Here is a 228,085-nt window from a genome sequence, read left to right as displayed (position 1 = left end):
ACACCGGCCCGGCGGCCAGGGTCAGGAGCGATGCCAAGGCAAAACCGCGTGAAATCTTCATTCAGACATCCTCTTGGGAAAAGCTGCCACCGGACAACGGCGACGAAACTGCGGGTTTGACCGGGGATCGGGCGGCATGTTCCAACCATTCCAATTCGATATTTTCACTATTCCAAATCGATCCTAAAAACTGTCAAACCTGACAGTTACCACCTCAATTCAAGTCAATTACATTGGCTTCGAGACAAGTTTGCCGCGGATCAATTTCGAGGGAGGTACTGCGATGGAAAAGCGAATGTCAGACCGCGACGACTCGATCATCCCGCCGGTGAACGGACCGCTGAAGGACGCCGCAAAGGATGTGATTGCCCAACCCTCATCAATCATCTTTTGCGTTGATCCTGACGACCCAATCATTGGAAAAATCAGGGCTGGAAGAAGGGTCAGTTATGAAGTGATGAAAAGCGATACAGGGCAGCAATACGCAATCAACGTTCGACTGGTTCGCGGCAAAAAAACAGGTAAATCCTTGTCGTGATCCCTTGGTTTTGAAAAGCAAACAGGAAGCATGGACATGTCAAACAGACAGAACGGTACTGTAAAGTGGTTTAACGACGAAAAAGGCTTTGGCTTCATTACCCCTGAGGGTGGGGGTGATGATCTATTCGTCCATTTCAAGGCTATTGAATCCGATGGATTTAAATCCTTGAAAGAGGGCCAGAAAGTTTCTTTCGTTGCTGAACCCGGACAAAAAGGAATGCAAGCAGCTCAAGTTCGCGCTGAATGAACCATAACAAAACGGCGACCCTGAGGTCGCCGTTTTACGTTTCGGAAAAACCCTAAGCCGCACTGAACAACTTATGCGGATCAATCACAAACTTCTTCGGCACGCCTGCATCAAACTCGCCATAACCTTCCGGCGCCTGATCAAGGCTGATGACCTGCACGCCAACCACTTCGGCGATATTGATGCGGTCCCACATGATCGCCTGCATCAACTGGCGGTTGTACTTCATCACTGGGGTCTGGCCGGTGTGGAAGCTGTGGGATTTGGCCCAGCCCAGGCCGAAGCGGATGCTCAGGCTGCCCATTTTTGCCGCGGCGTCGACGGCACCCGGATCTTCGGTGACGTACAGGCCGGGGATACCGATTTTGCCGGCAACGCGGACAACACCCATCAGTGAGTTGAGCACCGTAGCCGGAGCTTCGGCCTTGACGCCATCGTGGCCGTGGCCGCGCGCTTCGAAACCGACACAGTCCACTGCGCAGTCGACTTCCGGCTCGCCCAGCAGTGCGGCGATCTGTTCGTGCAGCGGGGTGTCCTTGGACAGGTCGACGACTTCAAAGCCCTGGGCCTTGGCGTGGGCCAGGCGGATGGTATTGACGTCGCCGACAATCACCACCGCAGCACCGAGCAACCGTGCGGAAGCGGCAGCGGCCAGACCGACCGGACCGGCGCCGGCGATGTAAACGCTGCTACCCGGGCCAACGCCGGCAGTGACGGCGCCGTGGTAACCGGTCGGGAGGATGTCGGAGAGGCAGGTCAGGTCGCGGATTTTCTCCATGGCCTTGTCGCGGTCCGGCAGTTTCAACAAGTTGAAGTCGGCGTACGGTACCAGCACGTATTCAGCCTGGCCGCCGGTCCAGTCGCCCATGTCGACGTAGCCGTAAGCGCCACCGGCACGGGCCGGGTTGACGGTCAGGCAGACGCCGGTGTGTTGCTCCTTGCAGGAACGGCAGCGCCCGCAAGCCACGTTGAAGGGAACGGAGACCAGATCGCCGATCTTCAGGTTTTCGACGTCAGAGCCCTTTTCGATCACCTCGCCGGTGATTTCGTGGCCCAGTACCAGACCGGTCTGCGCCGTAGTCCGGCCGCGCACCATGTGCTGGTCGGAGCCGCAGATGTTGGTGGAAACCACTTTGAGAATGACCCCGTGCTCGATCTTGCGACCGCGCGGGTCCTGCATTTTCGGGTAGTCGATTTTCTGTACTTCGACCTTGCCAGCGCCGAGATACACCACACCACGATTGCCAGACATGCTTTCACCTCGCTGTTGTTTTTATGGAACTGCGCTGCCCCGGTTGGGCAGCGCGTTGAGTGCTCGGTAAATCAAAAGATCGCAGCCTTCGGCAGCTCCTACATGGATCGCATGCCCCTGTAGGAGCTGCCGAAGGCTGTGATCTTTAAGCGTTCTAGAGAACGACCGTACGATTGGCGTTGAGGAACACTCTTCGCTCAATGTGATACCCAACCGCCCGCGCCAGCGTCAGGCCTTCGATATCGCGCCCCTTGGCGATCAGATCCTCGGGGTAATGACTGTGATCCACCGCTTCGACGCCCTGGGCGATGATCGGCCCCTCGTCGAGGTCGTTGTTGATGTAGTGCGCCGTCGCGCCAACCAGTTTCACGCCTTTGTTGTAAGCCTGGTGATAGGGCTTGGCGCCCTTGAAGCCCGGCAGCAGCGAGTGATGAATGTTGATCGCCTTGCCGTCGAGCTTGCGGCACAGCTCCGGCGACAGCACCTGCATGTAACGGGCGAGGATCACCAGTTCGGCACCGGCCTCTTCGATCACCTGCCAGACCTGACGCTCCTGCGCCGGTTTGTCATTGGGGTCGAGAGGGAAATGGTAGTAGGGAATCTGGTGCCAGTCGGCCAACGGCTTGAGATCCGGATGGTTGGACACCACCGCCGCCACGTCCATCGACAACTGGCCGATGCGCTGGCGGTAGAGCAAGTCGTTGAGGCAGTGATCGGCTTTGGAGACCATGATCACCACTTTCGGCCGGTAGTTCGGCGCGGTCAGCTCGAAGAGCATGCCGAAGGCCTGGCCGCGTTCGGCCAGACCTGCGCGGAAAGATTGCTCGTCAAAACCGTCGGGCTGACGGAATTCCACCCGAATGAAGAAGCGCCCGGAGAGGCGATCATCGAACGAGTGGTGCTCGGTGACGTAGCACCCCTGCTCGAACAGAAAACGCGTGACCGCGTCCACCGTGCCGAGGACGCTGGGGCAGTCGGCGGTCAGAATCCATGTGTCTGGGGCGCGGCTCATGGTGCGGTGACTCCTGTTCTTTGTGCGGGGTGTCAGGGTTTTCCCCTCACCCTAGCCCTCTCCCAGAGGGAGAGGGGACTGACCGTGGTGCTCTTTCGAGCTACGCCGACCTGAAATATCGCGGGTGAATATAGATCACAAAAACACCCGAGACCGGCTCCCTTTCCTCCTCTCCCCCCTGGGGGAGAGGGCTGGGGTGAGGGGGTAGCTCTTGATCTTAGGCCTGAACGCTGAGGCCGTACTCGGCCGAAGCATCCTGCAACCACAACCACCAGTAATCCGAGAAGCTGCGACGGATCAGCAGTTCCCAGGTGTCTTCAGCGGTATGACGAATCATCAGCTGCGACTTGGCGAATACCGTGCCGACCGCTTTGCCGACCGGGAAGTTGTTCGGGTGCACGTCGTAGCTGGTGGATTTCATCAGCACTTGACGCACGTTCGGCCCGCTCAGTTCGAGGATCTGCTGGCCGCCGCTGACGTTGACGATGGCAATGTGCAGATCGCCCAGCGCTTCACGCAGTTTCTGCTCGGCGGCGAACTCTTCCCCGCTCGGGACGATCAGCAACCATTCGTCCGGTCCCATCCATTGCAGGCTGGTTTCGCCTTTGACGATCACGCTCAGGGCGCCGGGCAATTCAATGCCCAGCGCCTTGTGCACACCGGCCGCGAAGGCTGCATCGTGGCCATCGCCACGAAGGGTCAGGTGGCCGAGGAGTTTCTTTTCCCGCACGATCACGCCGGCGTTCTTGCGGCCCTTGCCGACCAGGCTGGCGAGGTCGGCATGGTGCAGCGACGACTCGGCCTTGGCGCCAGTGGTCGGGCGTTGTTGGTACACGTTGGCTGTGGTCATAAAGCACCTTCTGAATGCTGTTGGTTCCTGTGGTGGCTGTGCCGCCGCCTTCGCGAGCAGGCTCGCTCCCACAGGGGAACGCGATCGAATGTGGGAGCGAGCCTGCTCGCGAATAGCCGCCCGCCCACCGCTCCCGAGGTTGTCAGATATTCTGGCGATCACCCTTCGGATCGAAGAACACCGAAGAAACGATTTCCGCCTCGATCACGCTGCCATCAGCCAGCGGTGCGAACACCCGCTCGCCCATGCGCTTGAGACCGCCCTTGACCACACCCATGGCAAACGAATAGCCAAGGGAGTTGTGCGCATAACTGGAGGTCACGTGGCCGACCATGGTCATCGGGATCGCCTGCTTGGTGTTGAACACCAGTTGCGCGCCTTCCGGCAGCCATTTGGTCGGATCGACCGGCTTGAGGCCCACCAGCTGTTTGCGCTGATCCTTGATGCAATCTTCGCGGTTCATGCCGCGCTGGCCGATCCACGAGAACGGTTTGGTGCGACCGACACACCAGCCCATGTTCAGGTCGTCCGGGGTCATCGAGCCGTCGGTGTCCTGGCCGACGATGATGAAACCCTTCTCGGCCCGCAGCACGTGCATGGTTTCGGTGCCGTACGGCGTCAGGTTGTACTGCTTGCCGGCCTCGACGATTTTCTCCAGCACGCCCATCGCGTAGTCGGCCTGCACGTTGACTTCGTACGACAGCTCACCGGTGAACGAGATACGGAACACCCGTGCCGGCACGTCGCCGACCAGACCTTCTTTCCAGGTCATGAACGGGAACGCTTCGTTGCTCAAATCGATGTCGGTCACGGCGCTGAGCAGCTTGCGGCTGTTCGGCCCGGACAAAGTCATGGTCGCCCAGTGGTCGGTGACCGATGTGAAATACACCTTCAGGTCCGGCCATTCGGTCTGGTGGTACAGCTCCAGCCACTGCAGTACGCGTGCAGCGCCACCGGTGGTGGTGGTCATGACGAAATGGTTGTCGGCCAGACACGCCGTCACACCGTCGTCGAAGACCATGCCGTCTTCCTTGCACATCAGACCGTAGCGAGCCTTGCCCACGTCGAGCTTGGTCCAGGCGTTGGTGTACACGCGGTTGAGTAACTCGCGGGCATCCGGGCCTTGAATATCGATCTTGCCGAGGGTCGACGCGTCGAGCAGGCCGACGCTGTCGCGCACGGCTTTGCATTCACGCTTGACCGCCGCGTGCAGGTCTTCACCGTTTTTCGGGAAATACCACGGACGCTTCCACTGACCGACGTCTTCAAACTCGGCGCCGTTCTTCACGTGCCAGGCATGCAGCGCGGTGTAGCGCACCGGTTCGAAGATGTGCCCACAGTGCCGACCGGCCACGGCGCCGAAGGTCACCGGCGTGTAGTTCGGACGGAACATGGTGGTGCCCATCTGCGGGATGGTCACGTTCAGCGAACGGGCGGCAATGGCCAGACCGTTGACGTTGCCGAGCTTGCCCTGATCGGTGCCGAAGCCCAGCGCGGTGTAGCGTTTGACGTGCTCGACCGATTCGAAACCTTCGCGGGTCGCCAGTTCGATGCCACCGGCGGTGACGTCGTTCTGGAAGTCGACGAATTGCTTCGGTGCACGCGCCGAGTTCTTCTCGTGCGGCACCTGGAACAGCGCAAGCGTCGGCTCTTCGAGACGGCTCAGGGCTTTCGGCAACACGCCTTCGACGGTCTGGAAACCGGCTTCGGCGGCAGCGCGCACGCCACCTTCGAAACCGTCGGCCAGCGAATCGCCGAGCGCGTAGACGCCGTTGATGCCTCCGACGCACACGCGTTTCTGCGGTGCTTCGCCCGGTACGAAACCGAGAATGTCTTCACGCCAGACCGGTTTGCCGCCGAGGTGCGAAGCCAGGTGGACCACAGGGCTGTAACCGCCGGAACTGGCAACCAGGTCGCAGTCGAGCCATTCGCCCGGGCTGGTCACGGCGTGTGCCTTGACGTCAATCGCGGCGACGCGGGCAGCGGTCACACGCTTGCTGCCACGCACTTCGATGACGGCGCTGCCGGTGAGGATGCGAATGCCTTTGGCGCGCGCTTCTTCGACCAATGCACCGCGCGGATTGCTGCGGGCGTCAGCGATCGCGACCACTTGCAGACTGGCATCGAGCCAATCCAGAGCGACGCGATAGGCGTGATCGTTGTTGGTCGACAGCACCAGTTTCTTGCCTGGCGCCACGCCGTAGCGACGCACGTAAGTCGACACCGCACCGGCAAGCATGTTGCCCGGCACGTCGTTGTTGCCGTAGACCAGCGGACGCTCGTGGGCACCGGTCGCCAGCACCACACGCTTGGCGCGGACGCGGTGGATGCGCTGGCGCACCTGACCGATCGGCGCACGGTCGCCGAGGTGATCGGTGAGGCGTTCGTGAATGGTCAGGAAGTTGTGGTCGTGATAACCGTTGACCGTGGCGCGCGGCAACAGCAGCACGTCCGGGGTGTTCTTCAGTTCAGCGATGACGCTGGCAACCCATTCCATCGCCGGTTTGCCGTCGAGGCTTTCGCGGGAATCGAGCAGGCTGCCGCCGAACTCTTCCTGCTCATCGGCCAGAATCACTCGGGCACCGCTGCGCGCAGCGGCCAGGGCTGCGGCGAGACCGGCCGGGCCGGCGCCGACGATCAGCACGTCGCAGTGCTGGTTCATGTAGTCGTAGGTGTCCGGATCGTTCTCGGTCGGCGAACGGCCGAGGCCGGCAGCCTTGCGGATGTACTTCTCGTAAGTCATCCAGAACGATTGCGGGTACATGAAGGTTTTGTAGTAGAAACCCGGCGGCATCAGCTTGCCGCCGACCTTGCCGAGAATGCCCATCATGTCGTTGTTGACGCTCGGCCAGCCATTGGTGCTGGTGGCGACCAGGCCCTGATACAACGCCTGTTGCGTGGCGCGCACGTTGGGAATCTGCGTGGCTTCGGTGGCACCGATCTGCAGCACGGCGTTCGGCTCTTCGGAACCGGCGGCAAAGATGCCGCGAGGACGCGAATACTTGAAGCTGCGGCCGATGATGTCGACGCCGTTGGCGATCAGTGCAGCAGCCAGCGAGTCGCCTTCATAGCCTTTGTAGGTCTGGCCGTTGAAGGTGAAGCTCAGCACTTTGTTGCGGTCGATCCGTCCACCGTTGGACAGGCGATTGGTCTGGCTCATACCTTCTCTCCCAGCGCCGTCGTGGCTGTTTTCGCAGTGCCAGCCTTGTCGGTGAATTGCGGCTTCTCGCCGATCTTGTAGCTCTCGAGAATCTCGTAGGTCACGGTATCGCGAGTGACGTTGAAGTACTGCCGGCAACCGGCAACGTGGTCCCACAACTCATGGTGCAGACCGCGCGGGTTATCGCGGAAGAACATGTAGTCGCCCCACTCTTCATCGGTGCAGGCGTTCGGATCCAGCGGCCGCGGGATATGCGCCTGGCCGGATGCATGGAATTCCTCTTCGGAGCGCAGTTCGCCGCAGTGAGGACAGAAGATGTGCAACATAGGGATTTCTCCTGTTAGTGGGCGACGGCAGCAGCGCCGTGTTCGTCGATCAGGGCGCCGTTGTGGAAACGGTCGATGGAAAACGGTGCGGCCAGCGGGTGCATTTCACCCTTGGCCAGACTCGCGGCAAACACGTTGCCCGAACCCGGTGTGGCCTTGAAGCCACCGGTGCCCCAACCGCAGTTGAAGAACATGTTCGGGACTGGCGTTTTCGAGATGATCGGGCAGGCGTCCGGGGTGGTGTCGACGATGCCGCCCCACTGGCGGTTCATGCGAACGCGCGACAGCACCGGGAACATCTCGACGATGGCCTGGATGGTGTGTTCGATCACCGGGTACGAACCACGCTGGCCGTAACCGTTGTAGCCGTCGATACCGGCGCCGATCACCAGGTCGCCCTTGTCGGACTGGCTGATGTAACCGTGTACGGCGTTGGACATGATCACGCTGTCGATAATCGGTTTGATCGGCTCGGACACCAGCGCCTGCAGCGGGTGGGATTCGATCGGCAGGCGGAAACCGGCAAGCTTGGCCATGTGCCCGGAGTTACCGGCCGTCACCACGCCGACGCGCTTGGCGCCGATGAAACCCTTGTTGGTTTCGACGCCGATGCACACACCGTTTTCCTTGCGGAAACCGATCACTTCGGTCTGCTGGATCAGGTCCACACCGAGGGCATCGGCGGCACGCGCGAAGCCCCAGGCCACGGCATCGTGACGGGCGACGCCGCCGCGACGCTGCACGGTGGCGCCCATGATCGGATAGCGGGTGTTCTTCGAGCAGTCAAGGTACGGGATCTCGTCAGCCACTTGCTTGGCGTCAAGCAGTTCGCCATCGACGCCGTTGAGGCGGTTGGCGCTGACCCGACGCTCCGAATCACGGATGTCCTGCAGGGTGTGGCACAGGTTGTAGACGCCGCGCTGGGAGAACATCACGTTGTAGTTGAGATCCTGCGACAGGCCTTCCCACAATTTCATCGCGTGTTCGTAGAGGTGCGCCGACTCGTCCCACAGGTAGTTGGAACGCACGATGGTGGTGTTGCGCGCGGTGTTACCGCCGCCCAGCCAGCCTTTCTCGACCACGGCGACATTGGTGATGCCGTGCTCCTTGGCCAGATAGTAGGCCGTCGCCAGGCCGTGCCCGCCGCCGCCGACGATGACTACGTCGTAGACTTTTTTCGGCGTGGGCGTGCGCCACATGCGTTGCCAGTTTTCGTGGTGGCTGAGCGAGTGTTTGAACAGGCCGAAGCCGGAATAGCGTTGCATAGTCATTACTCCAAAGCCGACTCAGCGATAAACCGGGAAGTCTGCGCACAGGGCCGAGACCTGCTGGGCGACATTGGCCTCGACATCGGCGTCGCCGAGGTTGTCGAGGATGTCGCAGATCCAGCCGGCGAGGGTTTCGCACTGGCTGACCTTGAAGCCGCGCGTGGTCACCGCCGGGGTGCCGATGCGCAGGCCCGAGGTCACGAACGGCGACTGCGGGTCGTTCGGCACGGCATTCTTGTTCACAGTGATGTGGGCACGGCCAAGGGCGGCGTCGGCGTCTTTGCCGGTCAGGCCCTGACGGATCAGGCTGACCAGGAACAGATGGTTGTCGGTGCCACCGGAGACCACATCGTAGCCACGCTTGATGAACACGCTGGCCATCGCCTGGGCGTTGTCGATCACTTGTTGCTGATACGCCTTGAAGCCAGGCTCCAGCGCTTCCTTGAAGCACACCGCTTTACCGGCGATGACGTGCATCAGCGGACCGCCCTGGGCGCCGGGGAATACCGCAGCGTTGAGCTTCTTCTCGATCTCTTCGTTGGACTTGGCCAGGATCAGCCCGCCACGCGGACCGCGCAGGGTTTTGTGGGTGGTGGTGGTGACCACATCGGCGTACGGCAGCGGGTTCGGGTACAGGCCGGCAGCGACCAGACCGGCGACGTGGGCCATGTCGACGAACAGCAGCGCACCGACCTTGTCGGCGATCTGGCGGAAGCGCGGGAAGTCCAGAGTCTTCGAGTAAGCGGAGAAACCGGCAACGATCATTTTCGGTTTGCACTCGACGGCCAGACGCTCGACTTCGTCGTAGTCGATCAGCCCGGTGTCGGTGTTGATGCCGTACTGCACGGCGTTATAGAGCTTGCCCGAGGACGACACTTTGGCGCCGTGGGTCAGGTGACCACCGTGAGCCAGGCTCATGCCGAGGATGGTGTCGCCTGGCTGGATCAGCGCCAGGTACACGGCGCTGTTGGCCGAAGAACCGGAGTGCGGCTGGACGTTGGCATAGTCGGCACCGAACAGTTGCTTGGCGCGTTCGATGGCCAGCGCTTCGACTTTATCCACATGCTCGCAGCCGCCGTAGTAGCGCTTGCCCGGATAGCCCTCGGCGTATTTGTTGGTCAGGCCGCTGCCTTGCGCCTGCATGACGCGCTTGCTGGTGTAGTTCTCCGACGCGATCAGCTCGATGTGATCTTCCTGACGTTGCTCCTCGGCATTCATCGCCGCCAGCAGTGCATCGTCGTAACCCTGGATCTGGTCTTGCTTGCTGAACATCGCGTCTCTCCCAGCGGCATCTGTGCGCCATTCGTCTCGGTAAGGCACCGGCAGTGATGGCAGTGCCCTTTGATGCGATGGTATGACCGGCTTCGAGTGCTCAAATGCCTGCGGACGCCACGCAAAGGTGCGTTTACGACATGGCTGGAAATGACTGCAGAATGCGTTCCCCTGTAGGAGCTGCCGAAGGCTGCGATCTTTTGACTTTGACTTTGAAGATCAAAAGATCGCAGCCTTCGGCAGCTCCTACAGGGCTTATGCGATCAACTGGCGGACGGCAAGCAGCAGGAGGAAATGCATGGGATAGAGGGCATACGCCCAGCGCCGCATCGGTGGTGGCCGGACATGTCGCCCATGTCGCAACAGGAACATTCCCAGTATCGGCGCGAACACGCACGTCGCCAGACCAAGAATCGCCACGCTGTTGCCGAACCGAGCCGATTCGAGCAGCACTTGCCATTGGTTCGCCGCCAGACACACCAGCCCCGGCAACAGGCCGAAACACCAAGGTCGGCGGACTACCAGCAGCATCGCCAACGGCAACAATACGCCGAAGAACCCGAACATCAGTCGTTCTGAAAAAACCGCCGCAACCACCAGCGCGGTCAATGCGAGTAATCGCGACAGCGACGCAGAATCCTGCCAGCCCCGCGCTACCAGTAGGCCCAGCGCCAGCGTCGGCATCACGTTCAAGGTGTCAGGTTCGGGTATGTACAAGCGATAAGGGATTTCGCTGACGGCGCTGAACAGCAACAGCCAGCCCAGATAGCGCCACTCCATCTTGCCCGAACCGTCGCGTGCCAGATTCGCCGCCATTGCCAGGCAAAACCACGGAAACGCCAGCCGCCCCGGCACATACAGCCAGTCGACGGAGAAGCCGACATATCGCAGGTGATCGAGCAACATGCTCAGCAGCGCCAGCCACTTGAGCAGATCCAGGGCACCGTCGCGTTGGCTCAGGTGCATAATCGGCCCATAAACTGGTAATTTTCTGCACCCGACATCGCATGTGCTCCCCGGAAGATCTTCGGTAAAGTGCGCATCCTCATTGACCACGAGCCTTCACAAGAGTCTCGATTACGGAAGCCGGCCATGACCGACAAGAGCCAACAATTCGCCAGCGACAACTATTCCGGTATCTGCCCCGAAGCCTGGGCCGCCATGGAACAGGCCAACCACGGCCACCAGCGCGCGTATGGCGACGATGAATGGACCGCGCGTGCGGCCGATCATTTCCGCAGACTGTTCGAAACCGACTGTGAAGTGTTCTTCGCCTTCAACGGCACCGCCGCCAACTCGCTGGCCCTGTCGTCGCTGTGCCAGAGTTACCATAGCGTGATCTGCTCGGAAACCGCCCACGTCGAAACCGACGAATGCGGCGCTCCGGAATTCTTCTCCAACGGCTCGAAGCTGCTGATCGCCGGCACTGAAAACGGCAAGATCACCCCGCAATCGATCCGCGAAGTCGCGCTCAAGCGCCAGGACATCCACTACCCGAAACCGCGCGTGGTGACCCTCACCCAGGCCACCGAAGTCGGCAGCGTCTACACCCCGGAAGAAGTCCGCGCCATCAGCGCGACTTGCAAGGAACTGGGCCTGCACCTGCACATGGACGGCGCGCGCTTCTCCAACGCCTGCGCGTTCCTTGGCTGCTCGCCTGCCGACCTGACCTGGAAGGCCGGCGTCGATGTGCTGTGTTTCGGCGGCACCAAGAACGGCATGGCGGTGGGTGAAGCGATCCTGTTCTTCAACCACAAACTGGCCGAAGATTTCGACTACCGCTGCAAACAGGCCGGGCAACTGGCATCGAAAATGCGCTTCCTGTCGGCACCGTGGGTCGGCATTCTGGAAAACGACGCCTGGCTCAAATACGCCCGCCACGCCAACCACTGCGCGCAACTGCTGGCAGAACTGGTCAGCGACATCCCCGGCGTCGAACTGATGTTCCCGGTGCAGGCCAATGGAGTGTTCCTGCAACTCTCGGAACCGGCCATCGCTGCGTTGACTGCAAAGAACTGGCGCTTCTACACCTTCATCGGCAAGGGCGGCGCACGTTTCATGTGCTCCTGGGACACCGAAGAAGAGCGCGTGCGCGAACTGGCGCGCGATATTCGCGAGGTCATGTCGGCCTGATTCCCCTCCCTAGTTGCATTCCCATGCTCAGCACGGGAATGCAACCCAGAGGCTGCGCGTCGCAGACCTGCATTTTCAGAATCGGACTACACCAAGGCCTACAGAAAGCACGAAAATCCCGCCATAGACTGCCCGCTCCCGATTCAAGGAGCGCACGCGATGGCAATTCCCGGCTACATGACGATCATGGGCAAGACCCAAGGGCTGATTTCGGCAGGCTGCTCAACGCCTGATTCGGTCGGCAACAGATATCAGGCGGCACACACCGATCAAATCATGGTGCTGTCGTACAGCCACAACCTCGCCAACCTCGACAACTCTCACCGAGCCACCCACGCGCCGGTCATAGTCACCAAAGTCGTCGACAAATCTTCACCGCTGCTGGCCCAGGCACTGGCCAACCGTGAAGAGATCGACTGCAAGATCAACTTCTACCGAACTTCCCCTCAGGGTCAGCAGGAAAAATACTTTTCTGTCTCGATCGACGGTGCGGTGCTCACCGAACTGAACCTGGATATGCCCCACGTCATTCTGCACAACGACGCTGAACCTCAAGAGCAGGTCGCGATTCGTTATCGTGGCATCAGCTGGGTGCATCACCTCGCCGGGACCAGCGGCCATGCCTCGTGGGGCGAAGAAGGTTGAGCGATCGGCGCCATGGTCTCAGCGACGTTCGACACGTTGCCGGCAAGCTGCTCGCACAGGCACAGGCAGTCGGCTCACGTCATCTGGCATTCGGCAGTGCGCGCGTGCAGTTCAATCAGGAGGTCGCGCGCTTCGCCAAGGGCATTGTCGATGATGTCGCCAGCGGCCGCCTTTCAGCGGACATGGGCCTTGACGCCCTCGCACAGGAACAGCGTCATCTTCTGAACCAATCCAGAGTTCTGGTAAGCGGCACCAAAGGTGCCGTTCCTGAAGCGGTGAAAAAACGCCCGTTATCGATGCTCAGGCAGCCTGCCTCGCGCTCCGATCCAGACAGGTTGCTGCGCGCGATTCATCAGCAGAACCTCAGAGTGGCGCGCCTGGACACCAGCAACAACGCTGGGCCCCACCCTGTCGACGACTTGAAGTTCTTCCCCAGCGAACACTGGCCGCAAGAACGTCCAGCTCCACCGGAGCCGGGGTTTTACGTCGTGCCGAAAAGCATTGTCGCCGAGAAGCTCGAGGCACAGCTTTTTCCTTCTGCCAAGCCGAATGTCATCGCTAGATTCAGGAGCTTGAATCCGAACGCGGACATGATTAAAGCCGGTTCGATGATCGTGCTGAGCGATCCTGACAATCAACAATGCACATACGAAGAAGCATTGCTGATGCAGACCGCCCGTTTCGTCAGTGCGACGCTGGAACCACTGACCTTGGAAGAAGCGGATTTCATGGCGCAGCACTATGGCGTGATCCAGACCGCACTCGCCTATGAATCAAAAGTGATCGGGGTCGTCACGGCCATGGCGGCCAATCATCTGGATGGCATAAAAAATGTCCTGGCGGATCTCGAGAAATTGCATGTTCATACGCTGGACGTAAAAGGCCACCGGGTCTCTGAAGAATTCATAAACAAGCGTGACCAATTACTCAAAAAGCTGGACGTCCAACTCAATCAGTTCACCCGGCAGAGCATCGGGCTCCCCGATTACCCGAGCCTGAAGACCACTCTAGGCATCGATCACCCCCATCTTGTGCACCGCTGGCGAAAAGCCGGCGGAATCGGCCAGAACCCAGGTTATGCCACTCATATTCGGGCAGTCAGCCAAGCATCACAGTACGTTAAATATGGCGGCTGGATCGGTACAGCGGTGGGTGGCGGTGCCTCCGCCTTAAAGGTGCAGGATGTTTGCACACACGGAAGTGCGGCGGCATGTGAAAAGGTGAAGTTCACGGAGAGCGGAAGCTTTTTGGGTGGCGTGGGTGGCGGAATGGTTGCCGGCGCGCTCGTAAGCTTCACGGCCTCAACGATCTGCGTAGGCGCTGGCCTCCCGACTGGCGGACTTGGCACTGTACTTTGCAGTGCGCTACTGGCAGGACTCGGAAATTACGCCGGCGGGACTTTTGGCGAGAAAGGCGGCGAACGGATCGCAGAGAAAGTATACGAGGCTGTTAGATGACTCTTCGCACTTCAGAGAAAATTTTCTTATTGATTGGGTTTGTAGACTTCGTCGGCATATTTACTTTGATAGGAGTGATGTTGTATGTCGCGAAAACAAAAACTAAAACCATACTGAACCATCTAACAAACAGTTCTATTTCGAGCAGACTGATAATGCTTTGGCACGGAGGTCCTTGGGGCAAAGTCTACATGATGGGAGAAGTGTTCGACATCATGCGAAACCCTGAATTTTACATTCATACCGGAAAACTTTGCGCGAACGACTTCGAAAACTTTCCAAAAAAGCTTAGAAAGAACTTAATTATTTTATATAGATTGGTTTTCATATTTTTTGCAATTATGATGGGCTTGGGAATAAGCTCATCCATGGATCAAATTAACAATATCGTAAAAGATCCAATAGTGATCATGGCACTGGTGAGTTTCACAGGTCTTTTATTGGTGAATGGAATTTTACTTTATACAGCCAAGAGAAGACTGGAAACGATCCTCAATAGCCTAAAACGCAGTTCAATCACATCGTCTTTGCTCATGTTATGGCAAGCGGGCGTGGGGGGACGTATTTATATGATGGGTGAGATTTTCGGCATCCTTAAAAACCCCGCACGGTACATTTCCCAAGGCAAAGTCAGCGCAAGAGACGTTAAGAATTTCCCGCCGAAACTCAAGCGCGACCTGCTCAGACTGAATAAATACCAGCAAATATTTGGCTTTGCCTTAGTGGGCTTCGGCCTGCTCGCCTTGTTCGGGCTGATTTGAAATCTCACTTTCCCGGTCGATCTCCTCCTTGAGGAGATCGACCCAAGTTCAAGACTATTTAAAACTCAATCCGCACATCCCCCTTCGGCACGCTGCAGCACGACAGGATGAACCCCTCGGCCTCATCCTCCTCGGTAATCCCGCCGTTGTGTTCCATCTCCACTTCGCCGCCAAGTTTCAGCACCTTGCAGGTCCCGCAAATGCCCATGCCGCAGGCTTTCGGGATCATCAGGCCGAGCTTGGCGGCTGCTGCGTGGACGGTTTCCCCCGGTGCCACGCGAATGCTTTTACCGGAAGCGGTGAATTCGACCTGATGCAGATCCGCTGCGTCGATTTCCGGTGCATCGGCAGCCTGTTCGGCTTGCTCCACTGCGTCGGCACGCGCTTCCGGTGGCGTGGCGCCGAAGGATTCTTCGTGGTACCGCGACATGTCGTAACCGGCCACTTCCAGCAGGCGCTTGACCGCGTTCATGTACGGCGTCGGGCCGCAGCAGAACACTTCGCGCTCGAGGAAATCCGGGACCATCAGTTCGAGCATCTTGTGGTTCAGGTAACCACGATAGCCGGCCCATGGCTCACCCAGGCCGTGCTTTTCACAAATCAGGTGCAGGCTGAAGTTGTCGATCCGCGACGCCATGTGCTCGAGCTCGCGGTGGTAAATGATGTCTTTCGGCGAGCGTGCGCTGTGCACGAAGGTCATGTCGACGTTGGCATTGGTGTCGTAGAACCAGCGCGCCATCGACATGCACGGCGTGATACCGACGCCGCCGCTCAAGTACAGGACTTTCGGGCTCGGGAAGTCCATGGCATTGAACAGACCGACCGGCCCGTGCACCGCCAGCTCTTGCCCCTCATGCAAAGTGTCATGCAACCAGTTCGAGACCTTGCCGCCCGGCACGCGCTTGATCGTCACCGAGAAGCTGTACGGCACCGACGGCGAGCTGGAAATCGTGTACGAGCGCATGATCGGCTGGCCTTCGATTTCAAGCTCGAGGGTGACGAACTGCCCCGGTTTGAAGAAGAACAGGATCGGCTGGTCGGCCATAAAGCAGAACGTGCGCACATCCCAGGTTTCCTGGATGACTTTGACGCAACGGACAATGTGTCGGCCATTGGCCCAGGTCTGGGTGGTGACCGGATTCAGGAAGCTGTTGGACATGCTGTTCTCCACGGCCGACTGTCGGCCTCATGTCGGCGATTCTGCGTATAGCGCAGAGCGCGCGTTTACCTATCCGCGACATTGACATACTTATCGCGACCAGCCCTTGAACACCGGGGCTTGCGCGTCGGGAACAGATTGCACCATGTCGCGCATGGATAAGGTTCCGCCCAGCGCCGGCCCCACACTCGCCCCAACACAAGACGACTTCTTTACACCTTGCGTAGCAACCGTTTTGCAGCACACCTGATCAGCCACTTTCGCCGGCCACGCAGAGGGCCATGAGGATTACATCGATGGACGTCACCGCAAAAATCAGCCTGGGCGATCCGCTGGAACCCGCACGCAAGGCCACCGCGCAAATGCTTCAGGAGCGCGAGCGCACCTTTTCCCTGCCGCAACCGTTCTACAGCGATGAGCGGCTGTTCGATATCGACATGCAGGAGATCTTCCAGAAGGAATGGTTGATCGCCGGCATGACCTGCGAGATCCCGGCCAAAGGCAACTACCTGACCCTGCAGATCGGCAAAAACCCGATCATTGTCATTCGTGGCGCCGAAGGCGTGGTGCACGCGTTCCACAACGTCTGCCGCCACCGTGGCTCGCGCCTGTGCACCAGTGAAAAAGGCAAGGTCGCCAAACTGGTCTGCCATTACCACCAGTGGACCTACGAGCTGGACGGTCGCCTGCTGTTCGCCGGCACCGAAATGGGCGCCGACTTCGACATGAAGCAGTACGGCCTGAAGCCGGTGAACGTGAAAACCGCTGGCGGCTACATCTTCATCAGCCTGGCGGAAAACCCGCCGGCCATCGATGACTTCCTGTCGACGCTCAACCATTACATGGAACCGTACGACATGGAGAACACCAAGGTGGCGATCACCACCACCTTGATGGAGAAGGCCAACTGGAAACTGGTGCTGGAAAACAACCGCGAGTGCTACCACTGCAACGCGTCGCACCCGGAACTGTTGAAAACCCTGCTGGAATGGGACGACGTCACCGACCCGCGTGCCGATCAGGCGTTCAAGGATCACGTCGCCGCGTCCGCCGCTGCCTGGGAAGCGGAAAAGATCCCTTACGCCCACGCCAGTTTCGGCCTGCGCAACCGCATCGTGCGCATGCCGCTGCTCAAGGGCACCGTGTCGATGACCCTCGACGGCAAACAAGGCTGCGCGAAGTTGATGGGCCGGATCAAGAACCCGGACCTGGGCTCGATGCGCATCCTGCACCTGCCGCACTCGTGGAACCACTGCATGGGCGACCACATCATCGTCTTCACCGTGTGGCCGATCAGCGCCCAGGAAACCATGGTCACCACCAAGTGGCTGGTGCACAAGGACGCGGTGGAAGGTGTCGATTACGACGTCGAGCGCATGCGCCAGGTGTGGGACGCGACCAACGATCAGGACCGGCGTCTGGCTGAGGAAAACCAGCGCGGGATCAATTCCACCGCTTACCAGCCAGGGCCTTACTCCAAGACTTATGAATTCGGCGTGGTCAACTTCGTCGACTGGTACAGCGAGCGGATGCTGAACAACCTCGGCGCCGAGCCTGCGCCTTACCTCAAAGGCGTGCCGGTCCAGGGCTAAAAGCAACAGCTTCGCGAGCAGGCTCGCTCCCACATTTGGAATGCGTTTCACCTGTGGGAGCGAGGCTGCTCGCGAAGAGGCCGGCCCAGTCACCGCCTCATTTGGATGACCACCTCACACTGCCATCCTCGCCAATAAACTCCTCGAAAATCTCCTCCCCCACCAGCCTGATTTTCGCGTACCCGTTCAGCACCCGCAGCGGATACGCCGGGTCGTTGGCATCCTGGGTCTCCGACCACAACACCCGCGCATGCCCGTTCAGTTCGCTGGAATTGCCATAGGGAATCGCCCCGTGCCCGGCACAGCGCGCATGCAGACCGCCCTGCTGCGCATAGACGATGCCGTTGTGCAGATGCCCCCAATACCAGTAATCCGGCTCGCGCCCCAGCGCATCGCACACCGGTTGATACAGCGCCGTCTTGTGGTGCCCGGAAATATCGAAGCCCTGATGATGACTGAGCACCATGAGTTTTTTGCGTTTCGGCAGACCTTTCATCCACTGGATCTGCGGCTCGTTCAGGGTGCCGTCCATGTACAGATTCATCGCATCAGACGCATAGGCAGAATCCAGCCCGACCACCAGCCAGTCATCATTGATCAGGGCAAAATAACTGGTGCCCTGTTGTCCGGGAAATTGCCTGGCCAGTTCCTTGAAGTAGCCATGGGCGCCGCTGTACATCTCGTGGTTGGAGTTGAGGGTGAACGAGCCGTGTGTGCCCATCGGCCAACCCGCCATGTCGACGTCTTCCTGGGAATGACTGCCGGCGTAATACACATCGCCCAAATGAATGGTGAAATCGGCCTGGGCCAGTTGCATCTGGTTGGCCACCGACACCGCCGGCGCATGGCTGTCGAACGGTCCGGTGCCCCAGTCGCCGGCAATCGCCAGGGTCACGTCGCGATCCATTTGCACCACCGCCGGGTCAGTGCCGAACGTTGCGTGATGGCGCAGGTTTTCGATCCACTTCAGCAGCGCCTCGCTCCACAGCAGATCGAGCAGTTCCCACTTGCGACACCCGAGCAGGCTGCCATCCTTGAGCACCCGGGTCGCCAGTTGATCGGTGGACTGCGGCAACGGCGTGGCATTGCCGATGCGCAGGATCGACAGACCATGGGCCAACTCCCACGGCACCGCCGGCTCGTCAGTCGGCAATTCGCCGTTTTTCAGCACGTAATGCGCCTGATCGTGGCCGCGCTGCAACAGCTTGATGATCGCCTGAAATTCCTGCGGCTCCAGCTCGCTGATGAGCTTCATCCAGGCCATTTCCATGCGCGTCAACAAGCCGTGAATGCGCAATTTGACCTTGTCATATTCGTGTTCCCAATGACTGACCAGTGACATGGCGTAATCCTCTCTCCGTAAGGGTTCACAGGGTTTTCATGAATTCGATCAACGCGCGTTTGTCGTCGTCGGACAAGGTCGTGCCGTACAGGTGACCGCTGTTGTGGTTGCCCTCCAGGCGCGTGTCGTATTTGAAGTCCGCCGAGGCTTTGGCCTGTGCGCCGCTGGTGACAAAACCGACGTTGACCGGGTCGTAGATGTCCGAGCCGGTGATGAACACCCGCGGACGTTTTTCCGGCGGTTGCAGCAAGTCCCACAATGTCGGTACCGAACCGTTGTGCAGGTAGGGCGCGCGCAACCATACGCCGTCGGTGGGCGTGTTGCTGTAGCTCTGGGTCTTGCGATACGCGCCGAAGTCGAACGGCGGCTTCTTGAAGGTGTGGAATGCTGCGACCAGCCCCGTGGTGAACGAGTCGAGCCGGTGCGGATCGGTGCCGAGCTGGTCGATTTCGGTGGTGACCTGGCCGGTATCGGCACGACCAAAATCATGACAAGCCGCGCAGTTGGCCTCCCAGATCGGCTTGCCCCGGGCGACCCTGGCCTGATCCAGCGCCCACGGCCACGCCGGTGCCTTGTGCCCGAGCAGCCAGTTGGTCACGCGGTTGAAGCTGGGTGGCAGCACCGATTCCGGCGTCGCACCCACGGCCATCGCGGCGGCGTAGTTGCGTTCGTGGATCTTGTTGTTATTGCCATCCCAGTGCAGGTACATCGATTCCCTGGGTTTCTGGTTCCACACTTGTGGCAGGTCGACGGTGCCGATGGTCGAGTCATCCGGGAAGCCGAACACCACCATTTTCGTCGGGTTGAAGGTATCGGTGCGGCCCGGCCCCTGTTGCGGGCGCAGCTTCTGCCAGGCGTAGGCCTGCTTCTGCTTGAGCAAGGCGCTTTTAGCCATCGGCATGATCAGGTAGCGGTTGTAGAGTTTCTCGAAAAAGCCCAGCTGGAATTTTCCGTTGATCGCCGCCATCACCGCGTCGGTGGTGAATTTCGGATCACTGGCGCAATCGTAGGCAAACCACTGGAAGGCTTGCAGTTGCAGAGTGTTGGCCGGCGCGCTCGGCACGTTGACGGCGACGTCGCTGGCATTGGCGCGGTAGGAACCGGTGTGGCACAGCGCGCAGTTCGGCTCGACGGTCGGGTAGCCGATCTGCCGTTTGGCCATGCCGATCGGCAGGTCCTTGCCGTTTTCAAAGAGGAAGCCGAACACCTCCCAGCCGCCGGGTTTTGGCATCTTCTCCGGGCACATTTGCGGCAGCACCGCGAACAGGTAATAGGGAATGCGCGCTTCGATGCCGAGGCCAATGGCGGCGTACTTGTAGTGGTCTTCGTCGGAGGCATACTCCTGTTCAGGAACGACCCGGAGCATCTGATACCAGGTCTCGTAACCGATGAAGCCGAGCACCGCGACCACCACCAGTGTGCCGACCTTGAAGGCGTGACTCTGCCATCGCCGCTGCCACGCCGCGCGCCATTCGCGACAGCCATCGCACAGCAGGGTCCAGGGCCGGTTCGCCGGCGTGGTGCCGAGGTAGAGCAAAATGCCGAGGATCAGAAAGAAGCTCAGATCGCCCATCAACATCGGCACGAACACCGAGCCTTGAATGCTGGTGTTGATCAGATAAATCCAGAACACCACCGCGATCAATCGCGTCAGCACACACAGCCAGGAATGCACCACGTAGCGCGGCGCGTTGAAGCCCGACGGCATGTACAACACGCTGATGCCGACCAGCAGCATCCCGGCGTTTTCCAGCCACGGGTCGGAGAGTTGCGGCGGCAGCCCGACCACCGATGTCAGCAAGCCCGGCGCGAACAGCGCGGGGATGGCGAACACCATGTTCATCGCAATGCCGATCCAGATGAAGCGTTGAAACCAGCGGATGTAGCTGTCCATGTCATCCATTTCCTTGTGCAGACCGGAGAAATGCAGCGCCTGATACACCGCTATCGCGAGCAGGCTCACTCCTACAATTGGAATGCGTGCCCCTGTGGGAGCGAGCTTGCTCGCGATGCAGTCGACTCGGTCTGAAGTCAGCCGAGCGCGGTTTTCTCCAGATGTTCAAGGATGATCGGGTAGACATCGACCACCGCGTTCTTGCCGAACATGCAGTCGATATGGCCGTAGCCCGGCACCACCTGCCGGCTGTAGCGCTCCGGCCCGTTTACTTCGCACACTCGCTGATAGGTCTTGAGCGTACTTTCCGGCAGATAACACTGGTTGTCGGCGCCGCTGATAAAGCAGATCGGCATGGTCAGCCGATCAAAGTGCGGCATGTACACATCGTTGCCTTTGAAATCCACCAGATGCCCTTTGCGCACGATCAGCGCCAGATGTTCGAAGGTCTCGATATTCGATTCGCCGAACAGTTCGTGCAGGTTGTCGTGCAGGGTTTCGTTGAGGGTGTCGTGGCGATACAACGACGCGTACATGAAGGTGATGCGGTGGCACACCGGGTTGGTGCAGTAACCCTGCGCCTCGATCCGCGCGTAGCCGTTGAGGGCCTTGTCGTAGAGTTTGTTGAACCAGTTTTCCTTGCTGTCGGCGTAAGCGGTCATCGACTTGATGCCGATCGCATCGAGCATGCCCGGCAGGTGCAATCCGGCTTTCAAACCCGTCGCGGTGGCGACCACGGTGTCTGCGGCAATTTGTGAGCAGACCACCGAACGCACGCCCTGCAAACCGGCGAGCAGCGACATGAAGAAGGTCGTTGCACCGTAGCAATGCACCACGCATTGCACATCACGGGCGTGGGTTTCCTGCTGTATCTGCGCGATGGCCGCCTTGAAGTCGTATCGGGCGATCTGATCGCCGTTCCACTCCTTCTTGCTCGCCGGCAGCAAAATGCTCACGCGAAAATCCAGCAACCACACGTCGTAGTCGTGCTTGCACAGGTACTCCAGCAGATTGGTCTGGATGGTATCGGTGGAAAAGATATTCGACCCGACACCCAAGCCATGCACCAGCATCACTGGCCCTTTGCTCCCGGCCTGATAACGGGTCAGACGCAGTTCGACGCCATCCTCGGTGGGGAAGAAATGCACCGTCGGGGCTGGCGCATCCAGCGGTCGTTTCAGCCGTGGCGGCGCGTCGGGGTTGAAGTAGATATCGCCGGCAAACACCCCGCCATAACTCTCCCAGAGAATCCCGGCGAAGAACTTGCCGAACCGCGCCAGGCCTTCGATGCGCTCACGCTCGTTGCGTGCATTGAGCACTTTCATGGTGGTCATCTGCTTGGCGAAATCGGTCGGGTGAATGTGCATCACTCCCGAGCCGATCACCTCGCCCGACTTGTCCGGCCCGCGGTAGAGCGTCACGTACAGCGTGCTGGTGTCGTGCCAGATATTCAGCACGCCGTTGTCTTCCGGCACGGTTTTGAAGGCGCTGAAGAAATAGTCGTTGCCGTCCTCGGCGGTCAGTTTCATGTCGTATTTCATGTGGCGCGTATCGACCTGCTGCTCGAATTGTTCGAACAGGTTGAACACGCCGTTGCTGGCGGTCAGCGGCTGCGGTGACAGTGCCGGGGCATTCACCGTGCCGACAATGGTCGCCGCGTGTTCCGGCTCCTTGATCATCCGGTTCATGTCGCTGGCGGTGATCGTCAGGGTGAAGTCGATCGGCGAGTTGTCCGCCTCTCCGCGTTTGGCCGCCGCTTCATAAACTTTCAGGTCGGTGCTCTGCGCCGCCATGAAGGCGCGGGAGAAATAGCCCTTCATGGTTTCCGTGAACTGCACGCCGAGGGTGGGCGGCGCCACCGGTTTGCGCGGCGCGGAAGGCAACGTGTAGTCGATCTGCCAGCCACGATCAGCGGCGAGCAGGCCCATGTTGCGCTCACTCACGGCAGAGATGGTCAGCAGTGGGTTGACCGCCAGCGAGGTCGGAATCACCGCGCCATCGGTCACGTAGAGATTGGCGTAAACATCGCTGCCACTGGCGCCGCTGAACACCTGGCCCTTGTGATTGACCACGCCTTGCGCCGCGTCTTCGCCCATCACGCAACCGCCCAACGGGTGTACCGAAACGATGCTGTGCTTGAGCAGTTTGGACCAGATCGGGTTCTCCACCCACACCCCGCCCAATGCCTTGGTGCTCTGGTGCAAACGTTCGTTGCCGAGTTTGAAGTTCTCCTGCTCGCCAACACCCGGCCAATCGATGCGCAGCTGATCCTTGCTGTCGAGGACCATCCGCCCCTGACCACTGTCATGGCTCATGATCAGGTAAGTCTGCATGTTGTGCAGTGCGCCGTAGTACGGCCCGCGCAGGAAGCTTTCGGCTTCACGTTCCTTGTATTTGACCTTGCCGCTGAAACTGTCATCAGTGGCGACACCGATCATCTCGGCAAACCCGGCCATCGCCGGCACCATCGGTCGGCCGAGGGCGCCAGGGATCGAGCCTTCCTCGATGACCATGCGACTGCGCCAGTCGCCTTCGGTGCGCATGTCGATGACCGAGGTGATGCACGGGCCGACCGGGTGCAGTTCCTTGGCCGGGTGCGCACCGAAACCGATGCCGTTGATGGTCTGCTCGCAGTTGTGGCCGAAGCCGAGGATGTCGCCGTTGCCGCTCATGTTCTCGCCGAGCTGGCCGGACATCGCCACACCTTTGTCGCGCGAGCGCAAAAGAATTTCCGTGGAGCCGAGGGTACCGGCGGAAACCACAACGATGTCGGCCTTCACGAACAACGTCGGTGCGCTGAACAACTCGCGACCACTGTCCAGGTACTGGAAGTGCACGATCCAGCCATCACCGTTGCGCTCCAGATGCCGCACTTCGGCCTGACAGAAAATCTCCGCGCCGTGGTTCCAGGCGTCCGGCAGATAGTTCATCAGCGTGGTGTTCTTGGCTTTGTTGTTACAGCCCGAAACGCAGTCGCCGCACTGGTTGCACGGCAGTTGCTCGACGCCGACGTGGTTGAGATTGTTCGGCAGTTTGTCGAAGGTCACGTTGATCGGCGGTTTGTAGAAATGCGCACCCTGCTGGAGGTAATCGGCGGACTTCTTGTTGGCGTCGAGTTTCGGCAGGTTCGGTGCAGTGCTCGGGTAAGGGTTGGGCTTGAGCATCTCCCGGGCGCGGGCGTAACCGTCCTTGAGCAACGTATCACGGTGTTCACGCACCGCTTGCGGCCAGCGTGGATCATCGAATACGCCGGGCTCCGGCTCGAGGGCAACGTTGGCATTGATCAGCGACGTGCCGCCGAGGCCGCAACCGACCACGACGTTTTGCTGGGCGTTCACATGCAGATCGAACAAACCGGTGCGCGAACCGATATGCCCGTCCGGGTCATGCACCTGCAGCTCTTCAGTGGCGGCAATCATGGTGTTGGGGTATTCGCCGGGCTGGATTTCCCGACCGCGTTCGAGCAGGCACACACGCTTGCCGGCACGGGACAGGCGCGAGGCAGCAATACCGCCGCCGTAGCCTGAACCAATGACAATCACATCGTAGTGTTCCTTGATCTCGCTGATGGGCGTTGCGATCCGTGTCATGAAGTGGTTCCTCTAATCAGGCAGATGGGGCAACTCTGCGGTTGCCTGCAATCAATGGGCGAACGGGCACTTGGCCACCGGAGCAAATCCGGCGACAGCACAACGGTCTGAACGGTCTGGCGGGTATGGCGCGCTACAGGCGAGCGTGCTGATTGGCGGCGCGTCGGAGCGTGCGCTTGCGTGGCGAGGGCGGGGGGCGGTGCGGCTGGCTATCCATCATGCGTTCTCCCAGAACCTGATGTGGATAAATGACGGCTGTCCTTGTGCCATTGCAGTGAAGACATCGCAGGAATCGAAGTCAAGGTCGCTTCTTAGAACTGTATGAAATGTAATCAATTGCCGTTTGGACTAAGCAGGCTGGGGCTTGCAGGGTTTGGCGAACAAGTTATCCACATAGCCACCCACAGCAAATGGGGGTAACTGTGGATGAGCCGAAGATTATCGTGCTGATTTACAAAGAAAAATCGTGACTTATGCAGAACAGGCGGTTGCGGGGGACATTGATCATTTTTTAATCATATCTTTGCAAGCCATGATTTTAACGGCCTGTGGAGGATAGCGAACACGTTATCCACAGAAGCGCCAACAGAGTTCGGGGGTAACTTTGCAGCGCCTGTGGAAAAATGCTCAAACCTGCGAATAACCAGGGCTTACAGATGAATTCAAGGCTGAAAAGCGCAAAGCGATCAAATATTGAACAATCACGTACAGGGCTTGGTTTATAAGGCTCCCAGCGGGCAACGAACATCTTATCCACAGAAGCACCAACAGAGATTGGGGGCAACTTGTGGCGCTATGCCGCAGAAAAACCTCGTAAAAACCGTAAGTTAGGTTGGTTGTTTTTTGATCTGCGGGCTGCAGACCACGGTTTACGGGAGCTGTGATGAAGGGCGAACACGTTATCCACAGACTGACCAACAGGGATTGTGCGTAACCGCTGTCCGGTGGATAACCCAACGCTAAGCGCGGTGCATCAGGTAGGCTTCTCCGGTTACCCGAATCAGCGGATGCGGCGTGACCTGGCAAGTCTTGATGATGCGGAAGCCATGGCGCTCATAAAATCGCCGCGCACCGGTGTTGGCCGCGTAGTCAATCAGACTCAGGCCGTTTAGCGCCATCTGATCAGCGCGCGCCTGAGCATGCGCGAGGAACTGCACACCCAGGCCCCGATTGCGCCAGTCTTCATGCAGGGCCAGGCTGGAGATGTACAACGAATCGGGCACTTCCATATCGGCGTACGGTGCCAGCACCGGATCAGTGGACGGCGTCGGCTCGGGATCCTCGCGCATCGCATAACTGTGCATCATGCCAACGACCCGGTCTTCGGCCTCGGCGACCATGCAGTTCTGCCAGGAGAAATCCACATCGACGCGGGCATAACGGCGCTCGCCGACATCCAGCAGCGCCTCCCCAGGCTCCGCCAACTGGCTCCAGATGTAATCCGAGGCGCCTTCCGAGGAAATCTGAAACAGACGCGCAATGTCGCGCGCATCCGAGCGCCGGGCAGGGCGAAACTTGACGGTCATTCAGTTGACTCCTTGTGGGGTGAGTGGCTTTTTACCCTGCGTTTGAAACCGGCCGCAAACAGAAGCGCCAGGTTTTTCGTGTCAACCAATGACAGCTGTCGGCCCGCCCCTACGAGCATTGGTTGCGGGGGTCAGCGGACCACGCCTTCCTCGATCAGCAACTTGAGGATCGCTTCGGCACCGGCCTGTGGGGTGACGCCCTTGAGCACTTGCCCGCCGCCGCCACTGGCTTTGGCGGTCGCAGCCTTCATGCGGTCGGCGCCGCTTTTGGCTTTGATCACTTTCAGGCGTTTGGGCCGTGGTTTGGCCGGTTGCAGAGTGGCGACAGACAAGAGCTCATCGTCGACGACTTCAACCTCATCAGCCTCCAGAATCCCTCGCCGCGCCGGGCCATAGGCGCTCTGTCGAGGCTTCGGCGCGGCGTTATCCACAGTGGCCAGAAACGGCAATTTGACCTTCAGGCGCCGCCGCTGCCCACGCGGCAACGCTTGCAGAACCAGCGCCGAACCATCATTGATCGATTCGACCTGCGCCAGGCCCACCACCAGCGGCCAGCCCAGACCTTCCGCCAGCAGGAACGGCAACATCCCCGAGCCTTCACCGGTTTCCGCCTGACTGCCGGTCAGCACCACCTGCGCCCCGGCATCGCGCAGATACTCGGTCAGCGCCGGCAAGGCGTCGGCGCCAGCGGGTTGCTCCAGTACATGCAGCTGTTCCAGGCCCATGCCCAGATAGGCGCGCAATGCCGGTTCGGCGACGTCGCCGGCGTGCAGCACTTGCAGGTTATTCCCAGCCAGTTGCAGGCCCAGTTCCACTGCGCGGGCATCCTGATCGGCGCGGCGCGGGCGGCCGGAAGTCGGGTGAGCGCCGATTGAAACCAGACTGATAACGTTTGTGTTCATAGCGTTTCCTTAAGCCGCATCGCGCTTGGCTTCGTTGCGGTAAGCCGCGACCGCTTCGATCAACGCTTGCAGAATCTCTGCGCTTTCGCCGATCACCGAGAGGTCGGCGCGTTTGATCATGTCGCAACCCGGATCAAGATTGATCGCGACCACCTTGTCGCAGGCGCCAATGCCTTGCAGATGCTGGATCGCTCCGGAGATACCCACAGCCACATAGACCCGCGCGGTGACCCAGGTGCCGGACGCGCCAACCTGGCGATCACGGGCCATGAAGCCATCGTCCACCGCCACCCGCGACGCGCCTTCGGTAGCGCCGAGGGCTGCCGCCGTTTCATGAAACAACGCCCAGTCCTTCACGCCATTGCCGCCGGAGAAAATGAACTCGGCCTCGGCCATCGGGATCGCCGCCGGATCCACCGCCACCGCGCCGAGATCTTCGATTCGCGACAGGCTGCGCGCGACGCTTGTGGATAACTCCACCGGTAACGCTTCGTGACGGGTTTCGCTGACCGGATCTGCGCATTCGGCGGCGGCGAGAATCAACCGTGCGACCGGACGCGCGAGGTCCTGCAACCCGGCACCGGCGCGGCCGATGCATTCCTGATCCTTGACCTGCCAGACCCGTGTAGCCGGGCGTTCGCCCAAGGCTGCGGCAAAGCGCCGGCCGAGTTCACCGCCGCCGCTGCGGCTGTCCGGCAGCAACCAGTGACGCGGGTTGAACTGGTTATCCACAGCGCGCAAACCCTGCACCCGTTGTTCCGGTGCATAACCGCTAAACTGCTCGCCTTCGAGCACCAGCAGGCGATCGACGCCGGCGGTTTCGAACGTGCTTTCCTTGTGCTCACCGAAGACCACAGCGAGCACCGCGCCGTCGGTGCCGGCCAACTGATGAGCGAGGCCGAGCAGATCGCGGTCGTGGCTGCTCAGGCGGCCGCCGACCATATCCGGCACCACGCTGATGTAAAACGCCGGGGCCAGTATCTTTTGCAGCGGCAACTGCACTTCGACCGTGGCCGAGCGTTTGACCGCCCCACCCTGCTGCGCGCCGCTGCGGTCAATGCGTTTGATGCCGTTAGGGCCGATAAAACCCATGCCGTGCAGATTCTTGCGGATGACGCCATTGGGCCCCATCCAACTGTGCTGCGCCGGCTGCATCGCCGCGTGCAGCGGGTGCAGGCGGTTGCGCGCAATCCATTCGGCGCGCGGGTCGCGGCGGATAATGTCGCTCATCAGTGCACCTCCGCAGGTTCACGTTTGGCCGGCGTGGCAGGCTTGCTTGGCGCGGCGTCTTCGAGCAAGGCGTCGGCGACCAGTTCGGCGATGTCCTTGATCAGCGGACGCGGTTCGACCACGCCTTCGAGCATCGCCGTGCACTGTGGACAACCCACCGCCACCAGCTCGGCGCCGGTTTCGCGGATGTCTTCCATGCGCATGTCGGGGATGCGCTGTTTTCCCGGAATGTCGGTGATCGGCGCGCCGCCCCCGCCGCCGCAGCAGCGCGAGCGGAAACCGGACCGTTGCATCTCTTTGACTTCGATGCCGAGGGCACGCAGCACTTCTCGCGGTGCTTCGTACTCGCCGTTGTAGCGGCCCAGGTAGCACGGATCGTGATAGGTCACGCTGTTGCCTTTGTGCTGACCGAGGTTGAGCGCACCGGCCTGAATGATCTCGGCCATGTAGGTGCTGTGGTGCTGCACCAAGTAATTGCCGTCGAACGCGCCGTACTCGTTTTTCAGCACATGGAAACTGTGCGGATCGCAGGTGACGATGCGGTTGAAGCTGTATTTGGCCAACGTCTGGATATTGCGTTTGGCGAGCTGCTGGAACGTTGCTTCGTCGCCGAGACGGCGGGCGACGTCGCCGCTGTCACGCTCTTCGAGACCGAGCACGGCGAAGTCGATTTTTGCCGCTTTCAGCACTTTGACGAAGGCACGCAGGGTGCGCTGGTTACGCATGTCGAAGGCACCATCGCCGACCCAGAACAGCACGTCGGTGGATTTCTTTTCGCTGAGCAGATTGAGGTTCAGATCCGCCGCCCAGTTCATCCGCCCGCCCGGGGCGAAACCGCCGGGGTTGTCGGTGGCGATCAGGTTTTCGAGGACTTCGGCGCCCTTGTTCGGCGTCGCGCCTTTTTCCAGGGTCAGGTGACGGCGCATGTCGACGATCGCATCGACGTGCTCGATCATCATCGGGCATTCCTCGACGCAGGCGCGGCAGGTGGTGCACGACCACAGGGTTTCGGCATCGACCAGACCGTTGACGATCGGTTGATGCGGATTGCCGCCATGCTCGCCGATCGGTTTGCCTGGGTATGGGCTGCCGGCAAATTTCGCGTCAGTGCCGCCGGCGAGGCCGACGACCATGTCCTGAATCAGTTTTTTCGGGTTCAGCGGCTGGCCGGCGGCGAAGGCCGGGCAAGCCGCTTCGCACTTGCCGCACTGCACGCAGGCATCGAAACCGAGCAGCTGGTTCCAGGTGAAATCCTTGGGTTTTTCCACGCCCAATGGCGCATCGGGATTATTCAGGTCCAGCGGTTTCAAACCGGTCGAGCGCCCGCCACCAAAACGTTCCGGGCGACGGTGCCAGGCCAGGTGCAGAGCACCGGCAAAGGCGTGTTTCATCGGCCCGCCCCAGGTCATGCCGAAGAACAGCTCCGATACGCCCCACAGCACGCCAACACCGAGGATGACTGCGAGCAGCCAGCCGCCGAAGTTTTCCGGCAGGATCCCGGCGACCGGCAGGGTCACCAGGAAAAACGACGCCGAGAACGCCAGCAGGCTTTTCGGCAAGCGCATCCACGGGCCTTTCGACAGACGCGCAGGCGGATTGACGCGGCGCAGGTACATGAAGATCGCGCCGACGAACATCACCGCCGACATCAGCAGCAAGGCATAGCCGAGGATGCGGTTATGCAGGCCGAAGCCGTGCACCAGAATGGCCAGCACGATCGACGCCACCGCACCGCCCGCCGTGGCGACGTGGGTATTGGCAATGTATTTGTCCCGCGCGACGACGTGGTGCAGGTCGACCATGTAGCGCTTGGGCATGGCCAGCAGACCGCCGAGCAGATCGACCTTCGCCGCCCGCCCCCGGCGCCACATGTTCATCCGCCGCAACGCGCCGAGGGCAGCGAGGCCGATGGCTGCGAACAACAGGATTGGAAGAAGGGTGTTCAACATAGGTGTTGCTCCCAAAGACCGCAGGGTCTTGCAGGTCGAGTTGCCTTACTCGGTCACTGTGGGAGCGAGCTTGCTCGCGAAGGCGGACTGACATTCAACATCGATGTCGACTGATCCACCGCTTTCGCGAGCAAGCTCGCTCCCACAGGGTTGTGTGCAAGCCTTTAGAAGTCTTTACACAGTCTGAGTGCGTCATAGATCGCGGCGTGTGTGTTGCGCTGCGCCACGCAGTCGCCGATGCGGAACAGCAAGTAGCCGTCGCCCGCTTCGCTCAGCGAAGGTTGCGGCTGGATCGCGAACAGCGCCTCGACGTCGATCTGGCCCTTGTTGCGCGAGCCGTCCTTGAGCGCGTAGTAGATTTCCTCGTCCGGGCGAACGCCGTTTTCGACGACCACCTGATCGACCACCCGCTCCTCTTTCGCGCCGGTGTATTCGTTCTCCAGCACCGCGATCAGCTTGTCGCCTTCGCGGTAGACCTTCTCCAGCATCATGTCGCCGGTCATGATCACTTCTTTCGGGTACATGCTGCGGTAGTAGGTCGGGAACGACGTACCGCCGATGGCCACGCCCGGCTTGATGTCGTCGGTGACGATCTCGACCTGGCTGCCCTTGTCGGCGAGGAAGTCGGCGACCGACATCCCGGTGAACTCGCAGATGGTGTCGTAGACCAGCACGTTCTTGCCCGGCGCAACCTTGCCGTCGAGCACGTCCCAGCTGCTCACCACCAGCCCTTCGGCGGCGCCCCAGTGTTCGTTCTGCTCAAGGTACGGATGACCGCCAACCGCCAGCACCACCACGTCCGGACGCAGGTCCATGATGGTGTCGGTATCCGCCGCCGTGCCCAGGCGCAGATCGACTTTCAGCCGCGCCAGTTCCAGCTGGAACCAGCGGGTGATACCGGCGATCTGGTCACGCTGCGGTGCTTTCGATGCGGTGGTGATCTGCCCGCCGATGAAGTCTTTTTTCTCGAACAGCGTGACGTCGTGGCCCCGCTCGGCAGCCACGCGTGCTGCTTCCATCCCGGCCGGGCCGGCACCGACGATCACCACTTTGCGCTTCGGCCCGGTGGATTTCTCGATGATGTGCGGCACGCCCATGTATTCACGAGACGTCGCGGCGTTCTGGATGCACAGCACGTCCAGGCCTTGATACTGGCGGTCGATGCAATAGTTGGCGCCGACGCACTGCTTGATCTGGTCGATCTGGCCCATCTTGATCTTGGCGATCAGGTGCGGGTCAGCGATGTGCGCGCGGGTCATGCCGACCATGTCGACGTAACCGCCCTCAAGAATCCGCGTGGCCTGATTCGGGTCCTTGATGTTCTGCGCGTGCAGCACCGGCACCTTGACCACTTCCTTGATTCCGGCAGCCAGATGCAGGAACGGCTCCGGTGGATAACTCATGTTCGGAATGACGTTGGCCAAGGTGTTGTGGGTATCGCAACCCGAGCCGACCACGCCGATGAAATCGAGCATGCCGGTGTCGTCGTAATACTTGGCGATCTGCTTCATGTCCTCGTGGGACAAACCGTCCGGATGGAACTCGTCACCGCACAGGCGCATGCCCACGCAGAAGTCGTCACCGACCTCGGCGCGCACGGCTTTGAGGACTTCGAGACCGAACTTCATCCGCCCTTCGAAGCTGCCGCCCCATTCGTCGGTGCGCTTGTTGACGCGCGGGCTCCAGAACTGGTCGATCATGTGCTGGTGCACGGCCGACAGTTCGACGCCATCGAGGCCCCCGGCCTTGGCCCGGCGCGCGGCCTGGGCGTAGTTGCCGATCACGCGCCAGATCTCTTCCGGCTCGATGGTCTTGCAGGTGGCGCGGTGCACCGGTTCACGGATGCCCGACGGCGACATCAGCGTCGGCCAATTAAAACCGTCCCAGCGCGAGCGCCGGCCCATGTGGGTAATCTGGATCATGATCTTGGCGCCATGCTTGTGCATGGCGTCAGCCAGATTCTGGAAGTGCGGAATGATCCGGTCGGTGGACAGATTGACCGAGCTCCACCATTCCTGCGGGCTATCGATCGCCACGACGGACGAACCGCCGCAGATGGCCAGGCCGATGCCGCCCTTGGCCTTCTCTTCGTAATACTTGACGTAGCGGTCGGTGGTCATGCCACCGTCAGTCGCGTAGACCTCGGCGTGCGCGGTGCTGAGCACGCGGTTGCGGATGGTCAGTTTGCCAATCTGGATCGGCTGGAACATTGCTTCGAAAGCCATGGCACGGTCCTCGGCTTACAACGGCTTGACGATGAACAAGCCGTCATCGTGGCCCTCTTCGGAGCCTCCGTAGACTTGTTCGGCCACAGTACGGATCTTGCTGCCACGGGCTTCGAGAATTTGGTCCATGGCCCCGGCAAACCAGCCGGTGAACATGTAATCGACCTTGCGCCCGACCTTGCCGTAGACGTAGACGAACGCCGAGTGCTCAAGCTTGACGCTGGCGGTACCCTTGTCGAGGTCGATGTCCTGAATCTTGAACAGGCCCCAGCCGCGCTGCGACAGGCGTTTCATGTAGTGCTCGAACACCGCGACGCCTTCCAGCCCGTGGCATTCGGCTTCCTTTTCGCACCAGTGCCAGGCGGATTTGTAGCCGGCCTTGTAGAGGATTTCCGCATAGGCTTCAGCGCCCAGCACTTCCTCGATGCCCATGTGGTTGTTGACGAAAAAGTGACGCGGCACATAGAGCATTGGCAGGGCGTCGGAGGTCCAGACACCGGTCTCGCTGTCGACTTCGATAGGCAATTGCGGGGCGATCTTGGCCATGGAAACTTAACTCCAGAAAAATTATGGTTCAGTGGTGGCCGCGGCCCTCACCCCAGCCCTCTCCCGCAGGAGAGGGGGCAGTTCGGCGGCGGTCGTGAAAGCGTTATTCGCCCCAGACGTCCTTGAGGACGTTCACCCAGTTCTCGCCCATGATCTTGCGCACCACGCGCTCGGAATGGCCGCGCTTGAGCAGGGTCTCGGTGAGGTTGGGGAATTCGCCGACGGTACGGATGCCCAGCGGGTTGATGATCTTGCCGAAGCTGGTCAGGCGGCGGGCGTAGCCCTTGTCGTGGGTCAGGTATTCGAAGAAGTCCTGGCCGTGACCCTGAGTGAAATCGGTGCCGATACCGATGGCGTCTTCGCCAACGATGTTCATGGTGTATTCGATGGCTTCGGCGTAATCGTCGATGGTCGAATCGATGCCCTTGGCGAGGAACGGCGCGAACATGGTCACGCCGACAAAACCGCCGTGGTCGGCAATGAACTTCAGTTCTGCATCGGATTTGTTGCGCGGGTGCTCTTTGAGACCCGACGGCAGGCAGTGCGAGTAGCAGACCGGTTTTTTCGATTCGAGGATGACTTCTTCGGAGGTCTTGGAACCGACGTGGGACAGGTCGCACATGACGCCGACGCGGTTCATCTCGGCGACGATCTCGCGACCGAAACCCGACAGCCCGCCGTCACGTTCGTAGCAACCGGTGCCGACCAGATTCTGGGTGTTGTAGCACATCTGCACGATGCCGACGCCGAGCTGCTTGAACACCTCGACATAGCCGATCTGGTCTTCGAAAGCGTGGGCATTCTGGAAGCCGAAGAGGATGCCGGTCTTGCCCTGTTCCTTGGCGCGACGGATGTCGGCGGTGGTGCGCACCGGCATCACCAGGTCGCTGTTTTCGCGGATCAGTTTCTGGCTGGCAGCGATGTTGTTCACGGTCGCCTGAAAGCCTTCCCACACCGACACAGTGCAGTTGGCTGCCGTCAGACCGCCCTTGCGCATGTCTTCGAACAGCTCGCGGTTCCATTTGGCAATGATCAGACCGTCGATAACGATGCTGTCGGCGTGTAATTCGGCTGGGCTCATCAGGCGTCCCCTTATTGGCGATTCATGCGCCGAATCGTCTGCCGGCGCTTTGGGGCCAGCATATGCCTCGGTGCCGGGGCGACCGGGTGCAAAAACGACAGGGGAATTGCCGAAAGCGTCAATCCGCGACAAAGGGTCGTCAGCCGCCCTCCTCGGCTGGCTGTTCAAGCCCGCGCGCTTGCGCCAGAATCTGCCGCAGCCTGCACACACCCACGGATTAGAGCGACCCCAATGAAATCGATCTTCCTCGCCCTGGCACTGATTGCGACCGGCGTTCACGCCGCCGAAGAATCCGAGAACAACCCATGCGACGCGGTGGAAAACGACATCCAGACCCTGGAATGCTCCGCCTATAGCCGCACCACCGCCGAAGACCTGCTGAAGGACAACTACGCCAGCCTCAACGAACGCATGCAGGCCGCCTACGGCAAGAATCCGACGCAACTGGCCGACATCACCGCCAAACTGAAAACCGCCCAGCAGCAATGGCTGAAAACCCGCGATGCCGATTGCGCGGTGGAAGCCTTTCCGGCGACGGCGGGTAGCAAAGCGTTCACCATTGCGCAGAATGATTGTGTGGCGCGGATGAGTGACGAGCGGTCGGAGTTTTTGGAGTCGATTGGGCAGGAGTGATCGAAATTTTAGAGGGCTACCGCGTCCTCATCGACGAAACTTCTTTCTGAACCATTGCGATCGGGCCGACACGCTTTGCTTTGATCGCCAAGAATGACGCGCCCACGCAACATGCCGACACGCCTTGTTTATTGGTCACTGGAAAATATAAGTAAAGATTCGCGAATCTTATAAAAGACTTATATTCTTCTATGAACAGCATCCACTGGACTCGCAAAGCTGTTAAGCAGCTTTTGAAATTGCATTCCGTGCACCAAGGGAAGGTTCGCGACGCCGTCACGGCGCTTGCCGACATGCCCGATGTTGGCACGTAAAAGCATTGGTTGGTCATGACTACGCTTACCGACTGCGTGTCGGCAATTATCGAGTTATGTTCGACTGGGATGGCGCAATCAAAGTGGTCAGTATTCAAGAGGTCAAAAAACGTGATGAACGCACCTACTGACGTTCAAATAATCAATGACGCCGAGGGTAACCCTGCGTTCGTGGTTATCCCCTACGCTCAATATGTCGCACAGAAAATACAGCCCGATCTGATTCCCCATGAGGTGGTCAGTCGAATCGTTGATGGCGCAACACCGATCCGCGCCTGGCGCGAACATCTCAACCTGACGCAGGAAGAAGTGGCGAAGCGCATGGGCATCTCACAACCGGCGTTTGCCCAGCAGGAAACAGTCGCCAAGCCGCGCAAGGCCACCCGCGAGAAAATTGCGTCGGCGTTCGGCATCACCGCCAATCAGCTAGAGCTGTAAGCTGAACCTCTTAAGCCAGTCTAAGGATTCCCATGAACATCTGCGGCATTGAAATCAAAGGCAGCGAAGCGATCATCGCCGTGGCTGCGCTCGACGGTTCGACGTTGAGCCACGTCCCTCTCGCCACGAAAAAGATTGCGCTCGATGACGATGACGAGGCGGCAAACGTGCGGCGGTTTGCGGCGCAGGTGGCGTCGTTCGTGCGGGAGAATTCGGTGGACCGGATCGCGATCAAGAAGCGCAGCAAGAAGGGTGAGTTCGCCGGAGGGCCGACGACGTTCAAGATTGAGGGTGTGTTTCAGTTGCTTGATGGTTGTGAAGTGACGCTGTTGTCGCCGCAGACGATCAATGCGCAGGCCAAGAAGCACAATTTCGAACTGCCGGGGACGTTGAACAAGTATCAGCATGAGGCTTACAAGGCGGCGTGCTCGGCGTTGGTGAAGAAATAATCAAGAGCAAGGTCAAAAGATCGCAGCCTTCGGCAGCTCCTACAGGGAAATGCATTCCAAAGTAGGAGCTGCCGAAGGCTGCGATCTTTTGATTTCAGGCCTGCGCGGTACGCCGGTCTTCGCGGGGACAGCGGGCGAAGCGGGCACGGTAACTGCGGGTGAAATACGACGGTGATTCAAACCCGCAAGCAATGCTGACTTCGAGCACGCTCATGTCGGTCTGACGCAACAGCTGTCGCGCCTTCTCCAGGCGCAGGCGCAGGTAAAAGTTGCTCGGCGTGTCGTTCAGGTGCAGCCGAAACAACCTCTCCAGTTGCCGCCGCGTCACCTTGATCGACTCCGCCAGTTGCAGCGTGCTCAGCGGCGGTTCGCTGTGCTGCTCCATTTCGCCGATCACCTGCACCAGTTTCTTGTTGCTGATGCCGTAACGCGTGGCGACTTCCATGCGCTGGTGATCCTTGCGCGGGCGGATGCGCCCGAGCACAAACTGCTCGCTGACCTGAATCGCCAGTTGCGCGCCATGGGCCTGGGCGATCAGGTCGAGCATCAGATCAATCGACGCCGTGCCGCCCGCCGAAGTGATGCGCCGGCGGTCGATCTCGAATAGCTCCTGGGTAACGCTGAGCTGTGGATAAGATTCCTTGAACGCATCGATCGCCTCCCAGTGCAGGGTCAGGCGATGGCCATCGAGCAGACCCGCTTCGGCGAGGACGAAGCTGCCGGTGTCGATGGCGCCGAGGGTCACGCCGTCCTTGTCCAGCCTGCGCAACCAGTGCTCCAGTGTCGGCGTGATGAACTTCAGCGGTTCGAACCCGGCCACCACCAGTAACGTTGCGCCTTTCTTCAGCGGCTCCAGCGCCGCATCGGCGTTGACCGACATGCCGTTGCTCGCCAGCACCGCGCCGCCATCGGAGCTGAGCACATGCCAGCGGTACAACTCGCCACGAAAGCGGTTGGCCACGCGCAATGGTTCGATCGCGGAGATAAAGCCGATGGCGGAGAACCCCGGCATCAGCAAAAAGTAGAAATCCTGGGACATGGGCGCACTCGGTTGGCGGACGCGTGGCTCGTTGATACGCCGATTGTTGGCGGCGTTCAAGCGTGCAGGTCGCTACAGTGCAAATGCCAGTCGCCGCAGTGCGCTTTCACGGGCGTATAGCTGCGTAACTTGGCCTCACCGGCGCGCAGATGCCGGGAACCACAATAATCGAACTGCCGAGGAACCCGACATGAAACGACTGATCAGCAGCTGCGTTCTTGCACTCAGCGGTACCGCTTTTTTCAGCACCGGCGTGATGGCCGCCGAACCGGCCTCCTGCAAGAACGTACGCATGGGCGTGGTCAACTGGACTGACGTGATCGCCACCAGTGCCATGACCCAGGTCCTGCTCGACGGCCTCGGCTACAACACCAAACAGACCAGCGCCTCCCAGCAGATCATCTTCGCCGGGATTCGCGATCAGCGCCTGGACCTGTTCCTCGGCTATTGGAACCCGTTGATGACCCAGACCATCACGCCGTTCGTCGAGGCCAATCAGGTGAAAGTGCTTGAAGCACCGAGCCTGAAAGATGCCCGCGCCACCCTCGCCGTGCCGACCTATTTGGCCGACAAGGGCCTGAAAACCTTTGCCGACATCGCCAAGTTCGAGAAAGAACTGGGCGGCAAGATCTACGGCATCGAGCCCGGCTCGGGGGCCAATACCCAGATCAAAGCGATGATCGCCAAGAACCAGTTCGGCCTCGGCAAATTCCAGCTCGTCGAGTCGAGCGAAGCCGGCATGCTTGCCGCCGTCGATCGCGCCGTGCGCCGCAAGGAAGCCGTGGTGTTCTTCGGATGGGCGCCGCACCCGATGAACGTCAACATTCAGATGACCTATCTGACCGGCAGCGAAGATGCCCTTGGCCCGAACGAAGGCATGGCTACGGTGTGGACAGTCACTTCACCGAAATACGCCGAGCAGTGCCCGAACATCGGCCGCCTGCTGACCAACCTGACCTTCACCGCCGAAGCCGAGAGCCGGATGATGCAGCCGTTGCTCGACCACAAGGACGCCTTCGAATCGGCCAAGCAATGGCTCAAGGATCACCCCGAAGACAAACAGCGCTGGCTCGAAGGTGTGACGACTTTCGATGGCAAACCGGCTGCTGAAAATCTGCAACTGACCAGCAAATAACCTTGCGATCAAAAGCCCCCTCACCCTAGCCCTCTCCCGAGGGAGAGGGAATTGAATGACGCTTCGCAGCCCCCGCAACGGGCAGCGGACAGACCCATCACGCCTGAAGGAAACGCACCATGAACCACGACGTCATCATCACCTGCGCACTTACCGGTGCTGGCGACACGACCGCCAAAAGTCCACACGTGCCGGTCACCCCGAAACAGATCGCCGCTGCGGCAGTGGAAGCGGCCAAGGCCGGCGCCACCGTCGTCCACTGCCATGTACGCGACCCGCAGACCGGCAAGTTCAGCCGTGACGTGGCGCTGTACCGCGAAGTGATGGAGCGTATCCGCGAGGCGGACGTCGACATCATCGTCAACCTGACCGCCGGGATGGGCGGTGACCTGGAAATCGGCGCTGGCGAGCACCCGATGGAGTTCGGCCCGAACACCGATCTGGTCGGCCCGCTGACCCGTCTCGCCCACGTTGAAGAGCTGCTGCCGGAAATCTGCACCCTCGATTGCGGCACGCTGAATTTCGGCGACGGCGACACCATCTATGTCTCCACGCCGGCACAACTGCGCGCCGGCGCCAAGCGCATCACCGAACTGGGCGTGAAAGCCGAGCTGGAGATTTTCGACACTGGGCATCTGTGGTTCGCCAAGCAGATGATCAAGGAAGGCTTGCTCGACAATCCGCTGTTCCAGCTCTGCCTGGGCATCCCGTGGGGCGCGCCGGCCGACACCACCACCATGAAGGCCATGGTCGACAACCTGCCCGCCGACGCGGTGTGGGCCGGGTTCGGCATCGGCCGCATGCAGATGCCGATGGCGGCGCAAGCAGTGCTGCTCGGCGGCAACGTGCGGGTCGGGCTGGAAGACAACCTGTGGCTGGACAAAGGTGTGCTGGCGACCAATGGCCAACTGGTCGAGCGCGCCACGGAAATCCTCAGCCGTCTCGGTGCCCGTGTGCTGACCCCGGCGGAAGGTCGTAAAAAAATGGGCCTGACCCAGCGCGGCTGATCCCATCACCCATTCACCTGTAGGAGCTGCCGAAGGCTGCGATCTTTTGCCTTTGATTTTTAGAAGCAAGATCAAAAGATCGCAGCCTTCGGCAGCTCCTACGGGGTCCTCGACTATCAGGGAATACCTATGCGCTTTATCACCGAAATCAAAACCTTCGCCGCCCTCGGCAGCGGTGTCATCGGCAGTGGCTGGGTCGCGCGCGCCCTCGCCCATGGCCTCGACGTCGTGGCCTGGGACCCGGCGCCCGGCGCCGAAGTGGCGTTGCGCCAACGCGTGGCCAATGCTTGGGGCGCGCTGGAGAAGAACGGCCTGGCGCCGGGCGCTTCGCAGGATCGCCTGCGCTTTGTCGCCACCATTGAAGAGTGCGTGCGCGACGCCGACTTCATTCAGGAAAGCGCCCCGGAGCGGCTGGAACTGAAACTCGATCTGCACAGCAAAATCAGCGCTGCGGCCAAGCCCGATGCGCTGATCGGTTCAAGCACTTCGGGCCTGTTGCCCAGCGAGTTCTATGAGAGCTCGACGCATCCTGAACGCTGCGTGGTCGGGCATCCGTTCAACCCTGTCTATCTGTTGCCGCTGGTGGAAGTGGTCGGTGGCAAAAACACCGCGCCGGAAGCGGTGCAAGCGGCGATGCAAGTCTACGAATCCCTCGGCATGCGCCCGTTGCATGTGCGCAAGGAAGTGCCGGGGTTCATCGCCGATCGCCTGCTCGAAGCGCTGTGGCGTGAGGCGCTGCACCTGGTCAATGACGGTGTGGCGACGACCGGCGAGATCGACGATGCGATTCGTTTTGGCGCCGGCCTGCGCTGGTCGTTCATGGGCACTTTCCTGACCTATACCCTGGCCGGCGGCGATGCCGGCATGCGCCACTTCATGTCGCAATTCGGCCCGGCGTTGCAGTTGCCGTGGACGTACCTGCCAGCGCCGGAGCTGACCGACAAGTTGATCGACGATGTGGTCGATGGCACCAGTGAACAGTTGGGCCGCCACAGCATCTCGGCGCTGGAGCGCTATCGTGACGACTGCCTGCTCGCGGTGCTTGAGGCGGTGAAGATCACCAAAGAGAAGCACGGGATGAGTTTCAGCGAGTAATGCGTATGGCATGACACCGCTGCCCTCACCCTAGCCCTCTCCCAGAGGTAGAGGGGACTGACCGAGTTGATTGTTCGAGCTACGCCGACTTGCACCACTGAGCCGAACTCAGGTTTTGAATAGCATAAAGATCGGCTCCCTTTCCCCCTCTCCCCCCTGGGGGAAAGGGCTGGGGTGAGGGGGTAGCTCTTGATCTGAAAAAACCCGCCCAATGCCCGGAACCCAAACCATGCCCCACCTCACCACCTACCAAACCACCATCATCCCCGACTGGGTCGACTACAACGGCCACCTGCGCGATGCTTTCTATCTGCTGATCTTCAGCTACGCCACCGACGCGCTGATGGACCGTCTCGGCATGGACAGCAGTAACCGCGAAGCCAGCGGCCACTCGCTGTTCACCCTCGAGCTGCACCTCAATTATCTGCACGAGGTAAAGCTCGACACCGAGGTCGAAGTGCGCACGCAAATCATCGGCCACGACAGCAAGCGCCTGCACCTCTACCACAGCCTGCACAAGGTCGGCGATGAGCAAGCGCTGGCCGGCAACGAACAGATGCTCCTGCACGTCGACCTCGCCGGCCCGCGCTCGGCGCCGTTCAGCCCCGATACGCTGCATCGCCTGCAGGCCATCGTCGCTGAGCAAACCGACCTGCCCGCTCCCGCTTACATCGGCCGCGTGATCGCGCTGCCACCCGCCCGGTAAATCCGCCCACTGCCAAGGAGCCGCCATGAACACCGCCGTCGCTGTTGCCGATTTTCGTACTTATCCGTTGATCAGCGCGCTGCGTGGCGTGCAGGGTCTGGCGGATCGCGTTGTCATCGAATGGGCTGACGGTCGTGTCAGCCCGTTTCACCATGTCTGGTTGCGAGACAACTGCCCGTGTGATCGCTGCGTCTACAGCGTCACCCGCGAGCAGGTATTCGAGAGCGTCGATGCCGCCGAGGATCTGCAACCGCTGGCCACGCGCATCGACACCGACGGCTGCCTGCGCATCGACTGGCAGGATGGTCACCTCAGCCGCTTCGATCCGGGCTGGTTGCGCGCTCACGCCTATGACGACGAGTCCCGCGCCGAACGCCTGGCCGGCAAACCGCAGAGCCGTTTGTGGCATAGCGATCTGCAGCTGCCGGTGTTCGAATACGCCGCTCTGATGAACGACAACGCTGCGCTGCTGCAATGGTTGCTCGCCGTGCGTGACGTCGGCCTGACTCAAGTGCGCGGCGTGCCCACCGAGCCGGGCTCGCTGAAGCTCATCGCGCAACGGATTTCCTTTATCCGCGAAAGCAATTTCGGCGTGCTGTTCAATGTGCAGTCCAAAGCCGACGCCGACAGCAACGCCTACACCGCCTTCAACCTGCCATTGCACACGGATTTGCCGACTCGCGAGTTGCAACCGGGGCTGCAATTTCTGCATTGCCTGGTGAACGATGCCGAGGGCGGCGAGAGCATTTTCGTCGATGGTTTTGCGATTGCCGACGCCTTGCGCCTGGAGGAACCGCAGCTGTTTCAGGCGCTGTGTGAAATCCCTGTGGAATTTCGCAACAAGGACCGCCACAGCGACTATCGCTGCCTGGCGCCGATCATCGCTTTGGACGCGCTGGGCCGGGTTGCGGAGATTCGCATGGCGAACTTTCTGCGCGGGGCGTTCGAGACGTCGGTGGCGCAGATGCCGTTGCTCTATCGAGCCTATCGACGATTTATCGCGATGACCCGCGAGCCGAGATTTCGGCTGATACAGCGGCTCAATCCGGGAGAGTTGTGGTGCTTTGACAACCGCCGCACGCTGCATGCGCGCAATGCCTTTGACCCGGCGACCGGGGCGCGGCATTTTCAGGGCTGCTATGTCGACCGGGATGAGCTGTTGTCGCGGATTCTGGTGTTACAAAGATAGACCGCGTCATCGACCTTCGCGAGCAAGCTCGCTCCCACATTGGAATGCATTTCAACTGTGGGAGCGAGCTTGCTCGCGAAAGCGTCAGTCCAAACAACGCGCTACTAACTGATTCACCGACAAAAAAAACTCCGATCAAGCCGTGACAGGATCGGAGCTGAGGAGGGTACTGTTGAGGAGCTGCCAGGCGAGGGTGACCAAACCTTCGTGAAGCGAGCTGGGGCCAGTTTGCCTACTCGCCCATTCAGTCGGTTAGCCGAAAACGACCTGTTCATAGTCGTCCCGGCCACCGCGACAAAACGCCCTTGCCGCGTCCGGTCGGGGCCACCAGAATCGAGCCAAGACCTCCGTTGCCACAGAAGGATTTGCGTAATGATGTACGCCGATTTGATTGACCAGGAAGATCTGTTGGGCCAGCTCAAGGCCTTGGGTATTCAGGTGCCGAGCGGTACCACCGCCGAACAGGCCTGTGAGTGTGCGGTGCGAGGATTGGATAACGTCCGCGCGTTTGAACTGCGCAAGATGGTCAAGGACATGTACACCAGCGGCGCCAGCATCCAGCCGGCGGTGCGTCAGGCGATCGACAAGCAGTTGTTGCCGGCCCTCTCGGATTATCAACAGTCCCACAGCGCCTGAGAAAAGATCAAAGGATCGCGGCCTTCGGCAGCTCCTACAGGGGAACGTATTCCAAATGTAGGAGCTGCCGAAGGCTGCGATCTTTTGCTTTACAGCCTCACGCTGGCAAACGTCGACTCATTGCGCGCCTGACTCAGCGCCGACATCGGCCCCGACAGCGGCGACATCACGATCGCCTGCGGCAGTGGCAGCATGGCCACTTGCTGGGTGGTGTTGGAGCCGACGCGTTCGTCACGCGGCGGGATGCCGAAGTATTCGCGGTAGCACTTGGAGAAGTGCGGCGTGGAGACGAACCCACACACCGACGCCACTTCGATGATCGACATCGGCGTCTGCTTGAGCAGTTGCCGGGCGCGGATCAGGCGCAGTTTGAGGTAGTAGCGCGACGGCGAGCAGTGCAGGTATTTCTGGAACAACCGCTCCAGCTGTCGACGCGACACCGCGACATACACCGCCAGTTCATCGAGGTCGATCGGCTCTTCCAGATTGGCTTCCATCAGTGCGACGATTTCCTGCAGCTTCGGCTGGTTGGTGCCAAGCATGTGCTTGAGCGGCACGCGCTGGTGATCCTGCTCGTTGCGGATGCGTTCGTAGACGAACATTTCCGAGATCGCTGCGGACAATTCGCGACCGTGATCGCGGCTGATCAGGTGCAGCATCATGTCCAGCGGCGCGGTGCCGCCGGAGCTGGTGAAGCGGTTGCGGTCGAGGGTGAACAGGCGTGTGCTCATGGCCACGCGCGGGAAAGCTTCCTGCATCGCCGCCAGACATTCCCAGTGCACGCTGCAATCGAAGCCGTCGAGCAGACCGGCACAGGCCAGCGCCCAACTGCCAGTGCACACCGCGCCAAGACGCTTGGACTGACGCGCCTGGCTTTGCAGCCAGGACACGTGCTCACGGGTCACGGTGCGTTGAATGCCGATGCCGCCGCAGACAATCACGGTGTCCAGTGGCGGGGCTTTGTGCATGGAGGCGTCAGGGGTGATTTGCAGACCGTCACTGGCCCAGACCTGGCCGCCGTCGACAGTGAGGGTGCTCCAGCGATACAGCTCGCGACCGGACAATTGGTTGGCCATGCGCAGTGGCTCAACGGCGGACGCCAGGGAAATCAGCGTGAAATTGTCCAGCAGCAGAAAGCCGATGGATTGAGGCGCACGGTTCTGGGGTTGGGCCCCGGAGTTGAACGACGTCATCGCGGTATCTCCTCACACAAAGCGGGTGATGGCCTCAGGCGGAGGCTCTTGTTATTGCCGGCATTCGCACGAGGGAAGCAGGCTTTGTTATGACAGAGCAATTGCCATGCCTAAAATTGGATGGCCATTCAATAACTCCTGAAAACGACCTCGCGACGCGTCTATACGAGACCTTGGAACGCTGCATTTCGAAGTGCCATCAGAGGCCGCAACGGCCCTTCTACGCAGGCTGTGAGCAGATCGGTAGCACTTGTGGGAACTGGCCTGCAGAGGTTTTGCAAAGAGTGTCACCGCAAGCACGGACGACGGACGGTCAGGTAACGACTGATAAGTCACGACTGACAATGACTCTTGTCTGATTGCGACGCGCCAAAAGGTGGCGTGGCTGGATCGAGGTGTTCTTTTGTTGAGCAGTTTTGACTGGTCTGGCGCTTTCGCGAGCAAGCTCGCTCCCACAGTTGAAATGCATCCAACCTGTGGGAGCGAGCCTGCTCGCGAAGAATCCACCTCGGTGTGGCGGGTTCAACACTCAACCGCACTGACCGCCAACCCACCGCGCGACGTTTCTTTATATTTGTCATGCATATCGGCGCCGGTATCGCGCATGGTGCGGATCACCCGATCCAGCGAAATAAAATGCTGACCATCACCACGCAGGGCCATCTGCGCCGCGTTGATCGCCTTCACCGCCGCAATCGCATTGCGCTCGATGCATGGCACTTGCACCAGCCCACCGACCGGGTCGCAGGTCAGACCCAGGTTGTGCTCCAGGCCGATTTCCGCCGCGTTGCACAATTGTTCAGGCGTGGCGCCGAGAATCTCCGCCAGCCCCGCCGCTGCCATGGCGCAGGCCGAACCGACCTCGCCCTGGCAACCGACTTCGGCGCCTGAGATCGAAGCGTTCTTCTTGCACAGAATGCCGACCGCCGCTGCGCTGAGGAAATAGTCGACGACGTTGGCGTCGGTCACCGCCTCGCTGAACTTCATGAAATAGTGCAGCACCGCCGGGATGATCCCCGCCGCGCCGTTGGTCGGTGCGGTGACCATACGCCCGCCGGCAGCATTCTCTTCATTGACGGCCAGGGCGAACAGGTTGACCCACTCCATCGCGCTCAAGGTCGAGCCGATGACATTGGGTTTGTTCAGTTCCTGCAGGCTGCGGTGCAACTTTGCCGCCCGCCGGCGAACATTCAAGCCACCGGGCAGAATGCCTTCGTGCTTGAGGCCCTGCTCGACGCAATCCTGCATCGCCCGCCACAGCTTCATCAGGCCGGCGCGGATTTCTTCTTCGCTGCGCCAGACCTTTTCGTTGGCCATCATCAGTTCGGCAACGCGCAGATTGTGCGTCTTGCACAGATCGAGCAGCTCAACCGCACTGGAGAAGTCGTAGGGCAATTCGGTGCGATCCAGATCGACCACACCGCTGGCCGCTTGCGCCTCGTCAACGACAAAGCCGCCGCCGATTGAATAGTAGGTGTCACGGTGCAGTTCACCGAACTCGCCTTCGGCAACCAGGGTCATGGCGTTGGGATGGAATGGCAGGTTTTCGTCGATCAGGCGCATGTCCCGCGCCCAGACAAACGGCACCGACAGACGACCATCCAATAACAGCGTATGCGTCTCGCGCAGCGCCTGAATGCGCGGGCCGATCTGCGACGGGTCGATTGCGTCCGGCCATTCGCCCATCAGGCCCATGATCACCGCGTTGTCACTGCCGTGGCCGACACCGGTGGCCGACAGCGAACCGAACAACTGCACCTCGATGCGCCGCACCTGTTCCAGCTGATGCTTGTCGCGCAGCGACTCGACGAACAGCGCGGCGGCGCGCATCGGCCCGACGGTGTGGGAACTGGAAGGGCCGATGCCGATTTTGAACAGGTCGAAAACGCTGATAGCCATTGCTGCAGAGCTCCTGAGAATACCGGTCCGGGCGGCAAAAGCGCCCGCTGGCGGAGCTGCTACGCTCAAGCTGCGATCCGCCGAATGCCGGCATCATCGGGCTTTTGTCGGCGCGCACGGCGTCTGACACCGACGCACTCATGTCCAGCAGCGTCGTTACGTTTTCGCCCCGCAAATACGCCGTTTTTATGCAGTTGCGCAGGTCCTCGGGGGCGGAAAAAAGCTGTAAGCGACGTCACCGACACTGGAAGCGACCATCCCTGTACTGGATACGACCCTCCCTGTAGGCGTCAGATTTTCACTGGTACATGATCGGGATGACTCGATTGCCAGGCGCTGCGGTAGAGCTGTCTTACGAACGCCACCAACCGCAACCCATAAGTGCGGTGGTCCACAGTCGGAACACTGCCAAAAAAAACACCAAGGAGTCCATCCATGAAAGGTTCCCCGTCGTTGTTGTTGGCCGCCCTGCTGAGTCTGCCGTTACTGGCGCAAGCCGCAGAACCGGCACAGTGCAGCCTCGTTAACTTCTCCGATGTCGGCTGGACCGACATCACCGCAACCACCGCCACCACTTCCGTTGTTCTCAACGCCCTCGGCTACAAGACCAAGACCACCATGATCTCCGTGCCCGTGACCTACAAGTCGCTGGCCGACGGCAAGAACATGGACGTGTTTCTCGGTAACTGGATGCCGACCATGGAGAACGACATCAAGCCCTATCGCGATGCCGGCACCGTGGACACCGTGCGCACCAACCTCAAGGGCGCCAAATACACCCTCGCCGTGCCGCAAGCCCTGTACGACAAAGGCCTGCATGACTTCGCCGATATCGCCAAATTCAAGAAAGAGCTCGACGGCAAGATCTACGGCATCGAGCCGGGCAACGACGGCAACCGGCTGATCCAGAGCATGATCGACAAGGATGCCTTCGGCCTGAAAACCGCCGGTTTCAAAGTCGTCGAATCCTCCGAGGCCGGCATGCTCTCGCAAGTCGACCGGGCGCAGAAGCGCGACACCGCCGTGGTCTTCCTCGGCTGGGCGCCGCACCCGATGAACAAGCGTTTCAAGATTCAGTACCTGACCGGTGGCGACGATTTCTTCGGCCCCGATTTCGGCGCAGCCACCGTGGCCACCAACACCCGCAAGGGTTACGCCGAAGAATGCAGCAACGTCGGTCAACTGTTGAAAAACCTGGAGTTCACCGTCGACATGGAAAGTGAACTGATGGGCAACATCCTCGACGACAAGATGAAGCCTGACGCGGCCGCCAAGGCCTGGCTGAAAAAGAATCCACAGGTGCTCGAAACCTGGCTCGCTGGCGTGACCACCATTGACGGTAAACCAGGCCTGGAGGCCGTGAAAGCCAAGCTCGCGCCTTGATTCGAGGGGCATCGCTTATGCCGGGCAGGCGTACCTGCCCGGGCTGTTAATTTCCTTGCATGCGGACGTTCACTACCATGCTGATTGATCAGAAAATACCTCTAGGCCAGTACATCGCGGGCTTCGTCGAATGGTTGACGCAACACGGCGCCAACACCTTCGACGCAATCGCCGTGACACTGGAAACGATGATCCACGGCGTGACGTTTGCGCTGACCTGGTTCAACCCACTGGTGCTGATTGGCCTGATCGCCATCATCGCCCATCTGATTCAACGCAAGTGGGGCCTGACCGCGTTCGTGGTCGCCTCGTTCCTGCTCATCCTCAATCTGGGGTACTGGCAGGAAACCATGGAAACCCTCGCCCAGGTGCTGTTCGCCACCCTGGTCTGCGTGTTGATCGGCGTGCCGCTGGGCATCGTCGCCGCGCACAAACCGATGTTCTACACCATGATGCGGCCGGTGCTCGATCTGATGCAGACCGTACCGACCTTCGTTTACCTCATTCCTACCCTGACCCTCTTCGGGCTGGGTGTGGTACCGGGCCTGATCTCCACGGTGGTCTTCGCCATCGCAGCGCCGATCCGCCTGACCTACCTGGGCATCCGCGATGTCCCGCAAGAACTGATGGACGCCGGCAAGGCCTTCGGCTGCTCGCGTCGCCAACTGCTCTCAAGGATCGAACTGCCGCACGCCATGCCAAGCATCGCGGCCGGCATCACCCAGTGCATCATGCTGTCGCTGTCGATGGTGGTGATCGCGGCACTGGTCGGCGCCGACGGACTCGGCAAACCGGTGGTCAACGCACTGAACACTGCTGATATTGCGCTGGGCTTCGAAGCAGGCCTGGCAATCGTACTGCTGGCGATCATGCTCGACCGTATCTGCAAACAACCCGACGCCAAAGTAGGGGGTGACGCATGAGCATAATTCGCTTCGAAGACGTCGACGTAATCTTCTCCAAGGACCCGCGCGAGGCGCTCAAGCTGCTCGATCAGGGCATGACCCGCAACGAGATCCTGAAGAAGACCGGGCAGATCGTCGGCGTGGAAAAAGCCACGCTGGACATCAACAAGGGCGAAATCTGCGTGCTGATGGGCCTGTCCGGTTCGGGCAAGTCGAGCCTGCTGCGCTGCATCAACGGCCTCAACACCGTGAGCCGCGGCAAGCTGTTCGTCGAGCATGAAAACCGCCAGATCGACATCGCCTCGTGCACGCCGGCCGAACTGAAAATGATGCGCACCAAGCGCATCGCCATGGTGTTCCAGAAGTTCGCCCTGATGCCCTGGCTGACGGTGCGCGAGAACATCAGTTTCGGTCTGGAAATGCAGGGCCGACCGGAGAAGGAACGCAAGAAACTGGTCGACGAGAAACTCGAACTGGTTGGCCTGACCCAATGGCGCAACAAGAAGCCTGACGAGCTCTCTGGCGGCATGCAGCAGCGCGTCGGCCTCGCCCGTGCGCTGGCGATGGACGCCGATATTCTGCTGATGGACGAACCGTTCTCGGCCCTCGACCCGCTGATCCGCCAGGGCCTGCAGGACGAACTGCTGGAACTGCAACGCAAGCTGAGCAAGACCATTGTGTTTGTGAGCCACGACCTCGATGAAGCCCTCAAATTGGGCAGCCGCATTGCGATCATGAAAGACGGCCGGATCATCCAGTACAGCGTGCCGGAAGAAATCGTCCTCAACCCGGCAGACGACTATGTGCGCACCTTCGTCGCCCACACCAATCCGCTCAACGTGCTCTGCGGCCGCAGCCTGATGCGCACGCTGGACAAGTGCAAACGCATCAACGGCTCGGTGTGCCTCGATCCGGGCGGCGACTCGTGGCTGGACCTGGCCGAAGGCAACACCATCAAAGGCGCACGCCAGAACGGTTCAGTACTCAACCTGCAGAACTGGGCACCGGGGCAAGCGGTGGAAGGCCTGGAGCGCAAGCCGACGCTGGTGGACTCGAACATCGGCATGCGCGATGCGCTGCAGATTCGTTATCAGACTGGCAACAAACTGGTGCTGCACGATAACAATCACGTAGTGGGGATTCTGGGGGACAGCGAGCTGTATCACGCGTTGTTGGGCAAGAATCTGGGGTAATGGGCCAGGTGGGATGAAAAAAGGGATCGCGGAGAGCGATCCCTTTTTAATTGGGTCAGGGAAAAGCCCCTCACCCTAGCCCTCTCCCAGAGGGAGAGGGAACTGACCGGGGGATGCTTCAGATATACACCGACCTGATCTTGCTTTACCGAATCCATAATCGACTCGATCTCTCAGGTCGATGTATGACGCTAGACATCTCGGTCAGCTCCCTCTCCCTCCGGGAGAGGGCTGGGGTGAGGGCAAGCTTTTGACTTTAGCTATACACCCGGCCAAGAAGCTGCCGATGGCTCTCGAACTGATCCAGCACATCCCGGGTAATCTGCTCCGGGGTGAAGCCCATCAAGTCATAGTCCTGACTGCCATTGTGCAGATACACCTCCGCCCGGTAATAGCGCTGGCGCGCGTCATCCGATTGCGCCGATTCGGTCGGAGTCGCCAGATAACCGTCCAGGCTCACTTCATAAACGAAAGGGTTGCCCTCTTCCATTTCGACCCGCACGCCCATGCAACGCTTGGCCTTGCCCAACAGCGTCTGCACTTCAATCCCCTGATTGCGCAATTGCGCCGCTGCATCCTCCAGCGCCGGGGTGACGTGTTTGTCCATAAAGCGCTGCACCACCGATTGGCTCGGCTGCAGATCCAGCTGAGTCAGACGCTCGCTGAATCCACGTCGTCCGCGCTCGGCCAGTTGCGCTTGCTCCTGTTCGATCTGCACGTCTTGGCGCATCGCCTTGTGCAGGCCGAACATGAAGCAGATCAGCACCACCGAGAACGGCAGGCCGGCCAGCACCACCATGGTCTGCATGGCTTCGAAGTTGCCGGCAAACAACAGGCCGATGGTCACCAGCGTGATTACTACCGACCAGAAGATCCGCAGCCAGTGCGGCGCGTCTTCATCGACGTTGCCGCCCTTGCACGAAAGATTCGCCATCATCACCGCGCCGGAATCGGCCGGGGTCAGGAACAGCACGAAGCCGACAAAGATCGACACCCCGATGACGACTTTCGACGCCGGGTAATGCTCAAGCAACTGATAGATCGCCATCGACGGCTGTTCCAGCGCCGTCTTGCCCAGCTCCACCGCGCCCTGATTCATCACCAGATCCAGCGCCGAGTTACCGAAGATCGACAGCCACGCCAAGGTGAAGCCCAGCGGAATCAACAGCACGCCAGCGACCAGTTCACGCACGCTGCGGCCACGGGAAATCCGCGCGATGAACATGCCCACGAATGGTGCCCAGGAAATCCACCACGCCCAGTAGAACAGCGTCCACAGGCCGAGCCAGCGGTCGGACTTGGCGCTGTCGCCTTCATAGACGTACAGGTCGAAAGTCTTCAGGACTACGCCGTTGAGGTAGTCACCGATGTTCTGCACGAAGCCGTTGAGCAGGTGCAGGGTCGGGCCGAACAGCAGGACGAAAATCAGCAGGCCGCTGAACAGGACGATGTTCAGGTTGGACAGACGACGGATGCCGTTTTCCACACCCGACACGGCGGCGATGGTCGCCACGGTGCTCATGACAATGATCACGATCAGCAGGTTGGTGTTGCTGTGCTCCATGCCGAACAGGTTCTCCAGCCCGGACGACACTTGCAGCGAGCCAATCCCCAGGTTGGTCACCAGACCCAGCAGCGTTACGAACATGCCGAAGCCATCCACCGCGTGCCCGGCCGCGCCCTTGACCCAGCGCTCGCCGACCAGCGGATACAGTGCCGAACGCAGCGCCAGAGGCTGGTTATGCCGATAGGCAAAATACGCCACGGCCAGACCGACCAGTGCGTAGATCGCCCAGCCGTGCAGGCCCCAGTGCAGGAACGTCAGTTGCACTGCCTGCCGCGCGGCCAGGTTGCTGGCCGACGTGCCTTCCGGCGGATTGAAATAGTGATCCAGCGGCTCGGACGCGCCGAAGTACAACAGCGAAATGCCGATGCCTGACGAGAACAACATCCCCGCCCAGGCGCCGTAACTGAAATCCGGGGTGTCGTCCTTGCTGCCCAGTTTGAGTTTGCCGTACGAGGAAAACGCCAGACCGACCACGAACACCAGGTAGGCAGCGATCACCACCATGTAGTACCAGCCGAAGCTGCGCGACAACCAGGCCTGGGCCATCCCCAACATTCTGCCGGCCTCTTGCGGGGCGATGATCAGAATGGTGGTCAACAACAGAATCAGCGCGGTCGAGGTGTAGAACACCCAACCGTTGACCGTCACCTTCTCGGGCGGGGTCTTTATTAGCGAGGCAGAACTCATGGCACAAATGCTCCAGGCAGTGCGAGAGAAGAACACAAGGCATCACGGAACCCGACCAATCGGTTAGTTGGCAGCCGACCGGCGGGTGATATAAAGACACTCCGAAAAAAGCCCGAACCTGCCGAAATGGCGTTGCGTATTCGCTTTCGTGGCCAGAGGTGCCGGACGTTCATCCGAAACCTGGCCCCGAGCGTCTTGCCCTTTCAACACGTCCATCGAATCGCGAACCGCGCCATGCCCCACGCAGGTTTCGAGCCGTTTCAGGTGTCGGTTTTTATCGTCATCACGCGTAGGAATTTTCTGTAGGCAGCGACGAATTGTCGCAGATCTTATTCTTTGTTGATTGAACGTTCAATCAAAACAAAATAGACTGGCCCTCAATCCGATCGGCGTCATTCGCCCCTCGGAAGGCCTAAGGAGATGTGCAAGATGCCCAAGGTCGGTATGCAACCCATCCGCCGCCAACAACTGATCGAAGCCACTTTGCAGGCCGTCGATCAGGTCGGAATGGGGGACGCCAGCATTGCGCTGATCGCCCGTTTGGCCGGTGTCTCGAATGGCATCATCAGTCATTACTTTCAGGACAAGAACGGCCTGATCGCCGCCACGATGCGGTACCTGATGACCGCCCTCAGCGAGAGCGTCACCGCGCGCCGTCAGGCGCTGGCAGATGACAGCCCACGGGCGCATCTGCAGGTGATCATCGAAGGCAACTTCGACGCCAGCCAGGTCAATGGCCCGGCAATGAAAACCTGGCTGGCCTTCTGGGCCACCAGCATGCACCAGCCGTCTTTGCACAGGTTGCAGCGGATCAACGATCACCGTCTGTATTCCAACCTGTGCTGCCAGTTCCGCCGTGTGCTGCCGCTCGAAGATGCGCGCAGTGCGGCCCGGGGTCTGGCAGCGTTGATTGACGGCTTGTGGTTGCGCGGCGCGCTGTCGGGAGACGCTTTCGACACGGCGCAGGCGCAACAGATTGCTTACGAATACATGGATTTCCAATTGGCCAAGCAGGTGAGTTAGAGCACACAGAAACCGCTCGACCCCTGAACTCCACCGCAGCGTGATCGCGGTGGTCAACGCCAACCACTTATGCACTTGCGAGGACACTATGGCCCGTTTCGAACTGCAAAAACTCTACATCGATGGCGCGTATACCGATGCCGGCAGCGACGCCACCTTCGAAGCCATCAACCCGGCGAACGGTGAAGTCCTCGCACTGGTGCAACGTGCGACCAAGGACGACGTCGAGCGCGCCGTGGTCAGCGCCGAAAAGGGCCAGAAAATCTGGGCCGCGATGACCGCCATGGAGCGTTCGCGGATCCTGCGTCGCGCCGTCGACATCCTGCGCGAGCGCAACGATGAACTGGCCGCGCTGGAAACCCTGGACACCGGCAAATCCTTCTCCGAAACCAAGTACGTCGACATCGTCACCGGCGCTGACGTGCTGGAATACTACGCAGGCCTGGTGCCCGCCATCGAAGGCGAGCAGATCCCGCTGCGTGACACCTCTTTCGTCTACACCCGTCGCGAGCCGCTGGGCGTGGTCGCCGGTATCGGCGCGTGGAACTACCCGATCCAGATCGCCCTGTGGAAATCCGCGCCAGCCCTGGCGGCCGGTAACGCGATGATCTTCAAGCCAAGCGAAGTGACTTCGCTGACCACGCTGAAACTGGCCGAGATCTACACCGAAGCCGGCGTGCCGAACGGCGTGTTCAACGTCCTGACCGGCAGCGGCCGTGAAGTCGGCACCTGGCTGACCGAGCATCCGCGCATCGAAAAAATCTCCTTTACCGGTGGCACCGACACAGGCAAGAAAGTCATGGCCAGCGCTTCGGCTTCGTCGCTGAAAGACGTGACCATGGAACTGGGCGGCAAGTCGCCGCTGATCATCTGCGACGACGCCGACCTCGATCGCGCCGCCGACACTGCGATGATGGCCAACTTCTACAGCTCCGGTCAGGTCTGCACCAACGGCACTCGCGTGTTCGTTCCGGCGCACCTGAAAGCCGCGTTCGAGGCGAAGATCGTTGAGCGCGTTGCACGTATTCGCGTCGGCAACCCGGAAGACGAAAACACCAACTTCGGCCCGCTGGTCAGCTTCGCCCATATGGAAAGCGTGCTGGCCTACATCGAAAAAGGTAAGGAACAAGGTGCCCGCGTACTGTGCGGCGGCGGTCGTCTGACCGACGGCGAATTCGCCAAAGGCGCGTTCGTGGCGCCAACCGTGTTCACCGACTGCACCGACGACATGACCATCGTGCGCGAAGAAATCTTCGGCCCGGTCATGGCGATCCTCTCCTACGAAACCGAAGAAGAAGTGATCCGCCGCGCCAACGACACCGACTTCGGTCTGGCTGCCGGTATCGTCACCAAAGACCTGAACCGCGCGCACCGCGTGATTCATCAACTGGAAGCCGGTATCTGCTGGATCAACGCCTGGGGCGAGTCCGACGCGAAAATGCCGGTTGGCGGCTACAAGCAGTCGGGCGTGGGCCGTGAGAACGGCATCAGCTCGCTGAACAACTTCACCCGCATCAAATCGGTACAGGTCGAGCTGGGCGATTACGTCTCGGTGTTCTAAGACCCGAGATTTGCATTGCTCGCGAGGCCGTCTTCGCGAGCAGGCTCGCTCCCACAGGTTTGGTGTCATGCACCAAATCTGTGGCATCCCCAATCCCCTGTGGGAGCCAGCCTGCTGGCGATTGAGTGCAAAGCACTCACCAGGCCTGACCTGACCACATCTAAAGAGGGTGCATTCAATGTCCCAAGAATTCGATTACATCATCATCGGTGCCGGCTCGGCCGGTAACACCCTGGCGACCCGTCTGACTGAAGACGAAGGCGTCACCGTTCTGCTGCTCGAAGCCGGCGGCCCGGATTACCGCCTCGACTTCCGCACGCAGATGCCCGCCGCGCTGGCGTTCCCGTTGCAGGGTCGTCGCTACAACTGGGCCTATGAAACCGATCCAGAGCCGCACATGGACGGCCGCCGGATGGAATGCGGTCGCGGCAAGGGCCTTGGCGGTTCGTCGCTGATCAACGGCATGTGCTACATCCGTGGCAATGCCATGGACTACGACGGCTGGGCGAAACTGCCGGGCCTGGAAGACTGGTCGTACCTCGATTGCCTGCCGTACTTCCGCAAAGCCGAAACCCGTGACATCGGCCCGAACGATTACCACGGTGGCGACGGCCCGGTCAGCGTGACCACGCCGAAAGCCGGCAACAACCCGCTGTTCCACGCCATGGTTGAAGCCGGCGTGCAGGCCGGTTATCCGCGTACCGAAGACCTCAACGGCTACCAGCAGGAAGGCTTCGGCCCGATGGACCGCACCGTGACGCCGAACGGCCGCCGGGCTTCCACCGCCCGTGGCTACCTCGACATCGCCAAAAAGCGCTCGACCCTGACCATCGTCACGCACGCCCTGACCGACAAGATTCTCTTTGAAGGCAAGCGTGCGGTCGGCGTGCGTTACCTGATCGGCGACGCTGAAGAACGCGTTGAAGCCAAGGCACGCAAGGAAGTCCTGCTGTGCTCCGGCGCCATCGCATCGCCGCAAATTTTGCAGCGCTCCGGTGTCGGCCCGGCGCAACTGCTGGAAAGCCTCGACATCCCGGTGGTTCACGATCTGCCGGGCGTCGGTGAAAACCTGCAGGATCACCTCGAGCTGTACCTGCAATACGCCTGCACCCAACCGGTCTCGCTGTACCCGTCGCTGCTCTGGTACAACCAGCCGGCGATCGGTGCCGAGTGGCTGTTCAACGGCACCGGCATCGGCGCCAGCAACCAGTTCGAGGCCGGCGGCTTCATCCGTTCGCGTCCTGAATTCGAGTGGCCGAACATCCAGTACCACTTCCTGCCGGTGGCGATTAACTACAACGGCAGCAACGGTGTGAAAGAGCACGGTTTCCAGGCGCACATGGGTTCCATGCGTTCGCCGAGCCGTGGCCGCATTCAGGTCAAATCCAAGGATCCGCGCCAGCACCCGAGCATCCTGTTCAACTACATGGCCACCGAGCAGGACTGGCAGGAGTTCCGCGACGGCATCCGCCTGACCCGCGAAATCATGCAGCAGCCGGCGCTCGACGCGTTCCGTGGCCGCGAAATCAGCCCGGGCATCGACGTGCAAACCGATGAGCAGCTCGACAAGTTCATCCGCGAGCACGCCGAAACCGCGTTCCACCCGTCCTGCTCGTGCAAGATGGGCACCGACGAAATGGCGGTGGTCGATGGCGAAGGTCGTGTGCATGGTATGCAGAGCCTGCGTGTGGTCGATGCCTCGATCATGCCGATCATCACCACCGGCAACCTCAACGCCCCGACGATCATGATGGCGGAAAAAATCGCCGACAAGATTCGTGGCCGCAAGCCACTGCCGCGTAGCAATGCGGCGTACTACGTCGCGAACGGCGCGCCGGTCAAGGGCAAGCCGATGCGGGATATCACCCCCGTTACGCAGTAAGTCGTAAGACCGAGGCGCGACCTTCGCGAGCAAGCTCGCTCCCACACTGGATCTGTAGCATTCACAAATCCCCTGTGGGAGCGAGCCTGCTCGCGAAGAGGCCCTCACAGCAACACACAACTCCCCGCTGCACAGTAAAACCTCCTACACCCCCTCTTCACTTGATCCTACCCCCACGCAGGCCTACTCTAGACCTCGCGCAACCGTTTCACCCCTCCCCGCTGTCGCCATGCCGCTACTCCATTACAAGGAGGTTCCCGAATGTTCGATTTCCACCCCCAGCTCAAGCAGCGCTTTGCTGCCTTGCGCACGGGCGCTGAATTTTTTTCCCTGCGGTATGTGCGCGAGTCCGGGCAGTTTCTGTCGGTGCGCAAGAATGTCGCCGAACCGCCGAGCCTGAGCCGCGACGAAGGGGCGATGCTTACCGTGCGCGTCAATGGCGTCGAAGCCTACGCGGCGACCAATGATCTTTCGCAACAGGGCCTGCAAGCTGCCTTGGAACGCGCCGAGCAACAGGCTCGCCGACTCAAGCCGCACGCCTTGCTCGATCTGCGCGAGCAGCCGGTTTCCAGCGACCGCGCTGATTATTTTTCACCCAATCTCGAACAGCCCTTTCCTTCCCTGAGCGAATGTTTCGAGCTGCTCGGCGCGGAATCCGCCGCGGTGCCCAAGGATGAGCGCCTGGTCAATTGGCAAGTGAGCATTGGCATCACCCACGTCGAGCAGATTTATTTGAGCAGCGCTGGCGCCGAATTGCGTCAGGCCCAGCGCTTCGTCTATCCGGGCCTGGACGTCACTGCCTACGATGGCAACGACAGCCAGACCCGCAGCCTTGGCCGGGAGAATTTCGGCCAACAGGGTGGCGCCGATGTCATCAGCCGTTGCGGCCTGGTCGGCGCCGGCCCGCAAGTCGCCGATCAGGCCCTGCAATTGCTGCTCGCGCCGAACACGCCGCAAGGCCCGCGCGACCTGCTGCTGATGCCCGATCAGATGATGCTGCAGATCCACGAATCCATCGGCCACCCGCTGGAGCTCGACCGCATCCTCGGTGATGAGCGCAATTACGCCGGCACCAGTTTCGTCAAAACCAGCGATTTCGGCAGCCTGCAATACGGCTCGAATTTGCTCAACGTGACTTTCGACCCCGGCATCCCGGAAGAACTCGCCAGCTACGGCCATGACGACGACGGCACCGCGGCAAGCAAACAATTCCTGATTCGTGACGGCCTGCTGCTGCGGCCACTGGGCGGAGCGCTGTCGCAATATCGCGCCGGCCTCGATGGCGTCGCCAACAGCCGCGCCTGCGGCTGGAACCGCCCGCCGATCGACCGCATGGCCAACCTCAATATCGAGCCAGGCGATCAGACACTGGAGCAGATGATCGGCGGTATCGAACACGGCATCTTGATGAGCACCAACCGCTCGTGGTCGATCGACGATGCGCGCAACAAATTCCAGTTCGGCTGCGAATGGGGCCAGTTGATCGAGAATGGTGAACTGAAAGGCGTGGTAAAAAACCCCAACTACCGGGCGATTTCCGCGCACTTCTGGAAGAGCCTGCGCGCCGTCGGCGATGCCAACACCGTCAAGGTGCTGGGTACGCCAAACTGCGGCAAAGGCGAACCGAACCAGGTGATTCGCGTCGGCCACGCTTCGCCGGCCTGCGTATTCAGCAATATTGATGTGTTTGGGGGAGACGCCTGATGAGCATTTCGAAGCGTCAGTCCGACGCCTTCAAGGTCATGGTCAACTGGCTGCGCGACAGCGTGCGCGAGCCGGAACAGTTCACGCTCAGCTACGCCGCCGAAGCCTCGGCGTTCGTGCGCTTCAATCACGCCAAGGTGCGCCAGGCCGGGCAGGTGCAACAGGCCAACGTCGGCCTGAAACTGATCAACGACGGTCGCCACGCCGACCTGCAGATCACGCTGTCAGGGGATCAGGAAGCCGATCTGCAACGGCTCGCCGAAGGCCTGCAGCAATTGCGCGAAACCCTGCCGCTGCTGCCGCAGGATCCGTACCTGCTGCTCAATCACAACAGCTGGCAGAGCACGCACGTACAAGCGCATCCGCTGCCGGACACCGAAGATGTCGTCGGGCAAATCTGCGCCGCCGCTGAAGGTCTCGATCTGGTCGGCTTCTATGCTGCCGGCCCGATCAGCCGCGGGTTCGCCAGTTCCGCCGGCGCGTTCGGCTGGCATGAAGCCAACAGCTTCAATTTCGACTTCAGCCTGTTCCATGAAAATGGCGAAGCGGTGAAGGCCAGCTACGCCGGGCACGACTGGAGCGATGAGGGCTTTGCCCGGCGTTTCGCCCAGGCCCGCGAACAGCTTGAGTTTCTCGGCCGACCGTTACGCACTTTGGCGCCCGGTCAGTACCGCGCCTATCTGGCGCCGGCGGCACTGGAAGAGATTATGGGCATGCTCAGCTGGGGCGGGTTCTCGGCGCAGTCGATTGCCAGCAAGAGCAGTCCGTTGCAGAAGCTCTACGTCGGCGATCAGGCCTTCAGCCCGCTGCTGTCGCTGGACGAAAAGGTCAGCGAATCGCTGAGCCCGGCGTTTTCCGCCGAGGGCTATCCGCGCAGTGATCTGCGTCTGATCGTCGAGGGCAAGGCCGGCGATCAACTGGTCGGCTCGCGCAGCGCTGCCGAATATGGTCTGGCGGCGAACGGTGCGGGCGGCGGCGAGATGCCCAGTGCGTTGAACATGGCCGCCGGTGATCTGTCGCAGGAAGAGATCCTCAAGCAGTTGGGCACCGGGCTGTACATCAGCAACCTGTGGTACCTGAACTACTCGGATCAACCGGCGGCGCGCATGACCGGCATGACCCGTTTCGCGACCTTCTGGGTCGAGAACGGCGAGATCCAGGCGCCGGTCAGCACCATGCGTTTCGACGACAGCGCTTACAACCTGCTCGGTTCGCAGTTGGAGGCGTTGACCACGGAGCGTGAACTGTTGCTGTCGGCGAGTACGTACAGCCAGCGCAATACCTCGTCGGCGTTGTTGCCGGGGGCGCTGATCAGCCGGTTGACGCTAACGCTGTAAATGCAAAACCTGTGGGAGCGAGCCTGCTCGCGAAAGCGGTAGATCAATCGACATCAATGTCGAATGAAATGGCCTCTTCGCGAGCAGGCTCGCTCCCACACTGACTGCGCTCGACTCCGAAATGCACTAATCACAAGAGGTTCCATGCCCAACCGCCCGCCTCTCGACGCCATCACCGCCCGCTGGTTGCCGTGGGTCGTCGCCATTGCGTTCTTCATGCAGTCCCTCGACGGGACTATCCTCAATACCGCGCTGCCGGCCATGGCCAGCGATCTGGCCGAAGACCCGTTGCGCATGCAGGGCGTGATCATCGCCTACATGCTCACCGTCGCCCTGCTGATCCCGGCCTCCGGCTGGATCGCCGACCGCTTCGGCACCAAGAAAATCTTCTTCGGCGCGATCCTGCTATTCAGCTTCGGCTCATTGCTCTGCGCCTTGTCCAGCAGCCTGAGCATGCTCATCGGTGCGCGGGTGATTCAGGGCCTCGGTGGTGCGCTGATGCTGCCGGTCGGGCGGCTGGTGGTGCTGCGTGCCTACCCGCGTTCGGAACTGGTGCGGATCATGGGTTTCATCACCATTCCCGGCCTGCTCGGTCCGCTGATCGGACCAACCATGGGCGGCTGGATGGTGGAATACCTGACGTGGCACTGGATCTTTCTGATCAATCTGCCGGTCGGGGTGATCGGTTGTTATGCAGTGTGGAAATTCATTCCTGACCTGCGCGGCACCGAGCGCACGCGCTTCGATAGCCTCGGTTTTTTGCTGTTCGGCGCGGCGATGATCCTCATCACCATTGCCATGGAAGGCCTTGGCGAACTGCACTTGCCGCATCTGCGGGTGATGTTGCTGCTGTTCGCCGGCATGGCCTGTCTGGCGGCGTACTGGCTGCGCGCCGGGCACATCGAAAACCCGTTGTTCGCGCCGTCGCTGTTCAAGACCCGCACCTTCGCCGTCGGCATTCTCGGCAACCTGTTTGCGCGCCTGGGCAGCGGCGCCCTGCCGTTTCTGGTGCCGTTGTTGCTGCAAGTCGCGTTGGGCTATTCGCCTTCGCAAGCCGGGATGAGCATGTTGCCGCTGGCCGCTGCGGCGATGGTCGCCAAGTGGGTCGCACGTCCGCTGATCGAACGCCTCGGCTATCGCATCGTCCTCACCGGCAACACCCTGGCGCTGGGGATCATGCTGGCGAGCATGGGCCTGGTCAGTGAGCAGACGCCGTACTGGCTGCTGTTGTGCCTGCTGGCGGTGCTGGGGGCGATCAACTCGCTGCAATTCACCGCGATGAACACCGTGACCCTGATCGACCTTGACGATGCCAGCGCCAGCAGCGGCAACAGTCTGCTGTCGGTGGTGGCGCAGTTGTCGCTGAGCCTCGGGGTGGCCTGCGCCGGCGCGCTGCTTGGCGGCTTCACTGCGAAGGTCGGCAACGATGGTGTGGAAACCGTGCTCGGCGCCTTCCAGCTGACCTTCGTCACGGTCGGCGTGATGGCAATGCTGGCGGCAACGATCTTCTCGCAGTTGTCGAAGGAAGACGGTCGGCGCGCTAAACGTCCACAAGAACACATCGAACACTGATTCTGCTGAAGGACTCCCTGTAGGAGCTGCCGAAGGCTGCGATCTTTTGATCTTGTTTTTTAAAGAAAAATCAAAAGATCGCAGCCTTCGGCAGCTCCTACAGGGGAGTGTGGTCCCTCACACAGACTGATCTCCAGTCAGAGAAACTCTGGGGCTGTTCGTCCAGAACTGTCGAGGAAACGGGCACGGGGCTGCTACACTGCGCGACATTTTGTTTTGCAGGCCAGTCCCGTGACCACCATCGCCACCGCTTTTAATACTCTGCCGCTGTCCGCCGCCATGCTGGCTAACCTCGAATCACTCGGTTATGCCCAGATGACGCCGATCCAGGCGCAGAGCTTGCCGGTGATCCTCAAGGGGATGGACCTGATCGCCCAGGCCAAGACCGGCAGCGGCAAGACCGCCGCGTTCGGCATCGGCCTGCTCAACCCGATCAATCCGCGCTACTTCGGTTGCCAGGCGCTGGTGATCTGCCCGACCCGCGAACTGGCCGACCAGGTCGCCAAGGAAGTCCGTCGTCTGGCCCGTGCCGAAGACAACATCAAGGTCCTGACCCTCTGCGGTGGCGTGTCGTTCGGCCCGCAGATCGCTTCGCTCGAGCACGGCGCGCACATCATCGTCGGCACCCCTGGGCGCATTCAGCAGCATTTGCGCAAGGGTTCGCTGGTGCTCGACGGCCTGAACACGCTGATCCTCGACGAAGCCGACCGCATGCTCGACATGGGTTTCTACGACGCTATCGAAGACATCATCATCAAGACCCCCGAGCGTCGCCAGACCCTGCTGTTCTCCGCGACCTATCCGGTGGGCATCAAGCAACTGGCCTCGAAATTCATGCGCGATCCGCAGACCGTCAAGGCCGAAGCCTTCCACGACGACACGCAGATCGAGCAGCGCTTCTACGAGATCTCCCCGGAAGAGCGCATGAGTGCGGTGACCAAAGTCCTGCACCACTTCCGTCCGGCGTCCTGCGTGGCCTTCTGCTTCACCAAGCAGCAAGTGCAGGAAACCGTTGATCACCTGACCGCCAAAGGCATCTCCGCCGTCGGCCTGCACGGCGATCTGGAACAGCGTGATCGCGATCAGGTGCTGGCGATGTTCGCCAACCGCAGCACCTCCGTACTGGTCGCCACCGACGTCGCGGCCCGTGGTCTGGATATCGATGCACTGGACATGGTGATCAACGTCGAGCTGGCCCGTGATTCGGAAATCCACATCCACCGCGTCGGCCGTACCGGTCGCGCGGGCGAGAAAGGCATTGCCATCAGCCTCGTCGCGCCGTCCGAAGCACACCGCGCGCAAGCCATCGAACAACTGCAGAAAGCGCCGCTGAACTGGGATCAGATCGACAACCTCAAGTCTCAGGGCCTCGCCCCGTTGCAGCCGCCGATGACCACCCTGTGCATCGGCGCTGGCCGTAAAGACAAGGTGCGTCCGGGCGACATTCTTGGCGCATTGACTGGCGAAGCAGGCATTCCGGGTGCACAGGTTGGCAAGATTGCGATCTTCGATTTCCAGGCCTACGTCGCTGTCGAACGGACCGTGGCCATGCAGGCCTTGCAGCGCTTGAATGACGGCAAGATCAAGGGCCGCTCGTTGCGCGTACGCATTCTCTAAGCGATCTTCCATCCAAAGGAGATCCCCTGTGGGAGCGAGCCTGCTCGCGAATGCAATCTGTCAGTCGACATCATTGTTGAATGACACAACGCTTTCGCGAGCAGGCTCGCTCCCACAGTTTGTTTTGTAGCGACCCACCAAGAGGACACCGTTTTGCGCTCTACCGAAGTCGTGATCATTGGCGCTGGCGCCGCTGGGTTGATGTGTGCGATGACCGCCGCCGGGCGTGGGCGTCAGGTGTTGCTGCTTGACCACGCGAACAAGGCGGGCAAGAAAATCCTCATGTCCGGCGGCGGTCGCTGCAATTTCACCAACATGTACACCGAACCGAGCAATTTCCTTTCGCAGAATCCGCATTTCTGCAAATCCGCGCTGGCGCGTTACACCCAGTGGGATTTCATCGCTCTGGTCGGCAAACACGCCGTGCCGTACCACGAGAAGAAACTCGGCCAGCTGTTCTGCGATAACAAATCCAGCGACATCCTCGGCCTGCTGCTCGATGAATGCGCTCAGGCCGGCGTCGAGCTGCGTCTGGACACCTCGATCGAGACCATCGAGAAAGTCGACAGCGGCTACCTGCTCGACACCACCCTCGGCCAGGTCCAGTGCCAGTCGCTGGTGATCGCCACCGGCGGCCTGTCCATCCCGACTCTGGGTGCTACCGGGTTCGGTTATCAGGTGGCCAGACAGTTCGGCCATGAACTGCTGCCGACTCGCGCCGGGCTGGTGCCATTCACCATCACCGATCAGCTCAAGGATTTGTGCACGGAGCTATCCGGCACCTCGGTGGACTGTCTGGTCAGCTGCAACGAGCAGAGCTTTCGCGAGAACATCCTGTTCACTCACCGTGGCCTCAGCGGCCCGGCGATCCTGCAGATTTCCTCGTTCTGGGAGCCCGGTGACACGGTAGAGATCAACCTGCTGCCGGACCACGATGCGGCGACGTGGCTGCAAGAGCAAGTCGCCGAACGCCCGAACAGCGAGTTGAAAACTTTGCTTGGCGAGATCTTCACCAAGAAGATGGCCAATCTGCTGGCGGACAACTGGTTTGTCTCCAAACCGATGAAGCAGTACACCCACGCTGAACTGGCGGAGATTGCCGAAAAGCTCGGCAGCTGGAAGGTAGTGCCGGCGGGGACTGAAGGCTATCGCACGGCTGAGGTGACCCTGGGTGGCGTCGATACCCGCGAAGTGTCGTCCAAGACCATGGAATCGCTGAAAAGTCCGGGCCTGTATTTCATTGGCGAAGTGCTCGACGTCACCGGGCATCTGGGCGGCTTCAATTTCCAATGGGCCTGGGCCTCCGGTTACGCCGCCGCGCAGTACGTCTGATCCAACACAAATCACAACTGTGGGAGCGAGCCTGCTCGCGAATGCGGTATATCAGTCGACATATCTGTTGAATGACACTCCGCTTTCGCGAGCAGGCTCGCTCCCACAGTGGTTTGTGGTGTAAGTAAAAGGAACACTTTTTGCTGTCAGATGTGCTCGGCGCCATTGCGTCGGCGTCATTACTGGCTCAATTTAGCGGCATCGCCTCGGAAGGCCATCGCACTTCATGTCCTCGACCTCGTTTCGTCAGTCTTTGCGGCGCCTGTGGGCGCTGGATAAATTCAGCTACAGCGTGCGGGTATTCATCGCCCTGACCGGCAGTATGGCGCTGTGTTGGCATCAGGATGAAATGGGCCTGCTGATCCCGTTGTTCCTCGGCATCATCGCCAGCGCCCTGGCCGAAACCGACGACAGTTGGCAGGGCCGCCTCAACGCCCTCGCGGTGACGCTGGTGTGTTTCAGCATCGCCGCGCTGTCGGTGGAATTGCTCTTTCCCTACCCGATCATTTTTGCCGTGGCCCTGGCGCTGGCCAGTTTCAGCCTGACCATGCTCGGCGCGCTGGGCGAGCGTTACGGCGCGATCGCCTCGGCGACGCTGATTCTCTCCGTGTACACGATGATCGGCGTCGATCAGCGCGGCGGCGCGGTTACCGATTTCTGGCACGAACCGATGCTGCTGGTCGCCGGCGCGGCGTGGTACGGACTGCTGTCGGTGCTGTGGCAGGCGCTGTTTTCCAATCAACCCGTGCAGCAAAGCCTGGCGCGGCTGTTCCGTGAACTGGGCCTTTACCTGAAGCTGAAATCCTCACTGTTCGAGCCGATCCGGCAGATGGACGTCGAGGCCCGCCGCCTCGAACTGGCGCAACAGAACGGCCGGGTCGTCGCCGCACTCAACACCGCCAAGGAAATCATCCTGCACCGGGTCGGCAACGGTCGGCCGGGCTCGAAAGTCAGCCGTTATCTCAAACTGTACTTCCTCGCGCAGGACATCCACGAACGCGCCAGTTCTTCGCACTATCCGTACAACGCACTGGCCGAAGCGTTTTTCCACAGCGACGTGCTGTTCCGCTGCCAGCGCCTGCTGCGTCAGCAAGGCAAGGCCTGCCGGGCGTTGGCCGAATCGATCCAGATGCGCCAGCCGTTCATTTACGACGCCAGTTTCGCCGAAGCCCTGAACGACCTCCACGCCTCCCTCGAACACTTGCGCATCCAGAGCAATCCGGCATGGCGCGGCCTGCTGCGCTCGCTGCGCGCACTGGCAGCCAACCTCGGCACCCTCGACCGCCTGCTTAGCGACGCAAGTAATCCCGACGCCTTGGCCGATGCCACCGACAGCAGCCTGCTCGACCGCTCACCGCGCAATCTCAAGGACGTGTGGATTCGCCTGCGCACACAACTGACGCCCACCTCGCTGCTATTCCGCCATGCCCTGCGCCTGCCGCTGGCGTTGAGCATCGGCTACGGCATGGTGCACCTGATTCACCCGTCGCAAGGCTACTGGATCATTCTCACCACGCTGTTCGTCTGTCAGCCGAACTACGGCGCCACACGGCGCAAACTCGGTCAGCGGATCATCGGCACGGCCATCGGCCTCACGGTGGCGTGGGCGCTGTTCGATCTGTTCCCCAACCCGGTGGTGCAATCGTGCTTCGCCATCGCCGCCGGGGTGGTGTTCTTCACCAACCGCACCACACGCTACACCCTGGCGACGGCGGCGATCACGATTATGGTGCTGTTCTGCTTCAATCAGGTCGGCGATGGCTACGGGCTGTTTCTGCCACGGCTGTTCGATACCCTGCTGGGCAGTCTGATCGCCGGACTTGCGGTGTTCCTGTTCCTGCCGGACTGGCAGGGCCGACGCCTGAACAAAGTGCTGGCCAACACCCTGACCTGCAACAGCATCTACCTGCGCCAGATCATGCAGCAATACGCCGCTGGCAAGAGCGACGACCTCGCCTATCGCCTCGCCCGACGCAACGCCCATAACGCTGACGCGGCGCTGTCGACGACACTGGCGAACATGCTGATGGAGCCGGGGCATTTCCGAAAGGAAGCCGATGTCGGTTTCCGTTTCCTGGTGCTGTCGCACACCCTGCTCAGTTACCTGTCCGGGCTCGGCGCACACCGCGAAACGCAACTGCCAGCCGAAGTGCGTGAGCACTTGATCGAGGGCGCCGGGGTGAAACTGGCGAGCAGCATCGACGAAATCGCCCAAGGCCTCGCAAGCAAGCAACCGATTGCGATTCAGAGTGATGAAGAGGAAGCGCTCGCCAATGAACTGGAGCAGATGCCGGAGGAGATCGATGAAGGCCAGCGACTGGTACAGACGCAATTGGCGCTGATCTGCCGGCAGTTGGGGCCGCTTCGGACGTTGGCGGCGCATCTGATCAAGGACACTGCCGAAATTGGCGGCGCCTGAAACGACGCCTTCGCGAGCAGGCTCGCTCCCACAGGATATGCATTTCAAATTGTGGGAGCGAGCCTGCTCGCGAAGAGGTCATCAGCCACAAAGAAAATCTCGGATCACCTTCACATTCCATGCCGCCGCAATAACTTCTCGTAAGTCCCGTCAGCCTTCATCGCTGCAATCGCCCGATCAAACCCGGCGACAATCTGCTCATGCTGCGGATTCTTCAGGCTGACCAATATGTGCAGGCTGTTCTCACTCAACGGCTTGGGTAGAAATTCGACCGAATTGCGCACCTTGGCCGATTCCCGCGCCAGGTAATATTTCGCCACGTATTCGTCTTCCAGCGTCAGCTTGACCCGATCCGCCGCGAGCATGCGCACGCCCATGGCGAAGTTGTGCACAGGGACTTTCTGCATCGCCGTGTCGGCATCGAACGGTGCGGAATAGGCGTATCCGCGCACCACCGCAATCGGATAGGTATGCAGTTGCTCGAGGCTGTTGTATTCAATGGGTGCGTCTTTGCGCTTGAGGAAGCGGATGCGGTTGATCAGGTACTCGGCGGAAAACTGGCCGATCTGCGTGCGTTCGTCGTTGTACCAGGCGTTGACCAGTACGTCATAACGCCCCTCGCCAATCCCCAACAATGCTCGGGCCCACGGCACTTGTTCGTAACCGCTGGCATAACCGGCGCGAGCCAGTGCGGTGCTGACAATGTCGGTGGCCAGTCCACCGTTGACCAGTGCATCGTCGGTAAACGGCGGCCAATTATCGAACGCCAGCCGCAGCTTCTGCGCCGCAGCATGCTGGCCCAGCACCAGCAGTCCGATCAAAGCAACGGCTTGAAGCAATCGCAGCATGCTTGAACATCCTCAGCGGGCAACCGCCCGACGTGGTTTCACGTCAAAACCCAAGGCCCCTTACCGGCAAAACCCAAGCATTGAACATTAGCTCATGGGAGCCAGTACGCAGTGCCCTTCAGCAGATTACACAAAGTCTTGGGCGCCGCGAGAAAGGAATGATGGCATTTTGACCTTTGTCACAGACTGATACGCCATACAGACATCCGCAGCGGGTGCGCTTAGTATCGGGCGACGTGTTCAAGGAATCGAAAAATGACAATCGAGTGGATCTGCAAACATCACAGCGATCTGGGCAAAGAGCAATTGTATGCACTGTTGAAATTGCGCTCTGACGTGTTCGTGGTCGAACAGAAATGCGCCTATCCGGACCTCGACGGTCAGGATCTGGAAGGCGATACCTACCATCTGATGGGCTGGGAGGATGATCAGTTGATGGCTTACCTGCGCCTGCTCGATCCCGAATCCCAGGGCGGCGACGTGGTGATCGGCCGCGTGATCACCGCCCCTGCCGCGCGTGGCAAGGGGCTGGGGCACGCGATGATGGAACAGGCATTGAAACAGGCCGGGAAGCACTGGCCGCAGGTGCCGATCTATCTGTCGGCGCAGGCGCATTTGCAAGGGTATTACGGCAGATACGGGTTTGAAGTGGCGGGTGAGGAATATCTCGAGGATGGCATTCCGCACATCGGGATGCGTCGCGCCTGAAGACCCCTTCGCGAGCAAGCTCGCTCCCACAGGAGAATGTATTCCAAATGTGGGAGCGAGCTTGCTCGCGAAGGCGTCAGGACCGTCGGCGCAGGAATCAGGGGTATTCAAGCACCGCTTTTATCTGCCGCAAATTCCGCTCGATCCACCCCCGATCAATCGCCCCCCAATCACGAATCCGGTAGCGCCCCGCATGATTGCGCGCGCCCTCTTCCTGCTCGAATTCACAAACGATATCCAGATCGGCCAGCGCGGCAATCGTGTCCTGCGCCGTGCGCCGAGGCATGCCGGTGACTTCGGTCAAGGCCGGGACGCTGGGCGCCAGGCCACTGTCGATCAGATGGGCCACATACAATCGGCGGTAGAAACTGCTTTTGGTCTTGCTTACGTCCATCTAAACACTCCCAACGTTAAAAGATCGCAGCCTTCGGCAGCTCCTACAGAAGATCGCATTCCAACTGTAGGAGCTGCCGAAGGCTGCGATCTTTTGATCTTTACTGCATATCCCGCCACGTCAGGTACACGCGCAGATCGAATTCGATCTGGTGATACCCCGGCAGCATGTGCTCGCACAGTTTGTAGAACGCCTTGTTGTGGTCCGATTCCTTGAAGTGCGCCAGTTCGTGCACCACGATCATCTTCAGAAAGTCCGGCGCGGCATCCTTGAACAGCGAAGCGATGCGAATTTCCTTGTTGGCCTTGAGCTTGCCGCCCTGCACCCGCGAGACCGTGGTGTGCAGACCGAGGGCACGGTGAGTGAGGTCGAGGCGGTTGTCGAACAGCACCTTGTCGATGGCCGGAGCGTTGCGCATGTACTGCTGTTTCAGATCCAGCGCGTAGCTATACAACGCTTTGTCGCTTTGCACGTCATGCCGGCCCGAATAACGTTGATCCAGGTAATCACCGAGGCGCCCTTCGGCGATCAGTTGGCGCACCTGATCCTGCAAACGCTCGGGGTAGGCCTGGAGGTACTTCAACACAGTCATGGACGGCGACACGGCTCGGAAAATGGTGCGCCAGTGTAGCGAATTCAGCCAGGCAGCGCGCTCCAGTCGAACGGCTCGGCGAAGCGGATCGTATCCTCGGCCGTCAGCGGCCGTGCGACGAGGAAGCCCTGTACATACTCGCAGCCATGGGCTTGCAGCCACTGATATTGCTCAAGGGTTTCCACCCCTTCGGCGATCACCAGGAGACCGTATTGCTTGCACAGATCGATCACCATCCGCACCAGCGACGCATCGCGGGGCGAACCCGGCAGACGCGCAATCAGCTGGCGGTCGAGTTTCAGTGTGTCCAGCTCCAGATCGCGCAGATGCGCCAGCGAACACGGCCCTGAACCGAAATCATCCAGCGCCACGCGCACCCCGAGATGGCGCAGCAGGCGCAGTTGTTTGCGGGTTTCGTCCGGGTTCTGCATCAGCGCGTCTTCGGTGATTTCAACTTCCAGTTGCCGGGGCTCCAAGGCATGTCGCTCTATGACCTGGCGCAGCTCAGTGACCAGGTTCGGCAGGCCGAACTGGGTGTTGCTCAGACTCACCCCGAGCACCAGATCGTCGCTGAACAGCGCTTCCCAGGCTTTGCGCTGGCCGGCGCCATGGTGATAGATCCAGCTGCCAAGGCGACTGATCAACCGCGCTTCTTCCAGCAACGGCAGAAACAGCCCCGGCGGCACATCGCCGACGCTTGGATGCTGCCAGCGCAGCAACGCTTCGAACCCCCGAGTCTGCCCGCTACCGATCGCTACCTGCGGCTGATAGACCAGATTGAAATCGCGGTTTTCGATGGCCTCGCGCACGCTGTCTTCCAGCATCAGGCGCGAGCGTGCGCGGCCATTCATCTCATGATCATAAAAGCGATATTGCTGACGCCCGGCACGCTTGGCTTCGTACATGGCAATGTCCGAGGCGCGCAGCAAACCGTCGAGATTGCGCCCACAGTCGGGATAGGTGGCGATACCGATACTGGCGCCAAGGACAATATCGAGACCTTCGATCTGCTGACAGACCGATACCCGCTCGATGAGCTTCTCGGCAATCTTCGCCGCTTGCTCGGGGAATTCCAGATCCAGCAGCGCGGTGAATTCATCGCCGCCCATGCGCGCCAGGATATCGAACGGCCGCAAGCACGCTTTCAACTGTTCGGAGACCCAGCGCAACACGCGGTCGCCGGCGTCATGGCCGAGGGAATCGTTGACCCGCTTGAAACCGTCGAGATCGAGGTAAAGCAACACCCAGCTACTGTCGCTGCGTTCGCCGCGCAACAGCAGGTTTTCCACGGTCTGGTAGAAACCCCGCCGGTTGAGCAGCCCGGTCAGCGGATCGGTCACCGCCTGAAACTCCAGTTGCTGGTGCAAGTGACGCACCACTGACATGTCCAGCACAGTCACTACCATCGCGTGCTGCTCTGAAGACAGCGGCGCACAGGACAACGCCACCGGCACTTGCTGCCCGGGCGCCGTGCGCAATAACGCATCATGCAGACGCAGGGTCTCGCCACGTTGATAACCGGCATAAAACTCGGAATCGGCCCACAACGGAATGTGCGGTTTCTGCAGGAAATCGAGAAATTCCTTGCCCTCAAGCTCCTTCACCGGGGCATTGAGCAACCGTGAAATCGCTGGATTGGCAAAGCGGATCACGCCGTCCTCACTCAGCACCAGAATGCCCTCGGCGGCGTTATCCAGCACCGAGGCATTGAAGGCGCGCGCCACTTCCAGGTCATGACTCAAGCGCTGCAGCGCCCGGCGATTGCGCTGGTGTTCGAGCAACGCCTGGACCTTGGGCTTGAGAATTTGTGGGTCGAACGGCTTGAACAGGTAATCCACCGCACCGCTGGCATAGCCCTTGATCACGGCATCCTGGGACTGCTCGTTGGCGGTGAGGAAGATGATCGGCGTCAGCCGTGTGCGCTGGCTGCCGCGCATCAGCCGCGCGACCTCGAAACCGTCCATGCCGGGCATCTGCACATCGAGCAGGACCAGATCGATATCGTGCTTGAGTAAAAGGTTGAGCGCCTCGAAACCGGAGGCGGCCGTCATCACCTGCCAATCCTGACGCTGCAACAATGCGCGCATGCTGATCAGGTTTTCGGGGTAATCATCGACGATCAAAAGGACCGAGCTGCCTTCACCTGGCTGGGGTTGCGCGCATTCCATGCTGCTTCTCTTATCGGGACCGGTGGCCGGCAAAACTGTAGACGTACTGAGCCTTCACTCTAGTCGCGGATGCCGCAAAGCAGAAGCTGTCGTCGCGCCATCAGTTGGCCAATGTTCCGCCGAGCCGACTAACGGTCGACTCTACAGCCCCCGAAAACCGGGCAGGATGGCATTTCGACAGGATGTTGACGTCAATCATCCGCCGGACGGGCATTAACAAAAACAGCCGCTACGCTTATAAAGGCGCCCCGAAAAGGCGCGGGCTAGAGCTTCTGGCACCCGCGTTCAGGATGAAACGAGTGGAAGAACCGACATGATCGATCTCGCAACCTGGAACCTCAGCGTTCCCGTTGGCAGCCCGCCCTACACTGTCGAAACCGAAAAACTGGTGAATGGCTTCAAGGATCAATACTTCCATTCCGACACCGGCACCTTGTTCTTCTGGTCCCCGGTTACCGGATCAAAAACCGAAAACGCCATCTACCCGCGTACCGAACTGCGCGAGACCTACAGCAACGGCACCCTGCGCAACTGGTACTACCCGGACGCCGACAACCTGCTGCGCGCCACCCTCACGGTGAACAAAGTGCCCAGCTCCGGCAAGATCGTTATCGGCCAGATTCACGCCTATGAAAGCCAAAGGCCGATGGTCAAGCTCGAATACCAGTACAAAACCAAAACCGAGACCGGCAATCTGGTGATCAAGGTACGTATGCGCCCCGATGACGAAGAAAGCCGCGTCATCACCCTCGCCACCGGCATCAAGCTCGATCGCGAATTCAACTACCTGATCCACCTCAGCCCCGGCGGCGCGTTGGGTGTGAGTGCAGCGGGTTATCAGTGGGATTCACAGATCAGCGCGACGTGGCGGGACAAGCCGTTGTATTTCAAGGCCGGGGTCTATGTGCAGGACAACACCGGGTACACCAGTGAGGGTGGGCAGGTGACCTTCTCCAAACTCGACATCGATCACGACAAATAAATCTCCTAGCACGCACTAACAGATCATGAAAACCGATAAAACGGCAGACTATATGAGTCTGCCGTGCTGCATCAGACCGATGTCAGCCGCGGTTTCCTAGAACTCAAAATCCCCTTTTACGGAAAAGACTCCTTCCTCAGATAGATTAAAGACCCCTTTTGGACGGTCTCCGCCTTTGGTCAAACGAAAAGTACCACTCGCATTTTTATCACCGCTTACCCAATCAAATTCTAAATGAGCCCAAATTGGACCATGATCATTCCCCTCTAGTTTGTATTCCTCACCAGCGACGAGATCTTTTTTAAACTTAACTCCCATATAATATTCGTGACCTCCGAAAGTCCTATACTTGGGATTAAGATAGAAAAACTCTTTGTCAGAGTACAAACCTTCATTCTTAAGATTAAGCGGGTGAGAACCATACTCTGGATTTTTGTAAGTGATATTAACGTCACCCCCAACTCGTTTATCAACTTCCAGTTCGATTTTCATTTCTTCGTCCTACAAAATAAATGAATTCAAAGATTAGTGTTTCGACCGGACCGGCACACCTGTCATATCTGACAGGTTTTTATATCAAGAAGACATATACTTAACGCCTTTATTAGCCAAACTCTCCGCTGATCTGCTATTCCCCGCCAATTTACTGCGCTCATTCAAGTGCAGAAAAATCTGAAACCCCATCTGATGAACGGGTTTCCCTCAGAGGTTACCAGCGGGCGATGGCGTCGAATTACTTCTCGAGGTATCCGAAATCTGTTGACCACTACACTTCCATATTTCCTTTAAGTATAAAACTCATCGCAAAAAGGCCTAAATACCTGTCAACTCTGACAGGTGACGAAATGTGTGCAACTCCATAACCTCACTTCGGCAATATAAAAAGGGAAGGGGAAACTCTTCCTTTCACCACTCATCACCACAATGAAGGAGAAACTTCATGGGCCAAGTTAACCCGAACGGAATTTACAATGGTCGCGTATTCGATAGCGGCGCGAGCAATGAAGCATCCCTCACAATCACAGCATCGGATCCGCAGAAGGGCAACATTAGTCAAGCCAGCATGCAGTATTACGGTATGAACTGGACAGTAACTGGCTTTTTCGCTTATGCGAACCTGACAGATGAATCCCCTGTATCCTTTAATCTTCGAGCGGAAGTAAACAGCGGGGAACACAACGTACACACCATCAGCTTGCGATCGCCTGATAGAAACTATTCCCGCTTGGAGGGCACAGTTCATGTAGACCGCGGGGGGCCGAATGTGGGTAAAACCTACAACATCGAATTTACAAAAAAATGATCTCGTCCTAAAGCGTAAAAAAAACCCGTCTCACGACGGGTTTTTTATTACCACTTAGAACTGTAATGAATTAGTTAACCTTCGCGTTCAGCTCACCCTTCAGATAACGCTGATACATCGCTTCCAGCGAGATCGGTTTGATCTTCGAAGCATTACCGGCAGTACCGAACGCTTCATAGCGAGCGATACATACGTCACGCATTGCGGTCACGGTGGCGCCGAAGAATTTACGTGGGTCGAATTCGCTCGGGTTGGTGGCCATCAGGCGGCGCATGGCGCCGGTGGATGCCAGGCGCAGGTCGGTGTCGATGTTGACCTTGCGCACGCCGTGCTTGATGCCTTCGACGATTTCTTCAACCGGTACGCCGTAGGTTTCTTTGATGTCACCGCCGTACTGGTTGATGATCGCCAGCCACTCTTGCGGAACCGAAGACGAACCGTGCATCACCAGGTGAGTGTTCGGAATGCGCTTGTGGATCTCTTTGATGCGGTCGATGGCCAGCACGTCGCCGGTAGGTGGCTTTGTGAATTTGTAGGCGCCGTGGCTGGTGCCGATGGCGATGGCCAGGGCGTCGACCTGGGTGCGCTTGACGAAGTCAGCGGCTTCTTCCGGGTCGGTCAGCATCTGGCTGTGATCCAGAACGCCTTCAGCGCCGATGCCGTCTTCTTCACCGGCCATGCCGGTTTCCAGCGAACCCAGGCAACCCAGCTCGCCTTCTACTGAAACGCCGCAGGCGTGGGCCATGGCCACGGTCTGTTGGGTAACACGGACGTTGTAGTCGTAGTCGGTCGGGGTCTTGCCGTCTTCGCCCAGCGAGCCATCCATCATCACCGAGCTGAAGCCCAGTTGAATCGAACGCTGGCAGACGTCAGGGCTGGTGCCGTGGTCCTGGTGCATGCACACCGGAATGTGCGGGAATTCTTCGATCGCGGCGAGGATCAGGTGACGCAGGAATGGCGCGCCGGCGTATTTGCGAGCGCCGGCCGAAGCCTGGACGATCACCGGGGAGTCAGTCTTGTCAGCGGCTTCCATGATGGCGCGCATCTGCTCAAGGTTGTTGACGTTGAAAGCTGGAACGCCGTAGCCGAACTCGGCTGCGTGGTCCAGCATCTGGCGCATGCTGATAAGTGCCATTGTGTGTGTCTCTCCCGGTTGAGGGTCGTTGATCGTGCCAGCCTGCCGGAGCGGCGGCGGCTATTCAAGTTAATGCAGATCGGGGGTTGAGGCCCGACCTGGTGATTCGGTGTTACCAAAACTGTGTGAACAACAGAGAACCCCTGTGGGAGCGAGCCTGCTCGCGAAAGCTATCTTGCAGTCGCAGATGCAGTGCCTGTCAGACCGCTTTCGCGAGCAGGCTCGCTCCCACATTAGAACTGTGGTGTGTCAATTACTGCGCCTTGCAACCACGGCCAATCAGGTCATTGGTGGCGACCCAGTACACCAGGCCTTCGTCACCCTTGACGTGAAACGCCAGCATGCCATCGCTGTACAGCGTGCCCGAGGCACCCGGCTCTTCTTTCAGGCGATAGACCTGATCACCGCCGCCGAGACGAACGTCGACTTCCTTCTGGCCGGCATCGGCGTAACGCCACAACACCTTGGCCTGGCTGTCGCAGGTCCAGGTTATCCAGTTGTCCGCCGGGGCCGACGACTGAAACAGGTTCAACTGCGCGCAACCGCCCAACAATGCCAGCGCCGCAATGGCGATCAAGCCTTTCATCCGTGTTCCTCGACTGACGACACACGCCGCCAGCCCTGAGTTAAAGAGTCAGACCCGTCAAGGACAACCATGTTCCTTGGCCGGGGTTTGCGTCTCGTATTTGTCCAGGCCGTCCGGGCCCGAGCGCTTGTTCAGCACCGGGTTGGTTTCGGCCTGCCAGTCGGCCTGATAACAGCCCTTCTGCGGCTCGCTCGGTGCTGGCGTCGCGTCGGCCTTCGGGTTACTCCCGCAGGCCGCCAGCGTACCGCTCAGCAACAACAGCGCTAACGACTTGACCATGAAAACACTCCTTTGCCTGGCCAAACGGGCGGCCTCAGGCCTTGGCCCGGGTTTCCAGGACTTCAACGGCTGGCAGCACTTTGCCCTCGACGAATTCGAGGAAAGCGCCACCACCGGTGGAAATGTAGGAGATTTGCTCAGCGACGCCATATTTATCGATCGCCGCCAGGGTGTCGCCGCCGCCAGCAATCGAGAATGCCGAGCTTTCGGCGATGGCCTGGGCGAGCACTTTGGTGCCGTTGCCGAACTGATCGAACTCGAACACGCCGACCGGGCCGTTCCACAGAATGGTTTTCGACGACTTCAGCAGCTCGGCGAAGTTGGCGGCGGTTTGCGGGCCGATGTCGAGAATCATGTCGTCAGCCGCAACGTCAGCGATCAGCTTGACGGTAGCTTCGGCGCTTTCGGCAAATTCCTTGGCGACCACGACGTCAACCGGCAACGGCACGCTGACTTTCGCCGCGATTTCACGGGCGGTGTCGAGCAGGTCCGGTTCGTACAGCGATTTGCCTACCGGGTGACCGGCGGCAGCGAGGAAGGTGTTGGCAATGCCGCCGCCGACGATCAGTTGATCGCAAATCTGGCTCAGGCTGTTCAGCACGTCGAGTTTGGTCGAGACCTTGGAGCCGGCGACGATGGCCGCCATCGGTTTGGCCGGTGCGCCCAGGGCTTTGCCCAGTGCGTCCAGTTCAGCGGCCAGCAACGGGCCGGCAGCGGCGACTTTGGCGAACTTGGCGACACCATGGGTCGAACCTTCGGCGCGGTGAGCAGTACCGAAAGCGTCCATCACGAACACGTCGCACAGGGCCGCGTATTGCTGAGCCAGGTCGTCGGCGTTCTTTTTCTCGCCCTTGTTGAAGCGCACGTTTTCGAACAGCACGATGTCGCCAGCCTTGACCTCGACACCGCCGAGGTAATCAGCCACCAGCGGCACTTCACGGCCCAGCGCTTTGCTCAGGTAGTCGGCGACAGGTTTCAGGCTGTTTTCGGCAGAGAACTCGCCTTCGGTCGGACGGCCCAGGTGCGAGCAGACCATCACCGCCGCGCCTTTTTCCAGGGCCAGCTTGATGGTCGGCAGCGAAGCCAGGATGCGCGCGTCGCTGGTGACAACACCGTCCTTGACGGGGACGTTGAGGTCTTCGCGGATCAATACGCGCTTACCTTGCAGATCGAGGTCGGACATCTTCAACACGGTCATGGGTCGCACTTCCTACGGTTTTTTTGAAGTTGCTGTTTGCAGATAGTGATCTGCAACGTCCAGCATTCGGTTGGCAAAACCCCACTCGTTGTCGAACCAGGCCAGGATGTTCACCAGTTTGGGACCGGAAACACGGGTCTGACTGGCATCGACGATGGCCGAATGTGGGTCATGGTTGAAATCACAGCTGGCGTGCGGCAACTCGGTGTAGGCCAGAAGGCCTTTGAGCGGGCCGCTGGTGGCGGCTTCGCGCAGGATCCGGTTGACCTCGTTGGCGTCAGTCGCCGTGGCGGTCTGCATCGTGATGTCGAGGCAGGACACGTTGACTGTCGGCACGCGCACGGCTTTGGCCTGAATTCGTCCGGCAAGTTCCGGCAGCAGGCGCTCGATACCGCGCGCCAGACCAGTGGACACCGGGATCACCGACTGGAACGCCGAACGGGTGCGGCGCAGGTCTTCATGGTGATAGGCGTCGATCACCGGCTGATCGTTCATCGCCGAGTGAATCGTCGTGATCGACACGTAATCCAGACCGATCGCCTGATCGAGCAGGCGCAGCAGCGGCACGCCGCAGTTGGTGGTGCACGAGGCGTTGGACACCAGCAGTTCGTCGCCCGTCAGGCAGTCCTGATTGACGCCGTAGACGATGGTGGCGTCGACATCCGCCTCGCTGGCCATCGGCTGCGAGAACAACACGCGCGGCGCGCCAGCGTCGAGAAACCGCTGACCATCGGCACGGGTGTGGTAAGCGCCGGAGCACTCCAGCACCAGATCGACGCCCAGCGACGCCCAATCGATGCCTTCGGGGGTGGCACTGCGCAGGACCTTCACGCAGTCGCCATTGATATGCAGACAATCGCCCTCAACCCGCACTTCGCCGGGAAAACGGCCGTGGGTGGAGTCGAAGCGTGTCAGGTATTCGATGCTGGCCATGTCGGCCAGATCGTTGATCGCGACAATTTCAAACCCGGCCTTCGCGCCGCGCTCGAACAACGCCCGCAAGACGCAACGACCAATGCGGCCGTAGCCGTTGAGTGCAACTTTGTAGGGACGCGGTTGAGGCATGGGGTTCTCGATAGAATTCGCTAACAACACAACCCCTGTAGGAGCTGACGAGTGAAACGAGGCTGCGATCTTTTGATCTTGTTTTTAAGATCAAGATCAAAAGATCGCAGCCTTCGGCAGCTCCTACAGGGGAACGCGGCGGCCAGGGCCACCGCATTCGTACTGCTTAGTCTTCCAGCAGCTCTTCAGCCTGACCCAGGATGTTTTCCAGGGTAAAGCCGAACTCTTCGAACAATGCCGAAGCCGGCGCCGACTCACCGTAGGTGGTCATGCCGATCACGCGACCTTCCAGACCCACGTACTTGAACCAGAAGTCGGCGTGGGCCGCTTCGATGGCAATACGTGCGCCGACCTGCAACGGCAGCACCGACTGCTTGTACTCCGCATCCTGAGCATCGAACGCGCTGGTGCACGGCATCGATACCACGCGAACCTTGCGGCCCTGCCCGGTCAGTTTGTCGAAGGCCTGCACGGCCAGACCCACTTCCGAACCGGTGGCGATCAGGATCAGCTCAGGCTCGCCTGCGCAGTCCTTGAGCACATAACCACCACGGCTGATGTTGGCGATCTGGCCAGCATCGCGTTCCTGATGCTGCAGGTTCTGCCGCGAGAAGATCAGCGCCGACGGGCCGTCCTTGCGCTCCAGAGCGTTTTTCCAGGCCACCGCCGATTCCACGGCATCGGCTGGACGCCAGGTGTCGAGGTTCGGCGTGCTGCGCAGGCTGGTCAGTTGCTCGATCGGCTGGTGGGTCGGGCCGTCTTCGCCCAGACCGATGGAGTCGTGGGTGTAGACGTGAATCACGCGCTTTTTCATCAATGCCGACATGCGTACGGCATTGCGCGCGTATTCCATGAACATCAGGAAGGTCGCGCCGTAAGGCACCAGACCGCCGTGCAGGGTGACGCCGTTCATGATCGCGGTCATGCCGAATTCGCGCACGCCGTAGTACATGTAGTTGCCGCTGGCGTCTTCAGCGTTGACGCCCTTGCAGCCTTTCCACAGGGTCAGGTTGGAACCGGCGAGGTCAGCCGAGCCGCCCAGCAGTTCCGGCAGCAGCGGACCAAAGGCGTTGAGGGTGTTCTGGCTGGCTTTGCGGCTGGCAATGGTCTCGCCCTTGGCCGCGACTTCGGCGATATAGGCCGAGGCTTTTTCCGAGAAGTCGGCCGGCAGTTCGCCGCTCAGACGACGGATCAGCTCGTTGGCTTCGGTCGGGAACGCAGCGGAGTAGGCGGCGAAACGCTGATCCCACTCGGCTTCCACCGCGCGACCAGCTTCTTTGGCGTCCCACTCGGCATAAATCTCGGCCGGGATTTCGAACGGGCCGTAGTTCCAGTTCAGCGCCTGGCGGGTCAGGGCGATTTCCGCGTCACCCAGCGGGGCGCCGTGGCAATCTTCCTTGCCCTGCTTGTTCGGCGAACCGAAACCGATGGTGGTCTTGCAGCAGATCAGTGTCGGCTGGGCGCTCTTGCGCGCGGTTTCGATGGCGGTCTTGATCTCTTCCGGATCGTGGCCGTCGACGTTGCGAATCACCTGCCAGTTGTAGGCTTCGAAACGCTTTGGCGTGTCATCGGTGAACCAGCCTTCGACTTCACCGTCGATGGAAATACCATTGTCATCGTAAAAGGCAATCAGCTTGCCCAGGCCCAGCGTGCCGGCCAGGGAGGCGACTTCGTGGGAAATGCCTTCCATCATGCAGCCGTCACCGAGGAACACGTAGGTGTGGTGGTCAACGATGTTGTGGCCGGGACGGTTGAACTGCGCGCCCAGCACTTTTTCCGCCAGAGCGAAACCGACGGCGTTGGCCAGACCCTGACCCAGCGGGCCGGTGGTGGTTTCGACGCCCGGGGTGTAACCGAATTCAGGGTGGCCCGGGGTGCGGCTGTGCAGTTGACGGAATTGCTTGAGGTCGTCGATCGACAGGTCGTAACCGGTCAGGTGCAGCAGCGAGTAGATCAACATCGAGCCGTGGCCGTTGGACAGCACGAAGCGGTCACGGTCGGCGAAAGACGGGTTGCTCGGGTTGTGCTTGAGGTAGTCGCGCCACAGCACTTCGGCAATATCTGCCATACCCATAGGGGCACCGGGATGGCCGCTGTTGGCTTTTTGCACGGCATCCATGCTGAGGGCACGAATGGCGTTGGCACGCTCACGACGGCTAGGCATCGCTGATCTCCTGGGTGTGAATAGACTGAAACGGAAAAAAGGAGGGCATTTTCCCTCACCCATGCGCCTCGGGGCAATGACAGATAGTCATCGGCAGGCGTTTTTCCAATCGATAGCACAGGTTTCGCTTGGTGAAACCTTTCCGCTATTCGTTTGTAGAGACTGCCGTCCGCCGAGAAGTGCCATTTATCGAGCAATATCAAAACTTTTTGATATTGACCTTGCGGTGCCTTGCCCCCGTCTCTAGACTGCCAGCCCTATGAACTTACGCGTGCCTTCCATTCGCCATGACGATTGCGACGAGCTGGCGGCCCTGTGCAAGGCCGGCGGCGATCCGCTGCGGCTGAATGTCTTGCGCGCGCTGGCCAACGATTCGTTCGGCGTGCTGGAGCTGGCGCAGATTTTCGGCATCGGCCAGTCGGGCATGAGCCACCACCTCAAGGTGCTGGCGCAAGCCGACCTGGTGGCAACACGCCGTGAGGGCAACGCGATTTTTTATCGTCGCGCCCTGCCCCACAGCGGATTGCTCGGCGGCAAGCTGCACGCGGCGTTGTTGGAAGAAGTCGACGATCTGGATCTGCCTGATGAAGTGCAAGCACGCATCGAGCAGGTTCATGGTCAGCGTGCCGCCGCCAGCCGGGACTTTTTCGCCCGGGTCGCGGAGAAATTCCGCGCCCAGCAAGATTTGATCGCAGGCCTGCCGCAGTACCGTGACAGCGTGCTGGCCCTGCTCGACAAACTGAACTTCGATGGTGCAGCCACGGCCATTGAAGTCGGCCCCGGCGATGGTGCTTTTCTGCCGGAACTGGCCCGTCGCTTCGGCACCGTAACCGCGCTGGACAACAGCCCGGCGATGCTCGAACTGGCGCGTCAGGTGTGCGAACGTGAACAGCTGGCTAACGTCAGCCTGCAATTGGCCGATGCATTGAACGGCACAAGCCTTCGGGCCGATTGCGTGGTGTTGAACATGGTCCTGCACCATTTCGCCGCCCCGGCCGATGCGCTCAGGCACATGGCCGACCTGCTGCAACCGTGCGGTAGCCTGCTCGTGACAGAGTTATGTAGCCACAACCAGAGTTGGGCCAGGGAGGCCTGCGGTGATCTCTGGTTGGGGTTTGAACAGGACGATCTGGCCCGTTGGGCCACCGCTGCGGGACTCGTTCCCGGGGAAAGCCTCTATGTAGGCTTACGTAATGGTTTCCAGATCCAGGTTCGCCACTTTCAGCGACCGGCTGGCGACACTCACCATCGGTAAATTCAGGAAAACATCGAGATGAGCGAATACTCCCTCTTCACCTCCGAGTCCGTGTCTGAAGGACATCCGGACAAAATCGCCGACCAGATTTCCGATGCGGTGCTGGACGCCATTATTGCCCAGGACAAACACGCTCGCGTGGCGGTGGAAACCCTGGTCAAGACCGGCGTGGCCATCGTTGCCGGTGAAGTGACCACCAGCGCCTGGGTCGACCTGGAGCAGATCGTTCGTGACGTGATTTGCGACATCGGCTACACCAGCTCCGAAGTCGGCTTCGACGGCGCCACCTGCGGCGTGATGAACATCATCGGCAAGCAGTCCCCCGACATCAACCAGGGTGTTGACCGCGCCAAGCCTGAAGATCAGGGCGCCGGCGACCAGGGCCTGATGTTCGGCTACGCCAGCAACGAAACCGACGTTCTGATGCCAGCGCCGATCACCTTCTCGCACCAGCTGGTGCAGCGTCAGGCTGAAGCGCGCAAGTCGGGCCTGCTGCCCTGGCTGCGTCCGGATGCCAAGTCGCAAGTCACCTGCCGTTATGAAGGCGGCAAGGTTGTCGGCATCGACGCTGTGGTTCTGTCGACCCAGCACAACCCGGAAGTGTCGTACAAGGACCTGCGCGAAGGCGTGATGGAACTGATCGTCAAGCACGTACTGCCTGCCGAACTGCTGAGCAAGGACACCCAGTTCCACATCAACCCGACCGGCCAGTTCATCATTGGCGGCCCGGTAGGTGACTGCGGTCTGACCGGCCGCAAGATCATCGTCGACAGCTACGGCGGCATGGCTCGTCACGGCGGCGGCGCGTTCTCCGGCAAGGATCCATCGAAGGTTGACCGTTCGGCGGCCTACGCTGGCCGTTACGTGGCCAAGAACATCGTTGCGGCCGGGCTGGCCGAGCGTTGCGAGATCCAGGTTTCCTACGCGATCGGTGTGGCTCAGCCTACCTCGATCTCGCTGAACACCTTCGGCACCGGCAAGATCAGTGATGACAAGATCATCAAACTGGTGCGTGAAGTGTTCGACCTGCGTCCATACGCGATCACCACCATGCTCGACCTGCTGCACCCGATGTACCAGGAAACCGCAGCCTACGGCCACTTCGGTCGTGCGCCGCAGACCAAGACCGTTGGCGAAGACAGCTTCACCACGTTCACCTGGGAAAAAACCGACCGCGCCGACGCCCTGCGTTCCGCCGCTGGCCTGTAATACCCTGGCTGCATGAAAGCCCCGCACGGTTCGCGCCGTGCGGGGCTTTTTCATGAAAGAGCAAAAGATCGCAGCCTTCGGCAGCTCCTACTTTGGAATGCGTTTCCTGTAGGAGCTGCCGAAGGCTGCGATCTTTTGACTTTGAACTAACGACATACCCCGCAAAACTCCCGCCCGACCTTGCTCGAAATTCTGACTAGCCTTCAACAACTATCCCTGAGCAAGGATGCTCACCATGCGCTCGCTGCTTGCCTTACTGCTGATTGTTATTGCCCATCCGACTCTCGCCAACTGCCCCGACTGGACTGCTTCCAAAGCGCAGAAGGAAATCACTACCCTGCAATACCAGATCGACCAATGGGACGAGGCCTATCATCGCGAAGGCCGTTCATTGATCAGCGACGAACTCTATGATCAGTCCCTGCTACGGCTGAATGAATGGCAAGCCTGTTTCAACCAACCCTCGCCACCGCAGCCCTTGCGCACCGCGTCCGGCGCGGTCACGCACCCCATCGCCCACACCGGTCTGGACAAGCTGCACAAAGCCGAAGACGTTGCCAACTGGCTGCGTGATCGCCAGAACGTCTGGGTGCAACCCAAAGTCGACGGCGTGGCCGTCACGCTGATCTACCGCCAGGGAATATTGCAGCAGGCCATTAGCCGAGGTGACGGCGTCAGCGGCCAGGACTGGACAGCCTCCGCGCGAAAGATCGCTGCCATTCCGCAACGCCTGACGCAGCCACGGGATCTGCTGGTACAGGGCGAACTCTATTGGCACCTGAACGCGCACGTTCAATCACAGGCCGGCAGCGTCAATGCCCGCGCTACCGTGGCCGGTCTTATGGGACGTAAATCTCTCGATGCCGAACAGGCCGCCGGGATCGGCCTGTTTGTCTGGGACTGGCCGCAAGGCCCGGTGCGGCTGCCGGAGAGATTGTCCGAACTTCAGGCATTGGGGTTCGCTGCCACCGAGCCTTATACACAGCCCATTAGCCAATTCGAAGACGCGCAAAAATGGCGCGAGCACTGGTATCGCTCGCCCCTGCCTTTTGCCAGCGACGGCGTGGTGCTGCGCCAGAGCCAACGGCCAACCGCCGAACGTTGGCAGGCCAAGGCACCTTATTGGGCGGTTGCCTGGAAATACCCGTTCGCCCAGGCATTGGCCGAAGTGCGCAAGGTCAATTTCAAGATCGGCCGCACCGGACGGATCACCCCAGTGCTGGAACTGCTGCCGGTCAGGCTCGATGACCGCGAGATCAAACGGGTCAGCGTCACCTCGCTCAAGCGCTGGCAAACCCTCGACATTCGCCCCGGCGATCAGGTGGCAATCAGTCTGGCCGGGCTGACCATTCCACGCCTGGACAGTGTCGTGTTGCGTACCAGCGAACGACCAGACATCAGCATTCCCAATACTGACGACTACCACGCCCTCAGTTGCTGGCAACCGACACCCGGCTGTGAAAGCCAGTTTCTCGCGCGTCTGACCTGGCTGAGTGGCAAGCAAGGTCTGGCCATGCAACATGTCGGGCGCGGGACCTGGGAGAAACTTTTGGAAATAGGCCGTCTGAAACACCTGCTGGATTGGCTGACCCTCGATGCGTCAGAGCTTGCTAACATTGCCGGCCTCGGCGAGCGCAGCAGCGCACGTCTGATCCACAGTTTTCACGGCGCGCGGCAAAAGCCGTTCGCTCAATGGTTGAAAGCACTGGGCATGCCGCCGGCCGGACAGGCACAACTGGCCGATTCGTGGCAGACCTTGGCACAACGCGACATTGAACAATGGCAGGCAGAAGCCGGCATCGGCCCGGGACGTGCAGCGCAACTGAGCGCATTCTTTCGCGACCCGCAGGTACTGGCTTTGAGTGAAACCTTGAGAGCCGCCGGAATCGACGGCTTCTGAACCTGCAATCCCCGCCCGACGGGAACCCAATGGCCGGCCAGACGCTCCAACAGCGCAGTGCCCTCCCACCCCGATTGCCTTTGCACATGGAGCTTTTATGAAATTTCTCGCACCGCTCGCCCTGCTTACTCTTTGCGGCGTCATGGCCGCCCCGGTCATGGCCGAAGAAGACGGTCCGGGTCTGACCGGTTGCGCTGCCAAGAAGCAGGGCATCATCAATCAGATCGAACAGGCCAAATCCCGCGGCAACATGGAGCAGCAGGCAGGTCTGGAAACCGCACTGCGTGAAGTAAACGAACACTGCACCGACGCCGGGCTGAAGAAAGAACGTGAGAACAAGGTGCTTGAGGCCAAGCATGAGGTGAGCGAGCGTCAGGCGGATCTCGACAAGGCCATGAAGAAAGGCGATCCAGAGAAGATCAACAAGCGCAAGGAGAAGCTGGCCGAGTCGCGCAAGGAACTGCAGGAAGCGCTGGACGAGATCGATAAGTAAGCAGTGATGCAGTGAGTTTGATGGCCTTTTCGTCGGATCGCCGCCCGGAACAAGCTCGCTCCCACAAGGTTTTCCGGGGTACACAACATTCATGCTCACTGAAGACCACTGTGGGAGCGAGCTTGCTCGCGAAGGCGTCAGCTCAAGCAATAGAAATCAATGATCTCGAAACTCTTTATGGCAGGCACTGCAGGCATCCTCGACTTTCTGCACTGCCGGTCCGAGATTGCTGGCCTTGTGCGGCTGAACCTGACTGGCGACCACCAGTTCACCGGTAGCCGCTTCAAGGGCGCGGGCCAGCTCCTGAAAACGCGCCTGTTTCTGCCAGACATCGTCCCTGGCGCTGGTGTGATCTTCTTCGCGCACCTGCGGGAAATGCTTCCACGGTTCATGGGACAAAGCATCAAGCTTGACCGCGCCCTCGGCAAATTTCGGTCCGTCGAAGGCAATGCGCCCGCGCAACATGCCGCCGAGGTCTTCGCTGGTCTTGAGCATCTGCTTGAAGATGGCCTTGCGCTGACCCAGCGGCGAATTCGGGTCAACGCCGCCACAGGCGGACAAGGTCAGGCAGGCCAGCAATACAACAGCAAATCGTTTCAGAGTCATGGTGGCTTCAGGTCACGGAAATCGGCGGCCAGTATCCTCGGCTCACCGGAAAACACCAATAGCCCTATTAAAAATACGGGTTGGTCGAGCGCATGGAGCACTCGGCCAACCGGCACAGGAATCACTCCATGAACAGCCGCTTCACGGCCTGGCGTCACCCGCTTCTCGTCACCCTGCCAATTCTGGCCGTCCTCGCCGGCTGCACCGGCGGCGACAACGCCGAACCGAAGACCCATGCGCTGGCCACCTATTCCAGCGCGACCTGGGAAGCCTTGCCAGCGGTCTCCGACAACGACCTGGTCGCCGGTTTCGGCTCGTGGCGCAGCGCCTGCACCCGACTCAAAGCCGACGCAATCTGGGGCCCGACCTGCGCTGCGGCGGCCAATGTGCCGCAGAGCGCCGCCGAGATTCGCACGTTCCTCAAGCAGAACCTCGATGTCTACGGCCTGCGCGCCGAGAACGACAACCCCAACGGTCTGATCACCGGCTACTACGAACCGGTCTACCCCGGCAGCCTGACGCCAACCGCAACGGCAAACGTGCCAGTGTATGGCGTGCCCGAAGACATGATCATCGTCTCGCTCGACAGCATCTACCCCGAATTGAAAGGCAAGCGCCTGCGCGGGCGCCTAGAAGGTCGCGTGCTCAAGCCTTACGATGACGCGGCGACCATTGAGTCAAAAGGCGTGAAAGCGCCGGTGGTCGCCTATCTGACTGACCCGATGAACCTGCAATTTCTGCAAATTCAAGGGTCGGGCCGGATTCAGACCGAGGACGGCAAACAATTGCGCATCGCCTACGCCGATCAGAATGGCCACCCGTACCGGCCGATCGGTCGCTGGCTGGTCGAGCAAGGCGAGCTGAAAAAAGAAGAGGTGACCATGAGCGCGATCAGCAATTGGGCCAAGGCCAACCCGACGCGCATTCCGCAACTGCTCGCCAGCAACCCGAGCTACGTGTTTTTCACCCGCAACCCGGACAGCAACGAAGGCCCGCGCGGCTCGCTGAACGTGCCGTTGACCGCCGGCTACAGCGCGGCAGTGGACCGCAAGGTGATCCCGTTGGGCAGTCTGTTATGGCTGTCGACCACCAAACCCGATGGCACACCGCTGGTGCGCCCGGTCGCAGCGCAGGACACCGGCGGTGCGATCGCCGGCGAGGTTCGTGCGGATCTCTTTTGGGGCACCGGCGATGCGGCCGGGCAACTGGCCGGGGACATGAAGCAGCAGGGGCAGATCTGGATGCTCTGGCCTAAAGGAAAAGAATTGCCGCAAGTGCCGCAGGTGGCTGACAAACCTTGAAAGCAAAAGATCGCAGCCTTCGGCAGCTCCTACAAGGGAACGCGAAATCCTCTGTAGGAGCTGCCGAAGGCTGCGATCTTTTGACCTTGCTTTTAAATGGACACAAAGAAAAACGAAGCAATCAGCGCCATCCCGATAAACCACACCACCGAGCGCAGTGCAGCCCAGTCGGCCAGGTAGCAAATGATGTACAGCAGGCGACTGGTGATAAACAGCACGGCCAGCACATTGACCGTCACCAGCTCCGCCGTGCCGACCAGATGCGCGACGATCACCGCCGCCGCAAACGCCGGCGTCACTTCAAAGCTGTTCAGCTGCGCGGCATGGGCGCGACGGGCGACGCCATCGACGCTGTCGAGGAAATCCCGTGGATCGTAATTGTCCTTCAGGCGAAAACCGCCGCTTGCCTTCGCCACGATCGTGCACACGTACGGCAGAAAAATCGCGATCAACACACACCAAAGAGCCACCGTCATAACGTCGTCCTTTTTTCGATTCGAGTAATTGGCGAGCGGTCAGAACTTCATCACCCAGCATGCCGATCAGCACCTGCCCACAGGCTAAGAGCCGTGGCCGGCCGAAAGGTTCTTTCAGGTGGGCATATCACGGCACTTCCAGTGAGCCGTCGATTAGTCAGATTATTGATTCGCCATGTGTCAGCAGCTGTTTATACTGCACCTCACCACGCCGTACTCAGCTGCACACCCAAAAATTCCAATAAAAGCTGCCTGCTCCGCTTTCCTTGCGAAAACGGTCGCTGGCACGCGTATGCCTGATCAAAGCGTCAAGACTACTGACAGAGACCTTGCGCATGCCCCTCGCTTTGCTTGCACTCGCCGTTGCCGCTTTCGGTATCGGCACCACCGAATTCGTCATCATGGGCCTGCTGCCCGATGTCGCCCGCGACCTTGCCGTGAGCATTCCACACGCAGGACTGCTGATCACCGGTTACGCTCTGGGCGTGGTGTTCGGCGCGCCGATTCTGGCGATCGGCACCGCCAACATGCCGCGCAAAGCGACGCTGCTGGGCATGACGCTGATGTTCATTCTCGGCAACGTGCTCTGCGCGCTCGCGCCGAACTACGCAACACTGATGGCGGCACGCGTGGTCACGGCGCTGTGCCATGGGGCGTTCTTCGGCATTGGTTCGGTGGTCGCCGCCGGATTGGTGGCACCGAACAAACGTGCACAGGCCATCGCGATGATGTTCACCGGCCTGACCCTGGCCAACGTGCTTGGCGTGCCCTTGGGCACAGCGCTGGGCCAATACGCTGGCTGGCGTTCGACCTTCTGGGCGGTGTCGGTGATCGGCATTGTCGCCGCGCTGGCGCAATGGTTGTGGTTGCCCAAACACATCGCGATGGACAAGGCCAACCTCGCCAGCGAATTCAAGGTTTTGGGCAAGGCCAACGTGCTGCTGGCGCTGGGCATGAGCGTGCTGGCCTCGACCAGTCTGTTCAGCGTGTTCACCTATATCGCACCGATTCTGCAAGACATCACTGGCGTCAGCCCCCACGGCGTGACGGTGATGCTGCTGTTGTTCGGCGTCGGCCTGACAGCAGGCAGTATGCTCGGCGGACGCCTGGCTGACAGCCGTTTGCTGCCGTCACTGGTCGGTGTGGCACTGGCGGTTGTGGTGATTCTGGCGGCGTTCAGCCAGACCAGCCGTGCAGTCATTCCAGCAGCGATCACGCTGGTGCTGTGGGGAATTTTCGCTTTTGCGCTGTGCCCGATTCTGCAGCTGTTGATCATCGATCAGGCGCATGAAGCGCCGAATCTCGGTTCGACGCTGAACCAGAGCGCGTTCAACCTCGGCAATGCGGCAGGTGCCTGGATCGGCGGGCTGGTAGTGGCCAGCGGCGCGGATCTGGCGGACTTGCCTTGGACCGGGGCGCTGGTCGGCGTGCTGACGGTGCTGACGGCGCTGCTGTTCATTTACCTGCAACGTCGGCGGGCCAGTGCGGTCAATGTGTCTGGCTGATTGTGGGGTGCCAGATGCAGCCCTCACCCTAGCCCTCTCCCAGTGGGAGAGGGGACTGATCGGGGGATGCTCGATACCCACGCCGACTTTAACGTGCTTTGCTGAATCCATAATCGCCCCGGTTGTTCAGGTCGATGCATCTCGCCAGACACCTCGGTCGGCCCCCTCTCCCTCTGGGAGAGGGCTGGGGTGAGGGCTGTTGAATTTGACTCCGGATTCGGATGTGCCCTCAGCCACCCCCGCCCCATCAAACCCCTGCGTCCAGACTCCGGTCGCGCTCCATTCACCCTTCATCCAAAGGACCCCGGATGCTTGAACTTGCCGCCGCTTTCATCTGCCTCACCACCCTCCTGACCTTCGTCAATTTCCGCTTCATCGGCCTGCCGCCGACCATCGGCGTGATGGTTACCGCCCTGCTGTTCTCGCTGATCCTGCAAGGCCTCAGCGTGCTTGGTTTTCCGGGGCTCGAAGACCGTGTGCAGCAACTGATCGGCCAGATCGACTTCGGCGATCTGCTGATGAACTGGATGCTGTCGTTCCTGCTGTTCGCCGGCGCCCTGCACGTCAACCTGAATGACTTGCGCAGCTACCGCTGGCCGATCGGCCTGCTGGCCACCTTCGGTGTGTTGATTGCCACCGTGGTGATCGGCAGCCTGGCTTTCTACATTTTTGCCCTGTTCGGCTGGCACGTGAGTTTCCTCTACTGCCTGTTGTTCGGCGCGCTGATCTCACCGACCGACCCGATTGCGGTGCTCGGCGTATTGCGTACCGCCAATGCTTCGAAACCGCTGAAAACCACCATCGTCGGCGAGTCACTATTCAACGACGGCACGGCGGTTGTGGTGTTCACCGTGCTGCTGGGCATCGCGCAACTGGGCGAAACCCCGACCGTCAGCGCCACCGCCATGCTCTTCGTTCATGAAGCGATTGGCGGTGTGTTGTTCGGTGGGCTGATCGGCTATCTGGTCTATCGGATGATCAAAAGCGTCGAGCAGCATCAGATCACGGTGATGCTGACTCTGGCCCTGGTGATCGGCGGTTCGGCGATGTCCACCGAGCTGCACGTTTCGGCGCCGATCGCGATGGTGGTTGCCGGGCTGATCATCGGCAACCTGGGGCGCAATCTGGCGATGAACGACATGACCCGGCGCTATCTGGACGGTTTCTGGGAATTGCTCGATGACATGCTCAACGCACTGCTGTTTGCGCTGATCGGCATGGAGTTGTTGCTGCTGCCGTTCAACTGGCTGCACATGGCCGCCGCAGGTCTGCTGGCGGTGGCGATTCTGCTGTCGCGCCTGCTCACTGTGGCGCCGGCGATCCTCTTGCTGCGTCGCTGGCGCTCAGTGCCGGCCGGCACCATCCGCATCCTGACCTGGGGTGGTTTGCGCGGCGGTGTTTCGGTGGCACTGGCGCTGGCCCTGCCGCTGGGCCCGGAGCGCGATCTGCTGCTGAGCATCACCTACATCGTCGTGCTGTCGTCGATCCTGCTGCAGGGCCTGACCATCGGCAAACTGGTCAAGCACGCGACGCGCAACGAGCCGGCCAGCGTGCCTGAGCCATCCCACCACTGATCATTTCTTGATCGACTGCGGATCGGGCTCAACCGCCTGGTCCGCAGGCTCCTTCGGCGCACCGCTTTCACTGCGAATCTGCGCATGGCTGATCAGCGCGAAGATGAAACTGCCGCCAATGATATTTCCCGCCAGCGTCGGCGCGGCGAACACCGCCCAGAAATCACTCCACGGCAATTCGCCGGCAAACACCAGATACGACACTTCAGCGGATCCGACGACGATGTGAGTGAAGTCGCCCAGCGCCATGAAGTAGGTGATGAGGATGATGATCCACATCTTCGCGCTCTCCATGGACGGAATCATCCAGACCATGGTGGCGATCATCCAGCCGGAAACAATACCCTTGGCGAACATCTGACTGGCGCTGTGCTCCATGACCTTGCGGCCGATTTCGAGGAAAGCGACGTCGGTCTTGCTGTCGAAGATCGGCAGTTCCAGCATCACATACGCAACCAGAATCGTCCCGCAGAGATTGCCGACCAACACCACGCTCCACAGGCGGATCAGCCGGGCGAAATTCAGCAGCGTCGGCTTGGTCATCACCGGCAGGACGGCGGTCAGGGTGTTTTCGGTGAACAGTTGCTGGCGCGCAAGGATCACCGCGAGGAAACCCGCGCAGTAGCCGAAACTGGCGATCACCTTGAATTCGTCGCCCTCGGGCAGACGCGAATTGAGCAGGCCCATGCCCATCAGGGACAGGCCCATGGTCAGGCCAGCGGCCAGCGCCGACCACCACAGCGCGGCAATGCTGCGCTCCAGTTCCTGGTCGCCCTGGGTGCGGATGATTTCATGCAGAACGGCCGCGCGCGGCGGCTGGCTCTTCTCGACTTCGTGCTGCTCCTTGGCCGAGAGGTCGGGGGTCTTGTCGCTGGTGGGGGTGGTCATGGCGTGGCAACCGGTGGGGGGCGATGTAGCTACGACCGTTGCGCTTGGGAATACGTTCTGTAGGCGCGGCGCAAATCTCTGGATGTACACGCACCCTAAGGTAGGAGCTGCCGAAGGCTGCGATCTTTTGATCTTGATTTTTTAAGATCAAGATCAAGATCAAGATCAAGATCAAAAGATCGCAGCCTTCGGCAGCTCCTACGGGGCTCGCATTACTCGCTGAGGGCTTCGTCATCCTTGAACTGGTCTTTCACATATTTGATCTCGGTGCGCCCGTGCGGCGCCGGCAGGCCGTCTTCGCCGAGGTTGACGAACACCATCTTCTCCACGGTCAGAATGCTCTTGCGGGTAATCTTGTTGCGCACTTCGCAGGTCAGGGTGATCGAGGTGCGGCCGAATTCGGTGGCGGTGATGCCCAGTTCGATGATGTCGCCCTGGCGCGAGGCGCTGACGAAGTTGATTTCCGAGATGTACTTGGTCACCACACGCTGGTTGCCCAATTGCACGATGGCGTAGATCGCCGCTTCTTCATCGATCCAGCGCAGCAGGCTACCGCCGAACAGGGTGCCGTTGGGGTTGAGGTCTTCGGGTTTAACCCATTTGCGGGTGTGGAAATTCATGTTCACTCCTGAGCGCTTGCCGAAAGATGCGCCCATCTTGGCAGACTGATCAGTCAGGCTCCAGGCAGCTGCGACTATGGTCGCCATTGGCGATCTTCATCTGGCCGACAGAAACCCTTTGGAAGATCAGCCCGGACGGCTATAATCGCCCCCGTTTCAAAAACCGGTAACGTTCACTGGCTACCGTTTTCCCGCCACCTGTCCGAGGGGCGCTGCAGCAGGTTCGACCTGTCAGGCTCGGATGGGGCGTTGACCGGCTCATCCCGGACACTAAACGCACAACGGCGCCCATTCGCATACATTACGAATGGAGGCTCTTCATGAGCGCTGTCAACACGCCTGCCGATTTTACCGATTACAAAGTTGCCGACATGTCCCTTGCTGCCTGGGGCCGTCGCGAAACCATCATCGCCGAATCGGAAATGCCTGCCCTGATGGGTCTGCGCCGCAAGTACGCTTCCGAGCAGCCACTCAAAGGCGCGAAAATCCTCGGCTGCATCCACATGACCATCCAGACTGCCGTGCTGATCGAAACCCTGGTTACCCTGGGTGCCGAAGTACGCTGGTCGTCCTGCAACATTTTCTCCACTCAGGACCAGGCCGCTGCCGCTATCGCTGCCGCCGGTATCCCGGTGTTCGCCTGGAAAGGCGAAACTGAAGAAGAGTACGAGTGGTGCCTGGAGCAGACCATCCTCAAGGATGGCCAGCCATGGGACGCCAACATGATCCTCGACGACGGCGGCGACCTGACCGAGCTGCTGCACAAGAAATACCCGCAAGTGCTCGATCGCGTTCACGGCGTGACCGAAGAAACCACCACTGGCGTGCACCGTCTGCTGGACATGCTGGCCAAGGGCGAGCTGAAAATCCCGGCGATCAACGTCAACGACTCGGTGACCAAGTCCAAGAACGACAACAAGTACGGCTGCCGTCACAGCCTGAACGATGCGATCAAGCGCGGCACCGACCACCTGCTGTCCGGCAAGCAAGCGCTGGTCATCGGTTACGGTGACGTGGGCAAGGGCTCGGCCCAGTCCCTGCGTCAGGAAGGCATGATCGTCAAAGTGTCGGAAGTCGACCCGATCTGCGCCATGCAAGCCTGCATGGACGGTTTCGAACTGGTGTCGCCGTTCATCGACGGTATCAACGACGGTTCCGAAGCGAGCATCGACAAAGCGCTGCTGGGCAAGATCGATCTGATCGTGACCACCACCGGTAACGTCAATGTCTGCGACGCGAACATGCTCAAAGCCCTGAAAAAGCGCGCCGTGGTCTGCAACATTGGTCACTTCGACAACGAAATCGACACCGCTTTCATGCGCAAGAACTGGGCATGGGAAGAAGTCAAACCACAGGTGCACAAGGTTCACCGCACCGGTGCCGGCAGCTTCGATGCACAGAACGACGACTACCTGATCCTGCTGGCCGAAGGCCGTCTGGTGAACCTGGGCAACGCCACCGGTCACCCGAGCCGCATCATGGACGGTTCGTTCGCCAACCAGGTCCTGGCGCAGATCTTCCTGTTCGGCCAGAAGTACGCCGACCTGTCGCCAGCGCAGAAAGCCGAGCGTCTGACCGTTGAAGTCCTGCCGAAGAAACTCGACGAAGAAGTGGCCCTGGAAATGGTTCGCGGCTTCGGCGGCGTGGTCACCCAACTGACCAAGCAACAGGCTGACTACATCGGCGTGACCGTCGAAGGCCCGTTCAAGCCGCACGCCTACCGTTACTAACAGGCGCTGAATGCTCGCTCTCCCTGTGGGAGCGAGCTTGCTCGCGAAAGCGGTTTATCATTCAGCATCAATGTTGTCTGACCCGCCGCTTTCGCGAGCAGGCTCGCTCCCACACCGGATTGCAGCGCCTCGAAGGTTCTTGTTTCCAAGGGTATGACCATGTCCCAAGACCGTCGCTACAGCTTCGAGTTTTTCCCGACCAAGACCGACGCCGGGCAAGAAAAGCTGCTCGCCACTGCCCGTCAGTTGGCCACTTACAATCCTGATTTCTTTTCCTGCACCTACGGCGCTGGCGGTTCGACCCGTGATCGCACGCTCAACACCGTGTTGCAGCTGGAAAGCGAAGTCAAAATACCGGCCGCACCGCACCTGTCGTGCGTCGGTGACAGCAAGGACGACCTGCGCGGCCTGCTCAACGAATACAAGGCTGCCGGCATCAAGCGCATCGTCGCCCTGCGTGGCGACTTGCCGTCCGGCATGGGCATGACCAGCGGTGAGCTGCGTCACGCCAATGAGCTGGTGGAATTCATTCGTGAAGAAACCGCTGATCATTTCCACATCGAAGTCGCCGCTTATCCGGAGATGCATCCGCAAGCGCGCAACTACGAAGACGATCTCGCCAACTTCGTGCGCAAGGCCCGCGCCGGTGCCGACAGCGCGATCACCCAGTATTTCTTCAACGCCGACAGCTACTTCTACTTCGTCGACCGTTTGCAGGCACTGGGCGTGGATCTGCCGATCGTGCCGGGCATCATGCCGATCACCAACTACAGCAAGCTCGCGCGTTTTTCCGATGCCTGCGGTGCGGAAATCCCGCGCTGGATCCGCAAGCAACTGGAAGCCTACGGCGATGACACGCAAAGCATTCAGCGCTTTGGCGAACAAGTCGTCAGCGAGATGTGCGAACGCCTGCTGCAGGGCGGTGCACCGGGGCTGCATTTCTATTCCATGAACCAGGCCGAGCCTAGCCTGGCGATCTGGAATAACCTGAAGTTGCCGCGTTAAGCGTCAAATCAAGGTCAAAAGATCGCAGCCTTCGGCAGCTCCTGGATATCCCCCGCAGGAGCTGCCGAAGGCTGCGATCTTTTGCTTTCAAGCCCGCGAAACAGAGCTTGTGCAGGCACTTTCTGGCTCTTTCGGGTTTCTCGTCGTAATCTCCAGCCATGCCTTTGATCACGCAATTATTCGCCGTACTGGTTTTTGCTTGCCTGAGCTTCGCCGCTCGGGGCGAGAAGTTGCGTATTGTCACCGAGCCATGGGCGCCGTACGTGTACGAACAGGGCGGGCAGAATCTCGGGCTGGACTACGAAACCACGGCCATCGTGTTCAAGCGGCTGGGCATTGAAGTCGAGTGGCAGTTCCTGCCGTGGAAGCGCTGCCTGTCGATGCTCGAAACCGGTCAGGCCGACGGTGCGCTGGACATCTTTCACAGCGCCGAGCGCGACGCCACCCTGCTCTACCCCAGCGAACCGTTGTCCGACGTTGAATTCGTGATGTTCTACGCCAACGATCGGCCACATCCGTTCAGCACCCTCGATCAACTCAAGGGCCTGACCATCGGCACCTCGCCGGGCTATCTGTACAGCCCGGATTTCAGCCAGTCGACCCTGTTCAGCCGTGAGCCGGCACCCACCCATGAAGCCAATTTCGGCAAACTGGTACGCGGGCGTATCGACTTGGTGATTACCGATCGCCGAGTCGGCCAGCATTTGCTCGATGAATTGAATATCCGCGATCTGATCACGGAAAATCCGACAGTTATCAGCCGTCAGAGCCAGTTTCTGGCGGTTCGGCGCAATGCCGGGATGGATCTGCTGGTGCAGCGTTTCGGTGCCGAGCTCAAGCGTTTCAAGCGCGAACCGGCCTACGCCGAGCTCAGTGCGCGCTATGGTGCTGCCCCCGTCGACAGCGCTTCTTTACGCTCGGCCACGGCCAGCGGCAAAACCGTTGAGCAGCAGGAAAGCAGCGCGCAGTGATTGCTCTGTTATACTCCGGCGTTCCCGCCAGGCTCACGCCCGGACGCCCGGAACCGTAACAGGCCTCACGACCCGCTACAGCGCAGCTTTCAGCCCGCGCGAGCGCTCCTGACGAGCCTTCGGAACCGCCGCTGGACCGGACGGGATTGCGTCCTCTTAAACGTGATTCGCGCCAGGCAAGACTCCCATTGGGCCAAGCCCTAACTAAAACAGGATTACTCATGTCCTTTGCTTCCCTCGGTCTCTCCGAGGCTTTAGTCCGTGCCATCGAAGATGCGGGCTATACCGAGCCTACTCCGGTGCAACAGCGGGCCATTCCCGCCGTGTTGCAAGGTCGCGACCTGATGGTTGCGGCTCAGACAGGTACCGGTAAAACCGGCGGCTTCGCCCTCCCGATTCTGGAGCGGTTGTTCCCCAACGGTCACCCGGACAAATCCCAGCGTCATGGCCCGCGCCAGCCACGCGTACTGGTCCTGACCCCGACCCGCGAACTCGCGGCCCAGGTGCACGAGAGCTTCAAGATCTACGCCCGTGACCTGAAATTCGTCAGCGCCTGCATCTTCGGCGGCGTCGGCATGAACCCACAGGTCCAGGCCATGTCCCGTGGCGTCGACGTCCTCGTCGCCTGCCCGGGTCGTCTGCTCGACCTCGCCGGCCAGGGCAGCGTCGATCTTTCCCACGTCGAAATCCTCGTTCTCGACGAAGCCGACCGCATGCTCGACATGGGCTTCGTGCACGACGTGAAGAAAGTCCTCGCGCGCCTGCCGGCCAAGCGTCAGAACCTGCTGTTCTCGGCAACGTTCTCGAAAGACATCACCGATCTTGCCGGCAAACTGCTGCACAACCCGGAACGCATCGAAGTGACGCCGCCGAACACCACGGTCGAGCGCATCGAACAACGCGTGTTCCGCCTGCCGGCCAGCCACAAGCGTGCGCTGCTGGCGCACCTGATCACCGCCGGCGCGTGGGAACAGGTTCTGGTCTTCACCCGCACCAAGCACGGCGCCAACCGTCTCGCGGAATACCTGGACAAACACGGCCTGCCGGCTGTGGCGATCCACGGTAACAAGAGCCAGAACGCCCGCACCAAAGCCCTGGCCGACTTCAAGGCCGGCGAAGTGCGCATCCTGGTCGCCACCGACATCGCCGCCCGTGGTCTGGACATCGATCAGTTGCCGCATGTGGTCAACTTCGAGCTGCCGAACGTCGATGAAGACTACGTGCACCGTATCGGCCGCACCGGCCGCGCCGGTCGTTCGGGCGAGGCGATCTCGCTGGTCGCCCCGGACGAAGAGAAGCTGCTGAAAAGCATCGAACGCATGACCAAGCAGAAGATTGCCGACGGCGATCTGATGGGCTTCGACTCCAGCACCATCGAAGCCGAGAAGCCGGAAGCCCGCGAGCGTCCGGACATCCGCAACCCGCGCAATTCCCGTGGCCCACGCGGCGACGGCCCGAATGGCGGCGGTGGTGGCGGTGGTCGCAAGGACAAAGGCAAAGACAAGGGCAAGGAAAAACCGGCCGGTGATCGTGGCGAGCGCCCTGCCCGTCAGCAGAAACCGCGTGAAGGCACGCCGAGTCGCGAACAGCGTCCGAGCCAGCCACCGCGTGCAGCGGCTGACCGTGCCCCGGACGAGTTCCTCGACGACGATATCGATAACTTCGGTAACCGCGTCGACTACGTGCCGAAGGCGGCTCCAGCTGGCGGCCGTGGCCGTCGTCCGGGCGCCCCGGCGCAAGGCGCAGGCACTGGCGCACCACGCGGCGGTCAGCCACAGGGTCGGCAGAACGGTCCGCGCAACAGCAACGGTTCGAGCACCGGCACCCCACCGGCCAAACGCAGCGGCCCGCGCAATGGCGCACCGCGTGACGGTCAGGGTCGTCGTGACGAATCCGCGCCGCGCAACCGCCGCCCGGCCCGTGACGATCAGCCACGCAGCGAACCGGCCGTGCAGAACCCGCGCAGCAACGGTCCGAAGATCATGCACAAGGAATCGAAAGCCGACCGCTTCCCGACGCCTGAGCAGCTCGATCAACTGCCGACCCGCCCGCGTGGCGAAAAACCAGCACTGCTGACCCGCAATCGCTGAGTTCAAGCCGCAATGAAAAATGCCCCGGTTCGAAAGAGCCGGGGCATTTTTTTGAGCACTGCAATGGTTTCATGTAGGAGCTGCCGAAGGCTGCGATCTTTTGATCTTGATCTTCAAAAATCAAGATCAAAAGATCGCAGCCTGCGGCAGCTCCTACAGGGGATCTGTGTTCTGGCAAAAAAACGCCCCCGGCCTTGCGACCGGGGGCGTTTTTCATGTGGCGGCGAAATTTATTTCGCTTTCACACCTTCGAACGAAACATACAACTCGACAACATCGGACTTCGGACCGAGGTCTTTCTGCTTGCCGAAATCGGAACGCTTGATGGTGGTGGTGCCTTCGAAGCCGGCACGGTAGCCGTCCCATGGATCCTTGCCTTCGCCCAGGAAGGTCGCCTTGACGACAATCGGCTTGGTCACGCCCAGCAGGGTCAGGTCGCCGGTCACGTCAGCGGTGTTGGCACCGGTGGATTTGACGCTGGTGGATACGAAAGTGGCCTTGCCGAATTTGCTGGCGTTGAGGAAGTCAGCGCTGGCGATGTGCTTGTCGCGCTCGGCGTGGTTGGTGAACACGCTGGCAGTGTTGACGTTGAACTCGATCTTGCTGTCTTCAGGCTTGGCAGCGTCGAAGCTGAACTTGCCGTCGATGTCCTTGAAGGTACCGGTGATGTAGCTGTAGCCCAGGTGGCTGATCTTGAAGTCGACGAAGGCGTGCTGGCCTTCCTTGTCTACTACATAGTCAGCAGCCATTACGTTGGCGGACAGCACGGCAGAACCGATTGCCAGAGCGGCCAGAGTCTTTTTCAACATGCTTTCTTTTCCTTTGAGTCGAGGTTGAATTTCAGGCTTTGCGACCAAGCATTCGGGTGAGGGTCGCATCACGATCGATAAAATGGTGCTTCAATGCTGCCAACGCATGGAGACCGGAAAAAATTACCAGTGCCCACGCCAGCCACAGATGAATCACCCCAGCGGTATCTGCCTGGTCCGGTAGTCCGGAGAGCAGAGCAGGAACTTCAAACAGGCCAAACACCGGGATCCCGACACCGTCTGCGGTGGAAATCAGGTAACCGGCAATCATCACAGCGAACAGCGCCAGATACAGAAACCCGTGGCCGAATTTAGCGCCGATGCGGGTCATGCGGCTGTAGCTTTGCAGCGTTGGCGGCGGCGGGCTGACGAAGCGCCACAACACCCGCAACACCATCACAGCGAGCAGCACCAGACCGATGCTCTTGTGCAGGTCCGGCGCGTCTTTGCGCCAGGTGCTGTAGTAATCCAGCCCGACCATCCACAGACCCAGCGCAAACAGCCCGAAGACCGCCAGCGCCACGCCCCAGTGCATGAAGATGCTGACCCAACCATAGCGCGAAGAAGAGTTACGTAGCTGCATTGCCCAAATCCTGTGAGAACTGCGAACCAAGACTAGCGAGTTATCTATCGAATTAAAGCGGAAAATTTTGCTTTGAAATATCGAGAAATACGATCAAGAGTCTGCGAGCGGGGTGTTAAGGAAGGATTAAAGGCGATTCCTGCGTGGAGCGCTTGTACAAATGACGGGGGCTGCACTGACCATCGTCATCTCTGCACACGCAGACGGCGAAACTCGACCCTGATAACTATGTACCGCTGATGCGCAATTCAAACCTGCTCGAATGATGCTTCTTTTCATTATTCAAACAGGCACGAAAACATGGCTCTGCGATATACGCCCTTTCAAGCAAGTGGTTCTTCTGTACTGCCGCCCAATCAAACGATGTCTGCGGGTCAATTCCTGCAATCCGAGAACGGTCGATTTCGTCTGATGCTGCAAAGCGACGGGAACCTCGTGCTCAAGGACGGTGAGGCGATCATCTGGATCGCCGACGCCAATCAACCTTACAGCGCAACTTTGCACCCGAAGAAAATGCGCGAGCCGCTGCAGTTTGTGATCAGCAACAGCGGCTTTCTTTATGACCCCTCCAGGCGACGATTATGGATCGCGGAAAGCACGCACAGCGCCGACAAGTCGCTTTGGTACAACACATACATGACTGTGCAGGACGATGGAAACCTGGTGATTTACGACCAGCGCACGGGCAGTCTGCGCTGGGCGCGTTTCGGTTTCATTCCCGGGCGCCTGCGCAAACCCAAGCAAAAGTGGCTGAGGAAACTGCCGAACGGGACAGAGTTCTTCAAGTGGGAGTTTTAACTGACCAGCCATTCATGGCCGGTCAGTTATGAAGTACCGCCGGCGGTTGCAGGCATTCGGCACTGTAGGGGTCTATCTGGCACTTGTGCGCCAGTTCAGAACCATAGCCGCCGGGGAAAAATTGCCCTTTGCTACATCCGGAAAGTGCAATCAAAACCAGTATCGCGATAAGCGTTTGCATAGCATGCCTCCAATTTTTTCCAGCATAAAATTGGCGCGCTGGCAGCCGCTATCACCTGGTTCCGAGTGTCTTGTGGGAAGCCTCCGGTACGCAGGTAAGTCCCGTAACCGGATGACGAAGGACAGAAACGCAGGGCAAAAAAAACGCGACCCGAGGGCCGCGTTTTTCATGGGAACAAAGCCTTACTGCGCCTTGGTCTCGGTGGTCGCCGCTGGCTTGGTCGCTGGTTTTTTCGCCGGTTCAGCTTTTTTCGCAGCCGGTTTCGCCGCAGGCTTTTTCGTTTCGGTTTTTGCCGCCGGCTTCTTGGCCGCCGGTTTGGCCGCTGCTTTCTTCGCCGGTTCAGCTTTTACCGGGGCTGCTGGTTTCGGTGCTTCCACCGGTGCTGGCGCAGGGGCCGGCGTCGGCGCAGGCGCTGGAGCGACCGGAGCAGGTGCTGGCTCTGGAGCTTTTACTGGCTCAGGCTTCTTCTCGTCATCCGAGCCGCCGAACAGGTTAGTGAAGAAGTTGCCCTTCTTCGCCGCCACGGCACCCGCCGCGCCTGCCGCTGCTGCAGCCGGAACCACTTTGACCGGTTCGAACGATTTGCCCGCCGCCAGATCTTCCACCTGGCTGGCCGCGCGCTGGCCGGTGCGCAGTGCGCCTTCCAGGGTGCCCGGATACAAGGTGTCGGTGTGTTCGCCAGCGAACGCTACGCGTTGCAGCGGACGCTCCCACAGCCGCCAGAACTTGCTGATCTGCCCCGGACCGTAAGCGAGGTAGGCGCCGCCCATCGATGGGTCGGTGCTGTAACGGCGGATTTCATAGCCGGTGAACGAGCCACGGGCCTGTGGATAAAACGCGTGCAGACGGATCAGCACTTGGTCGACCATCTGCTTGTCGCCGAACGCCTGCATCACCCGGGCGTTGTCGCCGGACAGGTTGATCACCACGTTGGCGCCACCCTTCAGCGCCGGCTCGATCCAGAGCATGCCCAGACCGGTGTTGCTGTAGATTTCGCCAGACATGCGCGACTTGCTTTCCCACACCGGCGTCTTGAATTTCAGCATGATCTGGTCGCGCCAGCCGTAGTTGGTGCCCTTGATCGCTGCCAGATGCTGAGCATCCAGTGCCGGGGTCAGCGAGATCTTGTTCAGTGCGCGCAGCGGCACCGCCAGCACCACGTAATCCGCCTGATAACCGACGCTGCCGACTTTGACGGTCACGCCGTCCTTGTCCTGGGTGATGGCCGAGACCGGCGAGCTGGTCTTGATGGTCTTGATCTGTTTGACGAAGGCCTGGGCCAGCACCTGGCTGCCGCCGACCAGACGCGAGGCGCGCAGGTCGCGGTCGGAAACGCCGCGATAAACGCGGTTCTGCTGAGCGAAATACAGCAGCGACAGACGCGAAGGTTCGTCGTAGTGAGTGCGAATGTCCTGGTTGATCAGCTGACGCGCGGTGGCTGGCAGGTTCTGCTTGTCGAGCCAACTCGATACGGTGATCTGATCCAGCGCATGCAAAGTGGCAGTCGCCGCCGGGTTCTGCGGATCGTCGATCGAGCGCGCCAGATCGTCGAGGGTGTTCTGGTAGCGCTTGAGCGCATCGGCGGTGGCGGGCTGCTTGGTGGCCAGATCAGCAGCGGAGAAATAATCGCCGTCGATCAGATAGCTCGGGGTACGGACGAATTCCGGCGCCGGCGTGGTGCCGAGCTTGAATGTCGACACGTACTTGTTCAGCACCGGCTGGGTCTTGTCGTTGCCGATCCACTCGCTGGTGGCCATGCCCGAGCGACCGCCCAGGCTCGGTTTGGCTTCCAGCAGGGTGACCTGCCAGCCCTTGTTCTGCAGCTCGTAAGCGGCAGTCAGACCCGACAGGCCGCCGCCGATCACGATTGCGGTTTTATCCTTGGCCAGCGCCGTAACGCTGAACAGCCCCAACATCACCAGCGCACAGGCGCGCAGCCAACCGACAGACATTCAGCGAACTCCGGAAAACATGTGGGAAAAAGCAGTTTTGCGAGTCAGACGACTCAAAGAACCGCGAAGAATACGTTAGCCATCAAAACGCCGCCAGCGACGTCTATCGACTCAGACAAAGTAGCTCAATCGACACAATGGGTTGTTCCCGCGCGATGCATTGCATAGGCTTGCGCGATTGTTCGCCCCGCGCCTGACGCGAGCCGCCTCGAGGAGACTGTAAATGGGCCTGAATAACCAGTGGATGCAACGCGATCTCGCGGTGTTGTGGCATCCCTGCACCCAGATGAAAGACCACGAACAGCTGCCGCTGATCCCGATCAAGCGCGGCGAAGGCGTCTGGCTCGAAGATTTCGAAGGCAAGCGCTACCTCGACGCGGTCAGCTCCTGGTGGGTCAATGTGTTCGGCCACGCCAACCCGCGCATCAACCAGCGCATCAAGGATCAGGTCGATCAACTTGAACACGTGATTCTCGCCGGTTTCAGTCATCAGCCGGTGATCGAACTGTCCGAGCGCCTGGTGAAAATGACCCCGCAAGGCTTGAACCGGGTGTTCTACGCCGATAACGGCTCGTCGTGCATCGAAGTCGCGCTGAAAATGAGCTTTCACTACTGGCTCAATCGCGGCCAGCCAAACAAGAAGCGCTTCGTCACCCTGACCAACAGCTATCACGGTGAAACCATGGCCGCGATGGCGGTCGGCGACGTGCCGCTGTTCACCGAGACCTACAAAGCCCTGCTGATGGACACCATCAAAGTGCCGAGCCCGGACTGTTACGGGCGCCCCGACGGCATGAGCTGGGAGGAACATTCGCGCAACATGTTCGCCGCCATGGAACAGACGCTGGCGGAGAATCATGACAGCGTCGCGGCAGTGATCGTCGAGCCGCTGATTCAGGGCGCCGGCGGCATGCGCATGTATCACCCGGTCTACCTCAAGCTGCTGCGCGAGGCCTGCGATCGTTACGGCGTGCACCTGATTCACGACGAAATCGCCGTCGGCTTCGGCCGCACCGGCACGATGTTCGCCTGCGAGCAGGCCGGCATCCGCCCGGACTTCCTCTGCCTGTCCAAAGCCCTCACCGGCGGCTACCTGCCGCTGGCAGCGTGCCTGACCACCGACGAGGTCTACAGCGCCTTTTACGACGATTACCCGACCCTGCGCGCTTTCCTGCACTCGCACAGCTACACCGGCAACCCGCTGGCTTGCGCGGCGGCATTGGCAACGCTGGATATCTTCGAGCAGGACAACGTCATCGAGAACAACAAAGCCCTGGCTCAGCGAATGGCCTCGGCGACCGCGCATCTGGTCGATCACCCCAACGTGTCCGAAGTGCGCCAGACCGGCATGGTCCTGGCCATCGAGATGGTCAAGGATAAAGCCACGAAAGAGGCCTACCCTTGGCAGGAGCGCCGCGGCTTGAAGGTGTTCCAGCATGCGCTGGAGCGTGGCGCGCTGTTGCGGCCGCTGGGCAGCGTGGTGTACTTCCTGCCGCCGTATGTGATTACACCGGAGCAGATCGACTTTCTGGCTGAAGTGGCCAGTGAAGGCATCGATATCGCTACGCGTGACAGCGTCAGCGTTGCCGTGCCAAAAGACTTCCACCCCGGTTTCCGTGATCCCGGCTGACTCGGCTACTTGAGATTTGCGGTGTTTGAACTACCGCTTTCGCGAGCAGGCTCGCTCCCACAGGGGGAATGCATTCCAAATGTGGGAGCGAGCCTGCTCGCGAATGAAGTCAACACCGATCCAACTGATTCACATCTTTCCAGAGACCCGAAATGAGACTGTCCCGCTTCTTTATCGACGCCCCGCTGAGCACCGGCGAACACGAACTGCCGGAAGCCCAGGCGCATTACATCAGCCGCGTGCTGCGCATGGCCGAGGGCGATGCCGTGCAGTTGTTCGACGGCTCCGGCCATGAGTTTCGCGGATCGCTGGTGGAAGTGGGCAAAAAGCGCGTCGTCGTGCAGATCGACGAGCAATTCACCGGGCAGGTCGAATCACCGCTGCAGATCCACCTCGGCCAGGGCCTTTCCCGCGGCGAGCGCATGGACTGGGCGATCCAGAAAGCCACTGAATTGGGCGTGACCGAAATCACGCCGATCTTCAGCGAACGCTGCGAAGTGCGCCTCAAGGACGAACGCGCCGACAAACGCTTGCTGCACTGGCGTCAGGTGGCGATCAGCGCGTGCGAACAGTGCGGGCGTTCACGGGTGCCGGTGATTCATCCACCAGTGTTGCTCGCGGACTGGCTCAAGCAGACCGAAGCCGAGTTGAAACTGGTCTTGCACCCGGTGGCCGAGCCACTGGTCAGCCATGTCAGACCAGCGACGCTGGCGTTCCTGATCGGGCCGGAAGGTGGCTTGTCAGATGGCGAAGTCGAGCAGGCCAAGGCCAACGGCTTCCACGCCGCCCGCCTCGGCCCACGGGTGCTGCGCACCGAGACCGCGCCGGTGGTGGCGCTGGCGGTGGCCCAGCAACTTTGGGGTGATTTCTAAACCCCCAAAAGATCGCAGCCTTCGGCAGCTCCTACAATTGAAATGCATTCCAATGTAGGAGCTGCCGAAGGCTGCGATCTTTTGATTTTGCTTCACAGGACGTAAAACAGAATCGCCACAAAGTGCAGCAGACTCCCGGCGATCACGAACAGATGCCAGATCCCATGGGCGTGCCGCAACCGGTGATCCAGGGCGAAAAAGATAATCCCCACCGTGTACAGCACGCCGCCCGACGCCAGCCAGGCAAACCCCGTCGTCCCGAGTGCTGCAATCAGCGGTTTGACCGCGACCAGCACGATCCAGCCCATCACCGCGTAAATCACGATCGACAGAATCCGTGCCTCGGAGCGCGGTTTGATCTCTTGCAGGATGCCGATCAGCGCCAGCCCCCAGACAATCCCGAACAGCGTCCAGCCCCACGGTCCGCGCAACGTCACTAGACAGAACGGCGTGTAGCTGCCGGCGATCAGCAGGTAGATCGAAAAATGATCGACCTTCTTCATGATCGCTTTCTTGCGCCCGCGCACGCTGTGGTACACGGTCGAGGCGCTGTAGAGCACCAGCAAGGTGAACGCATAAATCGCCACGCTGACGATCTTCCATGGACTGCCGTCGAGGCTGGCGATTACCAGCATCCACACGCCGCCGATAAACGCCGCAATAGCTCCGACCAAATGGGTCCAGGCGTTGAGTTTTTCCCCGTGATACATGTATTGCTCACCTCACATTCGTTACCGCAGCGCGCAAGGCTCGGGCCTTGAGCGTAAAAGCGCAAGTTTGCGTTCAACACGATCCCCTGTAGGAGCTGCCGAAGGCTGCGATCTTTTGATCTTCCGTGCACAATCGGCCGATACCAAAAAGAGTCCGCGCCATGCTGATCGACGAAGAATTGACCCTGAAAAAACTCGAGGTGTTCCTCGCCTTCATGCGCACCGGCAACCTCGCCCGCGCCGCCGCCGAATTGCAGACCAGCAACGTCAGCGTGCACCGCGCCATTCACTCTTTGGAAAGCGCCTTGCGCTGCCCGCTGTTCAAACACGAAGGCCGGAATCTGACGCCGCTGGAAAGTGCTTATGTGCTGGAAGAGCGTGCGCAGAAGCTGATCAACGACGTTGTCGAAAGCGTGCGCCTGACCCGCGAAGCCGCTGGATTCTCCGCCGAGCGTTTCAAGCTCGGCTCGCTGTATTCACTGACGGTCAAGACCGTACCGCAACTGATCATGGGCCTGAAAATCCGTCGCAGCGAACTCAACATCGACCTGATCCTCGGCTCGAACATCGACCTGCTCTACAAACTGAAAAACATGGAAGTCGACGCGATCCTGGTGTCGCTGGACGACAGCATCAACGACCCCGATTGCGAGCAGATCGCGCTGTTTTCCGACGACATATTCCTCGCCACCCCGGCGGATTCGAAGTTTGCCCAGCGCAGTGAAGTCGATCTGGCCGAAGTGCGCGACGAGACTTTCATCACCCTGACCCAGGGCTTCGCCACCCATCAGGATGGTGTGCGGGTATTCAAACAGGCGGGGTTCGAGCCGAAGGTGGCGATGCAGGTCAATGACATCTTCACCCTGCTGAGCATGGTCAGCTCAGGGGTGGGGTACGCCTTGTTGCCGGGGCGGATTGCGGCGGTGTACGAGAATCGGGTGAAGCTGATCCCGTTGCAGGAGAAGTACCGGTTGCAGCAGCACATTGGCGTGGTGTTTCTGAAGGTCAAGGAGCGCGATCCGAACTTGTTGGCGTTATTGGCGGAGTGTCGGATGTATGCCAATCGCCAGGTTGGGGTTTAGATCAAGATCAAGAGCTACCCCCTCACCCCAGCCCTCTCCCCCAAGGGGGCGAGGGGGGAAGGGAGCAGATCTTCATGGGTTTCAAGCCCTGAGTTCGACACAGGAATGTCAGGTCGGTGTAACTCGAACAAGCACGTCGGTCAGTCCCCTCTCCCCCCGGGAGAGGGCCAGGGTGAGGGGCTCTTGATCTTCAGCCCACAATCGCGCGAACAATGAAGAACAACAGCGACGGCCCCAGCAGACACCCAAGACCGGTGTGAAAGGTAGCCGTTAACGCCCCGTACGGCACCAAGCGCCGATCCGTCGCCGCCAGACCCGCCGTCACGCCACTCACCGTCCCGGCCAGCCCGCCAAAGACCATCGCCGAACGCGGATTGTCCAACCCCATCCAGCGCGCCGCGACCGGGGTGCCGACCATCACCAGAATCGCCTTGATCAACCCGGTGGCAATCGACAGCGCCATCACATCCGACGTCGCGCCGATCGCCGCACCGGTCACCGGCCCGACGATATATGTCACCGCACCCGCGCCAATGGTGGTCATGCTCACCGCATCGCGATAACCGAAGGTCCAGGCCATGCACGCGCCGACAATGAACGGCAGGATCGTGCCCAGGAGCAAAGCGATCACGCCGATCATCCCGGCCTTCTTCGCTTCGGTGGCCTGCACTTCGAAGGCGGTGGCGACGATGGCGAAGTCACGCAACATCGCCCCGCCCATCAGGCCGATGCCGGAGAACAGCGTCAGATCGGCCAGGCCTTTCTGCCCGCCGGTCATGGTGCCGCCGACCCAGGCCAGCACCAGGCCGATGACAATGGCAATCGCCGAGCCGTGGATGCGTCCGAAAGTCAGACGCTTGGAGAGAACCACCGAGACCCACATGATCACGCCGACGAAGGCGAATGCGGTGATCAGCCCATTGTGCTCCAGACCTTTTTCGATGAGATCCCACATGTCAGCGACCTCCTACAGGCGTGCCGACCGGGGAAATTTCCGCCGGTTCGTCGGGCAACGGTTCGCCCTTGTGAGTGCGGCTGATCAGGGCAATCGTGCAACCACAAACCGCCACGGAGCCGATTGCCGCCAGCACCGCCACCGGGCCGCCGTGCAGGGCGGTGACGACGTTCTGCTGCGCGGCCATTGCCACCACCACCGGAATGTACATCGCGCCCCAGAAGCCGACGCCCATCTCGCAATCCTTGGTCATGCCGCCGCGCTTTTGCATCCACAAGCGCGCGCAGATCAGCAGGATCATCGCAATGCCGACCCCGCCGACGTTGGATTTGACGCCCAGCAACACGCCCAGCATGTCACCCATGATCACCCCTGCCAGCGTACAGATCGCCAGCAGCGCCACACCGTAAATAATCATTGTTGTAGTCCTCAAAGTGCATCGTCGAATGTTGTTTTTGTTGTTCGAAGCTTGAGTCGGCGGTTTAGAGTTGGCGGCCACCCTCCTCGCGCAACAGCGCTTGCAGGGTGTCGAGGCGGGCACTGTCGAAGGCAGTGACGGTGCCCTGCTCGAACACCCGGCGCGCCAGCCCGGTCAGCACCGCACCCGGCGGCAGTTCGATCTGTAGACGCACGCCGCGCTCGTAGGCGCTTTGCACGGTGCCGCGCCAGTCCACCACGCGGCACATGTTGAAGGCGAGGTCGTCGCGCAGCGCTTCCACTTTGGTAACAGGTCGCGCGCGACTGCCGCTCAGGTAAGCGATTTTCGGGTTCTTCAGTTCAACCTTGGCGAAAGCTTCTGCGAGGGTTTGCGCAGGTTTTTCCAGCAACGGGCAGTGCGAAGGCACGCTCACCGCCAGACGTTTTGCCAGACCGGCGCCACGACTGCGCGCCAGCTCCGCCACCGCTTGCATGGCCTTGTCGCTGCCAGCGATGACCACTTGGTTATCGGCGTTGATGTTGGCCAGATACACCGGCGTTTCTTCGCTGTGCACTTGGGCCAGCAGCGTTTCCACTGTGGATAATTGCAGACCGATGATCGCGGTCATGCCGTAGCCCTGTGGATAAGCCTGCTGCATCAGCTCACCGCGCAGGCTGACCAGATGCAGCGCATCGCTGAAACTCAAGGCCCCCGCCACCACCGCCGCCGGGTAGGCGCCGATGGACAGCCCGGCGACGTAATCCGCAGTCAGTCCATCCTGCAACAACTGCCGCGAAGCAGCGACACCGGCGATCAGCAGGCACAGCTGCACCGCTCGTGTCGTGCGCAATGCCTCGGCTGAATCCAGCAGCGCAACATCTTCGCCCAGCACATCACTGGCCTCGACCAGCGTTTCCCGAGGCAAACGCTGGAGCATGCCCGCTTGCTGCGCGCCCTGGCCGGGGAACACCAACAGGCTGCTCACGCTGCCTGCTCCTGCGGGTGCCACGGATTCGTCACCAATGCAGCCTGATACGCATTTTTCAGCAGCACTCGGGCCGAACCACTGGCCCATTCCCGCAAGGCCACAGCGCCGAATGGGGTCTGCAATTGCATGTCGACCCGGCACACAGCCTGATCGAAAAGCTCCACGAGTTTGCATGCCTGATTGCGCGTGATCATCTGCGGCGCACGCAGAATCAGATCGAGATCACTGCCCGCGTGCATCGCTGCAAAACCACTGGCTAATTCAAACCCGACACTGCCGCTGACACCCCAGACCCAACCGCAACCGTCGAGCAGCGGTCGCAGCTGTTGCAGCGCCTGCATCACCGGCAAATCACGCGGGCTGTCGACATGACACAGCGCTTCAGGACTGACCCGCCGCGCGATCGAATCAACCGGCATGGACGCAGCCAGGCGTTGCTCACGCAAAACACCGCGCACACCCACCGCGACAAAACCGGCAGCACTCAACGCCCGCCGCACCACCACCGGTCGCCCGGCCGCCAACACCTCGACCGCCCACGCCGGCGCATCTGCCGGCAACTGCGCCGGGGTCATGCCCCAGAGCAGGTCGTGGGCCAGGGGCAGGTTCACCACTGCGCCCTCAGCAGTTCGCGGACGCGGCTGGAAGCTGCACGATTGCTCGCGCCGAGACGGCCTTGCAAATCACTGCTGGAAACATCGTTGATCGCTTGTTTCAGGCACTCGCGCACCCGCGCCAGATCTTCCGCCGTCGGCTGTTCAATCTGCTGCACCGAGAGGGTTTCCCAAAGCAGACCGAGGCTGGCGTAGCTGTCGATGTCGTAGGCCATGGGCGGCACGCTGGCGGCCAGCGCTTCCAGTTCTTCAACACTGCGCAATGTCACCCGCGCCGCCGAGGCCTTGCCCATCGCGTGCACCATCACACCGGGATCACGCAAAGCAATCAGCCGATTGGCCTGATAACCATGCGCGAGAAATGCGCCCGACATGGCTTTACCCACCAGCAGCGCAATCACCGGATGCCCGGCCAGACGCGCCCGGGCATAACCGTCCGCTGCGCCAGCCAGCGCCTGATGAATGCCGAGGGCTTCTTCACGCCGGCCATACGCCTGACTCGGCACATCGACGATGGCGATGATCGGGCGCTTCCGCGCGTTGTCGCGATCGGCGCTGATCGCGTCATCCACAGCCTTGGCCAGACCCCAGCCTTCGAGCAAGCCGACTTCGCCGTTTCGGGCGCGAGGGAAACGATTGTCCGGGTCGGCGACCACGGCGATAAAACGCCCCAGCTCAGCGTCAGCCACCCGCAACGACGGCGGTAGACCTTCAACGCTTTCAGCGCCAGCGCTCAAGGCGTTGAACCAGTGCAAACCGCGCAGTGAATAGCCACTCATGAGCGCTCTCCTTGATACAGATCGCGAACCACTGAAGGCTCGATTTGCTGGTCAGTGTTCAGCTTGCCGATGCGTTGCAGAAACCACTCGGCGCGCTGGCTGCGCGGCTGTACCGGCAAGCCTAGCTGGAGCAATTCTCCGACCTGCTGACGAATCTGCGCCACGTCATCGCCGACATAACGATCCACCAGACCACTGTTGAAACGCTGTTCGCCGCCGGTCAGGCTCCAGATGAATGGCCGGTCGCGGGAGTCGTATTCCTCGATCCCGGCTTCCTGCTCGATCACCTGCGGGCCGTTCAGGCCGAGACGTGCTTCCTGGGTCACCAGCAGATAGCTGCACAGCGCTGCGGCAATCGACATGCCGCCGAAGCAACCGACACTGCCGGCGACCACGCCGACCACCGGTTGGTACTGCTGCAGATCGACAATAGCCGCATGGATATCGGCAATCGCCGCGAGGCCGAGATTGGCTTCCTGCAAGCGCACGCCGCCGGTTTCCAGCAGCAACACCGCGCGGGTGGGAATGCCTTTGCGGTTGTCTTCGGCGGCCAGTTCCAGCGCACCGGCAATCTTCGCCCCGCCGACTTCACCGAGGCTGCCGCCCTGGAACGCGCCTTCAATTGCCGCGATGACCACCGGCAAACCGTCGAGGCGGCCCTTGGCGATAATCACGCCGTCGTCGGCTTGCGGCACTACGCCCTGGCGCTCAAGCCATGGCGACATGACCCGTTGAAACGGATCGAGCAGTTCGCGAAAGGTCCCGGCGTCGAGCAAGGCTTGCGCCCGTTGCCGCGCACCGAGTTCGACAAAGCTGTGCTTGTTCAGCAGCGCTGCGCTGTCAGTCATGGCCGATCTCCTCGAAACCCTGTTCCAGACGCAAGCGCACCACCCCCGGCGTCGCGCCGAAATCGTGGATGTCGATGGCCATCGCCGGCGGCGTGGTGCCGTCGAACATCCGCGCAAACAGGTGTTGCCAGCGCTGCTGCGCGCCGTTGACCGAAGTCTGCACCTTGATCGTCAGCTTGCCGGCCGAACCCGGTTCGATCAGCACTTCCAGATCACCCGAGCCGACACAACCAACCAGCGCCCGCCCGCGTGGCGGCTGCCCGGCGGGGAATTCAAACGATAGGCTTTCCATCAAAACGCTCCCTGAACAATGCCGTCGCGCTCGATGCGATCGAGCAGCAGCGTGGCCGCGAGCAGGTCGGCGGCGCCACCGGGCGAGGCATTCAATGCGATGAGTTGTTGATCGAGTTCGTGCAGGCACCGGCGACCGCTGAGGCTGGCGCTGCCGCCGGCGTCGAGCACCGCTTGCGCGCCGTGATGCATGGCGTGCAGGCCGTCTTCGCCAGCGCGGTAGAGCACGCAGGTGTCGGCCAGCTCGGTCATGATCGCCAGCAAGGCGTCGAGTCGGGCGTTTTGTTCGCCGTAGCCGTTGGCGCGGCTTTTGTGCAGTTGCGGCAGGCCGCGTTGCAGCACGGACGGGAAGCCCAGCTGCGCTTCTTCGCGGGCACCGTGTGCGCCGTAACGCTGGGCCACTTGCGCGCCGTGGCTGAGCGGTTTCGGTGCGTAGCGGTCGTCGAGCAGTGCCAGGCGTGCGGCACACAGGGCGATGGATTTCGGTTGCAGCGCGGCGGCTGTCACTAACAGTCCCAACGCCCAGATCGCGCCGCGATGGGTGTTGACGCCTTGGGTGGTGGTGAGCATGGCTTGCTCGCCTTCACGGCCGATGCGGCCGATCGCTTCGCGCAACGGCAAACCGACTTCGCCAATGTCCAGCGCTGCCTCTGCCATTTCCTTGAACGCTGGCCACAAGGCCAGCGCGGACGCGTGCATCAGGCCCAAATGCAGATCGGTGTGTGCGCCATTGCCGCGACGATCGACCAGCGCCGGTTTCGGCGACAGATCCGCTTCGTCGATCAACGCGTCCACCGCCAGATCGGCCAATCGATCAGCCAGGGACAGCGGTTTCGCTTGCAGGTTAAGTGCGTGCATTACCAGCTCCTGAATTTGGCGGGTGGGTTATAGAGACCGCCGGACCACTCGACCAGATCGGCCACGCTTTTCGCTGCGAGCAATTCGCGGGTGGCGTCGGTGCGGCGGATGCCAAGGTCTTCGGGCAAGGCGATCAGGCCTTCGCGGCGCATGCGTTCGGTGTCTTTCGGGTTATGCCGCAGGCCGATGGCGGTGACACCGGCAACGGCAGCGATCATCGCCTGCCGCTCTTCCAGCGAGCGCGCCTTGTACAGATAGGCGATGCCTTCTTCGGTGAGCAAGTGGGTGACGTCGTCGCCGTAGATCATGATCGGCGCCAGCGGCATGCCGCTTTTCTTCGCCACGTCCACGGCGTCGAGGGTTTCGACGAAGGTCGGTTTGCCGCCCTCCTGGAACGTCTCGACCATTTGCACCACGAGTTTCTTGCCGCGCTCGAGCATCGGTTGCGGCGCATCGGCCTGGCGCATGTCCAGCCACGCCGGGGTACCGTGACGGCGGCCGCGCGGGTCGTGGCCCATGTTCGGCGCGCCACCGAAACCGGCGAGACGGCCCCGAGTCACCGTCGAGGAATGGCCGTCGCCGTCGACTTGCAACGTCGCGCCGATAAACAGATCCACCGCGTATTGCCCGGCGAGTTGGCAAACCATGCGATTGGAACGCAGCGAGCCGTCGCGGCCAGTGAAGAACACATCCGGCCGAGCGGCGATGTAGTTTTCCATGCCCAGTTCGGTACCGAAGCAATGCACGCTCTCGACCCAGCCGCTTTCAATCGCCGGGATCAGCGTCGGGTGTGGGTTGAGCGTCCAGTTGCGGCAGATCTTGCCTTTCAGACCGAGGGATTCGCCGTAGGTCGGCAGGATGAGTTCGATGGCGGCGGTGTTGAAACCGATGCCGTGGTTGAGCGACTGCACGTTGTGTTTTTCGTAGATGCCCCGGATCGCCATCATCGCCATCAACACGTGCACAGGCTTGATGTGCCGTGGGTCGCGGGTGAACAACGGTTCGATGTAGAACGGCTTGTCGGCGACCACGACGAAATCGACCCATGACGCAGGAATGTCTACGCGAGGCAGCTCACTGACGTCATCGACCAATTGGTTGACCTGGACGATGACGATGCCGTCGCTGAATGCGGCCGGTTCGATCAGTGCCGGAGTGTCTTCGGTGCTGGGGCCGGTGTAGATGTTGCCGGCACGGTCGGCCATGAAGCCGGCCGAGAGCACGACATTGGGAATCAGGTCCACGACGAGGCGGGCGTAGAGTTCGATGTAGGTGTGGATTGCGCCGACTTCGAGCAAGCCGTCTTCAAGCAACTGGCTGATGCGCAGGCTCTGGGTGCCGGCGAAGGAGAAATCCAGCTTGCGGGCGATGCCGCGTTCGAACAGATCAAGGTGCTCGGAGCGGCCGACGCTGGGCATGATCATGTGCAGGTCGTGGAGCTTGGCCGGATCGGCTTTGGCCAGCGAACGCGAGAGGAAATCCGCCTGCTTCTGGTTGTTGCCCTCGAGCACCACGCGATCGCCGGGATGGATCAACGCTTCGAGCGCGGCGACGATTTTGTCACTGGGCAACACCGCACCATCGGCCAGCCCGCGCACCTTGTCGAGCCGGCGCTGCTTTTCGTCACGCCGCCGCGTCCAGCGCGAGTCAGGGGAAATTGTCGTTGTCATGCTCACTCCACGGGGTTCGCTGTCGTGGAGCCACGTTAGGCGCGTGTGGTGAGGGCATCAATCAAGCTGGGTGGTGAATCATTACGCTGAGCGTAACGGACAAGCCGAAGCTCCTGTAGGAGCTGTCGAGTGAAACGAGGCTGCGATCTTTTGATTTTCAGAATCAAGATCAAAAGATCGCAGCGTGCCGCAGCTCCGACAGGGGGAACGCATTCCAATTGTAGGAGTGAGCCTGCTCGCGATGGCGTCGGTGGGCTCACCACCGCTCAGTCGGTTGGCACCATTTTGTCCAGCACCCGGTTCACCGCCATCTCCGCCACCATGACAATCTGCGCGATGCCTTGCAGGGTCTTGCGCTGGGAGCCTTCCACGGAAGCTGCGTGGTTATGCAGCATCACCGTTGCCGAGCCGAGCGTTTCACAGGCATCGGCCAGCAAGGATTCGGTGTCGGCCTCGGGATTGGCCATGTACAGCGTGTTGGGGGTGTACGGCGGGGCCATGAAGTCAGGGCTGGGTGGGCCGAGGTAATGGTCGAGGGCGCGCTCGGCGGCTTCGTGGAATTTCTTTGAGTCGGAGGATTCGTAGGGGGATGCCGGGTCTTTGGTCGGCGGGTTTGGCGATGGTTTTTTCATTTTCAGGTTCCGGATAAAGCCGCAACCGCTTCTCTGCTAAAAGAAGGGTGGCAGCTGAACGCAGGTTAGCAGACCGGGGAACCTAAGGAAGCCGGCGCGCCGAAGCGCCCTGCGCACAGCCGCCATCGAGTGCAGGCGTGAAGCCTGACTGACGGTGCTCGTGCAACCTTAGATTAACCACGGGCTGCTAAACCCGATCACTGCGAATCAGTGACCCGATCCAAGTTACGCAGCATGCCCTGGGCGCACAAGCCGGCGGATTCTGGCGCAGGCGTAGGCAGCGGCGCAAGGATTTGTAGGCTGGCGGGGCGTAACACTGGGTGTCTTTAAACATCGGCAAGGATTGGTGTTTATTGAGCTACAGGAATTGAGGATCTACCTGTGGGATTGTGGTGATGCGACTGGCGCTTTCGCGAGCAGGCTCGCTCCCACAGAGGTCGCCCGGTGTACACACCCTGTGGGAGCGAGCCTGCTCGCGAAGAGGCCATCCAAAACAGCGAAAGCCCTGGATCAGCGGGCCAGGCCAGCCTCCACCAACAACCGCTCCAGCCCCAACAGATCCGGCACCTTCGCCACCTGCTCGCCAACCTGCACCGCCGCCTGCTCCAGCGCACACAACGGCACATCGACATAGCTCAACTGACTGTCCAGCTTGTACGAACGCGGAATCCCCTGCACCAGCAAGGCAATGAACTTCAACTCCGGCAATCCACCCAGCGCATTCAAAATCACAATTCGCGCCCGTTCGCCGATGACGATTTTCTGCCCGCAGGCCGATTCGAAACTGATCAGCGGAATCTGCCGCTCACGCCACGTTACCCGCCCCAGATACCACGGCGGGGTGTCGAGGTCGAAGGCGCTGGCCTGGTAGTCGATGAGCTCGGCGATGGCGACGTTCGGCAGGATCAGATTGCGATCGGCCAGCGGCAGCAGCAGCCCGGTCAACTGGCCGGTGCGCGGGTTGTGCCGGTGTTCATGCATGTTTCTTGCTCCACTGGGCGATGCTCTCCAGCAACACCGATTCCTGATACGGCTTGCCGAGGTAATCGTTGACGCCGATGGCCATGGCGCGGTCGCGGTGTTTCTGCCCGGTGCGCGAAGTGATCATGATGATCGGCAGATGTTGCAGGCGTTCATCGGCGCGCACCTGAGTGGCAACTTCGAAGCCGTCCATGCGCGGCATTTCGATGTCCAGCAGCATCAGGTCGGGCATGTGCTCTTCAAGGAGCAGCATCGCATCGACACCATCCTTGGCGGTCAGCACGTTCATGCCGTGACGTTCGAGCAAACGGCTGGTGACCTTGCGCACCGTCACCGAGTCATCGACGACCATGATCAGCAGCGGCTTGTGCGGTTCGCTGTCGATCTCCGTGGCCTTCGGTTCCTGCGCCAGCCGAGCCTGCATCGCGCGGATCGGTGCGAGCAGATCCAGGATCAACACCACCCGGCCATCGCCGAGAATCGTCGCTCCCGACACGCCCTGCACCGCCGCGAACTGCGGGCCGAGGCTCTTGACCACGATCTCGCGGGTGCCAGCCATGGAGTCGACCAGCACCGCGATGTGGCGATCGTTGTAATGCACCAGCAGCACCGGCAGCGGCAGGTTCTGCCCGAGCAGTTTCGGCCGTGGCGCAGTCTTCAACAGCTCGCCGAGATAGCACAGCTCATAACGCTGACCGCCATATTCGTATCGCGGCGGATCGTGACGGAAGTGCCCTTCCAGATCATTCGGCAACACACGCACGATGCCTTCGATGGTGTTCAGCGGAATCGCGTATTGATCCTCGCCGCACTGCACCATCAGCGCGCGGTTGACCGACACGGTGAACGGCAGGCGAATGCGGAAATGCACGCCCTGCCCCGGCACCGAATCGATGCTCATGCTACCGCCGAGCTGACGCACTTCTTCGTGGACCACGTCCATGCCGACGCCACGCCCGGAAATCTGGGTGATCTTTTCCGCCGTGGAGAAACCCGGCTGGAGGATGAACTGCAACACGTCGCGGTCGCTGATCTCGGCGTCGGGCGCCAGCAAGCCGCGCTTGATCGCCTTGCGCCGCACGGCTTCCAGCGGCACCCCGGCGCCGTCATCGCGGATGTCGAAAACCATGTCACCGCCCTCGCGGGACAGATCAAGGGTGATCTGCCCTTGCGCCGGTTTACCCGCCGCCAACCGCACTTCAGTGGATTCGAGACCATGGTCGACGGCATTGCGCAGCATGTGTTCCAGCGGCGCGGCCATGCGCTCAAGGACATTGCGATCCATCTCGCCATCGGCATTGCCGACAACAAACGCAACATCCTTGCCCAGCTCTTCAGCGACCTGACGAACGATGCGTTTCAGACGCGGGACCATGCGTTCGAACGGCACCATGCGCGTGCGCATCAGGCCTTCCTGCAATTCGGTGTTGATCCGCCCCTGTTGCTGCAAAAGGTTTTCCGCATCGTGGTTGCGGCGGTCGAGGGTTTCCTTGAGGTCGAGCAAGTCCGATGCGGATTCGAACAGCGCCCGCGACAGTTGCTGCAGCTGCGAATGGCGGTCCATTTCCAGCGGATCGAAATCTTCGTAACCGAGGCGCTCACCGTCGACTTGCTGACGGCTGAGAATCCGCCCCTGGGTTTCCGTGTCGAGGCGGCGCAACTGATCGCGCATACGTTCGATGGTGGTTTCCATCTCGTTCAGGGCGATCTGCGCATCGTTGACCTGCTGCTCAATCCGCCCGCGAAAGATCGACGTTTCTCCGGCCAGATTGACCAACTCATCGAGCAATTCGGAGGACACTTTGACCATGTCCGCGCCAGCATCGGCGGCCGGTGGCGCGGCCTCAGGCTTGATGACCGGCGCTGGTGCCGGCGGCGCTTCAACCTGCACCGGGTGACTGAAATTCTGGATCGCGTTGATCAGCCGATCGGCCGGCGGACACGGCTGGCCGGCGCGCACGCCATCGAGCATTTGCGCCAGTCGGTCATGGCCGCGCTGCACCAACGCGAACAGTTCGGCAGAGGGTTGCAGCCCACCGGTAGAGAGGCTTTCGTAGAGAAATTCCAGCTCATGGGCGAGGTCGCCGATCGGGCCGATTTCGACCATTCGCGCGCCGCCCTTGAGGGTGTGCAGATCGCGCAGCAGGGTTTCGATTTCCTGACGGTTGCCCGGCTCGGCCTGCCAGCGCAGCAGTGCGGCGCCGGAGCTTTCGATGATGTCGAAACCTTCTTCGAGGAAGATCTCCAGCAGTTCCGGATCATGCCCGGTGTTGTCGTGCTCGATCGGCGCCGACGGCGTTTCGCTGGCAGCCTGGCCCTGACGCAGCTGACGGATGGCGTCGATCAGATCCTGCGCCGGGGTCAGCGCTTGATGCGCTTGCAGTCGCTCAAGCATCCCTGCCAAGTGTGCATGACTCTGCTGCAGCAACCCTTCGAGCGCAGCGCTGTGGTTGTAGCGTCGATCGACCAGCCCTTCGTAGAGGTTTTCCAGTTCCTGGGCGAGGTCGCCGACGGCCTCGACTTCGGCCATGCGCGCACCGCCCTTCAGCGTGTGCAAGTCGCGCTGTAACGACGACAGCGGCGCGGCGTTGTCCGGATCCTTGAGCCAGCGCTGCAAGGCTTGTCCGGCGCTGTCGAGGATGTCCACCGCCTCTTCGAGGAAGATTTCGACGATCTCGTCGTCCGGTTCGAGCGCGGCAGCCGATTGCTGCAATTGGGCGGTGGCGCTGCCCAGTTCGCGAATGTCCAGGGTGCGGCTGCCATCGCTGCGGATCAGGCCCATCGACGCCGGGTCGAGGCCTTCGTCGAGCAGTTCCTGCAAGGCGCGGATCCGCTCCGGTTGCGGGGTGATTTCCTGGCCGGCGGCGAGTTCGTCGAGCATGTTGATCAGCGCTTCATGGGCCAGTTGCGCTTCGTGGAAAAACCTCTCGCTGACCGCCAGGCTGCTTTCTTCCACCGCGCCATACAGGTCGAGCAAGGCTTCGCATAAACCGTCGACCGGCAGCAGATCGGCAAGGTGCGCGCCTTCGCCGAGGGTGGTCAGTTCATCGAGCAAAGCGCTGAGTTCCTGACGTTCGCCGGGGTGTTGCTGCCAGCGCTGCAAAAGGCTTTCGGCGTCGAGGAGGATGTCCATGCCCTGGGCGAGGAAGTTGTTGATCAGTTGCGGATCGCGCTTGAGGCGCAGCCCGCTGTCAGCGCCATCGGAGCTGGCTTGCAGGCGTTCGGCAAGCAGCGCGTCGGTGCGTTTGATCAGCGACTGCGCACCGACAATCGGTGCCAGCGGATCGTGTTTGAGCTGACGCAGACCGACGCGGAACAGGCCCTCGGCTTCGAGCAGCAATTCAACCTCGTCCAGATCCAGCGGCAACTGATGCGCCTTGAACTCGCGGGCCAGTTGATCGAGTGACGCGGCAAGTTCGGCCATCGGCAAGACGCCGGCCATCGAGGCACTGCCCTTGAGCGTGTGCAGTGCGCGTTGCAGCTCGTCGCTGGCCGGCAACGGCACGTGCTCGGCAGCTTGATCGAGAAAGCGGTTGAGGCTGGCGAGGTGGGTTTCGGCTTCTTTGCGGAAGATTTCCAACAGCAGCGGATCGAGCGCGGCGACGTCGTCGGTGTCTTCGGCGGCCAGTGGTTCATCGCCCTTGGCCAACGCGTGGGCGCGGGCGGCGAGTTGGTCGACATCGCTGCGCTGGCGTTGGCGCTGGGTGGCGAATTCGTTGATCAGCTCGGGCAGCAGCAACAGCGTGTCGCCGAGCAATTGGCGCAGCACGGCGCCGGGTTCGACGCTTTGCTCAAGCACGCGGTTGAGCAGGTTTTCCACCGCCCAGGCCAGTTCGCCGAGGACCAGCGCGCGAACCATGCGCCCGCTGCCCTTCAAGGTGTGGAAGGCCCGGCGCAGTTCAGTCAGCGCGGCGCGGTCCTGGGGATTGGCGGTCCAGCGCGGCAGGTATTCGTGGAGGACTGCGAGGACTTCGTCGGTCTCCTCCAGGAACACTTCGCGCAGCTCATCGTCCACCGGTTCTTCATCGGCCGGCGGCGGCATCAGGCTGTCGGGGGTATTGCGCGCCGGCGGGTTAAGCGACGACAGCGGACTGGCCAGCACCTCGGCCAGTGACTGCACCACCTCAGGGTCGTCGAGGGTTTGCAGGCCTTGCATGACCTGCGCTTCGTCAGGGCTGAGCACTTCATCAAGCACAGGCACCTGGGCTTCGCCGGGCTGCTCGCTGGGAAAGAAGCCGAGGCTGGCGAGGCTGTTCTGCGCGACATCGAGCAGATGTTCGGCGGGTACTTGCGGATCGTCGCTCAGGCGTTCGAGGTAATACTCGAGGCTGCTGATCGCATCGGCCAGATGATCGAGTTGTTCCCAGCCCGGTTCGTGAGCCTCGAGCATCAGATGCTCGCGAATGAAGCCGTTGCAGGCCTCGACCAGACTCGCCGCCCGTGGCAGTGGAATCATCGCCAGCGCGCCGCGTACCTGGGTCAGCAGGTCGGGCAGCGCTTGCAGATGCTGACGGTCCCAATCGGCGTCGATGTAGTCGACGATCATGTCCTTGGCCTGTTGCAGGCAGATGCGCGCTTCCTTGATCACAATCTGGTGGATCTGCGTCAGGTCGGTGGTCGGCAGGCGCGCATCGTCGGCGCTTTGCGTCTCCACCGTACCGACCATGCCGGCCAGCGTCGCTTCGACGTAGAGCAAGGCTCCGGCGACGTCCATGAGGATGGCGTCGTTCGGTTCGCGCTGGCCCTGGGCGAGGCTGAGGACCACCGCCAGTTGATCGATGATGACTTTGCGCGGCTGGCCGAAACCCAGCACCGCGAGGGTGTCGGCAATCTGCCGCAGCGGCGCGAGCAGGCTGTCCAGATCCGAGGCGTGCTGGCGGTCGCTACGCACGAACAGATCGAGGCGTTCCTTGACCCGCACCAGCTCTTCGCACAGCGCCGCCAGCACCGACCGCATGGCATCGCGGTCGGGGCCGGCGAGGCGTGCGCGTTCTTCATCGACCATCGCGCTGTCGGGCAACGCGTCGTCCAGGGAGTAGCGATCTTTCATGGTCAGCATCTGCCCGGTGGGATGTTCGGCTTTGGCAATATAGAACAACAGGCTTTTCAGCAGCTCGGCCGGCGCCGGTTGATTGAGCCCGACGATGCCCTGTTCGAGCAGGCGCTTGAGCTCTTTGTCGGCGTCCTTGAACAGGCTGCGCAGCGCCGGACTGTTGGCGATGACGCCCTCGCGCATGCCCTCGACCAACGCCGAGGCGACCTGCCACAACGGGCTCAACGGCGCGTCGCCGCTCAACGCTTCCAGGCGAACAAAGACCTTGGCCAGATAATCGAGGTGCGTCTGGTCATCCTGTTCGCGCAGCAGACCGACCAGGGCCATTTGCAGCATCTGCCGCAGTTTGCGCAGCACGTTCGGCAGATCGGGCGGTTCCAGTGCGGCGAGTGCCTCGTCGCCGAGCGGCGCCAGCGCGGGCAGTGGCGGGCTGAACAGGCTGGTTTCCGCCAACAGGCTTTCACCCCGGGCGCTGCGCAGATCGTTGATCAGCGGCAACACCACCAGCGGCAGGTCACGGCGGGCGCTCTGCACGCGGTCGAGGTACGCCGGCAATTGCCCCAAGGCTTGCAGCATCAGGTGCAAGGCTTCGTCGCGGTGCGGCACGCGTGCATGTTGCAGGGCTTCGACCAGATGCTCCATTTCTTCGGCGAGTAACGCCGCGCCGTAGAATTCGACCATCTGCAGACTGCCGTGGACCTGATGAATGTACGCCAGGCACTCGTCCAGACCGGGAAAGGCCTGCGGATCGTCGAGCACGGCTTCGATCGCCTGATGCGCCAGCCTCAGCGTTTCGGCAATTTCGCCCTTGACCCATTCCAGGGCCACGTAGTCGTGCCGATCACCCATAACCACTCCACTCACGCTTTATCTGTCGCCGCCGGCAAGGTGAATCCGGACACCGAACGACGCAGCTGACTGGCCATTTTCGCCAGGTTGCCGATGCTCTCGGCGGTGGCCGTGGACCCCGACGAAGTCTGCGAAGTGATCTGCTGGATCACGTTCATCGTCAGCGAGATCTGCCCGGCCGAAGAGGTCTGCTGCTGCGCCGCGTTGGAAATGCTCTGGATCAGCGCCGCGAGGGTCTTGGAGACGCCTTCGATTTCTTCCAGAGCCACACCGGCATCCTGCGCCAGTCGCGCGCCGCGCACCACTTCGGTGGTGGTCTGTTCCATGGAAATCACCGCTTCGTTAGTGTCGGCCTGGATCGCCCGCACCAGTGTTTCGATCTGCCGGGTTGCGGCGGACGAACGTTCGGCCAGCCGCTGCACTTCGTCGGCAACCACAGCAAAACCACGTCCGGCATCACCGGCCATCGATGCCTGAATTGCTGCGTTGAGGGCGAGGATGTTGGTCTGGTCGGCGATGTCATCGATCAGGCTGACGATGTCGCCGATTTCCTGGGACGACTCGCCGAGGCGCTTGATGCGCTTGGCGGTGTCCTGAATCTGCTCGCGGATGTTGTCCATGCCGTGGATGGTGTTGTGCACCACCTCGTTGCCCTTGTTGGCAATCTCCACGGAGCGCTCGGCCACCGCCGACGATTCGGCAGCGTTGGCCGAAACCTGATCGATGGACTCGGCCATGTCGCTGATCGCCGTCGAAGCTTCGGAAATCTGCTGGGCCTGTTGCTCAGACGCTTGGGCCAGATGCATGGCGGTGGCCTGGGTTTCCTGCACCGCAGCGGCAACCTGACCAGCGGTGAGGTTGATGGTGGCGACCAGATCGCGCAATTGGTCGACGGAATAGTTGATCGAGTCGGCGATGGTGCCGGTGAAGTCTTCGGTCACCGAAGCGGTCACGGTGAGATCGCCGTCGGCGAGGTCTTCGATCTCGTCGAGCAGGCGCATGATCGCGTTCTGGTTGCGCTCGTTCTTCTCGGCAGTTTCGCGCAACTGGCGATTGGTTTCCCGCACCATCACCAAGCCGATGAGGATGATCGAGGCCAGCGCCAGCAAGCCCAGCACATAGCCGCCAATGGTGTCGGTGTTGCGCCCACCGGCCAGATGTTCGAAACCGGTGGCCAGGTGCGAGGCTTCGTCGAGCAGGGTTTGCGACAGGGTGAAGATGTTGCTGGCCGATTCGCGAACCTTGAACAGCTCCGGCGAGGTCTCGAGGATTTCATCCACGGAGCCGGAAACGAACTGGAACAGCTCGGAGATTTCACTCAAACGGGCGCGGGCGTCGCGGTCTTCGACCTGGCTGATTTTCAGTGCCGGGTTGCCCTGCAACATGCCGTTGAGCACCAGACCGAAACGCGCGGCATCGCGGCCAAAGGCATCGGCGGCCTGCTGCGAATTTTCGTCACCGGCGAGCACGGTGTTGACCGCGCCGAGGATGCGTTCAGCCAGCAGCGATTGCCGCTGCGCCATCGCCACCTGCGCCGCCGGAGCGCCGCGCTGCAAGAGAATTTCCACGACTTTTTCGTATTCGATCTGCAACTGCGGCACGGTTTCGGCCAGCGTCGCGGCGACCTGGTGCAGCGACAGCACGGTCTGTTCGCTGCTGAGAATCGCATCGGTGTTTTTCAGCAGGCGTTCACAATCCATTTGCACCGCGCGCATTTCCGGGCGCACGGCGACGGGTGCCGGTGGCAGGCCGGTGTTCGGGTCACCCTTCTTCAGATAGCCCCAGCGCTGGGCGAAATCGTTGCGCGCATCGCTGAGCAGTTTGAACGCGGCCGCCTTGCCCGCGGCCGCTTCGGTGGCGTTCTTGGCGATGCGTTGCGAAAGCACGCGCAGCTCGCCGGCGTGGCCGATGTACTGCTTGTCGTAGTTCGCCTGGGTGTTGAGGTAAGCGAAGTTGGCGAACAGCAGCATGATGAACACGATCAGCGCGATAAACAGCACGATGATCTGCGCACGACTGCGGGATGCTTCTGCCGACTTGCCTGTTTTTGCTTTTGTCATCGGTCCTCGCCCTTAACCCACACCTTTGAAGCCTGCTGCAATCCCTGTGGGAGCGAGCTTGCTCGCGAAAGCGGTAGGTCAGCCAATATTTATTTCGCCTGACACGCCCTCTTCGCGAGCAAGCTCGCTCCCACAGGGGACGGTGGTGAATCTGTTATACCGCTACACCCATGAACACCGGGGATTTGGCCAGTGCGAACAGGCTGAACACCCGCCAGTTCTGTTCGCGGCGGAAATAGCCTTTGACGAATTCGGCCTTGGAGCCCTGGCGCTTGCTGATCGACAGCGGCTCGAAACTGCCCTGCTCGAAATGCTGCAAACCGATGACCTCGTCAACCATCACCCCGGCGAACACGTCTTCATGTTCCACAACCAACACCCGCCGCTGTTTGCGCAACGGCGACAGCTCATGGCCGAAGAACCCGCACAGGTCCATGATCGGCAGCAGCCGCCCGCGCAGGTTGGCCACGCCCTTGACCCACGGCTTGACCCCGGGCACCTGGGTGAAGCGCGGCTCGTGCAGGACTTCGCTGACTTCGCCCATCGGCGCCACATACCAATGCTCGCCGAGGCGAAAGCCGATGCCGCTCCAGCGATCCGGGCGCGCCGCTTGCGACGGCAGGTCCGCCGCCAGCAGGCGGCAGCGCTGGTCGATCTGCCAGAGCAGTTCGAACGCGGTCAGCGATTCGCTCATGATTGCGCGATCAGCCTTTGAGCACGTTGTTCAGGGTCTTGATCAGGGTGTCTTCGTCGACCGGTTTGGTCAGGTAATCCTTGGCGCCCTGGCGAGTGCCCCAGACCTTGTCGGTTTCCTGATCCTTGGTGGTGATGATGATCACCGGGATGTGCGCGGTGTCGGCATCCTTGGTCAGCTGCCGGGTCGCCTGAAAACCGTTGAGGCCGGGCATGACGATGTCCATGAGCACCGCGTCGGGTTTTTCCTGACGGGCCAGGGCCACGCCGTCGGCGCCGTTCTCGGCCTTGAGCACTTCATGGCCGTGCTTTTCGAGCATGCCGGTGAGTTTGTACATTTCAGTCGGCGAATCATCGACGATCAGGATACGTGCCATGGTCTTCCCCATTTTTCTGGTCGACTGCCGGCCCGCTGGCCGAGCGTCACTGTGCGTGTCTTACTGCGGCAAAACGGCGGCGAAGCCCGGAACATGGGCCTGGATCGCGTTGAGCAGTTCTTCTTTGCTGAACGGTTTGGTCAGAAATTGATCAGAGCCGACAATCCGCCCCTTGGCCTTGTCGAACAACCCGTCCCTGGATGAAAGCATGATCACCGGCGTCGCCTTGAAGGCGCTGTTGTTCTTGATCAGGGCGCAGGTCTGATAACCGTCCAGACGCGGCATCATGATGTCGACAAAGATGATCCCGGGATGGTGGTCGGCGATCTTCGCCAGCGCATCGAAACCGTCGATGGCGGTGATCACTTCGCAACCGACGTTCTTCAACAATGTTTCGGCGGTGCGGCGAATCGTTTTCGAGTCGTCGATCACCATGACCTTCAAGGCGCTGGACTGCTGTTCCATAAGAGGGTTCTACCGTCGCCTTTGCGAATCAAATTGTCCGTTTTGCTGTGAATAATGGCCTGAAACCCTTGATAGCCAAGGGCCGGCGCGATCTGCCAGCCTTTTTAGCACAGTCTCCAGATGCAATCTATCGACGGGTTTTTCCTTGACCCGAAACCCGCCCGGCGCCACTCTGGCGGCACTTTTTCAATACCGATCCGGTAGCCAAATTTCGAGGAAAACCCAATGAGCGTTCGCGTCGGGATTGTCATGGACCCTATCGCCAGCATCTCCTATAAAAAGGATAGCTCGCTGGCCATGCTGCTGGCCGCGCAGAAGCGTGGCTGGGAACTGTTCTACATGGAACAGAAAGACCTGTATCAGGCCGAAGGCCAGGCGCGGGCGCGGATGAGCCCGCTGAAAGTCTTCGCCAACCCGGACAAATGGTTCGAACTGGACGCCGAGCAGGACAAGCTGCTGAGCGAGCTGGACGTGATCCTGATGCGCAAGGATCCGCCGTTCGATATGGAATTCGTCTACTCCACCTACCTGCTGGAACAGGCCGAAGCCGCCGGCGTGCTGGTGGTGAACAAGCCGCAGAGCCTGCGCGACTGCAATGAAAAGCTGTTCGCCACGCTGTTCCCGCAGTGCACGCCGCCGACCATCGTCAGCCGTCGCCCGGATGTACTGCGCCAGTTCGCCGACCATCACGGCGACGTGATCCTCAAGCCGCTGGACGGCATGGGCGGTTCGTCGATCTTCCGCCACACCGCCGGCCACCCGAACCTCTCGGTGATCCTCGAAACCCTGACCCTGCACGGCAAGCAGCAGATCATGATTCAGGGTTACCTGCCGGCGATCGTCGATGGCGACAAGCGCATCCTGATGATCGATGGCGAGCCGGTGGATTACTGCCTGGCGCGGATTCCGGCTCTGGGCGAAACCCGTGGCAACCTCGCCGCCGGTGGCCGGGGCGAAGCGCGTCCGCTGACCGAGAAGGATCGCTGGATCGCCGCCCAGGTCGGCCCGACCCTGCGCGAGAAAGGCCTGCTGTTTGTCGGCCTCGACGTGATCGGCGAGCACCTGACCGAAATCAACGTCACCAGCCCGACCTGCATCCGCGAAATCGACAATGCATTTGGCACTGATATCGGCGGCATGCTGATGGATGCAATCGATAAAAAGCTGCAAGCGGCCGGCAAAAAGCCAAAAGCCTGATGCACGTCACATGCAGTCTGTCGCTTGAAGCGTGAAGCCCAAGGCGCGAAACCAACATTGCGTTATCATGCGCAGCCTCTGAAAAACGCGATGTTGGTTTTCTTGTCATGACCCTCCCGTCCGATCTGCCCGCTGAACTCGCCCATCGTGGCGTGCGCCCGGCCGATCGCCTCGGTTTTACCCTGTTTCTCGCGGCGCTGATTCATTTGGCGCTGCTGCTGGGCGTCGGCTTCACCATGGTCGAGCCGCAGCAGATCAGCAAAACCCTGGAAATCACCCTGGCCACCTTCAAGGCCGAGAAGAAGCCGGAAAAGGCAGATTTTCTCGCCCAGGAAAATCAGGAAGGCAGTGGCACGCTGGACAAGAAAGCCCTGCCCAAGACCACTGAAGTCGCGCCGTTCCAGGACAATCAGGTCAAAAAAGTCACCCCGCCACCCGCGGCCAAGCCAGAAGTGCAGGAAGCCGCACCCAAAGCAGCGGTGACCACCGTCGCGCCAAAACCGAAGAAAGCGCCGACCAAAAAAGAAGAAAGCAAAACCGAGGTCAAACCGACCGTCGATGCGCCGGCGTTCGACAGCTCGCAGCTGTCCAGCGACATCGCCAGCCTCGAAGCGGAACTGGCCAAGGAACAACAGCTGTACGCCAAGCGCCCGCGTATCCACCGCTTGAGCGCGGCGTCGACCATGCGCGACAAGGGCGCCTGGTACAAGGACGACTGGCGCAAGAAGGTCGAGCGCATCGGCAACCTCAACTACCCCGAAGAAGCCCGACGCAAGCAGATCTACGGCAATCTGCGCCTGATGGTCTCGATCAACCGCGACGGCTCGCTGTATGAAGTGCTGGTGCTCGAATCCTCCGGCCAGCCGCTGCTGGATCAGGCGGCGCAGCGTATCGTCCGTCTGGCCGCGCCGTTTGCACCGTTTACCGGCGATCTGTCGGATATCGACCGCCTGGAAATCATCCGCACCTGGAAATTTGCCCGGGGCGACAAACTCTCAAGCAATTAAGAGCAAAATCAAAAGATCGCAGCCTTCGGCAGCTCCTACAGTGGGCCTGCGTACACCCTGTAGGAGCTGCCGAAGGCTGCGATCTTTTAAAGCCTCAGCTTGTCAGTTCGCCCTTGCGACGCCACACTAGCGCTCATGAAAAACGTCAGCCCCAGCTACCTCAAGCATCACTTCCTGATCGCCATGCCACACATGGCCGACCCGAACTTTGCCCACACCTTGACCTACATCGTCGAGCACACGGCCAATGGCGCTATGGGGATTGTGGTCAACAGGCCGCAAGAGCTGAATCTGGCCGACATCCTCGAGCAATTGCGCCCGGACATCGACCCGCCAGCACTGTGCCAGCACGTACCCATCTTCATCGGCGGCCCGGTGCAGACCGATCGCGGTTTTGTCCTGCACCCGGCGGGCAAAACCTTCCAGGCCACTGCGCAACTGGACGGCGATCTGGCTCTTTCGACTTCGCAGGACGTGCTGTTCGCCATCGCTGACGGCGTCGGTCCGGCGAAAAGCCTGATTGCCCTCGGTTACGCCGGCTGGGAAGCCGGGCAGCTGGAAGCGGAACTTGCCGACAACGCCTGGCTGACCTGCCCGTACGACGCCGACATTCTCTTCAACACCAGCAGCGAATTGCGTCTCGAAGCCGCGGCGCGGCACCTGGGCATCGATCTCAATCTGCTCACCAGCCAGGCAGGTCACGCCTGATGGCCCTGCGCCTGATTCTCGGCTTCGACTACGGCACCAAACAGATCGGCGTCGCGGTCGGCCAGGTCATCACCGGCCAGGCCCGCGAGCTGTGCACTTTGAAAGCGCAGAACGGCGTGCCGAACTGGGATCAGGTCGAAGCGCTGATAAAAGAATGGAAACCCGACGCCGTGGTGGTCGGCCTGCCATTGAACATGGACGGCACGCCCAGCGAGATGTGCGTGCGCGCCGAGAAATTCGCCCGCCGCCTCAACGGCCGCTACAACCTGCCCTTCTATACCCACGACGAACGCCTGACCACTTTCGAAGCCAAGGGCGAGCGACTGGTGCGTGGCGGGCAGAAAGGCAGTTACCGCGACAACCCGGTGGACGCCATCGCCGCCGCCCTGCTGCTGCAGGGCTGGCTCGATGAAAACACTGCATTGTTTGAATCCTGACAAGCGCTTCGGCGCTTTTCTTTTGGTTATAAACCGAGCTTCGTCCGGCAGGACGCAGCGCGGATTCACGAAGGAGCAACCATGAGCCTGCCCAATCCCGCCGATCTGATCAGCCAGATGGCGACCCGCCTCAAGGCGCACCTTGCCCAGCGTGACATCAGCGAACCGCGTTACATCGGCATCCGCACCGGCGGCATCTGGGTCGCGCAGGCGCTGCTCAAGGAACTGAACAGCGATGCGCCACTGGGCACGCTGGATGTGTCCTTCTATCGCGATGACTTCAGCCAGAACGGCCTGCACCCGCAAGTGCGCCCGTCCGCCCTGCCCTTCGAGATCGAAGGCCAGCATCTGGTGCTGATCGACGACGTGCTGATGAGCGGTCGGACTATCCGCGCCGCGATGAATGAACTGTTCGATTACGGCCGCCCGGCCAGCGTCACTCTGGTCTGCCTGCTGGATCTGGACGCCGGTGAGCTGCCGATCCGCCCGAACGTGGTCGGCGCCACCCTGACCCTGGCCGGCAACCAGCGGGTCAAGCTGTCCGGCCCCGAGCCGCTGACCCTCGAACTGCAAGACGTCACCCTTTAATCCGCCCTATTGAGAGTCCCCCTCGCGATGACGCCTCTAGATACCAAGCGCCCGCTGCAGCTCAATGATCAGGGCCAGCTGCGCCACTTCCTCTCGCTCGACGGCTTGCGCCGCGAGTTGCTGACGGAAATCCTCGACACTGCCGACTCGTTCCTCGAAGTCGGTGCCCGGGCGGTGAAGAAAGTCCCGTTGCTGCGCGGCAAGACCGTGTGCAACGTGTTCTTCGAAAACTCCACGCGCACCCGCACCACGTTTGAACTGGCGGCCCAGCGGCTGTCGGCGGACGTGATCACCCTGAACGTGTCGACATCGTCGGCAAGCAAGGGCGAAACGTTACTCGATACCCTGCGCAACCTTGAGGCCATGGCCGCCGACATGTTTGTCGTGCGCCACGGTGATTCCGGCGCCGCGCACTTCATCGCCGAGCATGTCTGCCCGCAAGTGGCGATCATCAACGGCGGTGACGGCCGACACGCCCACCCGACCCAGGGCATGCTCGACATGCTCACCATTCGTCGGCACAAGGGCGGTTTCGAAAACCTTTCGGTGGCGATCGTCGGCGACATCCTGCATTCGCGGGTGGCGCGCTCTAACATGCTCGCTTTGAAAACCCTCGGTTGCCCGGATATCCGCGTGATTGCGCCGAAAACCCTGCTACCGATCGGCATCGAGCAATACGGCGTCAAGGTCTACACCGACATGGCCGAAGGCCTGAAAGACGTCGACGTGGTGATAATGCTGCGCCTGCAACGTGAGCGCATGACCGGCGGCCTGCTGCCGAGCGAGGGCGAGTTCTATCGCCTGTTCGGTCTGACCACCGCGCGTCTGGCCGGGGCCAAACCGGATTGCATCGTCATGCACCCGGGGCCGATTAACCGTGGCGTGGAGATCGAATCGGCGGTGGCCGATGGTCCGCACTCGGTCATCCTCAACCAGGTCACCTACGGCATCGCGATTCGTATGGCCGTGTTGTCCATGGCCATGAGCGGGCAAACCGCCCAGCGCCAATTCGAGCAGGAGAACGCCCAGTGAAGCTCAGCATTCTCGGCGCACGCGTCATCGATCCCAGCAGCGGCCTGGATCAAATCACCGATATCCACGTTGAAGCCTGCAAGATCGTCGCCCTTGGCGCCGCACCGGCCGGTTTCAGCGCAGTAGAAACCATCGATGCCCAAGGCCTGGTCGCCGCGCCTGGTCTGGTCGACCTCAACGTTGCCCTGCGCGAGCCGGGTTACAGCCGCAAAGGCTCGATCGTCAGCGAAACCCGCGCCGCCGCTGCCGGTGGCGTGACCAGCCTGTGCTGCCCGCCGAAGACCAAACCGGTGCTCGACACCTCGGCCGTGGCTGAGCTGATCCTTGACCGCGCCCGCGAAGCCGGCAACACCAAGGTGTTCCCGATCGGCGCACTGAGCAAAGGTCTGGACGGTGAGCAACTGGCCGAACTGGTGGCCCTGCGTGACGCCGGTTGTGTGGCGTTCGGCAACGGTCTGGAGAGTTTCCGCAACAGCCGCACCCTGTGCCGGGCGCTGGAATATGCGGCGACCTTCGACCTGACGGTGATTTTCAACTCGCAGGATCACGATCTGGCCGAGGGCGGTCTCGCCCACGAAGGCGCAGTCGCCAGTTTCCTTGGCCTGCCGGGCATCCCGGAAACCGCCGAAACCGTGGCGCTGGCTCGCGATCTGCTGCTGGTCGAGCAGACCGGCGTGCGTGCGCACTTCAGCCAGTTGACCAGTGCGCGCGGCGTCGCCCTGATCGCCCAGGCGCAGGCCCGAGGCTTGAAAGTCACTGCCGATGTCGCGCTGTATCAGTTGATCCTGACTGACGAAGCGCTGATCGACTTCAACAGCCTCTATCACGTGCAACCGCCGCTGCGCACCCGCGCCGACCGCGATGGTTTGCGTGAAGCGGTGAAGTCCGGCGTAGTCTCGGCGATCTCCAGCCATCACCAGCCCCACGAGCGCGACGCCAAACTGGCACCGTTCGGCGCCACCGAGCCGGGCATCAGCAGCGTTGAGTTGCTGCTGCCGCTGGCGATGACGCTGGTCGAGGATGGTTTGCTCGATCTGCCGACGCTGTTGGCTCGTTTGAGCGCAGGCCCGGCCGAAGCGTTGCGTCTGCCGGCGGGCAAACTGGCGGTGGGTGGTGCGGCGGATATTGTGCTGTTCGATCCGAAGGCATCGACGGTGGCCGGTGAGCACTGGCTGTCGAAGGGCGAGAATTGCCCGTTCATCGGGCACAGTCTGCCGGGTGTCGTTCGCTATACGCTGGTGGATGGGCGGATTACTCACAAGGCCTAAAAAGCAAAAGATCGCAGCCTTCGGCAGCTCCTACTTTGGAATGCATTTCCCTGTAGGAGCTGCCGCAGGCTGCGATCTTTTGATCTGGCAAAAACTTACTGGAAGGCGCCGCGATTCTGCGCGTTGCGCACCGATACCTGATCGTTCAGCGTCCAGAAGTCATACAGCACGCCAATAAAGAACAATCCCCCGGTCAACAGATACAGCAAGCCGCTGATCCATTTGCCCTGATACATGCGGTGCACGCCGAACACACCGAGGAAGGTCAGCAGGATCCACGCAACGTTGTACTCGATCGGCCCGGCGGCAAAGCGCAGGTCCGCTTCGCGATCCATCGCCGGGATCAGAAACACGTCGATCAGCCAGCCAATCCCCAGCAAACCGAAGGTGAAAAACCAGATCGTCCCGGTCACCGGTTTGCCGTAATAAAAGCGGTGCGCTCCCGTGAATCCGAAAATCCAAAGCAGATAGCCGATGACCTTGCTGTGAGTGTCTTTTTCTTTCACGCGGGGTAGCTGATAGCTGTTCATTAAGACCTCATTGCACTCGATAGATAAATATTCTTCATTTCTTTGTGACTTTTTTACAGGTGGCCGACGTATGGCAAATGTTACCGTTGCTAGCGCGAAACCCTTGTAGAACCTGACTTCTGTCGGACAATTGCGTACTTTTTGAGCGTTTTTGGTTCCGTAGCCGGCCGAATGAATCGATGAACGGCCTCGGAACGGCAAAAAAAGCTGTTATAAAGTTGCGCGCTATCACTTACGAGCCACGCCTAATGCGACCATTTTTCAAGACATGGCTGACTATTTGCCTATTAATGCCACTGGCCGCCCACGCCACCAATCGTGAGCAACGTCTTCCTAACGTTAACGGCTTTACCCCTAAATCCCATGCTTCGGCTCCAGCGAGCAAAAGCAGCAAGAGCAAAACCACCACGCTGAGCAGCAAAAGCCGCAGCAAGCTGGTGCCACCGATGGCGAGCAAGGAAAGCAGCAATGTGCTGAGCCGTGCGGTAAACGTCCTCGGTACACCTTATCGTTGGGGCGGCAGCAGCCCAAGTAAAGGCTTCGATTGCAGCGGTCTGGTGAAATACGCGTTCAACGACGCTACGTTCGACCTGCCACGCACCTCCAACGCCATGGCCAGCGGTCACGGCGAGAAAGTCGAGCGCAAGGATCTGAAGCCGGGCGACCTGATTTTCTTCAACATCAAGAGTCGTCGGGTCAACCATGTTGCCATCTACCTGGGCAACGACCGCTTCATCCACGCCCCGCGCCGTGGCAAAGCGGTGAGCATCGATACGCTGAACAAGCCCTACTGGGAAAAGCATTACGTCGTGGCCAAGCGCGTGTTGCCGAAAGAGCAACAGCAGCTGCGTGTAGTCCAGCGTTAAAGATCGAAAGATCGCAGCCTTCGGCAGCTCCTACATTGGGATCAGCGTTTCCCTGTAGGAGCTGCCGAAGGCTGCGATCTTTTGCTTTTGGCTGCTAGAAATTATCCGGCGTACGCGCTTTCTCGCGGGCATGCTCGCGGCTGATCAAGCCCTTGGTCACCAGATCCTTCAGGCACATGTCCAGCGTCTGCATGCCCAGCGACCCACCGGTCTGAATCGCTGAATACATCTGCGCCACCTTGTCCTCGCGGATCAGGTTACGGATCGCCGACGTCCCCAGCATGATTTCATGCGCCGCCACCCGCCCGCCGCCGATCTTCTTGATCAACGTCTGCGACACCACCGCCAGCAACGACTCCGAGAGCATCGAACGCACCATCGACTTCTCGTCGCCGGGGAACACGTCGACCACACGGTCGATGGTCTTCGCCGCCGAGGTCGTGTGCAGCGTGCCGAACACCAGATGCCCGGTCTCGGCGGCGGTCAGCGCCAGGCGAATGGTTTCCAGATCGCGCATCTCGCCGACCAGAATCACGTCCGGATCTTCACGCAACGCCGAGCGCAGCGCGGTGGCGAAGCTGCGGGTATCGCGATGGACCTCGCGCTGATTGATCAGGCATTTGCGCGATTCGTGGACAAACTCGATGGGGTCTTCAATGGTGAGGATGTGGTGATGGCGATGGGTGTTGAGGTAATCGATCATTGCCGCCAGCGTGGTCGATTTGCCGGAACCGGTCGGCCCGGTCACCAGCACCAGCCCGCGCGGCGCATCGGTGATCTTGCGGAAAACATCGCCCATGGCGAGGTCTTCCATGCTCAGCACTTTCGACGGAATGGTGCGGAACACCGCGCCGGCGCCTCGGTTCTGGTTGAACGCGTTAACCCGAAACCGCGCCACGCCGGGCACATCAAAGGAAAAATCGGTTTCCAGATTTTTCTCGAATTCGATGCGCTGCGTGTCGTTCATGATGTCGTAGATCAGATCGTGCACTTGCTTGTGATCCAGCGCCGGCAGATTGATCCGTCGCACATCGCCATCGACACGAATCATCGGCGGCAGCCCTGCCGACAGGTGCAGGTCGGATGCGCCCTGTTTGGCGCTGAAGGCCAGCAGTTCAGTGATATCCATAGCGTCCCTCAATTCCAGTAGAATGCCGCGAACCTACAGACCGCCGGCGCCTCTTGATGTCCACGATAGCAGACAACATCCTTCAGGTTAGTTCGCGCATCCAGGCAGCGGCGAAAGCTGCGCACCGCGACGAAAACAGCATTCATTTGCTCGCCGTGAGCAAGACCAAACCCGCCCAGGCCCTGCGTGAAGCCTATGCCGCCGGCCTGCGCGACTTCGGCGAGAACTACTTGCAGGAAGCCTTGGGCAAACAGCTGGAGCTGGCCGACCTGCCCTTGATCTGGCACTTCATCGGCCCCATTCAATCGAACAAGACTCGCGCGATTGCCGAGCATTTCGATTGGGTGCACTCCGTGGATCGTCTGAAAATTGCCCAACGCCTGTCCGAACAGCGCCCGGCCGAACTGCCGCCGCTGAACATCTGCATTCAGGTCAATGTCAGCGGCGAGGCTAGCAAATCCGGTTGCACGCCGGCCGATCTGCCGACGCTGGCCGAGGCCATCAGCGCCCTGCCCCGGCTGAAACTGCGCGGGCTGATGGCGATTCCCGAGCCGACCGAGGCGCGCGCCGAACAGGACGCTGCTTTCGCCGCCGTGCAGACCTTGCAGGCGAGCCTCAAGCTGCCGCTCGACACCTTGTCCATGGGCATGAGCCACGACCTCGAGTCGGCCATCGCCCAGGGCGCCACCTGGGTGCGGATCGGTACCGCGCTGTTTGGCGCCAGAGATTATTCCCAGTCTTGAACGTTTCCAGATAAGGACCACACATGAGCAACACACGTATTGCGTTTATCGGTGCGGGCAACATGGCGGCCAGTCTGATTGGCGGCCTGCGCGCCAAGGGTCTGGAAGCGGCGCAGATCCGCGCCAGCGATCCGGGTGAAGAAACCCGCGCCAGGGTCAGCGCCGAACACGGCATCGAAACCTTCGCCGACAATGCCCAGGCCATCGATGGCGTCGATGTCATCGTGCTGGCGGTCAAACCACAGGCGATGAAAGCCGTGTGCGAGGCGATTTGCCCAAGCCTGAAACCGAATCAACTGGTGGTGTCGATCGCCGCCGGCATCACCTGCGCGAGCATGACCGCGTGGCTTGGCGAACAGCCAATCGTGCGCTGCATGCCGAACACCCCGGCGCTGTTGCGTCAGGGTGTCAGCGGTTTGTACGCGACCAGCGAAGTTACCGCCGAGCAGCGTCAGCAAGCCGAAGAGCTGCTGTCCGCGGTCGGCATCGCCCTGTGGCTGGAAGAAGAACAGCAACTGGACGCGGTCACCGCAGTGTCCGGCTCCGGCCCGGCGTACTTCTTCCTGCTGATCGAAGCCATGACCGCCGCCGGCGTCAAACTTGGCCTGCCAAAAGCAATCGCTGAGCAACTGACCGTGCAGACCGCTCTGGGCGCCGCGCATATGGCGGTGTCCAGCGATGTCGACGCCGCCGAATTACGTCGCCGCGTGACTTCGCCAAACGGCACCACGGAAGCTGCAATCAAATCATTCCAGGCTGGCGGCTTCGAAGCGCTGGTTGAAACCGCACTCGGCGCCGCCGCGCACCGCTCGGCCGAAATGGCTGAACAACTGGGCAAATAAAGGAGCCTTACATGATCGGATTGAACACCGCAGCGGTTTACGTGCTGCAAACCCTCGGCAGCCTGTACCTGCTGATCGTGCTGCTGCGCTTCGTCCTGCAACTGGTGCGGGCGAACTTCTACAACCCGCTGTGCCAATTCGTGGTCAAGGCCACTCAGCCGCTGCTCAAGCCTTTGCGCCGGATCATCCCGAGCCTGTTCGGCCTCGACATGTCGTCGCTGGTACTGGCGATCCTCGTGCAGTTGCTGCTGATGGCGCTGACCCTGCTGCTGACCTATGGCACCACCGGCAACCCGCTGCAACTGTTGATCTGGTCGCTGATCGGCGTCACCGCGCTGTTCCTGAAGATTTTCTTCTTCGCCCTGATCATCAGCGTGATTCTCTCGTGGGTCGCACCGGGCAGCCACAATCCGGGCGCCGAACTGGTCAACCAGATCTGCGAGCCGGCGCTGGCACCGTTCCGCCGCTTCCTGCCGAACCTGGGCGGGCTGGATCTGTCACCGATCTTCGCCTTCCTTGCGCTGAAATTGATCGACATGCTGGTGATCAACAATCTGGCGGCGATGACGATGATGCCGGAGATTTTGCGTTTGCTGATGTGAGCCAGTGCGTTCGGTCTGACTGACCGAGTCGCCTTTTTCGCGAGCAGGCTCGCTCCCACATTGGAATGCATTTCAACTGTGGGAGCGAGCCTGCTCGCGAATGGCTGCACCTCGGTCCGAAGCGAAAACGCCGGACCTGATCGTTGCTTGCCGCTAACCCCCACGGTCTTTAGACTTACGCCTCATTTCAACGAGAGCAGGGTCGATGCCAACTGCCTTTCCCGCCGATTCTGTTGGTCTGGTGACACCACAAACCGCGCACTTCAGCGAACCGCTGGCGCTGGCCTGTGGCCGTTCGCTGGCCGCTTATGACCTGATCTACGAAACCTACGGCACGCTGAACGCCCAGGCGAGCAACGCCGTGCTGATCTGCCACGCCTTGTCCGGCCACCACCACGCTGCCGGTTATCACAGCGTCGACGACCGCAAACCCGGCTGGTGGGACAGCTGCATCGGCCCCGGCAAGCCGATCGACACCAACAAGTTCTTCGTGGTCAGCCTGAACAACCTCGGCGGCTGCAACGGTTCCACCGGCCCGAGCAGCGTCAATCCGGAGACCGGCAAGCCGTTCGGCGCCGACTTCCCGGTGCTCACCGTCGAAGACTGGGTGCACAGCCAGGCGCGTCTGGCTGACCTGCTCGGCATCGGCCAGTGGGCGGCGGTGATCGGCGGCAGCCTCGGCGGCATGCAGGCGTTGCAATGGACCATCACCTACCCGGATCGAGTGCGGCACTGCCTGGCCATCGCCTCGGCACCAAAACTGTCGGCGCAGAACATCGCCTTCAACGAAGTCGCGCGCCAGGCGATCCTCACCGATCCAGAATTCCACGGCGGTTCGTTCCAGGAAGCGGGCGTGATCCCCAAGCGCGGGCTGATGCTGGCGCGGATGGTCGGCCACATCACTTACCTGTCCGACGACTCCATGGGCGAGAAATTCGGCCGTGGCCTGAAGAGCGAAAAGCTCAACTACGACTTCCACAGTGTCGAGTTCCAGGTCGAAAGCTATCTGCGTTATCAGGGCGAAGAGTTCTCCGGGCGCTTCGACGCCAATACCTATCTGCTGATGACCAAGGCGCTGGATTACTTCGATCCGGCGGCGAACTTCGACGATGATCTGGCGAAAACCTTCGAAAACGCCACGGCCAAATTCTGCGTGATGTCATTCACCACCGACTGGCGCTTCTCCCCGGCGCGTTCGCGGGAACTGGTGGATGCGCTGATGGCCGCGCGCAAGGACGTCAGCTACCTGGAAATCGACGCGCCGCAGGGCCACGACGCTTTCCTGATTCCGATCCCGCGTTACTTGCAGGCGTTCGGCAATTACATGAACCGCATTTCGTTGTGAGAAAGCCATGAGAGCTGATCTGGAAATCATCCAGGAATGGATCCCCGCCGGCAGCCGCGTCCTCGACCTCGGTTGCGGTGACGGCGAGCTGCTGACCTGGCTGCGCGACAACAAGAACGTCACCGGTTATGGCCTGGAAAACGACGCCGACAATATCGCCGAGTGCGTGGCCAAGGGCATCAACGTCATTGAGCAGGATCTGGACAAGGGCCTGGGCAACTTCGCCAGCAACAGTTTCGACATCGTCGTCATGACCCAGGCCCTGCAAGCGGTGCATTACCCGGACAGGATCCTCGACGAAATGCTCCGGGTCGGCCGCCAGTGCATCATCACCTTCCCCAACTTCGGCCACTGGCGCTGCCGCTGGTACCTGGCGAGCAAGGGCCGCATGCCGGTCTCCGAGTTCCTGCCCTACACCTGGTACAACACGCCGAACATTCACTTCTGCACCTTCGAGGATTTCGAAGAACTGTGCCGCGAACGTGATGCCAAGGTCATTGATCGGCTTGCCGTGGATCAACAGCACCGCCACGGGTGGGCCAGTAAGCTATGGCCTAATCTGTTAGGTGAAATCGGTATCTACCGCGTCAGCAGCCCGCAACTGGCGGACCACCGAGTCGCGGTCTGAACCAGGCCATTTCGAGGAGCACGAACATGAGTCGTCTAGCGTTGTTGTTACTCACTGCCTGCCTGAGCGCCGGCGCCCTGGCGGCGGACGTCATCAAAGGTGAACGCAAGGAAACCTTCGGTGACATCACGGTGCACTACAACACCTTCAACTCGACGTTTCTGCAACCGGACATTGCCAAGGCTGCCGAGCTGATTCGCAGCAAGAACCAGGGCGTGATCAACGTCTCGGTGGTCAAGGACGGCAAACCGCTGATCGCCAGCGTCACCGGCACGATCAAGGACCTGACCAGCAACAGCGTGCCGCTGAAATTCCGCCAGGTCACCGAACAGGGCGCGATCTACTACATCGCTCAGTACCCGGTACCGCAGCAGGAAACCCGCACCTTTGAAATCAAGGTGCAGAACGGCGACAAGATCAACACCATCAATTTCAACCAAGAACTTTTCCCCGGCGAATGATGAACATCAAGCAGCTCGTACTGGCCAGCCATAACGCCGGCAAACTCAAAGAACTCCAGGCCATGCTCGGCGACTCGGTGCAACTGCGCTCGATTGGCGAGTGGAGCAAGGTCGAGCCGGAAGAAACCGGCCTGTCGTTCGTCGAGAACGCGATCCTCAAGGCCCGCAACGCCGCGCGCATTTCCGGGCTGCCGGCACTGGCCGACGACTCCGGGCTGGCGGTGGATTTTCTTGGCGGTGCGCCGGGCATCTACTCGGCGCGTTATGCCGACGGCCAGGGCGACGCGGCGAACAACGCTAAATTGCTCGATGCACTGAAAGATGTGCCAGAAGCCGAGCGCGGTGCCCAGTTCGTTTGCGTGCTGGCGCTGGTGCGCCACGCCGATGATCCGCTGCCGATCCTCTGCGAAGGCCTGTGGCAAGGGCGCATCCTCACCGCAGCCAGCGGCGAACACGGTTTCGGTTATGACCCACTGTTCTGGGTGCCGGAGCGCGACTGCTCCAGTGCCGAGCTGAGCCCGGCCGACAAGAACCAGATCAGCCACCGCGCCCGTGCAATGGATCTGCTGCGCCAGCGTCTGGGCTTGAAATGACCACTGATTCTTCCGCGTCGTCGCTGATCATCGGCGGCGCCGCCTCCTCGCCTCGTGCGCCGCTGCCAACCCTGCCGCCCTTGGCGCTGTACATCCACATCCCGTGGTGTGTGCGCAAATGCCCGTATTGCGATTTCAACTCGCACACCGCCAGCCCGGTGCTGCCGGAGCAGGAATATGTCGACGCACTGCTGGCCGATCTCGATCAGGATCTGCACGCGGTGTATGGCCGTGAGCTGACTTCGATTTTCTTCGGTGGCGGGACGCCGAGCCTGTTCAGCGCCGAAGCCCTCGGGCGCTTGTTGAAGGGCGTCGAACAACGCATCCCGTTCGCCGCCGACATCGAAATCACCCTGGAAGCCAACCCGGGCACCTTCGAGCAAGAGAAGTTTGTCGCTTATCGCAAGCTGGGGATCAACCGGCTATCGATCGGTATCCAGAGCTTTCAGCAGGAGAAGCTTGAGGCCCTTGGCCGCATTCACAACGGCGACGAAGCCGTGCGTGCGGCGGGCATGGCGCGGCAGGCCGGGTTCGATAACTTCAACCTGGACTTGATGCACGGTTTGCCCGATCAGTCGCTGGACGATGCCTTGAGCGATCTGCGCCAGGCCATCGCGCTGCAGCCGACGCACATTTCCTGGTATCAGCTGACGCTTGAACCCAACACGGTGTTCTGGAATCAGCCGCCGGTGCTGCCGGAAGACGACACCCTGTGGGACATTCAGGAAGCCGGCCAGGCGCTGCTGGCCGAGTACGGTTACGCGCAATACGAAGTGTCGGCATATGCCCAGGCCGGGCGACCGGCGCGGCATAACCTCAATTACTGGAGTTTCGGCGACTTCATCGGCATCGGCGCCGGCGCCCATGGCAAGTTGAGTCACCCGGACGGGCGCATCGTGCGCACATGGAAAACCCGCCTGCCGAAGGATTATCTGAACCCGGCGAAAAGCTTTCAGGCCGGCGAGAAATCGCTGAGCAATGACGAGATGCCGTTCGAGTTCCTGATGAACGCCCTGCGCCTGACTGCCGGGGTCGAATCGCGCCTGTATCCGGAGCGCACCGGGCTGTCGCTGGACAGCCTCGCCGAAGGCCGGCGCGAGGCCGAACAAAGCGGTCTGTTGCAGGTCGAACCGTCACGCCTGGCGGCGACCGAACGCGGCCAGCTGTTTCTCAACGATTTGCTGCAACAATTTCTGAACTGACTTCAGCTCAAAGGGAAAACGCATGGATTTGATACTCGACCTGCTGGCAACCGTCTCCCGCTGGAGCCGCAGCAATCTCTCGGAAATCGCTTTGGCGCTGGTCGGTTGCCTGCTGGTGCTGTTCGGCGCTGACTTCAAAGGCTGGGTCGAGCAACGCCTGGGCAGCATCGCCGGCGCCCTGCGCGTGCCCCTGATGGCCCTGCTCTGCCTGATCGGCAGCGGCGCTGCGCTGATCTACGCCACGCCGTGGGTGATCAAAGGCCTGAGCCAGTTCAACAACTACAGCCTGGCACCGGTGCTGCTGGTAGTGCTGGTGTTGATCGGTGTGGTCGCCGACCGCCGCTGATTCCGCAAACCCCCCGAAACGAAATGTGGGAGCGAGCCTGCTCGCGAATACGGTGTGTCAGTCAACATCAGAGTTGAATGAACAACCGCTTTCGCGAGCAGGCTCGCTCCCACAGTTGATCGCAATGACAGGGAAGCTCATGAGTAAAAAGCTGCTGGATGAGACGAGCAAATTTCTTAGCTACGTATTGCGCCATGAGCCTCAGGCGATTGGGTTGACGCTGGATTCGGAAGGCTGGGCAGATATCGAAGCACTGATCAGCGGCGCTGCACGTGATGGTCGAAGCCTGGATCGCTCACTGATTGAAAACATCGTAGCGAGCAGCGACAAAAAGCGCTTTTCGATCTCGGAAGACGGCCAGTTCATTCGCGCCGTTCAGGGCCATTCGACGAAAAGCGTAGCGCTTCAACTGGAGGAAAAGCAGCCACCGCAAATGCTGTATCACGGTACGGCGACACGCTTCATGGACTCTATCAGCCAGCAAGGCTTGATCCCGGGACCGCGTCACCACGTGCATCTGTCGGAAGAGTCCGCCACTGCCTCAGCCGTAGGGCAACGCTACGGAACCGTGGTAATTCTGAGAGTCGCCGCGCAGCAAATGCAGGAGCAAGGCTTCAAGTTTTATCAGGCCGAAAATGGCGTCTGGCTGACAGACCACGTGCCTGTGCGCTTCATTACCACCCTTTAACTTCTGGCGAAACCGAAAACAACTGTAGGAGCTGCGGCACGCTGCGATCTTTTGATCTTCAAATCAAGATCAAAAGATCGCAGCGTGCCGCAGCTCCTACTGGGGTGTTGCGTGATGCTTAGGAGAGTTTTTCGAACTTCAGATCCCACACGCCATGGCCAAGGCGTTCGCCGCGGCGTTCGAACTTGGTGATCGGGCGTTCGGCCGGGCGTGGCACGCACTTGCCGTCTTCGGCGAGATTGCGGTAGCCCGGTGCGACGTTCATCACTTCCAGCATGTATTCGGCGTACGGTTCCCAGTCGGTGGCCATGTGCAGAATGCCGCCGACCTTGAGCTTGCTGCGCACCAGTTCGGCGAACGAGGCCTGAACGATGCGGCGCTTGTGGTGACGGCTCTTGTGCCACGGATCCGGGAAAAACAGCATCAGGCGATCGAGGCTGTTGTCGGCGATGCAGCGGTTGAGCACTTCGATCGCGTCGCAATCGTAGACCCGCAGGTTGGTCAGCCCCTGGGTCAGCACGCCATTGAGCAGCGCACCGACACCCGGACGGTGCACTTCGACACCGATGAAATCCTGCTCCGGCGCCGCGGCGGCCATTTCCAGCAGCGAGTGGCCCATGCCGAAACCGATTTCCAGCGAGCGCGGTGCCGAGCGGCCGAACACCTGGTCGTAATCGACCGGCGCATCGGCCAGCGGCAGCACGTACAGCGGCGCACCCTGATCCAGACCGCGTTGCTGGCCTTCGGTCATGCGCCCGGCGCGCATCACGAAACTCTTGATGCGGCGGTGTTGGCGCTCGTCGCCTTCGTCCGGCTGGACAGGCGTGTCGTTCGATTCAGTCATCAATGGCTCTTACTTGATCAGACCATCCAGCGGCGAAGAGGCGCTGGCATAGAGTTTTTTCGGCATGCGGCCGGCGAGGTACGCCAGGCGACCGGCGACGATGGCGTGCTGCATGGCTTGCGCCATCATGACCGGTTGCTGGGCGTGGGCGATGGCCGAGTTCATCAATACGGCGTCGCACCCCAGTTCCATGGCGATGGTCGCGTCGGAAGCAGTCCCGACACCGGCATCCACCAGCACCGGAATCTTCGCTTCTTCGAGGATGATCTGCAGGTTGTACGGATTGCAGATACCCAGACCGGAGCCGATCAGACCGGCCAGCGGCATCACGGCGATGCAGCCGATTTCCGCCAGTTGCCGGGCGATGATCGGGTCATCGCTGGTGTAGACCATCACGTCGAAGCCTTCCTTGACCAGGGTTTCGGCGGCCTTGAGGGTTTCGATCACGTTGGGGAACAGGGTCTTCTGGTCGGCCAGCACTTCCAGCTTCACCAGATTGTGGCCGTCGAGCAGTTCACGCGCGAGGCGGCAGGTGCGCACGGCTTCGATGGCGTCGTAGCAACCGGCGGTGTTCGGCAGAAAGGTGTAGCGATCCGGCGACAGCACTTCGAGCAGGTTCGGCTCGCCTTCGATCTGACCCAGATTTGTGCGGCGCACGGCGAAGGTGACGATCTCGGCACCCGAGGCTTCGATGGCCTGGCGGGTTTCTTCCATGTCACGGTACTTGCCGGTACCGACCAGCAAACGCGACTGGTAAGTACGACCGGCCAGCACAAAAGGCTTGTCGCTACGAACGATGCTCATGGGGAATCCTCTTTAAGGGTGAGGGTCTTGCAGAATTCTGTGCCCTTGCAGGCCGGAACAATCAGCCGCCGCCGATGGCGTGGACCACTTCGACGTTGTCGCCGTCGTTTAGCATGGTATCGGCATGCTGGCTGCGCGGGACGATGTCCAGATTGAGCTCTACGGCCACACGGCGTCCGGTCAGATCCAGACGAGTGATCAGGCCCGCAACGGTTTCACCGTCGGGCAATTCAAAGGACTCACCGTTCAACTGAATGCGCATGCACAACGCCGCCATCATTTTTAGGGGCAGGCATTCTAGCCCGATCAGTCAGGCTGACCCAAGCCATTCGTCTTGAAACCGGTCCGTGTAGGAGCTGCCGAAGGCTGCGATCTTTTGATCTTGAAAACAAAATCAAAAGATCGCAGCCTTCGGCAGCTCCTGCGGGGAGAGCGTCAGATTCAGGATAGGCGCCAAGCGGCGAAGCCGAGGCAGATCCAACCGACCAGAAACGCGAGGCCACCGAATGGAGTAATGATGCCGAGCTTGCTGATGCCGGTGGTGGTCAGCAGATACAGGCTGCCGGAGAACAGCAGGATGCCGACGCTGAAGGACACGCCGGCCCAACTGATCAGGCGCCCTTGAATTTGCGTGGCCAGCAGCGCCACCCCGAACAGCGCAAGAGTGTGCACCAATTGATAGGTGACGCCGGTATGGAAAATCGTCAGGTATTCCGGGGTCAGGCGGTTTTTCAGGCCATGGGCGGCGAAAGCGCCCAGCGCAACACCGGTAAATCCGAAAAAAGCGGCCAGCATCAAAAAGCCACGCAGCATGGGGAACTCCAGTCAGACGCGATCGGCAGGGTCTGTATAATGGCCCGCTCCACGGGTTCGGCCAAGCCATCTCTATGCTGCGTTCAATTTTCCGTCGTCTCACGAAGGCTTTGCTCTGGTTCGCCGGCGGCAGTGTCTTGCTGGTGCTGGTGTTTCGCTTCGTGCCACCGCCAGGCACGGCGTTGATGGTCGAACGCAAGGTCGAATCCTGGGTCGACGGTGAGCCGATTGACCTGCAGCGCACCTGGAAACCGTGGAATGAGATCTCCGACGACCTGAAAGTGGCGGTAATTGCTGGCGAAGACCAGAAATTCCCCGAGCACTGGGGCTTCGATCTGCGCGCGATCCAGGCGGCGCTGGCCCACAACGAACTGGGCGGCTCGATTCGTGGCGCCAGCACCTTGAGCCAGCAAGTGTCGAAAAACCTGTTTTTGTGGTCCGGCCGCAGCTACCTGCGCAAGGGCCTGGAAGCGTGGTTTACCGCGTTGATCGAAGTGTTCTGGCCCAAGCAGCGGATTCTTGAGGTGTATCTGAACAGCGTCGAGTGGGATGACGGCGTGTTTGGTGCCGAAGCGGCGGCACGGCATCATTTTGGCGTGAGCGCGAAATCGTTGTCGCGGCAGCAGGCGAGTTATCTGGCGGCGGTACTGCCCAATCCGCGGGTGTGGAGCGCCAGTCATCCGACCGGGTATGTGTCGCGTCGGGCTGGCTGGATTCGCCAGCAGATGAGTCAGTTGGGCGGCGACAGTTACTTGCTCGGGCTGAACGATTCGCGGCGGGCGCCTTGGGCTGAATAAATCAAAAGCAAAGATCGCAGCCTTCGGCAGCTCCTACATGGGATTGCGTTTCACCTGTAGGAGCTGCCGAAGGCTGCGATCTTTTGATCCTCCAAATGAAAACGCCCCGATCATCGCTGATCGGGGCGTTTTTTGTTGCTGATGCGCCGGTTATGCGGCGATCGACAACTTGAGCTTGTTCATCGCGCTCTTTTCGAGCTGACGGATTCGCTCGGCCGACACGTTGTACTTCTGCGCCAGGTCGTGCAGCGTGGCTTTCTCTTCCGCCAGCCAGCGCTGGTAGAGGATGTCACGGCTGCGCTCGTCCAGCACTTCCAGTGCTTCGTGCAGGTTGGTGTTGGAGTTGTCGCTCCAGTCGGCATCTTCCAGCTGACGCGCCGGGTCATACCGGTGGTCTTCCAGATAGTTGGCCGGCGACTGGAAGGCACTGTCGTCGTCGGCTTCGGCAGCCGGGTCGAAGGCCATGTCGTGGCCGGTCAGACGGCTTTCCATCTCGCGCACTTCCCGCGGCTCGACGCCGAGGCTTTCCGCCACACGGTGGACTTCCTCGTTGTTCAGCCACGCCAGACGTTTCTTCTGGCTGCGCAGGTTGAAGAACAGCTTGCGCTGGGCCTTGGTGGTCGCGACTTTCACAATGCGCCAGTTGCGCAGGATGAACTCGTGAATTTCCGCCTTGATCCAGTGCACGGCGAACGACACGAGACGCACACCCATTTCCGGGTTGAAGCGCTTGACGGCCTTCATCAGGCCGACGTTACCTTCCTGGATCAGGTCAGCCTGAGCCAGACCGTAGCCGGAGTAGCTACGGGCAATGTGTACGACAAAACGCAGGTGGGCGAGCACCATCTGCCGAGCCGCCCCCAAATCCTGCTCATAGTAGAGACTCTCGGCCAGTTCACGCTCCTGCTCCGGCGTCAGCAATGGAATGCTGTTGACGGTGTGCACGTAGGCTTCCAGGTTCGCACCCGGAACCAACGCATACGCAGGTTGCAAAGAATTGGTCATACGAAAAAACCTCCCACTCACATACTCGTGCCTCTCGGCACTGCGAAAAATTGACCGGGAACTCAGGTACAAGTTCCCATAAAAACCGCAAGGTCAATCACGCGCAAAAAAGATTCTACTTCGGCGCCAGCTCCCTGAGATGACGTGCGACTGCAATCCATGCACCGATATAACCCAACAGCACCGCGCCAAGCAAGAGCGACAGACCGTCGGCCACTGGCACACCGGCCAGGGCGAAATCACTGCCGTACAAGCCGGCCAGTCCAACCACTGCATCGTTCAGCCAGTTCAGGCCGAACGCCAATACACCCCAGGACAACAGCCCCGCACCGAAGCCATACAACGCGCCCATATAAAGGAAAGGGCGGCGCACATAACTGTCAGTGCCGCCGACGAGTTTAATCACTTCTATCTCGGTGCGGCGGTTTTCAATATGAAGACGAATGGTATTGCCTATCACCAAAAGTAATGCAGACACCAACAACACCGTCAGACCGAAGACAAAGCGGTCGCCAAGCTTGAGGATGGCGGCCAGACGCTCGACCCAGACTAGATCAAGTTGCGCCTGTTGTACCTTGGGCAGCTCGGAAAGTTTTTGTCTTAATGCTTCGAGTGTCGGCTTGTCGACTTCGTTCGGCGTCACCAGCACCACACCCGGCAAAGGGTTGTCAGGCAGCTCACGCAGGGCTTCGCCCAGGCCGGATTGCTGCTGGAACTCTTCCAGCGCCTGATCACGGCCGACATACTCGGCATCGGCTACCCCGGGCATGCCTTTGATCTGCTCGCGCAGCGCTTCGCCCTGTTCCGGGCTGGCGTCGAGTTGCAGGTACAGGGAAATCTGCGCCGCGCGCTGCCAGGAACCGCCGAGACGTTCGACGTTATTGAGCAACAGCGACAGCCCCATCGGCAGACTCAAGGCCACAGCCATCACCATGCAGGTGAAGAAGCTGCCGATCGGCTGTTTGCCGAGACGGCGCAGACTGTCGAGCAGGCTGGCGCGATGGCTTTCGATCCAGGCGCGAAACAGCGTGGCGAAATCCGGGCCGTCGTCATCGTCGTGTTTTTTCTTCTTCTGCGGTTGCGGGTCGGCGGCTTTCGGGGCCACGCGCTCGGAAACCTTCGGACTGCGTGTCGCACTCATACCCCGGCCTCCCCGTCGCCGATCAAGCGGCCGCGTTGCAGGGTCAGCATGCGGTGACGCATGCGCGCGATCAGCGCCAGGTCGTGACTGGCGATCAACACGCTGGTGCCCAAACGATTGATGTCTTCGAACACGCCCATGATTTCCGCCGCCAGTCGCGGGTCGAGGTTACCGGTCGGTTCGTCCGCCAGCAGCAAGGCCGGGCGATGGACGATGGCGCGGGCGATGCCGACGCGCTGTTGCTGACCGGTGGACAGGTCGCCCGGGTACAGATCGGTTTTATCCGACAGCGCTACGCGCTCCAGCGCCGAATCGACGCGCTTGGCGATCTCGACCTTGGACAGGCCGAGAATCTGCAGCGGCAAGGCGACGTTATTGAACACCGTGCGATCGAACAGCAACTGGTGATTCTGGAACACCACGCCGATCTGCCGGCGCAGGAATGGAATCTGCGCGTTGCTGATGGTGCTCAGGTCCTGCCCGGCGAGCAGCAGCTTGCCGCTGGTCGGCCGCTCCATTGCCAGCAACAGGCGCAACAGCGTGGATTTACCGGCACCGGAGTGACCGGTGACAAACAAGAACTCGCCACGACGGACTCGAAAGCTCAGCTCATGCAAGCCGACGTGACCGTTCGGGTAGCGTTTACCGACCTGTTCGAAACGAATCATGAACGCTCCCGCTCGGCAAACAGTGCCTGGACAAAGGGTTCGGCTTCAAAGGTACGCAAGTCGTCAATGCCTTCACCGACACCGATGTAGCGGATAGGCAGGCCGAACTGCTTGGCCAGGGCGAAAATCACCCCGCCCTTGGCGGTGCCGTCGAGCTTGGTCAGCGCCAGGCCGGTCAGTTCGACGGTCTGGTTGAACTGCTTGGCCTGGTTGATGGCGTTCTGGCCGGTGCCGGCGTCGAGCACCAGCAGCACTTCGTGCGGTGCGTCAGCGTCGAGCTTGCCGATCACCCGGCGAACCTTTTTCAGTTCTTCCATCAGGTTGTCTTTGGTGTGCAGACGACCGGCGGTGTCAGCGATCAGCACGTCGATGCCACGGGCCTTGGCCGCTTGCACGGCGTCGAAGATCACCGAAGCGGAATCGGCGCCGGTGTGCTGAGCGATCACCGGAATCTTGTTGCGCTCGCCCCAGACCTGCAATTGCTCAACAGCTGCGGCACGGAAAGTATCGCCGGCCGCCAGCATGACTTTCTTGCCTTCCAGTTGCAGCTTCTTCGCCAGTTTGCCGATGGTGGTGGTTTTGCCGGCGCCGTTGACGCCGACCACCAGAATCACGAACGGCTTGTTCTGCGAGGCGATTTTCAGCGGCTGCTCAACCGGCTTGAGCATCGCCGCCAGTTCGGCCTGCAGGGATTTGTACAGGGCGTCGGCGTCGGCCAGTTCCTTGCGCGCAACCTTCTGGGTCAGGCGCTGGATGATCTGCGTGGTGGCTTCGACGCCGACGTCGGCGGTCAGCAGGCGGGTTTCGAGGTCGTCGAGCAGGTCATCGTCGATGGTCTTGCGCCCGAGGAACAGGCTGGCCATGCCCTCGCCGATGCTGGCGCTGGTCTTCGACAGGCCTTGCTTGAGGCGGGCGAAGAAACCGGCTTTGGTTTCTTCGGTGCGCGGGGTTTCGACGGGCGCTTCGACTGGCACGATCGGAGCGACAACTGGTGCCGCGGCAAGCGGTGCAGGCTCGGACTGCTGGATACCTGGAGCAACCGGCTCGGTAACGAGCGGGGCGGGCTCGGCAACCGGTTCATGCACAGGCTGCGCCGCAACCTCGGCAACCGGCGCAGGAATCACTGGCGTCACATGCGGCGCCGCTTCTTCAACCAGCGCGACCGGCTCTTCTGCCACCGGCAAGGTCAGCCACGGCTCGGCGGCGGGCGTCAGCGGCAGTTCGGGAGCGGCCGGCGTTTCGGGCTCGGCTTCAGCCTCAGGTTGCAGCACCGGTTCGGCGATCGGCAGCACAATCGGCGCCGGCTCTTCTTCTATTGCAGGTGCTGGCGCGGGGGCCGGCTCAGGAATCGCGGGCGGCTGTTCGACGACGGGTTCCTGCGGTTTCTTCCGCAGCCATCCGAACAGGCTTTTCTTCTCGCCAGCCGCAGCTGGGCTCTTCTTGTCGTCGTTGGAACCAAACATGGAGGACGGCTATCTCACGGTAGCGACGCGCCAACAGGGCGCCCCGGCAAATGAATATTCGATGCAGAACAGACTGTGTTTCATCCAGCTTGTTCACGCGCAACATTTTGTCGAGGCGCTAAAGGCACCTCAAAAGTCAATTAACACGAAGGACTGGAGCGGCATCGTCGGCGAAAACGGGCAGTTCAGATGAAAAACTGCTGCTATCCGCGACAAACCCATACAGCCTGACCGGGTATCGAAACCTGATAGGCGTGGCCGCCAGTAAAACGGATCAGTATCCTAGCACCCTCTCGCCCGCCGACGCTAAGACCAAGCGGGCAGCCCAACAGGTTGAAAAACGAATGAATGCTCTAGCCCGCCGCGCTGCTGGCCTGCTGCTCAGCGCAGTCTGCCTGCCCCTTTCGGCCCTGGCGGCCGACCCGCAACCAACCCATGAATTCACCCTCGACAACGGTCTGAAGGTCGTCGTGCGCGAAGACCATCGTGCGCCTGTCGTTGTTTCGCATATCTGGTACAAGGTCGGCTCCAGCTACGAAACCCCGGGCCAGACCGGTTTGTCCCACGCGCTCGAACACATGATGTTCAAGGGCAGCGAAAAAGTCGGCCCCGGCGAAGCCTCGCTGATCCTGCGCGACCTCGGCGCCGAAGAGAATGCCTTCACCAGCGACGACTTCACCGCTTACTACCAAGTGCTGGCCCGCGATCGCCTCGGTGTGGCCTTCGAGCTGGAAGCCGACCGCATGGCCAACCTGCGCCTGCCGGCCGACGAGTTCGCCAAGGAAATCGAAGTCATCAAGGAAGAGCGCCGTTTGCGCACCGATGACAAGCCGATGTCCAAGGCCTACGAGCGCTACAAGGCCATGGCCTACCCGGCCAGCGGTTATCACACGCCAACCATCGGCTGGATGGCTGACCTCGACCGCATGAAAGTCGAGGAACTGCGCCACTGGTACCAATCCTGGTACGCGCCGAACAACGCCACGTTGGTGGTAGTCGGTGACGTCACTCCGGACGAAGTGAAAACCCTCGCCCAGCGCTACTTCGGCCCCGTCGCCAAACGCGAGGTACCACCGGCGAAAAAACCGCTGGAACTGGCCGAGCCCGGCGAGCGCCAGATCACCCTGCGCGTGCAGACCCAACTGCCCAGCCTGATGCTCGGTTTCAACGTGCCGAGCATTGCCACGGCCGAGGACAAACGCTCGGTCAATGCCCTGCGCCTGATCTCGGCGCTGCTCGACGGCGGCTACAGCGGACGCATCCCAACGCAACTGGAACGCGGCGAAGAACTGGTTTCTGGCGGTTCGTCGGACTATGACGCCTACACCCGTGGCGACAGCCTGTTCACCCTGTCGGCGACGCCGAACACGCAGAAGAAAAAGACCATCGCTCAGGCTGAAGCCGGTTTGTGGAAACTGCTCGAGCAGCTGAAAACCACCGCACCGTCGGCCGAAGAGCTGGAACGCGTGCGAGCACAGGTCATCGCCGGTCTCGTCTACGAGCGCGACTCGATCACCAGCCAGGCCACCGCCATCGGGCAACTGGAAACAGTCGGTCTGTCGTGGAAGCTGATGGACACCGAACTGGCCGATCTGGAAAGCGTGACCCCGCAAGACATCCAGAACGCCGCGAAAAAGTATTTCACCCGCGAACGTCTCAGCGTCGCCCACGTCCTGCCTTTGGAGACGACTCATGAGTGAGCGCAAAACCCCACGCCTGATGCTGCTCGGTCTGATCGCTGTCGCGGTGATCGGCTCGGCAGCGGTTTATCTGTCGCCAAGCGCTGACAGCAAGGCCAGCGAAGCACTGGATAACGCCAAAACCAGCCAAAAGTTGCAATCGCTGGCCGAACTCGACGGCAAGGCCCCGGCCAGCCGCAAGCTCGACGTGCAGACCTGGAACACCGCTGAAGACGCCAAAGTGCTGTTTGTCGAAGCTCATGAGCTGCCGATGTTCGACATGCGCCTGATCTTCGCCGCCGGCAGCAGCCAGGACGGCAACGCGCCCGGCCTTGCTGTGCTGACCAACGCCATGCTCAACGAAGGCATCGCCGGCAAAGACGTTGGCGCCATCGCCCAGGGTTTCGAAGGCCTTGGTGCCGACTTCGGCAACGGTGCGTTCAAGGACATGGCGCTGGCCTCGCTGCGCAGCCTGAGCGCACCTGAGCAACGTGAACCGGCTCTGAAGCTGTTCGCCGAAGTGGTCGGCAAACCGACCTTCCCCGCCGACTCGTTCGCGCGGATCAAGAACCAGTTGCTAGCCGGTTTCGAATACCAGAAACAGAACCCCGGCAAACTCGCCAGCCTCGAGCTGATGAAGCGTCTCTATGGCGATCACCCGTACGCGCATTCCAGCGATGGCAATCCGCAAAGCGTGCCGAAGATCACCGTCGAGCAGTTGCGTGAATTCCATGCCAAGGCCTACGCCGCCGGCAATGCGGTGATCGCACTGGTAGGTGATTTGTCGCGAGCCGAAGCCGAGGCGATTGCCAATCAGATTTCCGCTGCCCTGCCGAAAGGCCCGGCACTGGCGAAGATCGCTGCGCCGCAGGAACCAAAGGCCAGCGTCAACCACATCGAGTTTCCGTCGAAACAGACCAACCTGATGCTCGCGCAACTGGGCATCGATCGCGACGATCCGGATTACGCCGCGCTGTCGCTTGGCAACCAGATCCTCGGTGGCGGCGGGTTCGGCACGCGCCTGATGAGCGAAGTGCGCGAGAAGCGTGGCCTCACGTACGGCGTGTATTCGGCGTTCAGCCCGATGCAGGCCCGTGGCCCGTTCATGATCAACCTGCAGACCCGCGCGGAGATGAGTGAAGGCACCCTGAAACTGGTGCAGGACGTGCTCGCCGACTACCTGAAAACCGGGCCGACTCAGAAAGAACTCGACGATGCCAAGCGCGAGCTGGCCGGCAGTTTCCCGCTGTCCACCGCGAGCAACGCCGACATCGTTGGCCAACTCGGCGCCATGGGCTTCTATAATCTGCCACTGAGCTACCTGGACGACTTCATGCGTCAATCGCAGAGCCTGACTGTGGAGCAGGTCCGTAATGCGCTGAACAAACACCTGAGCACGGAGAAAATGGTCATCGTCACCGCTGGCCCGACCGTGCCGCAAAAGCCGTTACCGGCCCCATCTGATAAACCTGCCGAGCAACCGCTCGGGGTTCCGGAGCATTAATGGCGACTCGAGCACCGAAAAAACCTGTGCAAAACGTGCACAACGGCGTGAACCAGCTGCGCATCATTGGCGGACAATGGCGCAGCCGCAAGCTGAGCTTCCCTGACGCGCCGGGCCTGCGCCCGACCCCGGATCGCGTGCGCGAAACCCTGTTCAACTGGCTCGCACCGTATGTCGAAGGGGCCAAAGTGCTGGACCCTTTCGCCGGCAGCGGCGCGCTGTTTCTCGAAGCGCTGTCCCGCGGCGCGGCCACGGCCCAGGCGCTGGACGCCAGCAACGTTGCGGTATCGAGCTTGAAAGAACACCTCGGTACCCTGCGCTGCAGCAACGGGCAGGTGCAGACTGCCGACGCGCTGCGCTACCTGGAAACCCAGACCGCAACGCCGTTCGATCTGGTGTTCCTCGATCCGCCGTTCAATCAGAACCTGCTGCCAGCAGTCTGCACTCTGCTGGAAGAACGCCAATGGCTGGCGGCCGATTCGTGGATCTACACTGAAAGCGAAACCGCGCCGTCGACGCTGGGCCTGCCGGGCAACTGGCGTCTGCACCGCGAGCAGAAATCCGGTCGTGTGTATTACGCGCTGTGGCAACGCACGGCAGACATTACCGGTTAACGAAAGGCAAAACCTGCGGCGAGGGACCGCTCTCCCTCGCCGTACGCACATCGAGAACCATCGTGCCCCCTTCGCCAGAACACTTCACCCCAGCCTTCGGCCTCGGCAATCCGCACCTGCAGACCTTGTGGGGCCCGCTGTGGCGCAAGACCGTGCACGTCGAGCGCGAGCGGGAACGCCTGTGGCTCGAGGACGGCGACTTCCTCGACCTCGACTGGCATGGCCCGCACAGTGCCGAGGCGCCATTGGTGCTGGTGCTGCACGGCTTGACCGGCTCTTCCAATTCGCCCTACGTGGCTGGCATTCAAAAAGCGTTGGCCGACCGGGACTGGGCCAGCGTCGCGCTGAACTGGCGCGGTTGCTCCGGCGAGCCGAATCTGTTGCCGCGCAGCTACCATTCCGGCGCCAGCGAAGACCTTGCCGAAGCCATCCAGCACTTGCGCGCCAAACGTCCATTGGCGCCGCTTTACGCGGTCGGCTATTCACTGGGCGGCAACGTGCTGCTCAAACATCTTGGCGAAACCGGCAGCAACAGCGGTGTGCTCGGTGCGGTGGCAGTGTCGGTGCCGTTCAGGCTCGACCAGTGCGCAGACCGCATTGGCCAGGGATTTTCGCGGGTTTATCAGGCGCATTTCATGCGAGAGATGGTCGCCTACATCAAGAACAAGCAGCGCCAGTTCGAGCATGACGGGCGCGAAGACGGCATGGCGAAACTGGCGGCGCTCGGTTCGCTGGAGAACATGCGCACGTTCTGGGATTTCGACGGCCGGGTCACCGCGCCGCTGCATGGTTTCACCGATGCCGAGGATTACTACCGCCGCGCCTCGAGCCGCTACTACCTGGGCGAGATCCGCACACCGACGCTGATCATTCAGGCAGCGGATGATCCGTTCGTATTTCCCCACAGCCTGCCGCAAGCCGATGAGTTGTCAGCCTGCACCCAGTTCGAATTGCAGGCACGTGGCGGTCATGTCGGCTTCGTCGACGGCTCGTTTCGCCGGCCCGGGTATTACCTGGAGCGGCGTGTCCCGCAATGGCTGGCCGCACTCGGTCATTGAGCGCCGCATATCCCTTGTAGGAGTGAGCCTGCTCGCGATGGCGCTGTCTCAGTCGACACGATGCTGGATGTGCCGACGCCTTCGCGAGCAAGCTCGCTCCCACAGGGGGTCTGCGCTTTGATCAAATTTTGCGATGCAATAAAAGACTTTGCGGGAGCGAGCTCGCTCGCGAATGCGGTGGATCAGTTGGCATTTGACTCACCGACATACCGCTATCGCGAGCAGGCTCACTCCTACAGGGGGGCTCGGTGATTATTCGCCGGTGGCTATGCCGCGCGAGGGCTCGTTGATCCACTCACTCCACGATCCGGCATACAGCGCACCCAGCGGATAACCGGCCAGGCACAGTGCGAACAGGTTATGGCACGCCGTCACCCCGGATCCGCAGTAGGCGACCAGTTCCGACGGCGAACGCTCGCCCAGTTTCGCGGCAAAGCGCTGCTTGAGCTGCTCCGCCGGCAAAAACCGTCCATCACTACCGAGGTTATCGGTGAACGCCGCACACTGCGCGCCGGGAATGTGTCCGGCGACCGGATCGATCGGTTCCACTTCGCCCTTGAAGCGCGGCAAGGCGCGGGCGTCGAGCAGGGTCAGCGTTGGCTGGCCGAGGCGTTGCTGCAATTGCTCGGCGCTGAGCAGAAGGCTCATGTCCGGCTGACCGCTGAAGTGGCCCGGCGTCACGCTCGGCGGATCCAGGCTCAGCGGCAGGCCGCCCGCGTGCCAGGCCTTGAGCCCGCCATCCAGGATGAACACGCCGTCGCGCTTGCCCAGCCATGCGAGCAACCACCACGCCCGCGCTGCGTAAGCACCCGGGCCGTCGTCGTACAAAACCACATCACTGTCGTTGTTGATGCCCCAGGCTTGCAGGCGTTCGATCAGCGCCGCCGGCTCGGGCAGCGGATGACGTCCGGTCACGCCCTTCTCGACCTTACCGCTCAGATCACGCTCCAGATCGGCGAAACTTGCCCCGGCAATGTGTCCTTCGGCGTAGCTGCGCTGGCCGTAATCCGGATCTTCGAGGGCGAAACGGCAATCGAGAATCACCAGCCCCGGCTGCTCTTTGCGAGCGTCCAAAGCTTGTGGGCTGATCAACTGCGCAATCGACATATCGGGCTCCTGTGGCATTCGGCTGAACGGTTTATTTCACGTCTTCAAGGGCTTGGGCCAGCGGCACATAGAACTCGTCGAACAGCGCGTTGACTTCATCCCGCGCCTGATCGGTAACAAACCCTGCTTCCAGCACCAGCACCTGATACACGCCACGCTTCACGGCCTGCTCGCTGAGGTGGTTGGAGTTTTCCCGCGTGGTGCACAGAAAACGTACCCAAGAGGTCAGGATGATCCAGGCGTTGAGGGTCAGCGATTCGATCTGCACGCGGTCCATTTTCAGGATGCCGGCGGCGACAAAGCCTTCGTAGATCGCTGCGCCCTGAATCACGCAACGCTGGGAAAAGCGCCGGTAACGCGCAGCCAGTTCCGCATCGCTGTCGAGCAGATGCTCGAGGTCGCGGTGCAGGAAACGGTAGCGCCACATGGCCGAAAGCAGTTCCTTCAAATAGAAACGCTTGTCCTCGACGGTCGCCGGACGGCCTTGGGGCGGACGCAAAAAGCTGTCTACCAGGGCTTCGTACTCACTGAACAACACGGCGATGATCGCCTGCTTGTTGGGGAAGTGGTAGTACAGGTTGCCCGGAGAAATCTCCATGTGCGCGGCGATGTGGTTGGTACTGACGCTGCGCTCGCCCTGCTGATTGAACAGCTCCAGGCTGTTCTGAACGATGCGCTCGCTGGTTTTTATTCGTGGGGCCATGGCTTGAGCTTTAATTCAGAGTGCGTTGACGGCGCATCTTACGACCTAACCGGAAATGGATAAAACACTGACGTGCGCGGAAGTCGTTTGACTTTCTAGAGCATAGACTCTAAAAAGTGCCCACTACAATAAAATCCGGAGCCTGCGATGACTGCCGACATTGCCTACCTGCAAACGCTGCAACAGCCTTTTGAAACCCTCGATCGGCAGTTCCAGGCGCAACGGGTGGCGTATACCGCGAACCCGATGCCGCCCGCCGCGCAACGCCAGCAGTGGCTCAGTGCTTTGCGCGATTTGCTCAGCGCGGAGCGTCAGGCATTGATAGAGGCGATCAGCGCCGATTTCAGTCATCGCAGCGCCGACGAGACCCTGCTCGCCGAACTGATGCCGAGCCTGCACGGCATTCACTACGCCCGCCGTCACCTGAAAAAATGGATGAAGCCCTCGCGGCGCAAGGTCGGCATGGCTTTCCAGCCGGCCTCGGCGAAGGTGATCTATCAGCCGTTGGGCGTGGTCGGTGTAATCGTGCCGTGGAATTATCCGCTGTATCTGGCCGTGGGCCCGATGGTTGGCGCCCTGGCGGCGGGCAATCGGGTGATGCTCAAGCTCAGCGAATCGACCCCGGCCACCGGGCTGTTACTCAAGCAATTGCTGGCGCGGATCTTCCCCGAAGACCTGGTCTGCGTGGTGCTTGGCGAGGCAGATGTTGGCGTGGCCTTCTCGCAACTACCGTTCGATCATCTGCTGTTCACCGGTTCCACCAGCGTCGGCAAACACGTCATGCGCGCTGCAGCGCAGAACCTGACGCCGGTCACTCTGGAGCTGGGAGGCAAGTCGCCGGCCATCGTCTCCAGAGACGTGCCATTGAAGGACGCCGCCGAACGCATCGCCTTCGGCAAGACCCTCAATGCCGGGCAGACCTGCGTCGCGCCCGACTATGTGCTGGTGCCGGAAGACCGCGTCGGCGCTTTCGTCGAGGCCTATCGTCAGGCCGTCCAAGGCTTCTACCCGACCCTGGCGGACAACGCCGACTACACCGCGATCATCAACGAACGCCAGTTGGCCCGGCTCAATGGTTACGTCAGCGACGCGACCAGCAAGGGCGCCCTGCTGATTCCGTTGTTCGAACAAGGCCAGGGCCGACGGATGCCGCACAGCGTGCTGCTGAATGTCACCGATGAGATGACGGTGATGCAGGACGAAATCTTTGGCCCGCTGCTTCCGATCGTGCCGTACCGCGATCTGGAACAGGCATTTTCCTACATCAATCAGCGACCACGTCCTCTGGCTCTTTACTACTTTGGCTACGACAATCGCGAACAGAATCGAGTGCTGCACGAAACCCACTCCGGCGGTGTGTGCCTGAACGACACCTTGCTGCACGTCGCCCAGGACGATATGCCGTTTGGTGGCATCGGTCCGTCTGGCATGGGCCATTACCACGGCCACGAAGGGTTCCTGACCTTCAGCAAGGCAAAAAGCGTACTGATCAAACAACGCTTCAACGCGGCCCGGTTGATTTACCCGCCCTACGGCACGTCGATTCAGAAACTGATTCAGAAACTGTTCATCCGCTAAACGCTGTCGACCCGGGTAATAACAACAATGCACCCAAGCCTGACCGAAACACCTGCCTTGTCGCGCCGTGGCCTGCTGAAATTCAGCCTCGGCGCCACCGCGTTTCTCGCTACCGCTGGTCTCGGCGCCAGCCTCACCGGCTGCTCGTCGAGCGTCAGCGCCAACGGCTTCGTCAGTTTGCGCGACGGTGATCTGCTGTTTCTGCGCGCACTGATTCCGGTGATGCTCGATGGCGCCGTGGCGGCGGAGAAAATGCCCGCAGCGGTCGACGGCACACTGAAGTCGCTGGACTACAGCATCAATCACCTGTCGCCGGAAATGCTCAAGCTCACCCGACAACTGTTCGACGTGCTTGGCATGGCCGTGACTCGTGGGCCGCTGACCGGCATCTGGGGTAGTTGGGAAAATGCCAGTTCCGAGGCGATGCGGCATTTCCTTGATCGCTGGGAGAACAGCTCGCTGAGCCTGCTGCGCATGGGGCATAGCTCTCTGCGGCAGATGGTGATGATGGGCTGGTACACCCGCGCCGAATCCTGGGCACATTGCGGTTATCCCGGGCCGCCGAAGGTCTGAAACCGAGGCGCGGCCTTCGCGAGCAGGCTCGCTCCCACATTTGAAATGCATTCTCCTGTGGGAGCGAGCCTGCTCGCGAAGTGGCCAGCCACACACCCGCATCCAGAATAATAAAGAGAACCTGACCGATGTCCGTACCTGATCTCTTCCGCGAAGGCCTCGCCCGAGGCTGGAAAACCTACAACGGCGCGCAACTGAGCGACGATCTCACCCTGGAAGCCGATGTCGCCATCATCGGTAGCGGCGCCGGCGGCGGTACCACAGCGGAAATCCTGAGCGCGGCCGGTTACAAAGTCCTGCTGATCGAAGAAGGCCCGCTGAAAACCAGTTCCGATTTCAAAATGCTCGAAGACAAGGCCTACAGCAGCCTCTATCAGGAAGGCATCGGCCGCATGAGCAAGGACGGCGCAATCACCATCCTGCAGGGGCGCGCAGTCGGCGGCACAACGCTGATCAACTGGACATCGTGTTTTCGCACCCCGCAGGCAACCCTCGAACACTGGGCCAGGGAACACAATGTCACAGGCCACAGCCCCGCCGAGATGGCGCCGTGGTTCGAGAAAATGGAACAGCGCCTCGGCGTCGCGCCGTGGATGGTGCCGCCCAACGCCAACAACGACGTGATCCGCAAAGGCTGCGAGCAACTCGGCTACAGCTGGCACGTGATCCCGCGCAACGTCCGCGGTTGCTGGAACCTCGGCTATTGCGGCATGGGCTGCCCGACCAACGCCAAGCAATCGATGATGGTCACGACCATTCCGGCAATGCTGGAAAAGGGCGGCGAGCTGCTTTATCTGGCTCGTGCGCAGAAGCTGCTGATCAGCGGCGACAAGGTCACTGGCCTGCAATGCATGGCGATGGATGAGCGCTGTGTCGAACCGACCGGACGTACAATCAACGTCAAGGCACGGCATTACGTATTGGCTGGCGGTGGCATCAACAGCCCGGCGCTGTTGCTGCGTTCGGACGCGCCGAACCCGCATGACAACTTGGGCAAACGCACTTTCCTGCACCCGGTGAACATGTCCGCCGCGCGCTTCGACGAAGTCATCAACCCGTTTTACGGAGCGCCGCAATCGATCTATTCCGACCATTTCCAGTGGAAGGACGGCATCAACGGACCGATGGCCTTCAAACTCGAAGTGCCGCCATTGCATCCGGCACTGGCAGCCATGTTGCTCGGCGGCTTCGGTCAGGAAAGTGCGCAGCACATGGCTGACCTGCCGCACACCCACGCCATGCTGGCCTTGCTGCGTGACGGTTTTCACCCGGACAGCCCGGGCGGTTCAGTCGAGCTGCGTGGCGATGGTTCGCCCGTCCTCGACTATCAGGTTTCACCCTATGCCTGGGACGGCTTGCGCCGGGCGTTTCACGTCATGGCCGAGATTCAGTTCGCTGGCGGCGCAAAAGCAGTGATGCCGTTGCACGCCGACGCCCGTTACGTGAAGACCGTGGCCGAAGCCCGCACGCTGATCAATGGTTTGAGTCTTGAGCTGTACCGCACGCGACTGGGCAGCGCCCATCTCATGGGCGGCTGCGCAATGGGTGAAGATCCGAAAAGCGCGGTCGCCGACAGCCTCGGCCGGCATCATCAACTGAGCAATCTGTCGATTCACGACGGCTCGCTGTTCCCCACCAGCATCGGCGCCAACCCTCAGCTGTCGGTGTATGGCCTGACCGCGCAACTGGCAACAGCCCTGGCGGATCGACTGAAAAATCCATGAAAAAGCAGCATATTCCTATCGTCTATAGTGCTTTCTTACCCAACAGGCGACTTGGCCGACCGGGAAGGCTGCGATACCATCCGACTCCCCAACGGACTCCCGCCAGGACGACGCGATGAACCGAGTGTTGTACCCAGGTACCTTCGACCCTATTACCAAGGGCCATGGCGATCTGGTCGAACGCGCCTCGCGCCTGTTCGATCACGTGATCATTGCGGTCGCCGCCAGCCCGAAAAAGAACCCGCTGTTCCCGCTGGAACAACGGGTCGAACTGGCTCGCGAGGTCACCAAGCACCTGCCGAATGTGGAAGTGGTCGGTTTCTCGACGCTGCTTGCGCATTTCGCCAAAGAGCAGAACGCCAACGTGTTCCTGCGTGGTCTGCGCGCGGTGTCGGATTTCGAATACGAATTCCAGCTGGCCAACATGAACCGCCAACTGGCGCCGGATGTGGAAAGCCTGTTTCTCACGCCGTCGGAGCGCTATTCGTTCATTTCCTCGACCCTGGTGCGGGAGATTGCCGCGCTGGGCGGCGATATCAGCAAGTTCGTTCACCCGGCGGTGGCCGACGCGCTGACCCTGCGCTTCAAAAAGTAGGAGCGCCGAAGGCTGCGATCTTTTCGTTTTTGGATCGCAGCCAACAGTGCCCTTGATCGCCCCCGCGTGCACTGCGCTCGCCAATGCGGCACAATTGCGCGCATTGATTTATAGCGCCCGGGCCTGCCGCCCCGGCTGGAGTTAGCATGTCCCTGATCATCACCGACGATTGCATCAACTGCGACGTCTGCGAACCCGAGTGCCCGAATGCCGCCATTTCCCAAGGCGAAGAGATCTACGTGATCGACCCGAACCTGTGCACCCAGTGCGTCGGCCACTACGACGAGCCGCAGTGCCAGCAGGTCTGCCCGGTGGATTGCATTCCACTGGACGAAGCCCATCCGGAGACTGAAGAACAGTTGATGGAGAAATACCGCAAGATCACCGGCAAGGCCTGAGTTCTTCGGCACCTTCCAGGACCCCTTCGCGAGCAAGCTCGCTCCCACATTTTGCAATGCATTCCCCTGTGGGAGCGAGCCTGCTCGCGAATGGACCATCAGCCGCACCGCTGAATTCCGATCAGCTCACTCGCGCTGCTCAAACCCCTCCCCCGTACACCCCAGACACCGCACAAACGCCGCTTTCGCCGGATCAACCACCAGCGCCTGTCCCGCATCGCCCACGCCGCCGCCCAGCGCGGTAAACGGCAACGACACCACAAACGCTCCCGCACCGATCACCGTCGCCACCACCAGCAAGGGTCGGGCAATCAGCAGGTCGCCGAGCATGGCGTAGGCTGGGGGATTCTGGATGGTGTAACGCGGGTCACCGCTGCCGCTTTCCGAGGCCTGAACGGTCAGGCTGGAGCACAGCAGCAGAGTGATGAAGAGGGCTTGCAGGACTTTCATGGCACGATCCTTCGGGCTGAACAGTGAGACCTCTCACTATAGACCCAAGGATTTTTTCAGGTCTGGCAGCGCGGGCAAAACACGCTGGCGCGCTGGCCGAGCTTCACTTCGCGCAGGCCGGTACCGCAGATTTTGCAGTGCTGACCGCCGCGGCCGTAGACAAACAGTTCCTGCTGGAAGTATCCCGGCTGACCGTCACCGCCGATGAAATCACGCAATGTCGTACCGCCACGCTCGATGGCAGCGGCGAGGATGCGTTTGATCTCGATCGCCAGTTTCAGATAACGCGCGCGGGAGATGCCCCCGGCTTCGCGGCGTGGATTGATGCCGGCGGCGAACAGCGCTTCGGTCGCGTAAATATTGCCGACCCCGACCACCACCGCGTTGTCCATGATGAACGGCTTGACCGCCATCGAACGTCCCCTTGAAAGCTGGAACAAGCGCTCGCCATCGAACAGATCGGTCAGCGGCTCCGGGCCGAGGCGAATCAGCAACTCGTGATTGAGCGGGTCGTTGCTCCACAGCATCGCGCCGAACCGTCGCGGATCGGTGTAGCGCAGGGCCAGTCCCGATTCCAGTTCGATGTCGACGTGTTCGTGCTTCAACGCTGGCAATCCGGCTTCGACCAGACGCAGATTGCCCGACATGCCCAAGTGACTGATCAGCGTGCCGACCTCGGCGTTGATCAACAGGTACTTGGCCCGCCGCTCGACCAGCACGATGCGTTGCCCGGACAGGCGCACATCGAGATCGTCCGGGATCGGCCAGCGCAGACGCCGGTCGCGGACGATGACCCGACTGACGCGCTGGCCTTCCAGGTGCGGGGCAATTCCGCGACGGGTGGTTTCGACTTCCGGCAATTCAGGCATGGTGTCCTCGGATCAATGCGCGCCGAGGTCGCGAATCGTTTGTTTGAGCGTTTCGAAGTCGTAATCCGACAGGCCAACGTAATCCAGCACCAGCGGCCCGACCGCGATCCACTCGAAATCTTCGGTCTGGTTGCCCAGCACCCGGTACGAGGCGCAAATGTGCTCGGCCATTTTCAGGATCGCCAGCAGATTTTTCAGTTGGCTGTTCTTCGACGATTCGTCGCTGAAAATCGCCAGCGCATTGTGGTGGTTGGCGATAGCGGCGCTGACATGCTCCGGAAGGCGCCAGGACTTGGCGGTGTAATAACCGACCACGGCGTGGTTAGTGTTGAACACGCGGTTTTCGGTATCCACCACACGGCATTCCGGGCTGGCGCTGGCGTAGGCCTCTTCCAGAACGGTCATGTAATTGGGGAACCGTTGCAGCATCAATGGAACGCCGCAATCGTGGAACAGGCCCAAGGCATAGGCTTCGTCACCGGCCTGAGTGCCGATGCGCTTGGCCAGGGTCAGGCAGGTCATCGCCACATCCTGCGCGGTGTCCCAGAAACGGTTGAGGGTGACGATGGTGTCGTCGTTCATCTCGCCCTTGATCGACTGCGCGTTGATCAGGTTGATGATTGAACGGCTGCCCAACAGGTTCACTGCCCGCTGGATCGAGGTGATTTTGTTGCTCAGGCCGTAATACGGCGAGTTGACGATTTTCAGCAGCGCGCCGGACAGGCCTGGATCCTGGGAGATCAGTTTGGCGATCACCTCCAGATCCGGGTCGGGCATGTACTGCTCCATTTGCAGATCCACCATGATCTGCGGTTGCGCCGGCACACTGATGCCTTGCAGCGATTGTTGAATCTGTTCGGTGGTCAGCTCTTGGGACATAAGTACACACTCCGGGGCAGGCGGCGATTCTAACCGCTGAAACGGCAGGGCGACACACCGATGGGCACATCGCCGGAACTTTCATCCGCGCACAGGCTTCGGACTCTGTAGGACGCATCGAACCTCAGTGGTTCGCTGCGAAGGCAAAATCTCCACAGACTCAGGAGCTTACCGATGGCAACTTCCCTCAATGGCAAACGCGTGGCTATTTTGGTAACCGATGGTTTCGAACAGGTCGAAATGACCGGTCCCAAGGATGCCCTGGAGCAGGCCGGCGTGCAGGTCGATATCCTTTCGGCAGAAACCGGTACGGTCAAAGGCTGGAACCACGACAAACCGGCGGACGACTTTCCGGTCGCCAACACCTTCCAGGCTGTGAGCATCGATCAATACGATGCCGTGCTGCTACCGGGCGGCGTGCAGAACTCGGACACCATCCGCATCGATCAGGACGCTCAGCACCTGGTCAAGACTGCCGCTTCGGCGGGCAAGCCGATTGCCGTGATCTGCCATGGCAGCTGGCTGCTGATCTCGGCGGGACTGGTCAATGGCAAGACCATGACCAGCTACAAAACGGTCAAGGACGATCTGGTCAATGCCGGCGTCAACTGGGTCGATCAGGAAGTGGTCAAGGACGGCAACCTGATCAGCAGCCGCCAGCCGGATGATGTGCCGGCGTTCAGCCAGGCCCTGATTGACGCACTGGCTGCGTAATCTTCGCGGTCCCGTTCGCGAGCAGGCTCGCTCCCACACTTGAGATGCATTCCCCTGTGGGAGCGAGCCTGCTCGCGAAGGCATCATCAGCGTTTCATCGCATCCTCAGCCCGGCGCAAACCGCAACACGCTATACTCCCGCTCTTTTTTCCGGAGCGACGTCATGTCCCTGCCCAGCCTGCGCCTCAAAGCCAACGCCGACCGTCGCCTGCGCAACGGCCACTTGTGGGTCTACAGCAATGAAATCGACGTGGCCGCCACGCCTCTGCACGGCTTCAAGGCCGGCGATCAGGCGGTGCTCGAAGCCGCCGGTGGCAAGCCGCTCGGCATCGTAGCGATGAGCCCGAACAACCTGATCTGCGCCCGCCTGCTGTCGCGCGACATCAAACTGGCCCTGGACAAGTCGCTGCTGGTGCATCGCCTGAATGTCGCGCTGTCGTTGCGCGAGCGGCTGTTCGACAAGCCGTTCTACCGTCTGGTCTACGGCGATTCCGACCTGCTGCCGGGCCTGGTGGTCGATCGTTTCGGCGACATCCTCGTGGTGCAGATCGCTTCGGCGACCATGGAAGCGCATAAAGATGACGTGATCGCCGCGTTGACCCAGGTACTGAAGCCAAGCGGCATTCTGTTCAAGAACGACTCCGCCGCCCGCGACGCCGAAGGCCTCAACCGTTACGTTGAAACCGTGTTCGGTCTGGTGCCGGAGTGGGTTGCGCTGGAAGAGAACGGCGTCAAGTTCGAAGCGCCGGTCATTCAGGGTCAGAAAACCGGCTGGTTCTACGACCACCGCATGAACCGCGCGCGTCAGGCACCGTATGCCAAAGGCAAACGCGTGCTCGACCTGTATAGCTACATCGGTGGCTGGGGTGTGCAGGCCGCTGCTTTCGGCGCCAGCGAAGTGTTCTGCGTCGACGCCTCCGCATTCGCCCTCGACGGTGTCGAGCGCAACGCTGCGCTGAACGGTTTCGCTGACAAGATGACCTGCATCGAAGGCGATGTCTTTGAAGCGCTGAAGGAACTCAAAGCCAGCGAAGAGCGCTTCGATGTGATCGTTGCCGATCCGCCGGCCTTCATCAAACGCAAGAAAGACATGAAAAACGGCGAAGGCGCCTACCGTCGTCTGAACGAGCAAGCCATGCGCCTGCTGACCAAGGACGGCATTCTGGTCAGTGCTTCGTGCTCCATGCACCTGCCGGAAGATGATCTGCAGAACATTCTGCTGACCAGCGCCCGTCATCTGGACCGCAATATCCAGATGCTCGAGCGCGGCGGCCAAGGCCCGGATCATCCGGTGCATCCAGCCATCGCCGAAACCCGCTACATCAAGAGCATCACCTGCCGTCTGCTGCCCAACAGCTGATTGCGGTTGAACACGGGGAGCCGCTGAGCTCCCCGTTTTTTTGCGCCGCCCTCCCCCGCTTCTTCACACTCGACATGAGTGTTCCGCCCGCTTCCTACAATTACATCCTCTCCGCTTTGAAGGAAGTTTCGCCATACCTGTTAATTAAGGAAATTAAACCTACACAGTTAGTCCTCGGCACAAGATCACTCCGACAAAATTACTGGAATATTCCTACTTAATATCCGCTTGCCAATATTCGATTACAAACTATTATGAAGTTGTCGCCACGAAGCGACTTCAACTTTCTATGAACAAGGAGTTCACATCATGAAAACCATTTATCTGGAAACAAATAAAATCGCCAACCTCGCCTTCCTGGTTGCAGCCAACGCCCGCTAAGTAAGTCTGGACGCCGAAGAGTGCCGGCACTTCGGCGTCCTCAAGACTTTCCCTGAGTGATCTGAATCAATGTATATCAATCCTTTTCTGTTTATATTGCCGCGCCCGCCCGGACAAGTTGTCTGGAATTACAAGAACCATACTCAACACGAGCTTGATCTTGACTACTCCCATCGCCTCGCCAGACTTATACACAACCCAGACTTGTTTGACCCGAACAACATAATAGACACACAACTTCTCAACGCTGGCATTCTAACAGTTTCAAAAATAGACAGCCCGAATTGGGGTTGGGATGAACTGTCGAAGATTTATCACATCGGCACGCAAAATATTCCCTGCGAATCTACGCCACAGAACATTCACGAGTGGTCGAGACAATATCTCGCGCATTGCAGCGAAGTACTGGCGAAGCCAGAACCTTCTCCAGACAGGAAGCCGCAGTCAGTTGAGGCGCTCATCACCTTGCCTGCACCCGGCGCAATGAACGATGACAGCCTGACCCAGGCATTGCTGAGGCGCAAAACCTGTCGTTCCTACACCGGTGCGGCGGTGACACTGGACGAGGTTGCCACGCTGCTGTACTTCACCCTCGGCTATTTACCCGCGCGCAAAAATGCGCACGACGATCCTGTCGCGCCAGGCCTTGAGGCCCGTCGAAGCAGTCCCTCAGGCGGCGGCCTGAACGCCTGTGAGGGCTTTCTTCTGGCGCAGAACGTCGTCGGACTCGAACCCGGCATCTACGCCTATCACCCTGCCGAGCACGCCTTGAGTCAGGTCAATTCCTTACCTGAGCCTGCCCTGGGTCAATTACTCGGCGGCCAACACTTCATCAATAACCTGCCGCTGGGCGTATTCATCACCGCCCGGTTCGATCGACTCTGGTGGAAGTACGAACACTCGCGCGCCTACCGTATGGCGTTCATCGATGCGGGGCATCTTTCGCAAACCTTTCAGTTGGTCGCGACGACGCTGGGACTCAACACCTGGCTGACCGGCGCGTTTGCCGACGGACAGGTGGAAAACCTGCTCGGTCTCGAAGGCAGCGCCGAGCAGCCATTGTTCTTTCTCGGTTGCGGCAAAAGCGATGGCCAGGCCATGTGCCAGGAAATGCGTGATCTGCTCTGCGGGGTGTCGTCATGATTTCTCCAATGATCGATGAGAGCGAGGCCCCGGTGTCATGGTCGCTCAAATTTACCCTTCCCGAGTGGGAAAGCCGCGCATCGGTACGCACCAGTACCCATGACTACCGGCTACCGGGCGATGTCGAGCAACAACTGCAAACCCGCTACTGGTTTCCCCCAGCCTTTCTGTCCTATCTCGAGCATCCCGCGATCCAGGCCAAGGGGCGCGAAACACTGCACCGTCTCACGGCCAATCACCTGGTGTATTTCCTCGATTACACCACTTTGCTTGAACATCGCATCGTCAACCGCGCAGTGGAAGTCATCGTGCATCGGGAACTGCCCATCTACATACCGCTACCGATGAAGCATGCCGCGCTGCAGCTGTACACAGACGAGGGCTACCACGCGCTGTTCTCCAACCAGATTGCCGAGCAGATTGCCGCGCTCTACAACATTACCCGGCGCCCCGTCGTCCCGAAGCGCATCGCCCGCATGAACGCCCTGATTGCGCGCGCATCGGAGAAGAACCGCGCACTGGCCTGGTTTCTGCTTGGATTTGTTTCGGAAACCATCATTGCCCGTGAGTTGCTGGAGGTGTGTCGCGACACGCTGGTCTCGAGCGTAAACGACATGCTGCGCGATCACCTTGCCGACGAGGCCCGGCACAGTCGTTATTTCGCTGAAGCTTTCCATTATTTCTGGATCTCGATGAACAGTCGTCAGCGGCTTTTCGTAAGCAAGACGCTGGTGGAGATCATTTCGATTTTCTTCGAGGCCGACGAAAACTGGCTGCAACAAAGCCTGCGATCAGTCGGTCTTGCAGACAGTGACGTGGCGGAGATTGTCAGCGGTATGGCGACCGTGCAGGCCAGCCGCACCCGTGCCCGCGCCGGTTCCAAAGCGACCCTGGAAGCCCTGCACAGGGCTGGTTTTTTTGCGCTGCCCCATAACCAGAAACTTTTCGCCAAAGCAGGATTGATCGATGGATAAACACAGCCGCGCAATCACCCGCCGCCAACAGCGCGGTGCCGTCGGCCTGTTGCTGGCGATGATCCTGCTCGGCGTATTTCCGCTGGATGTGCTGCTACCCTCTTTCCCGGCGCTGGCGGCACACTTTGATCGATCACCAGGCGATATTGCGCTCTCGATCAGTCTGTTCGCCGTGGGCATTGCGTTCGCCCAGTTGTTGATCGGGCCGCTGTCCGATGTGATCGGCCGCAAGGGCCTGCTGCTCGCAGGCATGAGCGTGTCGCTGCTCGGCGCGCTTGGCTGCGTGCTGAGCAACGACTACACGATGTTCCTGATTTTCCGGGTGATGCAGGCCCTGGGATGCGGTTGCTTCGTGCTGTCCCAGGCACTGGTACAGGATCTGTTCGAAGGCCATGAACGTGATCGCCTGCGGATCCTGATGGTCACCGCGACGGGCATTTTCATTTCGGTTTCACCGCTGGCGGGGACGTTCCTTCAGGCGACGCTTGGCTGGCGCGGCAGCTTCTGGGTATTCATCGCCCTGGCCGCTGTGGTTCTGATCAAAACATGGCGACTGCTCGACAACAGCCGGCCTGTTCAGAACGGTCCACACCTGGGCTTCATTCAGTCCTACAGAATGGTGCTGAGCAACTTCCCGTTCGTCGGCTATTGGCTGATCTCCGCATTCGCTTTCGCTTGCCACTTTTCCTTCATCGTCACTTCGCCGCTGATCTTCATGGAGCAGCTGCAAATGGCGCCCTACGATTTCGCCTTGATCCTGCTGGTCTACGGTGCCGCCTATGTCTTCGGCGGCCTGCTCGCCAGCGTGCTGAACCGGCATATCAATGCGCAACAGCAAATTATCACCGGGCTGAGTCTGATCCTGGTCTCGGGGCTAGTGATGCTTTACCTCGCCGCCAATCATGAGTTGTCAGCCGCGACGGTGCTTGTTCCAATGCTGATCTGCACAGTGGGCACCACCATTTCGCGGCCACCGGCGACCTCCCGTGCCATGAGCCTGTTTGCCGAAAATGCCGGCGCATCGGCGTCTGCTGGCAGCACCATCATCTTCATCTGTGGTGGGCTGGCCAGCGCGTTGATCAGCCTCGGTCCGGCCAATCTGCAAGCAACGCTGGGCTACGGTTTCGTGGTACTGAGCGGCGTATCCCTGATGCTGAACAGCGTGATTGGCCATCGCCCCAACAAGCTGCGCAGCAATAGGTTGATGCCGGGAGGCGACCATTGACCCTGCCAGTCGTCATTGCGCAAGCCCCTTCGGCACGGGAACAATGCTTTGCGCCATTCCCTCACGACGCCAGCGGTGTAGAATCGCCTCATTCATCGCCATTCATCCCCGGCGGGTTTATGAGCTCAGGCTGAGACCAGCGGCGATCCCGCAACGTCATTGGCAACTTCCGGACACACGGCCATTTTTCGGGTGTTTCAGAGGTCAACAGAAGCTCACTCCCCTTTAGTACGTGATTAGCCGCCCGGAGTGCTCCATGCCAGATTACCGCTCGAAAACATCCACCCACGGCCGCAACATGGCCGGCGCCCGCGCACTGTGGCGCGCCACCGGGATGAAGGATGACGACTTCAAGAAGCCGATCATCGCCATCGCCAACTCGTTCACCCAGTTCGTCCCGGGGCATGTGCACCTGAAGGACCTGGGTCAACTGGTCGCCCGCGAAATCGAACGCGCCGGTGGTGTGGCCAAGGAATTCAACACCATCGCCGTCGATGACGGCATCGCCATGGGCCACGACGGCATGCTGTATTCGCTGCCGAGCCGCGAGATCATCGCCGACTCCGTCGAGTACATGGTCAACGCCCACTGCGCCGATGCCATCGTGTGCATTTCCAACTGCGACAAGATCACCCCGGGCATGCTGATGGCTGCACTGCGCCTGAACATCCCGGTGATCTTCGTTTCCGGCGGCCCGATGGAAGCCGGCAAGACCAAACTCGCCTCCCACGGTCTCGACCTCGTCGACGCCATGGTGATCGCCGCCGACTCCAGCGCTTCTGACGAGAAGGTTGCCGAGTACGAGCGTAGCGCCTGTCCGACCTGCGGTTCGTGCTCCGGCATGTTCACCGCCAACTCGATGAACTGCCTGACCGAAGCACTGGGCCTGGCCTTGCCGGGCAATGGTTCGACTCTGGCCACTCACAGCGACCGCGAACAGCTGTTCCTCCAGGCCGGACGCACCATTGTCGAGCTGTGCAAGCGCTACTACGGCGACAACGACGAGTCCGTGCTGCCGCGCAATATCGCCAACTTCAAGGCGTTCGAGAATGCGATGATGCTCGACATCGCCATGGGCGGTTCGACCAATACCATCCTGCACTTGCTCGCTGCCGCCCAGGAGGCCGAGATCGATTTCGACCTGCGCGACATCGACCGTCTCTCGCGCAGCGTGCCGCAGTTGTGCAAAGTCGCACCGAACATCCAGAAGTACCACATGGAAGACGTGCACCGCGCCGGCGGCATTTTCAGCATCCTCGGTTCGCTGGCCCGCGGCGGCCTGCTGCATACCGACCTGCCGACCGTGCACAGCCGCAGCATGGCAGAAGCCATCGCCAAGTGGGACATCACCCAGACCAGCGACGAAACCGTGCACCACTTTTTCAAGGCTGGTCCTGCGGGCATTCCGACCCAGACCGCGTTCAGCCAGTCGACCCGTTGGGAAACTCTGGACGATGACCGTGAAAACGGCTGCATCCGCAGCTTCGAGCACGCCTATTCGAAAGAAGGCGGCCTCGCCGTGCTGTACGGCAACATCGCGCAGGACGGTTGCGTGGTGAAAACCGCCGGGGTCGACGAGTCGATCCACGTTTTTGAAGGCAACGCGAAAATCTTCGAAAGTCAGGACAGCGCCGTGCGCGGCATTCTTGCCGACGAAGTGAAGGAAGGCGACATCGTCATCATTCGCTACGAAGGCCCGAAAGGCGGCCCGGGCATGCAGGAAATGCTCTACCCGACGTCCTATCTGAAATCCAAAGGCCTGGGCAAAGCCTGTGCGCTGCTCACCGACGGCCGTTTCTCCGGCGGGACTTCCGGCCTGTCCATTGGTCACGCTTCGCCAGAAGCTGCGGCCGGTGGCGCGATCGGTCTGGTGCAGGATGGCGACAAAGTACTGATCGACATTCCGAACCGTTCGATCAACCTGTTGGTCAGCGACGAAGAACTGGCGGCACGCCGCGCCGAGCAGGACAAGAAAGGCTGGAAACCGGTAGAGGTGCGCCCACGCAAAGTGACCACCGCCCTGAAGGCCTACGCCCTCCTGGCGACCAGTGCCGACAAGGGTGCTGTGCGTAACAAAGCGATGCTCGACGGGCTGTAAGCGTCAAATCGCCGAAACGAAAATGCCCCGCCATCGTGCGGGGCATTTTTTATCCAGCCGATTTAGTCGGTGACCCTAACGGCCCCATCGCGAGCAGGCTCACTCCTACAATTGGAATGCGTTCCCTTGTAGGAGTGAGCCTGCTCGCGATGGGAGCGACTCGGTCTTACTGGATCTCCTCAGGCTTGACGATCACCCAGTTCTTGTCCGCCGTCACCGGTAATCCTTCCTTGGCCTGCGCCGCCGCGTTTTTGGCCATCATGCCGTTGATCTGCGCCATGTACTTGTCCTTGCGGTTGATCCACAAGTGGATGCCGCCCTTGGCTACGTCGACATCGTGGAACAGCATGTAACCATCGCTCGTCGGGGTATCGCCACCGACCAGTACCGGTTTTTTCCACTCATCGATGTAGGTGAGGATCGCCGCGTGCTTGCCGGCCATCCACGTTGCAGGGGTCCACAGGTAAGGCGTCAGTTCGAGGCCGAGGTTGGCCTTCTCGTCATATTTGCCGGCGGTGATCTGCTTGCGCGCGGTGGTCAGCTCGCCAGTCTTCTGATCCTTGAGCAGCAGTGAAACGCCGATGACGTTCTGCGGTTTGACGTTGTAGCCGTACTTGGGGTCCGCCGCGACCATGCGCACCAGTTCCTCGGAGGCGGCGGTCATTACGTAGACTTCGATGCCGTTCTCCATCAGCTTGTTGTAAAGCTCCTGCTGGCCGGTGAAGATCTTCGGCGGATTGACGTCGAGTTTCTTCACCACATCGCCTTCGTAATACGTCGCCGGCACCGGCTTGCCCGAAGCCATCAGTTCGTCAACGTAGCCCTTGAGCTCCTTGAGGGTGAAGCCGGAGAACACCTGCGCCACCCACGGGTAGCAAACCATGTCGTCGACTTCGCAGAGCCGGTAGTAATAACTGAACAGGCTTTCCTTGTGCTCGGCGGTGTCCTTGAAGGGCATCAGTTTCAGCGAGGGATCGAGCTTGTCGCGGGTGATCAGGCCCTTGTTTTCCATGAACGGCAACAAAGACTCTTCGAGGTCGTAGCGGTAACTGGTGTTATCCATGTCGAACACCGCGTAGTTACCCTTGTTGGCGTTGGCGGCGATCATCGCGTCCAGCGCCTTGGCCTGATCTGCAGGCCAATGCTTGAGCTCGGTGGCGAAGGCCTGACCGGTCAGGCCCGCCGCCAGTGCCACAGCCAATAACGTGCGTGCAATTCTCATAGCGCTACTCCCCGATGCAAAGAGTTCGACGCTAACAAATAAGTGTGACAACCCTCGCCTGTCAGCGACCGCGTACGTCCCCTGCGCGTCAGGTGCATTGCCGACAGCGACACGCGCTTATTCCAAAAACGACGGACACCCTGCCATTTCGGTATTAAATCATTGCAAATCAAGCTGTTAGGCTAACCGGTTCGCAGCAGCCCCGGATGGCTGTTGGCACAGTCTTTTCTGGAGTCCTCATGAATCTACCGTTGATTCTCAATCTGCTGGTGTTCCTCGCCCTGCTCTTCGGTCTGGCGCAAACCCGCCACACCTCGTGGAGCCTGGCGAAAAAAGTCCTGCTCGCACTGGCCCTCGGCGTGGCGTTCGGCGTCGCCCTGCACACGATCTACGGTGCCGGCAACCCGGTACTGAAAGCCTCGATCGGCTGGTTCGATCTGGTCGGCAACGGTTACGTGCAGTTGCTGCAAATGATCGTGATCCCGCTGGTGTTCGCCTCGATCCTCAGCGCCGTGGCGCGTCTGCACAACGCCTCGTCGCTAGGCAAGATCAGTTTCCTGACCATCGGTACGCTGCTGTTCACCACCGCCATCGCGGCGCTGATCGGCATCGGCCTGACCAACCTGTTCGGCCTCACCGCTGAAGGTCTGGTCGCCGGCACTCAGGAAATGGCACGCCTGCAAACCATTCAGAACGACTACGCCGGCAAGGTTGCCGACCTGAATGTGCCGCAACTGCTGCTGTCGTTCATCCCGCAGAACCCGTTCGCCGACCTGGCCCGGGCCAAGCCGACCTCGATCATCAGTGTGGTGATTTTTGCCGCATTCCTCGGGGTGGCTGCGCTGCAACTGCTCAAGGACGACGTCGAGAAAGGTCAGAAAGTGATCAACGCCATCGACACCCTACAAGCCTGGGTGATGCGTCTGGTGCGTCTGGTGATGAAGCTGACCCCGTACGGTGTGCTGGCGCTGATGACCAAAGTGGTCGCCGGTTCCAACCTGCAGGACATCATCAAACTCGGCAGTTTCGTCGTGGTCTCGTATATCGGCCTGGGTCTGATGTTCGTGGTGCACGGCGTGCTGGTTTCGGCCGCCGGGATCAACCCGTTGCGCTTCTTCCGCAAGATCTGGCCAGTGTTGACGTTCGCCTTCACCAGTCGCTCCAGCGCAGCGACCATTCCGCTGAGCATTGAAGCGCAGACCCGTCGTCTGGGTATTCCGTCGTCGGTCGCCAGTTTCGCTGCATCGTTCGGTGCGACCATCGGCCAGAACGGTTGCGCCGGCCTGTACCCAGCGATGTTGGCGGTAATGGTGGCGCCAACGGTCGGCATCAACCCGCTGGATCCGCTGTGGATCGCGACGCTGGTGGCGATTGTCACGTTGAGTTCGGCCGGCGTGGCCGGGGTTGGTGGCGGTGCGACGTTCGCCGCCCTGATCGTGCTGCCGGCGATGGGCCTGCCGGTGTCGCTGGTGGCATTGCTGATTTCGGTCGAGCCGTTGATCGACATGGGCCGCACGGCGTTGAACGTGAGTGGCTCGATTACCGCCGGTGCGATTACCAGTCAGGTGATGCAACAGACGGATAAAGCGCTGCTGGATGCGGATGAACACGCAGAGTTGGCGCAGGCCTGATGTAAAGCAAGATCAAAAGATCGCAGCCTTCGGCAGCTCCTACAGGGGAAATGCGTACATCCTGTAGGAGCTGCCGAAGGCTGCGATCTTTTAGGCTTTTTCCCAGACTTCGAAGTTGTACGCCGGCTTATCTTCAACCGCCGGGTTTTCAACGTTGGAAACCAGTTTCCACTCGCTCAGATCAAACTCCGGAAACCACGCATCCCCTTCCGGGCTCAGCGCCACGCGGGTCAGGTACAGCCGATCGGCCTGCGCTAGCCCTTGCGCGTACAACTGCGCGCCGCCAATCAGCATCAGCTCATCAACGCCCTGGGCTTTCGCCCATTCCTCGGCGCGCGCCACGGCGGCTTCCAGCGACGGGTAGACCTCGGCGCCTTCGAGCTGCAGATCCGGCTGACGGCTGACCACAATATTCAAGCGACCGGGCAACGGCCGACCCAGCGAATCCCAGGTCTTGCGGCCCATGATGATCGGCTTGCCGAGCGTGGTCGCCTTGAAGTATTTGAAGTCCCCCGGCAGGTGCCAGGGCATGCTGTTGTCGACGCCGATCACGCGGTTTTCACCGAGGGCTGCGATCAGGCTGAGGGGCAGTGATTTAGTCATGACGGCGAGGATACCAGAGCCGCGCTTACCCCGATAAGCGCCACAGCGGTTATGCTCAGCGCTCGATTTAGCGACGGGACGCCGCGTGACTGAACTGACTCCACTGCAAAACCTCTGGCTCACCGAAACCATCCGCCTGCGCGAAGAACACGCGGGGCCGCTGGATGATCTGGAAGCCAATCGTCTGGCCCGCGCTGCTGGCGGCGATCTGCCGAGCCGCATTCAGCGCCGGGCGTTATGGCTGGCCGAGCGCGACGGGCTCACCGCCGCCCTCAAGCACTGGCTGCAAGGCGCGCGCCTGGCGCTGGTGTTATTGATGATTTTTGCCGTGCTCAGCGGCGCCGGCCTGGCTTTCGCCGCACTTGGGCAGACGCCGGTGAATGTGTTCTGGGCGCTGGGCAGTCTGCTCGGGATCAATCTGATATTGCTGCTGAGTTGGGCGCTGGGCTTGATCTTCGCTGGCGAACACGGCGCTACCCTTGGGCGCTTGTGGCTGTGGCTCAGCGAAAAATTCGCCCGCGATGCCAAAGCCGCGCAACTGGCGCCGGCCTTGCTGTTGCTGCTGCAACGCAAAAAACTCAATCGCTGGGCGCTGGGCGCTTTGGTCAATGGCCTGTGGCTGCTGGCGATGCTCAGCGCGCTGATTCTGCTGCTGACGCTGATGGCCACCCGGCGCTACGGCTTTGTCTGGGAAACCACGATCCTCGGCGCCGACACCTTTATTCACGTTACCCAGGCTCTCGGCTATCTGCCGTCAATGCTCGGCTTCAATGTGCCGACCGAAGAAATGATCCGCGCCAGCGGCGCCGGCGCCCTCGACATCGAAAGCGCACGACAGGCCTGGGCGACCTGGCTGGTCGGCGTGCTGGTGGTCTACGGCGTGCTGCCGCGCCTGCTGCTCGCCCTGTTTTGTTTCTGGCGCTGGAACAGCGGCAAAGCCGCGTTGCGCCTGGATCTGAACCTGCCCGGCTACGCGCAACTACGCGAACGGCTGATGCCCACCAGCGAACGTCTCGGCGTCAACGACCCGGAGCCTGCGCAGCTGCATCACGTCGAAAGCAACGTCAGCGAGCTCGCCAGCGAAGGCGCGCTGCTGGTGGCGATCGAGCTCGACGAACAACGCCCGTGGCCACCCGCATTGCCGAAAAACGTCAGCAATGCCGGCGTCCTCGACAGTCGCGAATCGCGGCACAAACTGCTCGAACAACTCAGTCGCTTCCCCCCGGCGCGGCTGGCTATCGCCTGCGATCCGCGACGTTCACCGGATCGTGGCAGCCTCGCGCTGATCGCTGAGCTTGCGCGCAATGCCGGCGCCACCCGCATCTGGCTGCTGCAAGCGCCGCCGGGCGAAGCGCTGGATGGTCAACGTCTGGGTGACTGGCATGCTGCGCTGCAACAGCTGGAATTGCCGTTCGCCGATTGCGCGCCGATGAACTGGCTGGAGAGCGGACATGACTGATGCACGCAAAGCCCCGCTGAAACTCGCGGTGGTTGGCCATACCAACGTCGGCAAGACCTCACTGCTGCGCACGCTGACCCGCGACGTCGGTTTCGGCGAAGTCTCTCATCGCCCGAGTACCACACGGCATGTCGAAGGCGCGCGGTTGTCGGTGGACGGCGAACCGTTGCTCGATCTGTACGACACGCCGGGGCTGGAAGATGCGATCGCCCTGCTGGATTTTCTCGAACGTCTGGAACGCCCGGGCGAACGCCTCGACGGTCCGGCGCGGCTGGCGCGGTTTCTCGACGGCAGCGAGGCGCGCCAGCGTTTCGAACAGGAAGCCAAGGTGCTGCGGCAATTGCTCGCCTCCGATGCCGGTCTGTATGTGATCGACGCCCGCGAACCGGTGCTGGCCAAGTACCGCGACGAACTGGAAGTGCTCGCCAGTTGCGGCAAACCGCTGCTGCCGGTGCTGAATTTCGTCAGCAGCGCCAACCATCGCGAACCCGATTGGCGCGAGGCACTGGCGCGGCTGGGACTGCACGCGCTGGTACGTTTCGACAGCGTTGCGCCGCCCGAGGATGGTGAACGCCGACTGTACGAAAGCCTCGCCCTGCTGCTGGAGAATGCGCGGCCACAATTGGAGCGGTTGATTGCCGATCAACAGGCCCAGCGCCTCGCCCGTCAGCACAGTGCCGCGCGCTTGATCGCTGAATTACTGATCGATTGCGCAGCGTGCCGGCGCAGTGTGGTCAGCGAGGCTGAGCAGGAACAGCAGGCAATCAGCGAATTGCGCAGAGCCGTGCGTCAGCGCGAACAAAAGTGTGTCGAGGCGCTGCTCAAGCTCTACGCGTTTCGCCCGCAGGATGCGGCGGCCAGTGATTTGCCGTTGCTCGACGGGCGCTGGGGCGATGATCTGTTCAACCCGGAAACCTTGAAGCAGCTTGGCGTGCGCGTCGGCGGCGGCATTGCTGCCGGTGCGGCGGCCGGGGCTGGGGTGGATTTGCTCGTCGGCGGGATTACCCTCGGCGCAGCGGCACTGGCCGGCGCGATTGCCGGCGGTGCGCTGCAAACCGCGCGCAGTTATGGCAGTCGCCTGCTCGGCAAAATCAAAGGCCAGCGGGAATTGACGGTAGATGACGCCGTGCTGCGCCTGTTGGCGTTGCGTCAGCGGCAATTGGTGTTGGCGCTGGATCAGCGCGGGCATGCGGCGATGGACAGCATTCAGGTGGCCACGCCTGTGGATAAAACCTGGCGCGAGGGCAAGCTTCCGGAAGCCTTGAGCAAGGCCCGGGCGCATCCGCAATGGTCGTCGTTGAATCCGCATGCGAAGTTGAATCAGGGGGAAAGGCAGGAGCAGGTTGAGGCGCTGGTTGATCGGGTGCTTGAGCTTTAGATCGCTCCCCCTCACCCCAGCCCTCTCCCGGAGGGAGAGGGGGCCGACCGTGTTGCTCTTGGGTCATACACCGACCTGAGATATCCAGTCGAACTCAGGTTGGAAAAGCATGGAGATCAGCTCCCTCTCCCTCCGGGAGAGGGCTGGGGTGAGGGCTGCAATCACTCAGCTGACAACAAAACCTCAGCCTTGCGCTTCAGCACCGCCAAATCCATCACCGGCACCGCCCTCTTCTTCGCCAACTCATCCCAGCGCCGCATGTGCAGACTCAGCGCACACAACGGATCCGCCTCGAACGCGTCCGCCTCAGCCTCGCTCATCACCCCGCCCTGATATTCCAGCGTGCGCCGACTCGCCTCACTCAACTGCGCGTGATACCCCGGCTCACGCAAGGTCAGATAACGCTTGGCCTGAACGTGATATTCCACCAGCCGCGCCAGCCGCTCGCTGAAACCCGCCTCACGCAGATAATCCGCACCGAGCCGTTCATGGCTGACCACGCCATAACCGCCCATGTTGTCCGCGCCTTCGGCACATAGATGGCCGATGTCATGGAAAAACGCCGCCAGCACCACCTCATCATCCCAGCCCTCGGCCATCGCCAGCTCGGCCGTCTGGGACATGTGTTCGATCTGCGACACCGGCTCGCCGATGTAATCGCTGGCACCGAAGCGCTCATACAGGCCGAACACCCGCGCCACCACCTGCTCGTGATTCATGCCTCCTCCAGCAACTGCGCGATGTTGCGCTCGGCCAGCGCCGGGCCGACGCTCATGCCGACGCCGGTGTGCATCAGGGCCACGCTCAAACCCGGCGCCGGGCGCAGGAACGAGAATGGCCCGGGGCCGCGAGCGCCATAGACGCCCTGCCAGCGTTCGACCACTTGCACCCGGCAGCCCAGGGTCTGCTCGGCGAGTTCAAGCATCCAGTCGTCAATCTGCTCGGCATTGAAAGGTGAAGCATCGCTGCCGTAATCATGCGAATCGCCGATGATCAATTCGCCATACGGCGTCGGGCTGATCAGCAGGTGAATGCCGTTGGCGTGCAAGTGCGGTTGTTCACCGAGGATCTGTGCCTGTACCGCCGCGGCTTCCGGCAAATCGGCGAAGGCGCCGTAGTGCACGCAGCTCAGACCGGTGAGCACGGCGTGTTGCAGATTGAAATCGATCTGCGGTTTGGCGCGGAGCATTTGCAAGCGGCAGACTTGCGGCTCAAGAGCGGCAATCGGCTCGGCGAGCAGGGTCTGATAATCATGGCCGGAGCAGACGATGATCTGCTTCGCGGCAAAACTGCCGGCGGTGCTGTGCAGATGTCCCGGCTCGACGTCGCGCACAAGCGTGGAAAAGTGAAACTCGACGCCGAGGTCGCGACGCAGGTAGTCGATCAGCGCCGGGATGGCTTCGCGCGAGTACAGCTGTTGATCGTCGATGCCGTGCAACGCGGCGCGATGATGGCTGAACTGGCCGCCATACAGATCATGCAACGCCGCGCCGCGCAGCAGTTCGACGTTGTAGCCATGCTCGATCGCTCGCCCGGCGCAGAAGGCTTCGAGCAGGTGTTCTTCCGCTTCATTGCGGGCGAACAAATAGGAGCCGTTGCGCTTGATCTGCAGCCCGGCGAGTTGCGCCCAGTCGCCCCAGATTTCGCGGCTGGCCTTGGCCAGTGCGAGCATGGTGCCGGGTGGCTGGCCGGTGACCAGCGCCTGGCCGAAGTTGCGCACCGAAGCGCCGAGGGGCGTGGCGGTGCGCTCGAATACCGCGACTTTGAGACCGCGTCTGGCAGCGGCGTAGGCGTGGGACAGGCCGAGGATGCCAGCGCCGATGATGAGCAGGTCTTTGGGTTGTGTCATGTAGAGGTGCTCTGAATGAGAAACCGCTTTCGCGAGCAGGCTCGCTCCCACAGGGGACAGCATTGCAACTGTGGGAGCGAGCCTGCTCGCGAAGGGGCCTTGTCAGTCGATAAAGATCTTACTTGGCGACAACCTTCTCGGACTTGCCGTCATAGCGCTTGCGCCATTCAGCCAGGATCTCGTCTCGATTCTTCGAGGCCCAGGCAAAGTCGTTCTTGATCAAACGCTGCTCATAATCGGCTGGCAATTCGGTCTGCGGCTTGGCGATTCCCGGTTGCGCAAGAACAGCGAAGTTCTCTTTGTACAAGTCCATCGCCTCGGCGCTGGCGGAGAAATCAGCGAGTTTCTTCGCTGCCTCTTCATGCGGTGTGCCTTTGATCACCGCCGTCGCTTCGATCTCCCAGCCCAGACCTTCCTTCGGCAGGATGATGTCCAGCGGCGCGCCCTGGCGTTTCAGCTGCACGGCAGGGTATTCGAAGGAAATCCCGATCGGAAACTCACCCGCCGCTGCCAGTTTGCAAGGCTTGGAACCGGAGTGGACGTACTGGCCGATGTTCTGGTGCAAGCCATCCATGTAGACCCAGCCCTGCTTTTCGCCGAAGGTTTGCAGCCAGGCGCTGACGTCGAGGAAACCGGTGCCGGACGACGCCGGATTGGGCATGACGATCTTGCCCTTGTATTCAGGCTTGGTCAGGTCCTGCCAACTCACGGGTTTGCTCAGCCCCTGCTTTTCGGCTTCGACGGTGTTGAAGCAAATGGTCGCCGCCCACACGTCCATGCCCACCCACGCTGGCGGATTGGCAGCGTCGCGGTAGTTCGCGCCGATCTTGCCGAGGTCCTTCGGTGCATAGCTTTGCAGCATGCCTTGCTGATCGAGGATCGCCAGGCTCGACGCCGCCAGGCCCCACACCGCATCCGCCTGCGGCCGGGCTTTTTCGGCGAGCAGTTTGGCGGTGATGATCCCGGTGGAATCGCGCACCCATTTGATCTCGACGTCCGGGTTGGCCTTTTCGAAGGCTTCCTTATAGGACTTCAACTGTTCGGCTTCGAGGGCGGTGTACACCGTCAACTCGGTTTTCGCCGCGAAGGCATTCAGGCTGAAAGTCGCGAGCACCGCAGCGGCCAGGGCCATAGGCTTGAACATGAGCGTTTTCCTGTAGGTGAGTTGAATCAGTGGCCGGGGGCGGTTTGCCGCCAGGCCTGGGAACGGCGCAACAGGCCGCGCGAAGCCCACGCCAGCAGCAAGGACACGCCCGCCGAGGTGAACAGAATCAGGGTCGACATCGCCGCCGCGCCGCCGACGTTGCCAGCATCATCCATATTCAGCACAGCGACCGCCGCGAGGATGGTGTCGGGGCTGTAGAGGAAGATCGCAGCGGAAACCGTGGTCATCGCCGAGACGAACAGGTAGCGCACGATGTCCAGCAGCGCCGGCAGGCAGATCGGCACGGTCACGCGCAGGTAATGGCGGTACAGCGGCGCCTTGAGCGACAGCGCCGCCGCTTCGAACTCGGCGTCGAGCTGGCGCAGCGCGGTGGTCGCGGTCATTTGTGCGGTGGTCAGATAGTGCGCAATGGTGCAGACGATCAGCAGCGTCATCGTCCCGTAGAGCACGTGCAGCGGATTGCCGCTGAGGTTGAAGAAGAAAACGTAACCCAGGCCGAGCACCAGCCCAGGCACCGCCATCGGCACGAAGCTGAGCATGCGCAAAGTCAGGTTCAAGCCGCGCTGGGTGCGGGTTTTCTCCATCAGATAGGCGCCGGTGAAAATCAGCACGCTGCCAATCAGCGCCGTGCCCAATGCCATCTTCAGACTGTTGCTATAGGCGAGCCAGCCACCGCCGGCGGTCTCGTTGAACTGATAGTGGTTGAGCGACAGCGACAGGTTGTATGGCCAGAACTTCACCAGCGACGAAAAAACCGCCATGCCGAACACCAGCAGCAGCGCGGCGCAGATCAGCAAAACAATCGCCAGATAGCAGCCGTCGCGCCATTTCGATGCCAGCGGTTTGAACACCTGCGCACGGCCGCTCATCGAGTCGCCGTGACGCCGACGGAGCCACGCATCGACGCCAAAACTGAACAGCGCCGGCAGCAACAGCACCATGCCGATCAACGCGCCACGGCCGAATTGCTGCTGGCCGACCACCGCTTTGTAGGCTTCCAGCGCCAGCACCTGGTAGTCGCCACCGACCACCACCGGCACGCCGAAATCGGTAATGGTCAGGGTGAACACCAGGCAGAACGCCGCAAACACCGCCTGCCGCGTTGCCGGCCAGGTGATGCTGCGAAACGCTTTGGCCGGACTGGCGCCCATGCTCGACGCCGCATCGAACAGCCGCGCATCGGCCAGCGACAATGCCGAGAGCAGAATCATCAGCGCATGGGGGAAGGTGTAAATCACCTCGCCGAGCACAATGCCCCAGAAGCCGTAGATGTTGTCCGAGAGCAGCCCACGCAGCATGCCTTGGTTGCCGAACAGATAGACCAGCGCAATCCCCGGCAGCATCGACGGCGCCATCAGCGGCAGCAGGGAAATCCCGCGCCAGATGCCTTTGCCCGGAATCAGCGTGCGTTGCAGCGCGTAGGCAAACAGGTAGGCCAGCGGTACGACAATGGCGGCGACGCTGAGGGAAACTTTCAGGCTGTTGCCGAGCAGCCAGTGGAAATTGGCGCTGGTCACCAACTCTTTAGCCGCGAGCCAGCCACCACCCTGCCCGGCGTCGTTGCTGAAGCCGCGCCAGAAGATCGCCAGCAACGGCAGCAGCACCGCGACGCCGAGCAACAGCAGCAGAAGGACTTTGCCGCCGACGACAAAAATGCGATCGCCGATCTCGGCTTTCGAGGACTGTCGCACCTGCTTGTGCGGAAGCGGCAGCGCGAGATTGCTGTTCATCAGGCAAACACCTGGAGGCTGCGCGGCGGCAAGGCGACCATGATCTGCTGCGCGCCGAGACGCGGCATCGCTTCCGGGGCAATCTCGGCAAGCAGTGCGTGGCCCGGAAGCTGATCAAGTTCAAAGCTCATCCGGCAGCGATTGCCGAGGAAAGTGATCTCGCGAACCTTGGCCGGGAACAGATTTTCTTCGTGCACCAGCGGATTGACGTTGATCGCCTCCGGGCGGCAGAACAGTCGACCCGAGGCACTGTGCACGCTGCCATCGGCCAAGCGCAGACTCATTCCGCCGACCGTGGCGTGACTGTCGCTGCTGCGCTGGAACGGCAGCCAGTTGCCCTGACCGACAAACTCGGCCACGAACGGCGTGGCCGGGCGGTTGTAGATTTCCTGCGGGGTCGCGTACTGCTCGACGCGGCCGTTGTTCATCACCGCGATGCGGTCGGCCATCAACATCGCTTCGTCCTGATTGTGCGTGACCATCAGCGTGGTAATGCCGAGGTTGCGCTGCAACTGGCGCAGCTCGGTGCACAGGTGCTCGCGCACCCGCGCGTCTAGGGCCGACATCGGTTCATCCAGCAACAGCAGCGACGGTGCCGGCGCCAGGGCACGGGCCAGCGCGACGCGTTGTTGTTGGCCGCCGGACAATTGGCCGGGGTACTTTTTCTCACTGCCGCTGAGGCCGACCAGTTCCAGCATCTGACCGACGCGGCGGCGCACTTCATCACGACCGCTGCCAGCGAGACCGTAGGCAATGTTCGCCTCGACAGTCAGATTGGGGAACAGCGCGTAGGACTGGAACAGAATGCCGTAGTCCCGCGCTTGCGGGGCGAGGTGCGAGACATCGCGCTCACCCAGATACAGCTCGCCGCTGTCCTGCTTCTCCAGCCCGGCGATGCAGCGCAGCAACGTGGTTTTGCCGCAGCCCGACGGGCCAAGCAGGCACACCAGCTCACCGGCGGCGACATCGAGGGAAACGTTATCCAGCGCAGTGAACGCGCCGAAACGCTTGTGTACGCCGCGCACTTTCATCGGCGCACCGGGGTGGGTCAGGGCAGTTGCGATGGCAGGATTCATGGACAGACCTCATCAAGCAGATGGGGCCAATCCTAGAGTTGTAATGCGTCCGTCATGTGGCAGCGAGGCAAAAACAGCTGATAGTGGTATTCAGGGATTTTGGTTGGAAGTCAAAAGATCGCAGCCTTCGGCAGCTCCTACATTGGAATGCGTCCACCTGTAGGAGCTGCCGAAGGCTGCGATCTTTTGATCTTCAGGCCGGGGACATTTCCTGTGCGAGTCCCAAAAAAGCCGCCGGCAACCGCGCGCCCTTCCTCTCTTTGAGGCAATAGAGATACTCCGGAATCTGCGGTGCATTCTCGATGGTCAGCACGCGCAACTGCGGATCATGCGGCACTTCCTGGCGGGCGATGATGCTGATGCCGATATTGCGCAGCACCGCCTCGCGGATCGACTCGCGGCTGCCGATCTCCAGCAGCGGCCCGAAGCTGACCCCGGCGCTGGCGAGCAACTCTTCGGTCAGGCGCCGGGTGGTCGAGCCGGACTCACGCATCAACAACGTATGCCCGGCCAGCGCATTCAACGTCACATGTTCCTGTGCGGCCAACGGATGGTTGCGATGTACCGCCAGCACCAGCGGATCGGTGCCGAGCACACGGCGAATCAATCGCGAATCGTCGAGCAACTGTGACGACGCGGCGACATCCACGCGGTAATCCTCCAGCGCTTCCAGCACTTGCTGCGAGTTGCCGATCTCCACCGACACTTCCACCTGTGGCAAACGCTCGCGAAAGGTCTTTACCAGATCGAGAATGTAATACGGCGCGGTGGCGGCAATGCGCAGCGTGCCCTGCACCTGACCGCTGTTGCGCAGGAAGAACTCGATGTCGGCCTCTTGCTGCAGCAGCGTCTTGACCATCGGCAGCAAGCGCGCGCCTTCGTCGCTGACGCTCAAACGACGCCCGCCACGGTAGAACAACTCCACCGAATACTGGCTTTCCAGATTACGGATTTGCGTGGTCACGGTCGGTTGGCTGAGGCCGAGTTTTTTCGCCGCCAGCGTGATGCTGCCCAGGCGGGCGACCATGTAGAACGCTTTCAGCTCGGCACTCAGCACGACCATCCCTCACGTTTATTTGCGCAGCAGGCGCAAACCGTTGAACACCACCAGCAGACTCACGCCCATGTCGGCGAACACCGCCATCCACATGGTGGCGAGCCCGGCGAAGGTTACCGCAAGAAAGATCGCCTTGATCACCAACGCCAGGGCGATGTTTTGTTTCAGGATGCTCGCGGTGTTACGAGACAGGTTGATGAACGCGGGGATCTTGCGCAGATCGTCGTCCATCAGGGCGACATCGGCAGTTTCGATCGCCGTGTCGGTGCCGGCCGCGGCCATGGCGAAACCGATCTCGGCGCGGGCCAATGCCGGGGCGTCGTTGATGCCATCGCCGACCATACCGACCCGGTGGCCCTGCTTGTAGAGATTTTCGATGGCTTGCAGCTTGTCGGTTGGCAACAAGTCACCGCGCGCCTCGTCGATACCGACCTGAGCGGCAATCGCCTGGGCGGTGTGGACGTTGTCGCCAGTCAGCATCAGAGTCTTCACGCCCAGCTCATGCAGTTGGCGAATCGCCTCACGGCTGGTCTCCTTGACCGTATCGGCGACGGCAAACAGCGCCAGTGGACCGGAGCCGTCGAGCAGCAGCACCACGGACTTGCCCTGTTTTTCCAGCGCGAAGAGTTTTTCCTCCAGTTGCGGCGAGCACAGACCCAGTTCCTCGACCAGACGATGGTTGCCCAGGTGATAGGTCTGGCCGTTGATATCACCTTTGACGCCACGCCCACCCAGCGCTTCGAAGTTATCCACAGTGGGCGCCGCGGAATCTTTATCCACAGCAGCGTTGGCAATGGCCAGCGATACCGGGTGATCGGAGCGCCCGGCCAGCGCGGCAGCAATGGCCGGCGCAGTAGCGTCGGCCGTCGGGTCGAGTGACAGGTAATCGGTCTGCACCGGTTTGCCGTGGGTGATCGTGCCGGTTTTGTCCAGCGCCAGATAATCGAGCTTGAAGCCGCCCTCCAGATACACGCCGCCTTTAACCAGAATGCCCTTGCGCGCGGCTGCCGCGAGGCCACTGACGATGGTCACCGGGGTGGAAATCACCAGTGCGCACGGGCAGGCAACCACCAGCAGCACCAACGCGCGATAGATCCAGTCGAACCACGCCGCACCCATGAACAGCGGCGGAATCACCGCGACGGCCAAGGCGAAGACGAACACCGCCGGGGTGTAGATTTTTGAGAATTGATCAACGAAACGCTGGGTCGGCGCCCGTGCGCCTTGCGCCTGTTCGACAGCATGAATGATCCGCGCGAGTGTCGAGTTGTTCGCCGCAGCGGTCACCGTATATTCCAGCGAACCGGCCTGATTGATGGTGCCAGCGAAGACTTTGTCACCGACGGTTTTCTCCACTGGCAGGCTTTCCCCGGTGATCGGCGCCTGGTCGATGGTCGAGCTGCCGCTGACCACCGCGCCGTCCAGCGCAATGCGCTCGCCGGGTTTCACCCGTACGCGGGCGCCGAGTTCGACGCTTTTCACCTCTTGTTCGCGCCAGTTGCCATCGGGTTGCAGCACCGTAGCCTGCTCAGGGGTCATCTGCATCAAACCACTGATCGCGTTGCGCGCACGGTCCAGCGAGCGTGCTTCAATCAGCTCTGCGACGGTGAAGAGGAACATCACCATCGCCGCTTCCGGCCACTGGCCGATGAGGATGGCACCGGTTACGGCGATGCTCATCAGCGCATTGATGTTGAGGTTGAGGTTCTTCAGGGCGATCCAGCCCTTTTTGTAGGTGCCGAGGCCGCCACTGAGAATCGACACCAGCGCAACAATTGCCACCACCCAGTCGGGCGCAGCGCTGGTGAAATGAATGACTTCGGCACCTAGCGCGGTCAGGCCGGACAGCGCCAGCGGCCACCAGTGTTTTTTCACGGGTGCCGCGACCTGTGCGTCGACGCCCGCCTCCAGCGGCTCGGCGTGCATGCCGAGGGATTTGATCGCTTCGGTGATGGGCTCGGTGCCCGGCAGATTGTGGGTCACGCCAAGTACGCGGTTGATCAGGTTGAATTCCAGCTGCTGCACCCCAGCCAGTTTGCCCAGCTTGTTCTGGATCAGCGTCTGCTCGGTCGGGCAATCCATCGCCTCGATGCGAAAACTGCTCAGGCGCGCATCGGCGCTGGTTTTATCGCTTAGTTGCACCCGCGCAGGCGCTGCGGCTTTTGACGAGCAGCAGGAGTCGCCGCCATGCGAATGTTTATGCACGGGCTGCAATTTATGACTGTGATCGTGGCCGTCGCCGGGCTTGTGGGTGTGCAGGGAATCGCTCATTGGTTGCGTCCATGAAGGTGCCTGTTGCCAAGTAAAGACCCTGTAGCCACTATAGGGTCAAGCACCCTTTTGGAGATTGCCGTCATGAAGATCGGCGAACTGGCGAAACTCACCGACTGCGCCGTGGAAACCATCCGCTACTACGAGCGCGAAAACCTCCTGCCGGAACCGGCGCGCAGCGACGGCAACTACCGCGTCTACACCCAGGCCCACGCCGAGCGCCTGACCTTCATCCGCAACTGCCGCACCCTCGACATGACCCTCGAAGAAATCCGCAGCCTCCTCGCCCTGCGCGACAGCCCGCAGGATCAGTGCGAGAGCGTCAATGCGTTGATCGACGAACACATCCAGCATGTGAAGGCGCGGATTGACGGTTTGCTGGCCTTGCAGACACAACTGCTCGACCTGCGCCAACGCTGTGGCGAAGGCCCGGAGGCAGATCAATGCGGGATCTTGCAGCGGCTGGAAGTGAGTGGCGGGGTTGTCGCGACCGAAGTCGAACACTCCCACGTAGGCCGCAGCCACGGCCATTAAGACTCACGCGAAACCAAATGTAGGAGCTGCCGAAGGCTGCGATCTTTTGATCTTATAAACAGCAAGATCAAAAGATCGCAGCCTTCGGCCGCTCCTACACAGAGGTATTGCGTATTGCTTGTCAGACCGCCATCGGCGCAGTCATTGGCGGATGGTGCTCGTAGCCTTCCAGCGAAAAATCGCTCGGTTCGACCAGTTCCAGCCATTCCGGCTGATACACACCGGTCTGGGCAAACTCCGGCACGCGATCGGAGATCTTCAGCTTCGGCATGGCAAACGGCTCGCGCTTGAGCTGTTCGTTGAGCATGTCCAGGTGGTTTTCGTAGACGTGGGCATCACCGATGAAATAGGTGAACCAGCGCGGCGTGTAGCCGGTCAGGCGACCGATCAGGCTCAGCAGGGCGGCGCCCTCGGTGAGGTTGAACGGCGTGCCCAGCCCCAGATCGTTGGAGCGGATGTAGAGAGTCAGGGAGATTTCCTTGGTCTCGACGTTCGGGTGGAACTGGTACAGCAGATGGCATGGCGGCAGGGCCATTTCATCGAGCTGCGCGCAGTTCCAGCCGTGGAACAGAATGCGGCGGCTGCCCGGATCCTTGATGATCGTGTCGACGCACTGGCGTACCTGATCGATCGCCTTGTACAGCACAACGTAGGCCTGGCCGTCTTCTTCGCCCTGAGCGATTTGCTTGTAGCCGTTGCTCAGGGTCTGTTCGATGGCGGCGGTGTTGCTCAGCGGGATCTGCTTGTACGCCGGCCACTTGCGCCATTGCACGCCGTAGATTTCGCCGAGGTCGTCGTCGCCTTGGCGGAACGGGTTGGCCAGCCACTGCGCGTTTTCGTTGGCGTTCTGGTCCCAGACCTTGCAGCCCAGCGCGCGGAATTCAGCGGCGTTGTTCACGCCACGCAGAAACCCGCACATCTCGCCGATGGCCGACTTGAAGGCCATCTTGCGCGTGGTGATCGCCGGGAAGCCTTCCTGCAGATCGAAACGCAGCATCGCCCCCGGAAAACTGATGGTGTTGATGCCGGTGCGGTTGGCCTGTTTGCTGCCGTTCTGGATGACGTGCGAGACCAGTTCGAGATATTGCTTCATGAGTTACCTGTGTCCTTTGAGCCCCGGCGTCGCGCGCCGGGGTTCGTAGTTTAAGCCGTCGGCGCGAGCGGCGCTGCCGGGGCGCGACGATAGGCCAGCCAGATCAGCAACAGCCCGCCGACGATCATCGGCACGCAGAGCACCTGACCCATGGTCAGCCAGTTCCACGCCAGGTAGCCCAGCTGCGCATCCGGCACGCGAACGAATTCGACGATGAAACGGAAGATGCCATAGAACAGCGCGAACATGCCCGAGACCGCCATGGTCGGGCGCGGTTTGCGCGAGAAGATCCACAGGATCAGGAACAGCGCCACGCCTTCGAGGGCGAACTGATACAGCTGTGATGGGTGGCGCGGCAACTGCGCCGGATCGCTGAACGGCGGAAACACCATAGCCCACGGCACGTCGGTGGCCTTGCCCCACAGCTCGGCGTTGATGAAATTGCCGATGCGCCCGGCGCCCAGACCGATCGGCACCATCGGCGCGACGAAGTCCATCAACTGGAAGAACGACTTGCCATTGCGCTTGCCGAACCACAGGGCCGCGAGCATCACGCCGATGAATCCGCCGTGGAACGACATGCCGCCCTTCCACACTTCGAAAATCAGCGTCGGGTTGGCCAGGTACGCGCTCAGGTCATAGAACAGCACGTAACCCAGACGGCCGCCGACGATCACGCCCATCGATAGCCAGAACACCAGATCGGAGAGCTTCTCCTTGGTCCAGGTCGGGTCGAAGCGGTTGAGCCGGCGCGACGCCAACAGCCACGCGCCGCCGATGCCGATCAGGTACATCAGACCGTACCAGTGGATTTTCAGCGGACCGATGGCCAGGGCCACCGGGTCGATCTGCGGGTAAGGCAGCATTGCGACTCCTTGTTAGAGTTGAAAGCGAAATTCCCGGGCGACGCTGCCACCTCAGGATTAAGCCAGGATTGCCACGCGGTCAGAGCAGAAAGCTCAAACCCACGCAGAACAGCAAAGCGGCGAATAGCCTTTTCAGCAAGCGCGGCGACAACCTGTGGGCCAGACGCGCGCCGAGCCGTGCGAAGACCATGCTGGTCAGGGCAATGCCCAACAACGCCGGCAAATACACAAAACCGAGACTATGGGCCGGCAACAACGGATCGTGCCACCCCAGAATCATGAAACTTAACGCACTGGCCAGAGCGATCGGCAGGCCACAGGCCGACGAGGTCGCCACGGCCTGCTGCATCGGCACGCTGCGCCAGGTCAGAAACGGCACGGTCAGCGAGCCGCCGCCAATGCCGAAAATCGCTGACGCCCAGCCAATCACCGTACCGGCCGCAGTCAGACCGAGTTTGCCCGGAACCGTTCGGCTGGCCTTGGGTTTGACGTCCAGCGCCAATTGCACGGCGATCACCAGGGCGAACACGCCGATGATCTTTTGCAGGTTCGGCCCGGATATCGCTTCTGCGGTCAGCGCCCCGAAACCGGCACCGAGCAGAATGCCCACGGTCATCCAGCGAAAAATCGCCCAGCGCACCGCGCCACGGCGGTGATGTTCACGCACGGCGTTGACCGAGGTGAATATGATCGTCGCCAGCGACGTCCCTACTGCCAAATGCGTAAGAATCGACTGATCGAAGCCCTGCAAAGTGAAGCTGAACACCAGCACCGGGACGATGATGATCCCGCCGCCGACGCCAAACAGCCCGGCGAGCACGCCCGCGCAGGCGCCGAGCGCCAGGTAGAGCAGAAATTCCATGACCGTCTCCAGCACGCGTCGGCAAAACAGGAGCGGCATGGTAACGGATGCGCAGCCTTCTGCTCCACTGGCGATGGATGCACGGACGCCGGATGCGTAGAGTGGGCAAAAAACACACAAGGACCACCTTATGTGCCTGATTGTTTTCGCCTGGCGCCCGGGCCATGCCCAGCCGCTGATCGTCGCGGCCAACCGCGACGAGTTCTACGCCCGCCCCAGCCTGCCATTGGCGCCGTGGCCAGAAGCGCCGCAGGTGCATGCCGGGCGCGATCTTGAGGCCGGCGGCACCTGGCTGGGGATCGGCGCCAACGGGCGCTTTGCCGCGTTAACCAATATTCGCGACCCGCAGCAGCCGCCGGCCACCAAATCACGAGGCGAACTGGTGGCGCGCTTTCTCATGGGTGATCTGTCGATTGATGATTATTTGAGCGATGTGGTGGGTCGTGCGGGCGAATATGCCGGGTTCAATCTGCTGTTGGGCAATGCCCATGAGCTGTGGCATTTCAATGCGCGGTCGTCGGAGCCGGTGATGTTGCAACCCGGGGTTTACGGGTTATCCAATGCCGGGCTGGACACGCCGTGGCCAAAACTGCTCAAGGCCAGGGCGGCGTTGAGCGCAGTGCTGGATGATCCGCAGCCTGAACGATTGCTGGCGTTGTTGAGCGATGCGCAGCCCGCACCAGAGGCCGAGTTGCCGGATACCGGGGTGGGCATGGCGACGGAGTCATTGTTGTCGAGCGTGTTTATTGCCAGCCAGAGTTACGGCACGCGGGCGAGTACGGCGTTGATCGTGCAGGCGGACGGTACGCGGCGGATGGTGGAGCGCAGCTTCGGGCCGTATGGGGGTCATCTTGGTGAAGTGGATATCTGCGTTTGAAGCTCACCCTCACCCCAGCCCTCTCCCGGAGGGAGAGGGGGCCGACCGAGGTGTCTTGGGCCTTACATCGACCTGAAAGATCGAGTCGATTATGGATTCAGCAAAGCTCTTTCAGGTCGACGGAGTTCTGCAGCATCTCCCGATCAGTCCCCTCTCCCTCCGGGAGAGGGCTAGGGTGAGGGGCTTTTGATCTTAGAGAGATTTGTTCACAACCGGCGAATTCATCTTAGCCAACCCAAGATTCTTCAGCGCCAACTGCAGCGAACTGTGGATAACCTGCGGGTTATCGATCTTCATCAGTTCCGCCAGCATCTCCTGGGCCTTGCTCAGGTTCACCTGGCGCAACATCCACTTCACCTTCGGCAGGTTGGTGGCGTTCATCGACAGGCTGTCGAAACCCATCGCCATCAGCAGCACCGCCGCCGCCGGATCACCGGCCATCTCGCCGCAGATGCTCACCGGTTTGCCTTCGGCATGGGCGTCGGTGACCACGGTTTGCAGGGCCTGCAGCACCGCCGGATGCAGGTAGTCGTAAAGGTCGGCCACGCGCGGGTTGTTGCGATCCACCGCCAGCAGATACTGGGTCAGGTCGTTGGAGCCGACCGAGAGGAAGTCGACCATCCGCGCCAGCTCCTTGGTCTGGTACACCGCTGCCGGGATCTCGATCATCACGCCGATCGGCGGCATCGGCACGTCGGTGCCTTCGTCGCGCACCTCGCCCCAGGCACGGTGGATCAGGTGCAGGGCTTCTTCGAGTTCATGGGTGCCGGAGATCATCGGCAGCAGAATCCGCAGGTTGTTCAGGCCTTCGCTGGCCTTGAGCATCGCGCGGGTCTGCACCAGAAAGATTTCCGGGTGGTCGAGGGTGACGCGGATACCGCGCCAGCCGAGGAACGGGTTGTCTTCCTTGATCGGGAAGTACGACAGCGATTTGTCACCGCCGATGTCGAGGCTGCGCATGGTCACCGGCTGCGGGTGGAACGCGGCGAGCTGTTCGCGGTAGATCGCCAGCTGTTCCTTCTCGCTCGGGAAGCGCTGGTTGATCATGAACGGCACTTCGGTGCGGTACAGACCGACTCCCTCGGCGCCGCGCTTCTGCGCCCGCGCCACATCGGCGAGCAGGCCGGTGTTGACCCACAGCGGCATGCGGTGGCCATCGAGGGTCACGCACGGCAGATCACGCAGGGTGTCGAGGCCCAGCGCCAGTTGCTTCTCTTCTTCGACGACTTCGGCGAACTGCTTGCGCAGCACTTCGCTCGGGTTGGTGTAGACCTCGCCCCGGGTGCCGTCGACGATCATTTCGATGCCGTCGACCTTGGCGTACGGCAGGTCGACCAGACCCATGACGGTCGGAATGCCCATGGCCCGGGCCAGAATTGCAACGTGGGAGTTACCCGAACCGAGTACCGAAACCAGACCGACCAGCGTGCCTTCCGGCACCTCGCCGAGCATCGCCGGCGTCAGTTCTTCGCTGACCAGGATGGTTTTTTCCGGGTAGACCAGGTTCTGCTGGCGCTCTTCCTGCAGATAGGCGAGCAGACGGCGGCCGAGGTCTTTGACGTCCGACGCACGCTCACGCAAGTAAGCGTCGTCCATCAATTCGAAGCGGTTGACGTGTTCCGTGACTACCTGACGCAGCGCGCCCTGGGCCCATTGGCCGGTCTTGATCACGGTGGTGATTTCGCTGCCCAGCGAGGCATCGTCGAGCATCATCAGGTAGACGTCGAACAGCGCGCGTTCTTCCGGGCGCAGCTGGGTCGCCAGTTTGGCGGACAACGCGCGCATGTCGGCGCGCACGCCTTCGATGGCGGTCTTGAACAGCGCCAGCTCAGCGTTGATGTCAGTGATGGTCTTGTCCGGCACCACGTCCAGGTCCGCCGGCGGCAGCATGACCACGGCGGTACCGACGGCAGCACCCGGCGAACCCGGCACGCCGACGAACTTGGCTTCCTGAATGCCCTTGCCCTGCCGGCCCAGACCACGGATCGAACCGGTGGCCTCGGCATGGGCGATAACGCCGGCGAGCTGCGCGCTCATGGTCACGAGGAAGGCTTCTTCGCCTTCGTCGAACTGACGACGCTCTTTCTGCTGGATGACCAACACGCCGACGACGCGGCGGTGGTGAATGATCGGAGCACCGAGGAACGAGGCGTAACGCTCTTCACCGGTCTCGGCGAAGTAGCGGTAGCGCGGGTGAACCGATGCGTTTTCGAGGTTCAGGGGTTCTTCACGCGTGCCGACCAGACCGACCAGACCCTCGTTGGGGGCCATGCTGACCTTGCCGATCGAGCGCTTGTTCAAGCCCTCGGTGGCCATCAGGACGAAGCGATTGGTTTCCGGGTCAAGCAGGTAGACCGAGCAGACCTGGCTGCCCATGGCCTCTTTGACGCGCAACACAATAATCCCCAACGCCGCCTTGAGATCCTTGGCGGAGTTAACTTCCTGGACGATCTTGCGCAGCGTATTGAGCATGGCTCGGGGTCGAACTCCGTCGTCAGTCGCGCGCTAAAAGGCGCGGGGCAAGCTCTTTGAGAGCGCGTCGATACACCTCGCGCTTGAATGTCACCACCTGGCCCAACGGATACCAATAGCTGACCCAGCGCCAGCCATCGAATTCCGGTTTACCGGTCAGATCCATCCGCACCCGCTGCTCGTTGGAGATCAGGCGCAGGAGGAACCATTTCTGTTTCTGGCCGATGCACAGCGGTTGGCTGTGGGTACGCACCAGGCGTTGCGGCAAACGATAGCGCAACCAGCCTCGGGTACAGGCCAGTATTTCAACATCTTCACGTTCCAGGCCAACTTCTTCGTTCAGCTCGCGGTACAAGGCGTCTTCCGGCGTCTCCTCGGGGTTGATCCCCCCCTGCGGAAACTGCCAGGCGTCCTGATTGATACGGCGAGCCCATAGCACCTGGCCGGCGTCATTCGTCAGAATGATCCCGACATTGGGGCGGAAACCATCGGGGTCGATCACGGCAACAACCTCGCAAACGCATGTCGCCGCATTGTTCCACAAAGCTTGATCAGGCGGCAACGAAGGTTCCTACCTTATGTGCACTCTTGTGAAAAGACCGTATTCTTGTCGCCTTTTTACTGACTTTTCAGCGGGTAACTGCAATGCGCCTGGCTCTATTCGATTTGGACAACACCCTTCTGGGCGGCGACAGCGATCACGCTTGGGGCGATTATCTGTGCGAGCGCGGCTTCCTCGACCCGATCGCCTACAAGGCGCGCAACGACGAGTTCTATCAGGATTACCTGGCCGGCAAGCTGGACAACGCTGCCTACCTGAACTTTTGCCTGGAAATTCTCGGCCGCACCGAAATGGCCGTGCTCGACGCCTGGCACAGTGATTACATGCGCGACTGCATCGAGCCGATCGTCCTGCCCAAGGCACTGGAATTGCTGAAAAAGCACCGCGACGCCGGCGACAAACTGGTGATCATCACCGCGACCAACCGTTTCGTCACGGCGCCGATCGCCGTGCGCCTGGGCGTGGAAACCCTGATCGCTACCGAATGTGAAATGATCGATGGCCGCTACAGCGGACGCAGCACCGACATTCCGTGCTTCCGCGAAGGCAAGGTCACGCGCCTGAATCGTTGGCTGGAAGAGACCGGTCATTCGCTTGAGGACAGCTATTTCTATAGCGACTCGATGAATGACCTGCCGCTGCTGGAGCAGGTGGCGAATCCGGTGGCGGTGGATCCGGATCCGAATTTGCGCGCCGAGGCCGAGAAGCGTGGCTGGCCGGTGATCAGTCTGCGCGGCTGACTACGCCTTCGCGAGCAAGCTCGCTCCCACAGGGAATTTGTGAACGACACAGATCCAATGTGGGAGCGAGCTTGCTCGCGAATGGGATCGACTCGGTACCAGGCCTTAAACCGGCTTCGCCCCCATCAACCCCGCTATGGCGATAAATCCGACGCCGCTGACAATCGCCAGCGCCAGATTGAATGTGCGGTTACCCAGCCCGGTTGTCCACAGCCGATCCAGCCGAACCAGCAGCCAGACCGCACTGAACGTGGCCACGGCATAGATCACGCTGGACCCCAGAATCCACAATTGCCCCAAGGGCCAGCCAACCAGATGCACCAGCCACCAACCGGTGAACGGCATGCTGAGCATGCCGATCAGCATCAGGCACCAGATAAACAGCCACGGACGGCGCATCGTACTGGCCGGGCCTTCGCTGCGATTACGCCAGGTCAGCGCGGCGAGCCCCAGCCCACTCGCGAGAATGACCACGGTCGCCGCGACGTGAAGGACTTTCAGGGTGGTCAGGGTTTCCATGTCGTTCTCTTCCGTAGGTCCATGCTCATCAGCGTAGCCGCTCAGCCAAGAAACAGCTGATAGGCCGGATTGTCGCTTTCGTCCCAGTACGGGTAGCCGATTTCCGCCAGCGCCGCGGGCACCAGATGACGCTCGTCATGGGGCACTTGCAGGCCGGCAACCACGCGGCCGTCCGCCGCGCCGTGGTTGCGATAGTGGAACATCGAGATGTTCCAGCGCCCGCCAAGCTTGTTGAGGAAGTTGAACAAGGCGCCCGGGCGCTCCGGGAATTCGAAGCGCAGCACCACTTCATCGACCACCTGCGCCGCACGACCGCCGACCATGTGGCGGATGTGCAGCTTGGCCAGTTCGTTGTCGGTCAGGTCGATGACCGGGAAACCCTGCTCGGTCAGGCTCGCCAGCAAGGCGCTGCGCGGGTCGTTGTCCGGGTGGGTCTGCACGCCGACGAAGATGTGCGCTTCGCTGCCGGTGTTGTAGCGGTAGTTGAATTCGGTGATCTGGCGCTTGCCGATGGCTTCGCAGAATGCCTTGAAGCTGCCGGCCTGCTCGGGAATGGTCACGGCGATGATCGCCTCGCGGCCTTCGCCCAGCTCGGCGCGCTCGGCAACGTGGCGCAAGCGGTCGAAATTGACGTTGGCACCGGAGTCGATGGCGACGAATGTCTGGCCGCTGACGCCGCGCTGCTCGACGTATTTCTTGATCCCGGCCACGCCCAACGCCCCGGCAGGTTCAGTGATCGAGCGGGTATCGTCGTAGATATCCTTGATTGCCGCACAAATCTCATCGGTGCTGACAGTGATCACTTCATCGACGTAATCCTTGCAGATCTCGAAGGTGTACTGGCCGATCTGCGCCACCGCCACGCCGTCGGCGAAGATCCCTACCGTCGGCAAAACAACGCGCTCGCCCGCCGCCATCGCTGCCTGCAGGCAGTTGGAGTCGTCCGGCTCGACGCCAATCACCTTGATGTCGGGCCGCAGGTATTTCACGTACGCCGCGATACCGGCGATCAGCCCGCCGCCGCCGACCGGGACGAAAATCGCGTCCAGCGGCTGCGGGTGCTGACGGAGAATTTCCATGGCCACGGTGCCCTGCCCGGCAATGGTGTGGGGATCGTCGTACGGATGGATGTAGACGTAGCCTTTTTCATCCACCAGTTTCAGCGAATAGGCAAGCGCTTCCGGGAACGAGTCACCGTGGAGCACCACTTTGCCGCCGCGTGATCGCACGCCTTCGACTTTGATTTCCGGGGTGGTCTTGGGCATGACGATGGTGGCTTTGACGCCCAGCACTTTCGCCGCCAGAGCCAGACCCTGCGCATGATTACCCGCCGACGCGGTGACCACGCCACGGGCGCGCTCTTCATCGCTCAGCTGGGTCAGCTTGTTGTAGGCACCGCGAATCTTGAACGAGAACACCGGCTGCAAGTCTTCGCGCTTGAGCCAGATGTCATTGCCCAGCCGCTCCGAGAGCTGGCGGGCGTTCTGCAGCGGGGTTTCTACGGCAACGTCATAAACGCGCGAGGTGAGGATCTTTTTGACGTACTGTTCGAGCATCGGAAAGCATCACTGAGCGGGTTGGGCAGGGCCAAGGAGTCTAACCCGGCTTTCGGGCGCACGACCACACGGATCCAGAGGTTTTATGCGCCCAAAAAGATCGCAGCCTTCGGCAGCTCCTACACTTTGGAACGCATTCCCCTGTAGGAGCTGCCGAAGGCTGCGATCTTTTGATCTGCCAACAGGACAATGACCTTCACGACCGCGAGGCCTATAATGCCGGCCTTTCTGCCCACCCCTTGCCCGCTTCGGAGCCCGCATGACCCAGGATCAACTCAAACAGGCCGTGGCCCAGGCCGCCGTGGACTTCATCCTGCCGAAACTCGACGACAAGAGCATCGTCGGCGTCGGCACCGGCTCCACTGCCAACTGCTTCATCGATGCCCTGGCCCAGCACAAGGGCGCGTTCGATGGCGCGGTTGCCAGCTCCGAAGCCACCGCCGCGCGTCTGAAAGGCCACGGGATTCCGGTGTACGAGCTGAACACTGTCAGCGATCTGGAGTTCTACGTCGACGGCGCCGATGAAAGCGATGCGCACCTGAACCTGATCAAGGGCGGCGGCGCGGCCCTGACCCGCGAGAAGATCGTTGCCGCCGTGGCCAAGACCTTCATCTGCATCGCCGACGCCAGCAAACTGGTGCCGGTGCTCGGTGAATTCCCGCTGCCGGTGGAAGTGATCCCGATGGCCCGCAGCCACGTTGCCCGCCAACTGGTCAAACTCGGCGGCGACCCGGTGTACCGCGAAGGCGTACTGACCGACAACGGCAACATCATCCTCGACGTGTTCAACCTGCAGATCACCAACCCGGTGGAGCTGGAAGCGCAGATCAACGCCATCGTCGGCGTGGTCACCAACGGCCTGTTCGCCGCGCGCCCGGCGGATCTGTTGCTGCTGGGCACCAGTGAAGGTGTGAAGACGCTGAAGGCTGAGTAAGCCATCGCTGCCCACACTTTATGGGCAGACGAATAAACCTGTGGGAGCGAGCCTGCTCGCGAAAGCGCCAGTTCAGCCAACATTTTCATTGGCTGACACGACGCCTTCGCGAGCAGGCTCGCTCCCACAGTGTTTTGTGGTGTGAGTTAAGGCTGTGCAGGCTTTTTGAAGACGTAGAAAAGATTCGGCTCACTCACCAGATACAACGTGCCGTCATCGTCCATCGCAATCCCCTCGGCCTGCGGCACGGTTTTCTGCAAACCCTGGCGTCCGCCGCTGATCGACATGGTGCTCAACGGGCGGCCGTCGACATCCAGTTCGATAATCAACCGCGACTCGTCCGACAGTGCCAGCAAGTGCCCGCTGCGTTCGTCGTACTGCAGACTCGACAGGTCACGCACGAACATCCCGGCATCGCGCTTGGGGTTGTTGATCACGTGCACGGCGTAGGTCTTGTCCGGTTTGAAGTGCGGGAAACCGTGGACCTCGTAGATCAGCATCGGGTCGCGCTCTTTCGCCACGAACAGGCGCTTGCCCACCGAATCGTAAGCCAACCCCTCGAAACCCTTGTTGCTGGCCATGTGCACACCGAGAGTCATCTGCTCGGCATCTTCGGCGTCGAGGAACGTGGTGTCGGCGTCGAGGTGGATCTTGATCAGGCGTTGCTGGCGCTCGTCGGTGATCACGTAAGTGTCGGCGCTGATGTACTCGACCGCTTCAGGGTCGCCGAACCCGACCAAAGCAATGCGCCGCAGGATCTTGCCTTCCAGCGACAGTTCGATCAGTTCGGAATTCTTGTTGGTCACGGTGAACAGGCTTTTGCGCACCGGATCGTAGGTCAGCGCCGAGACGTCATCGTCGAGCCCGTCGATCGGCCGCGCCTCGATCATCACCCGATATTGATCCAGACCGATCGCCTCGCTGCTCAACGGCTGCCACAGGGTGTGCAGGTTGAACCAGGCGCGCTCGAACAGGCGCAGGTACTGGCCGAGCGCGAGCAACGCGATCAGAGCAATCAACAACAGGACAAGAATCAACGGTTTGGGACGGGCAAGTCGACGCATTCAGGCAGGCTCGGATTCAAGACAGGCCGATGAAATATCACGCCCGTCTGAATTGAAGCTTAATGGCCACTTGCCTCAGACCACAAGCCAACCCCCGTAGGAGCTGCCGAAGGCTGCGATCTTTTGATCCTGCTTTTGAACGTCAAAGTCAAAAGATCGCAGCCTGCGGCAGCTCCTACAGGGAAGGCATCACCGGTGCTTTTCGAAGCGATAGAACAGGTTCGGTTCGCTGACCATGTACAGCGTGCCGTCTTCGTCCATGGTCAGGCCTTCGGCGCGGGGAATGGTGTCTTTCAGACCGTTGAAATTGCCAAGCAGAGTCATGAAGCTGACTTGCTCGCCCTTCTCGTCCAGTTCCAGCAAAAGGTGCGAATCGGCAGAAAGCACCAACAGATGGCCAGTGCGTGGGTCGACCGCCAGCGCCGAGAGGTTGCGAATGTCGAGCTCGTCACTGGCCAGTTTCTGCTTGTCGCCAGTCAGTGTCTGACTGCCATCGCTCTTCCAGATGAACAAGGCTGGCGGGCGTTCTTCGCCCAAAATCAGCTGCTGATTGCGCGGATCCCAGGTGATGGCTTCGAAAGCCTTGTTCTGGTCTTTTGACGGTCCGAGGTCGTATTTCGGAAAATCGGCAATGTTCAGCTCGCGGGTACCGGCGTCGACCTTGACGATCGACAGCGTGTGCTGGCGCTCGTCGACAATCGCCATCAGGCCGTTTTCCATGACCGTCAGGCCTTCGGGATTGCTCCAGCCCACCAGCGGCATCTTGCGCAGCACCTCGCCCTGCAGTGTCAGCTCAGCGAGGAACGGATTTTTGCCCATCACCGAGAACAGGGTTTTGGTCTGCGGGTTGTAAGCCAGGTCGGAAGCTTCGTCCTTCTCCATGCCCGGCAACGGTTTGGCATCGATCACCACCTGATAGTCCGGCAGCCACACGCTCTCTTTCTGCTCGGCCTTGCTCTCGAAGCGCTCCAGCACCCACAGCACACCACGATCATCCCAGTGCATGGCGAACGCCAGCCCATACGCCGCTGCGATGGCCAGCAACAGCCAGACATACCAGCGCAGAGCGAAGCGGGAACGATGGGTGGTTTTTTGCTGAGTTTGAGATGACATCAAAGGACGCGTTCCGAAAATTCAGGCCAAAGGTAATAGCACAAAGAGGCCGGCTGAGACGCCGAAATCGCGGAAATTATCCAGAGCGGATGTGAAAAAAACGGGAAATGGCGGGATTGGCGTGTGTTGCCAGCGATCTTCAGGGCACCATAAAACAATGTGGGAGCGAGCTTGCTCGCGAAGGCAGAGTGTCAGTCGACATCTTTGTTGACTGAAAAAATGCTTTCGCGAGCAAGCTCGCTCCCACAGGGGATTTTCGGTGTGGCGGTTAGCGCACGCTGCTGTTGAAGCGGCTCGCCCCCGGCAATTCGAGGAGGATCTCGTCGCCGACGTTCAGCGGGCCTACACCCACCGGCGTACCGGTAAGGATCACGTCGCCGGCCTGCAGCGAGAAGCAGCCGGCCATGTGCTGGATCATCGGCACGATCGGGTTGAGCATCGCGCTGCTGTTGCCGTCCTGGCGCACTTCGCCGTTGATGGTCAGGCGAATGCCGATGTCGGTCAGGTCAGCGAAAGTGCTGCCGACCACGAACGGCGCGATCACTGCCGCGCCGTCGAACGACTTGGCAATCTCCCACGGCAGGCCCTTGGCTTTCAGCTCGGCCTGCTTGTCGCGCAGGGTCAGGTCGAGCGCCGGGGCGAAACCGGAGATCGCATCGAGGACTTCTTCGCGGCTTGGTTTGGTCGACAGCGGTTTGCCGATCAACACAGCGATTTCCGCCTCGTAGTGCACTGAACCGCGCTCGGTCGGAATGCTGAAACCGCCTTCCAGCGGCACCACGCAACTGCCCGGCTTGATGAACAGCAGCGGCTCGGTCGGCACCGGGTTGTCCAGTTCCTTGGCGTGTTCGGCGTAATTGCGGCCAATGCACACGACTTTCCCGATCGGGAAGTGGATGCGCGTGCCGTCGACGTACTGGTGCTGATAGCTCATTTACCGACTCCTGCCTTCATTGATTCAACAGAGATTACCGATCAAACCGGGAAAATCTTGCCCGGGTTCATGATGCCGTTCGGGTCGAACACTGCCTTGACCGCTTTCATGTACTCGATCTCCGCCGGCGAGCGGCTGTAGGTCAGGTAATCACGCTTGGTCATGCCTACGCCGTGTTCGGCAGAGATCGAGCCGTTGTACTTCTCGACGGTTTCGAACACCCACTTGTTGACGGTGGCGCACTTGGCAAAGAACTCGTCCTTGCTCAGGTTTTCCGGCTTGAGGATGTTCAGGTGCAGATTGCCGTCGCCGATGTGGCCGAACCAGACGATTTCGAAATCCGGGTAGTGCTCGCCGACGATCGCATCGATCTCGCGCAGGAACGCCGGCACCTTGGAAACCGTAACCGAGATGTCGTTCTTGTACGGCGTCCAGTGGGAGATGGTTTCGGAGATGTATTCGCGCAGCTTCCACAGATTGTGCAGCTGCGTTTCGCTCTGGCTCATCACGCCGTCGAGTACCCAGCCCTGCTCAACGCAGTGCTCGAAGGTTTCCAGCGCGCTGTTGGCCACTTCTTCAGTGGTCGCTTCGAATTCGAGCAGGGCGTAGAACGGGCAGTCGGTGTCGAACGGCGCCGGCACGTCGCCGCGGCCCATGACCTTGGCCAACGCCTTGTCGGAGAAGAATTCGAACGCGGTCAGGTCAAGCTTGCCCTGGAAGGCGTGCAGCACCGGCATGATCGAATCGAAATCGGCGGTGCCGAGGACCATCGCGGTGAGGTTCTTCGGCGCGCGATCAAGGCGCATGGTCGCTTCGACGACGAAACCGAGGGTGCCTTCGGCGCCAATGAACAGCTGACGCAGGTCGTAACCGGTGGCGTTCTTGATCAAATCCTTGTTCAGCTCGAGCACGTCGCCCTTGCCGGTGACGACTTTCATGCCGGCCACCCAGTTGCGGGTCATGCCGTAGCGAATCACTTTGATTCCGCCGGCATTGGTGCCGATGTTGCCGCCAATCTGGCTTGAACCCGCCGAGGCGAAGTCGACCGGGTAGTACAGGCCGTTTTCTTCGGCCACGTTCTGCAAATGTTCGGTGACCACACCCGGCTGGCACACGGCGGTGCGGTCAGTGAGGTTGACGTCGAGAATCTGGTTCATGTAATCGAACGACACCACCACTTCGCCATTGGCCGCCACCGCAGCGGCGGACAGCCCGGTGCGCCCGCCCGAAGGCACCAGCGCGACCTTGTGCGCGTTGGCCCAACGCACCACTGCCTGCACTTGTTCGATGGTCTTGGGAAACACGATGGCGCTTGGCGCCGGGGCGAAGTGCTTGGTCCAATCCTTGCCATACGTGTTCAGGGAGTCGGCATCGGTCAGGACCTTGCCAGGCTCAACCAGGGTCTTCAGTTCATCAATCAGCGCAGGATTGGTCATCGACAGAACTCTCGAACAATTCATGGTCATCCTGAGAACGCTTCACGTCGCAGGAATGAGTGTTTAGCGGGGTGGCTATGCTAGCATACCGACCCCGCAGGACAGTGCCCAAGGCCAGATCCGCGGTGACGGCTTTGTTGCCGTGCGGGTCAGCTCCAGGCTGCTCCCTCCCTGCCATTTTTCTCCGGGATACAGGTTTACGCAGATGAGCAAGACTTCTCTCGATAAGAGCAAGATCAAGTTCCTTCTTCTCGAAGGCGTCCACCAATCGGCTGTCGACGTCCTCAAGGCGGCGGGCTACACCAGCATTGAATACCTGACTGGTTCCTTGCCGGAAGCCCAGCTCAAGGAAAAGATCGCTGACGCTCACTTCATCGGCATTCGCTCGCGCACGCAACTGACCGAAGAGATCTTCGATCACGCGAAGAAACTGGTCGCGGTCGGCTGTTTCTGCATCGGCACCAACCAGGTTGACCTCAGTGCGGCCCGCGAGCGCGGTATCGCCGTGTTCAACGCGCCGTACTCCAACACCCGTTCCGTAGCGGAACTGGTACTGGCCGAAGCGATCCTGCTGCTGCGCGGCATCCCTGAGAAAAATGCCTCCTGCCACCGTGGCGGCTGGATCAAGTCCGCCGCCAACTCGTTCGAGATCCGTGGCAAGAAGCTGGGCATCGTCGGCTACGGCTCGATCGGCACGCAGCTGTCGGTTCTGGCCGAAGGTCTGGGCATGCAGGTGTTCTTCTACGACACCGTGACCAAGCTGCCGCTGGGCAACGCTACCCAGGTCAACAACCTGCATGAGCTGCTGGGCATGTCCGACATCGTCACCCTGCACGTGCCGGAAACCGCGGCGACCCAGTGGATGATCGGCGAGAAGGAAATCCGCGCCATCAAGAAGGGCGGCATCCTGATCAACGCCGCACGCGGCACCGTGGTCGAGCTGGACGCCCTGGCGGACGCGATCAAGGACAAGCACCTGATCGGCGCGGCCATCGACGTATTCCCGGTGGAGCCACGCTCCAACGACGAAGAGTTCGAAAGCCCGCTGCGTGGCCTCGACAACGTGATCCTGACCCCGCACATCGGTGGCTCGACCGCCGAGGCGCAAGCCAACATCGGTCTGGAAGTGGCGGAAAAACTGGTCAAGTACAGCGACAACGGGACTTCGGTGTCGTCGGTCAACTTCCCGGAAGTGGCCCTGCCGGCTCACCCTGGCAAGCACCGCCTGCTGCACATCCACGAGAACATCCCTGGTGTGATGAGCGAGATCAACAAGGTCTTCGCCGAAAACGGCATCAACATCTCCGGTCAGTTCCTGCAGACCAACGAGAAGGTCGGCTACGTGGTGATCGACGTCGACGCCGAGTACTCGGAGCTGGCGCAAGAGAAACTGCAACACGTCAACGGCACTATCCGTAGTCGAGTGCTGTTCTAAGCACAGCGTTCTTAGCGCAAGAAAAAGGGAGCCCCGAAGGGCTCCCTTTTTTATTTCACGTTAACCGTGATTTTTTCCGAAACGATCGATGGGTCGAACGGCATGTGGCCGCTGTCGCCAAGAATCAGTTGCAAGGTGTGCTTGCCAGGGGCCAGTTTGATCGTGGCCTCGGTCTGGGCCTTGCCGAAATGCATGTGGTGCGCGTCAGTCGGGATCGGCGCGCCTTCGGCCGGCAGGTCGTCGACGTCGATCAGCAGATGATGGTGGCCGGTGTTCTTGGTGGTGTCACCCGCCGGGGCCAGCGCGATGTTCTTGACGCCGAACTTGACTTTGAATTCCTGCGAGACGGTGGCGCCGTCCTCGGGAGAAACGATGAACACTTCAGCATCCTTGGGAGCCGGCGTCGCCGCACTGGCCAGCACCGAAACACCCATCAGCACACCGGCCAACGCTGCACGAGACATAAAGCTTTTCATTTTCTTCTCCAGTTTTTCCGTAAAATCCGCACGGTCATGACAACTTCATGACCATTCGTTGTCGAAGGCACTCGACAACCATAGCAAAGCGAGCCTGAATCAGAGCGTCGCGATAATGATTTCAAAGGAGTGACCATGCGCTTGCTGCCTGGCCTGATCTGCCTGCTACCCCTTCTGAGCCCGCTGGCTCACGCCGAACTGATTGATGATGTCAACGACCGTGGCGAGCTGCGCATAGCCCTTGAGGCTAATACACCGCCCTTCAATTACAAGGAAGGCGACACACTCACAGGGTTCGAGGTCGAGCTTGGGCAACTTCTGGCCAAGGAGCTGGATGTACGCGCCGACTTCATCGTCACCGACGAGGGCGATCTGCTCCAGGGCGTTGAAAGCGGCAAGTACGACGTCGCGCTCAACCACATAGCACTGACACCCGAACTCAAGGATCGTTTCGACTTCAGCGAGCCGTACGGCGAGGTCGCTGGGCAACTGCTGGCGAAGAAGGACGAGACACCGCGGCCTATGGTGCTGGTGCAGGCGTTGACCGAAGAGAAGCCGAAAGCGGCGGCGCCGGTGGAGCTGGCGATTCCGTTTCAGAAAGGTAATCCGGCGTTTCAGGCCAGTCTCAAGAGCGCGATGCAGCGGATCAAAGACGACGGACGCCTAGCGGCGCTGACCGAGAAGTGGCTCACCGAACCGTAGGAGCTGCCGCAGGCTGCGATCTTTTGATGTTGATTTTGAAGATCAAAAGATCGCAGCCTCGTTTCACTCGTCAGCTCCTACAGTTGGATTTGCGATGAAACTTTTAATCGAGTCGGGTCAGGGCTTGCGCGGCTTGCGGCAGCTCAAGCTCACTGAACACCCGAACCCCATGACGCTTGAGCAACGCCGCCGTCACCCCTTCGCCACTGACCTTGACCCCACTGAACGTCCCGTCATACGTCAGCAGATTCCCGCAAGACGGACTGTTGGCCTTTAGCACCGCCACCCGAATGCCGTGCTTTTTCACCAACTCAAGCGCTTGGCGTGCACCTTCGAGAAACTGCGCACTGACATCCTCGCCTTCGGTAGTGACGACAGCAGCTTTGCCATCGAGCACCTCACCGCCCTGCCCGCCGGGAATCTCCGCCGCCGCCCTCGGCGTCGGCAAACCACCGGCCACTTCCGGACACAATGGCACTACCCGGCCTTCTTCGATCCACTGCTCAAGCAGATCAAACGGACCACTCGCGCCACCGTCATAACGCACGCGGTGGCCCAACAGGCAGCGGCTGACGAGAATCTTTTCCATGCTCAGAACGGCTCGTTGCCACGGCGACGAAACCATCCGGTCAGCGACAGCCGTTCGCGATGGGCCGGCAATACTTCGTGGGGCACTTCGCCGGAGAGAAACACCACCAGGCAGCCGCCGGTAGGTTGCACATCGTGCACACGCTCATCGTTCAAGTACATGCGCAACTGGCCACCGTCCTCCGGCAGCCAGGCGTCGTTGAGGTAGATCACTGCCGACACCATGCGCCGGTCGTCATCGCGAAAGCGGTCGACGTGCTTGCGATAGAACGCGCCGGGCGGGTACAGGGCGAAATGACATTCGAAATCTTCCAGACCCAGAAACAGACCTCGATTGAGTGCCTCGCGCAGACTGTCCATCAGGCTCAGGTAGCGGTCGGTGGCGTCGGCCTGGCCGGGGTCGATCCACTGAATGTGATCGCCGCGAATACCCTCGCGAATCTCCGAAAACGGCCCGCGCCCGACCGCTGCCGGCGCCAGTTCGCCTTCGGCTTCACGTTTACGGCACTCGGCCGCCAGCGCCCGGGTCAGATCGGCGGGCAGGAAGATGTTCTGCTGCGACCAGCCGTGTTCGGCCAGGTCGTCGACAATGCGTAACAGCAGCGGGTGTTCAGAGGATATCGGCATGGCGCGCATAGTATGCCGACGGCAATAAATCCGACAGAGCCACGCAGCGGCTTGCTACGAATTCTCGACAAGTACCGGCACCGCACGGACAATAGTCCGCTGCTGACAGGAGTCCCTATGCGCCGTTTGCTTTTTTCACTGTTGATGTTCTGCGTATTGCCCGCCTGGGCGGACGGCTTTGATCAGTTGTACAAGGTCGCCGGCTGGCCAGAACAACGCGCGCATTTCAACGATGCCCTGAGCGCCGCCCAGCAGCGCTATCAGAACAGCCTGCCGCCAGCGGTGTTTCAAGCACTGGTCAACAACAGCAACCAGCGGTTCGCCGCGCAGGCCATGGATCAACGCGCCGAAGCGCAACTGCGGCAGAAACTCGCCGATCCGAAACCGGCGCTGACCTTTTTCCAGTCACCACTGGGCAAGAAAATCGTCGCCGCCGAACTGCTCGCGACCCGCCGCGATCAATTGGCGAAAAATGCCCAGGGCCTGCCAAAAATGCAGGCCAGCGACAGTCGTTTGCTGATCATCGGCCACTTGGCGCAAGCCCTGCCGGCCCGTGAGGCTGGCGCCGAGGTCAGTCTGGCGATTGCGGGCGTGGCGGCGGACAGTTTGAGTTCAATGATCCCGGGATTGCTCGGTGGCGGCCAGGCGCAGGGCATGTTGAACGGCCAGCGCCAGCGCCTGATGGATCAGATCGGCGCCGATCTGAACAACACCCTGCTCTACGTTTATCGCGATTTGTCGGATGAAGAGCTGGAAGAGTTTGCGACGTTTGCCGAGTCGACCGAGGGCAAGGCTTACTATCAGGCGGCGCTGGCGGCGATTCGGGCGGGGTTGGCGGTCGGCCAGCCTTAAAAGATCGCAGCCTTCGGCAGCTCCTACATTGAAACGCGTTCCCCTGTAGGAGCTGCCGAAGGCTGCGATCTTTTGATCTTGCCTTAACGCTTCAGAGATTCCTGCCCCTGATCCGCTTGCTCAAAAACTCGAAATACTCCTCACGCATCTCCGCCGTTTCATTGGCCAGATGATGCCGCGCCTCGGCCAGCAGCAGAATCTGCGGGCGGTCGAACTTCCATTTCAACACCTGCAGATTGTGCTGCCAGTCCACAGTCATGTCCGCCTGCCCCTGAATGATCAGCGGCCGTCGGGGGCTTTTTTTCGCGTGCTCGACCCGGATGATCCAGTGCGACAACGCGCCCACCCACTTCGTTGGCAGACGCCTTGGCTGTAACGGATCAGCCTGCAGAAAAGGCAGAAAGTCCGGATCGTTGGAGTTTTCGCTGAAGCGCCGCGCAACGCCGCGAACAAACGGCCGCAGCAGGTAATAACTCAACTGCGACCAGCCCCAGGCCCGTGGTCGCACCAACGGCGCCAGCAGAATCACCTGCCCCTGCGCCGGGCTGTTTTCGCCATGATTGAGCAGGTGATCGACGACAATCGCGCCCCCGGTGCTCTGCCCGCACAAATGCCACGGCTGCGGCAGCGCGATCGAAGTCGCTTCAGCGAACAGCGCTTGCAGCATGTGCTGATATTCAGCGAAATCGCGGATGCTCGCCCGCGGTCCGCTCGACAGCCCATGCCCCGGCAAGTCGCAGGCAATCACGGCGAAATCCTGATCCAGCGCCCACTCGATCACATGCCGGTACAGGCCGATGTGGTCGTAGTAACCGTGCAGCAGAAACAGCGTCGCCTTGACCTTCTCCGGCCACCAGCAATGGCTGACCAACTCGTAGCCATCGACCTCGAAACGACCCATGCCGCGCCACACATCGCGCTCGGCGAAGTCGGTCTTGTAGAAGCGCTGATAAGCCTTCGCCTCATCCGATAACGGCTGCCACTCGGCCAACGGCTTGAGGCTCGCGCGTAAATGATCGGGGTCGAAAGTATCAGGCATGCGCACATTCCAAAGCGGTAAACGGACTTTATCGGCCTGCGATATTCATCTGTCGGAGCAAGCATGGCAAGCTAGCCAACCTTTTCAGATTCCGAAACCATGCGTTCGCCCTACCGCACCGCACTGTTCGCCAGCCTGCTCGCGCTGATCTGCGCCGGGGTGCTGTGGGCGGCGTATGACTGGTTTCAGGGCCGCTACCTGCGTGCGTTCAGCGAACATACGGCGGTGTTTTCCGGCGATCCGCTGCGCCTGCCGGACAACCTCGCCGGACCGGGCAATATCCGTCTCGTGCATTTCTGGGACCCGGCCTGTCCGTGCAACGTCGGCAATCAACAGCACCTGAGCGAGATGGTCGAACAGTTCGGCGCGCGCGGCGTGGAGTTCTTCGCCGTGCAAAAACCCGGCAGCCACGGCCAGTTGCCCGCCACCCTCGCCGGCCTGAAAACCATTATCGTACTGCCCGGCTCCGAGCAGATCCCCGCCAGCCCCGCCGTGGCGATCTGGGATCGCAGCGGTAAACTCGCCTACTTTGGCCCGTACAGCGAAGGCCTGACCTGCAACTCCAGCAACAGCTTCATCGAACCGATCCTGCATGCCCTGACGGAAGACCGCCCGGTGAACGCTACGCACACCTTGGCAGTGGGTTGTTATTGCCCGTGGCCGGCGGATGCGCGGTAAGGCATTCCGGACTTTTCAAGGACAGCGCTGCACCGCACAGATGCTCTGTGCTAAATGTTTGCAGCCCGACGGGCGGCCCTCCCGCCTGCACAAGGAGTCACCATGAAGCGTGCGTTGATCGTCGTTGCCCTGCTGGTCGTTGTCCTGCTCTGCGCCGCTGGCGGGTATGTCTACAGCAAGCAGCCGACGCGCCAGGGCCAGGTGCAGCTGCATAACCTGCAAGGCTCGGTGACCGTGCGCTATGACGAGCGCGGTGTGCCGCATATCCGTGCCGAGAACGAAACCGACCTCTATCGCGCCCTCGGTTATGTGCACGCGCAGGATCGGTTGTTCCAGATGGAAGCCATGCGTCGCCTCGCCCGGGGCGAACTGGCCGAAGTGCTCGGGCCGAAACTGCTCGACACCGACAAGCTGTTTCGCAGCCTGCGCATCCGCGAGCGCGCCGCCAGTTATGTCGCCAGCCTGGACAAGCAGTCGCCGGCGTGGAGGGGCCTGCAAGCCTATCTGGATGGCATCAACGAGTATCAGGACAGCCACGCCGCGCCGATCGAGTTCGACGTGCTGGGCATCCCCAAGCGGCCGTTCACCGCCGAAGACAGCATCAGCGTCGCCGGTTACATGGCCTACAGCTTTGCCGCCGCGTTTCGCACCGAGCCGCTGCTGACCTACGTGCGCGATCAGCTCGGCGCCGATTACCTCAATGTGTTCGATCTCGACTGGCAGGCCAAAGGCGTACTCGCCACCGATCACGCCAGGCAGGCGCCAGCCCTCGCCGCCGGCGACTGGCAGGACCTCACCGCCCTCGCCCGCCTCAGCGAACAGGCGCTCATCGACAACGGTCTGCCGCAGTTCGAAGGGAGCAACGCCTGGGTGATTGCCGGCAGCCGCAGCCAGAGTGGCAAGCCGTTGCTGGCCGGCGATCCGCACATTCGTTTCTCGGTGCCGTCGGTGTGGTACGAGGCGCAGCTGTCGGCGCCGGGCTTTGAGTTGTACGGCCATCACCAGGCGCTGGTGCCGTTCGCGTTTCTGGGCCACAACCTCGATTTCGGCTGGAGCCTGACCATGTTCCAGAACGACGACCTCGATCTGATCGCCGAGAAGGTCAACCCGGACAACCCCAATCAGGTCTGGTACCGCGGCCAGTGGACCGACCTGCTCGTCAGCGAGCAGCAGATCAGTGTGAAGGGTCAGGCGCCGGTGACCATCACTTTGCGCCAGTCGCCGCATGGGCCGATCGTTAACGATGCCCTCGGCAGCGCTGCCGGGAAAACCCCGATTGCGATGTGGTGGGCGTTCCTCGAAACACCGAATCCGATCCTCGAAGGTTTCTACCAGCTCAACCGCGCCGATACCCTGGCCAAGGCCCGTGCCGCGGCGGCCAAGGTGCAGGCGCCGGGTCTGAATCTGGTTTACGCCAACGCCAAGGGCGATATCGCCTGGTGGGCTTCGGCCTTGCTGCCGAAACGTCCGGCCGGGGTGAAACCGGGCTTCATTCTCGACGGCAGCACGCCTGAGGCGGACAAGGACGGTTACTACCCATTCAGTGCCAACCCACAGGAAGAGAACCCGGCACGCGGCTATATCGTCTCGGCCAACTTTCAGCCGGTATCGCCGACCGGCATGGAGATTCCCGGTTACTACAACCTCGCCGATCGCGGCCAGCAGCTTGATCGTCAGCTCAGTGACAACCGGGTGAAGTGGAGCAACGAGGCCAACCAGAAACTGCAACTGGGCACCGCGACCGGCTACGGCCCGCGTCTGTTGGCGCCGTTGTTGCCGGTGTTGCGTGAAGTGGTGGGCGATCCGGCGCAACGCAAACTGGTCGAGCAATTGGCGCAATGGCCCGGCGACTATCCGCTGGATTCGGTCAGCGCGACGGTGTTCAACCAGTTCCTCTACGACCTTGCCGACGCGGCGATGCGCGATGAGTTGGGCAATGACTTCTTCGAGACACTGCTGTCGACGCGGGTGATCGATTCCGCCTTGCCGCGACTGGCGGCGAGAGCTGATTCACCCTGGTGGGACAATCGCAGCACGTCAGCCAAAGAAACCCGCGCCGATGTCGTGCGCACGGCGTGGGCGGCGAGCATGCAGCATCTGCAATTGACCCTCGGCGATGATGTGGCGGGTTGGCGGTGGGGAGCGGCGCACATCCTGACCCATGCCCATCCGCTGGGCCAGCAGAAGCCGCTGGATCGCCTGTTCAACGTCGGCCCGTTCGCTGCGCCAGGCAGCCACGAAGTGCCGAACAACCTCTCGGCGAAAATCGCCCCGGCGCCATGGCCGGTAACCTATGGACCGTCGACGCGGCGTCTGGTGGATTTCGCCGATCCTGCGCATGGTCTGACGATCAATCCGGTGGGCCAGAGTGGTGTGCCGTTTGATCGTCACTATGACGATCAGGCTGAAGCATATGTGGAGGGGATTTATGTGCAGGCGCATTTCAGCGAGGAAGAGGTGCTGGCGAATACGCGGAGTACGTTGAAGCTGTTGCCTGCGCGCAAGCCCTGAAGAGCCCCTCACCCTAGCCCTCTCCCAGAGGGAGAGGGGACCGATTGGGGGATATTGGGGATAAACGCCGACGTGCAAGATTGGCACCGATTCCATAATCGATAAGGTCTTTCAGGTCGATGTAACACGCCAGACACCGCGGTCGGCCCCCTCTCCCTCTGGGAGAGAGCTGGGGTGAGGACTTTCGAGCTCAAGCCCGGATCAGACATCCAGCGCAAAATTCAGCCGAAACTGCTGCGGCGTCACGCCCAAGCGCCGATTGAACACACTGCGCATATGCTGCGCGTCCCGAAACCCGCACTGATACGCCACGGTCTTCAACGGCGCCGTGGTGCTTTCCAACATCACCCGCGCTGCATCCACCCGCGCTCGTTCGACGAACTCCGCCGGGGTCACTTTGGCTTCCCGGGCGAACACCCGCGAGAAATTGCGCGCACTCATGTTCGCTGCATTGGCCAGATCGGCAATCGTCAGGTCGCCAGTGAGATTGGCCAACACATACAGCTGCACCAGCGCCACCGCTGACGTCGGTTCGGCATGCGGCGTGAGGAACGGGCTGAACTGCGATTGCCCGCCCGAGCGCTGGGTGAACACCACCAGCCGTTTCGCCACACTCAGCGCCACCTCGGCACCGTGATCGCGCGCCAACAGGTACAGCGACAGATCGATGCCTGCCGTGACCCCGGCCGAGGTATAGAGCGTGCCGTCCTCGACATACAGGCGATCCGCCTCGACCCGCGTGGTGGGGCACAACTGCACAAGCGCCTCGGCATCGTTCCAGTGGGTGGTGACGGTGCGCCCGTCCAGCAAACCGGCGCGGGCGAGCATGAACGCGCCGTTGCAGATCGAGCCGAAACGCCGGGCGCGACCACAGGCGTTACGCAGCCAGGTGTCGAACGTCGGGCCGAAATCCATGAACGGCAATTGCGGGCCACCGGCAACCAGCAACAGGTCATGAATATCCGTTGCTTCGCTGAAGTGGCAGTGGGCGTTCAGGCTCATGCCGTTGGAACAGGCCATCGGCCCGTGCTCGAGGCCGATCACTTGCAAGCGATAGTGATCCTGCGGGGCGAGGAAGCGGTTGGCTTCGGCGAACACGTCCATGGGGCCGCTGACGTCCAGTGACTGCACGCCGGGGAATACCACGATGGCGACGGATTTGTTCATGGCTCAAACGTCCTCAATACCTGTGACAAACACACCAACCTGTGGGAGCGAGCCTGCTCGCGAAGAGGTCATCACACGCAACATAGCGGTCGAATGACACACCGCTTTCGCGAGCAAGCTCGCTCCCACATGGGCCATGTCCGGCTGGTTGATCGCGCCAACCTTAGCCAAATCCCCCCCGGCAAGCGAGCTTGGCACGATTTGCAGGTGCAATGGCAAGGATCGCAGCCATGACTCGATTGCTCGCCTGGCGCGCCGGGAACAGACTTTCTCCAGCAGCGCCACGACGGCGTTTTCGACGAGGAAACCGTTATGACCAGCACCATCGCCGGCATCAAGATCCCTGACAGCGCCCTCGCCCGGGCCACCACCGAATACATCCGCGACATTGAATCAGATCTGCTCTATCACCACTCACGCCGGGTGTTTTTGTTCGGTGCCTTGAGCGGCGAGCGCCGGCAACTTACCTACAACCCGGAGCTGCTGTACGTCGGCGCGATGTTCCATGACCTCGGTCTGGTGGAAGGTCATCGCAGCGATGACGAGCGTTTCGAGGTGGACGGCGCGAATGCCGCGGCAGCCTTTCTCAAGCCGTACGGGCTGAGCGATGACGACATCGAGCAGGTCTGGCTGTCGATTGCCCTGCACACCACGCCGGGCGTACCCAAGCATCTGCGACCGACCGTGGCACTGGTGACGGCTGGCGTGGAAATGGACGTGCTGGGCATGGATTACGCGGCGTTCAGCAGCGTGCAGCGCGAAGCCGTGGTGCATGCGCATCCACGCGGCGAAGGCTTCAAGGAGTGCATCATCTGCGCGTTTGCCGATGGCTTGCGTCATCGTCCGCAGACTACGTTCGGCAATGTGAAGACCGATGTGCTGAAGGATCAGGAACCGGGGTTCAAGCCGATGAATTTCGTCGAGGTCATCCGCCGCTCTCCCTGGACTTGAAGGCCACTCAAAAAACCTGTGGGAGCGAGCTTGCTCGCGAAAGCGGTGTATCAGCCACATGGATATCGACTGACAGATTGCATTCGCGAGCAAGCTCGCTCCCACAGGGTTAATGATTGATCAGAGAGTCCTGAACAACCCTTCAGCTCACACAGCCTGTGGCGCAGGCGCGCGACGCGCGTCCGGTTGCTTCCACGAATCGGCGGCGCTTTCTTCGATGGCTTGCTGGATGGCTTTCTTGCGTGCTTCTTCGGCGCGGCGGCTGAAGAACCAGACGAGGAAGGTCACCAGCGACACTGCCAGCAGAATCAGGCTGGCCACGGCGTTGATCTCCGGTTTCACGCCCAGGCGCACCGCCGAGAACACTTCCATCGGCAGGGTCGTCGAACCCGGACCGGAAACGAAGCTCGCCAGCACCAGGTCATCCAGCGACAGCGCGAACGACATCATCCCGCCCGCTGCCAACGATGGCGCGATCATCGGGATGGTGATCAGGAAGAACACCTTCCACGGCCGCGCGCCCAAGTCCATCGCCGCTTCTTCGATCGACAGGTCCAGCTCACGCAAACGCGCCGACACAACCACTGCCACATACGCCGCACAGAACGTGGTGTGAGCGATCCAGATGGTGACGATGCCGCGCTCCTGCGGCCAGCCGATCATCTGCGCCATGGCCACGAACAGCAGCAACAGCGACAGACCGGTGATCACTTCCGGCATGACCAGTGGCGCAGTCACCAGGCCGCCGAACAGCGTGCGACCCTTGAAGTGAGTGATGCGCGTCAGCACGAACGCCGCCAATGTACCCAGCGCCACCGCAGCAACCGCCGTGTAGCAGGCGATTTCCAGCGAGCGCAGCACCGAGCCCATCAGTTGCGAGTTGTCGAGCAGGCCGACGTACCACTTGATCGACCAGCCGCCCCACACCGTTACCAGTTTCGAGGCGTTGAACGAGTAGATCACCAGGATCAGCATCGGCAGATAGATGAAGATCAGGCCCAGTACCAGCATCAGGCTGGAGAAACGCAAGCGCTTCATTCTTTACCCTCCATTTCCTTGGCCTGACTGCGGTTGAACAGGATGATCGGCACAATCAGGATCGCCAGCATCACCACCGCCAGCGCGGACGCCACCGGCCAGTCGCGGTTGTTGAAGAACTCCTGCCAGAGCACCTTGCCGATCATCAGGGTTTCCGGGCCGCCGAGCAGTTCTGGAATGACGAACTCGCCGACCACCGGAATGAACACCAGCATGCAGCCGGCGATAATGCCGTTCTTGGACAGCGGAATGGTGATTTTCCAGAAGCTGTTGAAGGTGCTCGAACCCAGGTCCGACGCAGCTTCCAGCAGGCTCTGATCATGCTTCACCAGGTTGGCGTAGAGCGGCAGGATCATGAATGGCAGATAGGAATAGACCACACCGATGTACACGGCGAGGTTGGTGTTGAGGATCTGCAGCGGCTCGTCGATCAGGCCCATGCTCATCAGGAAACCGTTGAGCAGGCCGTTGTTGCTGAGAATGCCCATCCACGCGTACACGCGGATCAGGATCGCGGTCCAGGTCGGCATCATGATCAGCAGCACCAGCACCGTTTGCAGCTCTTTGCGCGCGCTGGCGATGGCGTAGGCCATCGGATAACCGATCAGCAGGCAGAGCACGGTGCTGATAAAGGCCATTTTCAGCGAGCCGAGGTAGGCGGCGATGTACAGCTCGTCGTCGCCGAGCATCGCGTAGTTGCCCAGGTTCAGCAGCAGTTGCAGCTTCTGCTCGGCGTAGGTGTAGATCTCGGTGTACGGCGGGATCGCCACGTCGGCTTCGGCGAAGCTGATCTTCAGAACGATGAAGAACGGCAGCATGAAGAACAGGAACAGCCAGATGAACGGCACCCCGATGACCAGCTGCCGGCCATTGGGGATGATTCGGTTGATGCGGCGTTTGAATTTGCGCATGTTCATGAGCGAAGTACCACGCCGCTGTCGTCTTCCCACCACACGTAGACCTGATCGCCCCAGGTCGGACGCGCGCCGCGACGTTCGGCGTTGGCAACGAACGACTGCACCAGTTTGCCGCTCGGCAATTCGACGTAGAACACCGAGTGCCCGCCCAGATAGGCGATGTCGTGGACCTTGCCGCTCGACCAGTTGTATTCGCAGGTCGGCATGTCGGCGGTGACCAGCAGTTTCTCCGGACGAATCGCGTAGGTGACCGACTTGTCCTGCACCGAGGTGCTGATGCCGTGGCCGACGTAGATCTGCCGGTCGAGGTCCTTGCAAGTGATGGTCGCGTGGCCTTCGGCGTCGTCGATGACTTCGCCTTCGAAGATGTTGACGTTGCCGATGAATTCACAGACCAGACGGCTGGTCGGGGTTTCGTAGATGTCGATCGGGCTGCCGATCTGCGCGATCCAGCCCAGGTGCATGATCGCGATGCGCTCGGCCATGGTCATGGCCTCTTCCTGGTCGTGGGTCACCATCACGCAGGTCACGCCGACGCGCTCGATGATTTCCACCAGTTCCAGCTGCATCTGCGAACGCAGTTTCTTGTCCAGTGCGCCCATCGGTTCGTCGAGCAGCAGCAGCTTCGGCCGCTTGGCCAGCGAACGAGCCAGGGCCACGCGCTGACGCTGACCGCCGGACAGCTGATGCGGCTTGCGCTTGGCGTACTGGCTCATCTGCACCAGCTTGAGCATCTCGGCCACGCGGGCGTCGATTTCTGCTTTGGGGATCTTGTCCTGCTGCAGGCCGAAGGCGATGTTCTGCGCCACGGTCATGTGCGGGAACAGGGCGTAGGACTGAAACATCATGTTGATCGGACGGTCGTACGGCGGCATGTCGGTGATGTCGACGCCGTCGAGGAAAATCCGCCCTTCCGTGGGCCGTTCGAAGCCTGCCAGCATCCTCAGCAAGGTGGATTTGCCCGATCCCGAACCGCCGAGCAGGGCGAAGATCTCGCCCTTCTTGATTTCCAGGGACACATCGTCCACGGCAATCGTCTCGTCGAACTTCTTGGTGACCCGGTCGATTTTGACCAGCACCTGTTTCGGTGTCTGGTCGCCCTCGAGGGCTTTCTTGTAGGCGCCGGAGGCAACTGCCATTTACGAAACTCCCAACAGAAGCAGCAGTTCGCCACGCAAGACGAACCCTGGATAGTTTGTGCGTTATTTGCCCGACTTGACCTTGGTCCAGCTGCGGGTCATCAAACGCTGAATATTGGCTGGCAACTCGGTCGACACGTAGGTCTTGTCGAGGACTGCTTGCGGTGGGTAAACCGCTTCATCGGTGCGAATGGATTGTTCCATCAGCTTGTCCGAACCCGGATTGGGGTTGGCGTAACCGACGTAATCACTGACCTGGGCAATCACCTCAGGTTTCAGCAAATAATTGATGAAGGCGTGGGCTTCCTTGACGTTGGACGAATCCTTGGGGATCGCCAGCATGTCGAACCACAGCGCGCCGCCCTCTTTCGGAATCGAGTAGGCGATGTTGACGCCCTTCTTCGCTTCCTCGGCACGGTTCTTCGCCTGGAAGATGTCGCCGGAGAAACCGATGGCCACGCAGATGTCGCCGTTGGCCAGATCGCCGATGTACTTCGACGAGTGGAAATAGGTCACGTACGGGCGCACCGCGAGCAACTTGGCGGTGGCCTTTTCGTAGTCCTTGGTATTGGTGCTGTTGGCGTTCAGGCCCAGGTAATTGAGCATGGTCGGCATCATTTCATCTGCCGAATCGAGGAACGCGACGCCGCAGCTGTGCAGCTTCTTGATGTTTTCCGGTTCGAACAGCACGGCCCAGGAGTCGATCTTGTCGATGCCGAGCACGGCTTTGACCTTGTCGACGTTGTAGCCAATGCCGTTGGTGCCCCACAGATACGGTACGGCGTAGAGATTGCCGGGGTCGTTCTGTTCCAGGCGCTTGAGCAGCACCGGGTCGAGGTTGGAATAATTGGGCAGTTGTGCCTTGTCGAGCTTCTGGAACGCGCCCGCCTTGATCTGCTTGCCAAGGAAGTGGTTCGACGGCACGACCACGTCGTAACCGGTGCGCCCGGCGAGCAGCTTGCCTTCCAGGGTTTCGTTGGAATCGAAAACGTCGTAGACCGGTTTGATCCCGGTCTCTTTCTCGAAGTCGGCCAGGGTCGATTCGCCGATGTAATCGGACCAGTTATAAATATGCACCGTACCGGCGGCCTGGGCTCCGACAGCGATTGTCAGGCCGGCAGCGGCCAGCAGGGTTTTGCGCAAAGAAGAAAATACAGGCAAGGGGGAGGTCCTCTAGATTGATTGGGCCCAAGTTGCCCCGCGCTGCATGACAGCCGTGGCTGCCCGACAACAAAACCGGCGCGCAACTTACCTTCGAAAAACCGATCCAGCAAAACTTTCTGTCATTTAATTATCCGCTGACCGCCGTCGCAGCGACGACGGCCAGTGGTTGTGGCGACAAACCGGCTTATTTGCCCGATTTGATCTTGGTCCAGCTGCGGGTGATCAGACGCAGTGTTGCGGCGTCCAGATCGCTGATCGCATAGAGCTGCTTCTTCACTTCAGCCGACGGGTAGATGCTCGCATCGCTGGTGATGTCCTTGTCCACCAGAGGCGTCGCGGCCTTGTTGCCGTTCGGGAAACGCACGGCGTTGGTGATGCCGGCCATCACTTGCGGCTCCAGCAGGTAGTTCATGAACTTGTAGGCGGCTTCGACGTTTTCGGCATCCTTGGGAATGGCGACCATGTCGTAGAAAGTACCGGCGCCTTCTTTTGGAATGGTGTAGGCCAGTTTGACCTTGTCACCGGCTTCCTGAGCGCGGGTCTTGGATTGTTCCAGGTCACCCGAGTAGCCGACGGCGACGCAGATGTTGCCGTTGGCCAGGTCGGAGATGTACTTGGACGAGTGGAAGTAGGCAACCGAAGGACGAATCTTCAGGAACAGGTCTTCGGCGGCTTTGAGGTCAGCCTTGTCCTTGCTGTTGGTCGGCTTGCCCAGATAGTGCAATGCCGCCGGAATCATTTCGGTCGGGGCATCGAGGAAGCTCACGCCGCAGCTTTTGAGTTTCTCGATGTTTTCCGGCTTGAATACCACGTCCCACGAATCGATCTTGTCGATGCCCAGCGCAGCCTTGACCTTGGCGGGGTTGTAGCCGATGCCGATCGAGCCCCACATGTACGGGAAAGCGTGCTTGTTGCCCTGGTCGCTGGCATCGCCAACAGCCTTGAGCAGGTCTTCGTCGAGGTTTTTCCAGTTCGGCAGTCTGGACTTGTCCAGCTCCTGGTAGACGCCGGCCTTGATCTGCTTGGCGAGGAAGTTGTTGGAAGGCACCACGATGTCGTAACCGGATTTGCCGGCCAGCAGCTTGGCTTCCAGGGTTTCGTTACTGTCGAAGACGTCGTAGACGACTTTGATCCCGGTGGCTTTCTCGAAGTTGGCCACGGTGTCCGGCGCAATGTAGTCGGACCAGTTGTAGACGTGCAGTACCTTGTCGTCCGCGTGCACCGCACCCGCCATCATGCCCGCCATGGACAGCGCGAGCAGAGTCTTGCCAGCTAGCTTTTTACCTAATGCCTTCATGCGTCATGCTCCAAATTTTTCTTTTTTGAACCACTTTGTTCAGCGGCCGAACCCGGACAACTGGAACCGCGGCTAGTCTGGCAAGATCCGAGGCGGTCTTTCAACAAAAGACCAGCCTTTCTGACAGCTTTGAGCGAGTGCGCCGCAGCTCCCCCGCTCAAAGCCTAGCACCTAGGCCTGCAGCGCATTGAGGGTCAGGTCCAGACACTTGCGTGCTTTTGTAACCAGTTCATCGATCTCCGCTTTGCTGATCACCAGCGGCGGCGCGATGATCATGGTGTCGCCGACCGCGCGCATGATCAGGCCGTTGTCGAAGCAGAACTGTCGGCAGATCATGCCGACGCCCTTGCCTTCAAAACGCTTGCGCGTGGCCTTGTCCTGCACCAGCTCGATCGCCCCCAACAGACCGACGCCGCGAACTTCACCCACCAATGGGTGATCATTCAGCTCGCGCAGACGTTTCTGCAAATACGGTGCCGTTTCATTGTGGGCGTTCTCGATAATTTTTTCGTCGCGCAGGATGCGGATGTTTTCCAGGCCCACCGCTGCTGCCACCGGGTGCCCGGAGTAAGTGAAGCCGTGGTTGAAATCGCCGCCTTCGTTGAGCACTGCCACCACGGAGTCACGGACGATCAGGCCTCCCATCGGGATGTAGCCGGAAGTCAGGCCTTTGGCGATGGTCATCATGTGAGGTTTGAGGTCGTAGAAATCGCTACCGAACCACTCACCGGTACGGCCGAAACCGCAGATCACTTCGTCGGCAACGAAAAGGATGTCGTACTTGGCGAGGATTTCCTTGATGCGCGGCCAGTAGGTATCGGGCGGAATGATCACGCCACCGGCACCCTGGATCGGCTCGGCAATAAAGGCGCCGACGTTGTCGACGCCGACTTCGAGAATCTTCTCTTCCAGCTGATTGGCCGCCCAGATGCCGAACTCTTCCGGCGACATGTCGCCGCCTTCGCCGAACCAGTACGGCTGCGCGATGTGGACAATGCCGGGAATCGGCAGGTCGCCCTGCTCGTGCATGTAGGTCATGCCGCCGAGGCTCGCGCCGGCCACGGTGGAGCCGTGATAACCGTTCTTGCGGCTGATGATGACTTTCTTGTTCGGCTGGCCCTTGATCGCCCAGTAGTGGCGAACCATACGCAGCATGGTGTCGTTGCCTTCGGAGCCGGAACCGGTGAAGAACACGTGGTTCATGCCTTCAGGCGCGACGTCGGCAATCGATTTGGCCAGTTCAAGCGCCGGCGGGTGAGCGGTCTGGAAGAACAGGTTGTAGTACGGCAGCTCGCGCATCTGTTTGGCGGCGGCATCGGCCAGCTCATCGCGACCGTAACCGATCGCCACGCACCAGAGGCCGGCCATGCCGTCGAGGATCTTGTTGCCTTCGCTGTCCCACAGGTAAACGCCCTTGGCGTTGGTGATGATCCGCGGGCCCTTCTCTTTCAATTGCTTGAAGTCGCTGAACGGGGCCAGGTGGTGTTCGCTGCTCAGCGCTTGCCACTCACGGGTTTGCGGGTTGTTGCTGGTCATGCCAATTCTCCTTGTTATCGGTGAAGGCGCGACGGCTCGCCGCCGCGCCCGGCGTATCAGACGGCGAAGAGCAGGTACTCACGCTCCCAGGAACTGATCACGCGCTTGAAGTTTTCATGCTCGGCCCGCTTGACCGCGACGTAGCCGGTGATGAAGGTCTTGCCGAGGTATTTTTCGACGGTCTTGCTGTTCTCCATGCGCTCCAGCGCATCTTCGATGGTCAGCGGCAGGCGCAGGTTGCGGCGCTCGTAACCACGACCGACCACCGGCGCGCTCGGGTTGAGGCCCTCGACCATGCCGATGTAGCCGCAGAGCAGGCTCGCGGCGATCGCCAGATACGGATTGGCGTCGGCGCCCGGCAGGCGGTTTTCCACGCGGCGGTTCTGCGGGCCGGCATCCGGTACGCGCAGGCCGACGGTGCGGTTCTCCTCGCCCCACTCGACGTTCACCGGTGCCGAAGTATCCGGGAGGAAGCGGCGGAACGAGTTGACGTTCGGTGCGAACAGCGGCAACAGCTCGGGGATCAGTTTCTGCAAGCCACCTATGTGGTGCAGGAACAGTTGGCTCATGGTCCCGTCTTCGTTGGAGAAAACGTTCTTGCCGGTCTGAATGTCGATGATGCTCTGGTGCAGGTGCATGGCGCTGCCCGGCTCGCCGGTCATTGGCTTGGCCATGAACGTCGCCGCCACGTCGTGCTTGAGCGCGGCTTCACGCATGGTGCGCTTGAACACCAGAATCTGATCGGCCAGCGACAGGGCGTCACCGTGACGGAAGTTGATTTCCATCTGCGCCGTGCCGTCTTCGTGGATCAGCGTATCGAGGTCCAGCTCCTGCAGTTCGCACCAGTCGTAGACGTCTTCGAACAGCGGGTCGAATTCGTTGGCCGCCTCAATGGAGAACGACTGCCGACCGATTTCCGGACGACCCGAGCGGCCGATCGGCGGCTGCAACGGATAGTCGGGGTCGTCGCTGCGCTTGGTCAGGTAGAACTCCATTTCCGGCGCCACGATCGGCTGCCAGCCCTTGTCGGCATACAGCTTCAGGACTTTCTTGAGGACGTTGCGCGGCGACAGCTCGATCGGGTTGCCTTGCTTGTCGTAGGTGTCGTGGATCACCTGCGCGGTCGGCTCGATGGCCCACGGCACCAGGTACACGGCGTTCTGATCAGGGCGGCAGATCATGTCGATGTCGGCCGGGTCGAGCAGTTCGTAATAGATGTCGTCTTCGACGTAGTCGCCGGTCACCGTCTGCAACAGCACGCTTTCCGGCAGACGCATGCCTTTCTCGGCGATGAACTTGTTGGTCGGCGAAATCTTGCCCCGGGTGATCCCGGTCAGGTCGCCAATCATGCATTCGACTTCTGTGATCTTGCGGTCTTTCAACCAATCGGTGAGCTGGTCGAGGTTGTTACTCATAAATGCCTCTGGGCTGAGTCTCCTGACGCGATGTCAGGCAATTTTGACGCTTGGGGCGTCGCGTTAAAGGGGGGCTTGCTCGCGCAGTGCCGGCTTACGCCTGGCACCGCGCATAGACAATGAAGGAGGAGCTTACCTGCCCTTGACGCTGGCGTTGCATTTCCCGTGCACTTTGCAAACGTGCAGAATCACCAGCACGACGCTGAGCGCGGCATGGGCTTTGAGAGGGAAAGAGTTCTATAGTGGGAGGGGACGCCATAAAGCGGATGCTGTGTCCGACGTCCAGAATATCGGACGCTGCCGTTTTGCCGGTGGTTGACGAGAGTCTCGTCGACAGGCTGCGCGCCTTGCTGGCTGCGCTACGGACGGATTGATCGCCACTGATGTGATGAGCATGCAGACCGGACTGTTGCGAGCAGGCGGTGATGCCGATTAACGGCAGGCGAGACATGAAGCACCCCGGTATTATTGCTGTTATGGGTTTGACCGGAGCTTAGCCTTGTTCATTTTTTTACACAACACCCCCGTAAAAAATACAACACGGCCTGCTCAAGCCCGCAGCTGAGCAACGTTCAAGGTTTGAAAAAATGCCCCAAAGTGCCCCATAAATGCCCTTCAAGCGCTTTTTCGGGGCAAAAAAGGCCTCGCTTGACTTCGGCAGGCCGTTCGGGTTGACTGAAACCAGAAAAGATCAATGATTGATATTTTTAACAACAAAGGTGTTGCATCATGTCGGTACCCCCGCGTGCCGTTCAGCTTAACGAAGCGAACGCGTTCCTTAAGGAACATCCTGAGGTTCTGTACGTTGACCTTCTGATTGCGGATATGAATGGTGTGGTGCGCGGCAAGCGCATCGAACGCACCAGCCTCCACAAGGTTTACGAGAAAGGCATCAACCTGCCGGCCTCTCTATTTGCTCTGGATATCAACGGCTCCACGGTGGAAAGCACCGGTCTGGGCCTGGACATCGGCGACGCCGATCGCATCTGCTATCCGATCCCCGACACCCTGTGCAACGAGCCATGGCAGAAGCGCCCGACCGCGCAGCTGTTGATGACCATGCACGAACTCGAAGGCGACCCGTTCTTCGCCGATCCCCGTGAAGTGCTGCGTCAGGTGGTGACCAAGTTCGACGAGCTCGGCCTGACCATCTGCGCCGCCTTCGAACTCGAGTTCTACCTGATCGACCAGGAAAACGTGAACGGCCGTCCACAGCCGCCACGCTCGCCGATCTCCGGCAAACGCCCGCATTCGACTCAGGTCTACCTGATCGACGACCTCGACGAATACGTCGACTGCCTCCAGGACATTCTCGAAGGCGCCAAAGAGCAAGGCATCCCGGCCGATGCGATCGTCAAGGAAAGTGCCCCGGCGCAGTTCGAAGTGAACCTGCACCACGTCGCCGACCCGATCAAGGCCTGCGACTACGCGGTCCTGCTCAAGCGTCTGATCAAGAACATCGCCTACGACCATGAAATGGACACCACCTTCATGGCCAAGCCGTATCCGGGCCAGGCGGGCAACGGTCTGCACGTACACATTTCGATTCTGGACAAAGCCGGCAAAAACATTTTTGCCAGCGAGGATCCCGAGCAGAACGCCGCGCTGCGTCACGCGATCGGCGGTGTGCTCGAGACCCTGCCCGCGCAGATGGCTTTCCTCTGCCCGAACGTCAACTCGTACCGTCGCTTCGGCGCGCAGTTCTATGTACCGAACTCGCCGTGCTGGGGGCTGGACAACCGCACCGTGGCGATTCGCGTACCGACCGGCTCGGCCGATGCCGTGCGTATCGAACACCGGGTGGCCGGCGCCGACGCCAACCCGTACCTGCTGATGGCTTCGGTACTGGCCGGCGTACACCACGGTCTGGTCAACCAGATCGAGCCGGGCGCGCCTGTCGAAGGCAACAGCTACGAGCAGAACGAACAGAGCCTGCCGAACAACTTGCGCGATGCCCTGCGCGAGCTGGACGACAGCGAGGTGATGGCCAAGTACATCGATCCGAAATACATCGATATCTTCGTCGCCTGCAAGGAAAGCGAGCTGGAGGAGTTCGAACACTCCATCTCCGACCTTGAGTACAACTGGTATCTGCATACCGTTTAAGCGGATTGCAGTTTCAGGAAAACGCCGTTGGCTGAATCAGCCAGCGGCGTTTTTTTACGGCTAGGGATTCAGGCTAAATGGCCGCCTGCGGCGGTTCGCGAGCAAGCTCGCTCCCACATGGAGTTTCGGGTGGGAAGAAGATCCGGATTCACTGGAGATCAAATGTGGGAGCGAGCTTGCTCGCGAAGGCGCTTGACGAGACAACACCGGAACCGCCTCGTACAATGCCCGCTGCCCCGCAGGAGACTTCCATGACGCGTCCCGCCACCGTTCGCAAACCCCGTGCCCGCAGTCAGGCGCGGATCGATTCGATACTCGACGCCGCACGCACGCTGCTGGCCGCCGAGGGCGTGGCCAGCCTGTCGATCTACAGCGTCGCCGAGCGCGCGCAGATTCCGCCCTCTTCCGTTTACCACTTTTTCGCCAGCGTTCCGGCGCTGCTCGAAGCGCTGACCGCCGATGTCCACGCGGCCTTCCGCGCCTGCCTGCAAGCGCCGATCGATCATGATGCTTTGCGCGACTGGCGCGATCTGTCACGACTGGTCGAACAGCGCATGCTCGAGATCTACGATCAGGATGCCGCCGCACGGCAACTGATTCTGGCGCAACATGGCCTGACCGAAGTGACCCAGGCTGACCGCCAGCACGATCTGGAACTGGGCGACCTGATGCACAAGTTGTTCGACCACCATTTCGAGCTGCCGAGGCTGCCGGACGATGTCGATGTGTTTGCCCTGGCCATGGAACTGGGCGACCGGGTTTATGCCCGCTCGGTGCAGCAGCACGGGCAGATCACCCCGCGCATGGCCGAGGAAGGGATGCGCGTGTTTGATGCCTACATTGGCCTGTATCTACCGCCCTATCTACCTAAACGCTAAAAGATCGCAGCCTTCGGCAGCTCCTACAGGGGGAATGCATTCCAAATGCAGGAGCTGCCGAAGGCTGCGATCTTTTGATCTTCAAAAAAGAAACCCCGAAGGGCTCACACCCTCCGGGGTTGTTTTTTGTTCACCGGCTTACAACTTGGCGATCGACACCTCGGTGGATTTCACAAAGGCGATCACCTCGCTGCCAACCACCAGTTCCAGCTCCTTGACCGAACGGGTGGTGATCACCGAAGTGACGATGCCCGAAGCGGTCTGCACGTCGATTTCCGACAGCACGTCGCCGAGGACGATTTCCTTGATCGAGCCTTTGAACTGGTTGCGCACGTTGATGGCTTTGATAGTCATGGCATTGATTCCTGTCGTTGATAAAAAGGTGTTATTGCGCCCAACGCAATTGCGTAGGCAGGGGTGAAACGGGTTCCGGCGCCGGCGGTTCGCCGGGCAGGGACAGAACACGGTTGAGCACTTCGGTTTCCAGCGCGGCGAGGCGATGCGAACCACGCACTCTGGGGCGCGGCAGTTCCACGTGGAGGTCGAGGCCGACTTCGCCGTCCTCGATCAGGATCACCCGATCGGCAATCGCCACCGCTTCACTGACGTCATGGGTCACCAGCAGCACGGTAAAACCGTGTTGCTGCCAGAGCCGTTCGATCAGTTGCTGCATCTCGATGCGGGTCAGCGCATCCAGCGCGCCGAGCGGCTCATCGAGCAACAGCAGACGCGGCTGGTGAATCAGCGCCCGGGCCAGCGCGACCCGCTGCTTCTGGCCACCGGACAACGCCGCCGGCCATTCATTGGCGCGATCCGCCAGGCCGACTGCTTCCAGCGCATCCAGCGCTTGCTGACGCCAGTTGCCCTTGAGGCCAAGGCCGACGTTGTCGATGATCCTTTTCCACGGCAGCAGCCGCGCTTCCTGGAACATCAATCGCGTGTCGTCGTGTGCCTGGCTGAGCGGCGCGGAGCCGGCGAGCAACTCCCCGCCAGTCGGCTGGTCGAGGCCGGCGAGCAAGCGCAAGAACGTGCTCTTGCCACAACCGCTGCGCCCGACCACCGCAACGAATTGCCCCGCCGGAATGTGCAGATCGATATCACGCAGCACCTGGCGCGCGCCGAAGGTTTTCTGCAGGTTGCGCACCGCCAGTGGAATCCCGCGCAGCAGGCGCGGAGGTTGTTGAGCGGTCATGCCGCACCTCCCTTGGCAACCTGATAGGCCGGGTGCCAGCGCAGCCACACACGCTCAAGTCCACGGGCGGCGAGGTCGGCAAGTTTGCCCAGCACCGCGTAAAGCAGGATCGCCAGCACCACCACGTCGGTTTGCAAAAACTCACGGGCGTTCATCGCCAGATAGCCAATGCCGGAGCTGGCCGAGATGGTTTCGGCGACAATCAGCGTCAGCCACATGAAGCCCAGGGCGAAGCGCACGCCGACCAGAATCGACGGCAGCGCGCCCGGCAGAATCACCTGCCAGAACAGGCCAACCCCGCTCAGACCATAACTGCGCGCCATCTCCACCAGCGCCGGGTCGACGTTACGGATGCCGTGATACGTGTTGAGGTAGATCGGGAACAACGTGCCCAGCGCCACCAGAAAAATCTTCGCCGACTCGTCGATGCCGAACCACAGAATCACCAGCGGAATCAGCGCCAGATGCGGCACGTTGCGGATCATTTGCACCGAGGAGTCGAGCAGGCGTTCGCCCCACTTCGACAGACCGGTGATGAAACCCAGCACCAGGCCGATGCTGCCGCCAATGGTAAAACCGAGTGCCGCGCGCCAACCGCTGATCGCCAGGTGCGTCCAGATCTCGCCGCTGCGCACCAGGCTGACGCCGGCCTCGATCACCGCCACCGGTGCCGGCAGAATCCGCGTCGACAACCAGCCCGCCGACACCGACAACTGCCACACCGCCAGGAGCAACACCGGCAACGCCCAAGGCGCGAGGCTGTGGGTAAATTTCTTCATGGCCGCGCCTCAGCTCTGCGACGCGGCTTTGGGCAGGATGTCGTTGGCAACCATCTCGCCGAACGGGCTGACATAACCGGCGCTTTTCGGCAGTTCCGGGCGCTCGACGTCAAGGTGCGGGAACAGCAGTTCGGCCACCCGATACGATTCTTCGAGGTGTGGATAACCGGAGAAGATGAAGGTGTCGATGCCCAGATCCGCGTATTCCTTGACCCGCGCCGCTACGGTCGGGCCGTCACCGACCAGCGCAGTACCGGCACCGCCGCGCACCAGACCGACGCCAGCCCAGAGATTCGGGCTGACTTCGAGGTTGTCGCGGCTGCCACCGTGCAGCGCGGCCATGCGTTGCTGGCCGACCGAATCGAAGCGCGCCAGCGAGGCCTGGGCACGCTGGATGGTGTCGTCGTCCAGATGCGAGATCAGGCGATCCGCCGCTTGCCAGGCTTCGGCGTTGGTTTCACGGACGATCACATGCAGGCGAATGCCGAAGCGTACGGTGCGGCCGAGCTTGGCAGCTTTGGCGCGAACCTGGGCAATCTTCTCGGCCACCGCTGCCGGCGGCTCGCCCCAGGTCAGGACCATTTCCACTTGCTCGGCGGCCAGATCCTGCGCCGCTTCGGAGGAGCCACCAAAATACAGCGGCGGACGCGGTTGCTGGATCGGTGGATAGAGCAGCTTGGCGCCTTTGACGCTGATGTGCTCGCCGTCATAATAGACGGTTTCGCCTTCCAGCACGCGACGCCAGATGCGGGTGAATTCCACCGAGGCCTGATAGCGTTCTTCATGGTTGAGGAACAGACCGTCCCCGGCCAGTTCTTCCGGATCGCCACCGGTGACCAGGTTGAACAGCGCACGCCCGCCGGACAGACGATCCAGCGTCGCTGCCTGGCGCGCCGCGACCGTCGGGGAAATGATCCCGGGGCGCAGGGCGACGAGGAATTTCAGACGCTGGGTCACCGGAATCAGCGAGGCCGCGACCAGCCATGAGTCTTCGCAGGAACGCCCGGTGGGAATCAGCACCCCGCCAAACCCCAGACGATCCGCCGCTTGCGCGACCTGTTGCAGATAACCATGATCAACCGCGCGGGCGCCTTCGGCGGTGCCAAGGTAATGGCCGTCGCCGTGGGTAGGCAGGAACCAGAAGATATTGAGGCTCATGGAGTGGTCTCCTTGTAGATTCGAATTACTGGGCTTGAGAGCTTTGGGCCACTGCGGCCGGCGGGGTCCAGATCACATCCTTGATGCTCAACGGCTTGGGAATCAGCTTGAGCTGGTAGAACGTGTCGGCGATTTTCTGTTGCGCGGCGACCACTTCCGGGGTCAGGAACAGCGCGCCGTAGCCCTGGCGTTTCACCGAGGTCAGGGTGATGTCCGCCGGCAGGCCGAGCAGCGGCGCGACCTGTTGCGTCACGTCTTCTGGATTGGCTTTGGACCATTCACCAACGGCGCGCACTTCTTCGACGAGGGTCTTGATCACCTCGGGATTCTTCTGCGCGTAAGGTTTGGTCGCGAGATAGAACTGGTGGTTGTCGACGATGCCTTTGCCATCGCGCAGGGTGTGCGCTTGCAGTTGTTTCTCGGCAGCGGCCTGGTACGGGTCCCAGATGACCCAGGCGTCGACACTGCCACGTTCGAACGCGGCGCGGGCATCGGCCGGCGGCAGGAACACGGTCTGGATGTCGCTGTACTTGAGACCGGCGTCTTCCAGTGCACGTACCAACAGGTAGTGCACGTTGGAGCCTTTGTTCAGGGCGACTTTCTTGCCCTTGAGATCGGCCACCGATTTGATCGGCGAGTCCTTCGGCACGAGGATCGCTTCGCTGTTCGGCGCTGGCGGTTCGTAGGCGACGTAGAGCAGATCAGCGCCAGCGGCCTGGGCGAAAACCGGTGGGGTTTCGCCGGTCACGCCAAAGTCGATCGAGCCGACGTTGAGGCCTTCCAGCAGTTGCGGGCCGCCAGGAAACTCGGTCCATTGCACGTCGACGCCTTGCGCCGCCAGACGTTTTTCCAGGGTGCCTTTGGCTTTGAGCAGCACCAGCGTGCCGTACTTCTGATAACCGATCCGCAATGTCTCGGCTTGAGCTTGAGTGATGGCGCCGAAGGACACAGCCGCAGCAAACAGAGCGACCAGACCACGACGCAAAAATACAGTGCGCATAGCGCTCTCCTTTTTGCTGTTGGGTTTTGGCTGCACCTGCTTGCCCGTTGGCGGGCGAGTAAGGCCAGTACTTCAAATTCCGATGAGGCTTAAATGCTCCAGCGAGCACTCAACAAACGTTCATTCAACAGGCCCGGCTCCAGCGGTTTCGGCCGACGCGCCATGGCGCCGATGAACTGGTCCAGCGCCTCGTGCAATCGTTGCTCCAGGGCCGGCGCCAATTGCGCGGCGGCACTGCCTTCGCCGTAAGCGATCTGGCTGTCCTCGGCGAAAATGCCCTGAAGCATTTCCTGAGCCTTGAGTGCCGACAGCACAGGCTTGAGGGCGTAATCGACCACCAGCATGTGGGCGATGCTGCCGCCGGTGGCCATCGGCAAGACAATCTTGTGGTTCAAGGCACGCTCGGGGAGCAGATCCAGCAGGGTCTTCAGCGCGCCGGAAAACGAGGCCTTGTACACCGGGGTGGCGATCAGCAGGCCATCGGCGTTTTCAATCTGTTGCAGCAGGTCGAGGACCTTCGGGCTGTCGAAGCGGGCGTGGAGCAGATCCTCGGCCGGGAAGTCCCGTACCTGATAGCTCACCACTTCCACCCCTTGCTGTTGCAACCAGCGTTGCGAACGCTCCAGCAGCACCCCGGAACGGGAGCGCAGGCTGGGGCTGCCACCGAGTGAGACGACCAGCATTGCAGATTCCTTCAAGCGGTACAGGCGATTCGCAGGCTGCGATCTCGCTTCAATGGCAGTGACCTTACCAGCTGATTTATATATCCATAAATCATATTTATTCATTTGGTTATGCGTTTAAGAGATATGCCTTTCAGCAGATTCCAGGCGAAAAAAAAGGCCGTCGAAACGGCCGGAAATCCCCCTGCTTTGTGGATGCCTCGAAAAGATCGCAGCCTGCGGCAGCTCCTTGTATCTCGACTAACGCTCCGCCAGGAGCGATAGTTCTCGACTGATCATCGAGGGAGGGACTTGGAAGCCGCGCAGCTCCTTAG

Annotated in this window: 208 protein-coding genes, 1 pseudogene and 1 riboswitch (1 of these 210 cut by a window edge); of the genes and pseudogenes, 97 read left to right on the top strand and 112 right to left on the bottom strand. The window is 60.8% G+C overall.

The features are described from left to right. On the bottom strand, window positions 1–61 hold the 5' portion of the coding sequence (locus AC0Z4S_RS16035) for a DUF2780 domain-containing protein (RefSeq protein ID WP_485623706.1). The gene continues 491 nt to the left of window position 1, outside the view; the window shows 61 of its 552 coding nt (coding positions 1–61); it begins with the start codon at window positions 59–61; its stop codon lies beyond the left edge, outside the window. A gap of 234 nt (window positions 62–295) precedes the next feature. On the opposite strand from AC0Z4S_RS16035, the gene AC0Z4S_RS16030 reads away from it, so the two are divergent. Both AC0Z4S_RS16030 and AC0Z4S_RS16025 read left to right on the top strand, forming a co-directional pair. Beyond that, window positions 296–538 (top strand): hypothetical protein, encoded by a 243-nt coding sequence (locus AC0Z4S_RS16030; protein WP_401201488.1) that lies wholly within the window; start codon window positions 296–298, stop codon window positions 536–538. 36 nt (window positions 539–574) lie between these two features. Next, the gene (locus AC0Z4S_RS16025) at window positions 575–787 is read left to right on the top strand and encodes a cold-shock protein (protein ID WP_253496569.1); all 213 of its coding nucleotides are present in this window, start codon (window positions 575–577) and stop codon (window positions 785–787) included. A 52-nt stretch (window positions 788–839) separates the two neighbouring features. Here the strand turns inward: AC0Z4S_RS16025 and fdhA are convergent, their stop codons facing one another. From fdhA to AC0Z4S_RS15985, 8 genes are all read right to left on the bottom strand, one after another. Then, window positions 840–2,039 carry a formaldehyde dehydrogenase, glutathione-independent gene (gene fdhA / locus AC0Z4S_RS16020; RefSeq protein ID WP_016772834.1) on the bottom strand — a complete coding sequence of 400 codons (1,200 nt, stop codon included), beginning with the start codon at window positions 2,037–2,039 and terminating at the stop codon, window positions 840–842. Between the two features lie 154 nt (window positions 2,040–2,193). Continuing rightward, window positions 2,194–3,051 carry a formyltetrahydrofolate deformylase gene (purU, locus tag AC0Z4S_RS16015; RefSeq protein WP_039757644.1) on the bottom strand — a complete coding sequence of 286 codons (858 nt, stop codon included), beginning with the start codon at window positions 3,049–3,051 and terminating at the stop codon, window positions 2,194–2,196. A 217-nt stretch (window positions 3,052–3,268) separates the two neighbouring features. Next, a complete protein-coding gene (locus AC0Z4S_RS16010) occupies window positions 3,269–3,901 on the bottom strand; it encodes a sarcosine oxidase subunit gamma (RefSeq protein ID WP_485623705.1) in 633 nt (210 codons plus the stop codon). Between the two features lie 142 nt (window positions 3,902–4,043). After that, window positions 4,044–7,061 carry a sarcosine oxidase subunit alpha gene (locus tag AC0Z4S_RS16005; protein ID WP_485623704.1) on the bottom strand — a complete coding sequence of 1,006 codons (3,018 nt, stop codon included), beginning with the start codon at window positions 7,059–7,061 and terminating at the stop codon, window positions 4,044–4,046. Next, window positions 7,058–7,387, bottom strand: a complete 330-nt coding sequence (locus tag AC0Z4S_RS16000) for a sarcosine oxidase subunit delta (RefSeq protein ID WP_016772830.1) — start codon at window positions 7,385–7,387, stop codon at window positions 7,058–7,060. The genes AC0Z4S_RS16005 and AC0Z4S_RS16000 overlap by 4 nt, the downstream gene beginning before the upstream one ends. Before the next feature lie 14 nt (window positions 7,388–7,401). After that, window positions 7,402–8,652, bottom strand: a complete 1,251-nt coding sequence (locus AC0Z4S_RS15995; RefSeq protein ID WP_016772829.1) for a sarcosine oxidase subunit beta — start codon at window positions 8,650–8,652, stop codon at window positions 7,402–7,404. Between the two features lie 21 nt (window positions 8,653–8,673). After that, on the bottom strand, window positions 8,674–9,927 hold the full coding sequence (gene glyA / locus AC0Z4S_RS15990) for a serine hydroxymethyltransferase (RefSeq protein WP_024014589.1): 1,254 nt from the start codon (window positions 9,925–9,927) through the stop codon (window positions 8,674–8,676). Window positions 9,928–10,182: 255 nt separating this feature from the next. Next, window positions 10,183–10,893, bottom strand: coding sequence for a TraX family protein (locus AC0Z4S_RS15985; RefSeq protein ID WP_485623703.1), 711 nt, complete (start codon window positions 10,891–10,893; stop codon window positions 10,183–10,185). Between the two features lie 126 nt (window positions 10,894–11,019). On the opposite strand from AC0Z4S_RS15985, the gene AC0Z4S_RS15980 reads away from it, so the two are divergent. The 4 genes from AC0Z4S_RS15980 (at window position 11,020) to AC0Z4S_RS15965 (ending at window position 14,923) form a co-directional block, all read left to right on the top strand. Beyond that, complete coding sequence (locus tag AC0Z4S_RS15980; protein ID WP_458829796.1) at window positions 11,020–12,060, top strand: threonine aldolase family protein; 1,041 nt, start codon at window positions 11,020–11,022, stop codon at window positions 12,058–12,060. Window positions 12,061–12,219: 159 nt separating this feature from the next. Beyond that, window positions 12,220–12,705: an Hcp family type VI secretion system effector gene (locus tag AC0Z4S_RS15975; protein ID WP_095181378.1), complete on the top strand. Its 486-nt coding sequence runs from the start codon at window positions 12,220–12,222 to the stop codon at window positions 12,703–12,705. After that, the gene (locus AC0Z4S_RS15970; protein ID WP_485623702.1) at window positions 12,702–14,162 is read left to right on the top strand and encodes a hypothetical protein; all 1,461 of its coding nucleotides are present in this window, start codon (window positions 12,702–12,704) and stop codon (window positions 14,160–14,162) included. Before AC0Z4S_RS15975 ends, AC0Z4S_RS15970 begins: the two co-directional genes overlap by 4 nt. Further along, window positions 14,159–14,923 (top strand): hypothetical protein, encoded by a 765-nt coding sequence (locus AC0Z4S_RS15965; RefSeq protein ID WP_485623701.1) that lies wholly within the window; start codon window positions 14,159–14,161, stop codon window positions 14,921–14,923. Before AC0Z4S_RS15970 ends, AC0Z4S_RS15965 begins: the two co-directional genes overlap by 4 nt. Window positions 14,924–14,981: 58 nt before the next feature. On the opposite strand, the gene gbcB is transcribed toward AC0Z4S_RS15965, so the two are convergent. Next, window positions 14,982–16,082, bottom strand: a complete 1,101-nt coding sequence (gene gbcB, locus AC0Z4S_RS15960; protein WP_253496589.1) for a glycine-betaine demethylase subunit GbcB — start codon at window positions 16,080–16,082, stop codon at window positions 14,982–14,984. 296 nt (window positions 16,083–16,378) lie between these two features. Here gbcB and gbcA point away from each other — a divergent pair, with 296 nt between their 5' ends. Further along, a complete protein-coding gene (gene gbcA, locus AC0Z4S_RS15955; protein ID WP_039757637.1) occupies window positions 16,379–17,674 on the top strand; it encodes a glycine-betaine demethylase subunit GbcA in 1,296 nt (431 codons plus the stop codon). Window positions 17,675–17,771: 97 nt separating this feature from the next. Here the strand turns inward: gbcA and AC0Z4S_RS15950 are convergent, their stop codons facing one another. From AC0Z4S_RS15950 to AC0Z4S_RS15905, 10 genes are all read right to left on the bottom strand, one after another. Then, the gene (locus tag AC0Z4S_RS15950; RefSeq protein WP_485623700.1) at window positions 17,772–19,016 is read right to left on the bottom strand and encodes a metallophosphoesterase family protein; all 1,245 of its coding nucleotides are present in this window, start codon (window positions 19,014–19,016) and stop codon (window positions 17,772–17,774) included. 25 nt (window positions 19,017–19,041) lie between these two features. Beyond that, on the bottom strand, window positions 19,042–20,910 hold the full coding sequence (locus AC0Z4S_RS15945; RefSeq protein ID WP_485623771.1) for a c-type cytochrome: 1,869 nt from the start codon (window positions 20,908–20,910) through the stop codon (window positions 19,042–19,044). A 137-nt stretch (window positions 20,911–21,047) separates the two neighbouring features. After that, a complete protein-coding gene (locus AC0Z4S_RS15940) occupies window positions 21,048–24,500 on the bottom strand; it encodes a GMC family oxidoreductase N-terminal domain-containing protein (RefSeq protein WP_485623699.1) in 3,453 nt (1,150 codons plus the stop codon). Window positions 24,501–25,459: 959 nt separating this feature from the next. Next, the gene (locus tag AC0Z4S_RS15935; RefSeq protein WP_485623698.1) at window positions 25,460–26,026 is read right to left on the bottom strand and encodes a GNAT family N-acetyltransferase; all 567 of its coding nucleotides are present in this window, start codon (window positions 26,024–26,026) and stop codon (window positions 25,460–25,462) included. Between the two features lie 131 nt (window positions 26,027–26,157). Further along, the gene (etfB, locus tag AC0Z4S_RS15930) at window positions 26,158–26,928 is read right to left on the bottom strand and encodes an electron transfer flavoprotein subunit beta (protein ID WP_485623697.1); all 771 of its coding nucleotides are present in this window, start codon (window positions 26,926–26,928) and stop codon (window positions 26,158–26,160) included. Between the two features lie 9 nt (window positions 26,929–26,937). Further along, window positions 26,938–28,158, bottom strand: a complete 1,221-nt coding sequence (etfA, locus tag AC0Z4S_RS15925) for an electron transfer flavoprotein subunit alpha (protein ID WP_485623696.1) — start codon at window positions 28,156–28,158, stop codon at window positions 26,938–26,940. Continuing rightward, window positions 28,158–30,107, bottom strand: coding sequence for a dimethylglycine demethylation protein DgcB (gene dgcB / locus AC0Z4S_RS15920; RefSeq protein WP_485623695.1), 1,950 nt, complete (start codon window positions 30,105–30,107; stop codon window positions 28,158–28,160). The genes etfA and dgcB overlap by 1 nt, the downstream gene beginning before the upstream one ends. A 164-nt stretch (window positions 30,108–30,271) precedes the next feature. Continuing rightward, the gene (gene dgcA, locus AC0Z4S_RS15915; protein ID WP_485623694.1) at window positions 30,272–32,332 is read right to left on the bottom strand and encodes a dimethylglycine demethylation protein DgcA; all 2,061 of its coding nucleotides are present in this window, start codon (window positions 32,330–32,332) and stop codon (window positions 30,272–30,274) included. A gap of 15 nt (window positions 32,333–32,347) precedes the next feature. Continuing rightward, complete coding sequence (locus AC0Z4S_RS15910) at window positions 32,348–32,878, bottom strand: 4-vinyl reductase (protein WP_039757633.1); 531 nt, start codon at window positions 32,876–32,878, stop codon at window positions 32,348–32,350. A 103-nt stretch (window positions 32,879–32,981) separates the two neighbouring features. After that, the gene (locus tag AC0Z4S_RS15905; RefSeq protein WP_007962626.1) at window positions 32,982–33,959 is read right to left on the bottom strand and encodes a dipeptidase; all 978 of its coding nucleotides are present in this window, start codon (window positions 33,957–33,959) and stop codon (window positions 32,982–32,984) included. Between the two features lie 231 nt (window positions 33,960–34,190). Here AC0Z4S_RS15905 and AC0Z4S_RS15900 point away from each other — a divergent pair, with 231 nt between their 5' ends. The 4 genes and pseudogenes from AC0Z4S_RS15900 to AC0Z4S_RS15885 all read left to right on the top strand — a co-directional run bounded on the left by AC0Z4S_RS15900 (window position 34,191) and on the right by AC0Z4S_RS15885 (window position 35,793). Then, window positions 34,191–34,592, top strand: a complete 402-nt coding sequence (locus AC0Z4S_RS15900) for a lysozyme inhibitor LprI family protein (protein ID WP_471877168.1) — start codon at window positions 34,191–34,193, stop codon at window positions 34,590–34,592. Between the two features lie 191 nt (window positions 34,593–34,783). Next, window positions 34,784–35,037, top strand: a pseudogene (locus tag AC0Z4S_RS15895) (type II toxin-antitoxin system RelE family toxin). Further along, window positions 35,021–35,344, top strand: coding sequence for a helix-turn-helix domain-containing protein (locus AC0Z4S_RS15890; RefSeq protein ID WP_253496620.1), 324 nt, complete (start codon window positions 35,021–35,023; stop codon window positions 35,342–35,344). Before AC0Z4S_RS15895 ends, AC0Z4S_RS15890 begins: the two are co-directional and overlap by 17 nt. 32 nt (window positions 35,345–35,376) lie before the next feature. Then, entirely contained in the window at window positions 35,377–35,793 is a 417-nt protein-coding gene (locus tag AC0Z4S_RS15885) for a DUF3010 family protein (RefSeq protein ID WP_016772815.1), read from the top strand. A gap of 94 nt (window positions 35,794–35,887) precedes the next feature. Here AC0Z4S_RS15885 and AC0Z4S_RS15880 read toward each other — a convergent pair whose 3' ends face one another. Continuing rightward, window positions 35,888–36,832, bottom strand: a complete 945-nt coding sequence (locus tag AC0Z4S_RS15880) for a GlxA family transcriptional regulator (protein WP_485623693.1) — start codon at window positions 36,830–36,832, stop codon at window positions 35,888–35,890. Window positions 36,833–37,022: 190 nt separating this feature from the next. Here AC0Z4S_RS15880 and AC0Z4S_RS15875 point away from each other — a divergent pair, with 190 nt between their 5' ends. The 6 genes from AC0Z4S_RS15875 (at window position 37,023) to AC0Z4S_RS15850 (ending at window position 42,600) form a co-directional block, all read left to right on the top strand. Beyond that, window positions 37,023–37,967: a choline ABC transporter substrate-binding protein gene (locus tag AC0Z4S_RS15875; RefSeq protein ID WP_042606627.1), complete on the top strand. Its 945-nt coding sequence runs from the start codon at window positions 37,023–37,025 to the stop codon at window positions 37,965–37,967. Window positions 37,968–38,086: 119 nt separating this feature from the next. Further along, entirely contained in the window at window positions 38,087–38,974 is an 888-nt protein-coding gene (gene cdhC, locus AC0Z4S_RS15870) for a 3-dehydrocarnitine:acetyl-CoA trimethylamine transferase CdhC (protein WP_007962632.1), read from the top strand. 129 nt (window positions 38,975–39,103) lie between these two features. Further along, a complete protein-coding gene (locus AC0Z4S_RS15865; RefSeq protein WP_485623692.1) occupies window positions 39,104–40,069 on the top strand; it encodes an L-carnitine dehydrogenase in 966 nt (321 codons plus the stop codon). 229 nt (window positions 40,070–40,298) lie between these two features. After that, window positions 40,299–40,775, top strand: a complete 477-nt coding sequence (locus tag AC0Z4S_RS15860) for a thioesterase family protein (RefSeq protein WP_253496634.1) — start codon at window positions 40,299–40,301, stop codon at window positions 40,773–40,775. Window positions 40,776–40,800: 25 nt separating this feature from the next. After that, window positions 40,801–41,964, top strand: coding sequence for a gamma-butyrobetaine dioxygenase (locus AC0Z4S_RS15855; protein ID WP_485623691.1), 1,164 nt, complete (start codon window positions 40,801–40,803; stop codon window positions 41,962–41,964). A 372-nt stretch (window positions 41,965–42,336) separates the two neighbouring features. Beyond that, a complete protein-coding gene (locus AC0Z4S_RS15850) occupies window positions 42,337–42,600 on the top strand; it encodes a hypothetical protein (RefSeq protein ID WP_016772808.1) in 264 nt (87 codons plus the stop codon). A gap of 89 nt (window positions 42,601–42,689) precedes the next feature. Here AC0Z4S_RS15850 and gbdR read toward each other — a convergent pair whose 3' ends face one another. Both gbdR and AC0Z4S_RS15840 read right to left on the bottom strand, forming a co-directional pair. Next, on the bottom strand, window positions 42,690–43,793 hold the full coding sequence (gene gbdR / locus AC0Z4S_RS15845; RefSeq protein WP_007949927.1) for a choline metabolism transcriptional regulator GbdR: 1,104 nt from the start codon (window positions 43,791–43,793) through the stop codon (window positions 42,690–42,692). Between the two features lie 522 nt (window positions 43,794–44,315). Then, the gene (locus AC0Z4S_RS15840; RefSeq protein WP_485623690.1) at window positions 44,316–45,692 is read right to left on the bottom strand and encodes an L-serine ammonia-lyase; all 1,377 of its coding nucleotides are present in this window, start codon (window positions 45,690–45,692) and stop codon (window positions 44,316–44,318) included. 435 nt (window positions 45,693–46,127) lie between these two features. Here AC0Z4S_RS15840 and AC0Z4S_RS15835 point away from each other — a divergent pair, with 435 nt between their 5' ends. From AC0Z4S_RS15835 to choV, 3 genes are all read left to right on the top strand, one after another. Continuing rightward, complete coding sequence (locus AC0Z4S_RS15835) at window positions 46,128–47,075, top strand: choline ABC transporter substrate-binding protein (protein ID WP_064365331.1); 948 nt, start codon at window positions 46,128–46,130, stop codon at window positions 47,073–47,075. A 77-nt stretch (window positions 47,076–47,152) separates the two neighbouring features. Then, on the top strand, window positions 47,153–47,998 hold the full coding sequence (gene choW, locus AC0Z4S_RS15830) for a choline ABC transporter permease subunit (protein WP_016772805.1): 846 nt from the start codon (window positions 47,153–47,155) through the stop codon (window positions 47,996–47,998). Further along, on the top strand, window positions 47,995–49,173 hold the full coding sequence (gene choV, locus AC0Z4S_RS15825; protein ID WP_016772804.1) for a choline ABC transporter ATP-binding protein: 1,179 nt from the start codon (window positions 47,995–47,997) through the stop codon (window positions 49,171–49,173). The genes choW and choV overlap by 4 nt, the downstream gene beginning before the upstream one ends. Before the next feature lie 256 nt (window positions 49,174–49,429). On the opposite strand, the gene AC0Z4S_RS15820 is transcribed toward choV, so the two are convergent. Continuing rightward, a complete protein-coding gene (locus tag AC0Z4S_RS15820) occupies window positions 49,430–51,370 on the bottom strand; it encodes a BCCT family transporter (protein WP_485623770.1) in 1,941 nt (646 codons plus the stop codon). Window positions 51,371–51,856: 486 nt separating this feature from the next. Between AC0Z4S_RS15820 and betI the strand changes: the two genes are divergently transcribed. From betI to yccS, 9 genes are all read left to right on the top strand, one after another. Then, complete coding sequence (gene betI, locus AC0Z4S_RS15815) at window positions 51,857–52,450, top strand: transcriptional regulator BetI (RefSeq protein WP_042561476.1); 594 nt, start codon at window positions 51,857–51,859, stop codon at window positions 52,448–52,450. A gap of 88 nt (window positions 52,451–52,538) precedes the next feature. Further along, window positions 52,539–54,011 (top strand): betaine-aldehyde dehydrogenase, encoded by a 1,473-nt coding sequence (gene betB, locus AC0Z4S_RS15810; RefSeq protein WP_039757620.1) that lies wholly within the window; start codon window positions 52,539–52,541, stop codon window positions 54,009–54,011. A 178-nt stretch (window positions 54,012–54,189) separates the two neighbouring features. After that, a complete protein-coding gene (gene betA / locus AC0Z4S_RS15805; protein WP_485623689.1) occupies window positions 54,190–55,893 on the top strand; it encodes a choline dehydrogenase in 1,704 nt (567 codons plus the stop codon). A gap of 261 nt (window positions 55,894–56,154) precedes the next feature. Then, a complete protein-coding gene (locus AC0Z4S_RS15800) occupies window positions 56,155–57,597 on the top strand; it encodes a TldD/PmbA family protein (protein WP_485623688.1) in 1,443 nt (480 codons plus the stop codon). After that, window positions 57,597–58,934, top strand: a complete 1,338-nt coding sequence (locus AC0Z4S_RS15795; protein ID WP_485623687.1) for a TldD/PmbA family protein — start codon at window positions 57,597–57,599, stop codon at window positions 58,932–58,934. Before AC0Z4S_RS15800 ends, AC0Z4S_RS15795 begins: the two co-directional genes overlap by 1 nt. Before the next feature lie 144 nt (window positions 58,935–59,078). Further along, window positions 59,079–60,506 carry a multidrug transporter subunit MdtD gene (gene mdtD, locus AC0Z4S_RS15790; protein WP_253496656.1) on the top strand — a complete coding sequence of 476 codons (1,428 nt, stop codon included), beginning with the start codon at window positions 59,079–59,081 and terminating at the stop codon, window positions 60,504–60,506. Between the two features lie 231 nt (window positions 60,507–60,737). Next, window positions 60,738–62,123 carry an ATP-dependent RNA helicase DbpA gene (gene dbpA / locus AC0Z4S_RS15785; RefSeq protein ID WP_024014613.1) on the top strand — a complete coding sequence of 462 codons (1,386 nt, stop codon included), beginning with the start codon at window positions 60,738–60,740 and terminating at the stop codon, window positions 62,121–62,123. 153 nt (window positions 62,124–62,276) lie between these two features. Continuing rightward, window positions 62,277–63,455, top strand: a complete 1,179-nt coding sequence (locus AC0Z4S_RS15780; RefSeq protein ID WP_485623686.1) for a BaiN/RdsA family NAD(P)/FAD-dependent oxidoreductase — start codon at window positions 62,277–62,279, stop codon at window positions 63,453–63,455. A 226-nt stretch (window positions 63,456–63,681) separates the two neighbouring features. Beyond that, window positions 63,682–65,874 carry a YccS family putative transporter gene (gene yccS / locus AC0Z4S_RS15775; RefSeq protein ID WP_485623685.1) on the top strand — a complete coding sequence of 731 codons (2,193 nt, stop codon included), beginning with the start codon at window positions 63,682–63,684 and terminating at the stop codon, window positions 65,872–65,874. Between the two features lie 110 nt (window positions 65,875–65,984). On the opposite strand, the gene AC0Z4S_RS15770 is transcribed toward yccS, so the two are convergent. Beyond that, window positions 65,985–66,722 (bottom strand): substrate-binding periplasmic protein, encoded by a 738-nt coding sequence (locus AC0Z4S_RS15770; protein ID WP_485623684.1) that lies wholly within the window; start codon window positions 66,720–66,722, stop codon window positions 65,985–65,987. A gap of 255 nt (window positions 66,723–66,977) precedes the next feature. Between AC0Z4S_RS15770 and AC0Z4S_RS15765 the strand changes: the two genes are divergently transcribed. Then, window positions 66,978–67,430, top strand: coding sequence for a GNAT family N-acetyltransferase (locus AC0Z4S_RS15765; RefSeq protein WP_485623683.1), 453 nt, complete (start codon window positions 66,978–66,980; stop codon window positions 67,428–67,430). A gap of 97 nt (window positions 67,431–67,527) precedes the next feature. On the opposite strand, the gene AC0Z4S_RS15760 is transcribed toward AC0Z4S_RS15765, so the two are convergent. The 3 genes from AC0Z4S_RS15760 to AC0Z4S_RS15750 all read right to left on the bottom strand — a co-directional run bounded on the left by AC0Z4S_RS15760 (window position 67,528) and on the right by AC0Z4S_RS15750 (window position 70,584). Beyond that, entirely contained in the window at window positions 67,528–67,824 is a 297-nt protein-coding gene (locus AC0Z4S_RS15760) for a winged helix-turn-helix domain-containing protein (RefSeq protein WP_253496671.1), read from the bottom strand. A gap of 100 nt (window positions 67,825–67,924) precedes the next feature. Then, window positions 67,925–68,416: a M48 metallopeptidase family protein gene (locus AC0Z4S_RS15755; RefSeq protein ID WP_042606612.1), complete on the bottom strand. Its 492-nt coding sequence runs from the start codon at window positions 68,414–68,416 to the stop codon at window positions 67,925–67,927. A gap of 44 nt (window positions 68,417–68,460) precedes the next feature. Then, on the bottom strand, window positions 68,461–70,584 hold the full coding sequence (locus AC0Z4S_RS15750) for a putative bifunctional diguanylate cyclase/phosphodiesterase (RefSeq protein WP_485623682.1): 2,124 nt from the start codon (window positions 70,582–70,584) through the stop codon (window positions 68,461–68,463). Window positions 70,585–70,897: 313 nt separating this feature from the next. Here AC0Z4S_RS15750 and AC0Z4S_RS15745 point away from each other — a divergent pair, with 313 nt between their 5' ends. Then, window positions 70,898–71,566: a polysaccharide lyase family 7 protein gene (locus AC0Z4S_RS15745; protein ID WP_485623681.1), complete on the top strand. Its 669-nt coding sequence runs from the start codon at window positions 70,898–70,900 to the stop codon at window positions 71,564–71,566. Window positions 71,567–71,662: 96 nt separating this feature from the next. On the opposite strand, the gene AC0Z4S_RS15740 is transcribed toward AC0Z4S_RS15745, so the two are convergent. Continuing rightward, window positions 71,663–72,058, bottom strand: a complete 396-nt coding sequence (locus tag AC0Z4S_RS15740) for a hypothetical protein (RefSeq protein ID WP_485623680.1) — start codon at window positions 72,056–72,058, stop codon at window positions 71,663–71,665. A 448-nt stretch (window positions 72,059–72,506) separates the two neighbouring features. On the opposite strand from AC0Z4S_RS15740, the gene AC0Z4S_RS15735 reads away from it, so the two are divergent. After that, on the top strand, window positions 72,507–72,869 hold the full coding sequence (locus AC0Z4S_RS15735) for a hypothetical protein (protein ID WP_485623679.1): 363 nt from the start codon (window positions 72,507–72,509) through the stop codon (window positions 72,867–72,869). Window positions 72,870–72,939: 70 nt separating this feature from the next. Here AC0Z4S_RS15735 and fba read toward each other — a convergent pair whose 3' ends face one another. The 6 genes from fba to tkt form a co-directional block, all read right to left on the bottom strand. Beyond that, window positions 72,940–74,004, bottom strand: a complete 1,065-nt coding sequence (fba, locus tag AC0Z4S_RS15730) for a class II fructose-bisphosphate aldolase (protein ID WP_008081027.1) — start codon at window positions 74,002–74,004, stop codon at window positions 72,940–72,942. 253 nt (window positions 74,005–74,257) lie between these two features. Next, the gene (locus AC0Z4S_RS15725; RefSeq protein ID WP_485623678.1) at window positions 74,258–74,590 is read right to left on the bottom strand and encodes an MliC family protein; all 333 of its coding nucleotides are present in this window, start codon (window positions 74,588–74,590) and stop codon (window positions 74,258–74,260) included. Window positions 74,591–74,647: 57 nt separating this feature from the next. Further along, window positions 74,648–74,869 (bottom strand): hypothetical protein, encoded by a 222-nt coding sequence (locus tag AC0Z4S_RS15720; RefSeq protein ID WP_083353738.1) that lies wholly within the window; start codon window positions 74,867–74,869, stop codon window positions 74,648–74,650. 34 nt (window positions 74,870–74,903) lie between these two features. Then, entirely contained in the window at window positions 74,904–76,067 is a 1,164-nt protein-coding gene (locus AC0Z4S_RS15715; protein WP_083353739.1) for a phosphoglycerate kinase, read from the bottom strand. A 12-nt stretch (window positions 76,068–76,079) separates the two neighbouring features. Next, the gene (epd, locus tag AC0Z4S_RS15710) at window positions 76,080–77,132 is read right to left on the bottom strand and encodes an erythrose-4-phosphate dehydrogenase (RefSeq protein WP_042606605.1); all 1,053 of its coding nucleotides are present in this window, start codon (window positions 77,130–77,132) and stop codon (window positions 76,080–76,082) included. Between the two features lie 166 nt (window positions 77,133–77,298). Further along, window positions 77,299–79,296, bottom strand: a complete 1,998-nt coding sequence (gene tkt / locus AC0Z4S_RS15705) for a transketolase (protein WP_485623677.1) — start codon at window positions 79,294–79,296, stop codon at window positions 77,299–77,301. Window positions 79,297–79,555: 259 nt separating this feature from the next. On the opposite strand from tkt, the gene AC0Z4S_RS15700 reads away from it, so the two are divergent. The 4 genes from AC0Z4S_RS15700 to AC0Z4S_RS15685 all read left to right on the top strand — a co-directional run bounded on the left by AC0Z4S_RS15700 (window position 79,556) and on the right by AC0Z4S_RS15685 (window position 84,153). Then, window positions 79,556–80,551, top strand: coding sequence for an ArsR/SmtB family transcription factor (locus AC0Z4S_RS15700; protein WP_485623676.1), 996 nt, complete (start codon window positions 79,556–79,558; stop codon window positions 80,549–80,551). An 18-nt stretch (window positions 80,552–80,569) separates the two neighbouring features. Beyond that, entirely contained in the window at window positions 80,570–81,760 is a 1,191-nt protein-coding gene (gene metK, locus AC0Z4S_RS15695; protein WP_024014624.1) for a methionine adenosyltransferase, read from the top strand. 235 nt (window positions 81,761–81,995) lie between these two features. Then, complete coding sequence (ligB, locus tag AC0Z4S_RS15690; RefSeq protein WP_485623675.1) at window positions 81,996–83,660, top strand: NAD-dependent DNA ligase LigB; 1,665 nt, start codon at window positions 81,996–81,998, stop codon at window positions 83,658–83,660. A gap of 97 nt (window positions 83,661–83,757) precedes the next feature. Continuing rightward, a complete protein-coding gene (locus tag AC0Z4S_RS15685; protein ID WP_485623674.1) occupies window positions 83,758–84,153 on the top strand; it encodes a DUF1090 domain-containing protein in 396 nt (131 codons plus the stop codon). A 156-nt stretch (window positions 84,154–84,309) separates the two neighbouring features. Here the strand turns inward: AC0Z4S_RS15685 and AC0Z4S_RS15680 are convergent, their stop codons facing one another. Beyond that, window positions 84,310–84,759, bottom strand: coding sequence for a c-type cytochrome (locus AC0Z4S_RS15680; RefSeq protein WP_485623673.1), 450 nt, complete (start codon window positions 84,757–84,759; stop codon window positions 84,310–84,312). Window positions 84,760–84,887: 128 nt separating this feature from the next. On the opposite strand from AC0Z4S_RS15680, the gene mltA reads away from it, so the two are divergent. Next, window positions 84,888–86,060, top strand: a complete 1,173-nt coding sequence (gene mltA / locus AC0Z4S_RS15675) for a murein transglycosylase A (RefSeq protein WP_485623672.1) — start codon at window positions 84,888–84,890, stop codon at window positions 86,058–86,060. A 92-nt stretch (window positions 86,061–86,152) separates the two neighbouring features. On the opposite strand, the gene AC0Z4S_RS15670 is transcribed toward mltA, so the two are convergent. Continuing rightward, a complete protein-coding gene (locus AC0Z4S_RS15670; RefSeq protein ID WP_471877141.1) occupies window positions 86,153–86,536 on the bottom strand; it encodes an MAPEG family protein in 384 nt (127 codons plus the stop codon). A gap of 335 nt (window positions 86,537–86,871) precedes the next feature. Between AC0Z4S_RS15670 and AC0Z4S_RS15665 the strand changes: the two genes are divergently transcribed. Together AC0Z4S_RS15665 and AC0Z4S_RS15660 are read left to right on the top strand one after the other, a co-directional pair. Further along, window positions 86,872–88,041, top strand: coding sequence for an MFS transporter (locus AC0Z4S_RS15665; RefSeq protein ID WP_071173880.1), 1,170 nt, complete (start codon window positions 86,872–86,874; stop codon window positions 88,039–88,041). A 308-nt stretch (window positions 88,042–88,349) separates the two neighbouring features. Next, a complete protein-coding gene (locus AC0Z4S_RS15660; protein WP_485623671.1) occupies window positions 88,350–89,615 on the top strand; it encodes a cation:proton antiporter in 1,266 nt (421 codons plus the stop codon). Here AC0Z4S_RS15660 and AC0Z4S_RS15655 read toward each other — a convergent pair whose 3' ends face one another. Then, window positions 89,616–90,503, bottom strand: coding sequence for a formate/nitrite transporter family protein (locus AC0Z4S_RS15655; RefSeq protein ID WP_485623670.1), 888 nt, complete (start codon window positions 90,501–90,503; stop codon window positions 89,616–89,618). Between the two features lie 212 nt (window positions 90,504–90,715). Next, entirely contained in the window at window positions 90,716–91,123 is a 408-nt protein-coding gene (locus AC0Z4S_RS15650; protein ID WP_485623669.1) for an acyl-CoA thioesterase, read from the bottom strand. A 198-nt stretch (window positions 91,124–91,321) separates the two neighbouring features. Next, window positions 91,322–91,420, top strand: a riboswitch (S-adenosyl-L-homocysteine riboswitch). 23 nt (window positions 91,421–91,443) lie between these two features. Between AC0Z4S_RS15650 and ahcY the strand changes: the two genes are divergently transcribed. The 4 genes from ahcY (at window position 91,444) to rhlE2 (ending at window position 96,919) form a co-directional block, all read left to right on the top strand. After that, window positions 91,444–92,853 (top strand): adenosylhomocysteinase, encoded by a 1,410-nt coding sequence (gene ahcY / locus AC0Z4S_RS15645; RefSeq protein ID WP_485623668.1) that lies wholly within the window; start codon window positions 91,444–91,446, stop codon window positions 92,851–92,853. 159 nt (window positions 92,854–93,012) lie between these two features. Next, window positions 93,013–93,858: a methylenetetrahydrofolate reductase [NAD(P)H] gene (gene metF / locus AC0Z4S_RS15640; protein WP_485623667.1), complete on the top strand. Its 846-nt coding sequence runs from the start codon at window positions 93,013–93,015 to the stop codon at window positions 93,856–93,858. 158 nt (window positions 93,859–94,016) lie between these two features. Beyond that, entirely contained in the window at window positions 94,017–94,829 is an 813-nt protein-coding gene (locus AC0Z4S_RS15635) for a substrate-binding periplasmic protein (protein ID WP_485623666.1), read from the top strand. A 221-nt stretch (window positions 94,830–95,050) separates the two neighbouring features. Then, on the top strand, window positions 95,051–96,919 hold the full coding sequence (gene rhlE2 / locus AC0Z4S_RS15630; RefSeq protein ID WP_253496728.1) for an RNA helicase RhlE2: 1,869 nt from the start codon (window positions 95,051–95,053) through the stop codon (window positions 96,917–96,919). A gap of 230 nt (window positions 96,920–97,149) precedes the next feature. Here rhlE2 and AC0Z4S_RS15625 read toward each other — a convergent pair whose 3' ends face one another. Together AC0Z4S_RS15625 and AC0Z4S_RS15620 are read right to left on the bottom strand one after the other, a co-directional pair. Beyond that, window positions 97,150–97,728, bottom strand: a complete 579-nt coding sequence (locus tag AC0Z4S_RS15625; RefSeq protein ID WP_485623665.1) for a YceI family protein — start codon at window positions 97,726–97,728, stop codon at window positions 97,150–97,152. 31 nt (window positions 97,729–97,759) lie between these two features. Beyond that, on the bottom strand, window positions 97,760–98,311 hold the full coding sequence (locus tag AC0Z4S_RS15620) for a cytochrome b (RefSeq protein WP_485623664.1): 552 nt from the start codon (window positions 98,309–98,311) through the stop codon (window positions 97,760–97,762). 300 nt (window positions 98,312–98,611) lie between these two features. Here AC0Z4S_RS15620 and llpB point away from each other — a divergent pair, with 300 nt between their 5' ends. After that, window positions 98,612–99,109 (top strand): lectin-like bacteriocin LlpB, encoded by a 498-nt coding sequence (llpB, locus tag AC0Z4S_RS15615; protein WP_123417826.1) that lies wholly within the window; start codon window positions 98,612–98,614, stop codon window positions 99,107–99,109. A 363-nt stretch (window positions 99,110–99,472) separates the two neighbouring features. On the opposite strand, the gene AC0Z4S_RS15610 is transcribed toward llpB, so the two are convergent. After that, window positions 99,473–101,242 (bottom strand): flavin monoamine oxidase family protein, encoded by a 1,770-nt coding sequence (locus AC0Z4S_RS15610; protein WP_485623663.1) that lies wholly within the window; start codon window positions 101,240–101,242, stop codon window positions 99,473–99,475. A gap of 223 nt (window positions 101,243–101,465) precedes the next feature. On the opposite strand from AC0Z4S_RS15610, the gene AC0Z4S_RS15605 reads away from it, so the two are divergent. Next, window positions 101,466–102,872 (top strand): adenosylmethionine--8-amino-7-oxononanoate transaminase, encoded by a 1,407-nt coding sequence (locus tag AC0Z4S_RS15605; protein ID WP_095181345.1) that lies wholly within the window; start codon window positions 101,466–101,468, stop codon window positions 102,870–102,872. A 152-nt stretch (window positions 102,873–103,024) separates the two neighbouring features. After that, the gene (locus tag AC0Z4S_RS15600) at window positions 103,025–103,744 is read left to right on the top strand and encodes a 16S rRNA (uracil(1498)-N(3))-methyltransferase (RefSeq protein WP_485623662.1); all 720 of its coding nucleotides are present in this window, start codon (window positions 103,025–103,027) and stop codon (window positions 103,742–103,744) included. Between the two features lie 92 nt (window positions 103,745–103,836). Here AC0Z4S_RS15600 and trhA read toward each other — a convergent pair whose 3' ends face one another. Continuing rightward, window positions 103,837–104,454 carry a PAQR family membrane homeostasis protein TrhA gene (gene trhA / locus AC0Z4S_RS15595; RefSeq protein ID WP_016772759.1) on the bottom strand — a complete coding sequence of 206 codons (618 nt, stop codon included), beginning with the start codon at window positions 104,452–104,454 and terminating at the stop codon, window positions 103,837–103,839. Between the two features lie 161 nt (window positions 104,455–104,615). Between trhA and AC0Z4S_RS15590 the strand changes: the two genes are divergently transcribed. Then, the gene (locus AC0Z4S_RS15590; protein WP_485623661.1) at window positions 104,616–105,536 is read left to right on the top strand and encodes a LysR family transcriptional regulator; all 921 of its coding nucleotides are present in this window, start codon (window positions 104,616–104,618) and stop codon (window positions 105,534–105,536) included. A 190-nt stretch (window positions 105,537–105,726) separates the two neighbouring features. On the opposite strand, the gene madM is transcribed toward AC0Z4S_RS15590, so the two are convergent. The 16 genes from madM to pilG all read right to left on the bottom strand — a co-directional run bounded on the left by madM (window position 105,727) and on the right by pilG (window position 124,067). Next, entirely contained in the window at window positions 105,727–106,491 is a 765-nt protein-coding gene (madM, locus tag AC0Z4S_RS15585; protein ID WP_083353749.1) for a malonate transporter subunit MadM, read from the bottom strand. Window position 106,492: 1 nt separating this feature from the next. Then, window positions 106,493–106,909 (bottom strand): malonate transporter subunit MadL, encoded by a 417-nt coding sequence (gene madL, locus AC0Z4S_RS15580; protein ID WP_042606584.1) that lies wholly within the window; start codon window positions 106,907–106,909, stop codon window positions 106,493–106,495. A 64-nt stretch (window positions 106,910–106,973) separates the two neighbouring features. Further along, complete coding sequence (gene mdcH / locus AC0Z4S_RS15575) at window positions 106,974–107,894, bottom strand: malonate decarboxylase subunit epsilon (protein ID WP_485623660.1); 921 nt, start codon at window positions 107,892–107,894, stop codon at window positions 106,974–106,976. Then, window positions 107,891–108,511, bottom strand: coding sequence for a malonate decarboxylase holo-ACP synthase (locus AC0Z4S_RS15570; protein ID WP_485623659.1), 621 nt, complete (start codon window positions 108,509–108,511; stop codon window positions 107,891–107,893). Before AC0Z4S_RS15570 ends, mdcH begins: the two co-directional genes overlap by 4 nt. Beyond that, window positions 108,505–109,290, bottom strand: coding sequence for a biotin-independent malonate decarboxylase subunit gamma (gene mdcE, locus AC0Z4S_RS15565; RefSeq protein ID WP_485623658.1), 786 nt, complete (start codon window positions 109,288–109,290; stop codon window positions 108,505–108,507). Before mdcE ends, AC0Z4S_RS15570 begins: the two co-directional genes overlap by 7 nt. Further along, window positions 109,287–110,138, bottom strand: coding sequence for a biotin-independent malonate decarboxylase subunit beta (locus tag AC0Z4S_RS15560; RefSeq protein ID WP_485623657.1), 852 nt, complete (start codon window positions 110,136–110,138; stop codon window positions 109,287–109,289). Before AC0Z4S_RS15560 ends, mdcE begins: the two co-directional genes overlap by 4 nt. Then, entirely contained in the window at window positions 110,131–110,430 is a 300-nt protein-coding gene (locus AC0Z4S_RS15555; protein WP_485623656.1) for a malonate decarboxylase subunit delta, read from the bottom strand. Before AC0Z4S_RS15555 ends, AC0Z4S_RS15560 begins: the two co-directional genes overlap by 8 nt. Beyond that, a complete protein-coding gene (locus AC0Z4S_RS15550) occupies window positions 110,430–111,287 on the bottom strand; it encodes a triphosphoribosyl-dephospho-CoA synthase (RefSeq protein WP_485623655.1) in 858 nt (285 codons plus the stop codon). The genes AC0Z4S_RS15555 and AC0Z4S_RS15550 overlap by 1 nt, the downstream gene beginning before the upstream one ends. Then, on the bottom strand, window positions 111,287–112,957 hold the full coding sequence (gene mdcA, locus AC0Z4S_RS15545; RefSeq protein ID WP_485623654.1) for a malonate decarboxylase subunit alpha: 1,671 nt from the start codon (window positions 112,955–112,957) through the stop codon (window positions 111,287–111,289). Before mdcA ends, AC0Z4S_RS15550 begins: the two co-directional genes overlap by 1 nt. Before the next feature lie 266 nt (window positions 112,958–113,223). Next, window positions 113,224–113,589: a DUF6124 family protein gene (locus tag AC0Z4S_RS15540; protein ID WP_429506943.1), complete on the bottom strand. Its 366-nt coding sequence runs from the start codon at window positions 113,587–113,589 to the stop codon at window positions 113,224–113,226. Between the two features lie 510 nt (window positions 113,590–114,099). Next, a complete protein-coding gene (locus AC0Z4S_RS15535; protein ID WP_253496759.1) occupies window positions 114,100–114,570 on the bottom strand; it encodes a chemotaxis protein CheW in 471 nt (156 codons plus the stop codon). Next, on the bottom strand, window positions 114,563–120,472 hold the full coding sequence (locus AC0Z4S_RS15530; protein ID WP_485623653.1) for an Hpt domain-containing protein: 5,910 nt from the start codon (window positions 120,470–120,472) through the stop codon (window positions 114,563–114,565). Before AC0Z4S_RS15530 ends, AC0Z4S_RS15535 begins: the two co-directional genes overlap by 8 nt. A gap of 11 nt (window positions 120,473–120,483) precedes the next feature. Then, window positions 120,484–122,532 carry a methyl-accepting chemotaxis protein gene (locus tag AC0Z4S_RS15525; protein ID WP_485623652.1) on the bottom strand — a complete coding sequence of 683 codons (2,049 nt, stop codon included), beginning with the start codon at window positions 122,530–122,532 and terminating at the stop codon, window positions 120,484–120,486. A gap of 154 nt (window positions 122,533–122,686) precedes the next feature. Continuing rightward, a complete protein-coding gene (locus AC0Z4S_RS15520) occupies window positions 122,687–123,226 on the bottom strand; it encodes a chemotaxis protein CheW (RefSeq protein ID WP_485623651.1) in 540 nt (179 codons plus the stop codon). A gap of 10 nt (window positions 123,227–123,236) precedes the next feature. Then, entirely contained in the window at window positions 123,237–123,602 is a 366-nt protein-coding gene (gene pilH / locus AC0Z4S_RS15515) for a twitching motility response regulator PilH (RefSeq protein WP_039757553.1), read from the bottom strand. Window positions 123,603–123,662: 60 nt separating this feature from the next. Beyond that, entirely contained in the window at window positions 123,663–124,067 is a 405-nt protein-coding gene (pilG, locus tag AC0Z4S_RS15510) for a twitching motility response regulator PilG (RefSeq protein ID WP_016772743.1), read from the bottom strand. 225 nt (window positions 124,068–124,292) lie between these two features. Between pilG and gshB the strand changes: the two genes are divergently transcribed. The 7 genes from gshB to AC0Z4S_RS15475 all read left to right on the top strand — a co-directional run bounded on the left by gshB (window position 124,293) and on the right by AC0Z4S_RS15475 (window position 130,304). Next, a complete protein-coding gene (gene gshB / locus AC0Z4S_RS15505; protein ID WP_485623650.1) occupies window positions 124,293–125,264 on the top strand; it encodes a glutathione synthase in 972 nt (323 codons plus the stop codon). Window positions 125,265–125,371: 107 nt separating this feature from the next. Next, entirely contained in the window at window positions 125,372–126,271 is a 900-nt protein-coding gene (locus tag AC0Z4S_RS15500) for an energy transducer TonB (protein WP_329515635.1), read from the top strand. A 135-nt stretch (window positions 126,272–126,406) separates the two neighbouring features. Then, window positions 126,407–126,979: a YqgE/AlgH family protein gene (locus AC0Z4S_RS15495; protein WP_329515636.1), complete on the top strand. Its 573-nt coding sequence runs from the start codon at window positions 126,407–126,409 to the stop codon at window positions 126,977–126,979. Then, window positions 126,979–127,416, top strand: coding sequence for a Holliday junction resolvase RuvX (gene ruvX, locus AC0Z4S_RS15490; RefSeq protein WP_016772738.1), 438 nt, complete (start codon window positions 126,979–126,981; stop codon window positions 127,414–127,416). Before AC0Z4S_RS15495 ends, ruvX begins: the two co-directional genes overlap by 1 nt. Before the next feature lie 81 nt (window positions 127,417–127,497). Next, window positions 127,498–128,004, top strand: a complete 507-nt coding sequence (pyrR, locus tag AC0Z4S_RS15485) for a bifunctional pyr operon transcriptional regulator/uracil phosphoribosyltransferase PyrR (protein WP_016772737.1) — start codon at window positions 127,498–127,500, stop codon at window positions 128,002–128,004. Between the two features lie 27 nt (window positions 128,005–128,031). Continuing rightward, on the top strand, window positions 128,032–129,036 hold the full coding sequence (locus AC0Z4S_RS15480) for an aspartate carbamoyltransferase catalytic subunit (RefSeq protein ID WP_016772736.1): 1,005 nt from the start codon (window positions 128,032–128,034) through the stop codon (window positions 129,034–129,036). Then, entirely contained in the window at window positions 129,033–130,304 is a 1,272-nt protein-coding gene (locus tag AC0Z4S_RS15475) for a dihydroorotase (protein WP_281891782.1), read from the top strand. Before AC0Z4S_RS15480 ends, AC0Z4S_RS15475 begins: the two co-directional genes overlap by 4 nt. A 95-nt stretch (window positions 130,305–130,399) precedes the next feature. On the opposite strand, the gene AC0Z4S_RS15470 is transcribed toward AC0Z4S_RS15475, so the two are convergent. Then, entirely contained in the window at window positions 130,400–130,834 is a 435-nt protein-coding gene (locus AC0Z4S_RS15470) for an NINE protein (protein ID WP_039757549.1), read from the bottom strand. Between the two features lie 248 nt (window positions 130,835–131,082). Between AC0Z4S_RS15470 and AC0Z4S_RS15465 the strand changes: the two genes are divergently transcribed. Further along, on the top strand, window positions 131,083–131,700 hold the full coding sequence (locus AC0Z4S_RS15465) for a C40 family peptidase (protein WP_042606566.1): 618 nt from the start codon (window positions 131,083–131,085) through the stop codon (window positions 131,698–131,700). A 94-nt stretch (window positions 131,701–131,794) separates the two neighbouring features. Here AC0Z4S_RS15465 and AC0Z4S_RS15460 read toward each other — a convergent pair whose 3' ends face one another. Beyond that, window positions 131,795–132,829, bottom strand: a complete 1,035-nt coding sequence (locus tag AC0Z4S_RS15460; protein ID WP_016772732.1) for a type IV pilus twitching motility protein PilT — start codon at window positions 132,827–132,829, stop codon at window positions 131,795–131,797. Between the two features lie 56 nt (window positions 132,830–132,885). Between AC0Z4S_RS15460 and AC0Z4S_RS15455 the strand changes: the two genes are divergently transcribed. From AC0Z4S_RS15455 to AC0Z4S_RS15410, 10 genes are all read left to right on the top strand, one after another. Further along, the gene (locus AC0Z4S_RS15455; protein ID WP_485623649.1) at window positions 132,886–133,572 is read left to right on the top strand and encodes a YggS family pyridoxal phosphate-dependent enzyme; all 687 of its coding nucleotides are present in this window, start codon (window positions 132,886–132,888) and stop codon (window positions 133,570–133,572) included. A gap of 23 nt (window positions 133,573–133,595) precedes the next feature. Beyond that, window positions 133,596–134,414: a pyrroline-5-carboxylate reductase gene (proC, locus tag AC0Z4S_RS15450; protein ID WP_485623648.1), complete on the top strand. Its 819-nt coding sequence runs from the start codon at window positions 133,596–133,598 to the stop codon at window positions 134,412–134,414. Window positions 134,415–134,425: 11 nt separating this feature from the next. Then, complete coding sequence (locus AC0Z4S_RS15445) at window positions 134,426–135,016, top strand: YggT family protein (RefSeq protein WP_039757546.1); 591 nt, start codon at window positions 134,426–134,428, stop codon at window positions 135,014–135,016. Window positions 135,017–135,221: 205 nt separating this feature from the next. Continuing rightward, window positions 135,222–136,361, top strand: coding sequence for a homoserine O-succinyltransferase MetX (gene metX / locus AC0Z4S_RS15440; protein WP_064364749.1), 1,140 nt, complete (start codon window positions 135,222–135,224; stop codon window positions 136,359–136,361). Window positions 136,362–136,368: 7 nt separating this feature from the next. Continuing rightward, window positions 136,369–136,989: a methionine biosynthesis protein MetW gene (gene metW, locus AC0Z4S_RS15435; RefSeq protein ID WP_039757544.1), complete on the top strand. Its 621-nt coding sequence runs from the start codon at window positions 136,369–136,371 to the stop codon at window positions 136,987–136,989. Between the two features lie 26 nt (window positions 136,990–137,015). After that, window positions 137,016–137,450: a DUF4426 domain-containing protein gene (locus AC0Z4S_RS15430; RefSeq protein ID WP_253496794.1), complete on the top strand. Its 435-nt coding sequence runs from the start codon at window positions 137,016–137,018 to the stop codon at window positions 137,448–137,450. Next, window positions 137,447–138,043, top strand: coding sequence for an RdgB/HAM1 family non-canonical purine NTP pyrophosphatase (gene rdgB, locus AC0Z4S_RS15425; protein WP_485623647.1), 597 nt, complete (start codon window positions 137,447–137,449; stop codon window positions 138,041–138,043). Before AC0Z4S_RS15430 ends, rdgB begins: the two co-directional genes overlap by 4 nt. After that, a complete protein-coding gene (hemW, locus tag AC0Z4S_RS15420) occupies window positions 138,040–139,245 on the top strand; it encodes a radical SAM family heme chaperone HemW (RefSeq protein ID WP_485623646.1) in 1,206 nt (401 codons plus the stop codon). Before rdgB ends, hemW begins: the two co-directional genes overlap by 4 nt. 22 nt (window positions 139,246–139,267) lie before the next feature. Further along, window positions 139,268–139,591: a DUF3392 domain-containing protein gene (locus tag AC0Z4S_RS15415; RefSeq protein WP_008083808.1), complete on the top strand. Its 324-nt coding sequence runs from the start codon at window positions 139,268–139,270 to the stop codon at window positions 139,589–139,591. A gap of 139 nt (window positions 139,592–139,730) precedes the next feature. After that, on the top strand, window positions 139,731–140,279 hold the full coding sequence (locus AC0Z4S_RS15410; protein WP_485623645.1) for an RNA 2'-phosphotransferase: 549 nt from the start codon (window positions 139,731–139,733) through the stop codon (window positions 140,277–140,279). Between the two features lie 118 nt (window positions 140,280–140,397). On the opposite strand, the gene trmB is transcribed toward AC0Z4S_RS15410, so the two are convergent. The 4 genes from trmB to AC0Z4S_RS15390 form a co-directional block, all read right to left on the bottom strand. After that, window positions 140,398–141,123, bottom strand: a complete 726-nt coding sequence (gene trmB, locus AC0Z4S_RS15405; RefSeq protein WP_016772721.1) for a tRNA (guanosine(46)-N7)-methyltransferase TrmB — start codon at window positions 141,121–141,123, stop codon at window positions 140,398–140,400. A 9-nt stretch (window positions 141,124–141,132) separates the two neighbouring features. Continuing rightward, the gene (locus tag AC0Z4S_RS15400) at window positions 141,133–141,927 is read right to left on the bottom strand and encodes a thiazole synthase (RefSeq protein WP_007964131.1); all 795 of its coding nucleotides are present in this window, start codon (window positions 141,925–141,927) and stop codon (window positions 141,133–141,135) included. Window positions 141,928–141,988: 61 nt separating this feature from the next. Further along, complete coding sequence (thiS, locus tag AC0Z4S_RS15395; protein ID WP_253496807.1) at window positions 141,989–142,189, bottom strand: sulfur carrier protein ThiS; 201 nt, start codon at window positions 142,187–142,189, stop codon at window positions 141,989–141,991. A gap of 179 nt (window positions 142,190–142,368) precedes the next feature. Continuing rightward, window positions 142,369–142,740, bottom strand: coding sequence for a DUF423 domain-containing protein (locus tag AC0Z4S_RS15390; RefSeq protein ID WP_485623644.1), 372 nt, complete (start codon window positions 142,738–142,740; stop codon window positions 142,369–142,371). Between the two features lie 74 nt (window positions 142,741–142,814). Here AC0Z4S_RS15390 and mtgA point away from each other — a divergent pair, with 74 nt between their 5' ends. After that, entirely contained in the window at window positions 142,815–143,537 is a 723-nt protein-coding gene (gene mtgA / locus AC0Z4S_RS15385; protein ID WP_095181330.1) for a monofunctional biosynthetic peptidoglycan transglycosylase, read from the top strand. 150 nt (window positions 143,538–143,687) lie between these two features. On the opposite strand, the gene rpoH is transcribed toward mtgA, so the two are convergent. The 4 genes from rpoH to ftsY all read right to left on the bottom strand — a co-directional run bounded on the left by rpoH (window position 143,688) and on the right by ftsY (window position 147,814). Then, complete coding sequence (gene rpoH, locus AC0Z4S_RS15380; protein WP_016772717.1) at window positions 143,688–144,542, bottom strand: RNA polymerase sigma factor RpoH; 855 nt, start codon at window positions 144,540–144,542, stop codon at window positions 143,688–143,690. Between the two features lie 115 nt (window positions 144,543–144,657). Continuing rightward, complete coding sequence (ftsX, locus tag AC0Z4S_RS15375; protein ID WP_016772716.1) at window positions 144,658–145,683, bottom strand: permease-like cell division protein FtsX; 1,026 nt, start codon at window positions 145,681–145,683, stop codon at window positions 144,658–144,660. Beyond that, window positions 145,680–146,351, bottom strand: coding sequence for a cell division ATP-binding protein FtsE (ftsE, locus tag AC0Z4S_RS15370; protein ID WP_090287173.1), 672 nt, complete (start codon window positions 146,349–146,351; stop codon window positions 145,680–145,682). The genes ftsX and ftsE overlap by 4 nt, the downstream gene beginning before the upstream one ends. Further along, entirely contained in the window at window positions 146,348–147,814 is a 1,467-nt protein-coding gene (gene ftsY, locus AC0Z4S_RS15365) for a signal recognition particle-docking protein FtsY (protein WP_485623643.1), read from the bottom strand. Before ftsY ends, ftsE begins: the two co-directional genes overlap by 4 nt. On the opposite strand from ftsY, the gene AC0Z4S_RS15360 reads away from it, so the two are divergent. From AC0Z4S_RS15360 to AC0Z4S_RS15340, 5 genes are all read left to right on the top strand, one after another. Next, a complete protein-coding gene (locus tag AC0Z4S_RS15360; RefSeq protein ID WP_485623642.1) occupies window positions 147,813–148,007 on the top strand; it encodes a hypothetical protein in 195 nt (64 codons plus the stop codon). The genes ftsY and AC0Z4S_RS15360 overlap by 2 nt on opposite strands. Before the next feature lie 151 nt (window positions 148,008–148,158). Continuing rightward, window positions 148,159–149,514 carry a M16 family metallopeptidase gene (locus AC0Z4S_RS15355; protein WP_485623641.1) on the top strand — a complete coding sequence of 452 codons (1,356 nt, stop codon included), beginning with the start codon at window positions 148,159–148,161 and terminating at the stop codon, window positions 149,512–149,514. Next, on the top strand, window positions 149,507–150,997 hold the full coding sequence (locus tag AC0Z4S_RS15350) for a M16 family metallopeptidase (protein ID WP_485623640.1): 1,491 nt from the start codon (window positions 149,507–149,509) through the stop codon (window positions 150,995–150,997). The genes AC0Z4S_RS15355 and AC0Z4S_RS15350 overlap by 8 nt, the downstream gene beginning before the upstream one ends. Then, window positions 150,997–151,611 (top strand): 16S rRNA (guanine(966)-N(2))-methyltransferase RsmD, encoded by a 615-nt coding sequence (gene rsmD / locus AC0Z4S_RS15345; protein ID WP_253496825.1) that lies wholly within the window; start codon window positions 150,997–150,999, stop codon window positions 151,609–151,611. The genes AC0Z4S_RS15350 and rsmD overlap by 1 nt, the downstream gene beginning before the upstream one ends. Window positions 151,612–151,673: 62 nt before the next feature. Then, window positions 151,674–152,669 (top strand): hydrolase, encoded by a 996-nt coding sequence (locus AC0Z4S_RS15340; protein ID WP_485623639.1) that lies wholly within the window; start codon window positions 151,674–151,676, stop codon window positions 152,667–152,669. A 252-nt stretch (window positions 152,670–152,921) separates the two neighbouring features. On the opposite strand, the gene AC0Z4S_RS15335 is transcribed toward AC0Z4S_RS15340, so the two are convergent. Then, window positions 152,922–153,776, bottom strand: coding sequence for a sulfurtransferase (locus tag AC0Z4S_RS15335; RefSeq protein WP_485623638.1), 855 nt, complete (start codon window positions 153,774–153,776; stop codon window positions 152,922–152,924). A 31-nt stretch (window positions 153,777–153,807) separates the two neighbouring features. Next, complete coding sequence (locus AC0Z4S_RS15330) at window positions 153,808–154,479, bottom strand: TetR/AcrR family transcriptional regulator (RefSeq protein WP_016772708.1); 672 nt, start codon at window positions 154,477–154,479, stop codon at window positions 153,808–153,810. A 147-nt stretch (window positions 154,480–154,626) separates the two neighbouring features. Between AC0Z4S_RS15330 and AC0Z4S_RS15325 the strand changes: the two genes are divergently transcribed. From AC0Z4S_RS15325 to AC0Z4S_RS15305, 5 genes are all read left to right on the top strand, one after another. Further along, window positions 154,627–156,057 (top strand): coniferyl aldehyde dehydrogenase, encoded by a 1,431-nt coding sequence (locus AC0Z4S_RS15325; protein WP_485623637.1) that lies wholly within the window; start codon window positions 154,627–154,629, stop codon window positions 156,055–156,057. A 27-nt stretch (window positions 156,058–156,084) separates the two neighbouring features. Beyond that, the gene (locus AC0Z4S_RS15320) at window positions 156,085–156,630 is read left to right on the top strand and encodes a twin-arginine translocation pathway signal protein (protein WP_485623636.1); all 546 of its coding nucleotides are present in this window, start codon (window positions 156,085–156,087) and stop codon (window positions 156,628–156,630) included. 128 nt (window positions 156,631–156,758) lie between these two features. Continuing rightward, complete coding sequence (locus AC0Z4S_RS15315) at window positions 156,759–158,354, top strand: GMC family oxidoreductase (RefSeq protein ID WP_485623635.1); 1,596 nt, start codon at window positions 156,759–156,761, stop codon at window positions 158,352–158,354. 115 nt (window positions 158,355–158,469) lie between these two features. Then, window positions 158,470–158,949 (top strand): pantetheine-phosphate adenylyltransferase, encoded by a 480-nt coding sequence (coaD, locus tag AC0Z4S_RS15310; RefSeq protein ID WP_003229157.1) that lies wholly within the window; start codon window positions 158,470–158,472, stop codon window positions 158,947–158,949. Between the two features lie 146 nt (window positions 158,950–159,095). Beyond that, window positions 159,096–159,347 carry a YfhL family 4Fe-4S dicluster ferredoxin gene (locus AC0Z4S_RS15305; protein WP_003195146.1) on the top strand — a complete coding sequence of 84 codons (252 nt, stop codon included), beginning with the start codon at window positions 159,096–159,098 and terminating at the stop codon, window positions 159,345–159,347. Between the two features lie 126 nt (window positions 159,348–159,473). On the opposite strand, the gene AC0Z4S_RS15300 is transcribed toward AC0Z4S_RS15305, so the two are convergent. From AC0Z4S_RS15300 to AC0Z4S_RS15290, 3 genes are read right to left on the bottom strand one after another with little or no spacing between them, the layout of a single operon-like run. Beyond that, window positions 159,474–159,797, bottom strand: coding sequence for a multidrug transporter (locus tag AC0Z4S_RS15300; RefSeq protein WP_485623634.1), 324 nt, complete (start codon window positions 159,795–159,797; stop codon window positions 159,474–159,476). A gap of 56 nt (window positions 159,798–159,853) precedes the next feature. Beyond that, the gene (gene mutM, locus AC0Z4S_RS15295) at window positions 159,854–160,666 is read right to left on the bottom strand and encodes a bifunctional DNA-formamidopyrimidine glycosylase/DNA-(apurinic or apyrimidinic site) lyase (RefSeq protein ID WP_485623633.1); all 813 of its coding nucleotides are present in this window, start codon (window positions 160,664–160,666) and stop codon (window positions 159,854–159,856) included. Between the two features lie 12 nt (window positions 160,667–160,678). After that, a complete protein-coding gene (locus AC0Z4S_RS15290; protein WP_471877249.1) occupies window positions 160,679–161,491 on the bottom strand; it encodes an HDOD domain-containing protein in 813 nt (270 codons plus the stop codon). A gap of 228 nt (window positions 161,492–161,719) precedes the next feature. Here AC0Z4S_RS15290 and AC0Z4S_RS15285 point away from each other — a divergent pair, with 228 nt between their 5' ends. The 6 genes from AC0Z4S_RS15285 (at window position 161,720) to ilvD (ending at window position 169,440) form a co-directional block, all read left to right on the top strand. Then, window positions 161,720–162,259, top strand: coding sequence for a type 1 glutamine amidotransferase domain-containing protein (locus tag AC0Z4S_RS15285; protein WP_253496850.1), 540 nt, complete (start codon window positions 161,720–161,722; stop codon window positions 162,257–162,259). Between the two features lie 163 nt (window positions 162,260–162,422). Beyond that, entirely contained in the window at window positions 162,423–163,619 is a 1,197-nt protein-coding gene (locus AC0Z4S_RS15280) for a class I SAM-dependent rRNA methyltransferase (protein ID WP_485623632.1), read from the top strand. 450 nt (window positions 163,620–164,069) lie between these two features. Further along, a complete protein-coding gene (locus AC0Z4S_RS15275; protein ID WP_485623631.1) occupies window positions 164,070–165,143 on the top strand; it encodes a SagB family peptide dehydrogenase in 1,074 nt (357 codons plus the stop codon). Next, window positions 165,140–166,117, top strand: a complete 978-nt coding sequence (locus AC0Z4S_RS15270; RefSeq protein ID WP_485623630.1) for a diiron oxygenase — start codon at window positions 165,140–165,142, stop codon at window positions 166,115–166,117. The genes AC0Z4S_RS15275 and AC0Z4S_RS15270 overlap by 4 nt, the downstream gene beginning before the upstream one ends. After that, window positions 166,110–167,342 carry a multidrug effflux MFS transporter gene (locus AC0Z4S_RS15265; protein WP_485623629.1) on the top strand — a complete coding sequence of 411 codons (1,233 nt, stop codon included), beginning with the start codon at window positions 166,110–166,112 and terminating at the stop codon, window positions 167,340–167,342. Before AC0Z4S_RS15270 ends, AC0Z4S_RS15265 begins: the two co-directional genes overlap by 8 nt. 256 nt (window positions 167,343–167,598) lie before the next feature. Next, the gene (gene ilvD / locus AC0Z4S_RS15260) at window positions 167,599–169,440 is read left to right on the top strand and encodes a dihydroxy-acid dehydratase (RefSeq protein WP_485623628.1); all 1,842 of its coding nucleotides are present in this window, start codon (window positions 167,599–167,601) and stop codon (window positions 169,438–169,440) included. Window positions 169,441–169,606: 166 nt separating this feature from the next. Here the strand turns inward: ilvD and AC0Z4S_RS15255 are convergent, their stop codons facing one another. Further along, window positions 169,607–170,662, bottom strand: a complete 1,056-nt coding sequence (locus AC0Z4S_RS15255) for an HAD family hydrolase (protein WP_485623627.1) — start codon at window positions 170,660–170,662, stop codon at window positions 169,607–169,609. A gap of 239 nt (window positions 170,663–170,901) precedes the next feature. Here AC0Z4S_RS15255 and AC0Z4S_RS15250 point away from each other — a divergent pair, with 239 nt between their 5' ends. Then, on the top strand, window positions 170,902–172,293 hold the full coding sequence (locus AC0Z4S_RS15250; protein WP_485623626.1) for an L-cystine transporter: 1,392 nt from the start codon (window positions 170,902–170,904) through the stop codon (window positions 172,291–172,293). Between the two features lie 90 nt (window positions 172,294–172,383). Here the strand turns inward: AC0Z4S_RS15250 and AC0Z4S_RS15245 are convergent, their stop codons facing one another. Next, window positions 172,384–172,896, bottom strand: a complete 513-nt coding sequence (locus tag AC0Z4S_RS15245) for a dihydrofolate reductase (protein WP_485623625.1) — start codon at window positions 172,894–172,896, stop codon at window positions 172,384–172,386. A gap of 85 nt (window positions 172,897–172,981) precedes the next feature. On the opposite strand from AC0Z4S_RS15245, the gene AC0Z4S_RS15240 reads away from it, so the two are divergent. Both AC0Z4S_RS15240 and AC0Z4S_RS15235 read left to right on the top strand, forming a co-directional pair. Further along, entirely contained in the window at window positions 172,982–174,355 is a 1,374-nt protein-coding gene (locus AC0Z4S_RS15240; RefSeq protein WP_485623624.1) for a DUF2868 domain-containing protein, read from the top strand. Further along, window positions 174,348–175,733 (top strand): GTPase/DUF3482 domain-containing protein, encoded by a 1,386-nt coding sequence (locus tag AC0Z4S_RS15235; protein WP_485623623.1) that lies wholly within the window; start codon window positions 174,348–174,350, stop codon window positions 175,731–175,733. The genes AC0Z4S_RS15240 and AC0Z4S_RS15235 overlap by 8 nt, the downstream gene beginning before the upstream one ends. Window positions 175,734–175,894: 161 nt before the next feature. On the opposite strand, the gene AC0Z4S_RS15230 is transcribed toward AC0Z4S_RS15235, so the two are convergent. The 7 genes from AC0Z4S_RS15230 to AC0Z4S_RS15200 form a co-directional block, all read right to left on the bottom strand. After that, a complete protein-coding gene (locus AC0Z4S_RS15230; RefSeq protein WP_485623622.1) occupies window positions 175,895–176,452 on the bottom strand; it encodes a phosphonate degradation HD-domain oxygenase in 558 nt (185 codons plus the stop codon). Beyond that, window positions 176,449–177,582 (bottom strand): TIGR03364 family FAD-dependent oxidoreductase, encoded by a 1,134-nt coding sequence (locus tag AC0Z4S_RS15225; protein ID WP_485623621.1) that lies wholly within the window; start codon window positions 177,580–177,582, stop codon window positions 176,449–176,451. Before AC0Z4S_RS15225 ends, AC0Z4S_RS15230 begins: the two co-directional genes overlap by 4 nt. 118 nt (window positions 177,583–177,700) lie before the next feature. Further along, entirely contained in the window at window positions 177,701–178,726 is a 1,026-nt protein-coding gene (locus tag AC0Z4S_RS15220) for a putative 2-aminoethylphosphonate ABC transporter substrate-binding protein (protein ID WP_485623620.1), read from the bottom strand. 26 nt (window positions 178,727–178,752) lie between these two features. Then, the gene (locus tag AC0Z4S_RS15215; protein ID WP_485623619.1) at window positions 178,753–180,477 is read right to left on the bottom strand and encodes a putative 2-aminoethylphosphonate ABC transporter permease subunit; all 1,725 of its coding nucleotides are present in this window, start codon (window positions 180,475–180,477) and stop codon (window positions 178,753–178,755) included. Beyond that, window positions 180,477–181,553, bottom strand: a complete 1,077-nt coding sequence (locus AC0Z4S_RS15210) for a putative 2-aminoethylphosphonate ABC transporter ATP-binding protein (protein ID WP_485623618.1) — start codon at window positions 181,551–181,553, stop codon at window positions 180,477–180,479. Before AC0Z4S_RS15210 ends, AC0Z4S_RS15215 begins: the two co-directional genes overlap by 1 nt. Before the next feature lie 193 nt (window positions 181,554–181,746). Further along, complete coding sequence (locus AC0Z4S_RS15205; protein WP_485623769.1) at window positions 181,747–182,610, bottom strand: LysR family transcriptional regulator; 864 nt, start codon at window positions 182,608–182,610, stop codon at window positions 181,747–181,749. Window positions 182,611–182,625: 15 nt separating this feature from the next. Further along, window positions 182,626–184,881 (bottom strand): heavy metal translocating P-type ATPase, encoded by a 2,256-nt coding sequence (locus AC0Z4S_RS15200; protein WP_485623617.1) that lies wholly within the window; start codon window positions 184,879–184,881, stop codon window positions 182,626–182,628. An 84-nt stretch (window positions 184,882–184,965) separates the two neighbouring features. On the opposite strand from AC0Z4S_RS15200, the gene cadR reads away from it, so the two are divergent. Then, window positions 184,966–185,415, top strand: coding sequence for a Cd(II)/Pb(II)-responsive transcriptional regulator (cadR, locus tag AC0Z4S_RS15195; protein WP_016772685.1), 450 nt, complete (start codon window positions 184,966–184,968; stop codon window positions 185,413–185,415). Window positions 185,416–185,536: 121 nt separating this feature from the next. Here the strand turns inward: cadR and AC0Z4S_RS15190 are convergent, their stop codons facing one another. The 3 genes from AC0Z4S_RS15190 to AC0Z4S_RS15180 form a co-directional block, all read right to left on the bottom strand. Beyond that, window positions 185,537–186,508: a thymidylate synthase gene (locus AC0Z4S_RS15190; RefSeq protein ID WP_485623616.1), complete on the bottom strand. Its 972-nt coding sequence runs from the start codon at window positions 186,506–186,508 to the stop codon at window positions 185,537–185,539. 50 nt (window positions 186,509–186,558) lie between these two features. Continuing rightward, window positions 186,559–187,374: a prolipoprotein diacylglyceryl transferase gene (lgt, locus tag AC0Z4S_RS15185; RefSeq protein WP_016772683.1), complete on the bottom strand. Its 816-nt coding sequence runs from the start codon at window positions 187,372–187,374 to the stop codon at window positions 186,559–186,561. A gap of 79 nt (window positions 187,375–187,453) precedes the next feature. Next, window positions 187,454–188,236 carry a sulfite exporter TauE/SafE family protein gene (locus AC0Z4S_RS15180; protein WP_041476853.1) on the bottom strand — a complete coding sequence of 261 codons (783 nt, stop codon included), beginning with the start codon at window positions 188,234–188,236 and terminating at the stop codon, window positions 187,454–187,456. 130 nt (window positions 188,237–188,366) lie between these two features. On the opposite strand from AC0Z4S_RS15180, the gene AC0Z4S_RS15175 reads away from it, so the two are divergent. Continuing rightward, entirely contained in the window at window positions 188,367–189,113 is a 747-nt protein-coding gene (locus tag AC0Z4S_RS15175) for an NRDE family protein (protein ID WP_485623615.1), read from the top strand. Window positions 189,114–189,305: 192 nt separating this feature from the next. On the opposite strand, the gene ptsP is transcribed toward AC0Z4S_RS15175, so the two are convergent. Together ptsP and AC0Z4S_RS15165 are read right to left on the bottom strand one after the other, a co-directional pair. Further along, window positions 189,306–191,585: a phosphoenolpyruvate--protein phosphotransferase gene (ptsP, locus tag AC0Z4S_RS15170; protein WP_065615097.1), complete on the bottom strand. Its 2,280-nt coding sequence runs from the start codon at window positions 191,583–191,585 to the stop codon at window positions 189,306–189,308. 22 nt (window positions 191,586–191,607) lie between these two features. Then, complete coding sequence (locus AC0Z4S_RS15165; RefSeq protein WP_003229203.1) at window positions 191,608–192,087, bottom strand: RNA pyrophosphohydrolase; 480 nt, start codon at window positions 192,085–192,087, stop codon at window positions 191,608–191,610. A 143-nt stretch (window positions 192,088–192,230) separates the two neighbouring features. Between AC0Z4S_RS15165 and AC0Z4S_RS15160 the strand changes: the two genes are divergently transcribed. Then, a complete protein-coding gene (locus AC0Z4S_RS15160; protein WP_281879727.1) occupies window positions 192,231–192,887 on the top strand; it encodes a histidinol-phosphatase in 657 nt (218 codons plus the stop codon). A 105-nt stretch (window positions 192,888–192,992) separates the two neighbouring features. Here AC0Z4S_RS15160 and AC0Z4S_RS15155 read toward each other — a convergent pair whose 3' ends face one another. Both AC0Z4S_RS15155 and ilvA read right to left on the bottom strand, forming a co-directional pair. Then, window positions 192,993–193,406, bottom strand: coding sequence for a DUF2269 family protein (locus tag AC0Z4S_RS15155; RefSeq protein ID WP_471877080.1), 414 nt, complete (start codon window positions 193,404–193,406; stop codon window positions 192,993–192,995). Window positions 193,407–193,447: 41 nt separating this feature from the next. Next, on the bottom strand, window positions 193,448–194,962 hold the full coding sequence (gene ilvA, locus AC0Z4S_RS15150; protein ID WP_024014702.1) for a threonine ammonia-lyase, biosynthetic: 1,515 nt from the start codon (window positions 194,960–194,962) through the stop codon (window positions 193,448–193,450). A 259-nt stretch (window positions 194,963–195,221) separates the two neighbouring features. On the opposite strand from ilvA, the gene rpiA reads away from it, so the two are divergent. After that, window positions 195,222–195,896, top strand: coding sequence for a ribose-5-phosphate isomerase RpiA (gene rpiA / locus AC0Z4S_RS15145; protein ID WP_007913886.1), 675 nt, complete (start codon window positions 195,222–195,224; stop codon window positions 195,894–195,896). 146 nt (window positions 195,897–196,042) lie between these two features. Here the strand turns inward: rpiA and AC0Z4S_RS15140 are convergent, their stop codons facing one another. The 4 genes from AC0Z4S_RS15140 to AC0Z4S_RS15125 all read right to left on the bottom strand — a co-directional run bounded on the left by AC0Z4S_RS15140 (window position 196,043) and on the right by AC0Z4S_RS15125 (window position 200,443). Further along, window positions 196,043–196,960, bottom strand: a complete 918-nt coding sequence (locus tag AC0Z4S_RS15140; protein WP_485623614.1) for an SdiA-regulated domain-containing protein — start codon at window positions 196,958–196,960, stop codon at window positions 196,043–196,045. 189 nt (window positions 196,961–197,149) lie between these two features. Then, complete coding sequence (locus AC0Z4S_RS15135) at window positions 197,150–198,073, bottom strand: SdiA-regulated domain-containing protein (RefSeq protein ID WP_485623613.1); 924 nt, start codon at window positions 198,071–198,073, stop codon at window positions 197,150–197,152. A 268-nt stretch (window positions 198,074–198,341) separates the two neighbouring features. Continuing rightward, entirely contained in the window at window positions 198,342–199,007 is a 666-nt protein-coding gene (locus tag AC0Z4S_RS15130; RefSeq protein ID WP_485623612.1) for a fumarylacetoacetate hydrolase family protein, read from the bottom strand. A gap of 41 nt (window positions 199,008–199,048) precedes the next feature. Then, entirely contained in the window at window positions 199,049–200,443 is a 1,395-nt protein-coding gene (locus AC0Z4S_RS15125) for an FAD-binding oxidoreductase (RefSeq protein WP_485623768.1), read from the bottom strand. Between the two features lie 205 nt (window positions 200,444–200,648). Between AC0Z4S_RS15125 and serA the strand changes: the two genes are divergently transcribed. Beyond that, window positions 200,649–201,878, top strand: a complete 1,230-nt coding sequence (serA, locus tag AC0Z4S_RS15120; RefSeq protein ID WP_024014707.1) for a phosphoglycerate dehydrogenase — start codon at window positions 200,649–200,651, stop codon at window positions 201,876–201,878. A gap of 50 nt (window positions 201,879–201,928) precedes the next feature. Here the strand turns inward: serA and AC0Z4S_RS15115 are convergent, their stop codons facing one another. Continuing rightward, entirely contained in the window at window positions 201,929–202,354 is a 426-nt protein-coding gene (locus tag AC0Z4S_RS15115) for a DUF4399 domain-containing protein (RefSeq protein WP_039757489.1), read from the bottom strand. A gap of 135 nt (window positions 202,355–202,489) precedes the next feature. On the opposite strand from AC0Z4S_RS15115, the gene AC0Z4S_RS15110 reads away from it, so the two are divergent. Further along, window positions 202,490–203,056 (top strand): transporter substrate-binding domain-containing protein, encoded by a 567-nt coding sequence (locus tag AC0Z4S_RS15110; protein WP_485623611.1) that lies wholly within the window; start codon window positions 202,490–202,492, stop codon window positions 203,054–203,056. 103 nt (window positions 203,057–203,159) lie between these two features. Here the strand turns inward: AC0Z4S_RS15110 and AC0Z4S_RS15105 are convergent, their stop codons facing one another. Both AC0Z4S_RS15105 and AC0Z4S_RS15100 read right to left on the bottom strand, forming a co-directional pair. Then, window positions 203,160–203,645 carry a 2-thiouracil desulfurase family protein gene (locus tag AC0Z4S_RS15105; protein ID WP_485623610.1) on the bottom strand — a complete coding sequence of 162 codons (486 nt, stop codon included), beginning with the start codon at window positions 203,643–203,645 and terminating at the stop codon, window positions 203,160–203,162. A gap of 2 nt (window positions 203,646–203,647) precedes the next feature. After that, entirely contained in the window at window positions 203,648–204,280 is a 633-nt protein-coding gene (locus tag AC0Z4S_RS15100; protein ID WP_064364708.1) for a 2OG-Fe(II) oxygenase, read from the bottom strand. Window positions 204,281–204,388: 108 nt separating this feature from the next. Between AC0Z4S_RS15100 and AC0Z4S_RS15095 the strand changes: the two genes are divergently transcribed. Next, on the top strand, window positions 204,389–205,123 hold the full coding sequence (locus AC0Z4S_RS15095; protein WP_130900339.1) for a DUF2059 domain-containing protein: 735 nt from the start codon (window positions 204,389–204,391) through the stop codon (window positions 205,121–205,123). Window positions 205,124–205,214: 91 nt separating this feature from the next. Here AC0Z4S_RS15095 and bipL read toward each other — a convergent pair whose 3' ends face one another. After that, a complete protein-coding gene (gene bipL, locus AC0Z4S_RS15090) occupies window positions 205,215–206,162 on the bottom strand; it encodes a phospholipase BipL (protein ID WP_485623609.1) in 948 nt (315 codons plus the stop codon). Window positions 206,163–206,261: 99 nt separating this feature from the next. Here bipL and AC0Z4S_RS15085 point away from each other — a divergent pair, with 99 nt between their 5' ends. Both AC0Z4S_RS15085 and AC0Z4S_RS15080 read left to right on the top strand, forming a co-directional pair. Continuing rightward, window positions 206,262–206,840 (top strand): DUF6436 domain-containing protein, encoded by a 579-nt coding sequence (locus AC0Z4S_RS15085; protein WP_485623608.1) that lies wholly within the window; start codon window positions 206,262–206,264, stop codon window positions 206,838–206,840. A 102-nt stretch (window positions 206,841–206,942) separates the two neighbouring features. Beyond that, window positions 206,943–209,351, top strand: coding sequence for a penicillin acylase family protein (locus AC0Z4S_RS15080; protein WP_485623607.1), 2,409 nt, complete (start codon window positions 206,943–206,945; stop codon window positions 209,349–209,351). Window positions 209,352–209,552: 201 nt separating this feature from the next. Here the strand turns inward: AC0Z4S_RS15080 and AC0Z4S_RS15075 are convergent, their stop codons facing one another. Beyond that, on the bottom strand, window positions 209,553–210,518 hold the full coding sequence (locus AC0Z4S_RS15075; RefSeq protein WP_485623606.1) for a GlxA family transcriptional regulator: 966 nt from the start codon (window positions 210,516–210,518) through the stop codon (window positions 209,553–209,555). 312 nt (window positions 210,519–210,830) lie between these two features. Between AC0Z4S_RS15075 and AC0Z4S_RS15070 the strand changes: the two genes are divergently transcribed. Beyond that, complete coding sequence (locus AC0Z4S_RS15070; RefSeq protein ID WP_485623604.1) at window positions 210,831–211,469, top strand: HD domain-containing protein; 639 nt, start codon at window positions 210,831–210,833, stop codon at window positions 211,467–211,469. 147 nt (window positions 211,470–211,616) lie between these two features. Here the strand turns inward: AC0Z4S_RS15070 and AC0Z4S_RS15065 are convergent, their stop codons facing one another. The 7 genes from AC0Z4S_RS15065 to AC0Z4S_RS15035 form a co-directional block, all read right to left on the bottom strand. Next, window positions 211,617–212,507, bottom strand: coding sequence for an ABC transporter permease subunit (locus AC0Z4S_RS15065; RefSeq protein WP_064364704.1), 891 nt, complete (start codon window positions 212,505–212,507; stop codon window positions 211,617–211,619). Further along, complete coding sequence (locus AC0Z4S_RS15060) at window positions 212,504–213,385, bottom strand: ABC transporter permease subunit (RefSeq protein ID WP_173867416.1); 882 nt, start codon at window positions 213,383–213,385, stop codon at window positions 212,504–212,506. The genes AC0Z4S_RS15065 and AC0Z4S_RS15060 overlap by 4 nt, the downstream gene beginning before the upstream one ends. 35 nt (window positions 213,386–213,420) lie before the next feature. Further along, the gene (locus tag AC0Z4S_RS15055) at window positions 213,421–214,563 is read right to left on the bottom strand and encodes an ABC transporter ATP-binding protein (RefSeq protein WP_016772662.1); all 1,143 of its coding nucleotides are present in this window, start codon (window positions 214,561–214,563) and stop codon (window positions 213,421–213,423) included. 63 nt (window positions 214,564–214,626) lie between these two features. After that, a complete protein-coding gene (locus AC0Z4S_RS15050; RefSeq protein ID WP_301291603.1) occupies window positions 214,627–215,724 on the bottom strand; it encodes a polyamine ABC transporter substrate-binding protein in 1,098 nt (365 codons plus the stop codon). Between the two features lie 187 nt (window positions 215,725–215,911). After that, window positions 215,912–217,024: a polyamine ABC transporter substrate-binding protein gene (locus AC0Z4S_RS15045; protein ID WP_485623603.1), complete on the bottom strand. Its 1,113-nt coding sequence runs from the start codon at window positions 217,022–217,024 to the stop codon at window positions 215,912–215,914. A gap of 171 nt (window positions 217,025–217,195) precedes the next feature. Beyond that, window positions 217,196–218,560 carry an aspartate aminotransferase family protein gene (locus AC0Z4S_RS15040; protein WP_485623601.1) on the bottom strand — a complete coding sequence of 455 codons (1,365 nt, stop codon included), beginning with the start codon at window positions 218,558–218,560 and terminating at the stop codon, window positions 217,196–217,198. A 56-nt stretch (window positions 218,561–218,616) separates the two neighbouring features. Continuing rightward, entirely contained in the window at window positions 218,617–219,975 is a 1,359-nt protein-coding gene (locus AC0Z4S_RS15035) for a glutamine synthetase family protein (RefSeq protein ID WP_253496965.1), read from the bottom strand. Between the two features lie 729 nt (window positions 219,976–220,704). On the opposite strand from AC0Z4S_RS15035, the gene AC0Z4S_RS15030 reads away from it, so the two are divergent. Both AC0Z4S_RS15030 and AC0Z4S_RS15025 read left to right on the top strand, forming a co-directional pair. After that, a complete protein-coding gene (locus tag AC0Z4S_RS15030) occupies window positions 220,705–222,081 on the top strand; it encodes a glutamine synthetase family protein (RefSeq protein WP_039757469.1) in 1,377 nt (458 codons plus the stop codon). 251 nt (window positions 222,082–222,332) lie between these two features. Next, window positions 222,333–222,959, top strand: a complete 627-nt coding sequence (locus tag AC0Z4S_RS15025) for a TetR/AcrR family transcriptional regulator (protein WP_485623600.1) — start codon at window positions 222,333–222,335, stop codon at window positions 222,957–222,959. A gap of 138 nt (window positions 222,960–223,097) precedes the next feature. Here AC0Z4S_RS15025 and AC0Z4S_RS15020 read toward each other — a convergent pair whose 3' ends face one another. From AC0Z4S_RS15020 to ssuE, 6 genes are all read right to left on the bottom strand, one after another. Then, window positions 223,098–223,313, bottom strand: coding sequence for a TOBE domain-containing protein (locus AC0Z4S_RS15020; protein WP_003229256.1), 216 nt, complete (start codon window positions 223,311–223,313; stop codon window positions 223,098–223,100). Window positions 223,314–223,344: 31 nt separating this feature from the next. Continuing rightward, entirely contained in the window at window positions 223,345–224,151 is an 807-nt protein-coding gene (gene ssuB / locus AC0Z4S_RS15015) for an aliphatic sulfonates ABC transporter ATP-binding protein (RefSeq protein ID WP_485623599.1), read from the bottom strand. After that, window positions 224,148–224,930 (bottom strand): aliphatic sulfonate ABC transporter permease SsuC, encoded by a 783-nt coding sequence (gene ssuC, locus AC0Z4S_RS15010; RefSeq protein WP_485623598.1) that lies wholly within the window; start codon window positions 224,928–224,930, stop codon window positions 224,148–224,150. The genes ssuB and ssuC overlap by 4 nt, the downstream gene beginning before the upstream one ends. Before the next feature lie 9 nt (window positions 224,931–224,939). After that, window positions 224,940–226,088, bottom strand: coding sequence for an FMNH2-dependent alkanesulfonate monooxygenase (gene ssuD, locus AC0Z4S_RS15005; protein ID WP_485623597.1), 1,149 nt, complete (start codon window positions 226,086–226,088; stop codon window positions 224,940–224,942). Window positions 226,089–226,113: 25 nt separating this feature from the next. Then, complete coding sequence (locus tag AC0Z4S_RS15000) at window positions 226,114–227,088, bottom strand: sulfonate ABC transporter substrate-binding protein (protein WP_485623596.1); 975 nt, start codon at window positions 227,086–227,088, stop codon at window positions 226,114–226,116. An 89-nt stretch (window positions 227,089–227,177) separates the two neighbouring features. Beyond that, entirely contained in the window at window positions 227,178–227,771 is a 594-nt protein-coding gene (gene ssuE, locus AC0Z4S_RS14995; protein ID WP_042607062.1) for an NADPH-dependent FMN reductase, read from the bottom strand. Window positions 227,772–228,085 lie beyond the last annotated feature (314 nt).

Source organism: Pseudomonas sp. 1L-B-1-E-C1, from assembly GCF_057291835.1.
Note: the sequence above shows the minus strand (reverse complement) of the source record. Positions and strands in the feature narration are given on the sequence as shown.

Coding starts and splice junctions, on each gene's coding strand:
- AC0Z4S_RS15795 (WP_485623687.1), top strand. CDS start 57,597: ATGAGCATTTCGAAGCGTCAGTCCGACGCCTTCAAGGTCATGGTCAAC.
- AC0Z4S_RS15620 (WP_485623664.1), bottom strand. CDS start 98,311: ATGCAGCTACGTAACTCTTCTTCGCGCTATGGTTGGGTCAGCATCTTC.
- AC0Z4S_RS15220 (WP_485623620.1), bottom strand. CDS start 178,726: ATGTTCAAGCCTATGGCCCTGGCCGCTGCGGTGCTCGCGACTTTCAGC.
- AC0Z4S_RS15105 (WP_485623610.1), bottom strand. CDS start 203,645: ATGGAAAAGATTCTCGTCAGCCGCTGCCTGTTGGGCCACCGCGTGCGT.
- rpoH (WP_016772717.1), bottom strand. CDS start 144,542: ATGACCAATTCTTTGCAACCTGCGTATGCGTTGGTTCCGGGTGCGAAC.
- AC0Z4S_RS15540 (WP_429506943.1), bottom strand. CDS start 113,589: ATGAAAAAACCATCGCCAAACCCGCCGACCAAAGACCCGGCATCCCCC.
- AC0Z4S_RS15660 (WP_485623671.1), top strand. CDS start 88,350: ATGCTTGAACTTGCCGCCGCTTTCATCTGCCTCACCACCCTCCTGACC.
- serA (WP_024014707.1), top strand. CDS start 200,649: ATGAGCAAGACTTCTCTCGATAAGAGCAAGATCAAGTTCCTTCTTCTC.
- AC0Z4S_RS15715 (WP_083353739.1), bottom strand. CDS start 76,067: ATGACCGTGTTGAAGATGTCCGACCTCGATCTGCAAGGTAAGCGCGTA.
- ssuC (WP_485623598.1), bottom strand. CDS start 224,930: ATGAAGAAATTTACCCACAGCCTCGCGCCTTGGGCGTTGCCGGTGTTG.
- AC0Z4S_RS15100 (WP_064364708.1), bottom strand. CDS start 204,280: ATGCGCGCCATGCCGATATCCTCTGAACACCCGCTGCTGTTACGCATT.
- AC0Z4S_RS15890 (WP_253496620.1), top strand. CDS start 35,021: ATGAACGCACCTACTGACGTTCAAATAATCAATGACGCCGAGGGTAAC.
- AC0Z4S_RS16005 (WP_485623704.1), bottom strand. CDS start 7,061: ATGAGCCAGACCAATCGCCTGTCCAACGGTGGACGGATCGACCGCAAC.
- ftsX (WP_016772716.1), bottom strand. CDS start 145,683: ATGAGTGCGACACGCAGTCCGAAGGTTTCCGAGCGCGTGGCCCCGAAA.
- AC0Z4S_RS15600 (WP_485623662.1), top strand. CDS start 103,025: ATGAGACTGTCCCGCTTCTTTATCGACGCCCCGCTGAGCACCGGCGAA.
- ptsP (WP_065615097.1), bottom strand. CDS start 191,585: ATGCTCAATACGCTGCGCAAGATCGTCCAGGAAGTTAACTCCGCCAAG.
- AC0Z4S_RS15305 (WP_003195146.1), top strand. CDS start 159,096: ATGTCCCTGATCATCACCGACGATTGCATCAACTGCGACGTCTGCGAA.
- AC0Z4S_RS15480 (WP_016772736.1), top strand. CDS start 128,032: ATGACGCCTCTAGATACCAAGCGCCCGCTGCAGCTCAATGATCAGGGC.
- AC0Z4S_RS15520 (WP_485623651.1), bottom strand. CDS start 123,226: ATGAGCGAATCGCTGACCGCGTTCGAACTGCTCTGGCAGATCGACCAG.
- AC0Z4S_RS15940 (WP_485623699.1), bottom strand. CDS start 24,500: ATGACACGGATCGCAACGCCCATCAGCGAGATCAAGGAACACTACGAT.
- AC0Z4S_RS15800 (WP_485623688.1), top strand. CDS start 56,155: ATGTTCGATTTCCACCCCCAGCTCAAGCAGCGCTTTGCTGCCTTGCGC.
- ilvA (WP_024014702.1), bottom strand. CDS start 194,962: ATGCTCGAACAGTACGTCAAAAAGATCCTCACCTCGCGCGTTTATGAC.
- mdcA (WP_485623654.1), bottom strand. CDS start 112,957: ATGACAACGACAATTTCCCCTGACTCGCGCTGGACGCGGCGGCGTGAC.
- ruvX (WP_016772738.1), top strand. CDS start 126,979: ATGGCCCTGCGCCTGATTCTCGGCTTCGACTACGGCACCAAACAGATC.
- choW (WP_016772805.1), top strand. CDS start 47,153: ATGCTGATTGATCAGAAAATACCTCTAGGCCAGTACATCGCGGGCTTC.
- AC0Z4S_RS15180 (WP_041476853.1), bottom strand. CDS start 188,236: ATGGAATTTCTGCTCTACCTGGCGCTCGGCGCCTGCGCGGGCGTGCTC.
- AC0Z4S_RS15950 (WP_485623700.1), bottom strand. CDS start 19,016: ATGTCACTGGTCAGTCATTGGGAACACGAATATGACAAGGTCAAATTG.
- fba (WP_008081027.1), bottom strand. CDS start 74,004: ATGGCACTTATCAGCATGCGCCAGATGCTGGACCACGCAGCCGAGTTC.
- AC0Z4S_RS15270 (WP_485623630.1), top strand. CDS start 165,140: ATGATTTCTCCAATGATCGATGAGAGCGAGGCCCCGGTGTCATGGTCG.
- etfA (WP_485623696.1), bottom strand. CDS start 28,158: ATGAGCGACATTATCCGCCGCGACCCGCGCGCCGAATGGATTGCGCGC.
- AC0Z4S_RS15605 (WP_095181345.1), top strand. CDS start 101,466: ATGGGCCTGAATAACCAGTGGATGCAACGCGATCTCGCGGTGTTGTGG.
- mutM (WP_485623633.1), bottom strand. CDS start 160,666: ATGCCTGAATTGCCGGAAGTCGAAACCACCCGTCGCGGAATTGCCCCG.
- AC0Z4S_RS15030 (WP_039757469.1), top strand. CDS start 220,705: ATGTCGGTACCCCCGCGTGCCGTTCAGCTTAACGAAGCGAACGCGTTC.
- AC0Z4S_RS15500 (WP_329515635.1), top strand. CDS start 125,372: ATGACCCTCCCGTCCGATCTGCCCGCTGAACTCGCCCATCGTGGCGTG.
- AC0Z4S_RS15025 (WP_485623600.1), top strand. CDS start 222,333: ATGACGCGTCCCGCCACCGTTCGCAAACCCCGTGCCCGCAGTCAGGCG.
- AC0Z4S_RS15905 (WP_007962626.1), bottom strand. CDS start 33,959: ATGAGCCCAGCCGAATTACACGCCGACAGCATCGTTATCGACGGTCTG.
- rdgB (WP_485623647.1), top strand. CDS start 137,447: ATGATGAACATCAAGCAGCTCGTACTGGCCAGCCATAACGCCGGCAAA.
- AC0Z4S_RS15935 (WP_485623698.1), bottom strand. CDS start 26,026: ATGACCGTCAAGTTTCGCCCTGCCCGGCGCTCGGATGCGCGCGACATT.
- AC0Z4S_RS15590 (WP_485623661.1), top strand. CDS start 104,616: ATGCTGATCGACGAAGAATTGACCCTGAAAAAACTCGAGGTGTTCCTC.
- cadR (WP_016772685.1), top strand. CDS start 184,966: ATGAAGATCGGCGAACTGGCGAAACTCACCGACTGCGCCGTGGAAACC.
- metF (WP_485623667.1), top strand. CDS start 93,013: ATGTCCCAAGACCGTCGCTACAGCTTCGAGTTTTTCCCGACCAAGACC.
- AC0Z4S_RS15130 (WP_485623612.1), bottom strand. CDS start 199,007: ATGAGCTATCAGCACCAGTACGTCGACGGCACGCGCATCCACTTCCCG.
- AC0Z4S_RS15610 (WP_485623663.1), bottom strand. CDS start 101,242: ATGTCTGTCGGTTGGCTGCGCGCCTGTGCGCTGGTGATGTTGGGGCTG.
- cdhC (WP_007962632.1), top strand. CDS start 38,087: ATGAACCACGACGTCATCATCACCTGCGCACTTACCGGTGCTGGCGAC.
- AC0Z4S_RS15200 (WP_485623617.1), bottom strand. CDS start 184,881: ATGAGCGATTCCCTGCACACCCACAAGCCCGGCGACGGCCACGATCAC.
- betB (WP_039757620.1), top strand. CDS start 52,539: ATGGCCCGTTTCGAACTGCAAAAACTCTACATCGATGGCGCGTATACC.
- rpiA (WP_007913886.1), top strand. CDS start 195,222: ATGACCCAGGATCAACTCAAACAGGCCGTGGCCCAGGCCGCCGTGGAC.
- AC0Z4S_RS15335 (WP_485623638.1), bottom strand. CDS start 153,776: ATGTCGATTGCGCAGTTGATCAGCCCACAAGCTTTGGACGCTCGCAAA.
- ssuB (WP_485623599.1), bottom strand. CDS start 224,151: ATGACCGCTCAACAACCTCCGCGCCTGCTGCGCGGGATTCCACTGGCG.
- AC0Z4S_RS15995 (WP_016772829.1), bottom strand. CDS start 8,652: ATGCAACGCTATTCCGGCTTCGGCCTGTTCAAACACTCGCTCAGCCAC.
- AC0Z4S_RS15975 (WP_095181378.1), top strand. CDS start 12,220: ATGGCAATTCCCGGCTACATGACGATCATGGGCAAGACCCAAGGGCTG.
- AC0Z4S_RS15135 (WP_485623613.1), bottom strand. CDS start 198,073: ATGTCATCTCAAACTCAGCAAAAAACCACCCATCGTTCCCGCTTCGCT.
- hemW (WP_485623646.1), top strand. CDS start 138,040: ATGACCACTGATTCTTCCGCGTCGTCGCTGATCATCGGCGGCGCCGCC.
- AC0Z4S_RS15680 (WP_485623673.1), bottom strand. CDS start 84,759: ATGACTCTGAAACGATTTGCTGTTGTATTGCTGGCCTGCCTGACCTTG.
- AC0Z4S_RS15460 (WP_016772732.1), bottom strand. CDS start 132,829: ATGGATATCACTGAACTGCTGGCCTTCAGCGCCAAACAGGGCGCATCC.
- AC0Z4S_RS15085 (WP_485623608.1), top strand. CDS start 206,262: ATGCGTTCGCCCTACCGCACCGCACTGTTCGCCAGCCTGCTCGCGCTG.
- AC0Z4S_RS15445 (WP_039757546.1), top strand. CDS start 134,426: ATGATCGGATTGAACACCGCAGCGGTTTACGTGCTGCAAACCCTCGGC.
- AC0Z4S_RS15160 (WP_281879727.1), top strand. CDS start 192,231: ATGCGCCTGGCTCTATTCGATTTGGACAACACCCTTCTGGGCGGCGAC.
- AC0Z4S_RS15350 (WP_485623640.1), top strand. CDS start 149,507: ATGAGTGAGCGCAAAACCCCACGCCTGATGCTGCTCGGTCTGATCGCT.
- AC0Z4S_RS15110 (WP_485623611.1), top strand. CDS start 202,490: ATGCGCTTGCTGCCTGGCCTGATCTGCCTGCTACCCCTTCTGAGCCCG.
- thiS (WP_253496807.1), bottom strand. CDS start 142,189: ATGCGCATTCAGTTGAACGGTGAGTCCTTTGAATTGCCCGACGGTGAA.
- AC0Z4S_RS15850 (WP_016772808.1), top strand. CDS start 42,337: ATGATGTACGCCGATTTGATTGACCAGGAAGATCTGTTGGGCCAGCTC.
- gbcB (WP_253496589.1), bottom strand. CDS start 16,082: ATGTCCAACAGCTTCCTGAATCCGGTCACCACCCAGACCTGGGCCAAT.
- AC0Z4S_RS15265 (WP_485623629.1), top strand. CDS start 166,110: ATGGATAAACACAGCCGCGCAATCACCCGCCGCCAACAGCGCGGTGCC.
- trhA (WP_016772759.1), bottom strand. CDS start 104,454: ATGTATCACGGGGAAAAACTCAACGCCTGGACCCATTTGGTCGGAGCT.
- AC0Z4S_RS15835 (WP_064365331.1), top strand. CDS start 46,128: ATGAAAGGTTCCCCGTCGTTGTTGTTGGCCGCCCTGCTGAGTCTGCCG.
- AC0Z4S_RS15035 (WP_253496965.1), bottom strand. CDS start 219,975: ATGAGTAACAACCTCGACCAGCTCACCGATTGGTTGAAAGACCGCAAG.
- AC0Z4S_RS15685 (WP_485623674.1), top strand. CDS start 83,758: ATGAAATTTCTCGCACCGCTCGCCCTGCTTACTCTTTGCGGCGTCATG.
- AC0Z4S_RS16000 (WP_016772830.1), bottom strand. CDS start 7,387: ATGTTGCACATCTTCTGTCCTCACTGCGGCGAACTGCGCTCCGAAGAG.
- glyA (WP_024014589.1), bottom strand. CDS start 9,927: ATGTTCAGCAAGCAAGACCAGATCCAGGGTTACGACGATGCACTGCTG.
- AC0Z4S_RS15985 (WP_485623703.1), bottom strand. CDS start 10,893: ATGCACCTGAGCCAACGCGACGGTGCCCTGGATCTGCTCAAGTGGCTG.
- AC0Z4S_RS15855 (WP_485623691.1), top strand. CDS start 40,801: ATGAACACCGCCGTCGCTGTTGCCGATTTTCGTACTTATCCGTTGATC.
- AC0Z4S_RS15125 (WP_485623768.1), bottom strand. CDS start 200,443: ATGACCAATCCTGCGCTGATTGATGAACTGAAGACCCTGGTTGAGCCT.
- AC0Z4S_RS15885 (WP_016772815.1), top strand. CDS start 35,377: ATGAACATCTGCGGCATTGAAATCAAAGGCAGCGAAGCGATCATCGCC.
- AC0Z4S_RS15625 (WP_485623665.1), bottom strand. CDS start 97,728: ATGTTGAAAAAGACTCTGGCCGCTCTGGCAATCGGTTCTGCCGTGCTG.
- pilG (WP_016772743.1), bottom strand. CDS start 124,067: ATGGAACAGCAGTCCAGCGCCTTGAAGGTCATGGTGATCGACGACTCG.
- AC0Z4S_RS15655 (WP_485623670.1), bottom strand. CDS start 90,503: ATGACCACCCCCACCAGCGACAAGACCCCCGACCTCTCGGCCAAGGAG.
- ssuE (WP_042607062.1), bottom strand. CDS start 227,771: ATGCTGGTCGTCTCACTCGGTGGCAGCCCCAGCCTGCGCTCCCGTTCC.
- betA (WP_485623689.1), top strand. CDS start 54,190: ATGTCCCAAGAATTCGATTACATCATCATCGGTGCCGGCTCGGCCGGT.
- AC0Z4S_RS15745 (WP_485623681.1), top strand. CDS start 70,898: ATGATCGATCTCGCAACCTGGAACCTCAGCGTTCCCGTTGGCAGCCCG.
- ilvD (WP_485623628.1), top strand. CDS start 167,599: ATGCCAGATTACCGCTCGAAAACATCCACCCACGGCCGCAACATGGCC.
- AC0Z4S_RS15330 (WP_016772708.1), bottom strand. CDS start 154,479: ATGGCCCCACGAATAAAAACCAGCGAGCGCATCGTTCAGAACAGCCTG.
- gbdR (WP_007949927.1), bottom strand. CDS start 43,793: ATGACGTCGTTCAACTCCGGGGCCCAACCCCAGAACCGTGCGCCTCAA.
- AC0Z4S_RS15735 (WP_485623679.1), top strand. CDS start 72,507: ATGGGCCAAGTTAACCCGAACGGAATTTACAATGGTCGCGTATTCGAT.
- AC0Z4S_RS15965 (WP_485623701.1), top strand. CDS start 14,159: ATGACTCTTCGCACTTCAGAGAAAATTTTCTTATTGATTGGGTTTGTA.
- AC0Z4S_RS15765 (WP_485623683.1), top strand. CDS start 66,978: ATGACAATCGAGTGGATCTGCAAACATCACAGCGATCTGGGCAAAGAG.
- AC0Z4S_RS15190 (WP_485623616.1), bottom strand. CDS start 186,508: ATGAAGCAATATCTCGAACTGGTCTCGCACGTCATCCAGAACGGCAGC.
- betI (WP_042561476.1), top strand. CDS start 51,857: ATGCCCAAGGTCGGTATGCAACCCATCCGCCGCCAACAACTGATCGAA.
- AC0Z4S_RS15555 (WP_485623656.1), bottom strand. CDS start 110,430: ATGGAAAGCCTATCGTTTGAATTCCCCGCCGGGCAGCCGCCACGCGGG.
- metX (WP_064364749.1), top strand. CDS start 135,222: ATGCCAACTGCCTTTCCCGCCGATTCTGTTGGTCTGGTGACACCACAA.
- tkt (WP_485623677.1), bottom strand. CDS start 79,296: ATGCCTAGCCGTCGTGAGCGTGCCAACGCCATTCGTGCCCTCAGCATG.
- AC0Z4S_RS15255 (WP_485623627.1), bottom strand. CDS start 170,662: ATGAGAATTGCACGCACGTTATTGGCTGTGGCACTGGCGGCGGGCCTG.
- AC0Z4S_RS15865 (WP_485623692.1), top strand. CDS start 39,104: ATGCGCTTTATCACCGAAATCAAAACCTTCGCCGCCCTCGGCAGCGGT.
- AC0Z4S_RS16030 (WP_401201488.1), top strand. CDS start 296: ATGTCAGACCGCGACGACTCGATCATCCCGCCGGTGAACGGACCGCTG.
- madM (WP_083353749.1), bottom strand. CDS start 106,491: ATGTGGGATCTCATCGAAAAAGGTCTGGAGCACAATGGGCTGATCACC.
- AC0Z4S_RS15075 (WP_485623606.1), bottom strand. CDS start 210,518: ATGAACAAATCCGTCGCCATCGTGGTATTCCCCGGCGTGCAGTCACTG.
- AC0Z4S_RS15700 (WP_485623676.1), top strand. CDS start 79,556: ATGAACTTACGCGTGCCTTCCATTCGCCATGACGATTGCGACGAGCTG.
- AC0Z4S_RS15360 (WP_485623642.1), top strand. CDS start 147,813: ATGGAGGACGGCTATCTCACGGTAGCGACGCGCCAACAGGGCGCCCCG.
- AC0Z4S_RS15875 (WP_042606627.1), top strand. CDS start 37,023: ATGAAACGACTGATCAGCAGCTGCGTTCTTGCACTCAGCGGTACCGCT.
- AC0Z4S_RS15430 (WP_253496794.1), top strand. CDS start 137,016: ATGAGTCGTCTAGCGTTGTTGTTACTCACTGCCTGCCTGAGCGCCGGC.
- bipL (WP_485623609.1), bottom strand. CDS start 206,162: ATGCCTGATACTTTCGACCCCGATCATTTACGCGCGAGCCTCAAGCCG.
- AC0Z4S_RS15325 (WP_485623637.1), top strand. CDS start 154,627: ATGACTGCCGACATTGCCTACCTGCAAACGCTGCAACAGCCTTTTGAA.
- rhlE2 (WP_253496728.1), top strand. CDS start 95,051: ATGTCCTTTGCTTCCCTCGGTCTCTCCGAGGCTTTAGTCCGTGCCATC.
- pyrR (WP_016772737.1), top strand. CDS start 127,498: ATGAGCCTGCCCAATCCCGCCGATCTGATCAGCCAGATGGCGACCCGC.
- AC0Z4S_RS15525 (WP_485623652.1), bottom strand. CDS start 122,532: ATGACAAAAGCAAAAACAGGCAAGTCGGCAGAAGCATCCCGCAGTCGT.
- AC0Z4S_RS15400 (WP_007964131.1), bottom strand. CDS start 141,927: ATGAGCATCGTTCGTAGCGACAAGCCTTTTGTGCTGGCCGGTCGTACT.
- ssuD (WP_485623597.1), bottom strand. CDS start 226,088: ATGAGCCTCAATATCTTCTGGTTCCTGCCTACCCACGGCGACGGCCAT.
- AC0Z4S_RS15230 (WP_485623622.1), bottom strand. CDS start 176,452: ATGAATCACGAGCAGGTGGTGGCGCGGGTGTTCGGCCTGTATGAGCGC.
- mdcE (WP_485623658.1), bottom strand. CDS start 109,290: ATGAGTGGCTATTCACTGCGCGGTTTGCACTGGTTCAACGCCTTGAGC.
- AC0Z4S_RS15020 (WP_003229256.1), bottom strand. CDS start 223,313: ATGACTATCAAAGCCATCAACGTGCGCAACCAGTTCAAAGGCTCGATC.
- AC0Z4S_RS15065 (WP_064364704.1), bottom strand. CDS start 212,507: ATGAAGCGCTTGCGTTTCTCCAGCCTGATGCTGGTACTGGGCCTGATC.
- gshB (WP_485623650.1), top strand. CDS start 124,293: ATGAGCGTTCGCGTCGGGATTGTCATGGACCCTATCGCCAGCATCTCC.
- AC0Z4S_RS15665 (WP_071173880.1), top strand. CDS start 86,872: ATGCCCCTCGCTTTGCTTGCACTCGCCGTTGCCGCTTTCGGTATCGGC.
- AC0Z4S_RS15320 (WP_485623636.1), top strand. CDS start 156,085: ATGCACCCAAGCCTGACCGAAACACCTGCCTTGTCGCGCCGTGGCCTG.
- lgt (WP_016772683.1), bottom strand. CDS start 187,374: ATGCTGCCTTACCCGCAGATCGACCCGGTGGCCCTGGCCATCGGTCCG.
- AC0Z4S_RS15980 (WP_458829796.1), top strand. CDS start 11,020: ATGACCGACAAGAGCCAACAATTCGCCAGCGACAACTATTCCGGTATC.
- AC0Z4S_RS15635 (WP_485623666.1), top strand. CDS start 94,017: ATGCCTTTGATCACGCAATTATTCGCCGTACTGGTTTTTGCTTGCCTG.
- AC0Z4S_RS15300 (WP_485623634.1), bottom strand. CDS start 159,797: ATGAAAGTCCTGCAAGCCCTCTTCATCACTCTGCTGCTGTGCTCCAGC.
- AC0Z4S_RS16010 (WP_485623705.1), bottom strand. CDS start 3,901: ATGACCACAGCCAACGTGTACCAACAACGCCCGACCACTGGCGCCAAG.
- ahcY (WP_485623668.1), top strand. CDS start 91,444: ATGAGCGCTGTCAACACGCCTGCCGATTTTACCGATTACAAAGTTGCC.
- mltA (WP_485623672.1), top strand. CDS start 84,888: ATGAACAGCCGCTTCACGGCCTGGCGTCACCCGCTTCTCGTCACCCTG.
- AC0Z4S_RS15115 (WP_039757489.1), bottom strand. CDS start 202,354: ATGAAAAGCTTTATGTCTCGTGCAGCGTTGGCCGGTGTGCTGATGGGT.
- AC0Z4S_RS15860 (WP_253496634.1), top strand. CDS start 40,299: ATGCCCCACCTCACCACCTACCAAACCACCATCATCCCCGACTGGGTC.
- coaD (WP_003229157.1), top strand. CDS start 158,470: ATGAACCGAGTGTTGTACCCAGGTACCTTCGACCCTATTACCAAGGGC.
- AC0Z4S_RS16025 (WP_253496569.1), top strand. CDS start 575: ATGTCAAACAGACAGAACGGTACTGTAAAGTGGTTTAACGACGAAAAA.
- ligB (WP_485623675.1), top strand. CDS start 81,996: ATGCGCTCGCTGCTTGCCTTACTGCTGATTGTTATTGCCCATCCGACT.
- ftsE (WP_090287173.1), bottom strand. CDS start 146,351: ATGATTCGTTTCGAACAGGTCGGTAAACGCTACCCGAACGGTCACGTC.
- AC0Z4S_RS15040 (WP_485623601.1), bottom strand. CDS start 218,560: ATGACCAGCAACAACCCGCAAACCCGTGAGTGGCAAGCGCTGAGCAGC.
- AC0Z4S_RS15155 (WP_471877080.1), bottom strand. CDS start 193,406: ATGGAAACCCTGACCACCCTGAAAGTCCTTCACGTCGCGGCGACCGTG.
- madL (WP_042606584.1), bottom strand. CDS start 106,909: ATGATTATTTACGGTGTGGCGCTGCTGGCGATCTGTACGCTGGCAGGG.
- AC0Z4S_RS15175 (WP_485623615.1), top strand. CDS start 188,367: ATGTGCCTGATTGTTTTCGCCTGGCGCCCGGGCCATGCCCAGCCGCTG.
- AC0Z4S_RS15210 (WP_485623618.1), bottom strand. CDS start 181,553: ATGAATCCTGCCATCGCAACTGCCCTGACCCACCCCGGTGCGCCGATG.
- AC0Z4S_RS15740 (WP_485623680.1), bottom strand. CDS start 72,058: ATGAAAATCGAACTGGAAGTTGATAAACGAGTTGGGGGTGACGTTAAT.
- AC0Z4S_RS15000 (WP_485623596.1), bottom strand. CDS start 227,088: ATGCGCACTGTATTTTTGCGTCGTGGTCTGGTCGCTCTGTTTGCTGCG.
- metK (WP_024014624.1), top strand. CDS start 80,570: ATGAGCGAATACTCCCTCTTCACCTCCGAGTCCGTGTCTGAAGGACAT.
- AC0Z4S_RS15415 (WP_008083808.1), top strand. CDS start 139,268: ATGGATTTGATACTCGACCTGCTGGCAACCGTCTCCCGCTGGAGCCGC.
- etfB (WP_485623697.1), bottom strand. CDS start 26,928: ATGAACACAAACGTTATCAGTCTGGTTTCAATCGGCGCTCACCCGACT.
- AC0Z4S_RS15720 (WP_083353738.1), bottom strand. CDS start 74,869: ATGGTCAAGTCGTTAGCGCTGTTGTTGCTGAGCGGTACGCTGGCGGCC.
- AC0Z4S_RS15900 (WP_471877168.1), top strand. CDS start 34,191: ATGAAATCGATCTTCCTCGCCCTGGCACTGATTGCGACCGGCGTTCAC.
- epd (WP_042606605.1), bottom strand. CDS start 77,132: ATGCCTCAACCGCGTCCCTACAAAGTTGCACTCAACGGCTACGGCCGC.
- dgcB (WP_485623695.1), bottom strand. CDS start 30,107: ATGTTGAACACCCTTCTTCCAATCCTGTTGTTCGCAGCCATCGGCCTC.
- llpB (WP_123417826.1), top strand. CDS start 98,612: ATGGCTCTGCGATATACGCCCTTTCAAGCAAGTGGTTCTTCTGTACTG.
- AC0Z4S_RS15760 (WP_253496671.1), bottom strand. CDS start 67,824: ATGGACGTAAGCAAGACCAAAAGCAGTTTCTACCGCCGATTGTATGTG.
- AC0Z4S_RS15410 (WP_485623645.1), top strand. CDS start 139,731: ATGAGTAAAAAGCTGCTGGATGAGACGAGCAAATTTCTTAGCTACGTA.
- AC0Z4S_RS15080 (WP_485623607.1), top strand. CDS start 206,943: ATGAAGCGTGCGTTGATCGTCGTTGCCCTGCTGGTCGTTGTCCTGCTC.
- AC0Z4S_RS15355 (WP_485623641.1), top strand. CDS start 148,159: ATGAATGCTCTAGCCCGCCGCGCTGCTGGCCTGCTGCTCAGCGCAGTC.
- AC0Z4S_RS15725 (WP_485623678.1), bottom strand. CDS start 74,590: ATGAAAGGCTTGATCGCCATTGCGGCGCTGGCATTGTTGGGCGGTTGC.
- AC0Z4S_RS15140 (WP_485623614.1), bottom strand. CDS start 196,960: ATGCGTCGACTTGCCCGTCCCAAACCGTTGATTCTTGTCCTGTTGTTG.
- fdhA (WP_016772834.1), bottom strand. CDS start 2,039: ATGTCTGGCAATCGTGGTGTGGTGTATCTCGGCGCTGGCAAGGTCGAA.
- AC0Z4S_RS15285 (WP_253496850.1), top strand. CDS start 161,720: ATGGCAACTTCCCTCAATGGCAAACGCGTGGCTATTTTGGTAACCGAT.
- AC0Z4S_RS15225 (WP_485623621.1), bottom strand. CDS start 177,582: ATGACACAACCCAAAGACCTGCTCATCATCGGCGCTGGCATCCTCGGC.
- AC0Z4S_RS15535 (WP_253496759.1), bottom strand. CDS start 114,570: ATGCATGAACACCGGCACAACCCGCGCACCGGCCAGTTGACCGGGCTG.
- AC0Z4S_RS15055 (WP_016772662.1), bottom strand. CDS start 214,563: ATGGCAGTTGCCTCCGGCGCCTACAAGAAAGCCCTCGAGGGCGACCAG.
- AC0Z4S_RS15495 (WP_329515636.1), top strand. CDS start 126,407: ATGAAAAACGTCAGCCCCAGCTACCTCAAGCATCACTTCCTGATCGCC.
- purU (WP_039757644.1), bottom strand. CDS start 3,051: ATGAGCCGCGCCCCAGACACATGGATTCTGACCGCCGACTGCCCCAGC.
- AC0Z4S_RS15390 (WP_485623644.1), bottom strand. CDS start 142,740: ATGCTGCGTGGCTTTTTGATGCTGGCCGCTTTTTTCGGATTTACCGGT.
- yccS (WP_485623685.1), top strand. CDS start 63,682: ATGTCCTCGACCTCGTTTCGTCAGTCTTTGCGGCGCCTGTGGGCGCTG.
- AC0Z4S_RS15245 (WP_485623625.1), bottom strand. CDS start 172,896: ATGACTAAATCACTGCCCCTCAGCCTGATCGCAGCCCTCGGTGAAAAC.
- AC0Z4S_RS15755 (WP_042606612.1), bottom strand. CDS start 68,416: ATGACTGTGTTGAAGTACCTCCAGGCCTACCCCGAGCGTTTGCAGGAT.
- AC0Z4S_RS15315 (WP_485623635.1), top strand. CDS start 156,759: ATGTCCGTACCTGATCTCTTCCGCGAAGGCCTCGCCCGAGGCTGGAAA.
- AC0Z4S_RS15670 (WP_471877141.1), bottom strand. CDS start 86,536: ATGACGGTGGCTCTTTGGTGTGTGTTGATCGCGATTTTTCTGCCGTAC.
- AC0Z4S_RS15275 (WP_485623631.1), top strand. CDS start 164,070: ATGTATATCAATCCTTTTCTGTTTATATTGCCGCGCCCGCCCGGACAA.
- AC0Z4S_RS15455 (WP_485623649.1), top strand. CDS start 132,886: ATGTCCACGATAGCAGACAACATCCTTCAGGTTAGTTCGCGCATCCAG.
- AC0Z4S_RS15280 (WP_485623632.1), top strand. CDS start 162,423: ATGTCCCTGCCCAGCCTGCGCCTCAAAGCCAACGCCGACCGTCGCCTG.
- AC0Z4S_RS15215 (WP_485623619.1), bottom strand. CDS start 180,477: ATGAACAGCAATCTCGCGCTGCCGCTTCCGCACAAGCAGGTGCGACAG.
- AC0Z4S_RS15465 (WP_042606566.1), top strand. CDS start 131,083: ATGCGACCATTTTTCAAGACATGGCTGACTATTTGCCTATTAATGCCA.
- mdtD (WP_253496656.1), top strand. CDS start 59,079: ATGCCCAACCGCCCGCCTCTCGACGCCATCACCGCCCGCTGGTTGCCG.
- choV (WP_016772804.1), top strand. CDS start 47,995: ATGAGCATAATTCGCTTCGAAGACGTCGACGTAATCTTCTCCAAGGAC.
- AC0Z4S_RS15840 (WP_485623690.1), bottom strand. CDS start 45,692: ATGGCTATCAGCGTTTTCGACCTGTTCAAAATCGGCATCGGCCCTTCC.
- AC0Z4S_RS15530 (WP_485623653.1), bottom strand. CDS start 120,472: ATGGGTGATCGGCACGACTACGTGGCCCTGGAATGGGTCAAGGGCGAA.
- ftsY (WP_485623643.1), bottom strand. CDS start 147,814: ATGTTTGGTTCCAACGACGACAAGAAGAGCCCAGCTGCGGCTGGCGAG.
- AC0Z4S_RS15910 (WP_039757633.1), bottom strand. CDS start 32,878: ATGGCCAAGATCGCCCCGCAATTGCCTATCGAAGTCGACAGCGAGACC.
- AC0Z4S_RS15650 (WP_485623669.1), bottom strand. CDS start 91,123: ATGAATTTCCACACCCGCAAATGGGTTAAACCCGAAGACCTCAACCCC.
- AC0Z4S_RS15235 (WP_485623623.1), top strand. CDS start 174,348: ATGACTGATGCACGCAAAGCCCCGCTGAAACTCGCGGTGGTTGGCCAT.
- proC (WP_485623648.1), top strand. CDS start 133,596: ATGAGCAACACACGTATTGCGTTTATCGGTGCGGGCAACATGGCGGCC.
- dgcA (WP_485623694.1), bottom strand. CDS start 32,332: ATGGCTTTCGAAGCAATGTTCCAGCCGATCCAGATTGGCAAACTGACC.
- gbcA (WP_039757637.1), top strand. CDS start 16,379: ATGGACGTCACCGCAAAAATCAGCCTGGGCGATCCGCTGGAACCCGCA.
- AC0Z4S_RS15880 (WP_485623693.1), bottom strand. CDS start 36,832: ATGTCCCAGGATTTCTACTTTTTGCTGATGCCGGGGTTCTCCGCCATC.
- AC0Z4S_RS15750 (WP_485623682.1), bottom strand. CDS start 70,584: ATGGAATGCGCGCAACCCCAGCCAGGTGAAGGCAGCTCGGTCCTTTTG.
- AC0Z4S_RS15095 (WP_130900339.1), top strand. CDS start 204,389: ATGCGCCGTTTGCTTTTTTCACTGTTGATGTTCTGCGTATTGCCCGCC.
- AC0Z4S_RS15550 (WP_485623655.1), bottom strand. CDS start 111,287: ATGCACGCACTTAACCTGCAAGCGAAACCGCTGTCCCTGGCTGATCGA.
- AC0Z4S_RS15470 (WP_039757549.1), bottom strand. CDS start 130,834: ATGAACAGCTATCAGCTACCCCGCGTGAAAGAAAAAGACACTCACAGC.
- AC0Z4S_RS15560 (WP_485623657.1), bottom strand. CDS start 110,138: ATGACTGACAGCGCAGCGCTGCTGAACAAGCACAGCTTTGTCGAACTC.
- trmB (WP_016772721.1), bottom strand. CDS start 141,123: ATGACTGAATCGAACGACACGCCTGTCCAGCCGGACGAAGGCGACGAG.
- mtgA (WP_095181330.1), top strand. CDS start 142,815: ATGCTGCGTTCAATTTTCCGTCGTCTCACGAAGGCTTTGCTCTGGTTC.
- AC0Z4S_RS15945 (WP_485623771.1), bottom strand. CDS start 20,910: ATGGACAGCTACATCCGCTGGTTTCAACGCTTCATCTGGATCGGCATT.
- AC0Z4S_RS15250 (WP_485623626.1), top strand. CDS start 170,902: ATGAATCTACCGTTGATTCTCAATCTGCTGGTGTTCCTCGCCCTGCTC.
- rsmD (WP_253496825.1), top strand. CDS start 150,997: ATGGCGACTCGAGCACCGAAAAAACCTGTGCAAAACGTGCACAACGGC.
- AC0Z4S_RS15070 (WP_485623604.1), top strand. CDS start 210,831: ATGACCAGCACCATCGCCGGCATCAAGATCCCTGACAGCGCCCTCGCC.
- pilH (WP_039757553.1), bottom strand. CDS start 123,602: ATGGCACGTATCCTGATCGTCGATGATTCGCCGACTGAAATGTACAAA.
- AC0Z4S_RS15770 (WP_485623684.1), bottom strand. CDS start 66,722: ATGCTGCGATTGCTTCAAGCCGTTGCTTTGATCGGACTGCTGGTGCTG.
- AC0Z4S_RS15045 (WP_485623603.1), bottom strand. CDS start 217,024: ATGAAGGCATTAGGTAAAAAGCTAGCTGGCAAGACTCTGCTCGCGCTG.
- metW (WP_039757544.1), top strand. CDS start 136,369: ATGAGAGCTGATCTGGAAATCATCCAGGAATGGATCCCCGCCGGCAGC.